At 66.4% G+C, this 223,640-nt stretch carries 200 protein-coding genes, 2 tRNA genes and 2 pseudogenes (1 of these 204 running past the window's edge); 132 read left to right on the top strand and 72 right to left on the bottom strand.

Translation table 11 applies throughout. The annotated features are described in order from the left end of the window. The 16 genes from HFGMBDPB_RS22560 to HFGMBDPB_RS22485 all read left to right on the top strand — a co-directional run. On the top strand, positions 1-1,138 hold the 3' portion of the coding sequence (locus tag HFGMBDPB_RS22560; RefSeq protein ID WP_212646298.1) for an ApeI family dehydratase. Its footprint begins 629 nt before the window's first position; the window shows 1,138 of its 1,767 coding nt (coding positions 630-1,767); the start codon falls outside the window, past its left edge; it ends in the stop codon at positions 1,136-1,138. Then, positions 1,135-1,899 (top strand): glycosyltransferase family 2 protein, encoded by a 765-nt coding sequence (locus HFGMBDPB_RS22555; protein WP_070080336.1) that lies wholly within the window; start codon positions 1,135-1,137, stop codon positions 1,897-1,899. Before HFGMBDPB_RS22560 ends, HFGMBDPB_RS22555 begins: the two co-directional genes overlap by 4 nt. Then, positions 1,896-2,873 carry a lysophospholipid acyltransferase family protein gene (locus HFGMBDPB_RS22550; RefSeq protein WP_046239889.1) on the top strand — a complete coding sequence of 326 codons (978 nt, stop codon included), beginning with the start codon at positions 1,896-1,898 and terminating at the stop codon, positions 2,871-2,873. Before HFGMBDPB_RS22555 ends, HFGMBDPB_RS22550 begins: the two co-directional genes overlap by 4 nt. Before the next feature lie 23 nt (positions 2,874-2,896). Then, positions 2,897-3,337 carry an acyl-CoA thioesterase gene (locus HFGMBDPB_RS22545; protein WP_046239890.1) on the top strand — a complete coding sequence of 147 codons (441 nt, stop codon included), beginning with the start codon at positions 2,897-2,899 and terminating at the stop codon, positions 3,335-3,337. A 143-nt stretch (positions 3,338-3,480) separates the two neighbouring features. After that, on the top strand, positions 3,481-4,038 hold the full coding sequence (locus tag HFGMBDPB_RS22540; protein WP_349305390.1) for an outer membrane lipoprotein carrier protein LolA: 558 nt from the start codon (positions 3,481-3,483) through the stop codon (positions 4,036-4,038). 9 nt (positions 4,039-4,047) lie between these two features. After that, positions 4,048-6,423: an MMPL family transporter gene (locus tag HFGMBDPB_RS22535; protein WP_212646297.1), complete on the top strand. Its 2,376-nt coding sequence runs from the start codon at positions 4,048-4,050 to the stop codon at positions 6,421-6,423. A gap of 14 nt (positions 6,424-6,437) precedes the next feature. Further along, the gene (locus HFGMBDPB_RS22530) at positions 6,438-7,688 is read left to right on the top strand and encodes an NAD(P)/FAD-dependent oxidoreductase (RefSeq protein WP_209800545.1); all 1,251 of its coding nucleotides are present in this window, start codon (positions 6,438-6,440) and stop codon (positions 7,686-7,688) included. Beyond that, the gene (locus HFGMBDPB_RS22525; RefSeq protein WP_212646296.1) at positions 7,685-8,329 is read left to right on the top strand and encodes a DUF3261 domain-containing protein; all 645 of its coding nucleotides are present in this window, start codon (positions 7,685-7,687) and stop codon (positions 8,327-8,329) included. Before HFGMBDPB_RS22530 ends, HFGMBDPB_RS22525 begins: the two co-directional genes overlap by 4 nt. Then, positions 8,326-9,537: a beta-ketoacyl-ACP synthase gene (locus HFGMBDPB_RS22520; RefSeq protein WP_212646295.1), complete on the top strand. Its 1,212-nt coding sequence runs from the start codon at positions 8,326-8,328 to the stop codon at positions 9,535-9,537. Before HFGMBDPB_RS22525 ends, HFGMBDPB_RS22520 begins: the two co-directional genes overlap by 4 nt. 12 nt (positions 9,538-9,549) lie before the next feature. After that, positions 9,550-10,029 (top strand): hotdog family protein, encoded by a 480-nt coding sequence (locus HFGMBDPB_RS22515; RefSeq protein WP_061287592.1) that lies wholly within the window; start codon positions 9,550-9,552, stop codon positions 10,027-10,029. Next, the gene (locus tag HFGMBDPB_RS22510) at positions 10,026-10,769 is read left to right on the top strand and encodes a 3-ketoacyl-ACP reductase FabG2 (protein WP_212646294.1); all 744 of its coding nucleotides are present in this window, start codon (positions 10,026-10,028) and stop codon (positions 10,767-10,769) included. Before HFGMBDPB_RS22515 ends, HFGMBDPB_RS22510 begins: the two co-directional genes overlap by 4 nt. Then, on the top strand, positions 10,766-12,025 hold the full coding sequence (locus tag HFGMBDPB_RS22505) for a beta-ketoacyl-ACP synthase (protein WP_212646293.1): 1,260 nt from the start codon (positions 10,766-10,768) through the stop codon (positions 12,023-12,025). Before HFGMBDPB_RS22510 ends, HFGMBDPB_RS22505 begins: the two co-directional genes overlap by 4 nt. Continuing rightward, on the top strand, positions 12,022-12,417 hold the full coding sequence (locus HFGMBDPB_RS22500; RefSeq protein ID WP_209672864.1) for a hypothetical protein: 396 nt from the start codon (positions 12,022-12,024) through the stop codon (positions 12,415-12,417). Before HFGMBDPB_RS22505 ends, HFGMBDPB_RS22500 begins: the two co-directional genes overlap by 4 nt. A gap of 47 nt (positions 12,418-12,464) precedes the next feature. Beyond that, positions 12,465-12,899 (top strand): hypothetical protein, encoded by a 435-nt coding sequence (locus HFGMBDPB_RS22495; RefSeq protein WP_047327587.1) that lies wholly within the window; start codon positions 12,465-12,467, stop codon positions 12,897-12,899. Between the two features lies 1 nt (position 12,900). After that, complete coding sequence (locus HFGMBDPB_RS22490; protein WP_074923611.1) at positions 12,901-13,653, top strand: 4'-phosphopantetheinyl transferase family protein; 753 nt, start codon at positions 12,901-12,903, stop codon at positions 13,651-13,653. Positions 13,654-13,821: 168 nt separating this feature from the next. After that, the gene (locus HFGMBDPB_RS22485) at positions 13,822-14,118 is read left to right on the top strand and encodes an addiction module antidote protein (protein ID WP_017406814.1); all 297 of its coding nucleotides are present in this window, start codon (positions 13,822-13,824) and stop codon (positions 14,116-14,118) included. Positions 14,119-14,192: 74 nt separating this feature from the next. On the opposite strand, the gene HFGMBDPB_RS22480 is transcribed toward HFGMBDPB_RS22485, so the two are convergent. The 6 genes from HFGMBDPB_RS22480 to HFGMBDPB_RS22455 form a co-directional block, all read right to left on the bottom strand. Next, positions 14,193-14,268: transfer RNA gene (locus tag HFGMBDPB_RS22480), tRNA-Thr, on the bottom strand. Between the two features lie 26 nt (positions 14,269-14,294). Further along, positions 14,295-15,302: a class 1 fructose-bisphosphatase gene (locus HFGMBDPB_RS22475; RefSeq protein ID WP_012205101.1), complete on the bottom strand. Its 1,008-nt coding sequence runs from the start codon at positions 15,300-15,302 to the stop codon at positions 14,295-14,297. Between the two features lie 198 nt (positions 15,303-15,500). After that, a complete protein-coding gene (gene pepN, locus HFGMBDPB_RS22470; protein WP_160854382.1) occupies positions 15,501-18,227 on the bottom strand; it encodes an aminopeptidase N in 2,727 nt (908 codons plus the stop codon). A 78-nt stretch (positions 18,228-18,305) separates the two neighbouring features. Next, positions 18,306-19,410 (bottom strand): peptide chain release factor 2 gene (gene prfB, locus HFGMBDPB_RS22465; RefSeq protein ID WP_126312227.1). Its coding sequence is split into 2 segments (ribosomal slippage): positions 18,306-19,328 and positions 19,330-19,410, totalling 1,104 coding nucleotides; the frame shifts between segments, so codons are not numbered across the junction. Between the two features lie 291 nt (positions 19,411-19,701). Then, positions 19,702-21,561 (bottom strand): methyl-accepting chemotaxis protein, encoded by a 1,860-nt coding sequence (locus tag HFGMBDPB_RS22460; RefSeq protein ID WP_212646292.1) that lies wholly within the window; start codon positions 21,559-21,561, stop codon positions 19,702-19,704. Between the two features lie 257 nt (positions 21,562-21,818). Then, a complete protein-coding gene (locus HFGMBDPB_RS22455; protein ID WP_209800557.1) occupies positions 21,819-24,407 on the bottom strand; it encodes a sensor domain-containing protein in 2,589 nt (862 codons plus the stop codon). Positions 24,408-24,634: 227 nt separating this feature from the next. Between HFGMBDPB_RS22455 and HFGMBDPB_RS22450 the strand changes: the two genes are divergently transcribed. From HFGMBDPB_RS22450 to HFGMBDPB_RS22425, 6 genes and pseudogenes are all read left to right on the top strand, one after another. Then, positions 24,635-25,141, top strand: a complete 507-nt coding sequence (locus HFGMBDPB_RS22450; RefSeq protein ID WP_012205109.1) for a sigma-70 family RNA polymerase sigma factor — start codon at positions 24,635-24,637, stop codon at positions 25,139-25,141. Further along, positions 25,120-26,123, top strand: a pseudogene (locus tag HFGMBDPB_RS30090) (FecR domain-containing protein). The gene HFGMBDPB_RS22450 and the pseudogene HFGMBDPB_RS30090 overlap by 22 nt, the downstream one beginning before the upstream one ends. 89 nt (positions 26,124-26,212) lie before the next feature. Beyond that, entirely contained in the window at positions 26,213-28,675 is a 2,463-nt protein-coding gene (locus tag HFGMBDPB_RS22440) for a TonB-dependent siderophore receptor (RefSeq protein WP_212646291.1), read from the top strand. A 105-nt stretch (positions 28,676-28,780) separates the two neighbouring features. After that, positions 28,781-29,284, top strand: coding sequence for a sigma-70 family RNA polymerase sigma factor (locus tag HFGMBDPB_RS22435; RefSeq protein ID WP_502757478.1), 504 nt, complete (start codon positions 28,781-28,783; stop codon positions 29,282-29,284). Positions 29,285-29,289: 5 nt separating this feature from the next. Beyond that, positions 29,290-30,273, top strand: a complete 984-nt coding sequence (locus HFGMBDPB_RS22430; RefSeq protein ID WP_212646289.1) for a FecR domain-containing protein — start codon at positions 29,290-29,292, stop codon at positions 30,271-30,273. Between the two features lie 124 nt (positions 30,274-30,397). After that, positions 30,398-32,932, top strand: a complete 2,535-nt coding sequence (locus HFGMBDPB_RS22425; RefSeq protein ID WP_212646288.1) for a TonB-dependent receptor — start codon at positions 30,398-30,400, stop codon at positions 32,930-32,932. A gap of 127 nt (positions 32,933-33,059) precedes the next feature. Here the strand turns inward: HFGMBDPB_RS22425 and HFGMBDPB_RS22420 are convergent, their stop codons facing one another. Both HFGMBDPB_RS22420 and HFGMBDPB_RS22415 read right to left on the bottom strand, forming a co-directional pair. Continuing rightward, positions 33,060-33,317 carry a hypothetical protein gene (locus HFGMBDPB_RS22420; protein WP_012205115.1) on the bottom strand — a complete coding sequence of 86 codons (258 nt, stop codon included), beginning with the start codon at positions 33,315-33,317 and terminating at the stop codon, positions 33,060-33,062. Positions 33,318-33,320: 3 nt separating this feature from the next. Continuing rightward, positions 33,321-33,692, bottom strand: coding sequence for a hypothetical protein (locus HFGMBDPB_RS22415; protein WP_016452934.1), 372 nt, complete (start codon positions 33,690-33,692; stop codon positions 33,321-33,323). A gap of 714 nt (positions 33,693-34,406) precedes the next feature. Here HFGMBDPB_RS22415 and HFGMBDPB_RS22410 point away from each other — a divergent pair. The 6 genes from HFGMBDPB_RS22410 to HFGMBDPB_RS22385 are packed head-to-tail and all read left to right on the top strand — an operon-like array spanning position 34,407 to position 41,622. Beyond that, positions 34,407-34,760 (top strand): DUF3649 domain-containing protein, encoded by a 354-nt coding sequence (locus HFGMBDPB_RS22410; protein ID WP_016450745.1) that lies wholly within the window; start codon positions 34,407-34,409, stop codon positions 34,758-34,760. Between the two features lies 1 nt (position 34,761). Beyond that, a complete protein-coding gene (locus HFGMBDPB_RS22405) occupies positions 34,762-36,486 on the top strand; it encodes a PepSY-associated TM helix domain-containing protein (RefSeq protein ID WP_212646287.1) in 1,725 nt (574 codons plus the stop codon). Continuing rightward, complete coding sequence (locus HFGMBDPB_RS22400) at positions 36,483-36,860, top strand: DUF3325 domain-containing protein (RefSeq protein ID WP_043791453.1); 378 nt, start codon at positions 36,483-36,485, stop codon at positions 36,858-36,860. Before HFGMBDPB_RS22405 ends, HFGMBDPB_RS22400 begins: the two co-directional genes overlap by 4 nt. 49 nt (positions 36,861-36,909) lie before the next feature. Next, the gene (locus HFGMBDPB_RS22395) at positions 36,910-38,133 is read left to right on the top strand and encodes an efflux RND transporter periplasmic adaptor subunit (RefSeq protein ID WP_212646286.1); all 1,224 of its coding nucleotides are present in this window, start codon (positions 36,910-36,912) and stop codon (positions 38,131-38,133) included. Then, a complete protein-coding gene (locus HFGMBDPB_RS22390; RefSeq protein WP_212646285.1) occupies positions 38,133-40,163 on the top strand; it encodes an ABC transporter permease in 2,031 nt (676 codons plus the stop codon). Before HFGMBDPB_RS22395 ends, HFGMBDPB_RS22390 begins: the two co-directional genes overlap by 1 nt. Position 40,164: 1 nt before the next feature. After that, a complete protein-coding gene (locus HFGMBDPB_RS22385; protein ID WP_212646284.1) occupies positions 40,165-41,622 on the top strand; it encodes an efflux transporter outer membrane subunit in 1,458 nt (485 codons plus the stop codon). Positions 41,623-41,692: 70 nt separating this feature from the next. Here the strand turns inward: HFGMBDPB_RS22385 and HFGMBDPB_RS22380 are convergent, their stop codons facing one another. From HFGMBDPB_RS22380 to HFGMBDPB_RS22365, 4 genes are all read right to left on the bottom strand, one after another. Next, on the bottom strand, positions 41,693-42,967 hold the full coding sequence (locus HFGMBDPB_RS22380; protein WP_016446718.1) for an acyl-CoA dehydrogenase family protein: 1,275 nt from the start codon (positions 42,965-42,967) through the stop codon (positions 41,693-41,695). 78 nt (positions 42,968-43,045) lie between these two features. Continuing rightward, complete coding sequence (locus HFGMBDPB_RS22375; protein ID WP_016446719.1) at positions 43,046-44,131, bottom strand: phosphotransferase; 1,086 nt, start codon at positions 44,129-44,131, stop codon at positions 43,046-43,048. Positions 44,132-44,276: 145 nt separating this feature from the next. Continuing rightward, the gene (locus HFGMBDPB_RS22370; RefSeq protein WP_012205125.1) at positions 44,277-44,996 is read right to left on the bottom strand and encodes a Crp/Fnr family transcriptional regulator; all 720 of its coding nucleotides are present in this window, start codon (positions 44,994-44,996) and stop codon (positions 44,277-44,279) included. Between the two features lie 170 nt (positions 44,997-45,166). After that, positions 45,167-46,705: a 3-hydroxyacyl-CoA dehydrogenase gene (locus tag HFGMBDPB_RS22365; RefSeq protein WP_212646283.1), complete on the bottom strand. Its 1,539-nt coding sequence runs from the start codon at positions 46,703-46,705 to the stop codon at positions 45,167-45,169. A 121-nt stretch (positions 46,706-46,826) separates the two neighbouring features. Here HFGMBDPB_RS22365 and HFGMBDPB_RS22360 point away from each other — a divergent pair, with 121 nt between their 5' ends. Continuing rightward, entirely contained in the window at positions 46,827-49,499 is a 2,673-nt protein-coding gene (locus HFGMBDPB_RS22360; RefSeq protein ID WP_249343625.1) for a type IV pilus assembly protein FimV, read from the top strand. A gap of 64 nt (positions 49,500-49,563) precedes the next feature. On the opposite strand, the gene thiE is transcribed toward HFGMBDPB_RS22360, so the two are convergent. From thiE to HFGMBDPB_RS22340, 4 genes are all read right to left on the bottom strand, one after another. Further along, entirely contained in the window at positions 49,564-50,487 is a 924-nt protein-coding gene (gene thiE, locus HFGMBDPB_RS22355) for a thiamine phosphate synthase (RefSeq protein WP_209671393.1), read from the bottom strand. Between the two features lie 11 nt (positions 50,488-50,498). Then, positions 50,499-51,308 (bottom strand): thiazole synthase, encoded by an 810-nt coding sequence (locus HFGMBDPB_RS22350; RefSeq protein WP_016446735.1) that lies wholly within the window; start codon positions 51,306-51,308, stop codon positions 50,499-50,501. Between the two features lie 32 nt (positions 51,309-51,340). Further along, complete coding sequence (gene thiS, locus HFGMBDPB_RS22345) at positions 51,341-51,538, bottom strand: sulfur carrier protein ThiS (protein ID WP_012205130.1); 198 nt, start codon at positions 51,536-51,538, stop codon at positions 51,341-51,343. A 119-nt stretch (positions 51,539-51,657) separates the two neighbouring features. After that, on the bottom strand, positions 51,658-52,776 hold the full coding sequence (locus tag HFGMBDPB_RS22340; protein ID WP_074922885.1) for an FAD-dependent oxidoreductase: 1,119 nt from the start codon (positions 52,774-52,776) through the stop codon (positions 51,658-51,660). Positions 52,777-53,130: 354 nt separating this feature from the next. On the opposite strand from HFGMBDPB_RS22340, the gene thiD reads away from it, so the two are divergent. Further along, on the top strand, positions 53,131-54,012 hold the full coding sequence (gene thiD, locus HFGMBDPB_RS22335; protein WP_126312205.1) for a bifunctional hydroxymethylpyrimidine kinase/phosphomethylpyrimidine kinase: 882 nt from the start codon (positions 53,131-53,133) through the stop codon (positions 54,010-54,012). A gap of 21 nt (positions 54,013-54,033) precedes the next feature. Here thiD and HFGMBDPB_RS22330 read toward each other — a convergent pair whose 3' ends face one another. Next, the gene (locus tag HFGMBDPB_RS22330; protein WP_026062660.1) at positions 54,034-54,510 is read right to left on the bottom strand and encodes an SH3 domain-containing protein; all 477 of its coding nucleotides are present in this window, start codon (positions 54,508-54,510) and stop codon (positions 54,034-54,036) included. Positions 54,511-54,706: 196 nt separating this feature from the next. Here HFGMBDPB_RS22330 and HFGMBDPB_RS22325 point away from each other — a divergent pair, with 196 nt between their 5' ends. Together HFGMBDPB_RS22325 and HFGMBDPB_RS22320 are read left to right on the top strand one after the other, a co-directional pair. Continuing rightward, positions 54,707-55,486 carry an ankyrin repeat domain-containing protein gene (locus HFGMBDPB_RS22325; protein ID WP_017406456.1) on the top strand — a complete coding sequence of 260 codons (780 nt, stop codon included), beginning with the start codon at positions 54,707-54,709 and terminating at the stop codon, positions 55,484-55,486. 115 nt (positions 55,487-55,601) lie between these two features. After that, positions 55,602-57,803 carry a TonB-dependent receptor gene (locus HFGMBDPB_RS22320; protein ID WP_212646282.1) on the top strand — a complete coding sequence of 734 codons (2,202 nt, stop codon included), beginning with the start codon at positions 55,602-55,604 and terminating at the stop codon, positions 57,801-57,803. A gap of 184 nt (positions 57,804-57,987) precedes the next feature. Here the strand turns inward: HFGMBDPB_RS22320 and HFGMBDPB_RS22315 are convergent, their stop codons facing one another. The 6 genes from HFGMBDPB_RS22315 to HFGMBDPB_RS22290 all read right to left on the bottom strand — a co-directional run bounded on the left by HFGMBDPB_RS22315 (position 57,988) and on the right by HFGMBDPB_RS22290 (position 62,886). After that, positions 57,988-58,773, bottom strand: coding sequence for a foldase protein PrsA (locus HFGMBDPB_RS22315; RefSeq protein ID WP_016446742.1), 786 nt, complete (start codon positions 58,771-58,773; stop codon positions 57,988-57,990). 81 nt (positions 58,774-58,854) lie between these two features. Next, entirely contained in the window at positions 58,855-59,133 is a 279-nt protein-coding gene (locus HFGMBDPB_RS22310; RefSeq protein WP_212646281.1) for a BolA family protein, read from the bottom strand. After that, complete coding sequence (locus tag HFGMBDPB_RS22305) at positions 59,130-59,729, bottom strand: septation protein A (protein WP_017406454.1); 600 nt, start codon at positions 59,727-59,729, stop codon at positions 59,130-59,132. The genes HFGMBDPB_RS22310 and HFGMBDPB_RS22305 overlap by 4 nt, the downstream gene beginning before the upstream one ends. 128 nt (positions 59,730-59,857) lie before the next feature. Next, positions 59,858-60,271 carry a peptide-methionine (R)-S-oxide reductase MsrB gene (msrB, locus tag HFGMBDPB_RS22300; RefSeq protein ID WP_016446744.1) on the bottom strand — a complete coding sequence of 138 codons (414 nt, stop codon included), beginning with the start codon at positions 60,269-60,271 and terminating at the stop codon, positions 59,858-59,860. Beyond that, complete coding sequence (locus tag HFGMBDPB_RS22295) at positions 60,268-61,800, bottom strand: protein adenylyltransferase SelO (RefSeq protein WP_017406453.1); 1,533 nt, start codon at positions 61,798-61,800, stop codon at positions 60,268-60,270. Before HFGMBDPB_RS22295 ends, msrB begins: the two co-directional genes overlap by 4 nt. Positions 61,801-61,869: 69 nt before the next feature. Further along, positions 61,870-62,886 carry an AraC family transcriptional regulator gene (locus tag HFGMBDPB_RS22290; protein ID WP_016446746.1) on the bottom strand — a complete coding sequence of 339 codons (1,017 nt, stop codon included), beginning with the start codon at positions 62,884-62,886 and terminating at the stop codon, positions 61,870-61,872. Between the two features lie 187 nt (positions 62,887-63,073). Here HFGMBDPB_RS22290 and HFGMBDPB_RS22285 point away from each other — a divergent pair, with 187 nt between their 5' ends. The 13 genes from HFGMBDPB_RS22285 to HFGMBDPB_RS22225 all read left to right on the top strand — a co-directional run bounded on the left by HFGMBDPB_RS22285 (position 63,074) and on the right by HFGMBDPB_RS22225 (position 81,314). Further along, a complete protein-coding gene (locus HFGMBDPB_RS22285) occupies positions 63,074-64,786 on the top strand; it encodes a carboxylesterase/lipase family protein (RefSeq protein WP_212646280.1) in 1,713 nt (570 codons plus the stop codon). A 90-nt stretch (positions 64,787-64,876) separates the two neighbouring features. Further along, a complete protein-coding gene (locus tag HFGMBDPB_RS22280; protein WP_212646279.1) occupies positions 64,877-66,712 on the top strand; it encodes a CocE/NonD family hydrolase in 1,836 nt (611 codons plus the stop codon). Positions 66,713-66,823: 111 nt separating this feature from the next. Then, entirely contained in the window at positions 66,824-68,461 is a 1,638-nt protein-coding gene (locus HFGMBDPB_RS22275) for a 3-(methylthio)propionyl-CoA ligase (protein ID WP_016446749.1), read from the top strand. A gap of 170 nt (positions 68,462-68,631) precedes the next feature. Further along, positions 68,632-69,867: a branched-chain amino acid ABC transporter substrate-binding protein gene (locus HFGMBDPB_RS22270; protein ID WP_016452910.1), complete on the top strand. Its 1,236-nt coding sequence runs from the start codon at positions 68,632-68,634 to the stop codon at positions 69,865-69,867. A 241-nt stretch (positions 69,868-70,108) separates the two neighbouring features. Continuing rightward, entirely contained in the window at positions 70,109-71,344 is a 1,236-nt protein-coding gene (locus tag HFGMBDPB_RS22265; protein ID WP_154834509.1) for a branched-chain amino acid ABC transporter substrate-binding protein, read from the top strand. 52 nt (positions 71,345-71,396) lie between these two features. Continuing rightward, the gene (locus HFGMBDPB_RS22260) at positions 71,397-72,350 is read left to right on the top strand and encodes a branched-chain amino acid ABC transporter permease (RefSeq protein WP_017405244.1); all 954 of its coding nucleotides are present in this window, start codon (positions 71,397-71,399) and stop codon (positions 72,348-72,350) included. A gap of 4 nt (positions 72,351-72,354) precedes the next feature. Further along, positions 72,355-73,719: a branched-chain amino acid ABC transporter permease gene (locus HFGMBDPB_RS22255; RefSeq protein ID WP_212646278.1), complete on the top strand. Its 1,365-nt coding sequence runs from the start codon at positions 72,355-72,357 to the stop codon at positions 73,717-73,719. A 3-nt stretch (positions 73,720-73,722) separates the two neighbouring features. Further along, positions 73,723-74,550 carry an ABC transporter ATP-binding protein gene (locus tag HFGMBDPB_RS22250; RefSeq protein WP_013802770.1) on the top strand — a complete coding sequence of 276 codons (828 nt, stop codon included), beginning with the start codon at positions 73,723-73,725 and terminating at the stop codon, positions 74,548-74,550. Positions 74,551-74,560: 10 nt separating this feature from the next. Then, complete coding sequence (locus HFGMBDPB_RS22245; protein WP_016446753.1) at positions 74,561-75,256, top strand: ABC transporter ATP-binding protein; 696 nt, start codon at positions 74,561-74,563, stop codon at positions 75,254-75,256. Between the two features lie 150 nt (positions 75,257-75,406). Beyond that, positions 75,407-77,518: a 3-hydroxyacyl-CoA dehydrogenase NAD-binding domain-containing protein gene (locus tag HFGMBDPB_RS22240; protein ID WP_212646277.1), complete on the top strand. Its 2,112-nt coding sequence runs from the start codon at positions 75,407-75,409 to the stop codon at positions 77,516-77,518. A 59-nt stretch (positions 77,519-77,577) separates the two neighbouring features. After that, positions 77,578-78,753, top strand: coding sequence for an acetyl-CoA C-acyltransferase (locus HFGMBDPB_RS22235; protein WP_016446755.1), 1,176 nt, complete (start codon positions 77,578-77,580; stop codon positions 78,751-78,753). Positions 78,754-78,861: 108 nt separating this feature from the next. After that, on the top strand, positions 78,862-80,706 hold the full coding sequence (locus HFGMBDPB_RS22230) for an acyl-CoA dehydrogenase (RefSeq protein ID WP_212646276.1): 1,845 nt from the start codon (positions 78,862-78,864) through the stop codon (positions 80,704-80,706). A 272-nt stretch (positions 80,707-80,978) separates the two neighbouring features. After that, on the top strand, positions 80,979-81,314 hold the full coding sequence (locus tag HFGMBDPB_RS22225; protein ID WP_152683565.1) for a hypothetical protein: 336 nt from the start codon (positions 80,979-80,981) through the stop codon (positions 81,312-81,314). On the opposite strand, the gene HFGMBDPB_RS22220 is transcribed toward HFGMBDPB_RS22225, so the two are convergent. From HFGMBDPB_RS22220 to HFGMBDPB_RS22205, 4 genes are all read right to left on the bottom strand, one after another. Continuing rightward, positions 81,286-82,215: a hypothetical protein gene (locus tag HFGMBDPB_RS22220; RefSeq protein ID WP_203401038.1), complete on the bottom strand. Its 930-nt coding sequence runs from the start codon at positions 82,213-82,215 to the stop codon at positions 81,286-81,288. The genes HFGMBDPB_RS22225 and HFGMBDPB_RS22220 overlap by 29 nt on opposite strands. A gap of 555 nt (positions 82,216-82,770) precedes the next feature. Further along, positions 82,771-83,235 carry a GNAT family N-acetyltransferase gene (locus tag HFGMBDPB_RS22215; protein ID WP_212646275.1) on the bottom strand — a complete coding sequence of 155 codons (465 nt, stop codon included), beginning with the start codon at positions 83,233-83,235 and terminating at the stop codon, positions 82,771-82,773. 111 nt (positions 83,236-83,346) lie between these two features. After that, positions 83,347-83,559, bottom strand: coding sequence for a hypothetical protein (locus HFGMBDPB_RS22210; RefSeq protein WP_043790383.1), 213 nt, complete (start codon positions 83,557-83,559; stop codon positions 83,347-83,349). A gap of 14 nt (positions 83,560-83,573) precedes the next feature. Then, on the bottom strand, positions 83,574-84,272 hold the full coding sequence (locus HFGMBDPB_RS22205; RefSeq protein WP_043790381.1) for a hypothetical protein: 699 nt from the start codon (positions 84,270-84,272) through the stop codon (positions 83,574-83,576). Positions 84,273-84,426: 154 nt separating this feature from the next. Here HFGMBDPB_RS22205 and HFGMBDPB_RS22200 point away from each other — a divergent pair, with 154 nt between their 5' ends. Beyond that, positions 84,427-85,458 (top strand): P-loop nucleotide/nucleoside kinase family protein, encoded by a 1,032-nt coding sequence (locus HFGMBDPB_RS22200; RefSeq protein WP_212646274.1) that lies wholly within the window; start codon positions 84,427-84,429, stop codon positions 85,456-85,458. An 86-nt stretch (positions 85,459-85,544) separates the two neighbouring features. Here HFGMBDPB_RS22200 and HFGMBDPB_RS22195 read toward each other — a convergent pair whose 3' ends face one another. Beyond that, positions 85,545-87,620: a 2Fe-2S iron-sulfur cluster-binding protein gene (locus HFGMBDPB_RS22195; protein WP_212646273.1), complete on the bottom strand. Its 2,076-nt coding sequence runs from the start codon at positions 87,618-87,620 to the stop codon at positions 85,545-85,547. 46 nt (positions 87,621-87,666) lie between these two features. Then, a pseudogene (locus tag HFGMBDPB_RS22190) lies at positions 87,667-88,268 on the bottom strand (glutathione S-transferase family protein). A 211-nt stretch (positions 88,269-88,479) separates the two neighbouring features. Here HFGMBDPB_RS22190 and HFGMBDPB_RS22185 point away from each other — a divergent pair. Further along, the gene (locus tag HFGMBDPB_RS22185; protein ID WP_099751217.1) at positions 88,480-89,379 is read left to right on the top strand and encodes a LysR family transcriptional regulator; all 900 of its coding nucleotides are present in this window, start codon (positions 88,480-88,482) and stop codon (positions 89,377-89,379) included. 166 nt (positions 89,380-89,545) lie between these two features. On the opposite strand, the gene HFGMBDPB_RS22180 is transcribed toward HFGMBDPB_RS22185, so the two are convergent. Both HFGMBDPB_RS22180 and HFGMBDPB_RS22175 read right to left on the bottom strand, forming a co-directional pair. Then, positions 89,546-90,352 carry a DUF4377 domain-containing protein gene (locus HFGMBDPB_RS22180; RefSeq protein ID WP_212646272.1) on the bottom strand — a complete coding sequence of 269 codons (807 nt, stop codon included), beginning with the start codon at positions 90,350-90,352 and terminating at the stop codon, positions 89,546-89,548. A 33-nt stretch (positions 90,353-90,385) separates the two neighbouring features. Next, the gene (locus HFGMBDPB_RS22175; RefSeq protein WP_223275196.1) at positions 90,386-90,637 is read right to left on the bottom strand and encodes a hypothetical protein; all 252 of its coding nucleotides are present in this window, start codon (positions 90,635-90,637) and stop codon (positions 90,386-90,388) included. 121 nt (positions 90,638-90,758) lie between these two features. On the opposite strand from HFGMBDPB_RS22175, the gene HFGMBDPB_RS22170 reads away from it, so the two are divergent. The 3 genes from HFGMBDPB_RS22170 to HFGMBDPB_RS22160 all read left to right on the top strand — a co-directional run bounded on the left by HFGMBDPB_RS22170 (position 90,759) and on the right by HFGMBDPB_RS22160 (position 95,154). Further along, positions 90,759-92,093, top strand: a complete 1,335-nt coding sequence (locus HFGMBDPB_RS22170; RefSeq protein ID WP_212646271.1) for a sigma-70 family RNA polymerase sigma factor — start codon at positions 90,759-90,761, stop codon at positions 92,091-92,093. 180 nt (positions 92,094-92,273) lie between these two features. Further along, complete coding sequence (locus tag HFGMBDPB_RS22165) at positions 92,274-94,607, top strand: TonB-dependent siderophore receptor (protein ID WP_349305389.1); 2,334 nt, start codon at positions 92,274-92,276, stop codon at positions 94,605-94,607. 43 nt (positions 94,608-94,650) lie between these two features. Further along, positions 94,651-95,154 carry a flavodoxin family protein gene (locus HFGMBDPB_RS22160; protein WP_046238385.1) on the top strand — a complete coding sequence of 168 codons (504 nt, stop codon included), beginning with the start codon at positions 94,651-94,653 and terminating at the stop codon, positions 95,152-95,154. 58 nt (positions 95,155-95,212) lie between these two features. On the opposite strand, the gene HFGMBDPB_RS22155 is transcribed toward HFGMBDPB_RS22160, so the two are convergent. The 4 genes from HFGMBDPB_RS22155 to HFGMBDPB_RS22140 form a co-directional block, all read right to left on the bottom strand. After that, positions 95,213-96,517, bottom strand: coding sequence for a tetratricopeptide repeat protein (locus tag HFGMBDPB_RS22155; protein ID WP_249343623.1), 1,305 nt, complete (start codon positions 96,515-96,517; stop codon positions 95,213-95,215). A 44-nt stretch (positions 96,518-96,561) separates the two neighbouring features. After that, entirely contained in the window at positions 96,562-97,029 is a 468-nt protein-coding gene (locus tag HFGMBDPB_RS22150; RefSeq protein WP_212646269.1) for a hypothetical protein, read from the bottom strand. 3 nt (positions 97,030-97,032) lie between these two features. Continuing rightward, positions 97,033-97,641, bottom strand: a complete 609-nt coding sequence (locus HFGMBDPB_RS22145) for a peptidoglycan recognition protein family protein (RefSeq protein WP_013802750.1) — start codon at positions 97,639-97,641, stop codon at positions 97,033-97,035. Positions 97,642-97,853: 212 nt separating this feature from the next. Continuing rightward, positions 97,854-98,801, bottom strand: a complete 948-nt coding sequence (locus tag HFGMBDPB_RS22140) for a DMT family transporter (protein WP_212646268.1) — start codon at positions 98,799-98,801, stop codon at positions 97,854-97,856. Between the two features lie 145 nt (positions 98,802-98,946). Here HFGMBDPB_RS22140 and HFGMBDPB_RS22135 point away from each other — a divergent pair, with 145 nt between their 5' ends. Continuing rightward, positions 98,947-99,888 carry a LysR family transcriptional regulator gene (locus tag HFGMBDPB_RS22135; RefSeq protein WP_212646344.1) on the top strand — a complete coding sequence of 314 codons (942 nt, stop codon included), beginning with the start codon at positions 98,947-98,949 and terminating at the stop codon, positions 99,886-99,888. Here HFGMBDPB_RS22135 and HFGMBDPB_RS22130 read toward each other — a convergent pair. Genes HFGMBDPB_RS22130 through HFGMBDPB_RS22120 form a run of 3 tightly spaced genes read right to left on the bottom strand, consistent with a single transcriptional unit; the run spans position 99,885 to position 103,169 of the window. Then, positions 99,885-101,450 carry a PhnE/PtxC family ABC transporter permease gene (locus tag HFGMBDPB_RS22130; RefSeq protein WP_016452889.1) on the bottom strand — a complete coding sequence of 522 codons (1,566 nt, stop codon included), beginning with the start codon at positions 101,448-101,450 and terminating at the stop codon, positions 99,885-99,887. The genes HFGMBDPB_RS22135 and HFGMBDPB_RS22130 overlap by 4 nt on opposite strands. Then, positions 101,441-102,265 (bottom strand): phosphonate ABC transporter ATP-binding protein, encoded by an 825-nt coding sequence (locus HFGMBDPB_RS22125; RefSeq protein ID WP_212646267.1) that lies wholly within the window; start codon positions 102,263-102,265, stop codon positions 101,441-101,443. The genes HFGMBDPB_RS22130 and HFGMBDPB_RS22125 overlap by 10 nt, the downstream gene beginning before the upstream one ends. A gap of 19 nt (positions 102,266-102,284) precedes the next feature. Continuing rightward, a complete protein-coding gene (locus HFGMBDPB_RS22120; protein WP_016446779.1) occupies positions 102,285-103,169 on the bottom strand; it encodes a putative selenate ABC transporter substrate-binding protein in 885 nt (294 codons plus the stop codon). Between the two features lie 583 nt (positions 103,170-103,752). Between HFGMBDPB_RS22120 and lldP the strand changes: the two genes are divergently transcribed. The 4 genes from lldP to dld all read left to right on the top strand — a co-directional run bounded on the left by lldP (position 103,753) and on the right by dld (position 109,343). Next, positions 103,753-105,435 carry an L-lactate permease gene (lldP, locus tag HFGMBDPB_RS22115; RefSeq protein ID WP_212646266.1) on the top strand — a complete coding sequence of 561 codons (1,683 nt, stop codon included), beginning with the start codon at positions 103,753-103,755 and terminating at the stop codon, positions 105,433-105,435. Positions 105,436-105,620: 185 nt separating this feature from the next. Beyond that, entirely contained in the window at positions 105,621-106,427 is an 807-nt protein-coding gene (lldR, locus tag HFGMBDPB_RS22110) for a transcriptional regulator LldR (RefSeq protein WP_212646265.1), read from the top strand. Positions 106,428-106,437: 10 nt separating this feature from the next. After that, entirely contained in the window at positions 106,438-107,577 is a 1,140-nt protein-coding gene (gene lldD / locus HFGMBDPB_RS22105; RefSeq protein ID WP_016446782.1) for an FMN-dependent L-lactate dehydrogenase LldD, read from the top strand. Beyond that, positions 107,574-109,343, top strand: a complete 1,770-nt coding sequence (dld, locus tag HFGMBDPB_RS22100; protein WP_212646264.1) for a D-lactate dehydrogenase — start codon at positions 107,574-107,576, stop codon at positions 109,341-109,343. Before lldD ends, dld begins: the two co-directional genes overlap by 4 nt. A gap of 41 nt (positions 109,344-109,384) precedes the next feature. On the opposite strand, the gene HFGMBDPB_RS22095 is transcribed toward dld, so the two are convergent. From HFGMBDPB_RS22095 to HFGMBDPB_RS22080, 4 genes are all read right to left on the bottom strand, one after another. Then, complete coding sequence (locus HFGMBDPB_RS22095; protein WP_151019965.1) at positions 109,385-110,893, bottom strand: aldehyde dehydrogenase family protein; 1,509 nt, start codon at positions 110,891-110,893, stop codon at positions 109,385-109,387. A 43-nt stretch (positions 110,894-110,936) separates the two neighbouring features. Further along, complete coding sequence (locus tag HFGMBDPB_RS22090) at positions 110,937-111,818, bottom strand: transporter (protein WP_151019967.1); 882 nt, start codon at positions 111,816-111,818, stop codon at positions 110,937-110,939. 122 nt (positions 111,819-111,940) lie between these two features. Then, the gene (locus HFGMBDPB_RS22085) at positions 111,941-114,064 is read right to left on the bottom strand and encodes a PQQ-dependent dehydrogenase, methanol/ethanol family (RefSeq protein WP_046241543.1); all 2,124 of its coding nucleotides are present in this window, start codon (positions 114,062-114,064) and stop codon (positions 111,941-111,943) included. A 142-nt stretch (positions 114,065-114,206) separates the two neighbouring features. Further along, positions 114,207-116,414: a TonB-dependent receptor domain-containing protein gene (locus HFGMBDPB_RS22080; RefSeq protein WP_212646263.1), complete on the bottom strand. Its 2,208-nt coding sequence runs from the start codon at positions 116,412-116,414 to the stop codon at positions 114,207-114,209. A 125-nt stretch (positions 116,415-116,539) separates the two neighbouring features. Between HFGMBDPB_RS22080 and HFGMBDPB_RS22075 the strand changes: the two genes are divergently transcribed. Then, positions 116,540-117,706, top strand: coding sequence for a helix-turn-helix domain-containing protein (locus HFGMBDPB_RS22075; protein ID WP_236884595.1), 1,167 nt, complete (start codon positions 116,540-116,542; stop codon positions 117,704-117,706). Here HFGMBDPB_RS22075 and HFGMBDPB_RS22070 read toward each other — a convergent pair. Continuing rightward, positions 117,703-118,611 carry a LysR substrate-binding domain-containing protein gene (locus HFGMBDPB_RS22070; protein ID WP_212646262.1) on the bottom strand — a complete coding sequence of 303 codons (909 nt, stop codon included), beginning with the start codon at positions 118,609-118,611 and terminating at the stop codon, positions 117,703-117,705. The two genes, HFGMBDPB_RS22075 and HFGMBDPB_RS22070, sit on opposite strands and share 4 nt — an antisense overlap. 105 nt (positions 118,612-118,716) lie before the next feature. On the opposite strand from HFGMBDPB_RS22070, the gene eno reads away from it, so the two are divergent. Beyond that, a complete protein-coding gene (gene eno / locus HFGMBDPB_RS22065) occupies positions 118,717-120,051 on the top strand; it encodes a phosphopyruvate hydratase (RefSeq protein WP_212646261.1) in 1,335 nt (444 codons plus the stop codon). Here eno and HFGMBDPB_RS22060 read toward each other — a convergent pair. Both HFGMBDPB_RS22060 and HFGMBDPB_RS22055 read right to left on the bottom strand, forming a co-directional pair. Further along, on the bottom strand, positions 119,997-120,965 hold the full coding sequence (locus HFGMBDPB_RS22060; protein ID WP_016446791.1) for a class I SAM-dependent methyltransferase: 969 nt from the start codon (positions 120,963-120,965) through the stop codon (positions 119,997-119,999). The genes eno and HFGMBDPB_RS22060 overlap by 55 nt on opposite strands. A gap of 156 nt (positions 120,966-121,121) precedes the next feature. Further along, complete coding sequence (locus HFGMBDPB_RS22055) at positions 121,122-121,436, bottom strand: hypothetical protein (protein WP_016446792.1); 315 nt, start codon at positions 121,434-121,436, stop codon at positions 121,122-121,124. 163 nt (positions 121,437-121,599) lie between these two features. On the opposite strand from HFGMBDPB_RS22055, the gene HFGMBDPB_RS22050 reads away from it, so the two are divergent. The 5 genes from HFGMBDPB_RS22050 (at position 121,600) to HFGMBDPB_RS22030 (ending at position 126,017) form a co-directional block, all read left to right on the top strand. Beyond that, on the top strand, positions 121,600-122,319 hold the full coding sequence (locus HFGMBDPB_RS22050; protein ID WP_212646260.1) for a methylated-DNA--[protein]-cysteine S-methyltransferase: 720 nt from the start codon (positions 121,600-121,602) through the stop codon (positions 122,317-122,319). 137 nt (positions 122,320-122,456) lie between these two features. Then, entirely contained in the window at positions 122,457-123,248 is a 792-nt protein-coding gene (locus HFGMBDPB_RS22045) for an SDR family oxidoreductase (protein ID WP_016452876.1), read from the top strand. Positions 123,249-123,365: 117 nt separating this feature from the next. Further along, the gene (locus tag HFGMBDPB_RS22040; protein WP_016446794.1) at positions 123,366-123,788 is read left to right on the top strand and encodes a PaaI family thioesterase; all 423 of its coding nucleotides are present in this window, start codon (positions 123,366-123,368) and stop codon (positions 123,786-123,788) included. Positions 123,789-123,886: 98 nt separating this feature from the next. Further along, entirely contained in the window at positions 123,887-124,906 is a 1,020-nt protein-coding gene (locus HFGMBDPB_RS22035) for an NADP-dependent oxidoreductase (RefSeq protein WP_016452875.1), read from the top strand. 205 nt (positions 124,907-125,111) lie between these two features. Next, positions 125,112-126,017: an SDR family oxidoreductase gene (locus HFGMBDPB_RS22030; RefSeq protein ID WP_047218264.1), complete on the top strand. Its 906-nt coding sequence runs from the start codon at positions 125,112-125,114 to the stop codon at positions 126,015-126,017. Positions 126,018-126,020: 3 nt separating this feature from the next. Here HFGMBDPB_RS22030 and HFGMBDPB_RS22025 read toward each other — a convergent pair whose 3' ends face one another. Further along, on the bottom strand, positions 126,021-126,719 hold the full coding sequence (locus HFGMBDPB_RS22025) for an Lcl C-terminal domain-containing protein (protein ID WP_212646259.1): 699 nt from the start codon (positions 126,717-126,719) through the stop codon (positions 126,021-126,023). A gap of 183 nt (positions 126,720-126,902) precedes the next feature. On the opposite strand from HFGMBDPB_RS22025, the gene HFGMBDPB_RS22020 reads away from it, so the two are divergent. From HFGMBDPB_RS22020 to HFGMBDPB_RS21995, 6 genes are all read left to right on the top strand, one after another. Then, entirely contained in the window at positions 126,903-128,144 is a 1,242-nt protein-coding gene (locus HFGMBDPB_RS22020; protein WP_016446797.1) for a multidrug effflux MFS transporter, read from the top strand. Continuing rightward, on the top strand, positions 128,141-129,568 hold the full coding sequence (locus HFGMBDPB_RS22015) for an MFS transporter (protein ID WP_212646258.1): 1,428 nt from the start codon (positions 128,141-128,143) through the stop codon (positions 129,566-129,568). Before HFGMBDPB_RS22020 ends, HFGMBDPB_RS22015 begins: the two co-directional genes overlap by 4 nt. A 166-nt stretch (positions 129,569-129,734) precedes the next feature. After that, on the top strand, positions 129,735-131,114 hold the full coding sequence (locus tag HFGMBDPB_RS22010) for an efflux RND transporter periplasmic adaptor subunit (protein WP_212646257.1): 1,380 nt from the start codon (positions 129,735-129,737) through the stop codon (positions 131,112-131,114). A gap of 18 nt (positions 131,115-131,132) precedes the next feature. After that, positions 131,133-134,321 carry an efflux RND transporter permease subunit gene (locus HFGMBDPB_RS22005; RefSeq protein WP_212646256.1) on the top strand — a complete coding sequence of 1,063 codons (3,189 nt, stop codon included), beginning with the start codon at positions 131,133-131,135 and terminating at the stop codon, positions 134,319-134,321. An 8-nt stretch (positions 134,322-134,329) separates the two neighbouring features. Beyond that, positions 134,330-135,787 carry an efflux transporter outer membrane subunit gene (locus tag HFGMBDPB_RS22000; protein ID WP_017407319.1) on the top strand — a complete coding sequence of 486 codons (1,458 nt, stop codon included), beginning with the start codon at positions 134,330-134,332 and terminating at the stop codon, positions 135,785-135,787. Between the two features lie 49 nt (positions 135,788-135,836). Next, a complete protein-coding gene (locus HFGMBDPB_RS21995; protein WP_016446802.1) occupies positions 135,837-136,166 on the top strand; it encodes an antibiotic biosynthesis monooxygenase family protein in 330 nt (109 codons plus the stop codon). Here the strand turns inward: HFGMBDPB_RS21995 and HFGMBDPB_RS21990 are convergent. Beyond that, on the bottom strand, positions 136,151-137,233 hold the full coding sequence (locus tag HFGMBDPB_RS21990; protein WP_212646255.1) for a DUF72 domain-containing protein: 1,083 nt from the start codon (positions 137,231-137,233) through the stop codon (positions 136,151-136,153). The two genes, HFGMBDPB_RS21995 and HFGMBDPB_RS21990, sit on opposite strands and share 16 nt — an antisense overlap. A 205-nt stretch (positions 137,234-137,438) precedes the next feature. Here HFGMBDPB_RS21990 and HFGMBDPB_RS21985 point away from each other — a divergent pair, with 205 nt between their 5' ends. Beyond that, positions 137,439-139,790 (top strand): Tex family protein, encoded by a 2,352-nt coding sequence (locus HFGMBDPB_RS21985; protein WP_016446804.1) that lies wholly within the window; start codon positions 137,439-137,441, stop codon positions 139,788-139,790. Positions 139,791-139,818: 28 nt separating this feature from the next. Then, positions 139,819-140,658 carry an HDOD domain-containing protein gene (locus tag HFGMBDPB_RS21980; RefSeq protein WP_016446805.1) on the top strand — a complete coding sequence of 280 codons (840 nt, stop codon included), beginning with the start codon at positions 139,819-139,821 and terminating at the stop codon, positions 140,656-140,658. Positions 140,659-140,673: 15 nt separating this feature from the next. Here HFGMBDPB_RS21980 and HFGMBDPB_RS21975 read toward each other — a convergent pair whose 3' ends face one another. From HFGMBDPB_RS21975 to HFGMBDPB_RS21960, 4 genes are all read right to left on the bottom strand, one after another. Beyond that, positions 140,674-141,903 carry an SEL1-like repeat protein gene (locus HFGMBDPB_RS21975; protein WP_212646254.1) on the bottom strand — a complete coding sequence of 410 codons (1,230 nt, stop codon included), beginning with the start codon at positions 141,901-141,903 and terminating at the stop codon, positions 140,674-140,676. Positions 141,904-141,942: 39 nt separating this feature from the next. Continuing rightward, on the bottom strand, positions 141,943-143,580 hold the full coding sequence (locus tag HFGMBDPB_RS21970) for a DUF4384 domain-containing protein (RefSeq protein ID WP_212646253.1): 1,638 nt from the start codon (positions 143,578-143,580) through the stop codon (positions 141,943-141,945). A 235-nt stretch (positions 143,581-143,815) separates the two neighbouring features. Further along, positions 143,816-144,139, bottom strand: coding sequence for a hypothetical protein (locus HFGMBDPB_RS21965; protein ID WP_227472563.1), 324 nt, complete (start codon positions 144,137-144,139; stop codon positions 143,816-143,818). Between the two features lie 197 nt (positions 144,140-144,336). Next, on the bottom strand, positions 144,337-144,828 hold the full coding sequence (locus HFGMBDPB_RS21960) for a hypothetical protein (protein ID WP_160853385.1): 492 nt from the start codon (positions 144,826-144,828) through the stop codon (positions 144,337-144,339). Between the two features lie 674 nt (positions 144,829-145,502). Between HFGMBDPB_RS21960 and HFGMBDPB_RS21955 the strand changes: the two genes are divergently transcribed. The 3 genes from HFGMBDPB_RS21955 (at position 145,503) to HFGMBDPB_RS21945 (ending at position 149,954) form a co-directional block, all read left to right on the top strand. After that, entirely contained in the window at positions 145,503-146,282 is a 780-nt protein-coding gene (locus tag HFGMBDPB_RS21955; protein WP_016446810.1) for a LuxR C-terminal-related transcriptional regulator, read from the top strand. A 60-nt stretch (positions 146,283-146,342) separates the two neighbouring features. After that, positions 146,343-147,212 (top strand): sensor histidine kinase, encoded by an 870-nt coding sequence (locus HFGMBDPB_RS21950; protein ID WP_223275273.1) that lies wholly within the window; start codon positions 146,343-146,345, stop codon positions 147,210-147,212. 150 nt (positions 147,213-147,362) lie between these two features. Further along, positions 147,363-149,954: an AI-2E family transporter gene (locus tag HFGMBDPB_RS21945; RefSeq protein WP_212646252.1), complete on the top strand. Its 2,592-nt coding sequence runs from the start codon at positions 147,363-147,365 to the stop codon at positions 149,952-149,954. 25 nt (positions 149,955-149,979) lie between these two features. On the opposite strand, the gene gbd is transcribed toward HFGMBDPB_RS21945, so the two are convergent. After that, the gene (gene gbd / locus HFGMBDPB_RS21940; protein ID WP_016446813.1) at positions 149,980-151,116 is read right to left on the bottom strand and encodes a 4-hydroxybutyrate dehydrogenase; all 1,137 of its coding nucleotides are present in this window, start codon (positions 151,114-151,116) and stop codon (positions 149,980-149,982) included. A 272-nt stretch (positions 151,117-151,388) separates the two neighbouring features. On the opposite strand from gbd, the gene HFGMBDPB_RS21935 reads away from it, so the two are divergent. Then, the gene (locus HFGMBDPB_RS21935; protein WP_249343621.1) at positions 151,389-152,393 is read left to right on the top strand and encodes an alpha/beta hydrolase; all 1,005 of its coding nucleotides are present in this window, start codon (positions 151,389-151,391) and stop codon (positions 152,391-152,393) included. A gap of 46 nt (positions 152,394-152,439) precedes the next feature. Continuing rightward, positions 152,440-153,303: a YbgC/FadM family acyl-CoA thioesterase gene (locus HFGMBDPB_RS21930; RefSeq protein WP_046987602.1), complete on the top strand. Its 864-nt coding sequence runs from the start codon at positions 152,440-152,442 to the stop codon at positions 153,301-153,303. A gap of 35 nt (positions 153,304-153,338) precedes the next feature. On the opposite strand, the gene ygfZ is transcribed toward HFGMBDPB_RS21930, so the two are convergent. Beyond that, positions 153,339-154,286 (bottom strand): CAF17-like 4Fe-4S cluster assembly/insertion protein YgfZ, encoded by a 948-nt coding sequence (gene ygfZ / locus HFGMBDPB_RS21925; protein WP_212646250.1) that lies wholly within the window; start codon positions 154,284-154,286, stop codon positions 153,339-153,341. A 46-nt stretch (positions 154,287-154,332) separates the two neighbouring features. Here ygfZ and mltG point away from each other — a divergent pair, with 46 nt between their 5' ends. From mltG to HFGMBDPB_RS21895, 6 genes are all read left to right on the top strand, one after another. Further along, positions 154,333-155,334 carry an endolytic transglycosylase MltG gene (gene mltG, locus HFGMBDPB_RS21920; RefSeq protein WP_016446816.1) on the top strand — a complete coding sequence of 334 codons (1,002 nt, stop codon included), beginning with the start codon at positions 154,333-154,335 and terminating at the stop codon, positions 155,332-155,334. Positions 155,335-155,403: 69 nt separating this feature from the next. Beyond that, positions 155,404-156,090 (top strand): dTMP kinase, encoded by a 687-nt coding sequence (tmk, locus tag HFGMBDPB_RS21915; protein WP_016452861.1) that lies wholly within the window; start codon positions 155,404-155,406, stop codon positions 156,088-156,090. Beyond that, positions 156,087-157,136, top strand: a complete 1,050-nt coding sequence (locus tag HFGMBDPB_RS21910; protein WP_016446818.1) for a DNA polymerase III subunit delta' — start codon at positions 156,087-156,089, stop codon at positions 157,134-157,136. The genes tmk and HFGMBDPB_RS21910 overlap by 4 nt, the downstream gene beginning before the upstream one ends. Before the next feature lie 128 nt (positions 157,137-157,264). Beyond that, positions 157,265-157,624, top strand: coding sequence for a PilZ domain-containing protein (locus HFGMBDPB_RS21905; RefSeq protein ID WP_016446819.1), 360 nt, complete (start codon positions 157,265-157,267; stop codon positions 157,622-157,624). A gap of 96 nt (positions 157,625-157,720) precedes the next feature. Continuing rightward, positions 157,721-158,527 carry a TatD family hydrolase gene (locus tag HFGMBDPB_RS21900; RefSeq protein WP_016446820.1) on the top strand — a complete coding sequence of 269 codons (807 nt, stop codon included), beginning with the start codon at positions 157,721-157,723 and terminating at the stop codon, positions 158,525-158,527. Then, positions 158,524-159,249, top strand: a complete 726-nt coding sequence (locus HFGMBDPB_RS21895) for an ankyrin repeat domain-containing protein (RefSeq protein ID WP_160853397.1) — start codon at positions 158,524-158,526, stop codon at positions 159,247-159,249. The genes HFGMBDPB_RS21900 and HFGMBDPB_RS21895 overlap by 4 nt, the downstream gene beginning before the upstream one ends. Before the next feature lie 55 nt (positions 159,250-159,304). Here HFGMBDPB_RS21895 and msbA read toward each other — a convergent pair whose 3' ends face one another. Further along, a complete protein-coding gene (msbA, locus tag HFGMBDPB_RS21890; RefSeq protein WP_016452860.1) occupies positions 159,305-161,122 on the bottom strand; it encodes a lipid A export permease/ATP-binding protein MsbA in 1,818 nt (605 codons plus the stop codon). Positions 161,123-161,311: 189 nt separating this feature from the next. Here msbA and tolB point away from each other — a divergent pair, with 189 nt between their 5' ends. From tolB to HFGMBDPB_RS21865, 5 genes are all read left to right on the top strand, one after another. Further along, complete coding sequence (gene tolB, locus HFGMBDPB_RS21885; RefSeq protein WP_016446823.1) at positions 161,312-162,631, top strand: Tol-Pal system beta propeller repeat protein TolB; 1,320 nt, start codon at positions 161,312-161,314, stop codon at positions 162,629-162,631. A 78-nt stretch (positions 162,632-162,709) separates the two neighbouring features. Then, the gene (gene pal / locus HFGMBDPB_RS21880) at positions 162,710-163,252 is read left to right on the top strand and encodes a peptidoglycan-associated lipoprotein Pal (protein WP_016446824.1); all 543 of its coding nucleotides are present in this window, start codon (positions 162,710-162,712) and stop codon (positions 163,250-163,252) included. Then, complete coding sequence (gene ybgF, locus HFGMBDPB_RS21875; RefSeq protein WP_212646249.1) at positions 163,252-164,034, top strand: tol-pal system protein YbgF; 783 nt, start codon at positions 163,252-163,254, stop codon at positions 164,032-164,034. Before pal ends, ybgF begins: the two co-directional genes overlap by 1 nt. Continuing rightward, on the top strand, positions 164,034-164,861 hold the full coding sequence (locus HFGMBDPB_RS21870; protein ID WP_046238572.1) for a tRNA threonylcarbamoyladenosine dehydratase: 828 nt from the start codon (positions 164,034-164,036) through the stop codon (positions 164,859-164,861). Before ybgF ends, HFGMBDPB_RS21870 begins: the two co-directional genes overlap by 1 nt. A gap of 68 nt (positions 164,862-164,929) precedes the next feature. Continuing rightward, a tRNA-Lys gene (locus HFGMBDPB_RS21865) sits at positions 164,930-165,005 on the top strand. Positions 165,006-165,030: 25 nt separating this feature from the next. Here HFGMBDPB_RS21865 and HFGMBDPB_RS21860 read toward each other — a convergent pair. The 4 genes from HFGMBDPB_RS21860 to HFGMBDPB_RS21845 all read right to left on the bottom strand — a co-directional run bounded on the left by HFGMBDPB_RS21860 (position 165,031) and on the right by HFGMBDPB_RS21845 (position 168,639). Further along, positions 165,031-166,089, bottom strand: coding sequence for a tyrosine-type recombinase/integrase (locus tag HFGMBDPB_RS21860; RefSeq protein ID WP_212646248.1), 1,059 nt, complete (start codon positions 166,087-166,089; stop codon positions 165,031-165,033). 192 nt (positions 166,090-166,281) lie between these two features. Further along, positions 166,282-166,509: a hypothetical protein gene (locus tag HFGMBDPB_RS21855; RefSeq protein WP_212646247.1), complete on the bottom strand. Its 228-nt coding sequence runs from the start codon at positions 166,507-166,509 to the stop codon at positions 166,282-166,284. Between the two features lie 14 nt (positions 166,510-166,523). Then, complete coding sequence (locus HFGMBDPB_RS21850; RefSeq protein ID WP_212646246.1) at positions 166,524-166,706, bottom strand: hypothetical protein; 183 nt, start codon at positions 166,704-166,706, stop codon at positions 166,524-166,526. A 58-nt stretch (positions 166,707-166,764) separates the two neighbouring features. Beyond that, entirely contained in the window at positions 166,765-168,639 is a 1,875-nt protein-coding gene (locus HFGMBDPB_RS21845; protein ID WP_212646245.1) for a DNA cytosine methyltransferase, read from the bottom strand. An 83-nt stretch (positions 168,640-168,722) separates the two neighbouring features. On the opposite strand from HFGMBDPB_RS21845, the gene HFGMBDPB_RS21840 reads away from it, so the two are divergent. The 3 genes from HFGMBDPB_RS21840 to HFGMBDPB_RS21830 all read left to right on the top strand — a co-directional run bounded on the left by HFGMBDPB_RS21840 (position 168,723) and on the right by HFGMBDPB_RS21830 (position 170,289). Beyond that, a complete protein-coding gene (locus tag HFGMBDPB_RS21840; RefSeq protein ID WP_212646244.1) occupies positions 168,723-169,010 on the top strand; it encodes a hypothetical protein in 288 nt (95 codons plus the stop codon). Positions 169,011-169,216: 206 nt separating this feature from the next. Beyond that, a complete protein-coding gene (locus HFGMBDPB_RS21835) occupies positions 169,217-169,969 on the top strand; it encodes a hypothetical protein (RefSeq protein WP_212646243.1) in 753 nt (250 codons plus the stop codon). A gap of 71 nt (positions 169,970-170,040) precedes the next feature. Next, positions 170,041-170,289 carry a hypothetical protein gene (locus HFGMBDPB_RS21830; protein ID WP_212646242.1) on the top strand — a complete coding sequence of 83 codons (249 nt, stop codon included), beginning with the start codon at positions 170,041-170,043 and terminating at the stop codon, positions 170,287-170,289. Here the strand turns inward: HFGMBDPB_RS21830 and HFGMBDPB_RS21825 are convergent. The 7 genes from HFGMBDPB_RS21825 to HFGMBDPB_RS21795 form a co-directional block, all read right to left on the bottom strand. Further along, positions 170,286-170,588 carry an H-NS histone family protein gene (locus HFGMBDPB_RS21825; protein ID WP_212646241.1) on the bottom strand — a complete coding sequence of 101 codons (303 nt, stop codon included), beginning with the start codon at positions 170,586-170,588 and terminating at the stop codon, positions 170,286-170,288. The genes HFGMBDPB_RS21830 and HFGMBDPB_RS21825 overlap by 4 nt on opposite strands. A gap of 167 nt (positions 170,589-170,755) precedes the next feature. Then, positions 170,756-171,835, bottom strand: a complete 1,080-nt coding sequence (locus HFGMBDPB_RS21820) for a hypothetical protein (protein ID WP_249343619.1) — start codon at positions 171,833-171,835, stop codon at positions 170,756-170,758. A 38-nt stretch (positions 171,836-171,873) separates the two neighbouring features. Further along, positions 171,874-172,629 (bottom strand): ERF family protein, encoded by a 756-nt coding sequence (locus HFGMBDPB_RS21815; RefSeq protein ID WP_212646239.1) that lies wholly within the window; start codon positions 172,627-172,629, stop codon positions 171,874-171,876. 85 nt (positions 172,630-172,714) lie between these two features. Next, positions 172,715-172,873, bottom strand: a complete 159-nt coding sequence (locus HFGMBDPB_RS21810) for a hypothetical protein (RefSeq protein WP_016452848.1) — start codon at positions 172,871-172,873, stop codon at positions 172,715-172,717. After that, entirely contained in the window at positions 172,870-173,079 is a 210-nt protein-coding gene (locus tag HFGMBDPB_RS21805; RefSeq protein ID WP_047475266.1) for a hypothetical protein, read from the bottom strand. Before HFGMBDPB_RS21805 ends, HFGMBDPB_RS21810 begins: the two co-directional genes overlap by 4 nt. Before the next feature lie 13 nt (positions 173,080-173,092). Beyond that, positions 173,093-173,434: a hypothetical protein gene (locus HFGMBDPB_RS21800; protein WP_212646238.1), complete on the bottom strand. Its 342-nt coding sequence runs from the start codon at positions 173,432-173,434 to the stop codon at positions 173,093-173,095. Between the two features lie 850 nt (positions 173,435-174,284). Beyond that, positions 174,285-174,896, bottom strand: coding sequence for a VWA domain-containing protein (locus tag HFGMBDPB_RS21795; protein WP_212646237.1), 612 nt, complete (start codon positions 174,894-174,896; stop codon positions 174,285-174,287). A 593-nt stretch (positions 174,897-175,489) separates the two neighbouring features. Here HFGMBDPB_RS21795 and HFGMBDPB_RS21790 point away from each other — a divergent pair. Then, positions 175,490-176,050: a helix-turn-helix domain-containing protein gene (locus HFGMBDPB_RS21790; protein ID WP_212646236.1), complete on the top strand. Its 561-nt coding sequence runs from the start codon at positions 175,490-175,492 to the stop codon at positions 176,048-176,050. Between the two features lie 58 nt (positions 176,051-176,108). On the opposite strand, the gene HFGMBDPB_RS21785 is transcribed toward HFGMBDPB_RS21790, so the two are convergent. Continuing rightward, on the bottom strand, positions 176,109-176,828 hold the full coding sequence (locus HFGMBDPB_RS21785) for a S24 family peptidase (protein WP_212646235.1): 720 nt from the start codon (positions 176,826-176,828) through the stop codon (positions 176,109-176,111). A 73-nt stretch (positions 176,829-176,901) separates the two neighbouring features. Between HFGMBDPB_RS21785 and HFGMBDPB_RS21780 the strand changes: the two genes are divergently transcribed. From HFGMBDPB_RS21780 to HFGMBDPB_RS21725, 12 genes are all read left to right on the top strand, one after another. After that, complete coding sequence (locus tag HFGMBDPB_RS21780) at positions 176,902-177,168, top strand: hypothetical protein (protein ID WP_126313091.1); 267 nt, start codon at positions 176,902-176,904, stop codon at positions 177,166-177,168. Beyond that, on the top strand, positions 177,161-177,523 hold the full coding sequence (locus HFGMBDPB_RS21775) for a hypothetical protein (RefSeq protein ID WP_227472678.1): 363 nt from the start codon (positions 177,161-177,163) through the stop codon (positions 177,521-177,523). Before HFGMBDPB_RS21780 ends, HFGMBDPB_RS21775 begins: the two co-directional genes overlap by 8 nt. Continuing rightward, a complete protein-coding gene (locus HFGMBDPB_RS21770; RefSeq protein ID WP_212646234.1) occupies positions 177,501-178,496 on the top strand; it encodes a DUF1376 domain-containing protein in 996 nt (331 codons plus the stop codon). Before HFGMBDPB_RS21775 ends, HFGMBDPB_RS21770 begins: the two co-directional genes overlap by 23 nt. Then, positions 178,483-179,139, top strand: coding sequence for a DUF6475 domain-containing protein (locus tag HFGMBDPB_RS21765; RefSeq protein ID WP_212646233.1), 657 nt, complete (start codon positions 178,483-178,485; stop codon positions 179,137-179,139). The genes HFGMBDPB_RS21770 and HFGMBDPB_RS21765 overlap by 14 nt, the downstream gene beginning before the upstream one ends. Then, complete coding sequence (locus HFGMBDPB_RS21760; protein ID WP_212646232.1) at positions 179,136-179,336, top strand: hypothetical protein; 201 nt, start codon at positions 179,136-179,138, stop codon at positions 179,334-179,336. Before HFGMBDPB_RS21765 ends, HFGMBDPB_RS21760 begins: the two co-directional genes overlap by 4 nt. Before the next feature lie 2 nt (positions 179,337-179,338). Further along, positions 179,339-179,842: a hypothetical protein gene (locus HFGMBDPB_RS21755; protein WP_212646231.1), complete on the top strand. Its 504-nt coding sequence runs from the start codon at positions 179,339-179,341 to the stop codon at positions 179,840-179,842. A 10-nt stretch (positions 179,843-179,852) separates the two neighbouring features. Next, entirely contained in the window at positions 179,853-180,197 is a 345-nt protein-coding gene (locus tag HFGMBDPB_RS29815; RefSeq protein ID WP_249343617.1) for a RusA family crossover junction endodeoxyribonuclease, read from the top strand. Next, positions 180,190-180,690, top strand: a complete 501-nt coding sequence (locus tag HFGMBDPB_RS21745) for a recombination protein NinB (RefSeq protein ID WP_212646230.1) — start codon at positions 180,190-180,192, stop codon at positions 180,688-180,690. Before HFGMBDPB_RS29815 ends, HFGMBDPB_RS21745 begins: the two co-directional genes overlap by 8 nt. Then, a complete protein-coding gene (locus tag HFGMBDPB_RS21740; protein ID WP_212646229.1) occupies positions 180,690-181,253 on the top strand; it encodes a nuclease domain-containing protein in 564 nt (187 codons plus the stop codon). Before HFGMBDPB_RS21745 ends, HFGMBDPB_RS21740 begins: the two co-directional genes overlap by 1 nt. Positions 181,254-181,266: 13 nt before the next feature. After that, positions 181,267-181,620: a hypothetical protein gene (locus tag HFGMBDPB_RS21735; RefSeq protein WP_212646228.1), complete on the top strand. Its 354-nt coding sequence runs from the start codon at positions 181,267-181,269 to the stop codon at positions 181,618-181,620. Positions 181,621-181,633: 13 nt separating this feature from the next. Then, positions 181,634-181,939 (top strand): hypothetical protein, encoded by a 306-nt coding sequence (locus tag HFGMBDPB_RS21730; protein ID WP_199135433.1) that lies wholly within the window; start codon positions 181,634-181,636, stop codon positions 181,937-181,939. 240 nt (positions 181,940-182,179) lie between these two features. Continuing rightward, on the top strand, positions 182,180-182,881 hold the full coding sequence (locus HFGMBDPB_RS21725; RefSeq protein ID WP_212646227.1) for an IPTL-CTERM sorting domain-containing protein: 702 nt from the start codon (positions 182,180-182,182) through the stop codon (positions 182,879-182,881). 5 nt (positions 182,882-182,886) lie between these two features. Here HFGMBDPB_RS21725 and HFGMBDPB_RS21720 read toward each other — a convergent pair whose 3' ends face one another. Next, a complete protein-coding gene (locus tag HFGMBDPB_RS21720) occupies positions 182,887-183,228 on the bottom strand; it encodes a hypothetical protein (protein ID WP_212646226.1) in 342 nt (113 codons plus the stop codon). A gap of 1,092 nt (positions 183,229-184,320) precedes the next feature. Between HFGMBDPB_RS21720 and HFGMBDPB_RS21710 the strand changes: the two genes are divergently transcribed. From HFGMBDPB_RS21710 to HFGMBDPB_RS21680, 7 genes are read left to right on the top strand one after another with little or no spacing between them, the layout of a single operon-like run. Then, on the top strand, positions 184,321-184,989 hold the full coding sequence (locus tag HFGMBDPB_RS21710) for a hypothetical protein (protein ID WP_212646224.1): 669 nt from the start codon (positions 184,321-184,323) through the stop codon (positions 184,987-184,989). Then, positions 184,986-186,335, top strand: a complete 1,350-nt coding sequence (locus HFGMBDPB_RS21705; RefSeq protein ID WP_212646223.1) for a PBSX family phage terminase large subunit — start codon at positions 184,986-184,988, stop codon at positions 186,333-186,335. The genes HFGMBDPB_RS21710 and HFGMBDPB_RS21705 overlap by 4 nt, the downstream gene beginning before the upstream one ends. A 30-nt stretch (positions 186,336-186,365) precedes the next feature. Continuing rightward, positions 186,366-186,788, top strand: a complete 423-nt coding sequence (locus tag HFGMBDPB_RS21700) for a hypothetical protein (protein ID WP_034393277.1) — start codon at positions 186,366-186,368, stop codon at positions 186,786-186,788. Beyond that, the gene (locus HFGMBDPB_RS21695) at positions 186,775-189,138 is read left to right on the top strand and encodes a portal protein (RefSeq protein WP_212646222.1); all 2,364 of its coding nucleotides are present in this window, start codon (positions 186,775-186,777) and stop codon (positions 189,136-189,138) included. Before HFGMBDPB_RS21700 ends, HFGMBDPB_RS21695 begins: the two co-directional genes overlap by 14 nt. Continuing rightward, the gene (locus HFGMBDPB_RS21690; protein ID WP_051940719.1) at positions 189,135-189,461 is read left to right on the top strand and encodes a hypothetical protein; all 327 of its coding nucleotides are present in this window, start codon (positions 189,135-189,137) and stop codon (positions 189,459-189,461) included. Before HFGMBDPB_RS21695 ends, HFGMBDPB_RS21690 begins: the two co-directional genes overlap by 4 nt. Then, on the top strand, positions 189,458-190,036 hold the full coding sequence (locus HFGMBDPB_RS21685; RefSeq protein ID WP_212646221.1) for a glycoside hydrolase family protein: 579 nt from the start codon (positions 189,458-189,460) through the stop codon (positions 190,034-190,036). The genes HFGMBDPB_RS21690 and HFGMBDPB_RS21685 overlap by 4 nt, the downstream gene beginning before the upstream one ends. Beyond that, positions 190,033-190,509: a hypothetical protein gene (locus HFGMBDPB_RS21680; RefSeq protein ID WP_212646220.1), complete on the top strand. Its 477-nt coding sequence runs from the start codon at positions 190,033-190,035 to the stop codon at positions 190,507-190,509. Before HFGMBDPB_RS21685 ends, HFGMBDPB_RS21680 begins: the two co-directional genes overlap by 4 nt. A gap of 46 nt (positions 190,510-190,555) precedes the next feature. Here the strand turns inward: HFGMBDPB_RS21680 and HFGMBDPB_RS21675 are convergent, their stop codons facing one another. Next, on the bottom strand, positions 190,556-191,263 hold the full coding sequence (locus HFGMBDPB_RS21675) for a hypothetical protein (protein WP_212646219.1): 708 nt from the start codon (positions 191,261-191,263) through the stop codon (positions 190,556-190,558). A 187-nt stretch (positions 191,264-191,450) separates the two neighbouring features. On the opposite strand from HFGMBDPB_RS21675, the gene HFGMBDPB_RS21670 reads away from it, so the two are divergent. The 15 genes from HFGMBDPB_RS21670 to HFGMBDPB_RS21600 all read left to right on the top strand — a co-directional run bounded on the left by HFGMBDPB_RS21670 (position 191,451) and on the right by HFGMBDPB_RS21600 (position 205,496). Continuing rightward, the gene (locus HFGMBDPB_RS21670) at positions 191,451-192,428 is read left to right on the top strand and encodes a hypothetical protein (RefSeq protein ID WP_212646218.1); all 978 of its coding nucleotides are present in this window, start codon (positions 191,451-191,453) and stop codon (positions 192,426-192,428) included. An 8-nt stretch (positions 192,429-192,436) separates the two neighbouring features. Next, the gene (locus HFGMBDPB_RS21665; protein WP_212646217.1) at positions 192,437-192,643 is read left to right on the top strand and encodes a hypothetical protein; all 207 of its coding nucleotides are present in this window, start codon (positions 192,437-192,439) and stop codon (positions 192,641-192,643) included. Between the two features lie 60 nt (positions 192,644-192,703). Then, complete coding sequence (locus HFGMBDPB_RS21660) at positions 192,704-193,819, top strand: N4-gp56 family major capsid protein (RefSeq protein ID WP_209803153.1); 1,116 nt, start codon at positions 192,704-192,706, stop codon at positions 193,817-193,819. 26 nt (positions 193,820-193,845) lie between these two features. Further along, a complete protein-coding gene (locus HFGMBDPB_RS21655) occupies positions 193,846-194,295 on the top strand; it encodes a hypothetical protein (RefSeq protein WP_212646216.1) in 450 nt (149 codons plus the stop codon). 82 nt (positions 194,296-194,377) lie between these two features. Beyond that, positions 194,378-194,761 (top strand): hypothetical protein, encoded by a 384-nt coding sequence (locus tag HFGMBDPB_RS21650; RefSeq protein ID WP_212646215.1) that lies wholly within the window; start codon positions 194,378-194,380, stop codon positions 194,759-194,761. Between the two features lie 28 nt (positions 194,762-194,789). Next, complete coding sequence (locus HFGMBDPB_RS21645) at positions 194,790-195,386, top strand: hypothetical protein (protein WP_212646214.1); 597 nt, start codon at positions 194,790-194,792, stop codon at positions 195,384-195,386. Next, positions 195,377-196,009: a phage adaptor protein gene (locus HFGMBDPB_RS21640; protein ID WP_212646213.1), complete on the top strand. Its 633-nt coding sequence runs from the start codon at positions 195,377-195,379 to the stop codon at positions 196,007-196,009. The genes HFGMBDPB_RS21645 and HFGMBDPB_RS21640 overlap by 10 nt, the downstream gene beginning before the upstream one ends. A gap of 91 nt (positions 196,010-196,100) precedes the next feature. Then, a complete protein-coding gene (locus tag HFGMBDPB_RS21635; RefSeq protein ID WP_047218288.1) occupies positions 196,101-196,517 on the top strand; it encodes a phage tail fiber protein in 417 nt (138 codons plus the stop codon). Between the two features lie 3 nt (positions 196,518-196,520). After that, complete coding sequence (locus HFGMBDPB_RS21630) at positions 196,521-197,567, top strand: phage fiber-tail adaptor protein (protein ID WP_212646212.1); 1,047 nt, start codon at positions 196,521-196,523, stop codon at positions 197,565-197,567. A 2-nt stretch (positions 197,568-197,569) separates the two neighbouring features. Next, positions 197,570-199,414, top strand: a complete 1,845-nt coding sequence (locus HFGMBDPB_RS21625; protein WP_212646211.1) for a pectinesterase — start codon at positions 197,570-197,572, stop codon at positions 199,412-199,414. Continuing rightward, positions 199,411-199,848, top strand: a complete 438-nt coding sequence (locus HFGMBDPB_RS21620) for a hypothetical protein (protein WP_212646210.1) — start codon at positions 199,411-199,413, stop codon at positions 199,846-199,848. Before HFGMBDPB_RS21625 ends, HFGMBDPB_RS21620 begins: the two co-directional genes overlap by 4 nt. 42 nt (positions 199,849-199,890) lie before the next feature. After that, a complete protein-coding gene (locus HFGMBDPB_RS21615) occupies positions 199,891-202,470 on the top strand; it encodes a hypothetical protein (RefSeq protein ID WP_212646209.1) in 2,580 nt (859 codons plus the stop codon). After that, on the top strand, positions 202,467-204,383 hold the full coding sequence (locus HFGMBDPB_RS21610) for a phage tail tip fiber protein (RefSeq protein WP_212646208.1): 1,917 nt from the start codon (positions 202,467-202,469) through the stop codon (positions 204,381-204,383). The genes HFGMBDPB_RS21615 and HFGMBDPB_RS21610 overlap by 4 nt, the downstream gene beginning before the upstream one ends. Next, entirely contained in the window at positions 204,380-204,799 is a 420-nt protein-coding gene (locus tag HFGMBDPB_RS21605) for a tail fiber assembly protein (RefSeq protein ID WP_212646207.1), read from the top strand. The genes HFGMBDPB_RS21610 and HFGMBDPB_RS21605 overlap by 4 nt, the downstream gene beginning before the upstream one ends. Positions 204,800-205,076: 277 nt before the next feature. Then, entirely contained in the window at positions 205,077-205,496 is a 420-nt protein-coding gene (locus HFGMBDPB_RS21600; RefSeq protein ID WP_212646206.1) for a GNAT family N-acetyltransferase, read from the top strand. A gap of 12 nt (positions 205,497-205,508) precedes the next feature. Here the strand turns inward: HFGMBDPB_RS21600 and HFGMBDPB_RS21595 are convergent, their stop codons facing one another. Beyond that, positions 205,509-207,569: a PAS domain-containing hybrid sensor histidine kinase/response regulator gene (locus HFGMBDPB_RS21595; protein WP_212646205.1), complete on the bottom strand. Its 2,061-nt coding sequence runs from the start codon at positions 207,567-207,569 to the stop codon at positions 205,509-205,511. 278 nt (positions 207,570-207,847) lie between these two features. Between HFGMBDPB_RS21595 and HFGMBDPB_RS21590 the strand changes: the two genes are divergently transcribed. The 8 genes from HFGMBDPB_RS21590 to HFGMBDPB_RS21550 all read left to right on the top strand — a co-directional run bounded on the left by HFGMBDPB_RS21590 (position 207,848) and on the right by HFGMBDPB_RS21550 (position 221,992). After that, positions 207,848-208,876: a tail fiber domain-containing protein gene (locus HFGMBDPB_RS21590; protein ID WP_249343615.1), complete on the top strand. Its 1,029-nt coding sequence runs from the start codon at positions 207,848-207,850 to the stop codon at positions 208,874-208,876. Beyond that, a complete protein-coding gene (locus HFGMBDPB_RS21585) occupies positions 208,876-210,423 on the top strand; it encodes a hypothetical protein (RefSeq protein WP_212646204.1) in 1,548 nt (515 codons plus the stop codon). Before HFGMBDPB_RS21590 ends, HFGMBDPB_RS21585 begins: the two co-directional genes overlap by 1 nt. A gap of 59 nt (positions 210,424-210,482) precedes the next feature. Continuing rightward, positions 210,483-219,182, top strand: coding sequence for an LPD38 domain-containing protein (locus HFGMBDPB_RS29805; RefSeq protein WP_249343613.1), 8,700 nt, complete (start codon positions 210,483-210,485; stop codon positions 219,180-219,182). 228 nt (positions 219,183-219,410) lie between these two features. Then, the gene (locus tag HFGMBDPB_RS21570) at positions 219,411-220,019 is read left to right on the top strand and encodes a hypothetical protein (protein ID WP_212646203.1); all 609 of its coding nucleotides are present in this window, start codon (positions 219,411-219,413) and stop codon (positions 220,017-220,019) included. Further along, complete coding sequence (locus HFGMBDPB_RS21565) at positions 220,019-220,612, top strand: cysteine hydrolase family protein (RefSeq protein ID WP_212646202.1); 594 nt, start codon at positions 220,019-220,021, stop codon at positions 220,610-220,612. Before HFGMBDPB_RS21570 ends, HFGMBDPB_RS21565 begins: the two co-directional genes overlap by 1 nt. 12 nt (positions 220,613-220,624) lie before the next feature. Beyond that, complete coding sequence (locus HFGMBDPB_RS21560) at positions 220,625-221,086, top strand: DUF421 domain-containing protein (protein WP_212646201.1); 462 nt, start codon at positions 220,625-220,627, stop codon at positions 221,084-221,086. Between the two features lie 140 nt (positions 221,087-221,226). Then, positions 221,227-221,748: a low affinity iron permease family protein gene (locus HFGMBDPB_RS21555; RefSeq protein ID WP_212646341.1), complete on the top strand. Its 522-nt coding sequence runs from the start codon at positions 221,227-221,229 to the stop codon at positions 221,746-221,748. A 10-nt stretch (positions 221,749-221,758) separates the two neighbouring features. After that, on the top strand, positions 221,759-221,992 hold the full coding sequence (locus tag HFGMBDPB_RS21550) for a hypothetical protein (RefSeq protein WP_212646200.1): 234 nt from the start codon (positions 221,759-221,761) through the stop codon (positions 221,990-221,992). Between the two features lie 599 nt (positions 221,993-222,591). Here HFGMBDPB_RS21550 and HFGMBDPB_RS21545 read toward each other — a convergent pair. The 3 genes from HFGMBDPB_RS21545 to HFGMBDPB_RS21535 all read right to left on the bottom strand — a co-directional run. Beyond that, positions 222,592-222,789: a site-specific integrase gene (locus HFGMBDPB_RS21545; RefSeq protein WP_016454860.1), complete on the bottom strand. Its 198-nt coding sequence runs from the start codon at positions 222,787-222,789 to the stop codon at positions 222,592-222,594. A 121-nt stretch (positions 222,790-222,910) separates the two neighbouring features. Next, positions 222,911-223,330: a hypothetical protein gene (locus HFGMBDPB_RS21540; protein WP_212646199.1), complete on the bottom strand. Its 420-nt coding sequence runs from the start codon at positions 223,328-223,330 to the stop codon at positions 222,911-222,913. Between the two features lie 21 nt (positions 223,331-223,351). Beyond that, positions 223,352-223,640, bottom strand: a 289-nt coding sequence (locus HFGMBDPB_RS21535) for a transposase (RefSeq protein ID WP_160854899.1), incomplete at its 5' end; no start/stop codon positions are given.

Raw genomic sequence — 223,640 nt, 5'->3', positions numbered from 1 at the left:
CACGCATCTGGCGCACTATCCCGAGGATCTGGTGCAGCCACTGCAGCAGGCGCCGCGCAGCCTGCTGGTATCGAGCCCCGCCATGCTCGACCGCTTGCCGACGCACCTGGACTGGTCGCAGGCGATGGAGCGGCTGGGCGGCGTGTTTTCCTCCGGCGGTCCACTGGCCGAGAGCGCCGCGCAGCACACGCTGCAGCTGCTGGGCCATTCGCCCACCGAAGTCTTCGGCAGCTCTGAAACGGGCGGTATCGCCTGGCGCCGCCGCGCAGAACACGGCGAATCCTGGCAGGCCCTGCCTGGCGTGGAGCTGCGCCTGTCGGACAACGGGCTTCTTGCCGTGCGCTCGCGCCATCTGCCTGATGCGCAGCTTTGGTGGGAGACGGCCGACCGTGCCTTGCCCGGCACCGACGGCCTGGGCTTCGTGCTGCAGGGGCGTGCAGACCGCATTGTGAAGATTGCCGAAAAAAGGGTGTCTCTGACCGCCATGGAGCGTGTTCTGGAAACCCATGGTGGAGTCCGGCAGGCCAGGGCTGTGGTGCTGGAGCAGCCGCCCGGCGCCAGCGGCATCGCTGGCGGCGCGCCGCAGCGCGTGGGCATGGTGGTGGAGCTGTGCGAAGCGGGCTGGCAGGCGTTGCAGCAGCAGGGCCGTCGCGGCATGGGTCAGGCGCTGCGCTTGCTGCTGCAACCCTGCGTGGACCGCGTGGCCTTGCCGCGCCACTGGCGTTATGTGGAGCGCATGCCCATGAATGCGCAGGGAAAGACCACGCATCACAGCCTGCTGACCTTGTTCAATCCCGTGATTCCCGTGCCGGCATGGCAGGAACGCAGCGCGCAGCGCGCCACGGCGCAATTGCTGGTGCAGCCCCGGCTGCGCGTGCTGGAGGGGCATTTTCCCGAGGCATCCCTGGTGCCCGGCGTGGCGCAACTGCATTGGGTGGTGAGCCTGGCGACCCAGGCCTTCGGCCTGGAGCACGGATTTGCCGACGCGCAACTGCTCAAGTTCCAGCAGCCCATCCTGCCCGGCGATACGGTGCAGATGCAGCTGCAGTGGCAGCCCGAGAAAGGCTGGCTGCAGTTCGAGTTGAGTTCCGCGCGGGGCGTGCATGCCAGCGGCCGCCTGCTGGAGCGCAGGCCATGACGGCACCTGGCTTTCGCCCCACGGCCCTGATCCCCGTCTACAACCACCCCGACACGGTGGGGGGGATGGTTCGGGGCTGCCTGCGCGCAGGCCTGCCCTGCCTGCTGGTGGACGACGGCTCGGAGCCGCGCTGCGCCGCCGTGCTGGATGCGCTGGCAGCGCAGCACGCAGGGCAGGTCCAGGTGCTGCGCCTGGCAAGCAACCAGGGCAAGGGCGCCGCCGTGATGGCCGGCCTGCGCGCCGCGCTGGCCCAGGGCTGCACGCATGCGCTGCAGATCGATGCCGATGGCCAGCACGCCGTCAGTGACATTCCCGCCTTCCTGGCGCTGGCCCGTGCCCACCCGGGGAGCATGGTCTGCGGGGCACCCGCCTATGACGCCAGCGTGCCCAAGGCGCGTCTTTATGGCCGGTACCTCACCCATGTGTGGGTGTGGATCAACACCTTGTCGTTGGACATTCGCGATTCCATGTGCGGCTACCGCGTGTATCCGCTGAAGACCACGGTGGCGGTGCTGGACCGCTCCCGCATGGGGCGGCGCATGGAATTCGACACCGAAGTGCTGGTGCACCTGCACTGGCGCGGCGTGGCCTTCGTGACCTTGCCCACGCCCGTGACCTATCCCGCCGATGGGCTGTCGCACTTCAGGGTCTGGAGCGACAACCTTCGGATCTCCGGCATGCACGCGCGCCTGTTCGGCGGCATGCTGCTGCGCAGCCCGCAACTGTTGGCGCGCCGACTGCGAACGCGGGAGGCGTCATGAGCGGGCCTTCCACACGCAGCCCGCACCACTGGGCGCAGATCGGCGAAAGCACCTGCGTGGGCGGCATGTGGCTGCTCTACCAGCTTCACCGCTGGCTGGGCCGCTGGCCCTTTTTGCTGTGCCTGTATCCGGTCGTCGGCTACTACTGGCTCACGCGCCCGGTGGCGCGGCGCGCTTCCCTGCAGTACCTGCAGCGCCTGCAACAGGCGCATGGCCTGTGGCCGCGCGGGCCGGGCTGGGTGCACGGCCTGCGGCACTTTGGTGTCTTTGCCCAGGTGATCCTGGACAAGCTGCTTGCCGTGACGAACAGCTACCGCACCGAGCACGTGCGTTTGGAGGGGCAACAGCCCTTGCTGGACCTGATGGCCCGCGGGCAGGGGGCCGTGCTCGTGACCGCGCACATGGGCTGCGTCGAGCTGTGCCAGACCCTGGCCCGGCAATGCCCTGGCCTGCAACTGACCATCCTGGTGCATACCCGGCATGCCGAGCGTTTCAACCGCCTGCTGCGCCGCATGGCGCCGGACAGCGGGGTGCAGCTGCTGCAGGTCTTGGACTTCAACATGGCCACCGCCATGGCACTGGCCGACCGCGTGGCGCGCGGGGAGTTCATCGCCATTGCCGGTGACCGCGTTCCTGTGCATGAGAGCAAGACCACGCAGGCCCTGTTTCTGGGCCATGAGGCCGCCTTCCCCTGCGGGCCCTACATCCTGTCTGCCCTGCTCAAGTGCCCGCTGTATTTCATGGGCTGCGTGCATGAGGGACGGGGCTATGCCGTCGAGTTCGTGCCGCTTGCCGCCCAGGTTGAACTGCCGCGCGCGCGGCGCGCGCAGGCGCTGGCCGGCTATGCCCGGCTCTATGCCCGGCAGCTTGAACGCCTGCTGTGCAAGGCGCCTTATGACTGGTTCAACTTCTTCCCGTTCTGGGAGCAGGGCATGCCTGCACCTGCACCCACGCATCCTCTCAACCATGGGTAATTTGCCCTTCACGCGGAGCCTTCATGGCCACTGACCAGGAAATCGCCTCGCGCGAGCGGCTGAGCTACGAGATCGAAGTCACGCCGGCGTTCTACGACATCGACGTGATGGAGATCGTCTACCACGGCCACTACGTGCGCTATCTCGAACTGGCTCGCAGCGCCTTGCTGGCCCACTTCGACTACGACTATCCCCGCATGCGAGACTCCGGCTACGGCTGGCCCGTGGTGGACATGCGTCTCAAATACGTGCGCCCGGCGCTGTTCGGACAAAAGCTCCGGATCAAGGCCTCCATCACCGAGTGGGAAAACCGCCTGCGCATCGACTACCTGATCAGCGATGCCGCCACGGGCGAGAAAGTGAACACGGCCCACACCACCCAGGTGGCCGTGGACATGCGCACGCGCGAGATGTGCTTTGTCTGCCCTCCCGTGCTGTGGGAACGGCTGGGGGTGCAGCCATGACTGCCCGAGGGACGCGCTTGGCTGCATGGGGCATGGCCTGCGCCCTGGCCTGCACCTTGTCTCTTCCGGCTGCCTTGCAGGCTGCGCCTACTGCCGGTGTTTCCGGCGTTGGCGACGGCTCCCAGACCGCCCCGGCCTCCCAAGTGTCACAGCAGGCTCTGTTGGCCCAGGTGCGTGAGCGCGTGCAGAGCGCGCCTGTGGTGCGTGGTCAGTTCACGCAGCTCAAGACCGTGCAGGGCTTCAGGCAGCCGCTCAAATCCTCGGGCGACTTCGTCGTGGCACGTGGCAAGGGCATCGCCTGGCAGGTGCGACAGCCCTTTGCCTCGACGCTGATCGTCAGGCCCGACAGCCTGCTGTCGCGCGGCGCCGATGGCAGCACGGCCGTGCAGATGCGCGCGCAGGACGAGCCTGTGCTGCGCACCATCAATGCCATGCTGTTTGCCGTGGTGTCGGCGGACCTGGCGCAGCTCACCCACTACTTCGAGGTCAGCGGCCAGGTGCAGGGTGCCGGCTGGAGTCTCCACCTCGTGCCGCGCGACCCCGTGCTGGCCCAGTGGCTGCAGGCGGTGGACCTGAGCGGCCAGCAGTTTGTGCAGTCCGTGCAATTGCAGGAGGCGCGCGGCGACCGCAGCCAGATCCAGATGGCGAACCCCGTTGCCGAGCAGGCGCTGCGTGCGCAGGATGCCGCCCTGTTTGACTGAGCCCGCGCCATGAGCACCAGTCCATCCCCCGCGCACGACACCGGCAGCCAGGACCGTCCCGGCCTTCTGTGGCGTGCAGCCGCATTGGCTTGGCTGCTGGCCGTGCTGGTGGTGGCCGTGCACCAATGGCATTTCTGGCATGGCCAGCGCATGGACACCGATGTGCTGGCACTGCTGCCGGTCAATGAACAGGCGCCCGAGGTGACGCGTGCCACGCAGCAGCTGGCCGACCAGTTGTCGCGCCAGGTCACCGTGCTGCTGGGTACGCCCGACTGGGCCGGCAGCCGACAGGCAGCACAGCAGTTGCGGCAAAGCCTTTCACGTCAGGCGGCCGCGCCGCTGCGCGAACAGGCACTGGCGCAGCAGGTCTCCATGCAGGCGGCCCTGGATTTCTACCAGCCCTGGCGCCAGTCCCTGCTTACGCCGCAGCAGCGCGACCGGCTGCAGCACACGCCGGGCGAGCTCCTGGTGCAGCAGGTCCTGCAGGACCTGTACCAGCCCGGCCTGCAGGCGCGGTTGAGCGACTGGATTCGTGATCCCCTGGGCCTGTGGACCCCCTGGTGGACGGCGCGCGCTGCGCAAAGCCATGCGCGGCCGCGCGACGGCGAGCTGTGGGTGTCCGGGCAGGGGCAGCAATGGGTGCTGCTGCAGTACGCGCTGTCGGGCTCGGCGTTTCGCCTGTCAGGCGAACCCGTGCTGCAGGATGCGCTGCAGCAGGCCCTGGCCGATGTGCGCCGGCAATGGCCCGATGCGCAACTGCTGGTGGCCGGCGTACCGCTGCATGCCGAGGCAGCGGCCACGCAGGCGCATGGCGAGATCAACACCATCGGCTGGGGCTCCCTTGCCGCTGTCCTGTTGCTGGCGTGGCTGGCATTTCGCGCCGTGCGCCCGATGGCCCTGGTGGGCCTGTCCCTGCTGATCGGCACGGCGGTGGCGCTGAGCGTGACGGCGGCCCTGTTCGGCCAGGTGCATTTGCTGACCCTGGTGTTCGGCGCCAGTCTGGTGGGTGTGGCCGAGGACTATGGCATTCACTACTTTGCTGCCCGGCAGGGCGCCCCACGGCGCACGCCGCATGCGCTGATGCGTTCCCTGCTGCCGGCACTGTGGCTGGCGCTGGGCACCAGCGTGATTGCCTATCTGGCACTGGGCGTCGCGGCTTTCCCGGGACTGCGGCAGATGGCCGTTTTCTCCGTGGTGGGACTGGCTGCCGCCATGTTGACCGTAGTCTGCTGGTTCCCCTGGCTGGACCGGGGCCACATGCCCGCCAGTCCCGCTGCACGGCGCATAGGCCTGAGCCTGATGGCCTGGCCGCGCTGGCGCGCAGCGCTGCCGGGTTCGGTGGTGCTGTGTGCCGCCATGGCGGCCTGGCTGGCGTGGGGTGGGCGCCTGAACATCCAGGACGATGTGCGCCAGCTGCAAAACGGCGCGCCTGCCCTGGTTGCCCAGCAGCGCCAGGTGGGTGACATGCTGGGCCTGCCCAGCCCGGCCCAGTTCTACCTGCTCGACGGGGCCAGCGACCAGGAGCTGCTGCAGCGCGAGGAGCTGCTCAAGCAGCGGCTTGATGTGCTGGTGCAGCATGGTCAGCTTGCCGGTTACACGGCTGTGTCCGACTGGGTGCCTTCCGCCCGGCGCCAGAGCGAGGATCTGGCCCTGGTGCGCCGTGTCGAGGACCAGGTGCTGCAAGGGATCAATGCCCAATTGGGCGAGTCTTTCAGTGCGCCTGCCGCCGCACCGGTGCAACCCCTGACCGTGCAGGCCTGGCTGGAGCAGTCCATCTCCGCGGCGGCCGGCCCCCTGTGGCTGGGCGAGCGCGATGGCCGTTGGCGCAGCATGCTCATGCTGCGCGGCGTGGCCGGTCAGGCCGCACTGCCGGGGCTGGCGCAGGCAGCGCATGGGCTGGAGGGCGTGGTCTGGGTGGACAAGCCCGCCGAGATCTCCGGCCTGCTGCAGCGCTACCGCCTGTCGATGACGCAACTGCTGGTGCTGGGCCACGGCCTGGTGCTGGCGGCTCTGTGGCTGCGCTTTGGCAGCCAGGCCTGGCGAGCCTGGCTGCCCACCGTGCTGGCCAGTCTGGCGGTGGCGGTGGTCCTGTCCGTCTGGGGCCAGCCCTGGCAGCTTTTCAACGTGCTGGCGCTGATGCTGTTGCTGGGCGTGGGCATCGACTACGGCATCTTCCTGCAGGAGCACGAGGACGATCCCCACGCCTGGCTGGCCGTGGTGATCGGCGCGGCCAGCACCTGGCTGTCATTCGGCCTGCTGGGCCTGTCCCAGACGCCGGCCTTGCGGGCCTTTGGCGTCACGCTGATGCTGGGCCTGCCGCTGGTGCTGGTGCTGGCGCCGCTGTTTCGCGCGCCGCCGCAGGCGCCTGCCGGCACCTCTCTCTGAAAAAGACACCGTACATGCAACGTACCGAACAGACTGAAATCCTGATCATTGGCGCCGGCCCCTCCGGCGCCGTGGCGGCGGGCCTGCTGCGCCGGCAGGGGCGCCGGGTGCTCATCCTGGAGAAGGAAGAGTTCCCGCGCTTTTCCATTGGCGAGAGCCTGCTGCCGCAAGGCATGGCCTACATCGAGCAGGCCGGCATGCTGCAGGACGTGGTGGAGGCGGGCTTCCAGCACAAGAACGGCGCGGCCTTCGCCCGGGGCGATCTGCGCACGGCCTTCGACTTCCGTGACAAGTTCTCCTGCGGATGGGGCACGACGTACCAGGTGCAGCGCGCCCATTTCGACAAGGTGCTTGCCGATGCCGCCCAGAAGGCGGGCGCCGAGATCCGCTATCGCCATACGGTGACCGGCGTGGACGTGGCAGGCGCCCAGCCGCAGGTCACGGCCCGCACGCCGCAAGGCGAGGAATATGTGGTGCAGGCCCGCCATCTGCTGGATGCCAGCGGCTTTGCGCGCATCTTGCCGCGCATGCTGGGGCTGGAGCGGCCCTCCGGTTTTCCCGTGCGTGCGGCCCTGTTCACGCATGTCGAGGATCGCATCGCGGCACAGGACATGGACCGCGACAAGATCCTGATTTCCGTGCATCCCGAGCACCGGCATGTGTGGTTCTGGACCATTCCGTTTTCCAATGGCCGCAGCTCGCAGGGCGTTGTCGCCACGCCCGAATTCCTGGAGCGCCATGCGGGCTCCGAGGTCGAGCGCCTGCGCGCCATCATTGCCGAGACGCCCAGCCTCGCGCAGGTGCTGCGCAATGCCCGGTGGGACACGCCCGGGCGTTCGCTCACGGGCTACTCGGCCAATGTGACGGCGCTGTGGGGCCCAGGCTATGCCTTGCTGGGCAATGCGGGCGAGTTTCTGGACCCGGTGTTCTCCAGCGGCGTGACCATTGCCCTGAAGTCGGCCAGCCTGGCCGCCGACTGCATCGCCCGCAGCTGGCAGGGCGAGGCGGTGGACTGGCAACAGGACTATGCCCAGCCGCTGCAGGCAGGTGTCGATACCTTCCGTGCCTTCGTGCAGGGCTGGTACGACGGCAGCTTCCAGGACGTGATCTTCCACCCGTCGCATGCGCCGGACATCCGCCGCATGATCTCGTCCATCCTCGCCGGCTACGCCTGGGATGGACGCAACCCCTATGTGGCCGAGCCGGAGCGCCGCCTGAACGTGCTGAGCCAGCTTTGCCAGCCGGGGCAGGGGGTGATGGCATGAGGCGGCTGCGTCTTTTCCCGGCCTTTGCGCGCCAGCGTGCGCCAGCCTTGTTTGCGGCGTGCGCTGCCATCATCACGGCCAGCACGCTGGCAGGCTGCTCCACCGCACCAGAGGCGCGTGCACCGCAGGGCAATGCCACGTCGCCGCGGCTGGCATTGCCGCCGGCTGCGCTGGGCTGCGCGCTGGCGCTGCAGCAGCATCTGGTGGTGCAGGCGCCTGGCCAGCCCGCGCAGGAACTGGACGCGCTGCTGGAGGTCGATGCGCAGACGGTGCGCCTGGCGCTGGTCCACCTGGGGCAGCGCGTGGGCGTGATCGTCTGGGATGGGCGGCAGCTGCAGGCCGAGCTGTCACGCTGGTGGCCGGCGCAACTGGCGCCGGCGCAGGTGCTCGGCGACATGCAGCTGGCGCTGTGGCCGGTGGACGCCATTGCGCAGGCCTTGCCTGCATCCTGGGTGTTGGAAGAGGTCGGAATGTCCGGTGGATCGGCCAGACAGCTGTCTCACCAAGGGCAGACGCGCGTCGAGATCCGGCCTGCCGGCAGCGACGGGTTCGAGATCGTGTATGCCGCAGGCGCCTGGCAACTGCGCGTTGCCTCGCCCGGCGGCATGCGTCCCTGTGCCAATGCAGGGGAGGGCGCATGACCGCGATCACCCCGACGGCACAGGCCGTGTTTGTGCAAACCCTTTCAGCCACCAGCGCCCTGGGCGCCGATGCGGCCGGCCTGCGCGCCGCATTGTTCGCCACCCAGGCCCCCGACAGCCTGCAGTGCAGCGACCGCTACAGCCCGGGCCGGCACCTGCCGCTGGGCTGCCTGCCGCCCCATGTGGTGCTCCCCACGCTGGACTGGGCACCGCCGCCGCAGCGATCGCGCAACAACGCCCTGGCATGGCACACCGCCCAGGGCGTGCGCGGCTCGGTGGAGCAGGCCTTGTCGCGCTGGGGCCCGGCGCGTGTGGGCGTGGTGGTGGGCACCAGCACGGCCGGCGTGCAGGAGGGCGAAGCCGCCGCCGCCCATTGGCAGGCACAGGGCCGGTTCCCGCAGGACTTTGACTACGCCTTGCAGGAAATGGGCAATGTGTCGGAGTTCCTGGCCCAGCACCTGGGCATCCAGGGGCCGGCGCACACCCTCTCCACCGCCTGCTCCTCCGGAGCCAAGGCGTTGGCATCGGCCGCGCGCTGGCTGCAGGCCGGCCTGGTCGATGCCGTGCTGGCCGGCGGGGTGGATGCGCTGTGCGCCTTCACCGTGGCCGGTTTCAGCGCGCTGCAGGCCGTGTCGGACAAGCGCTGCAACCCGCTGTCTGCCCGGCGCAGCGGCATCAACCTGGGCGAGGGCGCGGCGTTCTTCCTGCTGACGCGAGAGCCAGGCCCCGTGCGCCTGGCCGGTTGGGGCGAGACCCAGGATGCCCACCACATGTCGGCCCCCGACCCATCCGACCAGGGCGCCATCCAGGCCATGGAGCAGGCGCTGCGGCGTGCGGCCATGCGGCCCGGTGACGTGGACTACATCAACCTGCACGGCACGGCCACGGTGCACAACGACGCCATGGAAAGCCTGGCCATACACAGCGTGTTCGGCGAAGCAACGCCCGTGAGCTCCACCAAGCCGCTGACCGGCCACACCCTGGCGGCGGCCGGGGCGCTGGAAGCGGCCATGGCCTGGCACCTGCTGCACGACAACCCGCAGGGCCGGCTTCCTGCGCACTGGTGGGATGGCGAGCAGGCGCCCGAACTGCCCGCCCTGGCCGTGGTCCGCCCGGGCATGGCGCTGGGGCGTGCGCCCCGGGCCGTGCTCAGCAATTCCTTTGCCTTTGGCGGCAGCAACTGCGCCCTGCTGCTGGCCGCTGCCTGAGGAGTCATCGAGATGAACGCATTTCTACCGATTGAAAACTACGTGCCCCATCGCGGCGTGATGCTGCTGCTGGACTGCCTGCTCGATGCATCTGCCGACAGCGCCCATGCGCAGGTCACCGTGCCGCGTGATGGCCTGTTTCTGCAGGACGCCGGCATGCCCGCCTGGGTGGGGCTGGAGTACATGGCCCAGACCGTGGCCGCCTGGGCCGGCTGGCAGGCGGTGCAGGCCGGGCGGCCCGTCAAGCTGGGTTTTTTGCTGGGCACGCGCAAGTTCCAGGCGGCCTGCGCACATTTTTCCCCGGGCAGCGTGCTGCGCGTGAGCGTGCACTGCGAACTGGTGGGCACCAATGGCCTGGGCATGTTCGATTGCCGCATCCAGCCCCTGGGCGAGGACCGCGTGCTCGCCCAGGCCCGCATATCCGTTTACGAACCAGACAATGGCAGCGCATTCATACAGGCGCTGGAGCAAGAAGGAGTTGGACAAGCATGAGTGCAATCGCCCAGCCAGCCACGGTGCTGGTGACCGGGTCGAGCCGGGGCATAGGCCGGGCCATCGCCCTGCGCCTGGCGCGCGATGGTTTCGACATCGTGGTCCATTGCCGAAGCGGCCGCGAGCAGGCCCTGCAGACGGTGGCCGACATTGCCGCGCTGGGCCGGCAGGCCCGCGTGCTGCAGTTCGATGTGGCAGACCGCTCTGCCTGCGCTCAGGCGCTTGAGGCCGACATGGAACAGCACGGCGCCTACTACGGCGTGGTCTGCAATGCCGGCATCGCCCGGGACAACGCCTTTCCCGCCATGACGGGCGAGGAGTGGGATGCCGTGGTGCATACCAACCTGGATGCGTTCTACAACGTGCTGCACCCGGTGGTCATGCCCATGGTGCGCCGCCGCAAGCCGGGGCGCATCGTGACGCTGGCTTCGGTCTCCGCCCTGATGGGCAACCGGGGCCAGGCCAACTACAGCGCGGCCAAGGCCGGGGTGATCGCAGCCACCAAGTCCCTGGCCGTGGAGCTGGCCAAGCGCGAGATCACGGTCAATTGCGTGGCGCCCGGCCTGATCGACACGGAAATGGTCAGCGAGGAAGTGCTCGAACATGCCTTGGCGCTGATTCCCATGCGCCGCATGGGCACGGTGGACGAGGTGGCAGGTGCGGTCGCCTTCCTCATGGGCGGCGAGGCCTCGTACGTCACGCGCCAGGTCATCTCCGTCAATGGAGGGATGGTGGGATGAGCGCAGCAAGCAAACGGCGTGTGGTCGTCACGGGCGTGGGCGCCTTGAGTCCCCTGGGCCACGACTGGGCCACGGTGCGGGAGCGACTGCGCTCCGGCAAAACCGCCATCCGGGTGATGGACGAGTGGGCTGCCTATGAGGGCCTGAGCACCCGGCTGGGCAGCACCGTGCCATCCTTCGATCTGCCGGCGCACTACAACCGCAAGACCATGCGCAGCATGGGCCGCGTTGCCCTGATGGCCACGCGCGCCAGCGAGCTGGCGCTGGCCGATGCCGGCCTGCTGGGCAATGCCTTCGTCAAGAGCGGGCACATGGGCGTGTCCTATGGGTCGTCCGCCGGAACGCCCTCGGCCATCGGCGACTTCGGCCGCATGATGGCCGACAAGAGCACCGAGGGCATCAACGCCAACACCTACATCAAGATGATGTCGCACACGGCGGCGGTGAACATCGGCGTGTTCTTCGGAACCACGGGCCGCGTCATCACGACGTCCAGCGCCTGCACCTCGGGCAGCCAGGGCCTGGGCTATGCCTTCGAGGCCATTCAGAGCGGCAAGCAGCTTGCCATGCTGGCCGGCGGGGCCGAGGAGCTGGATGCCACGCAGGCGGCAGTGTTCGACACCCTGTTTGCGACCAGCGTCAAGAACGACAGCCCCGAGTGCACGCCACGTCCCTTCGACGCCCGGCGCGACGGCCTGGTGCTGGGCGAGGGCGCCTGCACCTTGGTGCTCGAAGAGCTGGAGCATGCACTGGCCCGGGGCGCATGCATCCGGGCCGAGTTGATCGGCTTTGCCAGCAACTCCGATGGCACCCATGTGACGCAGCCCAACGCCGCCACCATGGCCCAGGCCATGCGCATGGCGCTCGAAGACGCGGGGATCAAGCCCTCGGAGGTCGGCTACGTCAACGCCCACGGCACGGCCACGGACCAGGGGGACATTGCCGAATCGCTGGCCACCCGCGAAGTGCTCGGCAGCCAGGTGCCCATCAGCAGCCTCAAGGGATACATGGGCCACACGCTGGGCGCCTGCGGCGCGCTGGAAGCCTGGATGAGCATCGAGATGATGCGTGAAGGCTGGTTTGCAGCCAACGCCAATCTGCAGCAACCCGATCCGCGCTGCGCCGATCTGGACTACGTCATGGGCGAGCCGCGTGCCTTGCACACCGATATCGTCATGAGCAACAACTTTGCCTTTGGCGGCATCAACACCTCATTGATTTTTCGACGTTGGAAGCAACAGGAGCCAGTGAAATGAAACAGACGAGAACCGCCGCCATTGTCCTGGTCCTTGCCCTGGCCGCAGGCAGCGCGGTGGCACGGAGCACGGACATCTATGAACCCCCGGCGGTCATGTGGACCGCCTCGCCCGAGACTACGACGCAGCAGTTGCACGATCGCATCGTGGTGGCGTCGAAGTCGCTGGGCTGGGTGGTGGTCGGCGACGAGCCGGGCCGCCTGGAGCTGCACTACGACAAGCAAGGCAAGCACCAGGTCAACATCGCGGTGCACTACAACACAGATACCTACCGGATCAGCTATTTGCACAGTGTGAATCTGAATTACTCGGAAGGCGATGGCAAGCGGGAGATCCATCCCAACTACAACCGCTGGGTCCGGAATCTGATGAAGAAAATCAGTACCCCGTAATCCATCGCTGTCCCTGTTCCATGCTTTTTTACAGAGAGGGAGTTTCCATGAGAAAGATGATCTTGGCAGCCATGGCGCTGGTGGCCGCAACGGCGGTACATGCCCGCAATGAAGCAGTGATGCTGCCGCTGGCCGACGTGGTGAAGCTCGGCCTGGAGCAGGGCAAGCTCGACGGCAGCGTGAGCTTTCACCTTTCCGGTGCCAGCACGCCTGCCATCTCCGAAAAGCTGGGCGATGACGTGTCCAACAAGAAAACCAACGGCGTGGGCAAGGACGATGCCACGGCCTGCAACTGGGCAGCGCTGTCTGCCCTGATAGCCTTCGAGGCCAAGGCCAAGCAAAAGGGCGCCAACGCCGTGGTGGACCTGCACAGCTTCAACAAGAAGCAATCCACCCGGGATCCAGTCAATTTCGAATGCCGCGCAGGCAATGTGATGGCCGGCGTCACCTTCAAGGGCACCTATGCCCGCGTAGGCCGGTGATTTGAGCGCGCCGGCCGCCTGCGCCTTGCTGCTGGGGGCGCAGGCGCCCTTGTGGGCCAATGCGCAGTCGCTGGCTGCGGGCTGGCTGACGGACTCGGAGCGGGAGCGCCATGCCGGTATGCGCGAGGCGCGCCAGCGCGAATTCATCGCCTGCCGCTATGCCATGCGCCTGCTGCTGGCCGGCGGGCACGATGCCGCATCGACCTGGCGGCTGGCAGCGCCCCGCAATGCTGCCCCCCACGTGGAGCAAGGCGGGGAGGGCGGCATTTTTGGAGCGAAGCCCCGTTTGAGCCTCTCGCACAGCGCCGGCTGGCTGGCCTGCGCCGCCGCACAAGGCCCGGTAGGCGTGGACCTTGAGCGAAGGGCTGCGCACCGCCAGCGCGACGTGCATGCCATGGCCGAGATGGTGTGCTCCCCGCCCGAACGCGCATGGCTTCAGGCGCAGGACGGAGCCCGCCTGCAGCACAGCCTGGTGCAGCTGTGGAGCCTGAAGGAGGCCTATTTCAAGAGCCTGGGCCAGGGCCTGGACTTTGTCCGGATGCGGCAGCTTGCGTGGATACCCGTCTGCGCTGCGCTCGACATGGCTGGGCCGCCCCTGGCCCACGGCCGCCTGTGGCAAGGCCGGGATTGCGATGCACAGGCCGTGTGCCTGGCGCTTTGCATGCCTGGGCCCCTGCCCGAGGTGGCTATATCAGGAAGCGAAGAAGTGCATTGGCAGCCCGCTGCGGATTGGCGACTTGTCGTGCTGGCCTGATGGCACAAGACCCATGTCCAGCTGCAGAAATTCTGACCACTGAGGTGGTTTCGCCGTTAGCTTTGCGTGTTACGTGCTGGTAGCTATGTTGGGTGGTGGCGACAAGGCAACCCAGCAGGTGGACATTGCGGCTGCAATTGCCCTGTCCAAGACCCTGGAGAACTGACCATGACCAAGATTGCTGACCTTCCCACCTTTGACATGGCCGAGCACCTGAAAACCGATGAGGACGTGGCTGCCTATCTGTCCTTGGTGCTGGAAGAAGATGACCCCTCCGAACTGGCCCATGCCCTTGGCGTGATCGCACGCACGCGCGGCATGAGCGAGATAGCCAGTGCCAGCGGTCTGACCCGGGAGGCTTTGTACAAGGCACTGCGGCCGGGCAGCCAGCCTCGGTTTGACACCATCCGTCGCGTCTGTGGCGCTCTTGGCGTGCGTCTGGTGGCTCAGCCTATCCGCACCTGATCATTGTTGCCGGAATGCACTCAGAGTGCCCAACGAAAAAGCCCCTGGCTCTTGCGAACCAGGGGCTTCTTGTTTGGTGCCGGAGAAAGGAATCGAACCCTCGACCTTCTCATTACGAATGAGCTGCTCTACCAACTGAGCTACACCGGCGACAGACAAAAATTATAACGGCAAATTTATGCCTCGGAATGGTATTGCGTCACTTTTTCGACTTCGTTCTTCGAGCCGAGGATGACGCTCACACGTTCGTGCAGCTGCGTGGGCTGGATGTCGAGGATGCGCTGCTTGCCGTTGGTGGCGGCGCCGCCGGCCTGCTCGACCAGCCAGGCCATGGGGTTGGCTTCATACATCAGGCGCAGCTTGCCGGGCTTGTTGGGCTCGCGGCGGTCCCAGGGGTACATGAAGATGCCGCCGCGGGTCATGATGCGGTGCACGTCGGCCACCATGGAGGCGATCCAGCGCATGTTGAAGTCCTTGCCGCGCGGGCCTTCCACGCCGGCCAGGCATTCGTCCACGTAGCGCTTGACGGGGGTGTCCCAGTGGCGCATGTTGGACATGTTGATGGCGAATTCCTTGGTGTCCTCGGGGATGCGGATGTTTTCCTGCACCAGCACGAAGGAGCCTTGCTCGCGGTCCAGCGTGAACATGGAGACGCCGTCGCCCACGGTCAGCACCAGGGTGGTCTGCGGGCCGTAGATGCAGTAGCCGGCCGCGACCTGCTGGGTGCCGGGCTGCATGAAGTCCTGCTCGGTCACGCCGGGGTGGCCTTCGGGCTTCTTGAGCACGCTGAAGATGGTGCCGATGGAGACGTTGACGTCGATGTTGGACGAGCCGTCCAGCGGGTCGAACATCAGCAGGTACTCGCCGTGCGGGTAGCGGTTGGGCACCAGGTAGATGCCTTCCATTTCCTCGGAGGCCATGGCCGCCAGGTGGCCGCCCCATTCGTTGGCCTCAATAAGCACCTCGTTGGCGATGATGTCCAGCTTCTTCTGGACTTCGCCCTGCACGTTCTCGCTGCCGGCCGTGCCCAGCACGTCGCCGATGGCGCCCTTGTTGACGGATTGGCTGATGCGCTTGCAGGCGCGTGCCACGACTTCCAGCAGCAGGCGCAGCTGGCCGGGGATGAGGCCGTCCACGCGTTGCTGCTCGACCAGGTAGCGGGTCAGGCTGACGTTTTTCTTCATGGGTTCAACTCCTAAAAATCCGGGAGCAGATGCGGCATGGCGTATGCATCTGCTGATGAACAGCATTTCAGTGATTCCTGGCTTGCAGCATAAAACCGGCGCTGCTCAAGCCAGGGACACCGAGGAAGAGCCGCCTCGCACCGAGGGTGTCGTCCCCCTGCAAGGGGGAAGGCGCGAAGCGACTCAGGGGGTGGCTCGTCAATCCGCGAGGGCGCGGGTGACGACTTCACGCACGTCGTTGCTGAGTTCGGCGCGAGCCGCCACGCGGGCGATGGCTTCACGTGCAGCGGTGCGGTAGGGCTCGGCCAGCTTGCTCCAGCGGTCCAGGGCACGCGCCAGGCGGGCGGCGACCTGGGGGTTGATGGCGTCCAGCTCGATGACGCGCTCGCTCCAGAACACGTAGCCCGCCGCGTCGGCGCGGTGGAAGGCGCCGGGATTGGCGCTGCAGTAGCTGAAGATCAGGCTGCGCGCGCGGTTGGGGTTCTTGATCTGGAAGTCGGGGTGCTTCATCAGCTGCTTGACGGCCGGCAGCACGTTGCCGCCACGGTCGCAGGCGCCGCCCTGCAGCGCGAACCACTTGTCCAGCACCAGCGCATCGTGCTGGAACAGCTTGTGGAAACGCGCCAGGGCCTGGGCGGCCAGCGGGTGGCCGCTTTGCACCAGTGCCGTCAGGGCGCTCATGCGGTCGGTCATGTTGCCTGCGTCCTTGAAGCGCTGCAGCGCCTTGCCGGGCCAGACCGTGTCGCCCGAGGCGCGCGCGGCCAGGCACAGCATGGACAGTGCCATGCCGGACAGGGCGCGGCGGCCGGAGCTGACGGGGTCGGGGCGGTAGGCGCCGGTGTCGCTGTGCTCCTGCCATGCCTGCTGCCAGTCGGCCTGCAGTTCGGTGGCCAGTTGCTGGCGCATGGCTTCGCGCACGGCGTGCACGCGCTGAGGATCGACCACGGCCAGCTGCTCGGCAATGTAGCTTTCGCCGGGCAGGGTCAGCATCAGTTCCTTGAAGGCCGCATCCAGCTGCGGATGGCGCAGCACGCCGCGCATGGCCTCGACGAAGGAGGCCGGCAGCAGGGCAGCGGCGATCTGGCCGCTGGCGTCTGCCGTGATGGAGGTGTCGCCAATGGCCTGCAGCGCGATGCGCAGGCCCAGGCGCTGGCCGGCTTCCCAGCGGTTGAAGGCATCGCTGTCATGGGCCAGCAGGGTCAGCAAGGCGGCATCGCTGTCGCTTTGCTGCAGCACCACGGGGGCGCTGAAGCCGCGCAGCAGCGAGGGCACGGGCTCCTGGTCCACGTCGGTGAAGACGAAGCTGTGGCTGGGTTCGGACAGCACCAACAGGCGGCTGTCGCCGGCTGCCTGCGCATCTTCGCCCTGCAGGCGCAGGGTCAGCGCGCGGCCGTCCTGGCCCAGCAGGCCCATCTGCACGGGGATGACGAAGGGCAGCTTCTCTGCCTGGCCGGGCGTGGGCGCGCAGCTTTGGCTCAGCGTCAGCGTGTAGGTGCGGGCGGCCGCGTCATAGCTGCCTTCGGCGCGCAGCTGTGGCGTGCCGGCCTGGCTGTACCAGCGCTTGAACTGGTCCAGGCGCCGGGCCAGCTCGCTGTCGGGGTTGGCGTCGGCCATGGCCTGGGCGAAGTCGTCGCAGGTCACTGCGTGGCCGTCATGGCGCTCGAAATACAGCTTCATGCCCTTGGCGAAGCCTTCGCGGCCCACCAGGTTGTGCTGCATGCGCACGACCTCGGCACCTTTTTCGTAGATGGTGACGGTGTAGAAGTTGTTGATCTCGATGTAGCTGTCGGGCCGCACCGGGTGGGCCATGGGGCCTGCATCCTCGGGGAACTGGGCGGTGCGCAGCACGCGCACGTCCTCGATGCGCTTGACGGCGCGTGCCGAGGGGCTGCCCGCCATGTCCATGCTGAATTCCTGGTCGCGGAAGACGGTCAGGCCTTCCTTGAGCGACAGCTGGAACCAGTCGCGGCAGGTGACGCGGTTGCCGGTCCAGTTGTGGAAGTACTCGTGGCCGACGACGGACTCGATGTTGGCGTAGTCGGTGTCGGTGGCCGTGGACTGGCTGGCCAGGACGTACTTGGTATTGAAGACGTTCAGGCCCTTGTTCTCCATGGCGCCCATGTTGAAGTCGCTGGTGGCGACGATCATGAAGCGGTCCAGGTCCAGGGACAGGCCGAAGCGGGCCTCGTCCCAGGCCACGCTGGCCATGAGGGAGTTCATGGCGTGCTCGGTCTTCTCCAGGTCGCCGGGGCGCACGAAGACCTGCAGCAGGTGGTCGCGGCCTGCGCGGCTCTTGATCTTTTGCTCGCGCGCAACCAGGTTGCCGGCGACCAGGGCGAACAGGTAGCTGGGCTTGCGGTGCGGATCGGCCCACTTGGCGAAGTGGCGGCCGTCTTCCAGCGCGCCTTGCTCGACCAGGTTGCCGTTGGACAGCAGCACCGGGTACGCGGTCTTGTCGGCGCGCAGCGTCACGGTATACATGGCCATCACGTCGGGACGGTCCAGGAAATAGGTGATGCGGCGGAAACCCTCGGCCTCGCACTGGGTGAAGAACGTGCCCTGGCTCACATACAGGCCCATGAGCTTGGTGTTCTTGGCGGGCGCGCAGGTGGTGAAGATTTCCAGATCGACGGGGTCGCCGCCCTCGGGCAGGTTCTCCAGCACGAGCTGGTCGCCGTCCATCTTGAACGAGGTGCCGCCGCCGTTGACCAGCACGCGCGCAAGGTTCAGTTCATCGCCGTCCAGGCGCAGCGGCTGCGCCGGCACCTCGGTGTTGCGGCGCACGCGCATCTTGTTGAGCACGCGGGTCTTGGCCGGATCGAGATCGAAGGTCAGGTCCACGGTGTCGATCCACCAGGCAGGAGCCTGGTAGTCGGCGCGGTGGATGGCGGTGGCAGGGGCCTGCCCGTCACGCAGTTGCAGCATACAGATTCCTTCCTATGCCAATATCAGGGGACAGAGTTCAAGCCCCTGTGCGGCCGGTGCCGCCCAGGGGCTTGAAACTCAGAGGCCTTGCTTGAGCGAGGCTTCGATGAAAGCGTCGAGGTCGCCGTCCAGCACCTTCTGGGTGGCCGAGATTTCGACGTTGGTGCGCAAATCCTTGATGCGGCTGTTGTCCAGCACGTACGAGCGGATCTGGTGGCCCCAGCCCACATCGGTCTTGGTGTCCTCCAGCTTTTGCTGCTCCACCATGCGCTTTTGCATCTCGTGCTCGTAGAGCTTGGAGCGCAGGCGCTGCCATGCGACATCGCGGTTGCTGTGCTGGCTGCGGCCATCCTGGCATTGCACGACGATGCCGGTCGGGATGTGCGTCAGGCGCACGGCCGAGTCGGTCTTGTTGATGTGCTGGCCGCCGGCGCCCGATGCGCGGTAGGTGTCGGTGCGCACGTCCGAGGGGTTGATCTCGATCTGGATCGAGTCGTCGATCTCGGGATAGACGAACAGCGAGGCAAAGCTGGTGTGGCGGCCGCCCGAGCTGTCGAAGGGCGACTTGCGCACCAGGCGGTGCACGCCGGTTTCGGTGCGCAGCAGGCCGTAGGCGTACTCGCCCTCGATGTGGATGGTCGCGCTCTTGATGCCGGCGATGTCGCCCGGCGTCTCTTCCTCGACCGTGGCCTTGAAGCCCTTGCGTTCGGCGTACTTCAGGTACTGGCGCAGCAGCATGCCGGCCCAGTCGCAGGCTTCGGTGCCGCCGGCGCCGGCCTGGATGTCCACGAAGCAGTTCAGCGGATCGGCTTCCTTGCCGAACATGCGGCGGAACTCCAGTTCCTCGATCAGGGGCTGCAGCTTGGCGGTCTCGCCCTCGATGGTGAGCAGGCCGGTCTCATCGCCTTCTTCCTTGCTCATCTCGAACAGCTCGGCGTTGTCGGCCAGCTCGGTGGTGAGCTTTTGCAGCGTCAGCACGACGCCGTCGAGCAGCTTCTTTTCCTTGCCCAGCTCCTGGGCCTTCTTGGGGTCGTTCCAGACGCTGGGATCTTCCAGCGAGGCATTTACCGTGCGCAGTCGTTCGTACTTTGCATCGTAGTCAAAGATACCTCCGTAGATCTGCCGTCCGCTGCGACAGATCTTCGAGGGTGTTGCCGATGAGGTTGATGCGTTCTGCTTCCATGATGTGTTCCGTCTTCTGATGAATGTGTTCTTGGCTGAATCGCCGATTTTCTCATGCTGGGGCACCGTGCCGGGCCAAGCGCCTGTCGCGCGGGGCTGCGGGAGGGCTGCAGACTGGCGAGGGCTTTCAAAACAAGGGCTTGCAGCGGTCGATCATGGCAGATTTGAAGGGCTTGGCCATGGCAGGGGCGTGATCCGCCTGCGAGGCGCCCGGAAAAAAGGCCCGGCCAGCAGGAGCTGGTCGGGCCTTGGCCGGTGTGTCCGCCCCCGGCGGGGCGGGCGAAAACCTGGTTCAGAAGGTTTCCCAATCGTCGTCGGAGGCCGTGCTGGCCGCCTTGGCCTTGGCCCTTGCAGGTGCGGTCACGGCAGGCCGGGCCGGCTGCGCCGGCTGGGCCGGGCGCGCGGCGCCTGCCGGAGCAGGGGTTGCACCGGCTGCACCGGCCGCACCAGTTGCAGAAGGCAGGGCGGCCGATGCGCGTGCGGGCACAGCGCCTTTGGGAGCGGCAGGCGCCAGATGCGGACGGGGCGCCGCCGGTGTCTGGCGGGGCGCTGCCACGGCGGCGGCGTGGCTGACACCGCGGCTGCTGCCCAGCATGCCGGTGGACGGCGAGAGCTTGAACACGCTCACCACCTCGGCCAGAGCCTTGGCCTGGGCCTGCAGGGCGCCGGTGGCCGCCGCCGATTCCTCGACCAGGGCCGCGTTCTGCTGGGTCATCTGGTCCATCTGCGTGACGGCCTGGTTGACCTGCTCGATACCGGCCGTCTGCTCATGGCTGGCGGCCGAGATCTCGCCCATGATGTCGGTCACGCGGCGCACGCTGGCCACGATCTCCTCCATGGTCTTGCCGGCCGAATCGACCTGGGCGCTGCCTTCCTCGACCTTGCCCACCGAGTCGTCGATCAGCTGCTTGATCTCCTTGGCGGCGGCGGCCGAGCGCTGGGCCAGGGTGCGCACTTCCGAGGCGACGACGGCAAAGCCCCGGCCCTGGTCGCCGGCGCGGGCCGCTTCCACGGCGGCATTCAGCGCCAGGATGTTGGTCTGGAAGGCGATGGAGTCGATGACGCCGATGATGTCCACGATCTTGCGCGAGGCATCGTTGATGGCGGACATGGTCTGCACCACCTGGGCCACGGCCGTTCCGCCGCGCACGGCGACCTGGGACGCGGCGGCGGCCAGCTGGTTGGCCTGCTGGGCGTTGGCGCCGTTTTGCTTGACGGTGGAGGTCAGCTCCTCCATGGAGGCGGCGGTCTGCTCCAGCGAGCTGGCCTGCTCCTCGGTGCGGGCCGACAGGTCCTGGTTGCCCGATGCGATCTGGCCGCTGGCCGTGGCGATGGAGTCCGTGCCCTGGCGCACCTGGCCCACGATGCGTTGCAGGCTTTCGTTCATGTGCTGCAGGGCCAGCAGCAGCTGGCCGGTCTCGTCCTTGCCATGCACCTCGATGCGGCTGCCCAGGTCGCCTGCGGCCACGGCCTGCGCCAGGCTCACGGCCTGCTGCAGGGGGCGCGCCACGCTGCGGGCGATCAGCAGGGCCATGGCCAGGCCGAAGACCACGGCGCCCACCAGCAGGGCGATCACCCACCAGCGCGCAGCCGTGAAGATGTCGTCACCGGCCTGGTTGGCATCTTCGATGCCTTGGGCGTTGAGCTTGATCAGTTCATCGAGCTTGCTGTTGATGGCGCGGCTGGTCTTGACCGAATCGCCGCGCAGCAGCTCGGACGCCTCGTCGGTGCGCAGGGCGTGGGACAGGTCCACGATCTTTGCCGTGTGCTGCGAGTACTGGCCCAGATCGTCCTTGATGCCTGCCATCAGCTCGCGCTCGCGAGCCGTATTGGCATAGCGCTCGAAGGCCTGCTGGTTCTTCAGCAGCTCGGACCACAGCGCGGGCATGTTCTTGTCGTAGACGGCCATCTCTTCCATGGAGGTGGCCAGCACATGCTGCATGGTCTGCGAGCGGTAGCGCTGCAGCTGGTAGCGCATCTCCAGGAGCACGCGCTCGGCAGGCATCCAGTGGTGGGCTAGGTCGGTGGCGGTCTGGTTGACGCGGTCCAGCTGGACCACGGAGAACAGGCCCAGGCCTGCGGTCAGCAGCAGCAGGGCGATGAAGGAGGCCAGCAGCTTGGGGGCCAGCTTCAGATTGCGGAAAAACATCATGGTGGGGGAGTGCCGTATGGCGAAGAGCGGAAGCGGATGAGCGGCTGGGGCTGGGAGTCGGCGGAAACGGTGGCGACCTGTGGCGATCAGCGGGGCCGACACTCAGCCGCCGCCATGCCGCAGATATCGGTCACTTGCCGGCGAGGCTTAGGGAAAAATAGGTCCAGTCCGAATATTTATTGCGGATTGTTACTTTTGCCGGCCAAGGTCTCCGCGCGCATGGCCTGGTCCGCGCACATGCCCGTTCACATGTCCGCTCACACGTCCGTCGCCAGGCCGGCCTGCGCGCTCGATGCCTGCAGCCACCGCTCCAGATCAGCGGCCGGCAGCGGGCGAGAGAACAGATAGCCCTGTGCCACCGGATAGCCCTGTTCGCGCAGGATGGTGTTCTGCGCTGCCGTCTCCACGCCCTCGGCCACCACGGTCAGGTGCAGGCTGCGGCCTATGCCCAGGATGGCGTTGCTCAGGGCCTGGGCGGCCTCGTCGTGCTCCAGGTCGGCGACGAAGCTGCGGTCCAGCTTGAGTTCGCTGACCGGCAGGCGCCGCAGGTAGCTGAGGCTGGAGTAGCCCGTGCCGAAGTCGTCCATCGATAGGCGCACGCCCTGGGAATGCACGGCCTGCAGCGTGCGCATGGTGCCCGGGTTGGTGTCCAGCAGCAGGCTTTCGGTGATCTCCAGCGTGAGGTCCTGCGGCTTGAGCGCGTTGTGCTCCAGCGTGTCCGCAATCATGCGCGGCAGGTCCAGGTTGTGAAAGCTGGTGGGCGAGAGGTTGACCGACATGGCCGGCACGTCGATGCCCCGGCTGCGCCACTCGCCCAGCTGGCGGCAGGCCTCGCGCAGTGCCCAGGTGCCCAGCTCGCCGATCAGGCCGCATTCCTCGGCCAGCGGAATGAAGCGTGCGGGCGAGATCTCGCCGAATTCCGCATGGCTCCAGCGCGCCAGGGCCTCCACGCCGTAGAGGCGCCCGTCCTTCAGGTCGAGCTGGGGCTGGTAGTGCAGGCGCAGGCCGCCGCTGCGCAGGGCGTCGCGCAGCGCCGTCTCCAGCACCAGGCGTTCCTGGGCCAGGCGGTTCATCTCGGGGCTGAAGAAGCTGTAGAGCCCGCGTCCGCCCGATTTGGCCTGGTACATGGCCATGTCGGCGCGGTGCAGCAGGGTCTCCATGTCGCGCCCGTCGGCAGGAAACACGGCAATGCCGCAACTGGCCGTGCTGGCCAGGGACACGTCGTCGATCATGCAGGGCTCGCCAAGTGCCGACTGCAGCCGCTCTATCACCTCGGCCGCCTGCGCACCGCCGCAGTGTGGCAGCACGATGACGAATTCATCGCCCGACAGCCGCCCGGCAATGTCACCCGTGCGCAGCTCCGCCTGAATGCGCTGGGCCACGCTGCACAGCAGCCGGTCGCCGGCCGGGTGGCCCAGCGAGTCGTTGACCTGCTTGAAACGGTCCAGGTCGATGAAGACCACGGCCAGCTCGTGGCCCTCGTGCGAAGCCACGGACAGCGCCTGCTCGGCCTGGGCCAGCAGCAGGCTGCGGTTGGGCAGGGTGGTCAGCCCGTCGTAGAAGGCCAGCTGCCGGATGCGGCGGCGTGCCTGCTCGCGCTCCAGCGCCAGCGCGCACAGGTCGGTGCAGGCCTCCACCAGCCGCTGGTGGAAGGGATCGGGGCCGGGCCGGTTGAAATGGCGGTAGTAGAAGGCAAAGGTGCCGGCCACGCCGCCCTGCAGCCCGCAGATGGGCGTGGACCAGCAGGCCGTATACCCCAGCGGCAGGATGAGGTGCTTGTAGTCGGCCCACAGCGGGTCGGTGGCGATGTCGCCCACCAGCACGGGCCGGTTGTGAAAGGCCGCCGCGCCGCAGGAGCCGACATTGGGGCCGATGGGCACGCCGTCCAGCGCCGCCGAATAGGAGGCCGGCAGGCTGGGCGCGGCCAGCGGATGCAGGCGGTTCTGGTCATCGACTTCCAGCACCGAGACCGCGATATCGGGCGCAATGCGCTCGACCTCGCGGCACACCAGGTCCAGCACCTCGGTCAGCGGCTGGTCGCGGGCCATGGCCTCCAGGGCGCGCCGCTGCAGCACCTCATGCATCTTGGCTTCGGTAATGTCGGTGATCACCGTCACCGTGGTCTGCAGCCGCCCGTCCGGCCCCATCACGGGATTGGCCTGGGCGCTGACCCAATACCGCTCGCCGTCCTTGCCGACGAGGATCTCCTCGCGGTACACGGGCTTGCCCGCGTCCAGCTCGGCACGGTAGGCGGCCGTGAACTCGGGCGAGGCATGGGGCACCAGCAGGGCGATGGGCGCACGGCCCACCACTTCCTCGCTGCTCCAGCCGAACATGCGGCTGAAGCCCGCATTCACATAGCTGATGGTCCAGTTGCCATCGGCGATCACCACGGCCGCATCGGTGGCGTCTGCCACCAGGGACAGGCGCCGCATGTGCTCCTGCCGCCGGCGGTCGGCCAGCATGCGGGCCGAGACATCGGTGGCAATGCACAGCACATGGCTGAGGGCGCCGGCCGCATCGAGCACGGGCGCATAGGTGGCCTCCAGCCAGCAGGTGCTTCCGTCGCGGCGCCGGTGCTCTCCCACGCGCGAAACCGTCTCGCCCGCGCCCCAGCGCTGGCGCCACTGACCGTAGGCGGCCGGGTCGGCCTGGGCCTGCGTGCACAGATCGCTGTGAAGCAGACCTTCAGCGCCCGTGGCCGGATAGCCGAGGATGGCCTCGTAGTTGGCATTGGCGCGCATCAGCCGGCCTTCGGGCGTGAATTCCGCCAGCGCCATGGCCTTGTCCAGCGTGCTCCACAGCGCCTGTTGTCCTGCCGTGCCTGCTACCCGCGTTTCGAACATGGTTCGCTCTCCTGATGGATGCTGAGCTGATGATTGATTGTTTCTAAATGATACCGATCCGGCGCAGCAGCTGGATGTCAGCCACTCTGGTCGCACTTGCTCCCACTGTTCGCCTTTGGATGGTCCGCCTGATGGCACTCTTAGGCAAGTGATTCCGCTGGTTACAATGATTTGAGAATGATTCTTGTTTGATGGTGACTCCCGCCTTCAAGCCATCGGGTCCTACCATGCCATCCGCCTCCACCCCCCAGCACCGAGAAGCCGCCTCCCTGTACACCGCCCACCATGGCTGGCTGCAGGGCTGGCTGCGCCGCAGGCTGGGCAACGGGGCGGATGCGGCGGACCTGGCGCAGGACACCTTCGTGCGCATCCTGGGCGTGCGCGACCTGGCTGGTGTGCAGGAGCCGCGTGCCTACCTGACCACGGTGGCCAAGGGCGTGCTCGTCAACTGGTACAAGCGCCAAGCGCTGGAGCGCGCCTACCTCGAAGCCCTGGCCGCCTTGCCCGAGCCCGTGGCGCCGTCGCCCGAGCAACGCGCCCTGGTACTGGAGACCCTGCACGAGATAGACGCCATGCTGGACGCGCTGCCGCCCATCGTGCGGCGCACGTTTTTGCTGTCCCAGCTGGACGGCATGAAGTACGAGGACATCGCGCAGCAGCTGGAGGTCTCGCTCACCAGCGTCAAGCGCTACATGGCCCAGGCGTTTCGCCAATGCCTGGTGGCAATGGCGTGATGGAGACGCCCCTGCAAGCGCGCGTGCTCGACGAGGCCGCCGAATGGCTGATGCGCCTGCACGACAGCGGCGCCACCGACGCCGACCGCGCCGCCTGCGAGCGCTGGCGCCAGGCCGACCCACAGCATGCCCTGGCCTGGGAGCGCGCCGAGCGGCTGCTGGGCAAGTTGGGCGGCCTGCCTGCAGCGCTGGCCATGCCGGCGCTGGACCGGCCCCGAAGCCACCGCGCCCAGCGCCGCGCCGCCGTGGCCCGGCTGGCCGCGCTGCTGGCCGTGGCGCCTGCAGGCTGGCTGGTATGGAGTGCGGCGGACCAGCGCGGCTGGGGCGCCGACCTGCGCACCGCCACCGGCGAGCGCCGCACCGAGCATCTGGCCGATGGCAGCCGCCTCCTGCTGGACACGGCCAGCGCGGTGGACATCCGGTTTGATGGCGCACTGCGCCTGCTCACCCTGCGCCAGGGCGCGATTTCCATAGAAACGGCGGCCGATACCGCCACGCCGCACCGCCCCTTTGTCGTGGACACCGCCCATGGCCGGCTGCGCGCCCTGGGCACCCGCTTCACCGTGCGGCAAGAGGGGGCAGGGCGGACGGCGGGCCCGTGCGCCTGGCCGTGACCGAGGGAGCCGTGGAAGTGACGCTGCGCGGCGCCGCCAGCCCGGCGCTGGTCGTTCAAGCCGGTCAGCAAACGGTATTGCGAGCGGGGGAGGTGACCGCGCCCCAGCCCCTGCAGCCCGAGGCCACGGCCTGGACCCACGGCATGCTGATGGCCGACGCCATGCCGCTGGCCGCGTTCTGCGCCGAACTGTCGCGCTACCGGCCCGGCCTGCTGCAGTGCGCGCCCGAGGTGCGCGCCCTGCGCGTGTCCGGCTCCTTCCCGCTGGGCGATACGGACCGGACGCTGACCATGCTGGCCTCCACCTATCCCGTCGACGTGCAGACGCGCATGCGCGGCTACTGGATCACCGTGGTCGCCAGGAACTAAAAAAATCGAGGCAGGGTGACACTTTTTCGGATCTCGGCTGGCAACGGGGAAAGAGCTTCTTTCTTCATCGCCTCCAAGGACCGATTTCCATGCCTGCCGTACCCATGCCGCATCCCGTCTTCCATCCCCTGGCGCATGCCGCCCGCCTGGCCCTGCTGGGCATGGCATTGGCCGCAGGCGCCGGGCAGGCGGCCGAACCGGCCCCCGCAGCCCAGACCTACCAGATTGCGCCCGGGCCGCTGGGCCGCACGCTGGCTGGCGTGGCCACGGCGGCGGGCATTTCGCTGTCCTTCGATCCTGCGCTGACCGAAGGGCTGACCAGCCCGGCCCTGTCCGGCCACTACGCGCCGCAGCAGGCGCTGCAGCGCCTGCTGGCCGGCAGCGGGCTGGACATGGTGGCGCGCAGCGATGGCAGCTACACGCTGCGCAGGCAGGCCGCACCGGCCGGCGCTGGCGCCGGTTCCACCACGGTCCTGAACGAAGTGCAGGTGACGGCCCGCGCCGAGCGCAGCGCCACCAGCGAAGGCACGGGCAGCTACGCGGCCCGCGCGGTCACGGTGGGCAAGGGCGAGCAGGCGATCAAGGACATCCCCCAGTCCATCAGCGTGATCACGCGCCAGCGCATGGACGACCAGAACCTCCACACCGTGGACGACGTGCTGGCCAGCACCACGGGCATCACCATGTACGACAGCCCCATGGGCGGGCGCTATATCTACTCGCGCGGCTTCCGCGTGGACACCTACCAGTTCGATGGCGTGAACCGCGCCTTCTACTATCCGCAGGCCGACAACTTCACCAGCAACGCCGCCACGCTGGACCGCGTGGAAGTGGTGCGCGGTGCCACGGGGCTGCTGCAGGGGGCGGGCTCTCCCAGCGCGGCCATCAACATGGTGCGCAAGCGCCCCCTGGCAGAGCGCCAGCTGGAGGTATCGGCCAGTGCGGGCTCCTGGAACAACCTGCGTAGCGAGATCGATGCCACGGGCCCGCTCAACGAGGCCGGCACGCTGCGCGGGCGCGTGGTCGCCAGCCTCAACAGCCGCGACTATTTCTACGACGTGGCCAGCAGCCGCACCGGCGTGCTCTACGGCGTGCTGGAGTACGACCTCAGCTCCCAGACCCGGCTGACGGTGGGCGCCACCCACGAGCGGCTGCGCTCCACGCCGTTCTTCCAGGGCCTGCCGCGCTATGCCGACGGGGCGGACCTGCGGCTGCCGCGCTCCACCTTCCTGGGCGCGGACTGGAACCGCTGGGACAGCGAGCAGACATCGCTGTTTGCCGAGCTGCAGCATCGCTTCAACGCGGACTGGACCGTCAAGGCCACGGCGGGCTACACCCGGGAAAAGCACGACATGAAGTACGCCTTCGCCCTGGGGGCCATCCATCCCGCCACGCTGGCGGGCAACGAGATGTATGCCGGCCTGTTCGATGTCACCACCGACAACAAGACCCTGGACGTGGCGGTGGACGGCAAATTCGACGCCTTCGGCCGCCGGCATTCGCTGAGCTTTGGCGCCAACACGGGCCGCATGGTCAACGACAGCGACTATTCGCTGATCCGCATGGGCCTGCCCAACAACGTGTTCGACCCGAGCGCCGCCATCCGCGAGCCGTCCCGCGCGGAATTCCTGGCCAACCGCTATCGTGGCGATGAAAGCCGCACCCGCATGACCCAGTCCGGCGCCTACGGCGTGGCGCGGCTGGGCCTCACCGATGCGCTGACCCTGATCGGCGGCGCCCGCGTCACCCGCTTCACGGGCAGCAGCAACTACCGCAACACGGGCGAGGCCTACAACGACCCGTACAAGGAAAGCGGCGTCATCACGCCCTATGGCGGCCTGGTCTATGCGCTCAATGACCAGTGGTCGGCCTATGCCAGCTACTCCGACATCTTCCAGGCCCAGAACGCCGTGACGGCGGCCGGCGACCTGCTGGCTCCCATCAAGGGGCGCAATCTGGAAGTGGGCATGAAGGGCGAATTGCTGGACGGCAGGGTGAACGCAGCCGTGGCCCTGTTCCGCATCGACCAGAAGAACCGCGCCGAAGAGGACCTGGTCAACCCCTGCTCGGCCAGCACCTACTGCTATGTCTCCGTGGGCAAGGTCCGAAGCCAGGGGCTGGATGCCGAGATCAGCGGCGAGGTGGCGCGCGGCTGGCAGCTGTTTGCCGGCTACACCTTCAGCCATTTCAAGTACCTGGACAACACCTCCAATGCCGGCGTGGAGTTCGCCAGCACCTACACGCCCAAGCACATGCTGCGTGTCTGGAGCGACTACCGCCTGCCGGGCGAATGGAGCGCCTGGAACGTGGGCGGAGGCGTCAACTTCCAGACCGCCAGCTCGCGCGCGGTGGGCGCCATCACCGATGTGCAGCCAGCCTATGCCGTGTGGTCTGCCCGCCTGGGCTACCGGATCGACCGCAACTGGTCCGTGGCACTGAGCGTGGCCAACCTGTTCGACAAGACCTACTACCAGACCATAGGCGCGCCGGCCTGGGGCAATGTCTACGGCGCACCGCGCAGCGCGACGCTCACCCTGCGCGGCAAGTTCTGAAACACGGCCAGGAGGAACGGACTGCAGCAGCATGCGGGAGAGCTGGGCCGCAAGAAGGTCGCAGTTGCCTATAATTGAGAATTATTCTCAATCTCGGGTCGCCGCGTGTCCAGCCCATCGCCTTCCTTGTCCGCCCATGTCGAATCCCTGTACCTGGCCCACCACGGCTGGCTGCAGGGCTGGCTGCGCAAGAAGGTGGGCAATGCCTTCGACGCGGCCGATCTGGCGCAGAGCACCTTCCTCAAGGTGCTGGGCGCCAAGGGGCTGGACCAGCTCCAGGAGCCGCGCGCCTACCTGACCACCATTGCGCGCAACCTGCTGATCAACCAGGTGCGGCGCCGCGCCATCGAGCAGGCCTATCTCGATGCCCTGGCCGCCATGCCCGAGCCCATGGCGCCGCCGCCCGAGGTCCGGCTCATGGTGCTGGAGACCCTGGTGGAGATAGACCGGCGCCTGGGCCGCCTGCCCGCGCTGGCCAAGCAGGCCTTCCTGCTGGCCCAGCTCGAAGGGCTCGGCCATGGCGAGATCGCGGCCGAGCTGGGGATTTCCGTCTCCACCGTCAAGCGGCATCTGGCCAAGGCGGCCATGCGCTGCTTCTTCCCGGAGTAGTCGGCATGCAGGCGTTCCCTTCCGCTTCTTCCCCCATTTCTGCCGAAGTGGCCCGCCAGGCCGTGCAATGGTGGCTGCAACTGAACTCCGGCCAGGCCCAGGCCCGGCAGCACGATGGCCTGCAGCGCTGGCGTGCGGCCAGCCCCGAGCATGAGGCCGCCTGGCAGCGCATCGAATCCATGGGCAGCCAGATGGCCGGCATCCCCATGCCGCTGGCGCGTGCCGCATTGGCCGCACCCGGCTCGGCCGGCAGGCGCCGTGCGGTGCAGGCGCTGGCCGTGCTGCTGGTCTCGGGCGCAGGCTCCGCGGCCGTCGTGCGCTCGCAGGCCTGGCGCGGCTGGACGGCCGACCAGGTGGCTGCCGTAGGCGAGCAGCGCCGGCTGCCGCTGCCCGATGGCGGCAGCGTGGTGCTCAACACCGGCAGCGCCCTCAACCTGCGCTACGGCGCGGCCGAGCGCGTGCTGGAGCTGGTGCGTGGCGAAATCCTCGTGCAGACCGCGCCGGACAGCCTGCACCGGCCCTTCATCGTGCAGACCGCCATGGGCGCCGTCCAGGCCCTGGGCACGCGCTTCACGGTGCGCGAGCGCGAGCCCGGCATCGAAGTGGGCGTGCTGCAAGGCGCCGTGCAACTGCGGCCCGCGCATGCCCCGCATGCCGCGCAGCGCGTCGATGCGGGAGAGCAGGGCACGTTCACGGCCCAGCAGGCCGTGCACTCCGGCGCGCTGGACACGGCGGCCAGCGCCTGGGCCGAAGGCATGCTGGTGGCCTCGCGCATGCGGCTGGAGGATTTCCTGGCCGAGCTGGGCCGCTACCGGCGCGGGCGCCTGGGCTGCGACCCGGCCGTGGCCGGCCTGCACGTCTCCGGCGCCTATCCGCTGGCCGATACCGACCGCGTGCTGGCCGCGCTGACCTCGTCGCTGCCCGTGGAAATCCAATCCTTCTCGCGCTACTGGGTGATGGTGCGGCCTGCGGCGCCGCACAAGGCATGAAGGCCTTCGCCTCTCTTTTGAAAAAAATTTGAGCTGATTTGCCGGCGATGGCTGTCAACAGAGACAGGAGCGCACCGCAGCGTGCGCCAACGCTTCTCTACAACCATTGCAACAAGGCCTTTCCATGCGCCCTCAGACCATGCGCCAGAACTCCATGCGGCAGGCTGCCGCCCCCACTGTCCGCCCATCCCAGGCGGCCCCGGCGTTGCGGCCCGTGGCGCTGGCGCTGCAGGTGCTGTGCGCGGGCACGCTGGCGGGGCTGGCCGCCGCAGGCGCCCTGGCTCCGGCACAGGCCTGGGCGCAGCCGGCTGCCGGTGCTTCGCAGCAACGCCAGTACGACATTGCCGCCGGCCCGCTGGAAAGCGTGCTCAACCAGCTCGGGCGCGAGGCCGGCGTGCTGGTCACCTTCGGCTCGGCCGTCACCGAAGGCTTGCGCAGCGGCGGTGTGAGCGGGCGCTTCACCGTGGAGCAGGCGCTGGACCGCGCCTTGCTGGGCACGCCGCTGGCGGCCGTGCGCTCGGCCGGTGGCGGCTACACCTTGCGCGAGATGCCCGTGGTGCCGGCCACCTCCGGCGCGGCGGGTGCTGCGGGTGCGGCAGGCGCGCCGTCCTCCCAGACACTCAGGACCGTGCTGGTCACGGCCTCGGCCCAGGCCAGCCCCACCACCGAAGGCTCGGGCTCCTACACCACGCCGGCCACGGCGGCGGCCACGGGCCTGAGCCTGTCGCTGCGCGACACGCCGCAGTCCGTCAGCGTGCTCACGCGCCAGCAGATTGAGGACCAGGGCCTGCTCTCGCTCAACGACGCCATGCGCAGCGTCACCGGCATCCATGTCGTCAGCTCGGACAGCGACCGCTCGGACTTCTACTCGCGCGGCTTCTACGTGGACAACCTGCAGTACGACGGCGTGCCCACCTCCATCGGCCTGTCGTTCTACGGCGAATCGGGCAACGACACCACCATCTATGACCGCGTCGAAGTGGTGCGCGGCGCCACGGGCCTGCTCACGGGCGCGGGCAATCCGTCGGCCTCCATCAACATGGTGCGCAAGCACGCCAACAGCAAGGTGTTCACGGGCTCGGCCTCGGCCAGCGTGGGCTCGTGGAACCACCATCGCGGCACGGTGGACCTGTCCATGCCGCTGACGCAGGACGGCCGCATCCGCGCACGCGTCGCAGGCATGGCCGAAGAACGCGACTCCCATGTGGATCTCTACCACGCGCGCAAGCAGGTCTTCTACGGCGTGATCGATGCCGACCTCACGCCCGACACCACGCTCAGCGTGGGCGCCGACTACCAGGCCAACCGGCCCACCGGCTCGACCTGGGGCGGCCTGCCGCTGGTCTTCACGAACGGCATGCCGGCCGACTGGAGCACCTCCAAGACCACGGCCGCCAACTGGACGCGCTGGAACAGCACCAACAAAAGCATCTTCGCCAACCTGCAGCACCGCTTCGGCAACGACTGGAAGCTCAAGGCCAACTTCGTGCACCGTGACAGCGCCTACGACGCCAAGCTGCTGTACCTCATGCGCCAGCCCGACATCACCACCGGCCTGGGCATGGCGGCCCTGCCCAACTACTCCGAATACAGCTTCCAGCAAAACAGCGCCGACCTGCAGGTGACGGGCGGCTGGGAACTGGGCGGGCGCCGCCATGAGGCCGTGGTCGGCCTGACCAGCAGCCGTGCCCGCGAGCACAAGGCCGGCCATGCGCGCACCAGCCCCCTGCAGGACGTGGGCAACTACTACCAATGGGACGGCTCCTATGCCGAGCCCACCTGGGGGCCGCTGACCACCAGCAGCCTGGACCACACGCGCCAGGACGCGCTGTACGGCGCGCTGCGCCTGTCGCTGGCCGATCCGGTCAAGCTCATCGTGGGCGGGCGCCAGAGCAGCTGGAAGGTGCGCAGCCTGAGCGAGAACCGCTCGCACGATGTCTTCATCCCCTATGCCGGCGTCGTCCTGGACCTGAGCGAAGGCTTCTCGGCCTATGCCAGCTACACCGACATCTTCCAGCCCCAGAACTACCGCGACCGCGGCGGCAGCTACCTGGACCCCGTGGCGGGCAAGAGCTTCGAGATCGGCATCAAGGGCGAGCACCTGGACGGCAGGCTCAACAGCTCCCTGTCCGTCTTCCGCATCCAGCAGGACAACGTGGCCCAGCTGGACGAAGGCCAGGTCGTGCCCGGCACCACCGACTTCGCCTACTACGGCGCCAAGGGCGTGACCAGCAAGGGCTTCGAGGCCCAGGTCTCGGGCGAGCTGGCCACAGGCTGGAACCTGTCGGCCGGCATTGCCCACACCGTCGCGCGTGACGCCCAGGGCCTGTCCATCAACGCCTGGGCGCCCAAGACCCAGGCCCAGCTGTTCACTTCCTACCGCCTGCCCGGTGGATGGAATCAGCTCACCGTGGGCGGCGGCCTGCAATGGCAAAGCCGCACCCGCGCCAGCGTCTTCGTGGCGGGCAATGACCTGGTCTTCGAGCAGAAATCCTTCGCCACCGCCAGCCTCATGGCGCGCTATGCCTTCAGCCCCAGGCTTTCGCTGCAGCTGAACCTGAACAACCTCTTCAACAAGAAGTACTACGTCAACATCGACGGCCAGGGCCAGTTCGGCACGCCGCGCCAGGCCATGGCGGTGCTGAACTACAAGTGGTGAAGCTTTCCCTGTGAGGATGGGGTGGAGTTGGCGCGGCAGCAGCCGAGGACGGCGGTGCAGGCTGCTGGCGCCCGTTGCGGAGCCAGCGGCCTTGCAGAGCCATTGCGGGGTAGGCGGCGGATGGGGGCTACACCACGCGCCGGGCCTCCACCTTCACATGGCCGGCCAGCAGGTCGGCACTGTCCCGGATGGCGCGCAGCGCATGGGCCAGGGCCTGCTGGCTGTGGTGCTCCTGCGGTGCATGCACTGCCGCCAGGGCCAGTTGCGCCAGGGCCGAGATCTCGGTGCAGTTTTCCTGCACGCTGCTGTGGATCTCGGTGATGGCGCTGGTCAACTGGTGCAGGCTGGGGGGCTGTGTTCTGGGGGTGTCCTTGTCCATGGCCATGCCTCAGTCCTGCGGGCGCACCGGCTCATGGGTGCGGCATTCGAGCAGGTGCGCCATGGCTTTGGCGGCTGCCTCGGCCGCTTCAGCGCGGCGCATCTCGGCCGCGTCTTCAAACCCGCAGCCCATGGCCTGGGCCTCGGTCCCTGCGTAGTCGGCCAGCGTCTCGGCGCTGTCGCGGATGCTTTGCAGGGCGCGGGCCACCACGTCCATGTGGCGATGGCCCTTGGGGGTCTCCAGCCATGCCAGGGCGAGCTGGGCGATGGAGGAAATCTCTGCACAGCCTTGCTGCACTAGATGGTCCACCTGGGTGAGGGCGTTGGACAGCTGCCGGGTGCTGTGGCTGTCCGTGGCGGATTTGGGCTGGGCGGGGTTCATGCCTGGGCCCTCCGTGTGGAAGGGGCGGCGCCAAAAGAGGGCGCGCAGGCGAGTGCCAGAGAAACGGCAGTCATGTTTCCGTGCTCCTTACTGAGACTGAAACCACCGACTCCGCGTTTTGAAGCACGAAACAGGTGGACGGGATGTTCAAAACACACAGCAAGATGTGCGGACGCCCTTACGGGTAGCCCCATCCCGCCCGAAACCGCAGGGGCGTGGACGAGCGTCCACAGCCCGGAATCCAGACGTGATAAGGCCTCGCTTTCGGGGAGGCAGCACCGCTTACTAAATGGGTGTTTTGAAGCACCGGCCCCGTGACAGGGGGCTGGTGCGGATGATAGCGCGTGCGGCGTGCGCAAAGTCGCTTTGCGGCCCGTTGCACCTTGCCATCTCGCCGTTTCAGGAATGGCCCAGGGACCGCTGAAAGAGCCCGGCATGCGTTGCGTTCATTGAGAATGATTCTTCTTTGCGCGGTTATGATCCAGCCCCATGGATTTGTCCGCCTCCTTCACCGCACTCCGCGTGCAGGGTGAGCGCCAGCCCCATGCCGGCCTGCGGGCGGGCACAGCAACACCGGGCGTAGGCCGGCAACCACCCAGGCCGCTGTCCATTGCGGCTGGCCTTTTTTTCAATCTCGTTTGTCATGTATCAGGAGGGCCGTCACGGCCATTGCTTTCGGCATTTGCATTGCCGCTTTTCTGAACAACCCACTACATGTCCCTCTCCCATTCCGGCCAATCCGGCCAATCCGGCCAATCCGGCCAATCCGGCCATTCCGCCAAACCCACCCATCCGGGCCTGCTTGTCCTGTCCCGCCTGCTGGCCGCCGTCTTCGGCGGCTATGCGCTGGCCAGTGCGCTGGCGGCCTTCCTGGCCGCTGCGCTGCCCGGCGCGCGTGTCGATGCCGTGATCGCCGGCATGCAGTGGAGCTTTGCGCTGCACGCGCTGGCGGTGATCTGGGCGTTCTCGCCGGTTTCGGCGGGCCGGGTCTGGCTGGGGTTGCTGGTGCCTGCGGCGCTGATGGGCGGCGCCGCGCTGCTGTTGGCGCGCAATGGCGCGGGAGGCTGAGATGGCAAAGGCGCAGATCAGCAAGGTCCCCGGCAGCGGCGCTGCCACGGGCGGTTTCCGCCAGGCCCAGGCCTGGCTGCATACCTGGTGCGGGCTGTGGTTTTCGTGGCTGCTGTTCGCGGTGTTCCTCACGGGTTCGCTGGCCGTGTTCCAGGAAGCCATCACGCACTGGATGACGCCCGAGCACCATGCCGAGGAGGCGGCCGAGGCGGCCGAGGCGGCAGCGCGCGCCGCCGCGCCGGCCGGGCAGGGTGCGGACCTGGGACAGCGCCTGGCCTGGGGCGCGGCCTACATGCAAAAGCACCACCAGGGCGCGCAGATGTGGGAGATCTGGCCGTCCGACGACAAGGGCGGTGGCGACCTGCGTGTCTACTGGTTCGACGCCAACCGCCAGTACGCCGATGCCGAGCTGGACACCGCCACGGGCGAGGAAATGGGGGCCGGCCACGGCCACGGCGCCGCGCGCGCCACCATGGGCGGCAACCATTTCGTGGACTTCCACTATGAACTGCATGCAGGGCAGGTGGGGCTGTGGGTGATAGGCATTGCCGCCATGGCCATGCTGGTGGCCCTGGTCAGCGGCGTGATCACGCACAAGCGCATCTTCAAGGACTTCTTCACCTTTCGCGCACACAAGGGCCAGCGCAGCTGGCTGGACGCGCACAACGCCGTGGCGGTGCTGACGCTGCCCTTCCAGTTCATGATTGCCTATACCGGCATCGCCATCTCCAGCCTGAGCTTCATGCCCGTTGGCGTCTGGACGGTCTATGGCACGGACCAGGCCGCCCGCACGGCCTTCATCGCCGACATGAACGAGGCCGGGCCGCCCGCGCTGTCCGGCAAGCCCCTGGCGGTGCCCGATCTGGAGCCCTTTGCACGGCGCGGCCAGGAGCTGATGGGCCAGGCGGTGCGCGCGGTGGTCATCGACCATCCCGGCGATGCCTCGGCACGCATCGGCGTCTACGGCTGGAACAGCGATGACCGTGCGCATCAGCGCCTGAGCCCCAATTCGGGCATGGCCATGTTCTCGGCCGCCACGGGCGAGGTGCTGCAGGTACGCCTGCCCGGCGGCGCCGACGGCGGCACCCCCTCGCTGGCCCAGGCGGTCATGGGCGGGCTGCACATGGTCAAGTTCGGCGGGCTGGCCATGAAGTGGCTGTACTTCCTGTGCGGCCTGGCGGGCGCGGCCATGATGGCCACGGGCGCCATCCTCTTCATGGTCAAGCGCCGCAGCCGCCACCAGGGCGAGTTCGGCAGCGCCACGGCGCGCGTGTACCGGCTCATCGAGGGCCTGAACGTGGCGGCCATCGCCGGGCTGGGCCTGGGCTGCATCGGCTACCTGTGGGCCAACCGCCTGGTGCCCGTGGGCCTGGCGCACCGCGCTGACTGGGAGCTGGCCGTGTTCTTCGGGCTGTGGGGCCTGGCGCTGGTGCATGCGCTGGCCTGCGCGCCAGCCACGGCCTGGCGCCAGCAGATGGGCCTGCTGGCCATGCTGTGCCTGCTGCTGCCGCTGCTCAACTGGATCACCGTGGGCGAGCCGCTGTCGGCCCACATGCTGGAGGGCGACTGGGAAAGCGCCGGGGTGGAGCTGTTCTGCCTGGCCACGGGGCTGGCGGCCGCCTGGGCCTGGCGCTGGCTGGCGCGGCGCGGCGAGGGTGCCGCCACCAGGCAAAAGGCGGCCAAGGGGCAGGCCGCCGTAGCCGGCCCCTCGGAGGTGCAGGCATGAGCACGTTGCACGCATCCCTGGCCGCACTGGCCCTGGCCTTTGCAGGCATGGCGGCCCTGGCCTTTGCCATGGACCGCCACTACGAACAATTGACCGGCGCGCGCGAGCTGCCGGCCCGCCGTGGCCCGCAGTTGCGCGGCCTGGGCACGGCGCTGCTGGCGCTGGCCCTTGTGCCCGTTGTCTCGGGCTGGGGCGGCACGGTGGGCACGGTGGCCTGGCTGGGCTTTGTGTCCGCCGGCGCGCTGATGGCCGTGGCCCTGATCAGCGCCCATGCGCGCTGGGCGGTGCGGCTGGCCTGGTTGGCTGGCGTGCTTGCCGTGGCGGATTTGGCGTGGATTGTTTTCAGTTTCGGCATTACGGGGTTTTTCAGATGAGTTTCCTGCTTTCGTTCCAGTTCGGGGTGTGTGTGATCGGGAGGCAAGCATGACGCGCACGCAGCAACGCTGGAAAGCCATCGCCGTGGCGGTGGTCCTGTTGGCGGCGGCCGGGGGCGCGGCCGCCTGGTGGTCCAGCCGGCCTGCCGTGGCCTACCAGACCGAGACCGTGGCGCGCACCGATATCGAGTCCACCGTCACGGCCATCGGCACGCTGCAGCCGCGCCGCTATGTGGACGTGGGCGCCCAGGTGTCGGGCCAGGTCACCCGGCTGCGCGTGGAGCCCGGCGCCCAGGTGGAGAAGGGCGCGCTGCTGGTGGAGATCGACCCCAGCGTGCAGCGCGCCACGGTGGATGCGGGGCGTGCCTCGCTGGCCGGCCTGCGCGCCCAGCTGGCCGAGCAGCAGGCGCTGCGCAAGCTGGCCGAGCAGCAGCTCGCGCGCCAGCGCCAGCTGGCCCGCGACGGGGCCACGCGCGAGGAAGACCTGCAGACCGCAGAAGCCAACCTGGCCGCAGCTGGCGCCCGCATGGAGCATCTGAAGGCCCAGATCGACCAGACCCAGGCCACGCTCAAGGCCGACGAGGCGCGCCTGGGCTATACGCGCATCTACGCGCCCATGGCGGGCACCGTGGTGTCGGTGGAGGCGCGCGAGGGCCAGACGCTGAACGCCACCTACCAGACGCCCAACATCCTGCGCATTGCCGACCTGTCGGCCATGACGGTGTGGACCGAAGTGTCCGAGGCCGACGTGCGCCGCGTGCGCGACGACATGCCGGTGTACTTCACCACGCTGGGCGGCGCCGACCAGGCCAGGCCCCGGCGCTGGTCCAGCAAGGTGCGCCAGGTGCTGCCCTCGCCCTCTACCAGCCAGACGCCGGCCGGCGGCAATGCGGGCCAGGCGCCTGCGCCCGCCACCAAGGCCGTGGCCTATACCGTGCTGTTCGATGTGGACAACGAGGACGCCGAGCTGATGCCCCAGATGACGGCCCAGGTGGTCTTCGTCACCGGCCAGGCCGCGCAGGCACTCACCGTGCCGCTGATGGCCGTGGCCGACAAGGCGGGAACGACTGGCAAGGCGGAAAAGGCAGAGAAGGCAGGCAGCACGCAGACCGTGCGCGTGCTGGACGCCAAGGGTCAGCCCGAGCAGCGCACCGTGCGCCTGGGCGTGCGCAGCCGCCACCAGGCCGAGGTGCTGGAGGGCCTGCAGGAAGGCGAGCGCGTCATCGTCGGCGAGACGCCTCTGGACCGTGGCCCGCGGTGGCTGCAATGGTGATGGCGCAGGGCATGCAGGCCGGCGCGCCGCTGGCCGGACCGCTGATAGAGCTGCGCGGCATCACCAAGCACTACGGCGGCGGCGACAGCGGCCAGCCCGCCGTCACCGTGCTGCACGGCATCGACCTGGAGATTCGCGCGGGCGAGTTCGTGGCCGTGGTGGGCAGCTCGGGCTCGGGCAAGTCCACGCTGATGAACATCCTGGGCTGCCTGGACCGGCCCAGCGAGGGCAGCTACCACTTCCAGGGCCAGGACGTGGCCACGCTGGACTCGGATGCGCTGGCCTGGCTGCGGCGCGAGGCCTTCGGCTTCGTCTTCCAGGGCTACCACCTGATAGCCAGCGAAAGCGCCAGCGAGAACGTGGAAATGCCCGCCATCTACGCCGGCCTGCCCAAGGAAGAGCGCGTGCGGCGCGCCCGTGCGCTGCTGGAGCGCCTGGGCCTGGGCTCGCGCCTGGGCAACCGGCCCAACCAGCTGTCGGGCGGGCAGCAGCAGCGCGTGTCGATTGCGCGCGCGCTGATGAACGGCGGCCAGATCATCCTGGCCGACGAGCCCACGGGCGCGCTGGACTCGCACAGCGGCGCCGAAGTCATGGCCCTGCTGCGAGAGCTGGCCGATGTGGGCCACACCATCATCCTCATCACCCACGACCGCGCGGTGGCCTCCCAGGCGCGCCGCGTGATCGAGATCAGCGATGGCCGCATCACCAGCGACAGCCGGCGCGACGATGCCGCCAACGCGGTGAATGCGGCAAATGCGGCGAATGCGGCGAATGCGGCGAATGCGGGCGCCGCTGCCCTGCCGCTCACGCCGCAGCGCGGCAGCGTCGGCGCGCCCTGGCTGGCCGAACTGTTCGAGGCCGCGCGCAGCGCCTGGCGCGGCATGCGTATGAACCGCGTGCGCACCAGCCTGACCTTGCTGGGCATCGTCATCGGCGTGGCCTCGGTCATCGTGATGCTGGCCATTGGCGAGGGCGCGCGGCGCAAGGTGGTCGAGCAGATGGGGACCATGGGAACGGCCATCCTCTACATGGGCAGTAAGCCGCCGGCCACGGGCGGGCCGGCCGGGCAGATGACCGAGGAAGACCTGGCCGCCGTGCGCGAGCTGCCCGAGATACGGCGCGTCATGCCCGTGATCGGCGACCCCATCACCGTGCGCTACGGCAAGGCCGACAAGCAGATCTACGTCTTCGCGGCCAGCGAGGAGATGCCCCTGGTGCACCACTGGAAGGTGGCCCAGGGCCGCTACTACACCGAGGCCGAGGACCGCGACCTGGCGCCCCTGGTGGTCCTGGGCCACAAGGCGCACCAGCACTTCTTCCCCGACACGCCCAACCCGCTGGGCCGCCAGCTGATCATCGGCACATCGGCCTTCGAGGTCATCGGCGTGATGAGCGAGCGCGGCGCGGACTCGGGCGCGCAGAACTATGACGACATGGTCTTCATTCCCTACCGCTCGGGCCGGGCGCGCGTCTACCAGTCGCAGACCCAGCCCGACTATGTGGTGATCGAGGCCATGTCCTCCGACGTGGTGCACGAGGCAGAGGAGGCCATGCGCAAGCTGCTGCTGGCGCGCCACGGCGGGCGCGAGGACTTCGGCATCGGCAACGCGGCCGCGCGCATCCAGGCCGAGGCGGCCACGCGCCAGAGCATGGCGGTGATGCTGGGCCTGATTGCCGCCGTCTCCCTTGTGGTGGGCGGCATCGGCGTGATGAACGTGATGCTGATGACGGTGCGCGAGCGCACGCGCGAGATCGGCATCCGCATGGCCACGGGCGCGCGCCAGCGCGACATCCTGCGCCAGTTCCTGACCGAGGCCAGCCTGGTCACCTTCGTGGGCGGCACGGTGGGCCTGCTGGCCGGCCTGGCCGTGGGCGTGGTGCTCATCGTGGCGGGCGTGCCCGTGGTGTTTTCGGTGCGCGCCATGCTGGGCGCCTTTGCCTGCGCCGTGGTGACGGGCCTGGTGTTCGGCTACATGCCTGCCAAGACGGCGGCGCGGCTGGACCCGGTGCGCGCGCTGGCGGGAGAGTGAGATGAAAGACATGAACGACAAGACGCTGGGAAATGCGCGCCTGGGCTGCATCGCCCTGGCCCTGGCTGCGCTGGGCGGTTGCGCCGCGCAGCAGACGATGCCGGACCGGGAGGCGCCTGCGCTGGCCGCTTCGTGGAAGCAGCAGGGCGAAGCCGTCCCTGCCTCTGTTTCACCGCAGTGGTGGCAGGCCTTTGGCAGCGCGGAGCTGGGCGGCGTGGTGCAGGCCGCCCAGGACCAGAGCCTGGACATGGCTGCCGCCATGGCCCGCGTGCGCCAGGCCGAGGCGGCCACGCGCCAGGCAGGCGCGGCGCTGCTGCCCTCGCTCAATGGCGAGCTGCGCGCCCAGCGCATGAACCATGCACAGGTGGCGGGCGGGCAGGCCAGCGTCTACGGCGCTGCGCTGACGGCCTCGTATGAGGTGGACTTCTGGGGCCGCAACCGCGCCACGCGCGATGCGGCGGCGGCGGCCTGGCAGGCCAGCCGGTTTGACCAGGACACGGTGCGCCTCACGGTCACCGCCCAGGTGGCCCATGGCTGGCTGCAGGCCGTGGCGCTGCGCGAGCGCCAGGCCATTGCGGCGCGCAACGTGGCCAATGCCGAGCGGCTGCTGGGCCTGGTGGAGTCCCGCGCGCGCGCAGGCGCCGCCACCCAGCTGGAGCTGGCCCAGCAGCGCGGCCTGGTGGCCAGCCAGCGCCAGGCCCTGGCCACGCTGCGCCGCCAGGGCGAGGATGCCGATGCCACGCTGGCCGTGCTGCTGGGTCAGGCCCGCCGCCCCGCGCTGGCCACGGATTCGCTGCAGGCCCTGCAGCTGCCCGAGATCGGCGCAGGCCTGCCCACGCAGCTGCTGCAGCGCCGCCCTGACATTGCCAGTGCTGAGGCGCAACTGACCGCCGCCAGCGCCAACCTGCAGGCGGCCCGCGCGGCGCTGTGGCCCCGGCTGACCCTCACGGGCAGTGCAGGCACCAGCGCTGGGCGCGCCAGCGACTGGCTGCGCGAGCCGGTCTATTCGCTGCTGGCCGGACTGGCCGGCCCCATCTTCGACGGCGGCCGGCTGGCGGCCGAGCGCGATGGCGCCCAGGCCCGGCGCGAAGAACTGCTGGCCGGCTATTACAAGTCCATCGTCGCGGCCTATGGCGATGTGGACCTGGCGCTCAACGCCGTCCACGGCCTGAAGGCCCAGGCCGAGGCCCAGGCCGAGGTGCTGGCCCAGGCCCGCCAGGCCGTGTCGCTGGCCGAGCTGCGCTACAAGGCCGGGGCGGAAAGCCTGCTGTCCCTGCTGCAGGCCCAGACCACGCTGTACGCGGCCCAGGACGATGCCGTGCTGCAGCGCCTGCTGCAGCTGCAGGCGCGCGTGGCGCTGTACCGGGCGCTGGGCGGGGGATGGGAGGCGCCTGCCATGGGCACTGAAATGCCGGAAAGGCAGGCACAAAAAAGCCAGGAGGCATTGCCACCTGGCTGAGAGGGAAGGGCCAGGGTCGCCACCCGATCCTGCCGGGTGTGCGGCCTCAGGCCTCAGGCTTGAAGCCTGCTCAGCTGCCGCGCGTGATGGGCACGCCGGCATCCTTGCCGTAGGCGCCGTACTTGCCCAGCTCCCACTTGGCGATGGCGTTGCGGTGCACCTCGTCCGGGCCGTCGGCAAAGCGCAGCGTGCGCGCGTGGGCGTAGGCGCTGGCCAGCGGGAAGTCGTCGCTCATGCCGCCGCCGCCGTGCACCTGCATGGCCCAGTCGATGACCTGGCAGGCCATGCTGGGGGCCACCACCTTGATCATGGCGATCTCGCTGCGTGCCACCTTGTTGCCGGCGATGTCCATCAGCCAAGCGGCCTTGAGCGTGAGCAGGCGCGCCATGTCGATGCGGCAGCGTGCCTCGGCGATGCGTTCCTGCGTCACGGTCTGCTGGGCCACGCTCTTGCCGAAGGCGATGCGCGAGCTGGCGCGCTTGCACATCAGCTCCAGCGCGCGCTCGGCCAGGCCGATCAGGCGCATGCAGTGGTGGATGCGGCCGGGGCCAAGGCGGCCCTGGGCGATCTCAAAGCCACGGCCCTCGCCCAGCAGGATGTTGCCCACGGGCACGCGCACGTTCTCGAAGTACATCTCCATGTGGCCGTGCGGCGCATCGTCATAGCCCATGACGTTGAGCGGACGCACGATGCGGATGCCGGGCGCGTCGCCGGGCACGATGATCATGCTTTGCTGCGAGTGCTTGGGCGCATCGGGGTCGGTCTTGCCCATGGTGATGAAGACCTGGCAGCGCGGATCGCCGGCACCCGAGATCCACCACTTGTGGCCGTTGATCACGTACTCGTCGCCCTGGCGCTCGATGCGGGTGCAGATGTTGGTGGCGTCGGAGGAGGCCACCTCGGGCTCGGTCATGGCGAAGGCCGAGCGGATCTTGCCGTCCAGCAGCGGCTTGAGCCAGCGCTCCTTGAGTTCGGTGCTGCCGTAGCGCGCAATGGTCTCCATGTTGCCGGTGTCGGGCGCAGAGCAGTTGAACACCTCGCTGGACCATGGCACGCGGCCCATGATCTCGGCCAGCGGCGCGTATTCCTGGTTGGTCAGGCCGCCGCCCTTGTAGCCAGCGGCCTCGGCGCTGTCCACGGGCAGGAACAGGTTCCACAGGCCTTGCTCCCGGGCCTTGACCTTGAGCTTCTCGATGGTCTGCAGCGGCGTCCAGCGCTTGCCTGCGGCGGTGTTGGCTTCCATCTCGGCGGCATAGTCCTTTTCGCCGGGATAGATGTGCTCGTCCATGAACTTCAGCAGGCGTTCCTGCAGGTCCTTGGTCTTGGGCGAATATTCAAAGTCCATGGATGCGCTCCTTCTCTTGGCTTGTCGCTTGTGGTGGAAACGGGGTGATCGGTGAGTGATGGGGGCGGTCTGGATGGCTCAGCTGCGCTGGGCGAAGGACCAGGCCAGCTCGGCCATGGGCCGGGCGGTGTCGCCGGAGGCCTTGGCCTGGGCGCTGGAGGCCGTGCCGGCCTCCACGCGCTTGGCAATGCCCTGCAGGATGGCCGCGATGCGGAACATGTTGTAGGCCATGTAGAAGTTCCAGTCGGCGCGCAGCGTGTCCACGTCCTTGAGGCCCGTGCGCTCGCAGTAGCGGCGGATGTATTCCTCTTCGCCGGGAATGCCCAGGGCCGCCAGGTCCTTGCCTGCGATGCCCCGGCCCAGCGTGGCGGGGATGTGCCAGCTCATGCAGTGGTAGCTGAAGTCGGCCAGCGGGTGGCCCAGGGTGGACAGCTCCCAGTCCAGCACGGCGATGACGCGCGGCTCGGTGGGGTGGAACATCAGGTTGTCCAGGCGGAAGTCGCCGTGCACGATGGACACGCGCGAGGCATCCAGCGCGCTGGCCGGCATGTGGGCGGGCAGCCACTGCATGAGTTGGTCCATCTCGGGGATGGGCTGGGTGACCGAGGCCACGTACTGCTTGCTCCAGCGGCCGATCTGGCGCTCGAAGTAGTTGCCGCTCTTGCCGTAGTCGGCCAGGCCCTGGGCCGCGAAGTCCACGGTGTGCAGGGCCGAGATCACGCGGTTCATCTCGTCGTAGATGGCGGCGCGCTGGGCCGGCTCCATGCCGGGCAGGGACTGGTCCCAGAGCACGCGGCCTTCCATGCACTCCATGATGTAGAAGGCGCGGCCGATGATGGATTCGTCCTCGCACAGCGCATACATGTGGGGCACGGGCACGTCGGTGCCGGCCAGGCCCTTCATCACGCGGAACTCGCGCTCGATGGCATGGGCCGAGGGCAGCAGCTTGGCCACGGGGCCGGGCTTGGAGCGCATCACGTAGCTGCGTCCCGGGGTGATCAGCTTGTAGGTGGGGTTGGACTGGCCGCCCTTGAACATCTCCACCTGCAGCGGGCCGGCAAAGCCCTGCACATGGCCCTGCATCCAGGCGGTGAGCGCGGGCACGTCGAATGCGTGCTGGTCGGAGACGGCGCGTGTGCCTACGAAATGGTCGAAAGTGCTCATGGGGCAGTCAGTCCTGTGATCGGTTCGAGAATCGGTTCAACAAACGGGAACAGCCGCGCAGCACGGGCGCGGCAAGGCACCGGCCGGCGCGAACGTCCGGTCGGTGCAAGAAAAGGGGAGGGGGCGCGGCGCGGGCCGCGCAGGCTCAGGCGTCGGGCGCGGCGATGCGCAGCAGCGTGTCGCGGTCGCAGACCACCAGGCCGCCCGGCTCGATGCGGATGGCGTTCTCGCGCTCCATGGCCTTGAGTTCCTGGTTCACGCGCTGGCGCGAGGCGCCCAGCAACTGCGCCAGTTCCTCCTGCGCCAGGTGCAGGCCGATGCGGATCTCGCTGCCATCCGACAGGCTGGTCACGCCATAGCTGCGCACCAGGTGCAGCAGCTGCTTGGCCAGGCGCGCGCGCAGCGGCAGGGTGTTGAGGTCCTCGACCAGGCCGTAGAGCTGGCGGATGCGCCGCGCATGCAGGCGCAGCATGGCTTCCGAGAACTCCACATGCATGGACAGGATTTTCTTGAAGTCGGTCTTGGACACGCACAGCAGCGTGGTCTCGCCGTGCGCATAGGCATCGTGCGTGCGCTTGTCCCCATCCAGGATGGCCACGTCGCCGAACCAGATGCCCGGCTCCACGTAGTCCAGCGTGATCTGCTTGCCCGTGATCGAGGTCGAGCTCACGCGCACCGCACCCCGGGCGCAGGCGATCCATTCCTCGGGCGGTTCTCCGCGTGCGCAGATGAGCGTGCCATCTTTGAACCGTTTGACGTAAGCGCATCGAAGAATGTCGTGCCGAAGCGATGGAGAAAGTGATGAAAACCAGCGACCGGAATTGATCGCTTCACGTTCTTCGATGGTAAGAATCGGGTCGTCCATGGCCTGTCTTTTGCGTGACTGATGACGGTCACATTGTCGCGTGTGGGACCGCCGCGGCGCAGCATGCCGCCGGCGGGCCTGTCACTTCGGTGTCTGGGCCTGCCGAAAACGGGGCAGGGCGGCGAAAAAAAGGCGACCCGTCGTGCGTCGGGTCGTCGGCTTTGCAGGGCTTATGGCTCCTCGTGCGTGAGGCTCAGCCCCAGCGCGCCACGGCGGCGCAGCCAGGGGCTGGGGCGGTAGCGCGGATCGCCGTAGACGGTCTGCAGGTTGAACAGAATCTCCAGCATGTTGGTGGGGCCCCAGCGGTCGCCCATGGCCAGCGGGCCCATGGGATAGCCCAGGCCCAGGGTCACGGCCTTTTCCAGGTCGGCCGGGCTGCCGATGCCCTGCTGGCAGATGTCGCTGGCGATGTTGACGATGGAGCCCACCACGCGCTGCGTGACGAAGCCGCCGCTGTCGCGGATCACGCTGACGGCCTTGCCGTCGCTGGCAAAAAGCGCATGGGCGGCATCGCGCATGTCGGTGCGCGTGGCCGGCGTGGTGGCCAGCACGCGGCGGCGCGTGTCGGCGTCGGCCAGCAGCATGTCGATGCCCATGGTGCGCGTGCAGTCCAGCCGCTCCACGGCAGCCACCGTGGTCACGTCCAGGCCCAGCGGCGCCACCAGGATCAAGGCCTGCTCGGTCGGTGCCTGCGCGGTTTCAATGCGCGCGCCCAGGCTCTTGAGCAACTGGTAGATCTCGTTGCGCCGGGCCGCGCGTGCCGACACCCAGACCGGTGGCAGCGTCTGCACCTGCGGCACGGCAGGCTCGGCAGGCTGCTCGGCGCGGCCTTCGGCATAGCGGTAAAAGCCCTGGCCGGTCTTGCGGCCCAGCAGGCCGGCCGCCACGCGCTGCGCGGCAATGGGGCTGGGGCGGTAGCGCGGCTCCTGGTAGTACTGGTGGTAGATGTGCTCCATCACGGCATGGGTGACATCCAGGCCGGTGAGATCCATCAGCTCGAACGGGCCGAGCTTGAAGCCCACCTGCTCGCGCAGGATGCGGTCGATGGTGGCGAAGTCGGCAACGCCTTCCTGCACGATGCGCAGCGCCTCGGTCACATAGCCGCGGCCCAGGTGGTTGACCAGGAAGCCCGGCGTGTCCTGCGCACGCACGGGCGTGTGGCCGAAGCTGCGCGCGAACTGCGCCAGCGTGGCGCAGGTGGCCTCGTCCGTGGCCAGGCCGCGCACGATCTCCACCACCTTCATCAGCGGCGCCGGGTTGAAGAAGTGAAAGCCGGCAAAGCGCTGCGGGTGCTCGAGCGCCGTGGCCAGCGTGGTGATGGACAGGGCCGAGGTATTGCTGGCGATGAGGGTCCCGGACGCAACGATGGCCTCCAGCTCGCGCAGCAGCGCCTGCTTGGCATCCATGCGCTCGACAATGGCCTCGATCACCAGGTCGCAGTTCCTGAACGCATCGAGACCGTCCGCCACCGTCACCCGGGCCTTGCAATCTGCGGCCTGCTCACTTGTTATTTTTTGTTTCTTCTCAAGCAGGTCCCACAGCGCAAACAGCTGTTGCTGCGCTTGCGCGGCAGCGCCCGGGCGAGCGTCCTGCAGCAGCACGCCGGCGCCTGCCTGGGCGGCCAGCTGGGCGATGCCTTGCCCCATGATGCCTGCGCCTATCAATCCGACGTTCCTGATAGGAGAAATGTTGTTTTGGTTCATGTACATAGAGGAGGTGTCCTACAGGTGTCTATGCAAAAATGCAAGCGTTCAAAGAAAGGCTGATGTGAGAATTTGTAGCACCATTCTCGGCGTCGCCCTGTCCTCCATGGCCTGGAACGCGTCCGCATTGTCGTTGGGCAGTCCCCGGGGCAACGTGGTGCTGGGCGCTCCGTTCGACCTGGTGGTGGGCTTGCAGCCCGATAGCGGAAATGACGCCGGCAGCTCCTGCGTGCGCGCCGAGCTGCTGGCCGGTGACAGGCCCATCGAATCCTCGCGTGTGCGCGTCAGCCCGACCACATCGGGCAAGGCCGTTCGTGTGCAGGCCAGCTACACGGTGGACGAGCCCGTGGTGACGCTCAAGCTCTGGGCCGGCTGCGAAGGCGGCGGCATCAGCCGCAGCTACACGCTGCTGGCGCAGCTGCCCGAGTCGGTGGATGCCACGGGCAATCAGCCCATCAATGTGCGGGAGCTGGCGGCAGCCCAGCCGGCGCTGGCGGCCGCGGGCTCCGGTGCTGCAGGTGCAGCGGGGGCAGCGGGTGCCGCTTCCGATCCATCTTCGACTTCCTCCCGCCCGGCCGCTGGCCGCAGCGCCCGGGCCGATTCCAGGCCCGCAGCGGTGCCCGTTGCCAAGGAACCGAAACCCCAGTCCAAGCCAAAGGCACAGCCAAGGCCCCAGGCCAAACCCAAGGCGGCGGCCGAGAAATCCAGGCCGCCCGTGGGCGTGACCGCCCAGGCCCAGGCTGGGCAGTTGCAGGCGGGCCTGCGCATAGAACCGCGCCTGCGCATGGAGCCGGTGGAGGAATGGCTGGGCACGGGCGGCACCCCGGGCGCCGCTGGCGCAGCCGGAACACCCGGGACACCCGAAGGCGGCGCCGCATCTGCGGCTCCCATGTTCGATGCGGGCAGCGAGCAGCTGGCCGAGGCCAACAAGCGCGTGCAGGCGCTGGAGGCCGAAATGGCGGCCTTCAAGAAGCGCGACACCGCCGACCGTGGGCAACTGGCCCAGCTACGGGCCGAACTGGAGGCCATGCGCCAGGAGTCGGGCGGCTCGTCGTGGCTGTTCAATGCGCTGCTGCTGGCGCTGATCGCCGCCGTGGCCGTGATCGCATGGATGGCCTGGAAAATGCGCTCGGGCGCCTCGCTGTTCTCGCGCGAGCCGGATGCCTGGCGGGAATCGGTGGAGCGTTCGTCGCAGGACCCCGTGCCGTCGAGCCCGCCGCATCCGCACGATGACGGGATCAACACCCTGCCGCATTCCCTGGACCCCCATCGGCCCACGCGGCCCATGGCACCCAGCCTGCGTGAACACCGGCCTGCGCCGTCGCCGGATGATCGCCGTGGCCCGGATACCCTGGCCTCGCCCTATGTGCAGCGCGGCGCGCAGATGCGCCCTGGCGTGACGTACGAGCTGCATGAGGACGTGGACCCCGGCGATTTCGGCCCGGCCACCATTCCCGTGCCTGTGTCCGTGCAGGCCGAGCTGCCCGAGCCGGAGGGCGAGAAGACCGCAGCGCGCTCGCCTGCGCCCGAGGCCATCAAGGCCCGGCGCATGGTGCAGCCCGGCGAAATGTTCGACGTGCAGCAGCAGGCGGAATTCTTCATCTCGGTGGGCGAGCACCAGCAGGCCATCGAGCTGCTGCGCTCGCACATCGCCACGCATGAGGATTCCTCGCCGCTGGCCTATCTGGAGCTGCTGCACCTGTACTACACGCTGAGCCGCCGAGACGACTTCGACCAGCTGCGCGCCCGCTTTGCCAAGCATTTCAACGCCCGCGTGCCGGCCATGCCGGGCTTTACCGACAAGGGCAGCAGCCTGCTGCAGGGCTATCCCGAGCAACTGGCACGCATCGAGGCCCTGTGGCCCGTGGACGAAGTCGAAACTTGCCTGGCGCACTACCTGTTCAAGCAGGACGGTGCACCCGACCCCGATGCGCCAGCCCCCTTCGACCTGGCCGCTTTCGATGACCTGCTGCTGCTGCTGTCCATCGCGCGCACCTCGCCCGCCGGAACGCGCGGCGAGCCCGGCCCGCGCGAGCGCACCACGCCGCGCATGGTGGCGGGCACGGCCGCAGCCGGCGCAGCCACGGCCGGCGCAGCCGTCCTCGCATCAGCCTCGGAACCCGCTCCCGCACCGGCCGCCGCTGCCGCCTTCATGGATGTGGATTGGATGGCCGAGCTGCAACCGCCTCCGGTAGAGGCCGCACCGCAGCAGGCTGCCTCTTCCCTGTCGCCGCAGGATCCGGGCCTGGAGTTCACGCCCATGGACACGCAGGCGCTGTCCACGGTCTCCGGTACAGCCGGTGAGAAGGCTGCCGACAGCCGCGCGCCGGACTCCCTGTCCGCGCCGCTGCAGTTCGAAATGCAGCCGCTGGACTTCGACCTGGATCAGGCAGGCCAGCTGCCTGCCGGCCAGGTGCGTGCCGTTCCGCTGAGCGAGACGCCGTCCTTCATCCACGATGCGGCGGCACCGCTGCTGGACATAGACCTCACCGCGCTGGGCGAGGATGAACTGCCCACGGTGGACGTGCCTTCGCGCTTTCCGCCCGTGGTGCTGTCGGCGCCCGGCTCAGGCCCCGTGGGCTTCAGCGAGCACAATCTCAAGGCGCCGCTGAGCATGGATCTGGCGCTGGAGAACTGGGAACTGCAACCGCCCGAAACCCTTCGCGATCACCGCGGCCTGGACGAGCCCTTGAGCCGCTCGGTGGACATGCTGCTGTCGCGCGAGACCGACCCGGCCTTTCGGACCACGCCACAGGCTCCGTCGCCGCAGGGTGAAGGCAAGGAGCCGTCTAAGGACTGAGCCAGGTGCACATGCAAAAAAGGGAGCAGATGCTCCCTTTTTTGATGTGTGGTCCCGCAAAGGCTCAGTCCGCAGCCTGCATGCTTGCGAGCAACTGCTGCGCCGCCGCTTCCGGGTCCTCGGCATTGACCAGCGCCCGCACCACGGCCACCGAGCCCACGCCCGTGGCGCGCACGGCCGGGAACTGGTCGGCCGAGATGCCGCCGATGGCCACCAGCGGATAGCGCTGCATCAGCCGCACATAGGCGCCCAGGCGCGCCAGGCCCTGCGGAGCCGTGGCCATTTTCTTGAGCGTGGTGGGAAAGACGGCGCCCAGCGCGATGTAGCTGGGCTGCACGGCATGGGCGCGCACCATTTCGGCATAGCCATGCGTGCTCACGCCCAGGCGCAGGCCCGAGGCGTGGATGGCCTGCAGGTCGGCGCCGGCCAGCGCGTCCAGGTCTTCCTGGCCCACATGCACGCCATAGGCGCCGGCATCGATGGCCTCGCGCCAGTGGTCGTTGATGAAGAGCAGGGCGCCCGTGCCTTCCACGGCGGCCACGGCGGCGCGCACTTCGCGCGCGATGGCGTCGCGGTCCTCGGACTTGAAGCGCAATTGCACGGTGGGCACACCGGCGCGGGCCATGCGGCCCACCCATTGCGCGTCGGGCAGCACGCCGTACAGGCCCAGGGACCTTGGGCACTCCGGGAAGGCCAGTGCGGGATCGGCGCCCTCCAGGCCGAAGTCGCGCGGATCGTCGGGCCATAGCGTGGCCTCGAAGCGGCCCCTGCGCAGCGTCTGCGCCTGCCAGGCACAGGCCAGCGTCTCGGCGTCGATGGCGATGAAACCCAGGGCGCTGCAGGCCTGCAGCGCCGCAAGATAGGCCGGCTCCTGGCGCTGTGCCTGCGGCACGGGCTGCGAGGGCAGGGCGGAGCCTTCAGGGGCAAAGGTGGCGCCGTGCAGGCGCACGATGGCATCTGCCCAGGACTGGATGGAGTCGTTGCTCATGGCCGGTCTCCTCAGCCGTGGTGCCAGAACGGCGTGCCCAGCACGGGCGTGCTGGGCTGGGCGGCAGACTGCTCGGCCATGGCGCCGGCGCGGTGGGCGGCGTGGCCGGCGTTCACGGCGTCGGCGAAGGCGCCGGCCATGGCGACGGGATCTTCGGACAAGGCCACGGCCGTGTTCAGCAGCACGGCGTCATAGCCCCATTCCATGACCTGGCAGGCGTGCGAGGGGCGGCCCAGGCCCGCATCCACGATCAGAGGCACCTTCAGGCGCTCGCGCAGCGTCTGCATGGCGTAGGGGTTGACGGGGCCGCGGCCCGTGCCGATGGGCGCTGCCCAGGGCATGACGGCCTGGCAGCCCACATCCACCAGGCGCTGGCACAGCACCAGGTCCTCGGTGGTGTAGGGCAGGACCTGGAAGCCGTCCTTGATGAGGATGGAGGCGGCCTCGACCAGGTTCAGCGTGTCGGGCTGCAGGGTGTAGTCGTCGCCGATCAGCTCCAGCTTGATCCAGGGCGTCTCGAAGACTTCGCGCGCCATCTGGGCCGTGGTCACGGCTTCCTGCACGGTCATGCAGCCGGCGGTGTTGGGCAGCACGGGCACGTTGAGCTTTCTGAGCAGTTCCCAGAAGCTGGCGCCGGTCTCGGCGGCATTGCTGCCTTGGCGGCGCAGCGAGGCCGTGACCATGGCAGGGCGCGCGCGCTGCACGGCGGCTTCGAGCACGGCGGGCGAGGGGTAGCGGGAGGTGCCCAGCAGCAGGCGGCTGTCAAAGCGCTGGCCGTACAGGACCAGGCTGTCGTCGGAGGAAGAGGCGGAAGTCGTCATGGCGTGAGGCAATGGGAGAGTCGGATGGGGCATCAGCCGCCGGTCACCGGCGAGATCACTTCGAGGCGGTCGCCGTCGTTCAGCGCCTGCTCGGCATAGCGGGCCTTGGGTACGAAGACGGTATTGATGGCCACGGCAAAGGGCGGGCGCGGCGCAAGCTGGGCCAGCGCGTCGGCCACGGTGGCTCCGTCGCTCAGTTCGGTCGCTTGCTGGTTGATGGTGATGTTCATGGCGGCTGGGGGGAAACGAAAGGCGGGTACGGGGGCTTGTTCGATCTTAGGCAGGGCCGGGCCTGGCGACCCTGCGTGCATGTCCGGTCTGTTGTGCGTGAAAGTGCCGTGCGTGCCGTTCAGGCGGCTGCCTTGTGCTGCGATGGCGCATGCTCGACGGCGACATCGAAGCGGCGGGCCAGTTCGGAATCACCGCTGTCGAGCAGCTCCAGCACCACGTCCAGCATGGCCGGCGCGATCATGAAGCCATGGCGGTACAGGCCGTTGACCTCCATCACGCGCGGCGCGCTCCAGCGCACGGCCGGCAGATTGTCGGGCAGGGTGGGGCGGCACTGGGTGGCGATCTCGACGATGCGGCCCTCGGCAAAACCCGGATGCACGGTGTAGGCGGCACTCAGCAGCTCCAGCGTGGAGCGCACGCTGGCCGGCGACATGTCGTCGGACTCGATCTCGGTGGCGCCGATGACGAAGAGGTGGTCCTCCTTGGGCGCAATGTAGATCGGGTAGCGCGGATGGATCAGGCGCGTGGGCCGCTGCAGCGTGACCTCGGGCGCATGGATGCGAACCACCTCGCCGCGCACGCCGCGCAGCGCAGGCCACTGGCCGCGTGCGCCCAGGCCCCGGCAGTCCAGCACCCAGTCGGGCTGGCCCGGCGTGCCGGGACGGAAGTCGGCCAGCTCGCGCGGCTGGTTCCAGTGCTGCTCCACGCCCAGGCGGGTCAGCGTGGCGTGGAGCGCGGCCAGCAGCTGGCGGTTGTCCAGCTGGCCTTCGCCCTGCAGGTACATGGCCTGGGCGAAGCGCCGCTCAAGCGCGGGCTCGCAGTCGTGCAGGGCCTGGTCGGCCAGCGGCTGCAGCGCGGGAAGGCTGGGGTTGATGCGGCGGTTTTTCTCCAGCAGGCCGAAAAAGCGCTGGGCATCGCCCGCGTCCTGGCGGTGCCAGAGGATAAGGGTGCCGTTTTGCTGGAAGAACACGGGCGCATCGAGCTGGGCCAGCAGTTCGGGCCAGCGCGTCAGGCCGTGCTGGCCCATGCGCACCACGCCGGGCTCGGTGATGGCCGATTCGGCCAGGGGCGCGAGCATGGCGGCGGCCACGCGGGCCGCTGCGCCATCGCCTTCGGGGCCGTGGGCGTCGTATACGGCAATGCCGTGGCCGCGACGGGCCAGCGCCAATGCCAGCAGCCGGCCCATGAGGCCGCCGCCCAGAATGGCGATGCGGGAAGAAGCTTGTAGAACGGACATGTGCATCTGGTGGTCAAGTGCGCCCATGCCCGTGGGACTGCCGGCCGGCTGTCCGCGCACAGGGCATGTGCTGGACAAAACGCGGCGTACCACCCCGATTGATTGAAACTCCCCACGCCAGCATGACCTGGATCGGGTGCAGGGGCGCTGCGCGGCAAGGTGCCTGTGGTGCAGGCTTGTGCGGCAGGGGGCTGGTCGCCCCGGGGCCCCAGGGTGTTTCTCAGTCACGCATCGGCGAGGCGGGCCAGGCCCTGTTTCACCGACGGGACACCCCTGTTTCGTCCGTCAGCAGGCATTACAGCACATCCCGCAGCTGCCGGTATTGACCATGCGCATGGGTGATAATTTTCGCCCATGACTGCCGACCACTCCCCTTCGACCGCCGCATCCCCCGAACCGGCTCCCGCCGCGCGCAAGCGCTATGCACGCGTGCTCATCATCGCGGGCTCCGACAGCGGCGGCGGCGCCGGCATACAGGCCGACCTCAAGACCTGCAGCGCCCTGGGCTGCTACGGCATGACGGCCATCACGGCCATCACCGTGCAGAACACGCTGGGCGTCAGCGGCATCCACGGCATTCCCGTGGACATACTGCGCGGCCAGATCGATGCCGTGGTCGAGGACATCGGCGCCGACGCCGTCAAGATCGGCATGCTGGCCACGCCCGAGGTGGTGCAGGTGGTGGCCGATGCCATCCGCCGCCACCAGCTGCGCAACGTGGTGCTCGACCCCGTGATGGTGGCCACCAGCGGCGACCGGCTGATTGCCCCGGAAACCGCCTCCGTGCTGGTGCGCGAACTGTTCCCCCTGGCCACCGTGGTCACGCCCAATCTGGACGAGGCAGCGCTGCTGCTGGGCCACTCCATTGACGGCATAGACGCACTGGACGGCGCCGTGCAGGAACTGCTGGCGCTGGGCGCGCCGGCCGCATTGCTCAAGGGCGGGCACTTGTCGGGCGATCTGGTGGTGGACCTGCTGGGCCATGGCAACGGCCAGCGGCTGCGCCTGCAGTCGCAGCGCATTGCCACGCACAACGGACACGGCACGGGCTGCACGCTGTCTTCGGCGATTGCCTCGCACCTGGCGCTGGGCCTGCCGCTGGAGACGGCCGTGGCCCAGGCGCGCGAGTACATCCTGGGCGCGATTGCGGCCGGTGCCGATGTGTTCACGGGCGCCGGCCACGGTCCGCTGAACCACGGCTATGCGCCGCGCGCGCAGGTCGTGGTCAACGGCTGAACGTTCGACGCAGCGCCTGGTTCACCAGCCCCAGGTCAGGCTGCGCGCCACCCAGCCCTTTTGGCCGTTGTCGCGCTGGACATGGGCCCAGGAGCCCTGCTTCTTGAGCGTGCGCACCACCTCCAGCTCAGCCAGCTTGCCCACCACGCGGTGTTTCTGGCCCGGGCCTGCGCGCAGATTGGCGGTGCGCCCGGTCACCACCATGTGCGGGGTCTTGCCGGTCAGCGGCGCATGCACCCAGCCCAGCGTGCTCTCGTTGTCCCTGACGCGCAGCCACTGGCCCTTGCGCTGCACCACCTGCAGCGGATAGCCCTTGCCCAGTTCCCACAGCGTGGCCGAGCGCGTGGTGGGCTGCTGCCGCACATTGACGCTGGCGCCCTTGACGCTGACGAACTCGCGCGCATGGGCGGCGGCCGGGGCCAGGGTGGTGGTGAGGACGGCGAGGGCGGTGGCGGCTGCGGCCATCCAGCGGGCGGCACGGCTTTTGTTGCAAGACACGGGAACAGGTCTCCTTTCGTTTGAGAAAGGCTGGCGCGCGAAGACTTTCCGGCGCAAGCCCGGGGAAAGCGCGTGGGATCAGGCGATGTAGCTATAGTTCCTGAATGAAACTGACGTGCGACGCCCCGGCTTCATGCGCAACCGGGCAAGCTTGCCTTACGCTTGCCGCACAACCGTGTTTTCCAGGAGGGCTTGTATGCACCATGCTGTTTCCCGATCCGGCGCCCATGTCCGGCACGCTGCAATCCTGACGGCCTGTCTTGCCGCGGGACTGGCGGATGCGCAGGGACAAGAGACGCAGGCGCAGGAGGCGCAGGCTGTGGCCACAGCCGCCGAGGGCCGCGATGCGGCCAGGGCGCAGGAGGGTGCGGTGAATCGCCCGGAATTCGGCCCCGCGCTGCTGGCGGCCGCCCAGGCCGGCGAGGCGCTGCAGGTACGCGACTGGCTCAAGCGCGGCGCACCTGTCGATGTGCGTGACCGGCAGGGCAATACGCCGCTGCTGCTGGCCGTGCGCGGCAACCATGTCGAGGTCGCGCGCTCGCTGCTGGTCCATGGGGCCAACCCCAATCTCAAGAATGACCTGCAGGACAGTGCCTATCTGCTGGCCGGTGCCCTGGGCCGCCTGGAGATACTGCGCATGACGCTGTCGTACGGCGCCGATCTGCAAAGCACCAACCGCTACGGCGGCACGGCGCTGATCCCGGCCTGCGAGCGCGGCCACGTCGATACCGTGCAGGCCCTGCTGGCCGCAGGTGTACGGGCCGACCATGTGAACCGGCTGGGCTGGACCTGCCTGCTCGAAGCCGTTTTGCTGGGCGACGGAGGCCCGCGCTACCAGGACATCGTCCGCCAGCTGATCGCGGCCAGGGCCGATCTCAATCTGCCCGACAAGGATGGCGTGACCGCCGTCGTCCACGCCAGACAGCGCAGCCAGCATGAGGTGGAGCGCCTGCTGCAGGAGGCTGGAGCGCGCTGATCGGCGCAAGTGAAAACGCCTGAAACCAGGGGTGATGCGCCAGATTCAGACGGGTCTGATTGCTTTGGAAAGGCTGCGTTGCAAATGATTCCCATTTTCAACGTGGATCTTTGCCATGCGCACAGCACATTTGCTATCTCGACCCTTCGTCTCCGGCCCCCAGTCGTGCCTTTTTTCGGTGTTCGCTGCGGCGCTGGTCACGCCCGCTTATGCGCAGGACGCCACTGCCGATGAGCGTCAGGTGCAGTTGGCGCCCTTGACCGTCTCCGGGCAGCGTTCCACCGGCTCGCGCACCGAGGCATCCGAATCGGCCAAATACGCCAAGCCGCTGCTGGATGTGCCGCAGACCATCACCGTGGTGCCCGGGCAGGTGCTGCAGGAGCAAAACGCCCTGAGCCTGCAGCAGGCGCTGTCCAATGTATCCGGCATCACCTTCAATGCGGGCGAGGGCGGTGCAGGCTCGGGCGACAGCATCAACATCCGCGGCTTCAGCGCCAACGCCAACCTGCAGATCGACGGGCTGCGCGACAGCGGGCAGAAGAGCCGAAGCGATCTCTTCAACACGCAATCCGTCGAGGTCATCAAGGGACCCAACTCGGTCTTCGGCGGCGCGGGCACCTCGGGCGGCAGCATCAACATGATCAGCAAGCAGCCCAAGGCCCATGACTTCACCGAGGCCGACGCTGGCCTGGGCACGGCCAGCTACCGGCGCCTCACGCTCGACACCAACAGGGTGCTGGCTGGCGGCAAGGCTGCCATGCGCCTGAACCTCATGGGCCATGACAGCGACGTGGCGGGGCGCGACACCATCTTCAAGCGGCGCTGGGGTGTGGCGCCCTCGCTGGCTCTGGGATTGAATTCGCCCACGCGCGTGACTCTCAGCTTCTTCCACCAGAACGATGACAATCTTCCCGACTATGGCGTGCCGGCCTTTCGCGGCAAGATGCTCGATGGCGTCTCGCGCAATGCCTATTTCGGCTGGCGCAACCTTGATCGGGAAAAGATCGGCCAGGATGCCCTGACCGCGAAGATCGAGCATGACTTCGCCTCGGGCGCCAAGCTGCAGAACCTCTCGCGCTACTCGCGGCTGAGCCGCGATACCGTGATCTCTGCCTCGCATGTCGATCTCCGGGGCATGCAGCCTGGCTACTACCGGCCCGCAGGGCCCCAGGCCTATGGCCGCGATGCGGCCACCACCTTGTGGATCAACCAGACCAACCTGACCCAGCGCTTCGACACAGGCGTGCTGGGGCATACGCTGGTCACGGGCTTCGAGATCGCACGCGAGACCTATGACCGCACCACCTCTTCCTACAACATCAACCGGCAGTTCCCGGCCGGCGGCTATCCGCTGGCCCGTCCGCCCGGATACTGGACGGGCACCACGGATCTGCAAAACAGCGGAAGGAACGAAACCCGCCTGGACACCCGCGCGCTGTATGCCACCGACTCCATTGCGCTGGGTCCGCGCTGGGATCTGAACCTGGGCCTGCGCTATGACTGGATCGACGGGCGCTCCAACGCCACAACGGCCGCTGGCGTGCGCACCTCGGTGGACAGTTCCGACGGCCGGCTCAGCGGCCGCACGGCCCTGAGCTTCAAGCCCGCCGACAACGGCCGCATCTACCTAGCCTATGGCACGGCCTTCAACCCCTCCGCGGAATTCCTGGTCTCCAATGGTTCCGGCCTGGATGCGGCCACGGCCTCGCTGGCGCCCGAGAAGAACACCAGCCTGGAGCTGGGAACCAAGTGGGATGTGCGGGACCGCCAGCTGGCGCTGACAGCCGCGCTGTTCCAGGTGGACAAGACCAATGCCCGAGAGCAGATGGCCGATGGCAGCTATCTGCTGGCCGGTGAGCAGCGCGTGCGCGGGCTGGAGCTCGGTGCCGCAGGCAAGGTGACTCCGCAATGGGACCTCTTCGCCAACTACACCTTCATGGCCAGCAAGACCCTCAAGTCATTGAACGAGCCTGCGCGTGTGGGCCAGGCGCTGGGCAATACGCCGCGCCATTCGCTGAACCTGTGGACCACCTATGCGTTGCCGCAGGGCTGGACGGTGGGCTATGGCGCGCGCTTCGTCGGCACGCGCAATGTCACCTCGGCCGGCGACGGCAAGCTGTCCGCTTACTGGGTGCACAGCGCCATGGTCGGCTATGAACTCAACCGCCAATGGAAGCTCCGGCTCAATCTCGACAACATCGGCAACAAGGCCTATGTGGCCGGCGTGCGCCAGCGCCTGGGCGAGCAGTCGCGTTCCTCGGCCGTGGAGTACGGAGAGGGTCGCACGGTCAGATTGACCGCGCTCTACCAGTTCTGAGAAGCACGATGGCCTGGTCTCCGGTGCCGTGGGCGCCGGGACGCCGGGACAGGATGAATCAGGCTGCCCCCAGGGGCAGCTTTTTTCTTTGGCGGCCACCTTGCCTGGGGGCAAAAAAAAAGCCCGCACAAGGCGGGCTGGTGATGGTCAGGCCGACGGCAAAAACCGCCGACACGCAAGCATCTTACTGGATCTTGGCCTTTTCGCGCAGCGATTCCTGGAATTGCGCCAGCTTTTGCTGTTGCAGCTGCTGCACGATCTGGGGCTTGACTTCCTCGAACTTGGGCAGTTCTGCCTGGCGCACGTCGTCCTGGCGGATGATGTGGTAGCCGAACTGGCTCTTGACCGGCTCCTGGGTCATGCCGCCCTTTTCGAGCTTGATCAGGGCTTCGGAGAACTCGGGCACGTAGTTGCCGGGGTTGGCCCAGTCGAGGTCACCGCCACGGGCGCCGGATCCGGGGTCCTTGGACTCCTTCTTGGCGATGTCTTCGAACTTCTTGCCGGCCTTGATCTCGGCAATGATGGCCTTGGCGCGGTCTTCCGACTCGACCAGGATGTGGCTGGCCTTGTATTCCTTGCCGCTGTTGGCAGCGACGGCCTTGTCGTACTCGGCCTTGGCTTCGGCGTCGGTCACGGGGTTCTTCTTCTGGAAGTCTTCGAACAGCGAGCGGATCAGGATGGTCTGGCGGGCCAGTTCCATCTGCTGCTTGTAGGCTTCGCTGTTGGCCAGGCCGCGCTTGTTGGCTTCCTGCATGAAGATCTCGCGGGCGATGACTTCTTCCTTGATCTGCCCTTCCATCTCGGGCGTGACGGGGCGGCCGCTTTGCTCGATCTGCTGCTTGAGCACTTCGGCGCGTGCCTTGGGCACAGCCTTGCCGTTGACGACGGCGATGTTCTGGGCCGAGGCGGACAGGGCTGCGGTGCTCAGCACGGCGGCAGTCACCAGGCTGGTCAGAAGCTGTTTTTTCATGCGAATTCCAGAGATGAAGGAAAAATTGATTCTATAGCGTGGATACGCAACAGGCTCCGAATCTTCGGAGCCTGTAAAAGTTCAAAGAACCTCGATGGCGATGGCGTGAGCGCCCTGGTCAATGAATTCTTGCAGCGCATCATACACAAGGCGGTGGCGTGCCACGCGCGGCTTGCCTTGAAACAAAGGTGACGCAATGCGCACGCGGAAATGCGTGCCGAAGCCGGTGCCGTTGGCTCCCACATGGCCGGCGTGCTGGTGGCTTTCGTCGATCACTTCCAGGTGATCGGGGGCGAGGCGCTCGCGCAGCACGGCCTGCATGGCTTCGGTGATGGGCAGTGGATGGGCGGGTGCGCTCATGGCTGCTTGTCCTGTTGCACGCCGGACGGGGGCAGGGCGTCGGGCGTGGCGGCGGCTGCCTCGCCCTTGTCTTCCTGCATGAAGCGGCTCATGTAGATGGCCTGTCCGATCACGAAGACCAGCATCAGCCCCATGCCGCCGAACAGCTTGAAGTTGACCCAGGTGTCGGTGTCGAAGCGGTAGGCGATGACCAGGTTGAGCGCGCCCATCACCGCGAAGAAGGCTGCCCAGCTCCAGTTCATGGTGCGCCAGGCGTTGTCCGGCAGTTGCAGTTGCGCGCCCATGACGGAGCGCAGCAGGTTCTTGCGAAATACCAGCTGGCCAATCACCAGGGCGCCGCCCATGAGCCAGTACAGCACCGTGGGCTTCCACTTGATGAAGGTGTCGTTGTGGGCGAGCAAGGTGGCGCCGCCGAACAGCACGATCACGCCCAGGCTGACCCATTGCATGGGCTCGACCTTGCCATGGCGCACGCGCAGGTAGGCGATCTGCGCGATGGTGGCGACGATGGCCACGGCCGTGGCCGTGTAGATGCCCCAGACCTTGAAGGCGACGAAGAACAGGATGATGGGGAAAAAGTCGATCAGTAACTTCATTGGAAGATTTCGATGGGCTTGGAGTCAGGCATGGTGCCTGAGCGCTTGGCAGGCGCATTGTGGCGCAGCCGGCGCGGCCCGGCATCGGTGCAGGGCCGCGCCGGCTGGGGTTTTTGCGGGCCTGGGGCCTAGGCCTTGGGCGGCTCGAATTCCAGCGACGCGGAATTCATGCAGTAGCGCAGCCCTGTGTCGGAGGGACCATCGGGGAACACATGGCCGAGGTGGGCGCCGCACTGGCTGCAGACAGTCTCGGTGCGCACCATGCCATGGCTGCGGTCCACGATTTCGGTGATGGCGCCTGGGATGGCGCGGTCGAAGCTGGGCCAGCCACAGCCGGCGTCGAACTTGGTATCGGAGTCGAACAGCTTGGCGCCGCAGCAGATGCAGTGGTAGCTGCCATCGGCCCAGAACTGCTCATAGCGGCCTGTGAAGGGGCGCTCGGTGGCCGCGTGGCGCGTCACCTGGAAGGCGGCGGGCTCGGCGCCCTTGGCCTGCAGCTCGGCCTGCCATTCCTGCTCGGTCTTGTGGATGGGAAAGCTCATGATGAACAGCTGATCTCGATGGAGGAAGCCCAGTCGGGCGGGAAGCCTGCCCATTCGGCATGCTCGGCGTGGGGTGCGAACGGGGTCTGCAGCACGGCCAGCAGCTGGCGCACCGCGGTGAAGTCGCCCGCCTTGGCTGCGCGGATGGTGATTTCTCCCAGGTGGTTGCGCAGCACGAAGCGCGGATTCGATTCTTGCATCAGCGCGGCCGCTGCCGTGCCATCCACGGTCGCAAGCTGCCGTACGTAGCCTGCCGCCCAGGCGTCGAAGGCGGGCCGGTCCAGCACCAGGTCGCGCACGGGCTCCAGGTCGGGCTCGGTGCCGCCGGCAGTGGCCACGGCATCGGTCAGGCGGCTGAAGAAGATGGTGTAGTCCACGGCGTTGTCGGCCATGAGCTGCAGCAGCGGGTTCACCAGGGCGGCAAAGCGCGCCTCGGCAGGCGGCGTGCCGGGAGCATCTTCGGGCAGGCCCAGCTTGCGCAGCATGAGAGAGCCATAGGCCTGCGGAAACACCTGCTTGTACGACTCCAGCGCCGCAATGGTCAGCTCCTCTTCGCCGATCAGCGGCAGCAGGGCCTGGCCCAGGCAGTACAGGTTCCAGTACGCGACCTGGGGCTGGCGGTTGAAGGCGTAGCGGCCCTGGGTGTCGCTGTGGTTGCAGATATGGCCGGGGTCGAAGGCGTCGAGGAACTGGAAGGGACCGTAGTCGATGGTCAGGCCCAGGATGCTCATGTTGTCCGTGTTCATCACGCCATGGCAAAAGCCCACCGCCTGCCAGTGCGCCAGCAGCCGCGCCGTGCGCTCGCTCACGGCCTGCAGGAAGTTGGCGTAGGCGTTGCCGGCCAGTGCCTCGGCCGTGCGGCATTCGGGGTAGTAGCGGTCGATCACGTAGTCGGCCAGCTGGCGCAGCGGCGCCATCTGGTCGCGCGCCGCAAAGTGCTCGAAGTGGCCAAAGCGTATGAAGCTGGGCGCCACGCGCGCCACCACGGCGGCGGTCTCGATCTCTTCGCGGCGAATGGGGGCGGGCGATCCGGTCACGCTCAGCGCGCGCGTGGTGGGAATGCCCAGGGCGTGCATGGCTTCGCTGCACAGGAATTCACGGATGGACGAACGCAGCACGGCGCGTCCGTCGCCCATGCGCGAGTAGGGCGTGCGGCCTGCGCCCTTGAGCTGGATTTCCTGGCCCGAGGCGGTCTCGCCCAGCAAGATGGCACGGCCGTCGCCGAGCTGGCCGGCCCAGACACCGAACTGGTGGCCGCTGTAGACGCTGGCCAGCGGATGGCTGCCGGGCAGCACGGTATTGCCGGTGAGCGCCTGCAGGGCCTCATCGCAGGCCAGCCATTGCGGGTCCAGGCCCAGCAGCTCGGCGGTGCCGGTGCTGGTGGCGATCCAGTGCGGCTCGGGCAGCGGCGTGGGGCGCAGATGGGTGAAGAAGTCGGGGCCCAGGGCGGCAAAGCCATCCTGCCAGGAGATGGGAAGGCGCGGGGAGGTCGCCGGAGCCCGGCCTTCGGCGGCAGCGTGCAGGTTCATGCGGGAATTGTCCCCCAGCGCCTATGCCCCGTGGGACGCAAGGTTCATGCGCGCATTCACCGCATGCATTCACGCACGCAGTTGCTGCCGGTACTGGCCCGGCGGCATGCCGAACCATCGGCGGCAGGCGCGAAAGAGGTTGCTCTGGTCCACGAAGCCCAGCAGGTCGGCCACCTCGGCCAGGCTGTGGCGCGGCTCGCCCAGGTACTGCCGGGCCAGCTCGCGGCGGGTGTCATCCAGCAATTGCTGGTAGCTGGTGCTCTCGGCCTGCAGGCGGCGCTGCAAGGTACGGTCGGTCAGGCCCAGCACTGCGGCCACTTCCTCGCGGCGCGGCTCGCCCTGGGGCAGCAGGCGCGCAATCTCATGGCGCACGCGGGCGCCCACGCCGGCCTGGCCCAGCTGGTCCAGCTCGGACTCGACCAGTTTTTCGTGCAGGGCCAGCAGTTCGGGGTTGTGCGTCGGGATGGGCGCGAGCAGGTCGTCTTGCGACAGCAGGAAGCGGTTGGCGCGCTCGCCAAAGCGCGGCAGCAGGCCGAAGGCCTGTCGGTAGCGGGCCTCGTGCAGGGGCAAGGGCGCCTGGGCCATGAATTCCACGGCCAGCGGCTGGACATCGCGCCGCGTCAGCCAGCTGCACAGCACCAGCAGCGTGAGCACGGCGAACTCCACGCGCTGGCGTGGCACGGCGCGCGTGGCGCCGATGTGGTGTATGGACAGCCAGTGGCCGCGCGCATCGCGCTCCAGCGTGAAGGCGGTGGCGTCCGAGATCACGGCCATGTGGCGCTCCAGGTCACGAAAGCCCGCCAGCAGGTGCGGGCTCGAAGCCAGCGAGTAGCCCACCAGGTCGATGTTGCCGTGGCGCGCGGCCAGCTGCCGGTCCAGGCCCAGCGTGGGATTGGCCGACTGCGCCACGGCCAGCTCCCACAGCCGACTCACGCGGTCCACATCGATGCGGGTCTGCGAATGCTGCAGTGCGGCAAGGTCGATGTTGGCCTCCTCACTCAGCCTTTCCACGGCCAGCCCCTCGGCGGCCATCATGTCCAGGATGCCCCGCACCCATGCGGCGGAGCTGCTGCGCTGCGTTGTCATGGCCGGGTTTTCCTGGGCCGTCCGGGGCGCCTTTTGCGTTCTGAAGTCACTTTTTTGGCTTGGTTGCGATAGCGGCGTGCGGGCGCGCTGTTCCTAGAATTTTTGCAGCGCGGCGAACGACTGCGCAGTGTGGCCCAAGGGCCGGGCACGGCCCATACGGGAAACCCCAAAATCATAGGAGACAAGCATGCGCACAGGACAGCGGTGGATGGCTGGCGGCATACGCCTGGCCGTGGCTTCAATGGCTTTGTGGCTCGCGGCCTGCGGCGGCTCGGGCGGCGGCGGCCCCGAGCTGCGCGAGACGGCCTACGGCCCCTTGCGCGGCGTGGACGACGGCGCCGCCACGGGCACCTATTACTGGAAGGGCGTGCCCTTTGCCCAGGCGCCCGTGGGCGCGCTGCGCTGGCAGCCGCCGGCCGAGCCCAAGGCCTGGGAGGGCGTGCGCGAGGCGCGCCAGTTCGGCAATGCCTGCCTGCAGATCGGGCGCATGTACGGCCCGGGCGCCAACAACCGCTTCGACGACACCATTGCCTCCACCCTGGGCCAGCCCGTGGGCAGCGAGGACTGCCTGACGCTCAACATCTGGCGCCCGGCCAGCGGCGCCGAGAAGCTGCCGGTGCTGGTGTTCATCCATGGCGGCAGCGCCATCTCGGGCTATACGGCCGATCCGCTGTATGACGGCGCGGCCCTGGCACGCGCTGCCAATGCCGTGGTGGTGACGGCCAACTACCGGCTGGACATCCTGGGCTACATGCACATGCCGCAGATGCAGGCCGGCGCGCCGGCCACGGGCAACTTCGCGCTGCTGGACAACATGCAGGCGTTGCGTTTTGTGCAGCGCAATATCGCGGGCTTTGGCGGCGATCCGGGCAATGTCACGCTCATGGGCCAGTCGGCGGGGGCCACCAATGTGCTGGCGCTGCTGGCGGCCGAGTCGGCGCGCGGCCTGTTCCACAGGCTGGTGCCCATCAGCGGCGGGCTGTCGCTGCCGTCCAACCTGCCGGCCGGCGTGCTGGCCACGCTCAAGCCGGCTTCGGCCTACGCCACCCAGTCCGCGCTGCTGCTGGCCCATCTGATGGTGGCCGATGGGCTGGCTGCCGATGTGGCGGCTGCGGCCACGGTGGCTGCCGGCTGGACACCGGCGCAGATTGCGGCCTACCTGCGCGGCAAGGATGCGCGCGTGCTGCTGCAGACCCTGGTGGCCAAGGGCCTGACGGGCGCGGGGCCGATTCCCGACGGCCTGCTGCTGCCCACCGATCCCATGGCCGCGCTGGCTGCGGGCCGATACAACCGCATGCCCGTGATGGCCGGCTACACGGCCGAGGAGGGCAAGCTGTTCGCGCCCCTGCTGGCTGCGCTGGGCGGCAAGCCGGGCTTCAGGATCGATGATGCGGCGCGCTTTCGCATGATGCAGTCCTTCGACGCGCAGTCGCCCAACGCGCCGGGCCTGGCCGACATCATCGATGCCGCCTACCTGCCCGTCGATACGCCGGTCACCGGCTACAACGCCCGCATGGCGCAGCTGACCCATCTGTTCGCCGATCCCAGCCGCGACCAGTTGCTCAATACGCTGCGCACCCGGCAGGCCGAGGTCTGGAGCTACCGCTTCGACTGGGCGCGCCAGCCCGCACCCTGGAACACGGTCTACGGTGCGGCCCATGCGTTCGATCTGCCTTTTCTCTTCGGCAACTTCGGGCCATCCGTGTTCTCCCGCGTGACCAACAGCACGGCCAATGCACCGGGGCGGCTGGCGCTGTCGAACGCCATGATGGCCAGCCTCAAGGCCTTCATGCAGACGGGCGACCCGCAGAACGCGGCCCTGGGCCAGACATGGAAGCCCTGGCCGTCCAGCCTGGTCTTCGACGCCGAGCTGGGCGCGACCAGCATCCGGCTGCAGTGAGCGAGCAGATGAGCGAGTAGATGAGCGAGCAGGGGCTTGCCGCGGCAAGCCCCGAGAGATAGCCAACAACAACGAAGGAGACAGGTACCCATGACAGCCAAGACCGTTTTCACACAGGCCTGGCGCTGGCCGCTGGCGGGGGCCATTGCCGCCGCCGCCGTGGGCCTGGCCGCCTGCGGAGGGGGATCGTCCGGCATGCCCGCGCCCATGGGGCCGGGCCAGCAATCGGGCTACATCACCCTGCCGGACGGCAGCAGGATGCGCTACTCGCTGCTGCTGCCCGAGGGACAGGGTCCGTTCCCGCTGCTGGTCGAGTACGACGGCTATATCTCGGGCTCGTACCCCAACATCAGCAGTCCCTGGACCAAGGAAGGCTATGCGGTCATGGGGCTGAACGTGCCGGGCACGGGCTGCTCCACGGGGGAAGACCGGGTGTTTGACGCCAGCGTAGGTGCGGCCGGGGCCTTCGCCATCGAGTGGGCCGGGCGGCAGGCCTGGTCCAACGGCCGCATCGGCATGATCGGCTACTCGTACTCGGGCTACAACCAGCTGTGGGTGGCGGCGCACCGGCCCAAGGGGCTGCTGGCGATCACGCCCAGCAAGAATGTGGGCGATCCCTACCGCGACGTGGGCTATCCGGGCGGCATTGCCAACATCGGTTTTCCGGCGCAGTGGTGGAACGGCTTCCCGCGCATCTGGCGCACGGCCGCCGACCTGGCGGTGAAGAACGGCGGCGACACGGAATGCGCCAAGACCGTGGCCGACAACATCGAGAAGATCAAGCGGCCCGAGCTGGATCTGATCAAGTGGCTGGACAACCCCTATGCCGATGGCCTGTACCTGGAGCGCAGCGCCATGCTGCAAAGCGGCAAGATCAATATCCCCACGCTGGGCACGCAGTCCTGGCAGGACGAGCAGATCGGCCCGCGCTCGGGCTACTACGAGGACACCATTGCGCCCGACAGGATGTGGCTGGTCAGCTCCAACGGCGACCACCACACGAACATCACCTCGGACCATATCGACCAGACGCTGAAGCGCTTCCTGGCGCGCTTCGTCAAGGGCGAGGACAACGGTTTCGACAAGGAGCCGCGCGTGCGCCTGCTGCAGGAGATGCAGACCACGGACGCCAAGGCCCCCAATGGCGGCGCCAAGCTCATGCCCACGGGCGAGGCACGGTTTGACCGGCTGCCTGTCCAGGTCAAGCCCTTGCGCCTGTGGATGCAGCCGGGCCAGGCGCTGGGCGACAGCCTGCCTGCCTCCGGCACGGCTTCGTCCAGCTACCGCTATCCGGCCCTGAGTCCGCAGGTGAACAACCCGGCGGCCGAAGGCTGGCCCGCCGTGCCCGCGTCGGAAAAGGATGGCCAGCTGGTCTTCACCACGGCGGCCCTGCCGCAGGACCTGAGTTTTTATGGCGAAGGCTCGGCCGACCTGTGGCTCAGCGCCACGGCAGCCAACACCGACATCCAGGTCACCGTGTCCGAGGTGCGGCCGGACGGGCAGGAGATGTTCGTGCAGCGTGGCTGGCTGCGTGCGTCCAAGCGTGCCCTGGACACGGCGCGCTCCACGACGCTGAGGCCGTGGGGCGCGTTCACGCGGGACAAGGACGTGCCCATGGTGTCGGGCAAGCCCGAACTGCTGCGCGTAGAGATCCAGAAATTCGCGCATGTGTTCCGCGCCGGTTCAAGCATTCGCGTGACAGTGGATTCGCCATCGCAGACCGGATACTGGATCTTCGGCAACGACAAGACGCCGTCCACGAACACGCTGTGGCATGACGCGGCGCATGCCTCCAGCATCGTCCTAGGGTATATCCCATACGAGCATGCGAAGACGCTGCCGAGTTGCGACAAGACAATGCGTCAACCATGCCGGAAAAACGATGCGCCTGTCCCTGCGGGGATCGGACCCAGGGCGCCGGCCTGAGCCACCCTCCATGCGGGCAGCGGCATCGCGCACCAGGGCCTTGGCCTTGCGCGAATCCGCGGTCCGCAGTTCACGACGTTCACGAAGTTCAATCACCTTAGGAGCCTATAGATGCTGGGTCTGATGCAAAGCCAACCACTGTTGATCTCGTCGCTGATCGATTTCGCCGACCGCCACCATGGCGATGCGCAGATCGTCTCGCGCAGGGTGGAGGGCGATATCCATCGCTATACGTACCGCGACCTGGCACGGCGCTCGCGCCAGCTGGCGAACACGCTGGACGGCCTGGGCCTGCAGCCTGGCGACCGCGTGGCGTCGCTGGCCTGGAACGGCTACCGCCACATGGAGATGTACTTCGGCGTCAGCGGCTCGGGCCGCGTGCTGCACACGGTCAATCCTCGCCTGCACCCCGACCAGGTGGCGTGGATCATCAACCACGCGGAAGACCGCGTCATGTGCTTTGACCTGACCTTCCTGCCCATCATCCAGGCCGTGCATGCCAAGTGCCCCACGGTGCGCCAGTGGGTGGCGCTGTGCGATGCGGACCGCCTGCCTGCCGACAGCGGCGTTCCGGGCCTGGTCAGCTACGAGGCCTGGATTGCCGGCCAGTCCGACCAGTACCAGTGGCCCGAATTCGACGAGAACACGGCCTCCAGCATGTGCTACACCAGCGGCACCACGGGCAACCCGAAGGCGGTGCTGTACAGCCACCGCTCCACCACGCTGCACGCCTACGCGGCCGCGCTGCCCGATGTGATGTGCATATCGGCGCGCGACTCGGTGCTGCCCGTCGTGCCCATGTTCCATGTCAACGCCTGGGGCATTCCCTACTCGGCCGCGCTCACGGGCTGCAAGCTGGTGTTCCCCGGCCCGGCGCTGGACGGCAAGTCGCTGTACGAGCTGATCGAGGCCGAGGGCGTCACCTACGCGGCCGGCGTGCCCACGGTCTGGCAGATGCTGCTGGGCCACATCAGGCCGGGCGGCCTGCGGTTTTCCACGCTCAAGCGCACGGTCATCGGCGGCTCCGCCTGCCCGCCGGCCATGATCACGGCCTTCCAGGACGAGTTCGGCGTGGAGGTGCTGCATGCCTGGGGCATGACCGAGATGAGCCCGCTGGGCACGCTGTGCACGCTCAAGAACAAGCAGCTGCAGCTGCCCAAGGACGAGCAGATGAAGATCCTGCAAAAGCAGGGCCGCGCCATCTACGGCGTGGACATGCGCATCGTGGGCAGCGATGGAACGGACCAGCCCTGGGACGGCAAGAGCTACGGCGACCTGCTGGTGCGCGGCCCCTGGATCGTGGACAGCTACTTCAAGGGCGAAAGCCCGCTCATCAAGGACGCGCAGGGCCGCGGCTGGTTCCCCACGGGTGACGTGGCCACCATCGACCCGGACGGCTTCATGCAGATCACCGACCGCAGCAAGGACGTGATCAAGTCCGGCGGCGAATGGATCAGTTCCATCGACATCGAGAACATCGCCATGGCCCATCCGGCCGTGGCCATGGCCGCCTGCATCGGCATGCCGCATCCCAAGTGGGACGAGCGCCCCATCGTCGCCGTGGCGAAGAGGCCCGGTGCCGAGGTCACGCGCGAGGAACTGCTCAAGTTCTACGAGGGCAAGACCGCCAAGTGGCAGATCCCCGACGACGTGGTCTTCGTCGATGCCATTCCGCTGGGCGCCACCGGAAAAATGCTCAAGACCCGGTTGCGCGAGCAACTGGCCGGCTATCGGCTGCCGGGGCTGTGAGCCGCTGCGGGCCAGCCGCCGTGCCAGGGCATGCGGGGGCATGTGCTGATAGGGGCGGCCGGTCCGAGTCTCGTCGGCGATAGCCGCTAGGGGCAATCACCGATCGGTGCGGGGCAAGGGGACCATTACCCTGAGCCTCGCCCAGAAACCACCACAAGAGGAGACGCTTCATGAAGTTTGCGATCAAGGCATTGACGGCATCCCTGGCCCTGGCTTGCGCCACGGGCGCCATGGCCCAGAAGGGCGAGACGGTGAAGGTGGCGTGGATCGACCCGCTGTCCGGCCTCATGGCCGCGCTGGGCTCCAACCAGCTCAAGAGCCTGCAGTACATCGCCGAGGAGCTCAACAAGGGCACGGCCTCGGGCGTGAAGTTCGAGATCATCGGCATCGACAACAAGCTCAGCCCGCAGGAAACCACGGCGGCCCTGCGCTCGGCCATGGACCAGGGCGTGCGCTACGTCTTCCAGGGCAATGGCTCGGGCCCGGCCCTGGCCATCATGGACGCACTGGAAAAGCACAACGCGCGCAACAAGGGCAAGGAAGTCGTCTACCTGAACTATGCGGCGGTGGACCCGGACCTGACCAACAGCAAGTGCAGCTACTGGCACTTCCGCCTGGATGCGGACACCTCCATGAAGATGGAGGCCCTGACCACGTACATGAAGGACGTGCCCGAGGTCAAGAAGGTCTACCTGATCAACCAGAACTACTCGCATGGCCAGCAGGTCTCCAAGTACGCCAAGGAGATGCTCAAGCGCAAGCGCCCCGATGTGGAGATCGTGGGCGACGACTTCTCGCCGCTGGCCCAGGTGCGCGACTTCGCGCCCTACATCGCCAAGATCAAGCAATCGGGCGCCGACTCGGTGATCACGGGCAACTGGGGCTCGGACCTGGCGCTGCTGATCAAGGCCGCCAGCGACGCTGGCCTGAACAACGTCAAGTTCTATACCTACTACGCCATTGCCACGGGCGCGCCCACGGCCATGGGCGCGGCCGCCGCCGACAAGGTCTACATGGTGGGCTACGGCCACCTGAACCTGCCCGGCCCGCTGGACCGCATCACCAAGGGCTACAAGGCCAAGTTCAACGACGACATGTACACGGGCTCGCTGTACTCGGGCCTGACCATGCTGGACCAGGCCTTCCTGCGCGCCAAGACCACGGACCCGGCCAAGGTGGCGGCCACCATGGAGGGCATGAAGTTCAACAGCCTCAACGGCGAAGTGGAGATGCGCAAGACCGACCACCAGCTGCAGCAGGGCCTGTTCATCTCGCGCTGGGAAAAGGCCGGCGGCAAGTACCCGATGGACTCGGAGAACACCGGCTACACCTTTGTGCCCGTGAAATATTACGAGCCCTATGTGGCCAGTACCCCCACCTCATGCCAGATGAAGCGTCCTTCATGACGCCCAGGCAGGCAGGCTGACTTCGCAAGGGGCGCGAGGCGCCCCTTTCTTTTGCCTGAAATCGGTCAAAACACGGGTTCATGGGCTGATCGATGACGATCTGTCGCCAATGTGTCCCGGACTGCGGCGAAGTCGCATGCGCGATAGTTTCTAAGGCATTCCCCGAAGGGAAATTGTCATTCAGGCGTTAGTCTGGCGCCAATACAGATATCCGAATCAACCGGAAAAAGGAGACAGAAAAATGAAGTGGATCGTGCATTCGGTGGCCGCCTCGGCCATGCTGGCCTGTGCCTCGGGCGCCTGGGCGCAAAAGGGCGAGACGGTGAAGATCGGCTGGATCGACCCGCTGTCGGGCCTGATGGCCGCCGTGGGCACGAACCAGCTCAAGACCTTCCAGCTGATGGCCGAGGAGTTCAACAAGAAAAATGCCTCGGGCGTGAAGTTCGAGATCATCCCGCTGGACAACAAGCTCAGCCCGCAGGAGACCACGGCCGTGCTGCGCTCGGCCATGGACCAGGGCGCACGCTACGTGGTGCAGGGCAACGGCTCGGGCCCGGCCCTGGCCATCATGGATGCGCTGGAAAAGCACAACACGCGCAACAAGGGCAAGGAAGTCGTCTACCTGAACTATGCGGCCGTGGACCCGGACCTGACCAACAGCAAGTGCAGCTACTGGCACTTCCGCCTGGATGCGGACACCTCCATGAAGATGGAAGCGCTGACGACCTATATGAAGGACGTGCCCGAGGTCAAGAAGGTCTACCTGATCAACCAGAACTACTCGCACGGCCAGCAGGTCTCCAAGTACGCCAAGGAAATGCTCAAGGCCAAGCGGCCCGACGTGCAGGTGGTGGGCGATGACTTCGCGCCGCTGGCCCAGGTGCGCGACTTCGCACCCTACATCGCCAAGATCAAGCAATCGGGCGCCGACACGGTGATCACGGGCAACTGGGGCTCTGACCTGTCGCTGCTGCTCAAGGCGGCCAATGACGCGGGCCTGAACAACGTCAAGTTCTACACCTACTACGCCTTCGGCTCGGGCTCGCCCACGGCCATGGGCGCGGCGTCCGACGGCAAGGTCTACACCGTGGGCTACGGCCACTACAACATGGGGGGGGCCATCCAGCCGCTGATGGCCGAGTTCAAGAAGAAGATGAACGACGACCTCACGCAAAGCTCGATCTACCACGTGTTCGCGCTGCTGGATGCGGCCTTTGCCAAGACCGGCGGCACCGACCCCGTCAAGGTGGCGGCCGCGCTGGAGGGCATGAAGCTCAAGAGCTTCAACGGCGAAGTGGAGATGCGCAAGACCGACCACCAGCTGCAGCAGGGCCTGTACATCACGCGCTGGGAAAAGGCCGGCGGCAAGAACCCCTATGACGCCGAGAACACGGGCTACACCTTCGCCCCGGTGAAGTACTACGAGCCCTACGTGGCCAGCACGCCCACGTCCTGCCAGATGAAGCGCCCGTCCTGAGAGCGGCACGCACCGCTTCCTGTCCCCAACGCACCGAAACCAAGGCCTTTCGATGACGCTTGAGTTCTTCACCATATCGCTGCTCAACGGCGTGAGCTATGGACTGCTGCTGTTCATGCTCAGCTCGGGGCTGACGCTGATCTTCAGCATGATGGGCGTGCTCAACTTCGCCCACACCAGCTTCTACATGCTGGGCGCGTACTTCGGATACACGCTCAGCGGCATCATCGGCTTCTGGGGCGCGCTGTTCGTCGCGCCCCTGCTGGTGGGCGCGCTGGGCGCCATGTTCGAGCGCTACAGCCTGCGCCGCGTGCACAAGTACGGCCATGTGCCAGAACTGCTCGTGACCTTCGGCCTGTCCTACCTCATCCTCGAGGTGGTGCAGCTGGTCTGGGGCCGCGGCACCGTGCCCTACGGCCTGCCGCCCGCGCTGCAGGGCCCGCTGTTCACGCTGTACGGCACGCAGTTCCCGCGCTCGCGCTCCTTCGTGATGCTGGTGGCAATGCTGATGCTGGTGGCCGTCTGGCTGCTGCTGACGCGCACGCGCATCGGCCTGGTCATCCAGGCCGCGCTCAAGAACCCCGAGATGGTGGAGGCGCTGGGCCACAACGTGCCGCGCGTGTTCATGATGGTGTTCGGCGGCGGCTGCGCGCTGGCGGGGCTGGCCGGCGTCATCGGCGGCAACACGTATGTGACCGAGCCGGCCATGGCCATGTCGGTCGGCTCCATCATCTTCGTGGTGGTGGTGGTCGGCGGCATGGGCTCGCTGGCGGGGGCCTTCGTGGCCTCGCTGCTGATCGGCGTCGTGCAGACCTTTGCCGTGGCCATCGACTGGTCGCTGGCCAGCCTGCTGACCTCGCTGGGCAGCCCGGTCGGCGAGCAGACCTTCGGCTGGCCGCTGCTCAAGCTCACCATTTCCCAGGTCGCGCCCATCCTGCCCTACCTGTTCCTGGTGCTGATCCTCATCTTCCGGCCCAAGGGCCTCCTGGGCACGCGGGGAGATTGACACCATGTCCTCGATCACCAAAACGACCATGACATCCACTGCCGCAAAAGGCGCTTCGGGCGCTTCAGGGGCTGCGGGCGCGGGGCGCCACTACAGCTTCCAGCCGCTCAACATCGGCCGCATCCTGATCTGGGGCGCCTTCGCCCTGGCGCTGATCGTCGCGCCGCTGGTGTTCACCAGCAGCCTGGCGCTGACCATGCTCAGCCAGATCGGCTATCTCATCATCATCTGCCTGTCCTACAACATCCTGCTGGGGCAGGGCGGCATGCTGAGCTTCGGCCATGCGGTCTACACGGGGCTGGGCTCGTTCATCGCCATCCATGCGATGAACCGGGCCAGCTCCGGCGACTGGGGCATTCCGCTGGTGCTGATTCCCGTCATCGGCGGCCTGGGCGGCATGTTCTTCGCGGCCCTGCTGGGCTATGTGACCACCAAGAAGTCGGGCACCACCTTCGCCATGATCACCATGGGCATCGGCGAGCTGGTGGCGTCCATGGCGCTGATGTTCCCCGAGTTCTTCGGGGGCGAGGGCGGCATCACCACCGACCGCGTCTACGGCAAGCCCTTCTTCGGGCTGACCTTCGGCTCGGGCATGGAGGTGTACTACCTGATCGCCGCCTACTGCTTCGTCTGCACGGCCGCCATGTTCGCCTTCACGGGCACGCCGCTGGGGCGCATGCTCAACGCCGTGCGCGACAACCCCGAGCGCGTGGAGTTCGTGGGCTACAACACGCAGCGCGTGCGCTACTTCTCCTTCATCATCGCGGGCTTCTTCGCGGGCGTGGGCGGGGGACTTGCGGCCATCAACTTCGAGATCATCACGGCCATGGACAGCGTGAGCGTCATGCGCTCGGGCTCGTACCTGCTGTTCACCTTCCTGGGCGGCGCCACCTTCTTCTTCGGGCCCATCATCGGCGCCGTGCTGCTGGTGCTGGCCTCGGTGCTGCTGTCGGAGCTGACCAAGGCCTGGCTGCTGTACCTGGGCCTGGTGTTCCTGCTGATGGTGATGTATGCGCCCGGTGGCGTTGCCAGCCTGATCATGATGAACCTGCGCGTGGCGCGGTTCGGCAAATGGCGCCGGCTGGCCCAGCCCTACCTGGCCATCGCCGCCAGCGCCCTGGTCATGATCGTGGGCGGCGCCGCCATCGTCGAGATGATCTACCACCTGCAGCTCAACGCGGCCCTGGGTTCCCAGGTCTCGTTCATGGGCGTGCAGCTCGATACCAGCTCGGCCTCCACCTGGACCGTGGCCGTTGCCGTCTTCGTCGTGGGCCTGGGCCTGCTGGAAGTGGCCCGGCGCTGGTGCCTGCGGCGCTGGGAGCGTATCCAGGAAGAGATCGAAGAAGCCATCAAGCGCGGGGAGGGCTGAACCATGTCCAGCATTGCAATCGAACGACCAGGCACTGCCGCCGCTGCCGCGACCGGCGAGGCCACCTACGCGCTGGAGCTGCGCGACCTGTACAAGCGCTTCGGCAAGGCCGAGATCATCCGCGGCGCCCAACTGGCCGTGAAGCCCGGCGAGCGCGTGGCCATCATCGGCCCCAACGGCGCGGGCAAGAGCACGCTGTTCAACCTGATCAGCGGCCGCTTCGAGCCCACCAGCGGCCAGGTGCTGCTCAACGGCCAGCGCATCGACGGCAAGAAGCCCTATGAAATCAACCGCATGGGGCTGTCGCGCAGTTTCCAGATCACCAACATCTTTCCCAAGCTCAGCGTGTTCGAGAACCTGCGCTGCAGCGTGCTGTGGAGCCTGGGCTACCGCTACAGCTGCTGGCGCTTCCTGTCCAAGCTGCGCGATGCCAACGCCCGCGCCGATGAGCTGATGGAGATGATCGGCCTGCACAGAAAGCGCGACACGCTGGCGGTGAACCTCACCTATGCCGAGCAGCGTGCGCTGGAAATCGGCATCACCATCGGCGGCGGCGCCGGCGTCATCCTGCTGGACGAGCCCACGGCCGGCATGAGCAACAGCGAGACGGCCCACTTCATCCAGCTGATCAAGAAGGTCACCGAAGGCAAGACGCTGCTGACCGTGGAGCACGACATGGGCGTGGTCTTCGGCCTGGCCGACAAGATCGCCGTCGTGGTCTACGGCGAAGTCATCGCCTACGACACGCCCGAGGCCGTGCGTGCCAATCCACGCGTGCAGGAGGCCTATCTGGGCTCGTCCGTGGCGGATCAACAAGCTGGTGCACATTGAGGGAGCGCGGATGCTGAACATCAACAACCTGCATGCCTACTACGGCAAAAGCCATGTGCTGCATGGCGTGGAATTTTCCGTACAGCCCGGCGAGATCGTCGCGCTGCTGGGGCGCAATGGCTCGGGCCGCTCCACCACGGCCAAGGCCATCATGGGACTGGTGCACTGGGAGGGCGCGCTGGAGTGGAAGGGCCAGAGCCTGACTGGCAGAAAGGCCTACGAGATCGCTCACCTGGGCCTGGGCTACGTGCCCGAGAGCCGCGACGTGTTCCCCAATCTCACCGTGCACCAGAACCTGCTGCTGGGACAGAAGGGAAAGGGCCGGGACAGCCGCTGGGGCTTCGACGACATGTACGCCATGTTCCCGCGCCTGAAGGAGCGCCAGCACACCGAGGCCGGCGTGATGTCGGGCGGCGAGCAGCAGATGCTGACCCTGTGCCGCACGCTGATGGGCGACCCCGACCTGATCATCATCGACGAGCCCACCGAGGGCCTGGCTCCCAAGATCGTCGAGCTGGTGGGCGAGTACCTGCAAAAGATCAAGCAGCGCGGCGTGTCCGTGCTGCTGATCGAGCAAAAGCTCACCATTGCCATGAGCATCTCGGACCGGGCCCTGGTCATGGGTCATGGGCGCATCGTCTTCGACGGCACGCCCGACGGGCTGCGCGCCGATCAGAAGGTGCGCAAGGAGTGGCTGGAGGTCTGATGCCGTACAAGGCTGGGCCTGCTGCCCGGCAGGCGGCCCGGGCCACGGCGCTTGTCCCGCTTGGGACAAACCGCAGTGGCGCCGGCCCGCGTTTTTTTTACAATCAAAATCGCACGATCGTTCTTTTTCTATCGCATAGGGGACAACAGCATGACTGCTGAATACAAAGTGGACGGTGCCATCGCCGTCATCACCTTGAACAATCCGCCGGTCAACGGCCTGGGACTATCCACGCGGCGGGGCATCGTCGAGGGGCTGGACAAGGCCTATTCCGACCCGGCCGTCAAGGCCATCGTCATCACGGGTGCCGGCAAGGCTTTTTCGGGCGGTGCCGATATCAACGAGTTCGGCAAGGAAGAGGCGTATCGCGAGCCGCACCTGGTCTCGCTGATCAACTCCCTGGACCAGGGCAGCAAGCCCGTGGTGGCCGCCATCCATACCGTCTGCATGGGCGGCGGGCTGGAGCTGGCGCTGGGCTGCAACTACCGCGTGGCCGCTCCCGGCACCCTGGTGGCCCTGCCTGAAGTCAAGCTGGGCCTGCTGCCCGGTGCAGGCGGCACGCAGCGCCTGCCGCGCGTGCTGGGCGTGGAGACCGCGCTGAACATGATCGTCAGCGGCGAACCCGTCAAGAGCGAGCTGCTGGCCTCCATCCCCGGCCAGAAGCTGTTCGACAAGATGGCCGCCTCGCCCGAGTCCCTGCTGGACGAGGCCAAGGCCTTTGCGTTGGAAGTGGCCGACAAGCACGCGGCGGGTGCCCAGCTGCCGCGCGTGCGCGACCTGCCTTGCAAGCATCCCCAGGGCGATGCCTACTTCCAGTTCGCACGCAACATGGTCAAGGGCATGGCCAAGAACTACCCGGCCCCGGCCCGCTGCGTGGACACGGTGGAGAACGCCGCGCGCAAGAAGTTCGACGAGGGCATGGCCCTGGAGCGCGAAGCCTTCATGCAACTGATGTGGTCGCCCGAGTCGCGCGCACTGCGCCACCTGTTCATGGCCGAGCGCGCGGCCTCCAAGATCGCCGACGTGCCCTCGGACACGCCAGTGCGCGAGATCAAGACCGTGGGCGTCATCGGTGCGGGCACCATGGGCGGCGGCATCTCCATGAACTTCCTGAACGCGGGCATCCCCGTGACCATTCTGGAGACCAAGCAGGAAGCGCTGGACCGTGGCGTGGCCACCATCCGCAAGAACTACGAAGCCCAGGTCAAGAAGGGCAAGCTCACCCAGGAAAAGTACGACCAGCGCATGGCCCTGCTGAGCACCACGCTGTCGTATGACGCGCTCAAGAACGCCGACCTCATCATCGAGGCCGTGTTCGAGGAGTTGGGCGTCAAGGAAACCGTGTTCAAGCAGCTGGACGAAGTGGCCAAGCCCGGCGCCATCCTGGCCTCCAACACCTCCACGCTGGACGTGGACAAGATCGCCGCCTTCACCAAGCGCCCGCAGGACGTGGTGGGCATGCACTTCTTCAGCCCCGCCAACGTGATGAAGCTGCTGGAAGTGGTGCGCGGCAAGCACACCGCCAAGGACGTGCTGGCCACCGTGATGAAGCTGGCCAAGAAGATCAAGAAGACCGCCGTGGTCTCGGGCGTGTGCGACGGCTTCATCGGCAACCGCATGATCGAGCAATACTCGCGCCAGGCCGGATTCCTGCTGGACGAAGGCGCCACGCCCGCCCAGGTGGACAAGGCCATCGAGAAGTTCGGCTTCGCCATGGGCCCGTTCCGCATGGGCGATCTGGCCGGCAACGACATCGGCTGGGCCATCCGCAAGCGCCGCGCCGTCGAGCGTGCCGACATGAAGTACAGCCGCACGGCCGACAAGCTGTGCGAGCTGGGCCGCTTCGGCCAGAAGACCGGTGCGGGCTGGTACGACTACCAGGCGGGCAAGCGCGACGCCATCCCGTCCGAGCTGGTCAACCAGATGATCGAGTCGCATCGCAAGGAGCTGGGCATCACCCCGCGCAAGATCTCCGATGAGGAAATCGTCCAGCGCCTGGTCTTCGCCCTGGTCAACGAAGGCGCCCACATCCTGGAAGACGGCATCGCCGGCAAGTCGGGCGATATCGACATGGTCTACCTGACCGGCTATGGCTTCCCCATCTGGCGCGGCGGCCCCATGCACTATGCGGGCGAGGTCGGTCTGTTCAACGTGGTCCAGGCCATGAACCGCTTCGCCAGGAACCCCAACGACGATGCCCAGTTCTGGCAGCCCGCGCCGCTGCTGGCAAAGCTGGCGGCCGAAGGCAAGCAATTCAGCTGAGACGTGCGGCGCACGAACTTTTTGCGAACCACCGCAAACCCGCCATACAAGGAATATCCATGACATCCGCCGTGATCGTTTCCACCGCCCGCACCCCCCTGGCCAAGAGCTGGAAGGGTGCCTTCAACATGACCCATGGCGCCACGCTGGGCGGCCATGCCGTGCAGCACGCCGTGCAGCGCGCAGGCGTTGACCCCGCCGCCGTCGATGACGTGATCATGGGCTGCGCCAACCCCGAAGGCGCCACCGGCATGAACATCGCGCGCCAGATCGCGCTCAAGGCCGGCCTGCCCATCACCGCGTCGGGCATGACCATCAACCGCTTCTGCTCCTCGGGCCTGCAGACCATTGCCACCGCATCGCAGCGCATCATCGCGGGCGAGGGCGATGTCTACGTGGCCGGCGGCGTGGAGTCCATCTCCTGCGTGCAGCAGGAAATGAACCTGCACATGATCCAGGACCTGGCCCTGGCCAAGCAAAAGCCCGAGATCTACTGGAGCATGCTGCAGACCGCCGAACAGGTCGCCAAGCGCTACGGCATCGGCCGTGACGCCATGGACGAATACGGCGCCGCCAGCCAGCAAAAGGCCTGCGCGGCCCAGGCGGCCGGCCTGCTGGATGCCGAGATCGCCCCCATCACCGTGACCATGGGCGTGGCCGACAAGGTGCGCGGCCTGATCACCAAGGAAGTGACCTGCAGCAAGGACGAGGGCGTGCGCGAGGGCACGACCAAGGAAGGCATCTCGGGCATCCGCCCCGCGCTGCCGGGCGGTGTGATCTCGGCCGGCAATGCCAGCCAGTTCTCCGACGGCGCAGGCGCCTGCGTGGTGGTGAGCGAGGACTATGCATCGCGCAACAACCTCAAGCCCATCGGCCGCTTCCTGGGCTTTGCCGTCGCCGGCTGCGAGCCTGACGAAATGGGCATCGGCCCCGTCTTCGCCGTGCCCAAGGTGCTCAAGAAGCTGGGCCTGACGGTGCAGGACATCGACCTGTGGGAGCTCAATGAAGCCTTTGCCGTGCAGGTGCTGTACTGCCGGGACAAGCTGGGCATCCCCAACGATCGCCTCAATGTCAACGGCGGCGCCATTGCCCTGGGTCATCCCTATGGCGTGTCGGGTCAGCGCCTGACGGGCCATGCCCTGATCGAAGGCAAGCGCCGCGGTGCCAAGCGTGTCTGCGTGACCATGTGCATCGGCGGCGGCATGGGTGCCGCCGGCGTGTTCGAAGTGCTGTAAGTACAGGTGGCGGCTGCGGCCGCCACCGCCTGTTCCCGTTACTCCTGTTGGCCGCACGCGCTCCCTCTGGCGGCGCCTGCGGCTTCTTTTTTGATTCCGGACCCCACCATGCGCCTGCGTTCCACCATCGATTTCCTGCTCTATGAATGGCTGCGCGCCGATGCGCTGGGCGAGCGCGAGCGCTTTGCCGACCATTCGCGCGACACCTTCGATGCCGTGCTCGACACCTGCGAGCGCATCGCCCGCGAGAAATACGCCCCCTTCAACCGCACCGTGGACACGCAGGAGCCGCAGTTCGATGGCGAGAAAGTCATCCTGCCCCAGTGCACCCACGATGCGCGCCAGGCCTATGCCGACTCGGGCATGCTCAGCGCCGCCCAGGACTACGACATCGGCGGCATGCAGCTGCCCTACACCGTGGAGGCGGCGGCCAACAGCTTCTTCGCGGCGGCCTCCATCAGCATCGGCTCCAACATGCTGACCTCGGGCAATGCCAACGCCATCATGGCCCACGGCACGGACATGCAAAAACAGGTCTTCGCCGCCAACGAATTCAACGGCCGCTGGGCCGGCACCATGTGCCTGTCCGAGCCCCAGGCCGGCTCCTCGCTGAGCGATATCGCCACCCGTGCCGAGCCCGATGGCGCCGACTTCGAGAGCGATGCGCTGGGCCCGCGCTACCGCCTCAAGGGCAACAAGATGTGGATCAGCGCGGGCGATCATGAGCTGACGGAGAACATCGTCCACCTCGTGCTGGCCAAGATCCCGGGGCCGGACGGCAAGCCCGTGCCCGGCGTCAAGGGCATCTCGCTGTTCATCGTGCCCAAGAAGCTCGTGGACACCGAAGGCCAGCTGACCGGCGAGCGCAACGACGTGGCCCTGGCCGGCCTCAACCACAAGCTGGGCTGGCGCGGCACCACCAACACGCTGCTGAACTTCGGGGAAGGGCGCTTTCCCGTGCGCGGCGGCGCCGGGGCCGTGGGCTACCTGGTCGGCAAGCCCGGCGAGGGCCTCAAATGCATGTTCCACATGATGAACGAGGCCCGCATCTCCATCGGCATGGCCGCCACCATGCTGGGCATGGCGGGCTACCACGCCAGCCTGGACTACGCGCAGAACCGCCCGCAGGGCCGGCCGATCAAGGGGGCGCCGGGTGCAGCCGGCAAGGATGCCACGCGGCCCCAGTCGCGCATCATCGAGCACGCCGACGTCAAGCGCATGCTGCTGGCGCAGAAGTCCTATTGCGAAGGCGCGCTGGCGCTGAACCTGTTCTGCGCGCGCCTGGTCGATGAGCAGCACACCGGCACGCCCGAATCCGTGGCCGAGGCCCGGCTGCTGCTGGAAGTGCTGACCCCCATCTCCAAGAGCTGGCCCAGCGAGTTCTGCCTGGAGGCCAACTCCCTGGCCATCCAGATCCACGGCGGCTACGGCTATACGCGCGACTTTCCCGTGGAGCAATACTGGCGCGACAACCGCCTGAACATGATCCACGAAGGCACGCACGGCATCCAGGCCATGGACCTGCTGGGCCGCAAGGTGCTCATGGAAGGCGGCAAGGGCCTGCAACTGCTGGCCACGCGCATCAACGACACCATCCAGCGCGCCATGGCCCGGCCCGAACTGGCCGGCCATGCCAATGAACTGGCCAAGGCGCTGCAGGAAGTCGGCGCCACCACCAAGGCCGCATGGGCCACCGACGACCCGCAACAGGCCCTGGCCAATGCCGTGCCCTACATGCAGGCCTTCGGCCACACGGTACTGGCCTGGACCTGGCTGGACGTGTCCCTGGCCGTGCTGGACAAAGACCCGGGCCTGACCGCCCCCGCCAACGCTGGCCGCATGGCCGCCATGCGCTACTTCTTCGGCTACGAACTGCCGAAGATCGGCGCCTGGCTCAAAGTCGTGCGTGAGCGCGACATGACTTGCGCGCAGATGAGTGAAGAGGCGTTCTGAGGGAGTTGGCAGCACGGCTGCCGGAGGATGCAAAAAAAGCGCGGACCATGTGGTCTGCGCTTTTTTTATTTCAGGGATTTTCAAGGTTGCCGGAGAGCCTGGCCTGCTCTTTGACCCATTCCCTGGTTTTTCCGCGAACGCACCACTCGGGGTTTTTGACCCAGTCCGTGAAATATATGGTGGGGTGCCCTTCCAGGATATTACAGCGTGTATAGCCAAGTTTGGGCATTGCATAGTATTGCAAGGGAGCTATGAGGGCAAGGCAAGAAGCCATGATTATTAATCCTGCCAGCATGGTTGCGTTAAAGCTGCGTTCAGTTACCTTTAAAATTGATGTTTTGCATGGTATTGCCTTGGATAATGAAGAAATTAGACCAACTGCCAATATTACGGGAAAATATGCTACGACTGGTGCTCCGGGTGTTATTCTTATTGATGCTGATAGTTCAATGAGATCTTTGATATCATTAAATATTGCATGCTTAATGTACCAAATGCAGAGAATAAAAATGAAAACATTTAATGGAATGCCCCATATCAAGGTTTTCCTTATTTTTTTTGCGTCCAACATTTTCTTAATTAGTTTTTACGATTTGTGCGGCACATAAATTCATTTTTGAAAATTTCTGTGGAACAGTTGTTAAATTTATACTCTATCTGCTGATAAGTTTTCTGATTATCAAAATTGAGTTTGTCGATATTTATCCGATATATGCCTTGAGGTATGCTGCTGGTGGAAATGCGCAGCATATGGATCACACGTTGTTTGATTTTTAAATCATCGTCTATTTGATTCAAGATGATTCCTGTGACAAGTACGGCCACTGCCACAGCAGCCAAAGGAAGAATTGCAAGGGACGTTGCCGTTGCAAGCTTTATTCCCAAGCCAAGGCCCACCATCGTCGCCAATCCCGCCTTGACCGCCTCCACTCCAATTCCCCCCACCAGATCATGCATGGTCTTCTCATCATTGAAGATGAAGTCCAGTGTCTCTATGCCGGTGCCCACCACCAGGCTCAGGAGAAACCCGCCCTTGGCCACATTCTGCAGACCGCGAATACCCAGGCCCATCTGGACCATGCGTGGATTGGCGGCAAGGAATCGCGTACCTTGCAGCAGCTGGCGGCGAAGTCCCGCGTAGCCCGTGATGATGATATAGGTGCCTGTGGCGGTTGTCTTGATATAGGAGCGGGCACCGGCCAGGCCCAATGCAATCAGCGTTTTGGTGATCAGGTACGCGTCGCTGACCATCAGGGAGGCGGGAGCGACCCAGGGTTTGCCTGCATTCGGGCTGGCGGTGTGTGTCCAGTATCGCCCAAGCGCACTGTGGGCCAGCATGGCATGCAGCGTGGCCGCCAGGCGAGGATTGTTGCGCGCCTTGTCGCTCAGTATGTCTGCATATTCCTGTGGCTTGAGCACAATGGCATCGATCTGTTTTTGCTCCATTTGGCGAGCAAGCATGTCGGCATAGCCGATCTGATAGAAGGTGGCGGCAATGGAGGCTGGCATGGTGTATGGAGACGCTGGCTCAGAAGCGGAATCGAGGTTTCCAGCCAATGCGCCTTGATCAATAAAGGCAATTTGACGGAAATGAGTGGTTGCAAGCATGAGAATAATCCGCTGTCAGTGCCCAAGCGGGTTTCTGATGTTTGCTGTGGGAAGAGTCCTCATTTGATTTCATGGCCTGCACGAGGTCAATCAAAGAAGTCGCCCGCAGATCATTTTCAGAATTATCCTTAGGACAATTCCTAAAATCAGGTTTGAAATTCCAGGTGAATAGAGATGCTGCCAATAAGCGTTGGGTCCCAGGCAGCGCCATTCGCCATGGGTGGTATTCACGGGGCACAAGCGCAGGCTGCCCGGCTCGGCCACGGGCATTTGCGGATGAAGGATGCGGGGAGAGGTGGTCCGTACCGCCGCTGCGCTTGCGGGCAGGCTGTTGGACCGGGGTATGGGCTACGGTCTCACCGTGCTGAATGCTTGCAGACGAGGACTCAGGGACCGGGTGTCAGCGCATCGGAAGCCGTGCAGGCGCTGAAGGCCGCCTGCCGGAGGGTGCATGCCTCAAAGATCCAGTCCGAGATAACGCGTGCCCGGCACGGGATTGAAGCTCACCGGTTCCGCATCCACAAAACCCAGGTTTTCATACAGCCGCTGCGCAGCCTGGAACTCGGGCAGCATGTCCAGGCAGATGCGGCTGTAGCCTGCGTGGCGCGCAGCGTCCAGGATGCCTTCCACCAGTCGCCGCCCCAGGTTCTCGCCGCGTACCGTGGGGCGCACGTAGACGCGCTTCATTTCGCCTGTCTGCGCATCCACCTGGCGCAGGGCGGCGCAGCCCACGGGCTGGCCGTCTTTCCAGGCCAGCAGCACGCAGCCTTCGGGTGCGGCGTACTTGCCGGGCAGGGCGGCGAACTCGGTCTCGAAGTCCTGGAAGTCCAGGCTCACGGTGGGACTGGCCACGTACTCCCGGAAGATGCGGACCACGGCGTCGAGGTCTTCGGGAAAATGGGCGGGGCGGATATCGGTCATGTAAAGGCGTGTGCATGGCCCTGATGAAGGGCCCTGTCGTGCAAACAAAAAAGGGGCCAAGAGTAGGCAGGGATTTGGTGCGATCAGGCTTTGAGCGGCAGCTCCTTCTCTCTATCGTTGCTCGCACTTGCGCTTTTCCTGGGAAGCCTGCATGCCCGCATCCAAGCACTGGCTTCTCTCCACAGGGTTCAGGACCAGCGGACCCAGCCAAACCGCCAATGCTGTCAGCGCCAAGGGCAGCACCACCAGCACCCACAGCATCCACTTCGCCTCACGTCGGAAATGCCCGGAGACTCCTGCGTTGGGCGATGCGGGATCTTTCATGGCGATGGCTCCGCTCAACTGCACAAGCGCAGATTGGTGCGCGCAGCCTTGAGCATGGGCAGCACCACATCGGCATCGGTGGGTGGATAGGCCTCGCGCAGTTCCTGATCCGTCTTGCCGGCTTCCTCGGCCAGCGGGGCCAGGGTCTGGCGGCAGGCGGCTGCGTCGCCCGAGCGAAGCTGCGCCAGCGCCAGGTCGTTGCGCAGCCAGCCCTTGGTAACGCCGGTCAGCACCTCATCGCAGTCCTGCAGCACCGGCGCCAGCGTGGTCAGCGCCAGGCGGTAGTCCTTGGCGTCGTACGCGCGCTTGAAGTTTCTGCGCGATGCGGCAATGGCCTTGTCCGTGCAGCCGGGTGTGGGCCGAAGGTAATCGCCGCCAAACCAGGCCCGCATGCCGCAGAAGTCCCGGCATGCATCGGCGGTGGCCGTGTCGACCCCGACGCGCTGACCGGCAGGCGTGAAGTCCACGGCGCAGGCCGAATTCGCCATCCTGGCCCGGCCGTTGGTGATGGTGCCTTCCAGCTCACAGGTATGGCCATTGGCTCCCACGGTCTGGATGTGGAACTTGCCGCCAGCCTGCACCACCAGATCGCCACCCCCGCCTTTGCGGACATAGGTGCCCGGTGATGGTGTGGTTTGCTGTGCACTGGCTACGCCGATGTAGCAGGCAAGAACCAAGGACGGCAGGCGTAGCAGGTGGACGGCGAGTTTCATGGGCAGGGGCTTGGGAGTTGCGGTGTAGATGGCCGGCGCCGGAATTGCAGCGAGTGTATCGATGAAGACCATTGGCCTTGGCAACGCCGTTTGTCTGGTGACCGTGTGGTGCGGCGCACAGTTACATTGCTCCTCCATAAAGCCTTGGTCATTCATGGAAACCACAAAGCACATCAATCCAGACCACTATCTGGAAACAGAACAAGGTCGCCTGTTCACCACGGAACGCAGTGCTGCCGCATGGGAGTTGGCGTACCGGGACTTGGACAAAGCACTGTCTGTCAGCTCGCCCGCGACCAAGCTCTATGTGGTGGTGGGGGTGCAAGCTGCAGGCAAGAGCAGCTGGATTCAACAGAACGCCGCAGCGTTGGGTGGTGATGCGGTGTTCTTTGATGCCGCCCTTCCGAAGACGGTGCATCGTGAGCGTGCCATTCAGATTGCCAGATCACATGGCGTGCCCGTAGTCTGTATTTGGCTCAAAGCCGATTTGCAGACCGCCTTGCGGAGGAACACGCAGCGGCGAGCCGATCACCAAGTGCCGGAGCAGGCCATTCGCAGCGTGTTTGCCATGTTCGATCCGCCGAGTGAGCAGGAAGGGTTCGCGGTAGTCCATATCGACGACACCGAGCCGGCCCCCGGGAGCTCCATCCAGCCCTTGGGGCCGCGCCAGTTCCCGTCCCTTCAGGATCTCGACCAGCAGGTGATTGTGGGCTGGCGAGCTTGCGAGATGGCGTTGGCCGAAGGCGGCCGCTGGGATATGGATGAATCAGGTCGGCAGCACTGGGTACCTGGCGAAGCAGTCTGGAGCCATCCGCAGGTGCCCTATCTCCAGTTCATCGAGATTTGGATCCAACTGATGGACGGACGTGTCTGGTCAATGCTTTCCCGTATCGACGATGGCAGCGGGTTTCACGGCCTGTACCTTGTGACTCCAGAGGCGTCTGAGTCGGGTCCCGGCGTGCCTGCATCCATTGGTTACCGTGACCGACTGCTGGCTGAGTTGCCCTTGGGTCTTGTGCGGATAAAAGACATGCGCCGGGATGCAGATGGCTTTGTCGTGGAGATGTGCATGCACATCGGCCAGAAAGTGGTTCGGTTCCTGTCAGGGGAGGTCTATGAGCGGGGTCAGGGCCTGTTTGAAGTCATAGAGCTTGATGAATCGATACTCGTCCAGATAGAAAGCTAGATGCAGCGAGGCATTGGGCAGCAATCGCTGATGTGCCTTTTGCCGTCGGCATGTCCTGATGTGGAAAGCGCGCAGAGACAGGCCCCTCACAACCCCAGATGCAAAGCCTCCCCCGTCCCCTGCGCAGGCACGGCGCAGCAGATCAGGGCCTCGCCCGCTGGCACGGCGAAGGAGGGTGGCGAGGCATAGGTCACCCCGCCCTGCAGCACACGCGTGCGGCAGTCGCCGCAGCTGCCGCCCCGGCAGCCGAAGGCGGGCTCCAGCCCCCGGGCCTCGGCCACTTCGAGCAGGCTGCCGTCGCCGGGCTTCCAGCGCGCTTCCTTGGCCGAGTCGGCAAAGATGATGCGGACAGGCTGTGTGGCGGGTGCAGGCAGTTCGGCGGCGGGTGCTGCGCCTGCCATGGAGCGCTTCAGGGCCGAGGGACCGAAGGCTTCTGCGTGGATGCGCTCGTCGGGCACGTTGCGTTCGCGCAGGCCGTCATAGGTGGCCTGCATGAAGGCGTCCGGGCCGCAGAGGTAGAAGTCGTAGTCGTCCCAGGGCAGGGTGGCTTTCAACAGGGCCATGTCGATGTGGCCCTCATGGTCGTAGTCGCGGCCGGCCTTTGCCGTGCCGGGCTGGCTGAGCGTTCGCACCCAGTGCACCTCGGCATTGCCGGCCTTCACCAGTTCGGCAATCTCCGTGTCAAAGGCCCGTTCGCTGCGCGTGCGAGCCGCCTGGAACAGCCAGGTGGGCCGCAGGCTGCGGGTGCGCCGGCCTTCGTGGACGATGTGGCGCAGCATGGCCAGCAAGGGCGTGATGCCTATGCCCGCGGCCAGCAGCACGGCGGGGCGGCGCAGGGCCGCATCGGCGGTGAAGCTGCCAGCGGGCGGACGGGCCTCGACCAGATCGCCGGGCTTCAGGCCATGCAGATGGCTGGATGCGCGGCCTTGCCTCTTGACGCTGATGCGCAAGCGCCCGTCCGAAGGCGCCAGCGACAGCGTATAGGTGCGCTGCAGGTGGCTGCCGTCCGCCAGTGTGAGGCGCAGCGGCAGGTGCTGGCCGGCCAGGGGGGCCACCGTGGCCATGCCATCGGCCGGCTCCAGGTAGAGCGAGCGGATGGTGGAACTCTCATCCACGACCTGCGCCACCCGGAACGGCCGCCACTGCCGCCCCAGCCGGGCGGCGGCCAGGCGCTGGCTGGCATCGGCCCAGCTTCCGGTCATCTGCAGGTGGGGCGACCAGCCGTCGGCCGCCATGCTCCAGCGCAGCGGCAGGGCGTCGGGCCTGCGCACGATGCGGCGGGGCTTGAAGGTCCACAGGCGCTCGGCACCCTCGAAAGCGGCGATTTCCGGGGAGTCGAGAATGACGCTGGCCTCGCCCGTCATCTGCAGCATTTCCCCGGTTTCGGAGTCGATGAACAGCAGGCCCGCCTTGGGATTGACCAGGAAGTTGCCCAGGGTCATGAAGAACAGGTTGCCCGAGAAGTCGGGGATGGTCAGCGTTCCATCGGCGTTGATCCGCACAAAGCCCGGCTTGCCGCCACGGTGGGAGACATCGACCTGGCGCAGGCCATCCTCCCCATCAACGTAGGACGCCACGTAGAACGTGTCCGCCTGCGCAATCAGCTCCCGCGCGCGCGGGTCCAGCGATGCCAGTTCGACCGCCGGCACCTGCGTGGGCTCGCCCGCAGGCCGGACGAACCGGACGCTGCGGTTCTGGATATAGCGCGGGCAGTTGCCGAAGCTCTGGACCACGCCGATGTCGAAGGCGTCCGCCCCATCAACGCCTGTCTTGCGCCGCACGGTGCCGTTGAGCCGGTTGCGCCGGCGCGTCATGGGGTCCATGCCCAGCAGGCCCACGGCATGGCCATCGGCCAGGCCCGGCTCGGCCGGGTCGGCCGCATCGCGGCCCGCCGCCACATGCAGGGTCAGCGGGTCGGGAGAGTGCAGGAAGCCCGGCTCACCAGCCCGTACCGTGGCCCAGGCGTCGCCTTGCGCATCCACGCTGCCCAGCACCACGAAATGCAGCAGCGGATAGAACTCTCGGTGCTGGTCCAGCAGGAAGGGGCGCAGGAACTTGCGGCCCGGCATGTCCATGCGGCCCACGACGCCAACGCTTTGCTGGATCGCCAGTTCGCCCGCATGCCAGGGCGAGGCGGGGTTTTGCAGGGGTTGCGGGTGCATGGTGCGCTCCTTTGCCGGGGTTTCAGGTGAGGTGTGGCTCAGGCACTCAGGCCCGCAGGCCGGCCGGTGTCTGGGCGAATGCCACGAAGCCCGGCAGCGCCTCAATGCGGCCCAGCCAGGCGCGCACCTCGCGGTAGGGTTGCAGGTCCACATTGCCCTCGGGCGCGCTGGCGATGTAGCTGTACAGGGCCACGTCGGCAATCGTGGGCGCGCTGCCGGTGAGAAAGGGGCGGGTGGTCAATTGCGCCTCGATCTTGCCGAGGATGGCGTGGGCGCGGGCTATCACTTCCTCGGCCTGGAAGGAGGCCTTGAACACCGTGACCAGCCGGGGCCGAAGGCAATGGGGCCGGCGGCGATGCTCAGCCATTTCTGGATCTCGGCCTCGGCCCGGGCGCCCAGGGGCATCCAGTCCTGGCGGTCCAGCTTGCGCGCCAGGTAGACCAGGATGGCGTTGGAGTCGGCAATCACCGTACCGTTGTCATCCAGCACCGGCACCTGGCCCAGCGGGTTCAGCGCCAGGAATTCGGGCTTCTTCTGCGCGCCGTTGGCCAGGTCCACATGGACCAGCTCATGCTCCACGCCCAGCAGGCCGAGGAAGAGGCGGGCGCGGTGGGCGTGGCCGGACAGGGGGAAGTGGTAGAGCTTCATTGCGGTTCCTTGGGGTTGGTGAAGGCGCCTGTTGTCGGCGCCACGGGACGTATCCTCCTTCTCCGCCCGCATCTTTAGAATCCCTGGCGGCGGCAAGTCACTCTTGCGGGAACGCGAACAAAGCGCCGGCGCAAACCTGGGCAAACCTGGGCAGTCCTGCGCGGGCCGCTCGCAGCCGGGCAGACATACGACACAGACAAGGCAGGCACAGATGGATCGCTTCCAGTCCATGACGGCATTTCTCGCAGTGGTGGACACGGGCGGCTTCGCCTCGGCCGCACGTCGGCTCAAGGTCTCGCCTTCGGTGGTGACGCGCGCGGTTTCCGACCTGGAGGAGCGCCTGGGCGTGCGCTTGCTCACGCGCACCACACGCTTCGTGCGCGTGACCGAGGCCGGCACGGCCTACGCCGACAGCTGCCGCCGCATCCTGGCCGAGCTGGAAGAGGCCGACGAGCATGCCGCCAGCGCCCACGCCGCACCGCGTGGCCGGCTCACGCTCACGGCGCCCGTGAACTTCGGGCGCATGCACGTGCTGCCCGTGGTGCACGACTACCTGGGCCGGTTTCCCGAGGTGGACGTCAACTGCTGGTTTGTGGACCGCGTGGTCAGCCTGGTGGACGAGGGCGTGGACGTGGCCGTGCGCATCGGCGATCTGCCCGACTCCTCGCTGCAGGCCATCCGCGTGGGCAGCGTGCGGCAGGTGCTATGCGCTTCGCCCGCATACCTGGCCAGCCACGGCGTGCCCCAGCGGCCCGAGGAGCTTGCGCAGCACACCACCATCACCGCATCCGGCCTCACCTCCACGCCCGAATGGCGGTTTCTCGAAGGCGACAAGGCCCTGGCCGTGCGCCTGCAGCCGCGCCTCATGTCCATGACCAACGAGGCTGCGGCAGACTGCGCCCTGGCCGGGCAAGGCATCACGCGCCTGCCGCTCTACCAGATCGCCAAACCCGTGCAGGACGGCGCACTGCGCCTGGTGCTGGAGCCCTTCGAGCGGCCGCCGCTACCGATTCATGTGGTGCACCGGGAAGGGCGCCATGCCGCGCACCGCGTGCGGGCCTTCATCGATATGGCGGTGGATGCGCTGAGGGTGGCGGCGTTGAGGTGGTAGCGGCCATTGCCGGGAAGCCATCTTCCGCGCATTGCAAACCATGTGCACCAACGCCGAATCGCTGGATTGCGGCTTTGTCGATCAGGCCGAGGTCAGGCGCAGGGAGGCTGCGCAGGTGGCTCGGGAAATGACTCTGGGGTTGGGCGCGTAGGCAAGCATGGCGTTTCTATTGGGAGAATCGGGTTGTTTCTCCCTGCAATAGATAGGCAAATGCCATTTCGCCGGACGGGGGATTCTTCAACTTGAAGCGAGTGACATTCAGAACACCGTGCCAGCCCGGTGGATGTGAATAGCCATCAATCGCCGTCAATTTGAAATTCTGCCATTTTCCATGATTGTGGAATTCGCCTTTACCGTTGCGAACATGCCAATTGACTTCTCGAACGCGCAGGCACTCGGTTCCATTGGCTGTGTTGTCATTGCACGGCACATGTTGCGCTTCGACTTCCAGAAGAATCGGCTGGCCCTCACTTCCGTACTTCGTTATTGGTGTGGGTTCGCCGTTCAATTCCCAGCGGCTGCCATCGGCAAGGCGCAGTTGCAGATGGGGCGGTGCGTTGGCGATTGCCGTTGTCAATGTGTAGTGGAATTTCCTTGACAGTAAGTCACTCGCCCATTTTTGCAGCTCCATCAATGGCTCGGGACACCCGACCATCGTGTAGAAGCCGGGCTTGATCTGGAAGCCTCCATCGGCATCCATCTCATATTTCCAGCTCATGAAATTGCATATCCGTGTGCCGAAATCTCCATCTTTGGAGAACCAGAGCTTTATTGGGGGGCTGTCTGGTATTTTCCAATTCTTTTTCTCTTTGCCTACGGCATCGAAAGCCTGTTGCAGGTTCCATTCGTAGGCGGATAAATATTCCGCGTCCTTGTTTTGATGCGGTAGCGCACTTTGGCTGGCAACGTGTCCCATGCCGTGGCTTGCAGTGGACAAAAGTATGGCTGCCAGGAATTGAAGAAAAGCTTTCAATTGAAGCCCTCAAGGTGGTGACCAGAGAACCCGCTATCGCAGGGAAGATGCCTCGACCCAGATCGTATGCCCCGGGTGGTGTTCCTCAATGGTAGACACGGCATCGTCGATCAAAACGCGGTCCTCCAGCGAGTAGGCAAAGCGGCTGAGGTTGGGCCATTGTCGGGCGGCGTAGTCGGCCTCGGAAATCGCGTCGCTGCCGCTCCAGATGGCGTCGTTTTCGGTGGCGGCGCGAAGTGCCTGTGCCAGGCCGGTAGGTGTGATCGCCAGGAAGATCATGGGCATGTGGTCCGGATGTTGATGGGGGACAGTTTGCCTTCGATGGCCAATCCGCCGAGCCAGCCTGGATCAAACAAAATTAGAATGATAGTCATTCTCGTTGTCGATTCATCACCTCTCCCCGGCCATGCCCACCCCTTCCGCTTCTTGGACCGCTGCGCGCTGGCACCAGCTTTTCTGTGCCTGCCAGCAGCAACTGGTGTCCTATCTGGCCGGCAAGACCGGCAGCCGTGATGAGGCGCAGGAGCTGGCCCAGGAAACCTGGCTGCGCCTGGCCGATGCGCCGCCGCAGCTGCCCGATGGCAGCTCGCCCACGCTCGAAGCCGCGCGGGCCTACCTGTTTGCCACGGCCAAGCATCTGGCGATAGACAGGCTGCGCCAGCGCGGTGCGCAGCAGCGCTGCATGGACGACTGGGCGCAATTGCAGCCCGAGGCCGAAGGCGATGTGGCCGACCGCGCCATGTACCGGCAGGCACTGGCCGTGGTGGAGCGCACGATTGCAGACCTGCCCGAGCGCATGCAGGCCGCCTTGCTGGCCCACCGCCTGCATGGCGAGCGGCAGGCCGACATCGCCCGGCGTCTGCAGGTCTCCCTGAACACCGTGGAGCGTGACCTGATGCAGGCCGATGCCTGCCTGGAAGCCGCCTTGCTGCGCTGGCGCGGCGGGGTGGAGGCGGGCTTGCAGGCCTCTTCCAGAAAGCGGCGGCGGCGTGCCCTTGGCGCACTGCTGGGCGTGGCTGGCATGGCCTGCGCGGCCTGGCCTGCCTGGCAGATGTGGAGCCGCCGCGTGCTGTGGCAAGGTGAACTGGCCAGCGCCACGGGCGTGCAGCGCAGCCTGGAGCTGCCCGATGGCAGCGTGCTGCGCGTGGACGCCGCCAGCCGCGTGGCGCTGACCTACCGTGCCGACCTGCGACAGGCACAGCTGCTGGAAGGCGCTGCCTTCTTTGCCGTGGCCCGCGATGCGGCACGGCCCTTTGTGGTGGAGGCCGGCCCCCTGCGCGTGACCGTGCTGGGCACGCGCTTTGGCGTGGAACTGGAGCCCGATGCGGTGCGCGTGCAGGTGGAGTCGGGCCAGGTGCGGGTGGAGCATGCGGCCACCGGACGCAGCCAGTTGCTGCAGGACAGCCAGTCGCTGCGCATTCCCCTGGACGGCGGGGCAGGAGATGCCGACGGCGCTGCCTGGCAGCCGCAGCTCCAGCAACGGCCCGCGGCCTGGCGCGAGGGCGAGCTGGTCTTCGAGCAGGAACCGCTGGGCCGCGTCGTCCACCGTCTGGGCCGCTACACGCGGCGCCGACTGGTGGTGGAGGAGGGCGCGGCGCAACTGGCCATCAGCGGCCATGTGCGCATTGCCCAGACCGAGCGATGGTTGCGCGGGCTGCCGCAGTTCGCCCCGGTGCAGGTCAGCGTGCTGGACGACGGCGGCCTGCGGATTGCGCGGCGCGGCGGGCGCGCGGAGCCGTGAAGTTTTTTTCAGGGTTTTTGGGAGTGACTCGTATTTGCATATGAAAGGCCGGGCGCCCTGCCTGTGCCGGCGATTCGCAATGAGCCTGTCTTCCAGAAAGTCCTTATGTCCGCTCCCAAGTCCTCCCGATTCCGATTCCGCCTCCGCCGCACAGCGGTTTTTCATGCATGTGCAGGCCTGGTGCTGGGCCTGCAACTGCAGTTGGCCGCCGCGCAATCGGTGTCCTTCGACGTGCCGGCCCAGCCGCTGGCCCAGGCGCTGAGCCAGTTTGCGCGCCAGGCGGGGCTGCAGCTCACCTACTCCTCCGAACTGGTGCAGGGCCGGCAGGCCCCGGCGCTCAACGGCAGCCACGATGTGCGCCAGGGCCTGGTGGCATTGCTGCAGGGCAGCGGCCTGCAGGGCCGCATCGAGGGCGGCACGCTGACGCTGCTTCCCGCTGCGGCCAACGCGCCTGAGAATGCGCACCGCCTGTCCGAGATCACCGTGACGGCCGGTGACCAGTATGTGAGCCTGCTGCCCGCACCCTACGCCGGCGGGCAGGTGGCCAAGGGCGTGCGCCTGGGCGTGCTGGGCAATACCGGCAACATGCAGGCGCCGTTCAGCACCACCAGCTACACGTCCGAGGCCGTGCGCAACCAGCAGGCCGGCACCATCGCCGAGGCGGTGAACCGCGACCCTTCCGTGCGCTACACCGTGCTGCCGGGCGGCAACGTGGACAACCTCTATATCCGGGGCTTTCCGATCTGGGAAGGCAACTCGGGCGAGATCGCCTTTGACGGCATCTACGGCATTGCCCCCAACTACCGCGTGCGCACCGAGTACGTGGACCGCATCGAGGTGGTCAAGGGGCCCGGCGCGCTGCTGTTCGGCATGTCGCCCAACGGCTCGGTGGGCGGGGTGATCAACATCGCTCCCAAGCGCGCCAATGAAGATGTGGCGCGGCTGACCACGGGCTGGACTTCGGACAGCCTCTGGCGTGCCCATGCCGACTTGGGCCGGCGCTTTGGCGACGAGGCCCAGTACGGCATCCGTGTGAACGCCAGCAAGTACGGCGGCGATACGTCCATGGACCATCAAAGCACCGACGGCCATGTGCTGGCCGTGGCGCTGGACTACGAGGTGGAGCGCTTCCGCGCCACGTTGGACCTGCTCTCGCAGGACGAGCGCATCGACGGCGTGGGCCGGCCCATCATGCCCACGGGGCTCTCCTCCATGCCTGCTGCGCCCGACGGCACACTCAACGTGACCCAGCCCTGGGAATGGTCCAGGAATCGCGAGCGCGCCGTGCTGCTGCGCACCGAGCTGGACCTCACGCAGCAGCTCACGCTGTTCGCCAACATCGGCCAGTCGCGCGCCAATGTGGACCGCATCTATGACTCCGCCCCGCGCCTGACCAGTGCGGCGGGTGCCACCAGCATCACGCCCACCTATGCGGTGTTCGACGTGGACCGCAGCACCATCGACGCGGGCCTGCGCTCGCGCTTTGCGCTGGCCGGTGTCAAGCATTCGGTCACGCTGCAGCTGGCCAGCTACCGCGAGGATTTCCACCGTGCGCTGCAGGCGGGCTCGGCGGTGGCGTCCAACATCTATGCGCCTGTTGCCCATGCGCCGCAAAGCATTGCGCGGCCTTCGGCCATTCCGCGCATTCATGACAACCGCAACACCAGCCTGGCCCTGGTGGACACGCTTTCGCTGCTGCAGGACAGGCTGCAACTGTCGCTGGGCCTGCGCCACCAGGCCATCAAGTCCACCAACTACAACGTGCTCACAGGCGGCACCGCCAATGTCTACGACGAGAGCGTGACCACGCCCGCCGTGGGCGTGGTCTGGCGCCAGGCGCCCAACTGGAGCCTCTACGCCAACTACATCGAAGGCCTGAGCAAGGGCGACATCGCCCCGCCCGCCGCCAGCAACTACGGCGAGGTGCTGCGCCCCTACAAGAGCCGCCAGTACGAAGTGGGCAGCAAGTACGACTTCGGCAGCTTCATGGCCACGGCCGCCTTGTTCAGCATTGAAAAACCCAGCGGTGGCCTGGACCAGGGCGTCTACAAGACCAACGGCGAGCAGCGCAACCTGGGCATGGAGCTGTATGCCTACGGCGAGGCCGCGCGCGGCCTGCGCCTGCTCGGTGGCGTGACCTGGCTCAAGCCCGAGATCACGCGCTCGGCCACGCCTGCGCTGGTGGGCAACCGGCCCATCGGCACTTCGCGCCTGCTGGCCAACCTGGGCGTGGAATGGGATGTGCCCGCCCTTGAGGGCCTGACCCTGGTCGGCGACCTGGCCTACACCGGCGCCCAGTTCGTGGACCAGGCCAACCGCCTGCGCATCCCGGGTTGGACACGCACCGACCTGGGCCTGCGCTATGCCACCCGCATCGCGGGCCGCAAGACCACGCTGCGCGCCACAGTGCAGAACGTGGCCGACCGCAAGGCCTGGGCCGGTGTCACGTCCTGGGGTGCCGTCTCGCCGATGATTCCGCGCACCTTCGTGGTGTCGGCATCGATGGATTTCTGAGGTCGGCGCGGTGGCTGGGCGGGCCGCGCTCTATGCTTGAGGCATGAACGCAAGCAAGACCCTGCTGATCGTCTACCACTCCATGACCGGCGGCACCCGCCAGATGGCCGAGGCCGCGCGCGACGGCGCAGCGGCCGAAGGCCAGGGCGTGCAGGTGCGCCTGCTGCACGCCTGCGAGGCCGGCCCCGACGATGTGCTGTCCGCGGACGGCTACCTCTTCGCCACCCCGGAAAACCTGGCCGCCATCAGCGGCCAGCTCAAGGACTTCTTCGACCGCAGCTACTACGCGGCGCTGGACCGCATCAACGGCCGGCCCTATGCCAGCCTCATCTGCGCCGGCAGCGACGGCCAGAATGCAGCCCGCCAGATCGCCCGCATCGCCACCGGCTGGCGCCTCAAGCCCGTGGCCGAGCCCCTGATCATCTGCACCCACGCCCAGACCACCGAAGCCATCCTGGCGCCCAAGCAGATTGCCGCAACTGAGCTGGAACAGTGCCGGGCGCTGGGGGAGGCGATGGGGGCCGGGCTGGCGCTGGGGGTCTTTTGAGGGTTGCCAGCATCTTGGGTGGCCTACATTTCTTGGTGGCCCGGTCGCCCGGTGTGGTTCAGCCGAACAGGCGCGACCAGAATCTGCCTTTTCCACCCACCTGCTGCCGGGCTCCCTGCATGTGGGCGCGTATGCCGAGCAGTTGGGCATCGTCCGGATCGTGGCGCAGGGCGATCTCGACCAGTTCAGGCTGAAGGTGCGAGGCCTTGAGCTGGCCCAGGGCCCTGAGGGCGGTGACCTTGTGCGCATGAACGAAGCTCATGCTGCGAACTTCCCATGGCGCTTGCTGTTGCTGAGGCGAAAGCTGCGCATAGCGGCGCTCGGCTTCGGCCACGATGTCGAGGACGTCCTGGTGGTGGCTGGTCTCGTTGAGATAGGCGCACGCGGTCTGCGCGCAGTCCAGATACAGGCCGGTGTCAAGCGCGTAGTCCTCCATCAGCAGCAGGGACAGGTCGGTGGCTTGCTTGCGGTTCCCCAGTTGCCGATAGGCATGGCGCAAGTTTTCCAGCAGGGCCTGGAAACAGGTCTGCTGCAGCCCGGCTTCGAGGACGGCGGCCGCCTGCTCGTACTGTTCCTGCGCGTTGTACAGCACGCCCAGGTTGTTGCAGCACATGGCATAGGTGTGGATGTCCAGCGCGGCGGGCGCGGCCTCCTGGCCGTTTGCCGGCGTGCCGGCGCTGGCGAAGCGCTCCAGACAGCGTTCGTAGAGTGTGGTCTGCAGGCGCTCGATTTCCTGCAGGGCTGCTGCATCCGTGTCGGGGCGCTTCCACTTGCCCACGGTCACGCCGGCCGTGTAGTAGTCGGGTGCCGCCGGGCTATCAGCCAACTCGGGATAGGAAAAGATGCTGCGCCAGGGCACGGCATGCTCCATCTCGAAAATGCGGGCTTGCAAGTCCGCCTGGGGCTGCAAGGCATGAGACTTGCGGTAGGCGGCCAGCGCGGGCTCGGGTTCGTCCAGCCAATAGTGGGCACTGCCCAAATAGCGGTGTCCATAGGCATTGCCTGGTGACATTGCCAGTGCGCGCTGCGCCCATTCGCCGACCTGGCGCAATGCCATACCGCGGTCCTCGGTGAATTGGTCACTGGAATCGAGATACACCAGGCACAGCATCAGCCATGACCATTCGCTACCCTGGCCTGATTCGGCAGTGGCCTGAATGCTGGCCAAGAGGCTGGCAATCGCTTCATTGTCCAGATGGCTGAAAACCGTGGTGCCAGACCATAGCGCATGCATTCGCGCGTGGTCGCCCTGGCTGAAGGCATGCATTCCTTGGGAAATCAGTCGTTCCATGGTCTGTTGGGAATATTGTGGGAGGCGCCATCGTATCCGCTGTGTTTGACAGGAGGATGTGGCACCACTCAATGGGAGCGATAAGACGCCCGTGCAGACAATGTCTGAACAACAGGTCAAAGCCCCGTCAACTGCGGCAATGCCTTCTCGCAGGCCTTGCGGCACAGGTAGCGCAGGTCCTGTTCACCATCTTCACTGCGCAGGTAGCCGGCGCCGGCGGCGTTGATGTTCCATTCATAGACCTTGCCCGAGCGCAGCAGCCGTCCGCTGAAACTGCAGGGCAGGATGATGGATTCCTCATGGAAGCTGCCAGCCGAGACTTGCTTTGCCGTCGCGAAATAGCGGGCCACGTCGGCGGCGTCCAGGCTGACTTTCTCGCATCCCATGGTCTCGCCCGAGCCTACGGAACGGGTGACCGGGCCGATGACGGAAATGGGTGCCGCCTTGGCCGCGTGTTTGGGCGTGGGCGTGGATGTGGATGTAGATGAGGCCTGCAGCGGCGCATGCAGGCACAGCATCACGGCAGCCCAGGCGGCAATGCGCAGGCTGCGAGAGGGATTGTTGAAAAGCTGGCTGGATGGCATGGCTCAGGCTCCCGTGAAGATGTAGCGCAGCAATTGGGCGCCTTCGGTCGCTTCCTTGCGGGCAATGGCGCCGTGGGAGTAGACATCGGACAGAAGCTTGAGCTTGTAGTGGTCCACCAATTGCTGGGTCAGCCATTTGGTCTGGAAAAGCTGCGATTGGGTGGGCGCCTCGTAGTCCTTGGTCGACGGCAGGAAACGGCCCACCACCTCGATGCCCACGGAGTCGCTGTTGGCTGGATAACGCAACGGATAGGCCTTTGTGTTCTCGTGCGATGACACATTCTTGGCCCGCTTGCTGAAGCTCAGGCCCTTTTGGTGCAGCAGGGCATTGATGTTCTTGAGTTCCGTGGGATCGCAGGTGCTCTCGTTGACGCAGCGCGGCTGAAGAATTCCCACATGCCAGCAGATCTTTTCCAGACTGGCGGTTTGGTAGATCTTCCCGTCCTTCTCGATCAGAAAGTGCGCCCCCGTCTTCTGGCCGCTCTTGTAGGCATTGAGCACGCTGGCGGCCGTGGACGAGTCAGTGCGGTGCAGCACGATGGAGGTGACGGACAGCAAGGCGCCGTGCTCTATGGACGGATAGGTCTTGACTTCGACGCTTTTGTCTACCATCAATCCTTTTTCGATAGTGGCCAATTATTTCTCCCTCTGTATTCCGGCTGAATGAATGCGAATGGCGGAAAGCCGGGAGAGCATACGGGCTGAAGGGATAAAAATAATTCGAAATGTACTGTGCGCCTCTTTATTGGAAATATATTGAAACAATTGGGTGGATTTCATGAAGGATGGATGAATTCCGTAAATCCCCGGAATTCACAGGGGGCTCAATGGCGACGCAATGCAATGCCTGCGCGATGGCCCACGACTGCGACTAGGATGCAGCCCATCCCGACCCACTGCGCCGCCGACGGCACGGCGCCAAACCAGGCCAGGTCCACCAGCAAGGCCATGGCGGGGTAGACGAAGGACAGTGCCGCAATGGCGGGCGCCGGCAGCCGCTGGAATGCGGCATACATCACCGTGTACATGAAGGCCGTATGGACCAGTCCCAGGGTCAGCACCATGGAGGCGGCGCGCGCTGACAGCAATTGAGGGCTGGTTGCGGCGATATGGGTGAGCAGGGGCAGGGCCCACAGGCTCAGCACCAGTCCGCCCGCAAGCATCTGCAGCATGGCGATCTGGGCCGAGGGCATGTGGCCCAGGCGGCGCGTGGCGACCGTGGTGCCTGCGTAGAGAGCGGCGGCCAGCAGGGCCAGGGCCACGCCTATCCAGGCGCCTGTTCCAGCATGCGATGCATCCATGCCATCCAGCCCGACCAGGCCGCTGCTCAGCGCCACCCCCAACAGGGCCAGCAGCAGCCAGGGCAGCTTGCGGCGTTCGACGGGCTCGCCCTGCAGCGCCGACAGAGCCAGCAGCATGAAGGGCTGCACGTGGTAGACCACGGTGGCCACGGCGATGGAGCTGTAGTGGTAGGCGCTGAAGAGGGCGACCCAGTTGAGCACCAGGGCGATGCCGCCGCCAGCCAGCCACAGCCATTCACGGCCTTGAGGGGCGACCCATTCGCGCCGCCAGGCCAGCCACAGGCCCAGGCCCAGTGCACCCAGCACGCACCGGGCGAATACGACCAGCAGCGGCGGCAGCGCGCTTTCCACGACCAGCAGGCCGATGGTGCCCGACAGCGCCATGGCCAGCAGCATGCGCCAGGTGCCGCCCTGGCTGGCTCGGGGCCGCGTGGTTGAGGTTGCAGAGGTGAGGCTGGGGCTGTGGGACATGGTGTCGATTCCTGGGCGCGCTTCGGTATGGAGCGCATGGCCGTATCTTGCGGACCTTGCAATCAATCAACAATCCATGAGTCATTCAAATTAATATTGCATGCCATGCAACAAAGACCGGAGTAGCGCCTTGCCCGATACCGCCATGCCCCTGGATGAAATGCTGGTCTTCGCCCGCGTGGTGGAGCACCAGAGCTTTGCGGGCGCGGCCCGGCAATTGGGGCTGACGACCTCGGCCGTGAGCCGCAGCGTGGGGCGGCTGGAGGCGCATTTCGGGCTGCGGCTGCTGCAGCGCACCACGCGCTCGCTGTCGCTGACCGAGGCGGGGGCAGAGATCCATCAGGCCTGCCTGCGGCTGGTGGAGGATGCCCAGGCCGTGCAGGCGCTGGCCGGCCAGCTGCGCCAGCAGCCGCGCGGGCTGCTGAAGATCAGCGCGCCGGCCGTGCTGGGCGATCTCTGGCTGTCACCACTGCTGCCGGGCTTTTGCGCGCGCTGGCCCGAGGTGCAGGTGCAGGTGGACATGACGGACCGCATGGTGGACCTGGTGGCCGAGGGGCTGGACCTGGGCCTGCGCATCAGCGTGCCGGGCCAGATCGCGCCGGGGCTGGTGGCGCGGCCGCTCAAGACCATCCGCTATGTGCTGGTGGCCACGCCCGGCTATCTGGCGCAGCATGCGCAGATCACGGAGCCCGGGCAACTGCTGGCGCATCCCTTCATCAGCCTGGGCTACGGCCAGTTCCAGAACGAGGTCGAATTGCGTCCGCAGCGCGCTGGGCATCAGCCGGCCGCGCCCGCTACGCGTCTGCTGGTGAATACGCCCATCACCATTGCCAGCAGCCTGGGCATCATCCAGGCGCTGCAGCAGGGGCCAGGCATCGGCGTGGTAGCGGACTTTGCGGCGCAGGCGGCGCTGCAGGCCGGGCAGCTGGCGCCCGTGCTGCCGGGCTGGACGCTGTGCGGCAAGTACGCGCCGCGCGTGGTGCATGCGGTCTATGCGCCCACGCGCCATGTGCCGCTGAAGCTGCGGGCGCTGATCGACTACCTGGTCGAGGTGGAAGGCGAGGGCGCCGCGGCCTCCACCACCTAACCCATGCGCCTGCGCAGCGCCGCGCTGGCCCAGTCCACGGCCACGGACAGCGCCAGCATGGCGATGATGACGGTGCTGGCCTGGGCATAGTGGAACAGCGACAGCTCGAAGTACAGCAGCTGCCCCAGCCCGCCCGCGCCCACGAAGCCCAGGATGGCGGCCATGCGGATGTTCATCTCCCAGCGGTACAGCGTATAGGCCAGCAACTGCGGCGCGGCACCGGGCAGCGTCGCGTAGAGGAAGGCCATGGCACGGCCGCTGCCGGACAGGCGCAGCGCTTGGGTGGGGGCGGCGGGCTGGTTCTGCAGGGCCTCGGCATACAGGCGCCCCAGCACGCCGGCCGTGTGCAGCGCCAGCGCCAGCGCGCCTGCGAACGGGCCCAGGCCCACGGCCAGGGCGGTGATGGTGGCCCAGACCAGCTCGGGCACGGAGCGCAGCACGTTGAGCACCAGGCTCCAGGGGGCGCGCCAGCGCGGCAGCGCCAGCAGCAGGCCCAGCACGGCCGCCAGCAGGGTGCCGACCACGGAAATGGCCAGCGTCTCCCACACGCCCACGGCCACCTTGCGCAGCCATTCGGCGCTGGTGTCGGGCGGGAAGAAGCTGATGACGAACTCCAGCATGGACCGGCCCGCCGCGCCGGTGAACAGCGAGGGCAGGTCCATCTCCAGCATGGCAAAGCTGGCGGCCACGCCCAGCGCCAGGGCGGCGCAGGCGAGGGCGCTGCGCCAGCCCCAGGCGCTGGCACGCGCGGCGGGTGGCGTGTCCAGCGCGCGGCGCAGGCCGCGCGAGAGCAGGTCGGCGCCCCAGACCAGCAGCATGAAGGTCAGCAAGATGGTGGAGGCCTCGCCGCCGTTGAGCATCTTCATGGCCTGGTCCATGAGCTGGCCCAGGCCGCCCGCGCCCACAAAGCCCATGACCACCGAGGCGCGTATGGCGCACTCCCAGCGGTAGACGGTGTACGAGGTCAGCTCGCGCGCGGCCTGGGGCAGCAGGCCGTACAGCATGGCCAGCGGCCGGCGCGCGCCGGCCTGCGCCAGGGCACGCGCGGGTGCGGGGTCGGCCGATTCCAGGATTTCCGCATAGACCTTGGCCAGCATGCCGCCATAGGTCAGGCCCAGGGCCAGCACGCCAGCGGCCGGCCCCAGGCCGAAGACGCGCACGAAGACCAGGGCCCAGACCAGCTCGGGCACGCCGCGCAGAATGGTGAGCAGGCCGCGCGTGACGGGATTGAGCGCCCGCCGCTCGCGCGCGGCGCCCGTGACCAGGTAGGCCAGCGGCACGGCCAGCACAAAGGCCAGGGCCATGCCGGCCGTGGCAATGGCCAGGGTCTCCAGCGTGGCGCGGCCCAGGTAGCCCAGGAAGTCGCGCCCGGTCTCGGGCGGCAGAAACGTGGCCAGAAAGCGGCCGATGACCTGCAGGTTGCCGGGATCGAACAGCGCGCCCAGGCTGAAGCCCGCGCCCTGGAACAGCGGCCACAGCACGACGGCGGCCAGCACCAGGGCGCCGAGGCGGCGGGGCGCGGCGGGGTCACGCAGCGCGTGCAGATCGGAACTCAACGGCATGCGGATGCGGACAGCGGTGCGGCAAAGGCGGCGGGCGCGGGTGTCCACGCAGGGCGGGAGGGATCATCGCCAGCATGCTCGGACACATACAGCGCACGCAGGTGTTCCTGCGTGACTTCAGCCGCCGGCAGGTCGAAGGCGATGGCGCCATCGCGGATGCCCACGATGCGCGCAAAGCAGGCCAGCGCCAGGTCCACGGCATGCAGGCTGGCCACCAGGGTGGCGCCGCGCGCGGCGGCTTCGTGCACCAGCAGTTGCACGGTGGACAGGGCCAGGGCCGGGTCCAGCGCGGCCACGGGCTCGTCGGCCAGGATCAGCTCGGCCTGCTGGTAGAGCACGCGGGCAATGCCCACGCGCTGCAGCTGCCCGCCCGAGAGCTGGTCGCAGCGCGCGAACAGCTTGTCTGCCAGCTGCACGCGGGCCAGGGCCTCGCGCGCGCCAGCGGTGTCCTGTGGGTACAGCAGCGAGGCCAGCGCCTTCCAGGCCGGCCAGCGGCCCAGCCGCCCGGCCAGCACGGCCGTGACCACGCGCTGGCGCGGCGGTATGGGCGGCGCCTGGTGCACCGTGCCGATGCGCGCGCGCAGCAGCCGGGGAGCCCCCGCGCTGGACGCAGGCACCTCGTTGCCCAGCACGCTGTGCCGGCCCTGGCTGGGCGCCAGCGCCGTGCCGATGACGGACAGCAGCGTGGTCTTGCCCGCGCCCGAGGGGCCGATCAGCGCAATGGCTTCGCCCTGGCGTGCGGCCAGCGTCACGCCGCGCAGCGCAATGCCGCCGCCGGCGTGGGTCAGGCCCACGCCTTGCAGTTCAAAGCTCATGGATTGCGCCTGCTGCGGCTTACTTGAGCAGGCCGGCCGACTTGGCGGCGGCCTCGATGCCTTCGTAGTTCGAGGCCTGGGTGGGAATGAAGCGCGCGGCACGCTGCAGCTCCAGGATGGCCTTGTGCTCGGGCTTGGCCGGGTCCAGCGCCAGGAAGGCGTCGGTCAGCTTCTTGACCAGGGCCGGGTCCAGGTCGCCGCGCACGGTCCAGTTGTAATCGAAGTAGGGCGGTGTGGTGGCGAACACGCGCACCTTGCTGGTATCGACCTTCTTGCTCTCCACCAGCTTGTCCCAGACCGATGCGTTGAGCACGCCGGCCTCGGCCTTGCCGGCGGCCACGAAGGCCACGGTGGCGTCATGCGCGCCGGAGAAGGCCACGGTCTTGAAGTCCTTCTCGGGGTTGATGCCGTCCTGCTGCAGGAAAAAGCGCGGCATCAGGCTGCCCGAGGTGGACGAGGGCGCGCCAAAGGCAAAGCTCTTGCCCTTGAGGTCGGCCAGGGTCTTGATGGCGGGGTTGGCCGTGATGAACTTGGAGGTGAACCTGGCGTCTTCCTCGCGCTGCACGATGGGGATGGCCGTGCCGTTGGTGCGGATCTTGGCCTGCACGAAGGTGAAGCCGCCCAGCCAGGCCAGGTCCAGCTTGCGCGTGGCCAGCGACTCGACCACGGCGGCGTAGTCGGTCACCGGCGTGAACACCACCTTCATGCCGGTCTGTGCCGAGAGGTACTTGCCCAGCGGCTCGAACTTGCGCTGCAGCTCGGTGGGAGCTTCATCCGGGATGGCCGAGACGCGCAGCACGGCGGGTTCGGCGGCCAGCGCAGGCAGGCTGGACAGGGTGGAGGCGGCCAGCACGCAGGCAGCCGCCTGGCGCAGCGCCGAGCGGCGCGCAGGAATGTGGTTCATGGATGGGCTCCGTTCAATCAGCCACCGCCGTCCGGATACACGGCGGTTTAATAGGGCGCCCGGGGTTGACCCGGGCGCCGAAGGTACAAGGGCGGTACACCGACCGCTGAGGCTGCATTGTAGGGAGCGGGCTTTTCCGTTGGGGAGCGTCAGGCTTGAGCGGCGGACCTGCCGGCACAGCGCGGCCGCCGATCTTTTTCCCGCGTGCGCCGCGTTTGTGCACCGCCTGGGACCTTGCCTGGCCGGGGACTTGAACATGCGTTGCACCAAAATATCCATTATTGGTATGACCAATAAATATCCTGGTGCGTTATCTGCACTATTTTAGGTGTTTACCCTGTTCATCTGCCCACTTGAAAGCTCTGAGAATCGCACCACTTCGCGCAATGGTCTGAATTTTGGCTTAATTGGTTGGACCAATTTGCCAATGGCCCACAAGGCGCCAGCGCGGGGAACACTCCCACCGTTGCAGCCAGCCAGCAGACATCCTGTGCGGATCGCACCGCATGCCAACGCTGCAACGAGGGGGAGTGGCCGACAAGGGGCGCTTACCGCGCCCTCCCCATCATCTAGAGACACGGTCATGCAAACCATCTGGCAGCAGAACTACGATCCCGCCGGGAACATCTGGATCTCGGCGCTGATCGCGCTGATTCCCATCATCTTTTTCTTCCTGGCGCTGACCAGGTTCCGTCTCAAGGGCTACCAGGCTGGCACCGTCACCGTGGCGCTGGCGCTGGGCGTGGCGCTGCTGTTCTACAAGATGCCCGTGAGCGCGGCACTGGCCTCGGCCGTGTACGGCTTCTTCTACGGCCTGTGGCCCATCGCCTGGATCATCGTGGCGGCCGTGTTCCTCTACAAGATCTCGGTCAAGACGGGGCAGTTCGACGTGATCCGCTCGTCCATCCTGTCGGTCACTCCCGACCAGCGGCTGCAGCTCATCCTGGTGGGCTTTTGCTTCGGCGCCTTCCTGGAGGGCGCGGCCGGCTTCGGCGCGCCCGTGGCCATCACTGCCGCGCTGCTGGTGGGCCTGGGCTTCAAGCCGCTGTATGCGGCGGGCCTGTGCCTGATCGCCAACACGGCGCCCGTGGCCTTCGGCGCCATGGGCATTCCCATCATCGTGGCAGGGCAGGTCTCGGGCGTGGATGCCTTCGCCATCGGCCAGATGGCCGGCCGCCAGCTGCCCTTCATGACCGTGCTCGTGCTGTTCTGGCTGATGGCCATCATGGACGGCTGGCGCGGCGTCAAGGAAACTTGGCCTGCGGTGCTGGTGGGCGGCGGCTCCTTCGCCGTGGTGCAGTTCCTCACGGCCAACTACATCGGCCCGGAGCTGCCGGACATCACTTCGGCCATCGTCTCGCTGGTGGCGCTGACGCTGTTCCTCAAGGTCTGGCAGCCCAAGCGCATCTTCCGGTTCGACACGGAAGGCGAGGGCGGCAAGGCTGCGGCAGTTGCAGCACCGGCCATCACCTCCGGTGCACCGCTGACAGCAGGCGCCATCATCAAGGCCTGGTCGCCCTTCATCATCCTCACGGCCATGGTGACGGTCTGGAGCATCAAGCCCTTCAAGGCGCTGTTCGCCGCAGGTGGCCCGATGGCCTCCACCGTCATCAACATCCCCGTGCCCTTCCTGCACAACCTGGTGGAGAAGACGCCGCCCGTCGTGGCCGCTGCTGCGCCCTACGGCGCGGTCTACACCTTCAACTGGCTGCTGGCCACCGGCACGGCCATCCTGATCGCGGCGCTGATCACCATCACCTTCACGCGCCTGTCTCCCGCCAAGGCCGTGGCCACGCTGGGCGAGACCTTCAGGGAACTGGCTGTGCCGATCTACTCCATCGGCATGGTGCTGGCCTTCGCCTTCGTGGCCAACTACTCGGGCCTGTCGGCCACGCTGGCCCTGGCGCTGGCACACACGGGCCAGGCGTTCACGTTCTTCTCGCCCTTCCTGGGCTGGATCGGCGTGTTCCTCACGGGCTCGGACACTTCGGCCAACGCGCTGTTCGCCGCGCTGCAGGCCACCACGGCGCAGCAGCTGGGCCTGCCCCAGGTGCTCACGGTGGCGGCCAACACCACGGGCGGCGTGACGGGCAAGATGATCTCGCCCCAGTCCATCGCCATTGCCTGCGCGGCCGTGGGCCTGGCAGGGCGCGAGTCGGACCTGTTCCGCTTCACGGTCAAGCACAGCCTGATGTTCGCCGTGATCATCGGGGTGATCACGACGCTGCAAGCCTATGTGTTTACGTGGATGATTCCGGGGTATTGACATGAAACACCCCCTGAGTCGCTGCGCGCCTTCCCCCTCTCTACCCGCTTCGCGGGGGAGGGGGACGACACCCTCGCGGCGGGGCGGCCCTTGCTCGGTGTCCCTGGCTTGGGCAGTGCGGGTTTCATGCGATGAGGCTGGCGCATAGCGCCGTGAATCACTGAAAACCAATTCTGAGAATCCCCATGCGCGTTGCCGATCAAGTTGTCGAGAAATTGCTTGTCCTGGTGCAGGCCAGCGGAGTGCAGCCCGGACAGCGGCTGCCCGCGGAACGGCAACTGGCGGCCGAGCTGGGCGTCTCGCGCACCTCGGTGCGCGAGGCGATACAGAAACTCACCAGCCAGGGCGTGCTGGTGGCGCGGCGCGGCGATGGCACTTACCTGCAGGAGCCGGCGCCGGCTGCCGAGCCTGCGGACTGGCTCAAGGACGCCATGCGGCCGCTGGCCGGCCTGATGGAGTCCGACTCCCACTACCGCTACGACGTGCTGGAAACCCGCCACGCGCTGGAGACCAGCACGGCCTGGCTGGCCGCCCAGCGCGCCACGCCGCAGGACAAGGACCATATCCAGCGCTGCTTCGAGGTGATGATCCAGCACCAGCAAAGCGGCCACGCCGAGCTGGCGGCGCGCGCCGACGCGCAGTTCCACCTGGCCATTGCCGAGGCTTCGCACAACCTGGTGCTGGTGCAGGTCATGCACAGCCTGTTCACCGTGGTGCTGTCCACGGTGGAACGCAACCGCCACGACATGTTCCGCCTGAGCGCGCCCCAGACCCTGCAGGAGCTGACCGTGCAGCACCAGAGCCTCATGCAGGCCATCCTGGACGGCGACCCGCAGCGCGCCCGCGAATGCATCGGCGAGCACCTGGAGCATGTGCGCACCACCATCCAGCGCCTGGACGAGGACCGCGCGCGGCGCGAGCGCTCCATGCGGCTGCCTCTGGACGCCGCGCCTGCGCTGCTGCCCACTTCAGACCTGATACGAAAGACATGAGACACCCATCATGATCATCTCCTCTACCTCCGACTACCGTGCGGCGGCGCAAAAGCGCCTGCCGCCTTTCCTGTTCCACTACATCGACGGCGGCGCCTATGCCGAGCAGACGCTGCGCCGCAATGTCGAGGACATGGCCGCCGTGGCGCTGCGCCAGCGCGTGCTCAAGGACATGAGCCGGCTGGACACCAGCATCGAGCTGTTCGGCGAGAAACTGTCCATCCCCGTGGCGCTGTCGCCCGTGGGCCTGACGGGCATGTACCGCCGCCGCGGCGAAGTGCAGGCCGCGCGCGCGGCCGACGCCCATGGCATTCCGTTCACCATGTCCACGGTCTCGGTCTGCCCCATCGAAGAGGTGGCGCCCAGGATCAAGCGCCCCATGTGGTTCCAGCTCTATGTGCTCAAGGACCGGGGCTTCATGCAGAACGCGCTGGAGCGTGCCCAGGCGGCCGGCTGCTCCACCCTGGTCTTCACCGTGGACATGCCCGTGCCCGGCGCGCGCTACCGCGATGCGCATTCGGGCATGAGCGGCCCGAATGCCGCCATGCGCCGCTACTGGCAGTCGGTCACGCATCCGGCCTGGTCCATGGACGTGGGCCTGCTGGGCCGCCCGCATGACCTGGGCAACATCTCGGCCTACCGGGGCAGCCCCACGGGCCTGGCCGACTACATCGGCTGGCTGGGCGCCAACTTCGATCCCTCCATTTCCTGGAAGGACCTCGAATGGATACGCGCCTTCTGGAAGGGGCCCATGGTCATCAAGGGCATCCTGGACCCCGAGGACGCCAAGGACGCCGTGCGCTTTGGCGCCGACGGCATCATCGTCTCCAACCATGGCGGCCGCCAGCTCGACGGCGTGCTGTCCTCGGCCCGCGCGCTGCCGGCCATTGCCGATGCGGTCAAGGGCCAGATCAAGATCCTGGCCGACTCCGGCATCCGCAACGGCCTGGACGTGGTGCGCGCCATCGCCCTGGGCGCCGACTGCGCCATGATCGGCCGCGCTTTCATCTACGCGCTGGCCGCTGCCGGCGAGGCCGGCGTCAAGCACCTGCTGGAGCTGCTGGAAAAGGAGATGCGCGTGGCCATGACGCTGACCAGCGTCAGCAAGGTGGCAGACATCACCGGTGACCTGCTGGTGCGCGAAGCATGAGCGCGCCGTCCATCTCCGCCATGCCCCAGGTGTCCCGCGAAACCCTGCTGCAGCAGCTGCGCCAGGCCGTGGGCGCGGCCCATGTGCTCACCGACGACCAGGCCACGCGCCGCTTCCGCAAGGGCCACCGCACGGGCGAGGGCCCGGTGCTGGCCGTGGTGCGGCCCGCGACGCTGCTGGAGCAGTGGAAGGTGGTGCAGGCCGCCGTGGCGGCCGGGCGTATCGTCATCATGCAGGCCGCCAACACGGGCCTGACGGGCGGCTCCACGCCCGACGGCGCGGACTACGACCGCGAGATCGTGCTCATCAACACCTTGCGCATCACCGGCGTGCAGGTCATTGGCGGCGGCGCCCAGGTGGTCTGCCTGCCCGGCGCCACGCTGGACCGGCTGGAGCAGGCGCTGGCGCCGCTGGGGCGCGAGCCGCATTCGGTGATCGGCTCGTCGTGCATCGGCGCCTCGGTGCTGGGCGGCATCTGCAACAACTCGGGCGGCGCCCTGGTGCGGCGCGGCCCGGCCTATACCGAACTGGCGCTGTACGCGCGCGTGTGCGGCGACGGCTCGCTGGAACTCGTCAACCACCTGGGCATCGCCCTGGGCCGCACGCCCGAGGAAATCCTCACGCGGCTGCAAAACGGCGACTACACCGAGTCCGACATCGCCCACGATGCGCAGCGCGCCGCCTCCGACCCGCGCTATGCCGATGCCGTGCGCGCCGTGGACGAGGACACGCCCGCGCGCTTCAATGCCGACCCCTCGCGCCTGTTCGAGGCCTCGGGCTCGGCCGGCAAGCTGTGCCTGTTCGCCGTGCGGCTGGACACCTTCCCCAAGGAGCCGAGCACCGTCTTCTATATAGGCAGCAATGCGCCCGACGACCTCACGGCCGTGCGCCGCGAGCTGCTGACCGCGCTGCCGCGCCTGCCGATCGCCGGCGAGTACATCCACCGCACGGCCTACGACATCGGCGAGAAATACGGCAAGGACACCTTCCTGCTGATCGACCGCTTCGGCACGGCCAGGGTGCCGGCCGCCTTCGCCCTCAAGAGCCGCATGGACGGCTTCTTCGAACGCTTCGGCCTGCGCGGCGTCACCGACCGCGTGATCCAGGCGCTGACCAACCTGCTGCCCAGCCACCTGCCCGCGCGCATGCGCCAGTGGCGCGACCGCTATGAGCACCACCTGCTGGTGCGTGTGTCCAACGACACGGCCGAGGCCACGCGTGAATTCCTCACGCGGCACTTCAGCGGCAGCACCACGGGCGGCTGGTTCGAGTGCGATGCCGACGAGGGGCGCAAGGCCTTCCTGCACCGCTTCGCCATCGCGGGCGCGGCCATCCGCTACCGCGAGGTGCACCGCGCCCAGGTCGAGGACATCGTGGCCCTGGACGTGGCCCTGCGCCGCAACGACCGCGAATGGGTGGAGCAACTGCCCGCCGAGGTCGCGCGCGACATGGTCCACAAGCTCTACTACGGCCACTTCTTCTGCCATGTCTTCCACCAGGACTACATCGTCAAGAAGGGCGTGGACCCGCTGGCCATGGAGCACCGCATGTGGGAACTGCTGGACGCGCGCCGCGCCGAGTACCCGGCCGAGCACAACGTGGGCCACTTGTACGTGGCCAAGCCCGCGCTGGCAGGCTTCTACCGCGAACTGGACCCCACCAACACCTTCAACCCCGGCATAGGCCACACCTCGCGCAAGCTGGGCTGGGAGGAGTGTTGTGACCGGCCGGGGGGATGGCCCAAGGGGTATTCGGAAACGCCGTAGAGCAGGAGCAGGCGGGCCCGGGGGCAGCCCGCCGCACCCCCTCACAGATTGATGAACACCGACTTGGTCTCCAGGTAGGCATCCAGCGCGGTGCGGCCCATGTCGCGGCCCATGCCGGACTGCTTGTAGCCGCCGAAGGGCATGCCCGGGTCCAGGGTGCTGTGGCAGTTGACCCAGACCGTGCCGGACTGGATCTTGGGGATCAGCCGGTGGACCTTGGACAGGTTGTTGGACCAGATGCTGGCGCCCAGGCCGTAGGGCGTGTCGTTGGCCCAGGCGGCGACTTCGTCGAGGTCGTCATAGGGCATGGCCACGAGCACGGGGCCGAAGATTTCCTCGCGTGCCACGCGGTGGTCGTGCTGCACGCCGGTCATCACCGTGGGCTGCACGAAGTAGCCGCGCTGGCCTGCGCGGGCGCCGCCCGTCACCACCTCGGCGCCCTGGCTGCGGCCTATGTCGATGTAGCTGCAGACACGCTCCATCTGCTCCTGCGAGACCAGCGGGCCCATCTGTGCGCGGGGGTCCAGGCCATGGCCCAGGGTGAGCCGGGCGGCCTGGTCGGCCACGTCGGCCACCACGCGGTCGAACATGCTCTTGTGCACGTACAGGCGCGAGCCCGCGCAGCAGACCTGGCCGTGGTTGAAGAAGATGGCATTGGCCGCACCCGCCGCAGCCGTGGCGGGGTCGCAGTCGTCGAGCACGATGACGGGGGACTTGCCGCCCAGCTCCAGCGTGATGCGCGTCATGTTGTCCATGCAGGCATGGCCGATGAGCTTGCCCACCTCGGTCGAGCCCGTGAAGCTGACCTTGTTGACCAGCGGGTGCGAGACCAGGGGCGCACCCGTGCCGGGGCCGTCGCCCGTGACCACGTTGAACACGCCGGGCGGAAAGCCCGCTTCCTGGATCAGCTCGGCCAGCATCAGCGCGGTCAGCGGCGTCTGCTCGGCGGGCTTGAGCACCAGGGTGCAGCCGGCAGCCAGCGCGGGCGCCAGCTTCCAGCTGGCCATGAGCAGGGGGAAGTTCCAGGGCACGACGGCGGCGACCACGCCCACGGGCTCGCGCCGGGTGTAGGTGAACATCTGGGCCTCGGGCGCGAAGGGCACGGAGTGCTCGTGCGTCATGCCCTCGATCTTGGTGGCCCAGCCGGCCATGTAGCGGATGGAGTCGATGGCCATGGCGATGTCCACGGCGCGCGCAATGGCGGCGGACTTGCCGTTGTCCAGCGATTCGACCTCGGCCAGGGCCTGGGCATGGGTCTCCATGAGGTCGGCCAGGCGCAGCATCAGGCGCTCGCGCTCCACGGGGCGCATGCGGCCCCAGGGGCCCAGGTGCAGCGCGCGGTGCGCGGCGCGCACGGCCAGGTCCACGTCCGCCGGGCCGGCGCTGGCGACTTCGGCGATCACGGCTTCGGTGGCCGGGTTGACGGTGGACAGGCGCTGGCCGGTCTGGGCCGCCACCCATTGGCCGTCGATGAAGAGGTCATGCGTGCCCCGGTTGAGGAAGGCGCTGGCGCGCTCGGTGATCTGGTGCTGGATGTCGCTGAGGTTCATGGTGTGCTCCTTGGGGGTGAACGGGAGAAAGGGGGGTGTGGGATCAGAAAACCTGCAGCAGGCGCAGGTTGATGCGGGCGTTCTCCTTGAAGCCCTGGCGCACATGCAGATCGCGGCCCACGGTGGCCAGCAGCTGCGTCTTGGGCGCGACAAAGACCGCGCCGCCGAATGAGACCTTGGTGGTGGATTGGCGGTCGCCTTGCGACACGCCGTTGACCTGGGTTTCGCCGCCCGTCAGGTGCGACAGGCCCAGGCGCAGGTCCGATGTGTCCGACAGGTGGTAGCGCAGCAGGCCCTGGAACTGGAACTGCGCCTTTTGCTTGAGCGTGGCACTGTGGGCGCCGAAGTCGTCGTTCTTGCCGAAGACGGTGACATCGGCCGCCAGGTCCATGGTCACGCGCTTGCCCAGCGGCTTGATCCAGCCGGCCTGCAGGGCGGCCTTCCAGCGGTTCTCGCCCAGGCTCAGCGGATCGTTGCGGCTGTACTGGCCCGTGGGCAGCCAGACAAAGGGGGTGATGCCGAAGTGCTCCTTGTCGCCGGGCTTGGTCAGCCACAGGGTGGCGGCCAGCATCAGGTCGCCCACGCCGGTGTTGCTGCCCATGGCCGCGATATCGCGCGATGCCGACAGGCGCCCGAAGGGCAGCAGGAACTGCGGGTCGATCACGTAGTCGCCCAGCTTCATGAAGTGCACGCCGCGCGCTATGCCGATGTCCGAGGTCAGCCTCGGCCGTATGGGCGCCTGGTCGCCATTGGCATAGAGGCTGTCCCGCGTGGCGTGCTGGTAATAGACCATGCCCAGCGTGGTGCCGGGCGGCAGGGCGGTGTAGTCGCCCGCGTCGATATCGACGGCGTGGGCATTGAAGGTGGCGCATGCGGCCATGGCTGCCAGGGCCAGGGAGGCGCGGGTGAAGGGCTTGGATGGCATGGCGAAGAGTCCTGTCCGGTGTTTTCAGGCAAAGCCCTGCCCAGGCCTGCTGCAGGACAGCAGGGCCGGGGAGGTGCCTGTGGGGGTTGTGGGGGAGAGAGAGGAAGCGGGGCGGGAGCCGCTTACTTGGGCCGCACCGCGTCGGCCGTGCCCTGGATGAAGGCCTTGATCTTTTCCACGTCTTCCATGCTCAGCTTGCCCGTGAAGTCGGGCATGCCGCGCGACATGGCCGGGCCCTTGAAGATGAACTTGTCCAGGTGCTCGATATAGGCCGGGTCCAGGTAGCCCAGGTTGGGCAGGTTGCCGCCCCGGTCCACGCCGGGCACGCCGTGGCAGAAGGCGCAGTTGCTGACATACAGGGCCGTGCCTTCGGCCACAAGGCTCTTGTCGTAGGGCACGCCCTGCAGCAGCTTGCCCTGCTGGTAGGCGACGAAGGCAGGCGCCTCGGCCTTGCCGTCCAGCGCGAAGGTGTAGACCGTGCCCGGGCCCTTGCGCTCGGTGTGGCGCGCGGCCAGGCCGTAGACGCCGCCCCAGCCCACGGCGATGGAGACGTACTGCCGGCCATCGACCTCATAGGTGATGGGTGCGGCCACCACGCCCGTGCCCGTGGGCTTTTCCCAGAGCTTCTTGCCGTTGCGCGCGTCATAGGCCACGAAGCGGCCGTCGGCCGTGCCCTGGAACACCAGGTTGCCCGCCGTGGCCAGGGTGCCGCCGTTCCAGGGCGAGGCATGCTCCACACGCCAGCGCTCCTTCTGCGCCACCGGGTCCCAGGCGATCAGGCGGCCGAAGGGCGTGCTCTTGGGCGGCTCCATGTTGACCAGCGTGGCCGTATTCCAGCCGATATTGCTGTGCGGCTCGGGCAGGGAGCCGCCGTTGAACTTCCAGTTCTTGTTGTCCTGCAGGGTCAGCGGCACATGCTGGGCCGGCAGGTAGGCCAGGCCCGTGTCGGGGCTGTAGGACATGGAATGCCAGTTGTGCGCGCCGAAGGGGCTGGGAATCACGTCGCGCGCGCGGTCGCCGCTGCGCGCAATTGGCGTCTCGATGGGCCGGCCCTTGGCGTCGTAGCCGCTGGCCCAGTTCACGTCGACGAAGTTCTTGGCCGAGATGAACTGGCCGTTGGTGCGGTCGATGACGAAGAAGAAGCCGTTCTTGGGCGCATGCAGGATGACCTTGCGCGGCTTGCCGCCGATCTTGATGTCGGCCAGCACCATGGGCTGGGTGGAGGTGAAGTCCCAGCTGTCGCCCGGCGTCTCCTGGTAGTGCCAGACGTACTCGCCCGTATCGGGGTTCAGCGCCACGATGCTGGCCAGGTACAGGTTGTCGCCACCGGCCGGGCTGCGCTTGGCTTGCGCCCAGGGCGAGCCGTTGCCCGTGCCGATGTACATGAGGTTGAGCTCGGGGTCATAGGCCATGGTGTCCCAGGCCGTGCCGCCGCCGCCGGCCTCCCACCACTTGCCGGCCGGGTCCCAGGTCTTGGCGGCGCGGGCCATGGCCTCGTTCTCGAAGGGCTTGGACGGGTCGCCGGGCACGGTGAACCAGCGCCACTGCTGGGCACCGGTCTCGGCGTCATAGGCCGTGACATAGCCGCGCACGCCGTACTCGGCGCCGCCGTTGCCGATCAGCACCTTGCCCTTGATGACGCGCGGTGCGCCCGTGATGGTGTACGAGTAGGCGCGGTCGATGATGGTGTCCTGCTCCCAGACCTTCTGGCCCGTGGCCGCGTCCAGCGCTACCAGGCGGCCATCGAAGGCGCCCACATACACCTTGCCCTTGTAGACCGCCACGCCCCGGTTGACCACGTCGCAGCAGCCCTTGAAGCCGTTGGCACGGTCCACGCCGGGGTCGTAGCTCCACAGGCGCTTGCCGGTGCGCACGTCCACCGCATGCACCACGCTCCAGCTGGCCGTGACGTACATGATTCCATCGACCACCACGGGCGTGGACTCCACGCCGCGCGTGGATTCCAGGTCATACGACCAGACCAGGCCCAGCCGCTTCACATTGGCCGTGTCCAGCTGCCTGAGTTTGGAAAAGCGCGTCTCGCTGTAGTCCATGCCGTAGCTGGGCCAGTCCTTGGAGCTGCGTGCGTTGTCGCGGATGCTCTGCGAGTCGATGCGCGAGGTGACGGCGCGTATGTGCTCGGGCGAGCCTTTGCTTGGCAGGCCGGCCTGTGCCAGCGTGGCGCCGGGAAGGGCCAGTGCCAGGCCGGCGGCCAGCAGCGTGGAGGAAAGCACGTGGGTCTTCATGTTGTCTCGTCTCCTGTGTGGTTTGTTTTTGCGTGCATGGCGCTGGGGGCAAGGGCACCATGTGGGAGACGATAAAAAAAGCGGCCTTCGGTCACAACATTCGGACTTTCCCGGGGGCGGATGTGTACCGCCGTGGAACAGCTCAGAACGTCCGGCTGACTGTCACCCCGGCCGATAGCCCGCGTCCGGCACCCGGCTCGAAGTACCGCTGGTTGCCCTCGTTGACGATGACCGACCCTGCAAAGCGCCGGTCGAACACGTTGTCCAGCCGCACAAAGGTCTGGGCGCTCCACTGCTGCCATTGCCGTGACCAGCGCAGGCTGGAGCCCCAGACGGTGTAGCCGGCCGCGCGGTCGGTGTTGCGGTCGTTCACGGCCACGGGGCCGCTGTGCAGCATGTCCACGGTCCAGGTCCATTGCGGCGACAGCTGCCAGGCCAGTTCGCTCCACAGGCGGCGCGGCGCGGTGCCGGCCAGGCGCGCGCCGGCATCCACCGGGGCGGTGGGCGTGGTGCAGGGCGTGGCCTCGCAGGTCAGGAAGCTGTCGCGGTAGCGGGCCTGCAGCAGGGTCAGGGCGGTGCTGGCCGTGAGCGGCCCCCATTGGGCATTGCCCGAGAATTCCAGCCCCCGGCGCAGCGTGCGGCCTGCGTTCTGGTAGGTGGCGCGCCCGCCCGTGTTGGACAGTACGGTGAGTTCGCGCTGGGTATGGGTCTCGAACAGCGTGAGGTTCCAGCCCGCGTTGCCGTGGCGCCCGCGCAGGCCGACCTCGACGGTGTTGTGGGCGCTGGCGGCCAGGCCGGTGTTCATGCCATTTTGGCCGCCGGGCCGGTAGGCCACTTCGTTGAGCGTGGGCGTTTCCATGCCCCGGCCCACCGATGCGTGGGCCACCAGCTCCGGCAGCAGGTTCACGCGCAGGCCCAGCGAGGGCAGCCAGCCGCGCCAGGCCATGCTGCCGCTGTCGTCGCCATTGCCGGCTGTGATGTAGTGGTCCTCGGAGCGGTAGCGCACGCGCGCCTGGCGAAGGCCGGCGCTCAGGGCCAGGCTCTGCGTGCTCCATTCGGCCTGCAGGTAGGGGTCGGCGGAGCGCGCCTGGTTGCGTTCGTCGCGGCGCAGCCGGCCCTGCACGCCGAGCTGGCTGCCGATGAAGTTCTCGTAGCCGCGCCGGGTTTCGCCCTGCCAGTCGTAGGCCAGGCCTGCCGACCAGTCCAGCCGGCCGCCGGCCACGTCCTCATGGGTGCTGCGCCAGCGCAGGTTCATGCCCGCGTAGTCGCGGTCCAGGTCGATCACGCCGCCTGAATGCGAGGGCGGTGCCTGCGTGGCCACGGGAATGGACTGGTACTGCAGCACGGAGCGCGTACCCGCATAGGCCATGAGTTCCAGGCGCTGGCCCGCGCCGAACTGGTGCTGCCAGGCGGCACCCAACTGGCGCTGGCGCACGCTTTTGCGCGTGTTGAAGCGCAGCGCGCTGGCCGTGGTCTGGCCGGGGTCGGCCTCGAACTCGGCGCGTGTCAGACCCAGCGGGTCCTGGGCGCTGGCGCGCTGCTCCTGGTACTGCAGCAGCCACTGGTCGTCGCCCTGTTTGCGTGACAGCTTCATGTGGGCCGTGCTGCGGTCGGCGGCCGACTGGGGGCGCATGCCGTCGGTGGCGAAGCGCTCGATGTGGATGGCATAGCGCCAGGGGGCGGAGCCACCATCCGCCTGGTCCGGCTTTCCGCCACCGATTGTGCCGCGCAGCTGGGTGGACAGGCGCCACAGCCCGTCCGGCCCCACGGCCATGCCGCTGCGCCACAGGCCCGGTTCCTCGCCGTCTTCGGTGTACAGCAGCAGTGCACCGCCTGCGCTGTTGCCGTAGAGCACGGCGGCCGGGCCGCGCACCACGTCCAGGCGCGCGGCGTTGCCCAGCGTGAAGTTGGCGGCCTGGCCCTGGCCGTCGGGCGCGCCTGCCGGAATGCCGTCCACGTAAAGGCGCAGCCCGCGCACGCCAAAGGTGGAGCGCGCACCGAAGCCGCGCACCGAGATCTGCAGGTCCTGTGCGAAGTTCTGGCGGTTCAGCACCACCAGGCCCGGCACGCGCGCCAGGCTCTCGGACAGGCTGATCTGCATCTGCCCGTCTCGCAGCACGGCGCCTTCCACGCTGTCGATGGCGGCCGTGGCACGCCACAGGTCGGGGCCGGTGCCGGGCTGGCTGGCCGTGATGACCACGGGGGCGAGCAGGGCCTCGCTGGAGTCCTGCGCTGCGTCCGCCGCGTGGGCGGGTAGCGCGTGCAGGGCGTGCAGCGTGCAGGCCAGTGCGGCGCCCAGGGTGGGCAGGGCGGGCCGGGGGTGTCTTGTGCTGTGTGGGGAGCGTGTCATTGCGGGCGGGCCTGTGGCGATGCCCGAGGTTACCGAGCCCGGCAATCCGTTCCAACACGGGTGATTTCCCTAGTGCTGTCCTGTGCCGTGGCGGAACAACAATCGCGGCAGTTTTGATGTCCGTCATGCAACAGCCGCCTCCCGCCCCACTGCCCTCCAACCCCTTCTATGCCTCGCGCCAGGACCGGGTGGCGCTGGCGCGCGAGCGCTATTTCGAGCGCGGCGAGCGCCCATCGGGCCTGGTGTCCGAGCCCGTGCTGCAGTCCTGGACGCGCTGCCTGGGCGCCAGCCGCAGCCCCGACGAGAAGATCAGCTTCGACCCGGTCAGCAAGATCCGCACGGCCACCTTGCTGACCCACAACCGCGCGCTGATCGAGGCGGCGCGCGACCCCATCGCCGAACTCGAGACCGTGATCGCGGGCAGCCAGGCGCGCGCCATGCTCACCTGCAGCGAGGGCGTGGTGCTGATCGCCTCGCGCCCGACGCCGGGCGACGGCCCGCTGCTGCTGACGGCCGCGCGCGTGGGCGTGAACATTGCCGAGGATGCCGTGGGCACGGGCGCACCCGGCGTGGCCGTGCGCACGGGCGAGGTCTGCCATGTGCGTGGCGGCGAGCATTTCTTTCGCTGCCTGGCCTCGCTGCACTGCGCGGCCGCGCCCGTGCGCGACGCCAGCGGGCGCACCGTGGCCATGCTGGACCTGAGCAGCGAGGCGGGCCCCTTTCGCTTCGACGCAGGCGCCATGGCCCACATGTACGCCACCTGCATCGAGAACCGGCTGCTGGTGGGCGCCGCCCGCATGCACCTGCTGCTGCGCTTCCAGTCCAGCCGCAGCATGTTCGGCACGCCGCTGGAAGGGCTGGCCGCCGTGGATGGCGAAGGCATGGTGCGCTGGTTCAACGGCGTGGGTGCCCAGTTGTTCGACAGCCCGCGCCGGCCCGCCGAAGGGCTTGCGGCCGAAGAGGTTTTCGGCCTGGGCCTGAACCAGTTGCTGGAGCTGGCCCACCACGGCCAAGCCCGCCCGCAGATGCTGCCCACGGGGCTGACGCTGTGGATGGAGGCGAGGCTGGATGAGGCATCTTCCCAGGTCGAGGAGGTGCTGCCGGCCATCGAGGCCCTGCCGCCGCCCGCCGAGGCGCCGTCCGAGGCACCGTCTTCCCTAGGCGAGGCCAGCCGCGAGCTGATCGAGCAGGCCCTGGCCCGCTGCCAGGGCAATATCTCGCAGGCCGCCCGCATGCTGGGCGTCTCCCGCGGGCTGCTGTACCGGCGCCTGCGGGAGTGGGGGCGGCTCTAGCTGGCCAGCGCGCTGCGCATCCATTCGATGAAGACCCCTGCGTGGGCGGGCAGCGCACGCCCTGCGGCGGGCACGGCGCGCAGGCCGCCCTCGAAGGGCACGAAGCCATGGGGCGCCACCAGCAGCCCCTCCTGGAGCTCGCGTGCGATCAGCCGCTGCTCCACGAGGGCAACGCCCAGGCCCGACAGTGCTGCCTCTATGCACAGGTGTGTGTGCGGGAACGCCAGCGTCTCGCCCAGGGCCACGGGCTGGCCCGTCAGGGCTTCCCATTGGTTCCAGGCGCTGGCCGTGTACTCATGTGCAATGCGCGCGCGGTTGGCGGGCCGGCGCCGGGCATAGGCCGGCGTGCAGACTGCGCCGAAGTGCACGGGCGCCAGTTCGATGGCGCGGCGGCGGTCTGCCTCGCCGTAGGTGGACAGGTCCCAGGCAATGATCAGGTCGGCGCCTTCATTGCGCATCTCGCGCGCCGAGGTCATGGACAGGCGGATGCGGATATGTGGGTGGCTGCGGTAGAACACCGCCAGCTGCGGCACCAGCCAGCGCATGGCAAAGGTGGCGCTGCAGGCCACATGCAGCCCCGGCGCCTGGGCGTCGCGCGCCAGCTGGGCATAGGCGGCCTCCAGCTGGTCGAAGGCCGTGCGCACCGAGGCATGGAAGGCGGCACCCGCCTCGGTCAGGCGCAGGCCCGTGCCTTCTTTCTCGAACAGCGCCGCGCCCGCGTGCTCCTGCAGCAGGCGCAGGTGGCGGCTGATGGCGCCGTGGCTGCGGCACAGTTCCTCGGCCGCGCGGGTCACCGAGCCGGTGCGGGCAATGGCCTCGAAGGCGCGCAGGGCGGCCAGCGGTGGCAGTTGTCTCATGGCAATCAATTCGTCAGAAAAGCTGACGCATGGGCAGAAAAACTGCATTGTCCCGCATCGTCGTGATTTCTAGCATGGGTGCCTGTGCATTGGAGTTTTGCAGGCTTGCCAGCTCCTTTGCACAGTTCAATTTCTTGACGAAAAGGAGTTTCCATGCAGATCACCGATATCGCGGCCCATGAGGCGCTGGACAGCCGGGGCCATCCCACCGTGGAGGTCGAGGTCGAACTGGAGGACGGCGCACGCGGCCTGGCCCTGGTGCCCTCGGGCGCCTCCACGGGGCGGCATGAGGCACTGGAGCGGCGCGACGGCGATGCCTCGCGCCACCTGGGCAAGGGCGTGCTGGGGGCGGTGCAGGCCGTCAACACCGAGCTGCGCGATCTGCTGATCGGCATGCAGGCAGACGCCCAGGGCCGTATCGACACGGCCATGATGGCGCTGGACGGCACGCCCGGCAAAAGCCGGCTGGGCGCCAACGCGCTGCTGGGCGTGTCGCTGGCCGTGGCCCGCGCGGCGGCGGCCAGCCAGCGCATGCCGCTGTGGCGGCACATGGGCGGTGCCCAGGCGCGCGTGCTGCCCGTGCCCATGATCAATGTCATCAACGGTGGCGCCCATGCCGACAATCCGCTGGACTTCCAGGAGTTCATGCTGCTGCCGGTGGGGGCGGACAGCTTCGGTGAGGCGCTGCGCATGGGCGCCGAGGTCTTCCACACGCTGCGCCATGCGCTCAAGGCCGCAGGCCACAGCGTCAACGTGGGCGATGAGGGCGGCTTTGCGCCCGCCCTGCGCAGCGCGCCCGAGGCGCTGGACCACCTGATGGCCGCCATCGAGCGCGCCGGCCTGCGCCCCGGCAGGGACATCGCCCTGGCCCTGGACCCTGCGGCCAGTGAATTCCATGGCGAGGACGGCTACCGCTACGCGGGCGAGGGCCTGGTGCGCAGCCGCCAGCAGCAGGTGGACTACCTGGCGCAACTGGTGGAGCACTACCCCATCGTCTCCATCGAGGACGGCATGGCCGAGGACGATATCGAGGGCTGGCAGGCCCTGGGCCGGCGCCTGGGCGGACGCTGCCAGCTGGTGGGCGACGATGTGTTCTGCACGAACCCCGGCCTGTTCGAGAGCGGCATTGCCCGGGGCGTGGGCAATGCCATCCTGGTCAAGATCAACCAGATCGGCACGCTGACCGAAACCTGGGACGTGCTGCGCCTGGCGCATGGCGCGGGCTATGGCGTGGTGATGTCGCACCGCTCGGGCGAGACCGAGGACACCAGCATTGCCGACCTGGCCGTGGCGGCCCAGTGCGCCATGATCAAGACCGGCTCGCTGTCGCGCGCCGACCGCACGGCCAAGTACAACCGGCTGCTGCGCATCGAGCGCGAACTGGGCCCGGCCGCCGTCTATGCGGGGCGCCGTGCGCTCAAGGGCCGGGCGGGTCAGGAAGCCGTGTCGGCCGCTGCGGGTGTTGCGGGGGTTGCGGGCGCCCTGTAGACCAGCACCTTGAGGCTGCGCTCGGCGTCGATGTCGGCGAAGGTGGCCGGATTGGCCAGGCGCTCGACGAACTCCAGCTCGGGGGCCACTTCCTGCATCTGCGATGTCAGGAACTGCGTGCCCATCTCGGGCGCGTTCAGGCACAGCAGCACATGGCCGCCGGGGCGCAGCAGGTCGGGCAGGCGGCGCATCAGGCGGGCATAGTCCTTGGTGGCGACGAAGCTGCCCTTCTGGTAGCTGGGCGGGTCCACCACGATCAGGTGGTACGGCCCGCCGCGCGTGATCTTGCCCCAGCTGCTGAAGATGTCGTGGGCCAGGAAGCTGGCGCCCGACAGATCGTTGAGCCGGTGGTTCTGCTGGCCCGTGGCCAGCGCGCCCTGGGCCATGTCCATGTTCATCACATGGCGCGCCCCGGCCTGCAGGGCCACCACCGAAAAGGCGCAGGTGTAGGCGAACAGGTTGAGCACCTTGATGCCATGGCGGTGCTCGGGATGGTTGGCCACATGCGCGTGCACCCAGCGCCGGCCTTCGGCCATGTCCAGGAACAGGCCGTGGTTCTGGCCGCGCAGCACCTGCACGCGGTAGCGCGTGCCGGCCTCGGTGACGATGTGCGGGTCTGGCACTTCGCCGGCCATGAGCCGGGTTTCGGCGGGCGCGGCGGGCTGGCGCAGCTGGTAGACCCAGTTCAGGGGCTGGCCCGGTGCCAGTTCGCTCCAGCGCAGTGACAGCGCCGTGCCGATGGCGGCCAGGGCGTCTTCGTCCAGCGGCTGGAAGCTGGTGAGCACCAGCACGGGCGGGAAGGCGTCGAGCACCAGATGCTCGCAGCCCGGGTACAGGCCGCCACGGCCGTGGAAGATGCGTTGGGCGTCGGAGGGCAGGGCCATCCGGGCGATGGCGTCGAGCAGGGCTTGCATGGGAAGGGCTGTGTCTGGCAGGGGTGCCGGGCATGCCCGGTGGAACCGCTTGGAACCAGGCAGGGGCCGACGAAAAGGTCTGCCAGTGTATGCAGTTTGGGGCCCAGCCCAGGCAAACCCGGGCTCAGGCCCCATTCAGCGGTGCCGCAGGCAGGATCAATGCCGCCAGCCGCGGCGCACCTCGAAGAAGCTGCACTCGCCATCGCCCAGGCCCTGCATGCCGGCCTCGGTGGCGGCGCGGGCGGCTTTCATCCAGCGGGTGAAGGCGAGCTTGGCGTCTTCGCTGATTTCCTCTGGAGGCATGTCCTCCAGCCCCTGTACAAGCGACAGGGTTTCGCTGACCTGCTCGGCACTGCCGAGCTGGCGTTCCAGCACGCGGGCATAGCGTGCCTCGGCCTTGTTGCGTTCCTGCTCGGGCAGGTTGGGGTAGTCACACAAGGTGACGGTGAAGGCGGCTTCTTGCATGTCCATGGTTCATGAGATGAGGATGATGACTGGCGAAATATACAGTAATAACTGGCTGCACATCCAGTATTTATCCAGTGTTTTTTTACAGTGTCGTTCCGGTGGGGTCGCTGCGGGCAGCGGCGGCAGCCATGCGGCCACAATCGCCTTCAAGGAGAAAACCACCGCTATGACGAACGAATCGACCACGGGCAGCCCGGCCTGGGACCCCGAAGCCACGGGCCATGCGCTGTTTGCCACGCGCTTGGGACCCTGCGGCGTGGCCTGGGGCGAATGCGGCCTTGCGGCCTTTCAGTTGCCCGAGGTGGACGGCCCGGCTGCCACGCGCACGCGCATGCTGCGCGGCGTGCAATTGCGCAGGCCCGGCAGCTATGCGGCAGCGGTGCGCGCCGAGGACCTGCCGGCCGCCGTGACGCAGGCCATCGCCGGCGTGCAGGTGCTCATGGCGGGCCATGGCGAATGGACCGTGGAGCCTTCCGCGCCCAGCGCGCAGCAGTTGCGTGACGGCCCGGTGCTGCCCGATCTGCGGGCACGGCGCATGCTGCCCGCAGGCCAGGCATTGCCGGATCTGGCCGAGCTGGCGTTGGACTGGCACGGCGTGTCGGAATTTCACCGCCGCGTCTACGAGCTGACGCGTGCCATCGCTCCCGGCCATACGCGCACCTATGGCGAGATCGCGCGCGAGTTGGGCGAGGTGGGCCTGTCGCGCGCCGTGGGACAGGCGCTGGGCCTCAACCCCTTCGCGCCCGTGATTCCCTGCCACCGCGTGCTGGCTGCCGGCGCCCAGCCGGGCGGTTTTTCGGGCGGCGCAGGTGCGCTGACCAAGCTGCGCATGCTGGAGATCGAGGGTGCGGCCTGGGGCGGCACGCGCTCGCTGTTCGGGGATTGACGGGCCGGACACGCATGTGACATGCGGCACGGCGGGGCGGCTTGCACAATCGCCGCTGCAGGCCGTCCCGGCAGGGGAGGGCCGCCCTCCATTCCACCCATGACCGGCACACAAGACCCGGACCAGGAGACAGACGAATGACTCGCAATGTGCAGCAACTTTTCGACCTCACCGGCAAGACCGCCCTGGTGACCGGCGGCTCGCGCGGCCTGGGCCTGCAGATGGCCCATGCGTTGGGCGAGGCGGGCGCCAGGATCATGCTGAGTTCGCGCAAGGCCGCCGACCTGGAGGAAGCCGCCGCCGAGCTGCAGGCCGCCGGCATCGACGCCCGCTGGATCGCCGCCGACTGCGCCAACGAGGCCGATATCGAGCGCCTGGCCGCCGAGACCCTGGAGCGCCTGGGCCAGGTGGACATCCTCATCAACAACGCGGGCGCCAGCTGGGGCGCGCCGGCCGAGGAGCACCCGGTGGCCGCCTGGGACAAGGTGATGAACCTCAACGTGCGCGGCTACTTCCTGCTGAGCCAGCAGATCGCGCGGCGCAGCATGATCCCGCGCAAGACCGGGCGCATCATCAACCTGGCCTCCATCGCAGGCCTGGGCGGCAACCCGCTGGGCATGAAGACCATTGCCTACAACACCTCCAAGGGAGCCGTCATCAACTTCACGCGCGCGCTGGCCGGCGAGTGGGGCGTGCATGGCATCACCGTCAACGCCATCTGCCCGGGCTTTTTCAAGACCAAGATGGCCAGCGTGCTGATCGAGACCCTGGGCGAGGACGAGATGAAATCCCACGCCCCGCTGCGCCGCCTGGGCGACGACGAGGACCTCAAGGGCCTGACCCTGCTGTACGCCAGCGACGCGGGCAAGCACATCACGGGCCAGTGGATGGCCGTGGACGGCGGCGTCAGCGCCCTGGTGGGCGGCTGAACGCGGCGGCGCTGCTGCCGAGGTGACAGTTTTTCCCGCAGATCGTGCCGCCGCGCGCCATGGTGCCTTCGGGCGCCCTTATGCTCGCCTGCATTGCGATCTGAACTGGAGAATTTCGTGCTGGATTTTGGCCACCCCATCCCCTTCGTCGACCACCTGGGTTTCACCCTGCACCGCATGGAGGACGGGGAGTCCGAACTGCGCTTCGAGGCGCGTCCCGAGCACCTGAACACCTTTGACGTGACCCACGGCGGCGCCACCATGACCCTGCTGGACGTGACCATGGCCGTGGCCGCACGCAGCCTGCAGCGCGACATGGGCTGCGTGACCATAGAGATGAAGACCAGCTTCATGCAGCCGGCGCGCGGCCCCCTGGTGGCCAAGGGCGTGGTGCTGCACCGCACGCGTTCCATGGCCTATACCGAGGCGCGCGTGTTCGATGCCTCGGGCCGGCTGTGCAGCCATGCGACCGGAACGTTCAAGTACATGCCGCGCGTGGCCAAGCCGGCCGCCGCCGAGACAACCCTCGCCACGGACTGATCCGCACGGCGAATTTGCCAGATACCCAATGCCACACGCCAGCCCCGGCAGCACCGGGAACTGGTTCCATTGTTTGTGATGCCACCGGAGGTTTTCCCATGCCCGTGAACCAGCAGATCCTGCTCGACAACCGCCCCGAGGGCGAAGCCGTGGAAAGCAATTTCCGCCTTGTCAGTACCGAGACCCCGGCGCTGGCCGAAGGTCAGGTGCTGGTGCGCCACCACTACCTGAGCCTGGACCCCTACATGCGCGGCCGCATGAATGACAGCAAGAGCTATGCCCAGCCCCAGCCGCTGGGCGAGGTCATGATCGGCGGCACCGTGGGCGAGGTGGTGGAAAGCCGCCATCCCAAGTTTGCCGTTGGCGACAAGGTCGTGGGCATGGGCGGGTGGCAGGAATACAGCGTGGTCGATGGCGATGCGCCCGGCATGCTGCGCAAGGTGGACACCACCCATGTGCCGCTGTCGCACTACCTGGGCGCCGTGGGCATGCCCGGCGTGACGGCCTGGTACGGCCTGGTCAAGATCATCGCCCCCAAGGCCGGCGAGACCGTGGTGGTCAGCGCCGCCACGGGCGCCGTGGGCAGCGCGTTCGCGGCCCTGGCCAAGGCACGCGGCTGCCGTGTGGTGGGCATTGCGGGCGGCCCCGAGAAGTGTCGCTACGCCACCGAGGAGCTGGGCTTCGACGCCTGCATCGACTACCGCGAGCACCCCGACACCAAGACCATGGCCAAGGCGCTCAAGGACGCCTGCCCGCAGGGCATCGACGGCTACTTCGAGAACGTGGGCGGCTACATCCTCGACGCCGTGCTGCTGCGCACCAACGCCTTTGCGCGGATCGCGCTGTGCGGAATGATCGCCGGCTACGACGGCAAGCCGCTGCCCATGACCAATCCCGCGCTCATCCTCGTCAACCGCATCCGCATCGAAGGCTTCATCGTCAGCGAGCACATGGAAGTCTGGCCCGAGGCGCTGCAGGAACTGGGCCGCCTGGTGGGCACCGGCAAGCTGCGCCCGCGCGAGAGCATTGCCGAAGGCATTGCCTCCGCACCCTCGGCCTTCCTGGGCTTGCTCAAGGGCAAGAACTTCGGAAAGCAGCTTGTGAAGCTCACCCCCTGAGTCGCTTCGCGCCTTCCCCCCGTGGCACGTCGCCTCTCTACTCGCTTCGCGAGGGAGGGGGACGACACCCTCGGTGCGGGGCGGCCCTTCCTCGGTGTCCCTGAGGCGGGCTCCGCCAGTGCCAGGAGGGAGGGCTGTGTACGGGCCAGGGTTAATTGCCAAATCCTTCCACAAGAACATCAGGACAAGACAAGGAGACAAGGGAATGATCAAGAACTTCAAGGGCAAGACGGCCGTGCTGACGGGCGCGGGCTCGGGCTTCGGCCTGGAGTGCGCGCGCATCGGCGCGAAGCTGGGCATGAACCTGGTGCTGGTCGATGTGCAGCAGGAGGCGCTGGACAAGGCTGCCGCCGAGTTCGAAGGGCAGGGCGTGCGCGTGCTGGCGCGGCGCGTGGATGTGTCCGACGCAGCCCAGATGCAGGCCCTGGCCGACGAGGTGCGCCAGCAGTTCGGCGCGCCGCACTTCGTGTTCAACAACGCAGGCGTGGGCGCGGGCGGGCTGGTCTGGGAGAACACGCTGGAAGATTGGCAGTGGGTGCTGGGCGTCAACCTCTGGGGCGTGATCCACGGCGTGCGGCTGTTCACGCCCATGATGCTGGAGGCCGCCAAGGCCGATCCGTCCTTCGAGGGCCACATCGTCAACACGGCCAGCATGGCCGGGCTGCTGGCGCCTCCCAACATGGGCATCTACAACGTCAGCAAGCATGCCGTGGTCAGCCTGACCGAGACGCTGTACCAGGACCTGGCCCTGGTCTCCGACCAGATCAGCGCCAGCGTGCTGTGCCCCTTCTTCGTGCCTACGGGCATCAGCCACAGCGAGCGCAACCGGCCCAGCCATCTGGCCGCGCAGCCGCTGACGGCCAGCCAGAAGATCGGCCAGGCCATGAGCGAGAAGGCCGTGGGCTCGGGCAAGGTCACGGCCACCGATGTGGCGCAGAAGGTCTTCGACGCCATTGCGGCCAACCATTTCTACATCTACAGCCATCCGCAAGCCCTGGGTTCGGTCCAGACCCGCATGGAGGATGTGGTGCAGGGCCGCAACCCCACCGACCCGTTCGCGCACAAGCCCGAACTGGGCGCCAGCCTCAAGGCCTCGCTGCGCGCGGCCTGAGCGTCAGTCCTCTTCGTCCGGGTCCGGCCTGTGGGGGGCTGGCCTGGCGGGAGCCTCGGCCTTTTCATCGGGCGGCGCGGAGGGCAGGGGCCGCACCAGCCGCACCATGAGCTGGTTGCCGCGCCCCATGTCGGGCCGCGTCTCCAGGCTGTCGAGGTCAATCGCCCAGGCCTGCTGGGCAGACAGCTGCGTACCGGCGCTGCCCGAGATGTTGCTGTAGTTGTAGGGATTGACGGGCCGTGCGTTCACCGCTGCCGTGCCCGTCCAGTGCCAGCCGCGCGGCGCGCCCGGGAACAGCTCGGGCGACAGGCCTTGCGGCCGGATATCGCGCGAGATCAGCCGGCGCATCTCGTTGACGCGCGGCAGGCGCCAGCGCACGCCGTCCTGCTTGGCCCGCTCGGCGGCCAGGGCCTGCGCCTGCTTGTGCGTGAACAGCTCCGGCAGGCCCGCGCAGGTCTTGCCATTCCAGTGCATGCCTTCCACGCAGCGCGGCCACAGCAGGCGGGCGCGGCGGTCGATCACGTCGCGGCCGTCTTCGGACACTTCCAGCATGGCAGTGGCGCCGGTCTTGGCGTCACCGCGGGCCTGCGGCGGCGCCGCATGGGCCGGGCCCTGCATGCACGCGCCCAGCAGCAGGGCGGCGAGCAGGGGCCTTGGCAATGCGTTGAGGGTCGGCAGGAAGAGGGGCGTGGATGAGTGCATGGGGTGTCTATGCTGCTGTGGTGGCAATCTCGTATCCGAGCGTAACAGGGTTGCGGCCCCGCAAACTTGTGCCACGGCAAGCCGCCAGCGCCGCACGCGCCGGCCTGCCTGCCCAGGAAATGTGAGCACCGCCCTGCAGCCCGCAGCGCTTGCCGCCACAATGGCGCGTCTATGTCTGCGTCTATGCCTTCTCCCTCTTCTTCTCCCGCTTCCCCTGATTCCCACACGCTGCGCCTGGTGCTGATCCTGGGCCTGCTCTCGGCCATCGGCCCGTTTGCCATCGACATGTACCTGCCCGCGCTGCCCCAGATCGGCAGCAGCCTGGGCGCCCAGGTGGGCGCGGTGCAGGCCAGCCTGACGGCCTTCTTTCTTTCGCTGGGCGTGGGCCAGCTGCTGTACGGGCCGGTCTCGGACATGGTGGGGCGCAAGCCGCCGCTGTACTTCGGCCTGACCGTGTTCGCGCTGGCCAGCGTGGGCTGCGCCATGGCCACCAGCATCGAGACGCTGGTGGTGCTGCGCTTCATCCAGGGCCTGGGCGCGGCCGCCGGCATGGCCGTGCCGCGCGCCGTGGTGCGCGACCTGCACACCGGCCATGCGGCGGCCCGCATGATGTCGCTGCTGATGCTGGTGTTCAGCGTCTCTCCCATCCTGGCGCCGCTGGCCGGCAGCGGCGTGATCGCCGTGAGCAGCTGGCGCGGCGTGTTCTGGGCCGTGGCCGTGGCGGCCGTGATCGGCCTGGCGGCCGTGTTCATGGGCCTGAAGGAAACGCGCGGGGCCGCCGCGCGTCTGGACAGCAGCGTGGCCGGCGCACTGCGCGCCTACGGCGTGCTGCTGCGCGATTGGCATTACCTGGGCCTGGTCTTCATCGGCGGCTGCGCCATGGCGGGCTTTTTCGTCTACCTGGCTGGCTCTCCCTTTGTGCTGATCAACTACTACGGGCTCAGCTCCACCCAGTACAGCCTGGCCTTCGGGCTCAACGCCATCGCCTTCATCGGCGCGGCGCAGTTCACGGGCTGGCTGGGCCAGCGTTTCGGCCTGGTGCGCGTGGTCAAGGTGGCGGCCACCGGCTCGGGCCTGGTGATGCTGTCGCTGCTGTCGTACTACCTGCTGGGCGGTGAGCGGCTGGCCGTGCTGATCGGCCTGTACTTCGTGGCCAGCGCGCTGATGGGGCTGGTGATTCCGACGACCTCGGTGCTGGCGCTGGAGGAGCATGGCGCCATCGCCGGCACGGCCTCGGCGCTGCTGGGCACGCTGCAGATGCTGTCGGGTGCGGCGGCCATGCAGATCGTGGGCCTGTTCTCCACGGGCAAGCCCCTGCCCATGGTGGTGGGCATGGCCACGGGCGCGCTGATCGGCGTGGCGCTGGCCTGGATCACGCTGGGCGGCGCACGTGCCCACCGCGTGGGTGCAAAGGGCCATTCATGAGCGTGGCTCCCGCAGCAGAGGCTGGTGGGCCTGTACCCGACGGACTTGCGTCCGGCCCCCGTGGCCAGGCCATGCTGGTCATCATCCTGGGGCTGACGCTGTCGGTGCTGGACAGCACCCTGGTCAATCTGGCACTGCCAGCCATGGCGCGCGAGCTGCAGTCCAGCTCGGCCCATACGCTGTGGGTGGTCAATTCCTACCAGCTTGCCAGCCTGGTGCTGCTGCTGCCGCTGGCGGCCCTGGGCGAACGCCTGGGCTACCGCCGCGTGTATCTGGTGGGCATGCTGGTGTTCTCCCTGGCCTCGCTGGCAGCCATGCTGGCCACATCGCTGCCCACGCTGGTGGCGGCGCGGGCGCTGCAGGGCCTGGGCGCTGCGGGCGTGATGAGCGTCAATGCCGCCCTGGTGCGGCTGATCTATCCGCGTGCCTTGCTGGGCCGGGGCATGGCCGTCAATTCGCTGGTGGTGGCCACGGCATCCATGGCCGGGCCTTCGGTGGCGGCGGCCATTTTGTCGGTGGCCAGCTGGCCCTGGCTGTTTGCGGCCAACCTGCCGCTGGGCCTGTTCACGCTGTGGCTGGGACGCCGGGCGCTGCCGGCCAATGCGGTGCCGGTACACGCGGGCGCGCGGCTGTCGCCGCTGGATGTGCTGCTCAACATCCTCATGTTCAGCCTGATCTTCCTGGGCGGCGAGCAGCTGGGCATGCGCGCCGGCGGTGCCCAGTCGTCCCTGCCTTCGGGCTGGTGGCTGCTGGGCGCGGGCCTGCTGGTGGGGCTGTGGTATGTGCGCCGCCAGTGGCGCCTGCCTGCGCCGCTGCTGCCGGTGGACCTGCTGCGCATTCCGGTGTTCGCGCTGTCCATGTGCGGATCGGTCAGCGCCTTCTGCGCGCAGATGCTGGCCTACCTGGCCCTGCCTTTCCTGCTGCTGGAGTCGCACGGCATGTCGCCCATCGAGGCCGGGCTGCTGATCACGGCCTGGCCGCTGGCCACGGTGATGACGGCTCCCATTGCGGGCCGGCTCATCGGCCGCTATGCGGACGGGCTGCTGGGCGGCATCGGCATGGCCATGTTCGCCTGCGGCCTGTGGGCGCTGGCGGCCATGCCCGATGCGCCCTCGACCCTGGACATGGTCTGGCGCATGCTGCTGGCGGGCAGCGGCTTTGCGCTGTACCAGTCGCCCAACAACCACACCATCGTGACCTCGGCGCCGCTGGCACGCAGCGGCGCGGCCGGCGGCATGCTGAGCTCGGCGCGGCTCACGGGACAGACGCTGGGGGCCGTGGTGCTGGCCACCATCTTCACCGTCTCGGGCGGGCATGGTGGCCATGCCGAAATCGTGGCCCTGGCCGTGGCGGGCTGCTTTGCGGCCATGGCGGGCGTGTTCAGCATGCTGCGCGTGCGCACGGCGCCCGCCGCCAGGCACTGAACAGACCGGCAAATGGCATTGAACTTGCATGTGTCGGCGCGCTCCGACACCTGCATCATCCTGGATGGTCTTGCCACGAGACTGCGGTGGCATGCCATCCACTTTACAAACAAGAAATATGGGCACTGCACAATCGTGCGATGCCCCCAACGACTTCGCTGTTCCTATGAATTTTGACGTGCCTCTTTCGCCGAGTACGCGCCTTGCGGCGCCTTCCGATTCCCAGCCCGGCGCAGGGCACGCACAACCTTCTGCCTCGCTTGCACGCAGCAAGCGCCCCGGTGCTGCCGTGCTGTGCGCGCTGGCACTGGCCGCCAGCCTGGCCGCCTGCTCCAGGCAGGATGCAGCGCCCGCCGCCGCAGCCAAGGCTGCGCCCGAGGTGGGCGTGGTCACGCTGCAAAAGCAGAGCCAGCAGCTGGAGGCCACGCTGCCGGGCCGCACACGCGCCTCGCTGACCGCCGAGGTGAGGCCCCAGGTCTCGGGCATCGTGCAAAAGCGCCTGTTCACCGAAGGCGCCCTGGTGCGCCAGGGCCAGCAGCTCTACCAGATCGACGCGGCCTCGCTGCGCGCCACCGAGGCCAGCGCCCAGGCGGCCCTGGCCAAGGCCGAGGCCAGCGCCCGCACGCTGGAGGCCACGGCGCGGCGCAACGCCGAACTGGTCAAGATCGATGCCATCAGCCAGCAGGCCTTCGAGGAAAGCCAGGCCGCTGCCGCCCAGTCGCGCTCTGACGTGGCCGTGGCCAAGGCCAATCTGGAGACCGCGCGCATCAACCTCAAGTACAGCCGCATCGAGGCGCCCATCAGCGGGCGCATCAGCCTGTCCACGGTGACGCCGGGCGCGCTGGTGACGGCCAACCAGACGGAAGCGCTGACCTCCATCGTGCAGCTGGACCCCATGTATGTGGACTTCACCCAGTCCACCAGCGAGCTGCTGCAGCTCAAGCGCGACTGGGATGCCGGGCGCTTCCAGAAGGTGGAGGGCGACAAGGTCGCCGTGCGTATCCGCCTGGACGATGGCACGGAATACGGCCACCAGGGCAAGCTGCAGTTTGCCGGCGTGATCGTCAATGCCACCACGGGCAGCGTCACGCTGCGCGCCGTGGTGCCCAACCCGCAGGGCCTGCTCATGCCCGGCATGTATGTGCAGGCCCTGCTGCCCACGGGCCTGGCGCCCGAGGCGCTGCTGGTGCCCCAGCAGTCGGTGACGCGCGACCTGACCGGCAAGGCCAGCGTGTTGGTGGCCAAGGCCGACGACGTGATCGAGCGCAGGCCCGTGAACATCGACCGCGCCGTGGGCAATATGTGGCTGCTGCAGGACGGCCTGTCGGCCGGCGAGCGCGTGGTGGTCGATGGCTTCCAGCGCATCAAGCCCGGCGACAAGGTGCGTGCCGTGGAGGTGGACCTGCGCGCCAAGGCCCAGGCCCGCAAGGGCAAGCCCGCTGATGGCCCGGCAGCGGCGGCCGCGCCTGGCGCTGCCGACCAGGCTTCCGCGGCCGCTGAACCTGCTTCTGCACCCGCAGCGGCTCCGGCCCCTGCGGCCCGGTAAGCCGCAGGAACCCGTCACATGGCTCAGTTCTTCATCAACCGGCCCATCTTCGCGTGGGTCATCGCCATCGTCATCATGCTGGGCGGCGCGCTGTCCATCTTCACGCTGCCGCTGGAGCAATACCCCGACATCGCGCCGCCGCGCGTGACCATCGGCGCGCAGTACACGGGCGCCTCGGCCGAGACGGTCGAGAACTCGGTGACCCAGATCATCGAGCAGCAGCTCAAGGGCATCGACAACATGCTCTACATGAGCTCCACGTCCGACGCCTCGGGCCGCGCGCGCACCACGCTGACCTTTGCGCCGGGCACCAACATCGACGTGGCCCAGGTGCAGGTGCAAAACAAGCTGCAGTCCGCCGTGAACCGCCTGCCCGACGCCGTCAAGAGCCGGGGCGTGTTCGTGAACAAGGGCGGCCAGGACTTCCTGGTCACCTACAGCTTCTTCTCCAAGGACCCGGCCATGACCGCGGTCGACATCGGCGACTACCTCACCAGCAACCTGGTCGACGTGATCGGCCGGCTGGACGGCGTGGGCGATGTCAACGTCTTCGGCACCAACTATGCGATGCGCATCTGGATGGACCCGGCCAAGATGGAGAAGTACGCGCTGATGCCGTCGGACCTGGTCAATGCGCTGAACTCGCAGAACGCCCAGGTCTCGGCCGGCCAGCTGGGCGCGCTGCCTGCCGTGGCGGACCAGCAGCTGAACGCCACCATCACGGCGCGCACCAAGCTCAAGACGGTGGAGCAGTTCGAGGACATCGTCCTGAAGTCGTCCGTGGACGGCTCGGTGGTGCTCATGAAGGACGTGGCCCGCGTGGAGCTGGGCGCCGACAACCTGACCATCAAGGCCAAGCTCAACGGCCTGCCGGGCGCTGGCATGGGCATCGTGCTGGCCGATGGCGCCAACGCCATGAACGTGGCCGACACCATCGCCGCCAAGCTGGCCGAGCTCAAGCCCTTCTTTCCCAACGAGATCGACTACTTCGTCAGCTCGGACTCCACGCCCTTCGTGCGCGCCTCCATCAAGGAAGTGGTCAGCGCGCTGGGGGAGGCCATGATCCTCGTGGTCATCGTGATGTTCATCTTCCTGCAGAACTTCCGCGCCACGATGATCCCCGCCATCGCCGTGCCCGTGGTGCTGCTGGGCACCTTCGGCGTGCTGTCGCTGGCCGGGTACTCGATCAATACGCTGACCATGTTCGCCATGGTGCTGGCCATCGGCCTGCTGGTGGACGATGCCATCGTGGTGGTGGAGAACGTCGAGCGCGTGATGCACGAGACGGGCATGTCGCCCAAGCAGGCCACGCGCCAGTCCATGCGCGAGATCACGCCGGCCCTGGTGGGCATCGGCGTGACGCTGTCGGCCGTGTTCGTGCCCATGGCTTTCTTCGGCGGCTCCACGGGCGTGATCTACCGGCAGTTCTCCATCACCATCGTCGCGGCCATGGCGCTGTCGGTGTTCGTGGCGCTGACGCTCACGCCGGCGCTGTGCGCCACGCTGCTCAAGCCGCCCGCAGCGGGCGGGGCAGGGCATGACCGCCCGATCCGCAGCGGCATCCTGGGGGTGAACGACCGGTTCTTCCGCTGGTTCAACCACCATTTCGACGCCACGGCCGCGCGCTACCAGGGCACGGTGGCGTACTCGCTGCGCCGCGCCAAGCGCATGATGCTGATCTTCCTGGCCGTCTGCGGCGTGGTCTGGCTGCTGATGGCGCGCCTGCCCACGTCCTTCCTGCCCGACGAGGACCAGGGCTTTGTCTTCGTCAACATCAACCTGCCCTCGGGCGCGGCCGACACGCGGCTGCAGGGCGTGCTCGACGAGGTGCGCGACTACTTTGCCAAGCAGCCCGACGTGCTGAGCTTCTACCAGGTCTCTGGCCTGAACGGCGACCAGGCCTCGGCACGCGCCTTCGTGCGGCTGAAGACCTGGGAGGAGCGCCCGCTGCCGGGCCAGTCGGCCTCCGAGATCGCGCACCGGGCGACCCGGGAGCTGGCCTCCATCCGCGATGCGCGCGTGTTGGTCATGCTGCCGCCGGCCGTGCGCGGCCTGGGCTCCAGCTCGGGCTTCAACTTCATGATCAAGGACATGAACGGCCTGGGCCACCAGGCGCTGCTGCAGGCCAAGGAAAAATTCCTGACCGAGGCCCGCAAGCGCCCCGAGCTCACCAATCTGCGCATGACCAACCTGGAGGACGCCAGCGAGCTGCGCCTGGACATCGACGACCGCAAAGCCGCCGCGCTCGGCCTGTCGTACACCGACATCAACAGCGTGCTGTCCAGCGCCATGGGCGGCACCTATGTCAACGACTTCCTGAACAACGAGCGCGTCAAGCGCGTCTACATCCAGGGCGATGCGCCGCACCGCATGCTGCCCCAGGACATCGCCAAATGGACGGTGCGCAAGGGCAAGGGCGAGATGGTGCCGTTCAGCGCCTTCTCCAGCAGCTATTGGGCCTACGGTTCGCCCCAGCTCATGCGCTACAACGGCAACCCGGCCTACGAAATGGAAGGCCGCGCCGCGCCGGGCGTCAGCTCGGGCACCGCCATGCAGATCGTCGAGGACATCCTGCGCACGCTGCCGGCCGGCATAGGCTACGAGTGGACGGGCGCCTCGCTGCAGGAGCGCCAGTCGGGCGCGCAGGCGCCGCTGCTGTACGCCATCTCCATCCTCTTCGTGTTCCTGTGCCTGGCGGCGCTGTACGAGAGCTGGACCGTGCCGCTGTCCGTGATGCTGGCCGTGCCGCTGGGCGTGGTGGGCGCGCTGGCCGCCACCTATACGCGCGGGCTGACCAATGACGTGTACTTCCAGGTGGGCCTGCTGACCACGGTGGGCCTGGCATCCAAGAACGCCATCCTGATCGTGGAATTTGCCGTGCAGCTGCAGGAGCAGGGCAAGAGCATCTTCGACGCCGTGGTCTCGGCCGTGCGCCTGCGCCTGCGGCCCATTTTGATGACCTCGCTGGCCTTCGGCTTCGGCGTCATTCCGCTGGCCATCGGCACGGGTGCCGGCGCGGGCGGGCGCAATGCCATCGGCACGGCCGTGCTCGGCGGCATGCTGGCCTCCACGGTGCTGGGCATCTTCCTGGTGCCGGTGTTCTTCCTGCTGATCCGCAGCTGGTTCAAGAGCCACTCGCGCACGGATGAAGAAAGCCCGCAGCAGGCAACCGACTCACCCCATACCACCAAGGAGAGCGCAGCATGAGGCGCCGAATGCACCGTTCCACCCTCGCCGCTGCGGCCGCGCTGGCGGCCCTGCTGTCCGGCTGCAATCTTGCGCCGCAGCACCGCACGCCGGACATGCCCGTGCCCGACACGGTGGGCAGCACCGCAGCCAATCCGGCACAGGCCGACGAGGCCAGCCTGCAGGCGGCCGCCGCGCTGGACTGGGTGCAGTCCCGGCAGCTGCGCGAGGTCATTGCGCTGGCCCTGGCCAACAACCGCGACCTGCGCGTGGCCGTGGAGAACATCGAGCGCGCGCGTGCCCAGTACGGCATCACGCGCGCCGACCTGCTGCCCAGCGTCAACGCCCAGGCCCAGGCCAGCCGTGCGCGCACGGCCGCCGGCATGACCAGCGCCACGCAGGCGGCATCGGTCAGCACCCAGTACACGGCCCAGCTGGGCTTTGCCAGCTACGAGATCGACCTCTGGGGCCGCGTGCGCAACCTCAGCGAGGCCGCGCTGCAGCAGTTCCTGCAAAGCGAGCAGAACCGGCGCAATGTGCAGATCGGCCTGGTGGCCGACGTGGCCAACGCCTGGCTCACGCTGGCCGCCGACCAGGCCCGCCTGCAGCTGGCACGCGACACCCTGGCCAGCCGCGAGAAGGCCTACGAACTGACGCGGCGCATGCATGAGATAGGTTCGACCTCGGGCCTGGTGCTGGCCCAGAACCAGACCACGGTGGACACGGCGCGCGGCGACGTGGCCAGCTTCACCTCCCAGGTGGAGCGTGACCGCAACGCCCTGCAGTTGCTGGTGGGCGGTCCGCTGCCCGACAGCCTGCTGCCCGGCGCCGCCACGCTGCGCGCCGGCGCCCAGCCTGCGGCGGCGCTGCAGCCCGTGCCTGCACCGCTGCCCTCCAGCGTGCTGCTGGTGCGCCCCGATATCCAAGCCGCCGAGAACAACCTGCGCGCCATGGAGGCCAACATCGGCGCCGCCCGCGCAGCCATGTTCCCCACCATCAGCCTCACGGCCAGCGTGGGATCGGGCAGCCGCGAGCTCGATGGCCTCTTTGGCGGCAGCAGCAGCACCTGGAGCTTCATCCCCCTGGTGCGCCTGCCCATCTTCGACGGTGGCCGCAACCGTGCGGGCGTGCAGGTGGCCGAGGCCAACCAGCGCATCGCCATCGCCCAGTACGAGAAGGCCGTGCAGACGGCCTTCCGCGAGACCGCCGACGTGCTGGCCGACCGCGCGCAGTGGGACGAGCGCCTGGCCGCCCAGACCAGCATGGTCGCGGCCACGCAAAAGGCCTTCGACCTGTCGGAGGCACGCTTCAAGGCCGGCGTGGACAACTACCTCACCGTGCTGGATGCGCAGCGCAGCCTCTACACGGCCCAGCAGACCCTGATCGGCCTGCGCCTGTCCGAGCAGCTCAACCGCGTCACGCTGTGGAAGGTGCTGGGCGGCGAGCAGGTGCAGGCGCCGTCCGCCTCTGAGCCGGCGAATTCCTGAGCGCGGGCGGTGTATTCTGCGGGCCCGCAGAACTTGCCGCCCGACCACGATGAGCCCCTTTGCCAACACCCCCGAGCCGCCTTACTACGCCGTCATCTTCTCGTCGCGCAGAACGCCGGACGACGATGATGGCTACGGCCTCATGGCCCAGCGCATGGTGGACCTGGCCGCGCAGCAGCAGGGTTTCCTGGGTGCGGAAAGCACGCGCGGCGAGGACGGTTTCGGCATCACCGTGTCCTACTGGTCCACGGCCGAATCCATCGCGCGCTGGAAGCAGGATGCCGAGCACCTGGTCGCCCAGCAACTGGGCAAGGACGCCTGGTACGAGCACTATGAATTGCGCGTGGCCCGCGTGGAGCGCGCCTACGGCAAGCGCTGAACCCGGGCCGCCTCCGCCTGGACCACGGCCTCGGCCAGCAGCGCGATGGAGCGCGGCGCGCAGCCCTCTGCATCGTTGCTCACCGTCACGAAGGCGGGCAGCCCGCGGCTGGTGATGCCATCGATGGTCTTGGCGAGGATGGCGCGCGTGTGCGCATCGGGCGTGCGGATCTCGTCGAAGGGGTCGTGCTTCTTTTGCGCATCGGGATAGCCGTAGGCACCGAACTCGCGGTTCAGGTTCCAGCGGCAGACCAGCGGGGTGGGCCACAGCCCGCGCAGAAAAACCAGTTGCTCCTCGATGGGGGGCATCTTGCCGTGCAGTCCCAGGCAGAAGGTGGCGCCACTGGCGCGCAGGGTGTCGGCCAACTGCGGCGTCAGCAGCTCCGGGTCGCGCACCTCCACCGCCACGATGATCTGCGCGCCCAGCGGATGGGCGGCCAGCGCCGCGCGCACCGCCTCCAGCATGGCCTGCAGCCGCGCCAGCAGTTCGGTGGGGCGGCTGAGCAGGCCCCAGGTCATCGGGCTGAGCTGGAACACCAGCACGCCCAGCCGCTCGCCCAGCCCTTCGAGCGTGGGCTCGACGAAGCTGGTGACGGCCAGATCGGGTTGAAGGAACACCGGGTTCAGCGACATGCCCTTGCCGTCCTCGTCACGCACCTGCGCGTCGGTAACCACGGATGGGCACTTGACCACGAAGCGGAAATCGGCCGGCACCTGGCCCGCGAAGGCCAGGTACTGGCTGGCCGTCAACGGCCTCCAGAAGCTGCGGTCCACGCAGACCGTTCGCATCAACGGATGCCGGCCATAGGCCTCCAGTCCCTTCTTGGCCAGCACGCTTTTGTCATATGCGCCATCCCAGATCAAACCTTCCCAGCCCGGGTAGGACCAGGTGGAGACTCCCATGCGCAGGCCCTGCGCAAGCTGGTCCGCCAGCGCCTGCCATAGCAGGGCCTGGGGCGCCAGCTGCACGGCGCCGGCGGCCTTGCGCGGTGCCGGTGTGCGGCCGGCAGGCGCAGGCGGCGGGGCAGGGGCCGATGGTGGGGGAGAACCGAACAGATCGTCTTGCATTCGAAGCTGGTGATTGTGGCAGAGGGTGCCTGCCTGCCGCAGGGCCCCGGCAAAAGCAGGCAGTGGATTGATTTTGCAAGCCCTTGAATTCATTGGCCTGCAAGAAATGCTTGCATTTGCGGGTCGGCCGTGAGCGGCCCGGCCCGAATCGCGTGTGGCACACTTGGCCGCTTTTCCGGATTCCACGCCACGGGGCGCCTCTCGAATGCAAAAAATCATTGCCCAAATCGCCGCAGAACTGAATGTCAAGCCGCAGCAGGTGGGTGCCGCGGTCGAATTGCTTGATGGCGGAGCCACGGTTCCGTTCGTCGCGCGCTACCGCAAGGAAGTCACGGGCGGACTGGACGACGCGCAGCTGCGCCAGCTCGACGAACGCCTGGGCTACCTGCGCGAGCTGGAGGACCGCCGGGGCGCGGTGCTCAAGGCCATCGACGAGCAGGGCAAGCTGACCGACGCGCTGCGCCTGGCCATTGCCAATGCGCCCACCAAGCAGGAGCTGGAGGACATCTACCTGCCCTTCAAGCAAAAGCGCCGCACCAAGGGACAGATCGCCAAGGAATTCGGCATCGAGCCGCTGGCCGACAAGCTGTTTGCCGACCCCACGCTGGACCCGCACAAGGAGGCCGAGGCCTTCTGCAAGCCGGCCACCACCCTGGACGACGGCAAGCCGGGCCCCGATTTCTCGACCACGTTGGCCGTGCTCGATGGTGTGCGCGACATCCTGTCGGAGCGCTGGGCCGAAGACCCGGCCCTGGTGCAGAAGCTGCGCGAATGGCTGTGGGAAGACGGCCTGCTGCGCTCCAAGAAGGTCGAATCCAAGAACGAGAACGACCCCGAGGTCGCCAAGTTCCGCGACTATTTCGAATACGACGAGCCCATCGGCCGCGTGCCTTCGCACCGCGCGCTGGCGGTGTTCCGCGGCCGCGCGCTGGAAATCCTCGAGGCCAAGCTGGTCCAGCCCGTGGAACCCGAGCCCGGCCAGCCCAGCCTGGCCGAAGGCAAGATCGCCCTGCACCTGGGCTGGAGCCACGCCAAGCGCGCCAGCGACGACCTGATCCGCAAGTGCGTGGCCTGGACCTGGCGCGTCAAGCTCAGCCTGTCCACCGAGCGCGACCTGTTCTCGCGCCTGCGCGAAGACGCCGAGAAGGTGGCCATCAAGGTCTTTGGCGACAACCTGCGCGACCTGCTGCTGGCCGCCCCTGCGGGGCAGCGCGCCGTCATCGGCCTGGACCCGGGCATCCGCACGGGCGTCAAGGTGGCCGTGGTGGACAGCACGGGCAAGCTGGTGGACACCACCACCATCTACCCGCACGAGCCGCGCCGCGACTGGGACGGCTCGCTGGCCGTGCTGGCCCGCCTGGTCGAAAAGCACCAGATCAACCTGATCGCCATCGGCAACGGCACGGCCAGCCGCGAGACCGACAAGCTGGCCGCCGACCTGATCAAGATCGCCAGCAAGGCCGACCGCCAGATCGAGAAGGTCGTGGTCAGCGAGGCTGGCGCTTCCGTATATTCCGCCAGCGAGTTCGCCTCGCAGGAAATGCCCGACGTGGACGTGAGCCTGCGCGGCGCCGCCAGCATTGCGCGCCGCCTGCAGGACCCGCTGGCCGAGCTGGTCAAGATCGACCCCAAGAGCATTGGCGTGGGCCAGTACCAGCACGACGTGAACCAGAGCGAGCTGGCGCGCCAGCTCGACGCCGTGGTCGAGGACTGCGTGAACTCCGTGGGCGTGGACCTGAACACGGCCTCGGCGCCGCTGCTGTCGCGCGTCTCGGGCCTGTCGGGCAGCGTGGCCAAGTCGGTGGTGCGCTGGCGCGATGCCAACGGCTCCTTCAGGAGCCGCAAGCAGCTGATGGACGTGGCCGGCCTGGGCGCCAAGACCTTCGAGCAGGCGGCGGGCTTTCTGCGCATCCGCGGCGGCGACAATCCGCTGGACATGACGGGCGTGCACCCGGAAACCTACCCGGTGGTCGAACGCATCATTGCCACCACGGGCAAGAGCGTGGACCAGCTCATGGGCCGCTCCGAAGTGCTCAAGGGCCTGAAGGCCGAGCAGTTCGTGAGCGAGCAGTTCGGTGCCATCACCGTCAAGGACATCCTGGGCGAGCTGGAAAAGCCCGGCCGCGATCCGCGTCCGGACTTCGTCGTGGCCCGTTTCAATGACGGGGTGGAGGACATCAAGGACCTCAAGGAAGGCATGACGCTGGAGGGCACGGTCAGCAACGTGGCCCAGTTCGGCGCCTTCGTGGACCTGGGCGTGCACCAGGACGGCCTGGTCCACGTCAGCCAGATGAGCCACAAGTTCGTCGAGGACGCTCGCGAGGTGGTCAAGACCGGCCAGATCGTCAAGGTCAAGGTGCTGGAGGTCGATGTGGCGCGCAAGCGCATCAGCCTGACCATGAAGCTGGATGCGGCACCGGCGCGGCGCGACGGCCCCCGTGACAACCGCTTCGAGAGCGCAGGCCGCGGCAGCCAGGGCGGGCAGCGCCGTGCGCCCGAGCCGGTGCAGCAATCGGCCATGGCCTCGGCCTTCGCCAAGCTGCAGACTCGCAAGTAGTCCCGCGCACGGCAAGGCAGGAAACGCGATGGCTGCGCATGCACTGGACCTGCAGACGCTGTTGGCACAGGCCCTGGCCCTACCGGCGCAGCCGCGCATCGTGGCCTTGCTGCTGCGCGAGCTGGTGCCCGAGCAGCCCAGCCTGCGCCGGCTGAGCCAGCTCTTCGCAGCCGACCCTGCGCTGGCCGCCGGGCTGCTGGCACAGGCCAACGGCCCGGTGTTCGGCATGGCGGGACGTGTCACCGGCATTCCCGAGGCGCTGGCCCTGCTGGCGCCCGCGCAGCTGCGCCAGATCGTGCGGGGCATACCGCTGGGCGTGGGCGCCCATGCCGTGCCGGGCATGGCCATGCCGGCCTTCTGGCGCTACAGCGTGGAAGCCGCCCGCGTGGCGCGCGCGCTGGCCGGCACCGTGCAGGCCAGCCCCACGGCGGCCTATGCCGCAGGGCTGATGCACGGCCTGGGGGAGCTGGCCATGCACATGATCGACCCCGGCCGCGCCGCCACCATCACCGAACTGGTCGGCCCGCTGGACCCGCGTCGCGCCGAGCTGGAAATGCGGCTGTGCGGCTACACATACAGCCATGTCAGTGCGGGCTTGGCCCGCCGCTGGAACCTTCCGCCGCTGCTGGCCGATGCGCTGCAGCACCTGTACGCGCCGCTGGCCCAGCCGGGCTTCGATCCGCTGGCCTGCGTGCTGCACATCGCTGCCTGGCGCGCCCGCTCGCGCGAGGCGCAGTGGGACGAGCGTGCCCTGGCCGTGAGCTTTCCCGGCGAAGTGGGCGTGGCCCTGGGCCTGGACATCGACATGGTCCTGCGCCAGGACCCGGTGGACTGGATGGCCGACACCGGCCTGGACGTGGTGCTGTAGCGCCTCGCTCCTGCCTCAGTGCCTGTGCCAGGGCGCCGGCACCATGTCGAACAGCGGCGTGGGATCGCGCCGGTAGGGCGCGGGGCTGACGGGCGCCATGGGCTGCATGGTCATGGGGTCTATGCGCGCCAGCTGCTGCATCCATCCGATGTCCACGCCGCCGCCCGGTGCGGGGCGCGAGTAGATCAGCTCCAGCATGCGACGCGATGCCACATGGCCGTGGGATGCGGCCTGCTGGTACAGGCGCAGCGCCTCGGTGTAGTTGGCCGGCACGCCGTCGCCGCGGTGGTAGCGCTGCGCCTGCTCCCATTGCTGCTGGGCCGTGACGGGCTGGCGCACCTGGATGTCCTGCTCGCTGGGCGCTCCACTCAGCTGCGGCGTGCGCTGCATGGCCTGCGGTCCCTGCGCTGCAGGCGTGGAGCTGCCCTGCGCCGACACCAGCTGGCCTGCGGGCCGCAGGCGCTCGCCCAGCATCTGTGCATTGGTCGCGGCGCTGGATGAGCGCGCCGCTGCCGCGCGGAACTGGCGCAGCGCTGCCTCGGGCTCGTCCTGCGCGAGCAGGGCCAGGCCCCATTCCAATTGGGCGCCGGGGCTGCCGGAGCGCGCTGCGCGCTGCAGCAGTTCCTGGTCGGGCGTGCCTGCCACGGCCAAGGCCTCGCCCACGGGTTCGGCCGTGGACAGCGGTGCCAGGCGCCGCGCCAGCAGCCATTCCAGGTACTGGGCGCGGGCCAGATCGGTCTTGGCCAGCTGGGCGATCCAGGGCCTTGCGGCCGGTGGGTCGGGCGGCTGGCCGCAGCCGTCCATGGCGCACCAGGCCAGTCCCGCACTGGCCAGCGGATGGCCGGCGCGCTGCGCGCGCTCGAACCATTGCCTGGCCTGCGGCCCGTCCTGCGCCATGGCAATGCCATGCAGTGCCAGCAGGCCCATCACCCATTGCGCCTCGCGCTGCGTGGCCAGGCTCACGCCCTTGCCTTCGGCGCGGCTGCGTAGCTGGGACAGGGCCCGTTGCTGGGCGGTGTCCGAGGTCGAGGTGATGTTGCTGGTGCCCGGCTGGGAACCGTACACGCTGGCCGTCGCCACCCGAATGGGCATGACCGGCGTGAAGCGGGCCGCCGCCTGCACATGCGGCAGTACGGCGGGAGCCAGACCTGGCAGCACCACCAGCAGTCCGGGCAGCACAAGCCTTGCGGTCAGGCGCAGCCCGATGCGCCGCCGTGGCGGGGATTCATGAGCGCTGGAGGGCATGGCAATTGCCTCTGTTTGGCTTGTGACGTGCACCGCTCATCAGCGCTTGGCCTGGGCCGGAACCACCTGCCAGAAGCGGGCCGAGCCGGTGTACTGGTCGGCGCCCAGAGAGTTGGCCATGTACTGATTGACATCCTCCAGGGAGCGCATGCCCGGGATGGCGATGAAGGCCTTGCCCTGGAGCAGCGTGGGTAGCTTGTCGGTCATGTTCTGCTCGGTGGCGAAGCAGGCCACGCCTTCCTTGCCGGGAGGCCCGGCGTTGATGACGTAGCCGGGGTTGGGACTCATCCAGTCTGGCAGGCGAACGGATTGGGCGGCGGTGATCCAGCCCGAGCGGTTCACATCGTTGGGCACCAGCCGGGTGACCTCTCCATCGGCACCGGCCATGAAGCACGACAGGTAGGAGGCGCGCGACACGGTGGTGGACAGGAACAGCTGCTCACCCGTCTCGAAAGAGGTGCGCGTGGGCGTGATGTTCTCCACCCACAGGTCCAGCTTGCGGTCGGGCGCGGGGGCGCCGTAGCGGTAGTCACCCGTGGCCACGGCCACGTTCTCGGCGGCGGTGGTGACCGGTGCCGCACTCTTGGTGTTCCAGCCGATGCGCGTCATGTGTCCATCGGCGCTGACGGCCACGAAGTCTCGCAGTGCGCGCTCGTAGGTGCTGAAGTCCACCACGCCATTGACCACCATGCCGCTGTCGGCCTGGAAGCGCCCTATGGCCTCGCGCCACTGCGGGTTGCCTGCGGTGAAGGCCGGTGCGTCGGGCGGCAGATAGCCCTTGCTGATCAGCGACTGGCGCACCAGCTCCTGGTGGATGCCGGCTTCGCCTTCCTCATACCAGTCGCGCAGCTGACGCTGGAAGTCGGGATGGGTCTGGTCCAGCGTCAGGCACTGCCAGTAGGGCAGGCGTGACCATTTGCCCAGCAGCTCGATCATGCCCAGCTCGACCAGGGTGCGCACGGCCGGGCCCGAGCCCTGGGCATAGTCGCGGCCCACGCTGAACTGCACGCCGTAGTTGCCGATACGGCCCGACAGGTCAAGGCCCTGGCTGCCGTTGCCGATGACGACTTCGTTGGCCGAATCCAGGCCCGGAATGATGGTGCGCGTGCGGAAGTCGCCCAGGTGCAGCTCCATGCCCAGCACGGCGCCGCTGCGGTTGGCGCTGTAGCCGGTTTCCAGGCGCGAGGCGCTGGTGCCTATGTCCACGTTGTTGCGCAGCACGTTCTGGTCCATGAAGGACACGGCGCCCGACACATACAGGGCCGGGCGCTGCAGCTGGATCTGGTTGTTGTTGAGCAAGATGGTGGTGAGGTTCTGCACCGTGTCCTGGCGGGCGATGTCCACCTCATAGTCCACGTAGCGGAAGGCGCTGCTGACGCGCGACATCTGGGACAGGGCGGTGACCACCATCTCCTTGGCGGCCACGGCCACGCGGCCCGAATAGTCGGGCAACTGCTTGCTGGTGATCAGCACCGTGGGCATGTGGCTGTTGCGGAACATCCTGTCCATGCACATCAGCGAATCGGAGAAGCTCGATATGGAGCGCACCGGCCGCACCACCGGGCGGTCGGCCGCATAGACTTTTTCCAGGTATTTGGAATCCTTGCGCGCATCCAGCGGCGCGCAACCCGACAGCAGCACGATGGATGCCGATACCGCGCAGGCCACCACCCGCATACAGCCCTGTCTGCCAGCCCATCGCTGGCGGAAAGTCCCTCGGTTGTCCGCATGTCCGCCGAATGCCGGCTGCAGCGCGGCATCGGGGCGGGGAAGTCCTGGCGTTGGAAGGCGGTTGCGCATGATGGACCTCTGCTGGAAAACGGCGAGCCAGGGCACTGGCGCCCAGGGGCACCGGCACCGGAAATGGGTTTTGGAAATGAAAGGCGGCCGGGTCGCAGGCCGCCTGGCCGCACTAGCGGCAGACGTTGATCAGGTCGCCCTTGAGGACCACGATCTGGTCCTTGGTCTGTGGCCCGTAGCGGTTGAACGCGCTGGCGTTGGTGTTGCTGGCCAGGTCCTGGGTGCAGGTGCGCTGCATGCCCGTGCTGCTCGTTGTGGTCGTGGTCACCACGTTCGCCTCGGTGGAGATGCCGGGAGCATTGGTCATGGACATGGCTTCGTAGCGCGCGATCTTGGCCTTGACGTTGATGGGGATGTCAGTGACGGTGTCCAGCCCCGACGATGTCTGCTGCTTGGCCGTGGGCAGTCTCAGATAGTCGACAGGCTTGCTGAGCACCACTGGATCTTCGCCGGGGGCTGCTGCATGAAGGGGGGGCGCTCCGAGTGCGAGCCAGGCCAGTAGGGCAGCCGAACAGAGATGGGCGGCGGTGTGCATGGTGGGCTCTCCTGGTGCGGTGAGCTGGCTATTCGCCGGGAAGGTGCTGCCGGAAGGCCTGGGGCCGTCCGGCAGTGTCCTTCGTCCGGCAGTCAGGCTCAGTGGTTGTTGTAGCAGGTCACGCAGCCGTTGTTGCTGGAGATGTTCTGTACTGCCATGGAACCGTTACCGGCATAGTTGACGATGCCCGAGTTCTTGGCAGCCACCACCTGGATCGAAGTGTTCTTGACTTCCACTTCGCCATAGTTGGAGGCCAGGTTGTTGACGGCCACTGCTGCGTAGCCATCGGCCTTGTTCAAGATGCCGCTGCCGGTGGCAGCGACGACCTGCAGAGAGCTGCCACTGCGGTCGATGGTGACGTTGCCTGCATTGCTGGCCAGGTTCTGGGAGGCCTTGCCACCGCCCGTTGCTACGTTGAGCACGCCGCTCCTGTTCAGCAGGGTGACCTGAACGCTGGGGCCGTTGATTTCGATCTGGGAACTGCTGCTGCCGCCGCCGCCGCCGCCACCACCGCCACCGCCACCGCCCATGGGGCCAGCCATGGCTGCTGTTGCGATCAGGCTCAGGGAAAGAATTGCAAGCGATTTCATGATGGCTCCTTGATAAGGAATCGGACTACCAGGAAAAGGTGTGTAAGCACCCGTTTTTCAGACACTTTGCGGAGGTTTCCGGCCTTGTCTCCCTGGACCCCAGCTCGTTGTCTGGACTCCAATGTGCTTGGGGTGCCCCTGCCGTTCCATCTCTTGTACGGGGTAGCCGTGAGCGCTGATCCACGTGGCGGGTACTTACCCGTGCAAACCTTTGGCTGGCGGGCTGCATCGCGTTAAAGCAGCGGCATTGGGAGGTGAATGGAGTTGGGTAGTTTCAAGGTGTAACGACAGAAAATTTGCAGTTGCAGCTTCGCTTCAGGCCGTTGATCCGGCGGGCATGGGGCCATCCAGACAACCCGGTGTATCGAATTGCATACGCTCGGTGCAGGCGCAGGAGGAAGGCGTTGAACCGGGGGCTGTCATGAGGCTGGATCAAGGGGAGGATGGCGGGCATCGGGAAGGGCATGGCCTGCCAGGCCCGACAGGCCTGCCGGTCAGGTGATCAAGAAAGTACGGACCCGGCTTCTCACACAAATGTGTTAATTTGCAAGCTACGCAATCTTTCACAAACTTCGTCAAAGATTGTGGATATCGGTGGCGATTTCTCTTAATGTGAAAGGCGCGTATGTGATCGGTTGCGTCATATACATGACGTGACATTTGAGGAGAACAGCATGAATCCATCCGACGTTCCCGCCGATGCCCGTCCCCTGATCGCCGATTCCTCGCGCGCCCAGGCCATGCTGGGCACGGGCCTGAGTTCCGCCATGTGGCCAGACTATCTGGCCGGCCAGCCCGACAAGCCCGTGCGCGTGCTGCTGGTCGATGACGATGCCCACATCCGCATGGTCATTGCCCAGGAAATCATGAACGACCCGCGCACCCTGGTCGTGGCCCAGGCCGGAAGTGTCCGAGAGGGTCGAAAGGCCATTCGCCAGCACGAGTTCGACGTGATGCTGGTCGACCTGAACCTGGGCGATGGCGAGGGCTTCGAACTGCTGGACATGATGAAGACCGTGCGGCCCACGGCCGAGGCCGTCATCATCTCCGTGATGGAAAACGACGAGCAGGTGCTGCGCGCCTTCGAGCTGGGTGCCACGGGCTACCTCGTCAAGAACTCCTGGTTCGGCAACTACCCGCAGGCCGTGCTGCAGGTGGCCAATGGCGGCGCATCCGTCACTCCCAGCCTGGCGCGCAGGTTGCTGCAGCGCTTCGACAAGACCCAGGGCGCCGAGCCCAAGCGCCGCTCGCCCGACGAGGCGGACCGCCTGTCCACCCGCGAGCGCGAGGTGCTGCGCATGGTCGCCAGCGGCTACACCAGCGCCGAGATCGGCTCGCGCCTGATGATCAGCGCCATGACGGTCAACACGCACATCAAGAACATCTACCGCAAGCTGCAGGTGCGCACACGCGCCCAGGCGGTGCGCTTTGCATCGCTGCGCGGCCTGTTCTGATTGGCTGGCGCCGCAGGGGCCCGTGCGGCCCGCCCCACCGCCGCTTCCCACCGCATGGCCATGAAGGACTCCCTTCGCGCATTGGCAGTCTGCCTGGCACTGGGCCTGCTGCAGATGCTGGCGCTTTGCGCCTGGCTTTGGCAGCAGGGCGACCAGGCTCCGCTGTGGCTTCGCCTGTGCAGCCTGGCCCTGCTGGTCTTGACGGCCTTGCTGTGTGCGATGGGTGCCTCGCGCCTGCGCAGGCTGCTGCTGTGGCGGCGCAGGCGCAGCCCCCGGCCTTCGCGCGAGGTGCAGGCCGAGCGCCGGCGCATTGCCGCCGATCTGCACGACGGCGTGGGCGGCCTTCTGGTGAATGCCATGGCCTTGCTGGAGCCGAGCGAAACCCGGCAGCGCCAGGCGCAGGAGTTGCTGGAGCAGGCCTTGCTGGACCTGCGCCTGCTGGTGGACGCCATGGACGCCGTGGAGGACGCCTTGCCCGTGCGCCTGGCGCGCCTGCGCCACCGGCTGCAGCCCGTGCTGGACCGCCGTGGCATGCAGATCCGCTGGAGCGTGGCCGATCCGCAGTCCGAGCCGGGCCTGCCCGATCTGCCCGATCTTCCTCGAGGCCAGTCGTCCCAGCACCTGCTTGCCATCACCCAGGAGGCCGTGAGCAATGTGCTGCAGCACGCACAGGCCAGCACGCTGTGGCTGGTGCTGCAGCCCCTGGAGCCGGGTATTGCGCGGGCGAACGGCGCCCATCCCGGCGCGCGCCGCGAGCTGCGCTGGGAGTTGCGCGTGGAAGACGACGGCCGCGGCCTGCCGCCCCGTACACCCGATGAGGCGCAGGGCATGGGCCTGGCAGGCATGCACCGCCGTGCCCATGCCATAGGGGCTACGCTGGACCTGGCGCCGCGTGCTGGCGGCGGCACGGTGGTGCGTGTGCGCTGGTGAGCTGGCGCGCTGTGGCAGCGGCGGCGGCGGAGTTCCAGCGATTGCGGTGCCCGCTGACAGGGCCGGCCCGCAGCGCGCTGTGCAATCTCACGATGGGCGCAAGTGCGGCAGCATCCACGCATGTATCCAAGCCCTGATGCCTGTCCCCCCATGAATCCACATCCCGACCTCACACCAGCGCCTTCCAGAAAACCAGGCGCTGAGAACGCCGCAGCCGATGCGGCCGGCAACGCGGCCGCTGCCGACGCGGCTTTCGCACGCAGCGTGCGTTCGGCCCTGCCGGGCCTGGCACAGCTGGCCGACATGGTGCCTGCGCTGCGCCTGCTCACCGGCCTGCTGGTGGCCAGCATCATCATCGCGGGCCTGTATTTCGGGCAGGGACTGCTGATTCCGCTGGCCCTGGCGCTGCTGTTCGGCTTTTTGCTCGATCCTGCGGTCTCCCGGCTCAGGCGCTGGGGCTTGCCGCGCATGGCGGCGACGCTGCTGGTGGTGGTCATGGCGCTGGCAACGCTGGCCGGAATGGGTACCTATCTGGGCAGCCAGGTGCAGCAGCTCAGCGCCGACCTGCCCACTTACCAGAGCACCATCCGCGACAAGCTGCGCAGCCTGCGCAGGAATGCCAACATGCCCAGCGCCTGGGACGGCGCCCTGCGCACCTATGACACGGTGGAGCGTGAGATCTCCCGCGGCGCCACCACGCCCCGCGTGCAGAAGGTGGAGATCCAGTCGCCCGAGCAAAAGCCCACGGCGCGCATGCTGCAGTGGCTGGGCCGAGTGGCCGAGCCCGTGACCACGGCCGGCATCGTGCTGCTGTTCGTGATCCTCATCCTGCTGGACCGCGATGACCTGCGCGACCGGCTGCTGCGCCTGATGGGCGGCAACCTGCATGTGGCCACCGACGCGCTGGACGAGGCCTCGCAGCGCATAGGCAAGTACCTGCGCATGCAGTTCGTGGTCAACATCACCTATGGACTGCCCATGGCGGCGGGGCTGTGGTTCATCGGCGTGCCGGGCGCCATTCTCTGGGGGGTGCTGGCGGCCATCATGCGGTTCGTTCCCTATGTGGGCGCCATGATCTCTGCCGCCTTCCCGCTGGCGCTGGCCTTTGCGGTGGATCCGGGCTGGCAGATGCTGCTGATGACGCTGGGGCTGATCATGGCGCTGGAGCTGATCAGCAACAACCTCATCGAGCCCTGGCTGTATGGCAGCAGCACGGGCCTGTCCACGCTATCCATCATTGCGGCCGCGACCTTCTGGACGGCGCTGTGGGGGCCGATAGGGCTGATCCTGTCCACGCCGCTCACGGTCTGCCTGCTGGTGCTGGGCCGCTACATACCGGCGCTGCAGTTCATGGAGGTGCTGCTGGGCAGCTCCCCCGTGCTGGGTCCGGCCCAGCGGCTGTACCAGCGCCTGCTGGCCGACGATGTGGAAGATGCGGTCACGCTGGCGCATGAACTGGTGGACGCAAGGCTGCCAGCGCGGGCCTCGGCGGACGAACGCTCGGCCGCAGTGGCCGGCTTCTATGACGAGGTGGCGATCCCCGCGCTGCGCCTGGCCACCCAGCAGCACCTGGAGTCGGCCACGGCCGAGCACCGGCTGCGCCTGTCCAGCGGCATGGATGCCTTGGTCGAGGAGCTGCGGGAAAGCCATCCCGCGCCCGCAGACCTGTCCTCGCGGGCCCTGCGCATCCATTGCGTGGGTGCGCGCTGGGAGGTCGATGCCCTGGCAGCGGCCATGGTGGCGCACAGCGAGGCGCTGCGCGGCCACGTGGTCAGCTGCTCGGACTGGGCGCTGGCGGCCGATCCGCAATGGCGCCAGCTGGGGCAGGGCGAGGGCGGCGGCCTGCCGCAGGGCCATGCAGGCGCACAGGCCCTTGCCGAGGCGCAATTGCTGGTGCTCTCGGTCTTCAGCGCCCAGCCCCAGACCGTGGCGCGCCAGATCATGCGGCGGGTGCGCCGCCACTGGCCGCATCTGCGCGTGGTGCTGGCGCTGTGGAATGCGCCGGCCGTGGTGTCCGACCCCGAGTTCGCGCGCCGCTGCGGCGCCGCCGCCTGCGTGTCCAGCCTGCGCGAGCTGCAGTTGTGGGTGGACGCCTTGCGCCTGCCCGACGCGGCAGGCCAGGGCCTGGCCGCGCCCATTCCCGATGACGATGAGCAGCGCGTGCGCCAGCTGCGCGACAGCGGCGTGCTCGGGCCCGGCCTGCCGCCGCTGTACCACGAGGCAGCCCAGCAGGCCGCCAATGCCTTCGACGTGAAATGGGCCCAGGTCTCATGGGTCGATGCCGACCGCGTGCACACGCCCGGCAGCCTGCTGGTGGCGGACCAGGGCGACCCCGCATCGGCCGGGATGCCGCGCGGGCAGTCCATCTGCTCGTATGTGGTGCACGGCGGCGAGCCCCTGGTGGTGCACGACGCAGCGCGCGACCCCCGGTTTGCCGGCAACCCCGCACTGCAGGCCATGCGGCTGCGCTTTTACGCAGGCGTGCCGCTCAGAAACCGCCACGGCGCGGTGCTGGGCAGCTTCTGCATCATGGACGACGCACCGCGCGAGGTCTCGCCGGCAGATCTGGAGCTGCTGGCCGTCATGGCCGAGCAGCTGATGCAGACCGTGGAAGTGCGCCGCATGATGGAAAGCGGCGCAGCGCCGGCGCCGGCGCCGGCTCCCGCTCCCGCGTCTGTACCGGCGCCGCCACCGGCCCAGTCACCGGAGCAGTCACCGGAGCAGTCACCGCCCGGCCACTGAGCCCGCTCACAGCGGCTACGGCGGCTCACAGCGAGGTGGCCAGCATCTGCTCGTAGTCGTCGGCGCTGGCCAGGCGCGGGTTGGTGCCGTGGCAATGGTCCTTGAGCGCCCCGCCGATCACGGCCGCGAACTGGGCGCGCTCCACGCCCATGGCGGCCAGGCCCGTGGGCAGGCCCAGGCGGGCGTTCATGTCGCGTATGGCTTCGGGAATGTCGCTGCCCGAGGCCAGACCCATGGCGTGGGCCATTCGCTGCAGGCGCTGTTCGGCGCGCACGCTCTCGGCCTCGGCATTGAAGCGCACCACGGCGGGCAGGAACATGGCGTTGAGCGTGCCGTGGTGCAGGCGCGGGTTCACGCCGCCCAGGCTGTGGCTGAGGCTGTGCACGCAGCCCAGGCCCTTCTGGAAGGCCATGGCGCCCTGCATGCTGGCGCTCATCAGCTGGCGGCGTGCCTCGGCGTCCTGGCCATTGCGGGTGGCGCGTTCTATGTGCGCCCAGCCGCGCGTGAGGCCGTCCAGCGCAATGCCGTCGGCAGGCGGATTGAAGGCGGCTGCCATGAAGGTTTCCATGCAGTGGGCGATGGCGTCCATGCCCGTGGCGGCCGTCAGCATGGCGGGCAGGCCGTAGGTCAGTTCCGGATCGCAGATGGCGGCGCGCGGCACCAGGTGCCAGCTGTGAAAGCCCAGCTTGCGGTGGTCGTCCACGATGATGATGGCGCCGCGCGCCACCTCGCTGCCCGTGCCGCTGGTGGTGGGCACGGCAATCAGCGGTGCCACGCGCTCGGTGATGCGCGGCGAGCCGCCCTCGATGGTGGCGTAGTGCGACAGCGGCCCTTCGTGCGTGGCCGCAATCGCCACGCCCTTGGCGCAGTCGATGGCGCTGCCGCCGCCCACGGCGATCAGGCCGTCGCAGCGCTGCTCCTGGTAGATCGCAGCGGCCGCACGCACGGCGGCCTCGGTGGGGTTGGAGGGCGTCTGGTCGAACACTGCGTGCGGCATGTCGCCCAGCCCATCCAGCGCCTTTTGCAGCACGCCGGCCGCCTTGACGCCCTGGTCGGTGACGATCAGCGGCCGCGTGATGCCCACGCGCTCGCACTCCTGGCGCAACAGGCGCACGGCGCCGAAGTCAAACTGGATCTGGGTGACGTAGTTGATGAAAGCCATGGTCGGTGACTCGTTGCGGGCCGCTGCGGCCCGTGGTGGGGATCAGGGGGAGTGCGCCGAATCTAGACCGCGCGTGCTGCACTGCAAACAAAGCAAACCCTGAGAGGGCGCCTGCGCGGTCACGGGGGCGACAGCACGGGCGTGCACTGCCATCGCATGGCTGCCAGGGCCTTGTGCTCGCGGCACAATGCCTGCTGCGCGGCGCCTGCCGTGCCTTGCCGGCCGCGCCGCATTGCCTTGCCAGATGGCTCCGATCGAACCTGTCCCTGAACTTGCTCCTGAACGTGCCCCAGCCCGAATCCCGCCCCCACGCCACGCCGCTGCCGGCGTCCCTGACCCACCAGATGCGCGATGTGCTGCGCCGCATGGAGCGCGCCGCACGCACGCCCATGCACCAGCTGGGCGCTGAGGGTGCGCGCGCCGCCTATGAGGCGGGCGCCGGCGTGCTCGAAATTCCCAAGCCCGTCCTGCCGCGTGTCGAGGACCTGCAGATTCCCGCGCGCGATGGCGCCTTGCTGCCCGCTCGGCTCTATGCGCCTGAGGAGCGTGCCCAGGCACCGGCCCCTGGCCTGCCCGTGCTGCTGTACCTGCATGGCGGCGGCTTCACCGTGGGCAGCGTGGCCACGCACGACGTGCTGTGCCGCCAGTTGGCCCACCTCTCGGGCGCCATGGTGGTCTCGCTGGACTACCGGCGCGCGCCCGAGCACAAATTCCCCACGGCCCACAACGACGCCTGGGATGCGCTGCAATGGCTGGCTTCGCAGGGCGCCTTGCTGGGCGCCGACCCTGCACGCCTGGCCGTGGGCGGCGACAGCGCGGGCGGCACGTTGGCCGCAGCCTGCGCCATCCATGCGCGCGATGCAGGCCTGAAGCTGGCCCTGCAACTGCTGATCTACCCGGGCACGACGGCCCACCAGGACACTGACTCGCACCGCCGTTTCGCCCACGGGCTGGTCATTGACGAGCCGGCCATCACCTGGTTCTTTGCCCAGTACCTCAACAGCCCTGCCGACCGCGAGGACTGGCGCTTCGCCCCGCTGCTGGCGCCTGACGTGGACGGCGTGGCCCCGGCCTGGATAGGCCTGGCCGAATGCGACCCGCTGGTGGACGAGGGCGTGGAATACGCCGACAAGCTGCGCATGTCGGGCGTGCCCGTGGATCTTGAGATCTACCGGGGCGTGACCCATGAATTCGTCAAGATGGGCCGCGCCATTGCCGAAGCGCGCCGTGCACATGCCGACATGGCGCGCGCCTTGGCCGACGCCTTCGCGGCCTGAGAGCCAGGGCACCCAAGACACCCAAGACAACAGGAGAGAAAAACCCATGCAACGCCAAGATTTCCGCACGCTGCAACGCATCGAAGTGCGCTGGTCCGAAGTGGACGCCCAGAAGATCGTCTTCAACGCCCACTACCTGATGTACGCCGACGTGGCCGTCACAGACTACTGGCGCCAGTTGGGCATGCCCTATGAGTCATCCTTCGCGGCCCTGGGCGGCGAGCTGTTCGTCAAGAAGGCCACTACCACCTACCACGCATCGGCCACGCTGGGCGACGTGCTGCATGTGGGCATACGCTGTGCCAGGCAGGGCAATACCTCGCTGTTGTTCGAGGCCGGCATCTTCCGGGGCATGGAACTGCTCAACACCGTGGAACTGGTCTATGTGTTCGCCGATGCCACCACGCGCCAGCCGCTGCCCGTGCCGCAGCAGCTGCGCGACGTGCTCACCGCCTATGAGGCCGGGCAGAGCGTGGTGCGCGTGGCATCGGGCAGCTGGAACGACCTGGGCCGCGACGCCGAGCGCCTGCGCCTGGCCGTGTTCGTGCACGAGCAGGGCGTGCCGCGCGAGATCGAGATCGACGAGTTCGACCCCGTGGCCCGCCACGCCGTGGTCTACAACGGCCTGGGCCAGCCCATTGCCACCGGCCGCCTGGTCAGCGACAGCCCCGGCGCGGGCAGGATCGGCCGCATGGCCGTGGACCGCAGCGTGCGCGGCGGCCGCTGGGGCCGCATCGTGCTGGACAGCCTGGTGGAGGCCTCCCGCCAGCGCGGCGACCGCGAAATCGTGCTGCACGCGCAGCGCCATGCCGAGTCGTTCTACCTGCGCGCGGGCTTCACGCCCGAGGGCGAGCCCTATGAAGAGGCCGGCATTCCCCACATCACCATGAGGAAAGTGCTCACCGCCTGAGCTGCAGGCAGCTCAGGCGGTGCAAGGCCCAAATCTCAAATGTCCTCGCGCAGCGCGTAGGGCAGGGGCTTGAGTTGCAGCGCCACGGCTTGCGCGGCATCGGCGCGCTGGCCCTCGCCCAGGGCGGCGTGGGCCAGCAGGCGCTGCTCAGCCGAGCTGATCTGCATGGAGACAATGGCGTCCCAGCCGCCGCCGGGCGCCGGGGCGGCCTGGACCACGGTGCCGGTGGCCTGCTCCAGATCCTCGGGCGTGAAGACTTCCATGCCGGCTGCCAGCGGCTGCTGGGCATGGGCGATGTAGGCGCGGCGCTTGAGCGTGCCCCGGAACTGGCTGCGGGCCACCACCTCCTGACCCGGGTAGCAGCCCTTCTTGAAATTCACGCCTTCCACCGATTCGTAGTTGAGCATCTGCGGCACGAAGGCATCGACCACGGGTGCCGACAGCGTGGCGATGCCGCTGGCGACTTCGCTCCAGAGCCAATCGGCCTCACTGAGTGCGGGGCCTTCGGGCAGGGGCGTGCCCACGGGCGCCACGCGCAGGGCGCGCGGCTGGCCGGCGGCCGGGTACAGGGCGATCAGGCTGGCAGCCCCGTCGTCCGCCTTGGTCCAGGGTGCGGCGCCCGCGCCCAGGGCCTGCACGGCGGAGTCGCCGGCCAGGCCGAGCAGGGTGAATTCGGCCGTGGCGTCGCTGAGCTTGCACTTGGCGCGCAGCACGAACATGGACAGGCGCTTGAGCGTGGGTGCCAGCAGGCTGCGGTCGCACAGCAGCAGGATCTCGTCCTTGCTGCGCTTGAAGCCGATGAAGCTGGCCAGCATGCGGCCCTTGGCCGTGCAGAACGCCGCCAGACGCGCATGCTGCAGATCCAGCAGCGCGAAGTCGTTGGTCAGCTGGCCATGCAGGAATGGGGCGGCGTCTTCGCCGAGGGCGCGTATCACGCCGAGATGGGAAACGGGGGCGATGCCGTTCAGTAAAGGCTGGGTCATGGCTGAATTATGATCAGCCGCTCTATTGCTTGCTTGGACCGAGGTTGTGCGCTTTATCTTTCGCGCTTTGATGATGCTGCTGGTGCTGGCAGCCGTGCTGGCCGGTGCCGGCTGGTGGTGGCTGAACCAGCCCCTGCCGCTGTCCCAGCCCACGCTGGAGCTGGAGGTCGAACCCGGCACCACGCCGCGCGGCGTCGCCCGCGAAGTGGTCAAGGCCGGGGTGCAGACCGATGCGCGGCTGCTGTACGCCTGGTTCCGCGTCTCGGGGCAGGACCGGCAGATCAAGGCCGGCAACTATGAACTGACCACGGGCCTGACCCCCTATGTGCTGCTGCAAAAGCTCGCGCGTGGCGAGGAATCGCTCAAGGCGCTGACCCTGGTCGAGGGCTGGAACTGGCGCCAGGTGCGCGCAGCCCTGGCCCGCGAGGAATTCCTGCGCCAGGAAAGCGCGGGCATGGACGATGCGGCCCTGATGCAGGCCCTGGGCCGTCCCGGGGTGGCGCCGGAGGGCCGCTTCTTCCCCGATACCTATACCTACGCCAAGGGCAGCTCCGACCTGGCCGTGCTGCGCCGGGCCCTGCATGCCATGGACCGGCGCCTGGCCGATGTCTGGGCGCTGCGCTCGGCCGACACGCCACTCAAGAGCCCCGACGAGGCCTTGACCCTGGCCAGCATCGTCGAGAAGGAAACCGGCCGCGCGGCCGACCGTGCCCAGATCGCAGGCGTGTTCACCAACCGCCTGCGCATCGGCATGCTGCTGCAGACCGATCCCACCGTGATCTACGGCCTGGGCGAGAAATTCGACGGCAACCTGCGCCGCCGCGACCTGCAGACCGACACGCCCTGGAACACCTACACCCGCGCGGGCCTGCCGCCCACGCCCATCGCCATGCCCGGCAAGGCCGCCCTCATGGCCGCCGTGCAGCCCAGCCAGACCAAGGCGCTGTATTTCGTGGCGCGCGGAGACGGCACCAGCCATTTCAGTGCCTCGCTGGACGAGCACAACCGCGCCGTCAACCGCTACCAGCGCGGCCAGCAAAAGCCCTGAGCAAAAGCCCTGAGATATTCCCTAGGGCTGCTGCGGTTCCCGCGGCGCTTGCGTATCCTCTCTTTCCATATGACCACTGCAACCCCCGCCGGCCTGTTCATCAGCTTCGAAGGCATCGATGGCGCCGGCAAGTCCTCGCACATCGCGTCGCTGGCCCAGGCTTTCCGTGACCAGGGCCGCACGGTGACGCTCACGCGCGAGCCCGGCGGCACGCCGCTGGCCGAAAAGCTGCGCGCGCTGATGCTGCACGACGCCATGGACCCGCTGACCGAGGCGCTGATCGCCTTTGCCGCGCGACGCGACCACCTGGTGCAGGTGATCGAGCCCGCGCTGGCGCGCGGCGAAGTCGTGCTCTGCGACCGCTTCACTGATGCCACCTTTGCCTACCAGGGCGCAGGCCGTGGCTTCGACCTGCAGCCGCTGGCCACGCTGGAGCGCATGGTGCAGACGGGCACCGCCCCCCAGCCCGATCTGCTGCGCGAGCCCCACCTGACGCTCTGGTTCGACCTGCCCGCCGAGGTGGCCGCCGAGCGCCTGGCCTCGGCCCGCGTGCCGGACCGCTTCGAGTCCGAACCCGGCAGCTTCTTCGCCCGCGTGGCCCAGGGCTATGCGTCGCGCGCTGCAGCAGCGCCCCAGCGCTTTGCCCGCATCGACTCCAACGCCAGCCGGCATGCGGTCTGGCAGCAGATCACGCAGGTCATGGTGCGCCGGGGCTGGCTGGCCATCATGGTCGGCGGCCAGGGAGGTGCGGCATGAACGAAGCCCTGCCACAGCCGGCCGAGACCGACACCTCCTGGATTGCCGAACAGCGCACACGCCTGCTAGCACAGCGCGGCCATGCCTGGCTGCTGCAGGGGCCTTCGGGCCTGGGGCAGTACGCGCTGTCGCTGTCACTGGTGCGTGCCTGGCTCTGCGAGTCGCCGTCGCCGCAGGGCGCCTGCGGCCACTGCGGCAGCTGCCATGCCATCGACGTGCGCGCCCATGCCGACCTGTGCGTGCTCATGCCTGAGGTGCAGATGATGGCGCTGGGCTGGCCCCTGCCCGAGAAGGCCCAGGCCGACATCGACGACAAGAAGCGCAAGCCCAGCAAGGAAATCCGTGTCGAGGCCATGCGCGACGCCGTGGAGTTCTGCCAGCGCACCAGTGCGCGCGGGCGCGGCAAGGCCGTGCTGGTCTATCCGGCCGAGCAGATGAATGCCATCACGGCCAATGCGCTGCTCAAGACGCTGGAGGAGCCGCCAGGCGATGCGCGTTTCGTGCTCGCCAGCGAGGCATCGCACCAGCTGCTGCCCACCATTCGCAGCCGTTGCCTGATCCACACCATGGCCTGGCCGGATCAGCAAGAGGCCCTTTCCTGGCTGGACACGCAGGGCGTGCCCCCTGAAGCGGCCGCCGTGGCGCTGCGCGCAGCAGGCGGGCGGCCCGGCGATGCACTGGCATTGGCGCAAAGCGGTGGCGGCAGCGACATGGCGTCGTGGTCACAGCTGCCGCGTGCGCTGGCCAAGGGCGATGTGGCGGCCCTGGCCGCCTACGCGCCGCCCCATGCCGTGGAGGCCTTGCAAAAGATCTGCCACGACCTGATGGCACTGGCCGCAGGCGCCGCGCCGCGCTACTTCACGCCAGCCGACCTGCCTTCGCGGCCGCTGGACATGGGCCTGCTGGCCGAATGGTCGCGAACCCTGGCCCAGGCCGCGCGCACGGCCGACCATCCCTTTAACGCAGGCCTCATGGCAGAAGCCCTGGCCGCAGAGGCGCGGCGCGTGCTCATGTCCGGCCAGCCTGCCCGCCAGCGCCGGGCATGAAGGGCGGGGCACGGGAGAACATGGCCAGGCGCTTTTCGCCACATGAAAGCCCGGCCTGTTAACCTACGGCCCTGGGCCCGGTGCCGATTGCGCCGGCCGCTCACCGAACCAATGTCTGCAAACCATCCATGAGCACCGCACCCTCCACACCCCGTCCCAGCGTGATGCAACTGGCGATCAAGGAAAAGGCCGCGCTGTACGCCGCCTACATTCCCATGTTCGCAGAAGGGGGCGTTTTCGTGCCCACGCAGCGTGAGTACCGTCTTGGCGATGATGTCTACGTGCTGCTGACCCTGCCCGACGAGCCCCAGCGCTATCCCGTGGCCGGTCGCGTGGCGTGGATCACGCCCGCACGCGCCTCGGGCAACCGCACGCAGGGCATAGGCATACAGTTTCCCAAGGACGAGAAATCCGCCGAGCTCAAGGCCAAGATCGAGAACATCCTGGGCGCGGCGCTGAGCTCGGACAAGGCCACGCAGACGGTCTGATGGCTGCACCTGTTTCAGGTGCACCTGCCTGCCATGCATGCCGACAGGGAGGACAGCTCCCGGGTCGGCATGGCTGTTTCTGAACCACGAGATTCCATGTTTACCGATTCCCACTGCCATCTGAACTTCCCCGAGCTGCAAAGCCGCCTGCCCGAGATCCGCGAGGCCATGGCGGCCGCGCGTGTCACCCGCGCGCTGTGCATCTGCACCACGATGGAGGAGTTCGGCGATGTGCACCAGCTGGCGCTGGACCACGACAACTTCTGGGCCACCGTGGGCGTGCACCCCGATACTGAACACATGACCGAGCCCAGCGTGGGCGACCTGGTGGAGCGCGCCGCGCTGGCGCGCGTGGTTGCCATCGGCGAGACGGGCCTGGACTACTACGGCATGGAAGACCGCAAGGGCGGGCGCACCATTGCCGACCTGGAATGGCAGCGCGAGCGCTTTCGCGTGCACATCCGCGCGGCGCGTCAGACGCAAAAGCCCCTGGTCATCCACACCCGCAGTGCCTCGGACGACACGCTGGCCATCCTGCGCGAAGAAGGCGAGGACGGCTCGGCAGGCCAGGCCGGCGGTGTCTTCCACTGCTTCACCGAGACCATGGAGGTCGCGCGCGCGGCGCTGGACCTGGGCTACTACATCTCGATGTCGGGCATCGTCACCTTCAAGAACGCCCAGCACCTGCGCGACGTGGCCGCCTTCGTGCCGGCCGACCGCCTGCTGATCGAGACCGACAGCCCTTATCTGGCGCCCGTTCCCTATCGCGGCAAGACCAACAATCCGTCGTATGTGCCGTACGTGGCCCAGCAGATTGCACAGGTGCGCGGCATTCCGGTCGAGGAGGTGGCCGCCCTGACCAGTGCCAACTTCGATCAGCTTTTCAAGGGGGTTGTCGCATGAGACTGAATGCTGCGGCCGTCGGCCGCGTGGACCGTCGCCGCTGGCTGGCCCGGGCCGGCCGCGCCCTGACGGCCGTGGCTGCAGCCGGTGCCGGGCTGGCGCACGCCAGCCAGTACGACGACTACGTGCGTGCCATCGTCAGCGACAACGAGCGCGCCATGGTCAACCTGATCTTTCGCGGCTTCGATCCCAACACGCGCGACACGCGCGGCCGCCCGGGCCTGGTTGCGGCCCTGCACCAGGGCTCCCTGGGCGTCTTCGACGTGCTGCTCAAGTCCCCCGGCATCAAGGTCAACGAAGCCTCGCAGCAGGGCGAAACGCCGCTGATGATGGCCTGCATCAAGGGCCACCTGGACCTGGTCAAGGAACTCATACGCCGGGGCGCCGATGTCAACCGCCCCGGCTGGACACCGCTGCACTACGCCACCTCGGCCGACCTGCCCCAAACGCTGGACATCATCAAGCTGCTGCTGGACAAAAGCGCCTACATCGACGCCGAATCGCCCAACGGCACCACGCCGCTGATGCTGGCTGCCCAGTACAGCAGCGAAGCCGTGGTGGACCTGCTCATCGCCGAAGGCGCCGACGTCATCCTGCGCAACCAGCGCGGCTTCACCGCCGCCGACTTCGCCAGGCAGGTGGACCGCCAATACATGGTCGACAAACTCACCAAGGCCATCAAGGCCGAACGCAAGACCCAGCCCTCGCGCGGGAGCTGGTAGCCGCCAGCTGCAAGCCGCAAGCGAAAGCGGCGTGGCCGCCCCCAATCCTGTCCGCTCAGGTGGCGTGGTTCCTGCTCAACCTGGCATACAGCCCGTCGCGCGCCAGCAGTTCGGCATGCGTGCCTTGCTCGGCGATGCGGCCGCGCTCCATCACCACCACACGGTCGGCATGCTCGATGGTGGACAGCCGGTGGGCGATGACCAGCGTGGTGCGGCCCTGCATCAGCCGTGTCAGCGCCTCCTGCACCAGGCGCTCGGATTCGTTGTCCAGTGCCGAGGTGGCCTCGTCCAGAATCAGGACCGGCGCATCCTTGTACAGCGCCCGCGCAATCGCCAGCCGCTGGCGCTGGCCGCCGGACAGCTGGCTGGCGTTGTGTCCCACCACCGTCTGCAGGCCCTGGGGCAGGCCGCGCACGTGCGAGCCCAGGTTGGCGGCGTCCAGCGCCGCCCACAGCAGTGCCTCGTCTTCCACGCCACCCAGCGCCACATTGGCGGCAATGGTGTCGTTGAACATCACCACGTCCTGGCTGACCATGGCGAACTGCTGGCGCAGGGCGGCCAGATCCCATTCGGGCAGGGGGGTGCCGTCCAGCAGCAACTGCCCATCCGTGGGCTGCAGAAAGCGCGGCAGCAGGTTCACCAGCGTGGTCTTGCCCGCGCCAGAGGGGCCGACCAGGGCCACTACCTCGCCCGGGCGCACGCGCAGGTCCACATGGCTCAGGGCGGGCGCCTTGTCCTCGCCAAACTGAACGGACACGTCGCGCAGCTCGATCTCGCCACGCGCCTTGCCGGGCACCTGGGTGCCGCCGGTCTCGTCGCCCGAGCCCTCCAGCAGATGCAGGCCCCGCTCCAGCGCCGCCACGCCGCGCGTGATGGGGTTGGCCACATCGGCCAGGCGGCGGATGGGGGCAATCAGCATCAGCATGGCCGTGATGAAGGCCGCGAAACTGCCCACCGTCACATCCTGCACATTGGCCGCGGCGGCTCCCGTGCCCCGGCTTTGCCACAGCGCGATGCAGATCACGGCCGACAGGGCAGCAGCGGCCAGCAGTTGGGTCAGCGGCGTCATCGCCGCAGAGGCGATGGTGGCCTTGATGGCCAGCTTGCGCAGTTGCCCGCTCAGGCCGCCAAAGCGCTTTTGCTGGCCCTGCTGCGCGCCATGCAGGCGCACCATGCGGTGGGCCAGCACGTTCTCCTCCACCACATAGGCCAGGGAGTCCGTGGCTTCCTGGCTGATCTTGGTGATGCGGTACAGGCGGCGCGACAGCGTCTTCATGATCCAGGCCACGCCCGGCACCACGGCGGCCACCACCAGCGTCAGCTGCCAGTTCAGATACAGCAGGTAGCCCAGCAGCGCCACCAGGGTGAAGCCATCGCGCGAGATGCCCAGCATGGCCTGCACCAGCAGGGTGGAGCCGGTCTGCACCTCATAGACCACGGTGTTGGACAGCGATGAGGCCGACTGGCGCGAGAACAAGGCCATGTCGGCCGCCAGCAGCCGCTCGAACAGGCGCCTGCGCAGCGCCAGCATGCCCTCGTTGGCAATGCGCGCCAGCGCGTACTGGCCCACGAACTGCGACAGGCCCCGCACCAGGAACACGCCGATGATAGCCAGCGGCACCGACCACAGGGGCAGCGTGCCGTCGGTGAAGCCGCTGTCCAGCAGCGGCTGCAGCAATGCCGGTATCAACGGCTCGGTGACCGCACCCACCAGCGTGGCGGCCACGGCCATCGTCCAGGCCAGGCGCTGACCACCAAAATAGGGGGACAGGCGCTTCAGGCGCTGCGACAGGGTCAGGGTGCTGGCGAGATCATGGGCCGCCGGTGCGGCGGACGGCGCAGGGGCCGGCGGCGGTGAGGATGGTGCGTGCATGAAGCGCGGATTTTACGGCGGGCTTGCCGGGGGCTGCCCCATGGGGAACCGATGCGGCTGGCGGGGATCGACAAAGCCTGGGCCGACAGACCCTACAGTGCACGTTCTTACATCGTGACGCATCCAGTGTGTGTAACATTCGCACCTGTGCAAGTACCGGGGTCTTCCCGTAGATATTGATGAATGCCAATGACTATTGACCGACTCCTTTCTCCTTCCTCCCTGGCGGCCGTGCCGCGCCCTTCGCGCCGAACCCTGCTGGCCGCTCTTGCCTCCACTCCTGCAATTCCCGCGCTGGCCCAGTTCCGCGTCGAAGTGACGGGCGTGGGCCTGACCCAGTTGCCCATCGCCATTGCAGCATTCAAGGGAGAAGGGCAGGCGCCCCAGAAGATCTCGGCCATCATCCAGGCCGACCTGGAGCGCAGCGGTCAGTTCCGCGCCGTGGACACGGCCGGCGTGCAACTCGATGAAACCTCGCGCCCCGATGTCGCCATGTGGCGCCAGAAAAGCGCAGATTCCCTGGCCGTGGGCAGCATCACGCGCCTGGCCGATGGCCGCTACGACGTGCGCTTTCGCCTCTGGGACGTGGTCAAGGGCCAGGACCTGGGCGGGCAGGGCTTTGCCGTCACCACCGGCGACCTGCGCCTGGTGGCCCACCGCATCTCCGACTACATCTACGAGAAACTCACGGGCGAGAAAGGCGTGTTCTCCACACGCATCGCCTACGTGACCAAGGCAGGAAGCAACTACCGCCTGTGGGTGGCCGATGCCGATGGCGAGAACGCGCAGTCCGCCCTGTCCAGCCCGGAACCCATCATCTCGCCCGCCTGGTCGCCCACCGGCACCCAGCTGGCCTATGTTTCCTTCGAGTCGCGCAAGCCCGTGGTCTATGTGCACGATGTGGCCAGCGGCCGCCGTCGTCTGGTCGCCAACTTCCGGGGCTCCAACAGCGCGCCGGCCTGGGCGCCCGATGGCAACTCGCTGGCCGTCACGCTCAGCCGTGATGGTGGTTCGCAGCTGTACCTGATCAGCGCCCAGGGCGGCGAGCCACGCCGCCTGATGCAAAGCAGCGGCATCGACACCGAGCCGAACTTCTCCAGCGACGGCCGCTCCATCTACTTCGTCAGCGACCGTGGCGGCGCCCCGCAGATCTACAAGGTGCCGGCTTCCGGCGGCAGCGCGGAGCGCGTCACCTTCACCGGCAACTACAACATCTCGCCCAGTGTCAGCCCCGATGGAAAGTGGCTTGCCTACATCTCGCGCGTGGGCGGCGGCTTCAAGCTCCACGTCATGGACCTGGGCACCGGCACCGTGAATGCCATCACCGACACCACGGCGGACGAAAGCCCCAGCTTCGCTCCCAACAGCCGCCTGATCGTCTACGCCACGCTGCAGCAGGGCCGCGAGTCCCTGATGACCACCACGCTGGACGGCAAGATCAAGGCGCGGCTGGCAGGGCAGGGCGGAGACATCCGCGAGCCCGACTGGGGTCCGTTCCAGCGCCAGTGATAGCCCGGCTTCCTCGATTTCTTTTCAGTCAACAAGTCAACTCAGCACGAAGTCCATCCGGACATACGGAGATTTTTCATGATCACCATCAAACGACTTTCCCTGGCACTTGCAGTCACCGCACTCATGGCAGGTTGCAGCTCGGGCGTCAAGCTCGACGAAACCCCGGTCACCGACGCGGGCGCCTCCAGCACGGGCCAGGGCAGCGGTGCCGGCACCGGCAGCACCTCGCAAAGCGGCATCTCGGGCGTGGACCTGACCGGCTCGGCTGCCGACAAGGCAGGTCCCCAGGGCGTCAGCCGCATCGTTTACTTCGACTTCGACAGCTACGTCGTCAAGGCCGACGCCCAGCCCCAGATCGAAGCCCATGCACGCTTCCTGAAGGCATCGTCTGCACGCAAGGTGCAGATCGAAGGCCATACCGACGAGCGCGGCGGCCGCGAATACAACCTGGCTCTGGGCCAAAAGCGCGCCGAAGCCGTGCGCCGCTCGCTGGGCCTGCTGGGCGTGAGCGACGCGCAGATGGAAGCCGTGAGCTACGGCAAGGAAAAGCCTGCCTCCGAAGGCCATTCCGAAGACGCCTACGCGCAAAACCGCCGCGCTGAACTGTCCTACCGTTGATGAACATGCAGCGCTCCCCGATCCTGCATCGCACCGCGCTGCGCACGCTGCTGGCTGCCGGCCTGATGGTCGGCTACGCCGCCAGCGGCCATGCCGCGCTGTTCGGCGATGACGAGGCGCGCCGCGCCATCCTCGAAATGCGCCAGCGTGTCGACAGCATGCAGCAGTCGCAGCAGCGCATGACCGAGGAAAGCGCGCAAACGCGCCGTGGCCTGCTCGAACTGCAGTCGCAGATCGAGCAGCTCAAGTCCGAGCAAGCCAAGCTGCGCGGCCAGAACGAGCAGCTGCTGCGCGATGTGGCCGAGCTGCAGCGCGGCCAGCGCGACATCGCCAAGGGCGTGGACGAGCGCCTGCGCCAGTTCGAGCCGGTCACGGTGACGGTGGACGGCCAGGAATTCGCGGCCGACCCGGCAGAGAAGCGCGACTTCGAAGCCGCGCTGGCGCAGTTCCGCGCAGGCAGCTTTGCCGAAGCCGGCACGGCATTCTCGTCCTTCCTGAACCAGTGGCCCAAGAGCGGCTACGTGCCCTCGGCACGCTTTTGGCTGGGCAATGCGCAGTACGCCAATCGCAACTACAAGGACGCGATCACCAACTTCCGCGCGCTGCTGGCGGCAGCCCCCATGCATGGCCGGGCGCCGGAGGCGGCGCTGTCCATCGCCAACTGCCAGATCGAGATGAAGGACACCAAGGGCGCGCGCAAGACGCTGGAAGACCTGATCAAGGCCTATCCCAACGCCGAAGCCGCAGCCGCGGCCAAGAACCGTCTCGCCAGTCTCAAGTGATGAACGACACGGTCTCTTCATCCCTTCCGGGAGAAGACAAGACAGCGCCTGAAGCAGGCGCTGTTTTTTCTGATGCCGACCTGCAGCGCCGCTTCGGCGGCCTGGAGCGCCTGTATGGCGTGCCGGGCGCCGCGCGCATCCGCGCCGCGCACGTCGTCGTGGTGGGCATCGGCGGCGTGGGTTCGTGGACCGCCGAGGCGCTGGCACGCAGCGGTGTGGGCGAGCTCACACTCATCGACATGGACCATGTCGCCGAGTCCAACATCAACCGCCAGATTCACGCGCTCTCCACCACCGTGGGCCAGGCCAAGATCGAAGCCATGCGCGAGCGCATTGCCCAGATCAACCCGGCCTGCCGCGTGCACTGCATCGACGACTTCGTGGATCCGGACAACTGGCTGCGCCTGCTGCCCCAGAACGCGGACGCCGTCATCGACGCCTGTGACCAGGTCAAGGCCAAGACTGCCATGGCCGCCCATGCGCGCGCCACGCGCCAGTGCTTCATTTCGGTCGGAGCGGCCGGCGGCAAGCGCCTGGCGCACAAGGTGGACATCGAAGACCTCAGCGCCACCACGCACGACCCTTTGCTGGCCCAACTGCGCTACCGCCTGCGCCGCGAGCATGGCGCACCCAAGGAAGGAAAGCGCATCGGCATCGCCTGCGTCTTCAGCCGCGAGGCCGTCGCCCCGCCCGATGCCTCTTGCGCCATCGAAGGCGACGGCACGCTCAACTGCCACGGCTACGGCTCGGTGGTAGCCGTCACCGCCACCTTCGGCCAGTGCGCCGCAGGCTGGGTCATCGATCAACTGAGCCGCATCAAGAATTGAGGCGTAAAATTTGGTGCTAGAATCTATGTCTTCGCTGAGCAGCATCTGATGCATGCAAAGCGTGGTTCGGGTCTTTAGCTCAGTCGGTAGAGCAGCGGACTTTTAATCCGTTGGTCGCGAGTTCGAATCTCGCAGGACCCACCAACTAAATACCAATAAAATCAAGCCCTTACGCCACAAGCGTAGGGGCTTTTTTCTTGTCGTCGGGGGTCTGCTCTGACCAAAACATGACCGCGTTTGCGTACTGGGCCAGATGCTCCGGCGCCAAGTGGGCATATTTCTTCACCATCTCCAGCGTCTTCCAGCCTCCCAGCTCCTTCAGGACGAACAAGGGCGTGCCGGATTGGACATGCCAGCTCGCCCAGGTATGCCGCAGGTCGTGGAAGCGGAAATTCTCGACACCGGCTGCGGCGAAGGCCCGGGCAAGAATTCGTGCATCGACCTGCTTCACAGGTGCCCCGGTAGGCCGCGTGAAGACGTTGACGCCTTTCGGGCGCGCGTTCAGCACGTCCAACGCTTCGCTGTTGAGCGGGACCACTCGCGCGGAACCTGATTTGGAGGCATCGGCGCTGACCCAGGCCGTGGAGCGCTTGAGGTCTACCTTGTCCCAGGTCAGCGTGAGGATCTCTGCGCTTCGCATGCCCGTGGCAAGGGCGAAGCGGCAGATGTCCCGCATCCAGTCCTGCGACAAGGCCATGATGAAGGTGCGGGCCTGCTGGCGGGTCAGGAACCGAATGCGAACCGCCGGCTCCCGGTAGTTGCTGAGAATGGGCGCGCGGCCAAGCCACTGCATCTTCTCGCACATGTTGAGCAGGGTCCGCAGGGTGGCGATGTACCGATTCTTGGTGCTCTGCGATGTGGGCCGCTGCACAGTTGAGCCGTGGCGCACGAAGTGCGTGGGCAGGTTGTCAAGGATGACGTCGCTTGTTAAAGAGCTGATTGGCCTGCCGCCGAAGACGGTGCGCCAATACGCGACGTGCCGAACCTTGGTGTCGTAGTCGCTCTGTCCAGCAGAGGCGCGGAGGAATTGAACGGCAGCTTCCTCGAAAAGCCGCTGCGGCTGCTCCCCCAGCTTGTCCTGCCGCCACATCTCCGCTTTCAGGCGGTCGTGGTACTCCTGAGCTGCCTTGCGCTCGGTCGTTTTAGAAGATCGTCTAACTCTTTCGCCGCTTGGCGTGCGTAGATCGATCCACCAGATTCCGGAAGTTTGATCTTTGCGGATGGGCATTCACTATCCTGGTTCCGCAACGATAGCCGGGTGACATTGTTGCGAGGTTTGTTGAGAGCAGCAAGGGCAGATGGCCAGATGCGCCATATGCGCGATCCGGGTAGGCGAAAGGCGATCTCATGCCGCCTTTCGAAGATGGTTCCGTAGGAAACCTGCAGTCGTTCGGCTGCCTGTTTTAGGGTGAGCGCGGTTTCACTCATTCGGCATCGCGGCCAGTTCCGGAGCCTGGGCCTGGGCCTGGGCCTGGGCCTGGTGGGTATAGGGCGACGCAGCTGCTTTCGAGCGCAGCTGCTCCGCCAGTGTTTCCAACTGCTCGAAGGTGAAGCACATGCCGCGAATTGCGCGCGTCGGCCCGGGCGTGTGAAAGGTGCCGCCGCACTGCTGTGCCAGCAGCACGAGAGGGGTGTTGATCATCGTCATGGCGGAACTCCAGGTCAGGCTGGGAAAGGCTCGGTGCGCCGCGCGGACGCGGGGTAGTACAGATGCCCGCCTACGCGGCTGGGCAGCGTGAATGCATAGAAGCGCGAGGCGGGCAAGCCTGGATGCGGTTGCAGCTCCGTGCCCTGGTAGCAGTTGCTGGGAGGGGTGTAGGGCTTCTGGGGTGTGTTCTTGGACATGTAGATGCAGAAATGAAGCGGCCCGCATTGAGCGGGCCGGTTTTGGGTGAAGCAGTGATCAGGCCGCGCGTCGCATTGAGCTGGACGAGGCCTCCGAGTAGTTGGCGGCCACGATGAGCCGCATGGGAAGCGGGCTCACGGAATTGCCGACCATGCGGACCTGGGCGGTTTTCGTCAGGGGCTTGCCGGAGGCGGTCCGGTCGATGACGTAGCCAGGGGGGAAATCCTGGGCGTTGTAGAGTTCACGCGGCACCAGCATGCGCAGAGTGATGTCCACGATCACCCAGGGCTCGCCCTTGAGCCACACGGTCACGAGCGCCAGGCGGTCGCGCGTGGTGATGGTGGTCATGGGGTCGCGCAGGTCTGCCCATTGGCCACCGTCGCCGTGGTATCGCATCAGGAACGCGGCGCAGCGCAGGGCGCCGGCCTCATCCTCTTGGCTCAGCTCGTACTGGATCAGCGCATGGTGCTCGGCGCCGGCCGTGATCGTGGACACCGGCTCGCGCACGTCCCGGCCGACGCTGTTCTTGCGCAGCGTGCAGAGGTGGGCCACGGCCAACTGCTGCTGGCTGCCGCTGGTGGTCACTGTAGACATAGGGCGGCCGAGGGGCAGCGCTGGCGTGGCGTTGTGCCCGCCGTTGGCTTGCACCATGAACGCTGTCGCCAGGCTTTGGCCGCCACCGCTTGCGGTCACAGTGCCCACGGGGTCATTGATGTCGTTGGCGCCGTGACTCCATCGCTTGCCGCCGTCTTTGCCCTCGCCGTGCCCAGCATGCACCAGGCATGCGCTAGCCGCCGCGAATTTCCCGCCGCCTGCAGTGATGGTGCCCAGCGCACCCCGTGGGTCCAGCGAGCGCGGCGCCTGGCCCGGTCGCTCGCCGTAGCCCATCTGGACGAGATGGGCGGCCATCAGCGCTGTCTCGCCGCCCTTCGCCGTCGTGATCGTGCGCAATGGCTTCTGCAGGTCGTAGGAGATGTCCCGGGAGTGGGTTACGGGCACAAGCGCCCCGGAAGCCATGCATGACCCTGGCACGATGTACGGGTCATCGCTCCCCGTCACGAACTTCACGATGCCGTGAGCAATGCGCCGCATGGTGGCCGGCACGAGGTCTTTCTTGCGGCCGAAGATGCTTTGACCTTTGATGCGCCAGTCGATGCACTCGGCGGCCGGGCGGTGGGCCTGCAGCCCTGGCCTCGCCTTCTTCGCGTGGGTTTGCTTCGGCCACACGATGGGGAGTCCATCACGGCGGGCGATGAGGTACAGCCGAGTGCGAGTGCTGTGCGCACCCAGGTCGGCATTGCAGATCACGCGCCACTCCACCTTGTAGCCCAGGTCGCGCAGGGCCTGCACGAAATGTCGCCAGTTGCGGCCCTTGTGCTTGGGGTCCGGCACCAGGAACTGATTGCCGCGCGGCACCACTTCGCCGGGGTCGGCTACGCGGAAGGTGGCTTTGCCCGTGGTGGGATCCGTGATGCGGTCCAGCGTAATGGCGCGGCCGGTGGTGGGATCGCGTTTCGCAATCAGCGGGGACCACTGCATCATCTGCTCGACGTTCTCCAGCGTGATGACATCGGGCTGGGTCTTGCCGGCCCAGCGGATGACGATCCAGGCAAGCGAGCGGATTTCCCCGTTGCGCGGCTGGCCGCCCAGGGCCTGGCTGTGATGCGTGCAGTCCGGCGATGCGTGCAACAGGCCCACCAGCTCGCCCTTGGTCACGGCCAGCGGGTCCACCTCGCGGATGTCGGAACGGTAGTGCCTGGTCTGCGGATGGTTGACTTGGTGCATGCCGATGGCGTCTGCATCGTGGTTGATGGCGACATCAACGGGCCGGCCGATTGCCTGCTCGATGCCAGTCGATGCGCCACCGCCGCCGGCGAAAAGGTCGATCACCAGCTTTGCCGCGAGGGGCAGGAGAAATTGAGGGGTGAGCATGCGGGTCCTTGAAATTTGGGCAAAAAAAGGCCGCTCGCGGTCGGGCCGGGCGGCTTCGGGATTGCCCCCGTGATTGGAGGCTTATGGTGAAATTAGGGCTCTACAAAAAAGGAGCACAGATGGACCGATGTGATCTTGGTGCCGAATACAAAGCGAATCCCCGGGAGGTATCGTTTAACTTCTGGGTAGAAGATGTCCTTTGCAGCGGCACTATCTCTGGGGACGCACTCGACAAGCTGGCAGGCGGGGATGCTGGTCTTCGTGCCGGCTGCCTTGCCTCCTATAAAAAGAATTGGGAGCAAATCCACGGTATCGCTTCGTTGAAGTTGGCAGCAGGACTGGCTCCCCAGATTTCGTTGCTTGACGTGTAAGGACAGGTGTCCCATGCGTGCTGTGTGGTCCTGAGTTTCAAAGCACGAATAGAAAGGAATGCGGGGGCAAATGTTTCACGGTTAAAGAAATGTGAGGTTATGTTTCTTGGATGTTGGCTAGGAATGCTGATTGCTCAGAGACTTGGCAGGCTTGAATTTCCGAGCCTGAAGTCAAAGCTCATGAAAGGAACCAGCAATGGCACAGCATGAAGACCACGGCCGACAAGGTCAGAACCGTCAACAGCAGCAGGACTCTGGCGACGGAAACGGCCGACGCGATCAGTTTGACGAAAGCCGCCGCTCCTACGCAGGACGCGGGCAGGACCAGTGGCGCGATGAGGGCCAGTGGGAAGGAAATCGCAGCGGCTACTCAGGTGGTCAGCAAGGCGGTGGATACCCCGAAAGGGGCTACCCTGGCGGGCAGCAGTCCGCCTATCAGGGGTACCAAGGCGAGCAGCAAGGTGGCTACGGCGGCGGATACGGGCCAGCGCCTGGTCGTCGGGAGTTCGGATACGGCGGCGGCAGCGGATACGGCGACCAAGGCTATGGTCGTTCTCGACAAGATCAAGGCTACTCGCGCCATTCGCAGCAAGGCGGATGGGGCGGCCATGAACGCAGTGATTTTGGCCGAGATACTCAAGGCTGGGATCGGGGAGCGGGCGGAAACAATTACGGCAATTCTGACCAGCAATATGTACGTCAGGGCCGGACAAGTGAACCGTTCGACCCTGACTATCATCAGTGGCGTCAGGAACAAGTTGACGCCTTGGATGAGGATTACCGCAACTGGCGAAATGATCGCTACAAAAAGTTCTCTGACGAGTTCAATAAGTGGCGCACAGAGCGCGACGCTCAACGAAGCAGTGACAAGAGCGTTGGTTCCGGTTCAACTTCTAGTCAACAAGGAACAACTGGCAAGGAAAGTAAGTAATCCTTCGCATGATGCACTGATTCCGTAGTTAATCGGCCCCCAGGATTAAAAGCCTAGGGGCCGGTGGTGTTTCAGCTAAGCTTTTTTGGAGATCTCGTCATGGACCTTCGGATACGCGAACCTGAACTGCAGGCTATGCATGTCTGGCACGCGAGCATGGTGGTGCTTGCAAAACCTGGAGAAGCATTTGGAGTGCCCATATTTGAGGCGCCCGCCGTTGCTCCCCCTGTTTCATCACCCGTCGGAATTGAATTTCCCTATCACTTGTTGGTGATCGAAGTTGATGATCCTGAGGACAGCGTTACTCAGGATCGCATTCGTTGTAGGTTGAGCGAGTTCGACGTTTAGGTGCCTGCTTTTTTTTGCGGGATCAGAAATTCCGCGCGATCTTTATCCTTGATCCAGTTCGGCGGCTTGCCCCGGCCGGTCCAGGTCGCTCCAGTCTCGGGGTCACGGAACTTGGGCGCGCCCACCGAGCCCTTCGCCTTGGAGCCGGAGGCGGGGAACACGTCTTGCTCGGTCAGTTGGTACTGCTGAATCAGGGCGCGGGCCTCTGCCACCGCTCCAGCCTTCTCCGTCTTCATCACTTCCGCGATGCGTGCATCCAGCTCGGCCTTTTGCTGCAGCAGGGTCTTGTAGTCGTTCATCTTGTTTTCTCCGGTTGATTAGGAAAGTTGAAGCCCACCAGGGTGGGCATTGTTGAGAAACATTTATCAGTTGGCAAATGCGGCAGCCAGAAGGAAGGTGCCGGCAAAGCCAGTGCTGCCGGCCAGCAGGCTCATGCCCGCGAGGCCAAGGAAAACGCTGCGAACGCTCATGGCTGAGCTTGGAAGCTATCGCGCACGTCGGCGATATGGGCGATCAGGCCATCGCAGAACGCCGCGAAACTGGTGGCAGGCATGTGCACGGCGCCCCGGTCCTTGACGGTCTGGACGCCCACCGCGTTGGCGGTCGTGGCGCTGATCTCGAAAATGCCCAGGCGCGCGTTGATCTGGCCCAGCTTCAAGGTCTGGCCGCTGGCCACCAACTCCTGCAGTTGCTGCTGGTCCAGCGCTGCCGGCTGGGTTGCGGCCGGTGGTTCGGGCTGCGGCGTAGGGATGGGCGCAATCTCCACCTCGACATGCAGATCAGGCTGCGTGGCCAGGTCGAAGCCGATCAGTTCGGGCTGCGGCGGTGCCTCATCGCTGGCGGCAGGCGCTGGCTCCCGGTGCGTTGCCGCGAATTCCGCGATGCACTGCGCATAGTACGCCCGGGCCAGTTCCAGCTTTACGTCCATCTGCGCCTCCAGCGCACGGTCGCGCTCGATGGCCCAAGTGGTCAGGCGCATGTGCTCGGGGATGTGCTCGACCAGGTGGAGGTGTTGCGGCTCGTACTGGCTCAGCAGATCCTCTGGCGTGTTGACCATTACGTAGTTCACCTCCCAGCGGTCCAGGTCCCACAGCCTCATGTAGCCACGCATCTGCCAGGCATACAGGGCGTCCTCGCAGTCGCGCACAAAGGCCGGGAAGGTCTGCAGGCTCCAGGAGCATTTCAGGTCGTGGCCGCAGCGGCGCGGCCCCAAGTCCACGGTGTCGGCTTCTCCCGTGATCTGGCCGTCGCTGCGCCGTTCGGTGTTCTTGACCAGGGCCAGTCCGCGCACACGGTTCAGCAGTGCCAGGCCTTCCGCTTCCACAGCCTTGCCCTTCTCGGTGTACTTGCTCGAAAAGTTGAAGTCCACGCCCCATATGTCCTGCCGCACCAGCTCGCGGATATAGGTCTTGGCGCCTTCGCTGAGCGTGCGCAGCTTGAGGTCTTCGAGCAGGGCCTTTTCCTGGTCTGTGCGCTCTTTCTTGGCTTGGATGGCCTCGACCTCGGGCGTGATCAGCGCGGGGTCGATGCTCGCGGGCGCGGTCATCAATCTGCCGATGCTCGAGCAGCGGAACAGGATTTCCCTCATGGGGCACCTCTGGAGGCGGCGGCAGCATTGAAAGCAATGAGACCTGGACGGTCATCGGTGAGGGCGTTGCGCCCCTCCACGCAGGCCTCGGCGAACTTGTCGGTACCGCGCACGCTGATGATGTAGTCCACCCAGCCCTGAGCCAGTGTGGTGAGTGGTGCGGTCGCGCCGCCCTGGCCGTCGTCGTCCTCGCCGGCTTCGGCCACGCCCGTGATCTGCTTGAGCGTGTGGCGCTGCAGGTAGGTCGTGGTGGAAGTGATGGCCTGGATGGCGTTCTTGCCGCCTGTCTCGTCGGGTTGGGCCGTGATCGAGATCTTCTCGCTGTGGCCCAGGCGATGCCGCAGCCAGCAGGTCACGGTGATGTCGCGGCCCGCCTGGCTGGTCTCCCAGGATCGCGAGAAGCCATGGGCGGACAGCTCCGGGCCCACGGCTTGCACCACGTCGTCCAGTTCGGCGTGCATGTAGCTGGTCCTGCCCTTGGCTGTGGGGAAGTCCACGACCTTGCGCTTCACGATGCGGATGTTCTTGGCCTGGAATGCCGCCAAGGCTTCGTTGTAGGCCTTCTCGGCCTCTCGGCGCTCGCCACGCTCCCACAGATCCATCAGCTTTTCGATCTGCTCGGGCGGCACGCCGCGCTCTTGGAGCGTCAGCAGGAAGTGCGCAGCAGGCGACATGATCAGGGCAGCCGACGCGACGTTTGCCGGCGGCATCAGTTCAATGGCTGCCGCTTCGGTTTTGGAAACAGCGTTCATAGGATCCTCGCGAGTTGTGTAAAAAGAAACGCCCGCAGCAGCGGGCGATGGTCGGCGCCGGCGTGGCGCTTGGTGGATGGGGCGGTCATTCCGGGTCTTCCGGATCGCCGCGCATTTCGCGGACGGCGGACAGGTAGCGGCGCCCGCCGGCAGGCCAGGCGCGGTCCAGTTTTTCCCCGGCCTCTTCAAGCAATTCGAGCAGCATGGGCACCTTCTCGGCGTCGGTGAGTTCGGAGAGCTTCATGGCTTTTCGCGGTGGCATTCCACTTGCCTCTCGTCCAGCCATTCCGCATGCATGCCGGGGCACGCCAGCGCGCTGACGGTGGCGGGCGGCGCCCTGCCGGGCTCATCGTCCAGCGTTGCCTGCAGGCACAGCAGGCTGATGCCCAGCAGCATGGCAATCAGCCATGCCAGCGGCGGCGGGTCCGGGATTTCGTCATGTTGGTGCATGGTGGCTCCTCGATCAGTGGCGGTTTCGTTGAAGCTCCGCGATGTCGTCGCGGGCACGTTGGCGGGCATAGGACCGCAGCCACTCGTCCATGGAATTGCCCATGACGGTCAGCTGCGGGTGTTCGGGGTTCAGGCTCTGGCCCATGCGCTCACTGGCGGCGGCGATTTGCTGGGCCAGCTCGTACTGCGCGGCCTGCAGGGCCTCCTGCACAAACTCGGCCACGAATGGCGGGCCGTAGTAGTCACGGACATATGCATCCAGCTCGGCGTCTTCTGCCTCGGCGCTGTCTTCCTGGGCCGCGCGCTCGGCATCGGCCACTGAGGCCCAACAGATAGAGGGGAGGCGTGCATTCATAAGATTTCCCAGACCAGAAAAAAGAAAGGCCCGCAAGCAGTAGCTGCGGGCCTTAATGGAAGAGAGCCGGTGCCCCGGGGCAGGGCATGTCTGAAACCGAGGATTGAAGTGGTGAAAAACTCAGACCCGGCTTGAAAAAGCGGTCAGAAAAGGGCCATCGCCTTAGGGGAGGCGTTGTAATTAAAACTGCAGAAGTTGCAGGTAACAGTAAAAACGCGCAGCAGCTGGTACATAGACCAGCTTCAGGTTAGGAGGACCCAGCACAGCAGCAGGAGAAGCGCCGAGCACGCGAAAAGAGGGACAACGCGCCTCTCCGGCGCGAATAGGGAGACTGCTTCCTCAGGGCCGCAGGGAAAGGCTTCGGCCATGCTCCGGTAATAGCGAGCCTCAGGCTCGGGGTTGTAGCTTTCTGTCGGGGTCACACGCTGCATCGCACACCTCCGTGAGTTTTCAGTTTTGCGGCTCATTGCTTGCAGGAACAAACCACCCATAAAAAGCCGGGCCTGTTGGGCATCAGAGAGTTGAAAAGACCTCGAAAAAACTCCTGAACCGGCTGAAATCGCGCGGGGCTTACACCCGCTCCGGCTTCCCAAGCCTTGGGCGCCAACTTCTGCTGGCCGCAATTACCGTGAGCAATCGGTGTGCCCGAGTCAGCGTTTGCCATCGCGGCGGCGTTCTAAGGCAGGGCACCAGCGTGATGGCCCTGGCGTTGGCCAGGGCACGGGGGTCAGTTGAACCAGGTCTTCATGGCCTTGAGCAATTCAGAGGGCCGCTTGTACTTGGAGCCGGTCCAGAAACCGGCGGCGAACATGCCAGCGCAAAACGTCAGCAAGATGAGATCGACCATAGATCAGCCGTCGATTGCAGCCAGCACCAGATCGGCGGTGCTGGCAAAGGACTCGGCCTCGGCCACGGTCTTGGCATCCACGATGTCGAACTTGGCGCCCTTGAGGTTGTCGTCCAGGTCGCGCAGGTAGTCGGTCGCGGCGCGGTCGTGGCCCACCTGCACGAACAGGAAGGTCAGTTCGTCGTCGCTCTGCAGCTTGTTGGAGGCATCCACGATCACCTTGGCCGCAGTCGCACGGTCATCGGGCACGCCATCGGTGAAGACGATCACGAAGTCCTTCTTGTCCGACTTGCCGGCCAGCTTGAGCGCGGCTGTCAGGGCCTCGGCCAGCGGGGTGGAGCTGCGGGGCGAACGGGCAGCGAACACTTCGGCCAGCTTGCTGGCGTCCACGCCATCGAACGAATCGACAGCCTGGCCGTTGAACACCACCAAGCCGATGCCGTCGCTGTCAAGCTTGGCCAGGTCACGGGTGAACTGCTCTGCGGTTTCCTGCACGGCCTGCCAGCGAGTGCGGCCTTTCACGTCATCAGTGGTCATGGAGCCACTGGCGTCCACCACAACGATGAAATCGAACTCGGACAGTTTTGCCAGTTGGGCGGCGAGAAGTGCGGACATGTGTTTTCCTTGAGAGCGGGGAGAGGGCGCCCCGAGTCGCCATAAAAAAACGCAGCGCCCTGATTGCAAGACGCTGCGTTTTTTCCCCGGCTGGGCCGGGTGTGGAGGTTGTTCCTCCAAAGATCGTTCTGGGCTTTTCTTTTCTTGGCATCCCAGTGCATGCCTCACCCCCGTATTTAGCCCCAGGGTTGGACTTCGCGGGGCAGTCCTGGCTTCCTGGCCCCATTGGCCGCGGTCCCCAGGCAATTCCCAGATCCTCAAGCACTTACCCGGCCTGCGAGGGCTGGTGGCTTGTCTCAGTAGTAGTGCGCCGACGACCTTTTCTATCCCGCTGCCGCCCGCGGTGCCCTGCCTTTACCCAGCCGTGCCTGCTGCATGAACGAGGGCGGCATGTTGGTGGCGCCCGTCAGCACCAAGATCGCTGCTGACGGGATGAAATGTACCTTTGGGTATTGTTGATGTGCAAGCCTCAAGGTATTGACCTTTGGGTATTGTTGGGTATTGTTGTTGCGACAGTGTCATCGCAGGCGAAGAAGGTACTAAGCTCACGTCCTATGAACTTGGATGATCTGAATGCGTTTAGGCGCGAGCGCATGGCGAAGCTGGTCGAGCGTATGGGCAGCCGCGTGGCGCTCGGGAGAGCGTTGGGCTACAAAGACGGGAACTATATCAACCATATGTTGAACGGTCTGCGTCCTATCACTGAGAAGACTGTTCTTCAATGTGAACAGCTTCCTGGAATGTCGGGATGGTTTGCGGTTGAACTTGGTGCTCCGTCAGCGCAAGCCACTCCCCGTAAATTTGAGACGTTTGGTGCACGCCTCCATTGGTGGATGATTTATCGAGGTTTTACTCAAGTGGTGCTTGCCGACCGAGTAGGAATGGCCCAAGCTACTTTGAATGAGCTGATCAAAGGGAAGATAAAAGAGCCACGGGCGAGCCACTTTTTGGAGCTTGCTCGGGTGTTGGATCTTCACCCAGAGTATCTTCTTACCGGAGAGGGGCCTATGGAGTTGATGAGCTTTTCGCAGCTCACGGGTCCGGAAGCCCAGTTAGTTATGTTTTTCCGCTCTCTTGCAAACGATGCGGAGAAAAACTTGATGCTCATCCAGCTTCACCAGGAGCATGAGAAACGCGGGAGATCAGCGAATTGAGTCACTGATTCAGGTGGTAATTTGATAATAAAGAAGCCACCGTATGGTGGCTTCTTTATTAGTAGGTTTTGCTTTCCCAAGCGCGCAATACTTTGGCTAATATCTGAAAGTTCATTCCGGGCTTGATGTACCACTCTCGATATTTCTTATTTTCGCTAATGACAAGAATTCCTTCCCCAGGGATGCGTTGAAGGCGTTTTATAAAGCCTTCTCCATCTACGGAGAAAAAATACACGCCATCAAATTCACATTCTCGAACACCGGTGTCTACCAGCAGCGGATCGCCGGGGTTAAACATTCCCAGCATCGAATCCCCAAAACCGGTCACGATAGAGAGGTTGTCATAGGCCGTCACGTAGGGGAGATTCTTCTGTGCCCACTCGCTACTCACGCTCCAGCTCTTGATAACACCGGGCTGGTCACGCAAAACTAGGCCGCCCCCCATGGCGCCGCCTGTTGAATATTGTCGAATCACTATCTCGTCTCGTGGTGGTCTCTGGTCAACATTTTCCGCGTTGGCGGACGTGAACTCCAGAGCGGCCTGGGCCTCGTCAGGAGCCATCTCCCAAAAGCCCCGAGGTAGGTCGAACGTGGCGCGAGTCGCGTCCATCAGCTCTTGTCCAATCCCTTTGGCTCCCTTCTTATCCTGGGGATAGAAAAGCCGATTGATGTAGCTTGCGTCCTTGCCGATGGCTCGCGCCAGCGCGGCGCGGTTTCCTTGGGTGAAACGAGAACAGAGGATTGTAAGAAGCTGTTGCAGCCGCGCGTGATTATCCATGAACTGATTGTCCGAGTATGTACCCACAGGTACAAGGTTCCGAAGGTATCTTCTGCGAGTACCTTGAGGTATCATGAGCGGCATGAATTCGTTCAAACTGTTCTTCTCCGGGCTGGATCGGGCCGGGCGCGCTGAGTTCGCTGTTCTGTGCGGCACCACGCCCGGTCTGCTCAACAAGCTCATCTATGGCGGCGGGCGCGTCGAACTAGGCCTCGCTGATGTGATGGTTGCCGTTGGGTGCGGGCGCTTTGTGCTTGCAGACCTTCCGCTTACAGAGCGTGCGAAGGCGCAACATGCGGCTCGTACTAAGGCGTACGGAGGAGTGGCCACCAATGGCTGAGAAATCTCCTGAAATCGCTGGCCCCCTTAATCGCGTCATGCGTGGCTTGGTTGCCTTTGCGCGGGGCACGGGTCGCACCAGTTGCTCCGACACCATGGAGCTGCGGCAGCAGTGCGATGCCAACACCCTGCGCGTGCTGGACGCGCTGGCCAGGGCCAAGGGCATGGAGCGCCCGGCCTACATCGAGGCGCTGTTGGAAGAGCATGCGAAAGAAGCGTTGCATGAGGCAAGTCTGATCGTGCGTCAGCTGCGGGGCAATCCGCTGCTGGTGGAAGCGCTTGGAGCCCCGCCGGAGACCTTCGGTCTGCCTGCGGCCGAGGAAGAGGTGGGGAATGCACGAGCAACAACTGCCTGAGCCCATGGTTCCCGAGGATTGCGACCTCGCTGATTTCGCCTTCATGCCCCTCGACGTCGCGCGCTTGCGTGACTCAGACCTTGCTGCCAACGAAACGCCGGAGGCCTGTTGGGCTGCCGTGCTGCTGTGGTCAGCGGCTTGGCACCAAGTGCCAGCTGGCTCCATGCCTGACAACGATGCCTGGATTGCGAAGCAGGCCGGCTATGCCCTGCGCGGGCGCATCGATCCGAAGTGGAAGCGTGTGCGCGAAGGCGCCATGCATGGCTGGGTGCTCTGCAGCGATGGCCGTTACCACCACCCCGTGGTTGCCGAAAAGGCCCGGGATGCGTGGGCCTCGAAGCTGATGCAGCGCTGGCGGACGGAGTGCGCGCGCATCAAAAAGCACAACGACAGGCACGGGACAGCCGTGGGACGTCCCTCATACGAGGAGTGGATTTCCTCGGGACGTCCTGCGGGACAGCCTTTGCCGCTCCCTGGTGACAAAGGATCTTGTCCCCAGGGACAAGGCGGTGTTGTCCCTGGGGACAGCCATCCCGGTCCCGATGGACAAGGGCCACATGTCCCTGACGAAACCCACTCCAAGAGACAGGGAGAGGGACAGGGACAGGGACACCCTATTTATTCCGTACCTGACGGTACGGGCGGTCCCGCCGCCAACACATCGGGTGACATGACCAAAGACGAGCTGTGGCGCGCCGGCAAGTCGCTGCTTGCGGAGGCTGGCATGCCGAGGGCTCAGTGCGGTTCGTTCGTCGGAAAGTTGGTCAAGGACTATGGCGATGCCGTGGTCGTTGAAGCCGTCCGTGCCGCCGTAGTGGCGCGTCCTGTGGACCCGGTTGCCTACCTCAAGGCAACGTGCCAGGGAGCAACGGGAGAGCGACGCCAACCGAATCGCCAGGAGGCCCAGGAGGCCCGCAATCGCAGCGTTGCCAGCGCGTGGGCATCGCAAGGAGACACCCATGAAGCAAATTGACCGGGCGGCCTTTGGGCAGCTCGTGACCGATGTGCTGGCGTACTACCGCCAGGACGCCAGCAACTTCGTGCTGGACCTGTGGTGGAACGCCTGCCACGGCTTCGAGCTGGAGCAGATACGCGCCGCAATGCAGCGGCACTGCATCGACCCCGAACGTGGCCAGTTTGCTCCGAAGGTTGCCGACTTGGCCCGCATCCTGCAGGGCACCGCTACCGATAGGGCCGCAATCGCGTGGGGCAAGGTTCACGAGGCGATGAGCGCTGTCGGGGGCTACTCGGACGTGGTGTTTGACGATCCAGCAATTCACGCGGTCATTGAGGACCTGGGTGGATGGCCAAAGGTCTGTCGCACCGACCTGGAGGAGCTGTCCTACCTGCAGCATCGATTCTGCGAAGCGCACCGCGCGTACACCGGGCGGGGCCACTTCGAGTATCAGCGCCGCTTGGCTGGTGATCGTTCGCCCGACTTCGAATACACGAGTCGTGGGCTCCCGCTGCCACGCCCGGCGTTGATCGGCGAACAGAAGCGTGCCATCGCGGTGTTGTCCAACGGAAATGCCGCTGGCAAGACTTTGATTTCTTCGCTGCCTGCCAAAGCAATGCAGTTGCTGGAGCGTGCTGCCCCGAACAGGAGCGAAGCATGACCTTGCTGCAGCTGCTCAAGACCGGCGCCGTGCTGCGCTACCGGCCCGGGTTCCGCTTCTACGCGGTCCAGCATGGCCGCGAAATCTCCGTCAACCAGGTCGAGGCCGAAGCCGCATTCCGTTCTGGCCACGTCCGCCCTCAAAGCTCCGAGCCTGACCGTTTCGGTGTGTACCACCTGGCCCTTTCCACGAAATGACCATGCAACCGAATTTGCAACCCACCGCGACCCGCGCCTACCTGCGGATGAGCTACGGCTACAGCGTGGCCGAGGAGCTTTCCGCCAGCGAGGTGCGCCCGCTGCACCAGCGCAAGCTGGCACCCATCACCGCCGCGTGCGCAGCTGCTGTGCATGCCGTGGCCGCTGGTGCCGCCGACGTTGAGCATTGGCGCGTGCTGGCCGACGCAGCGAACCTGGCTGAAACGCTGCTGGACATGCGAGTGTTCGATGACCCGGGCAATCTGTTCCGCGACGGCGTGGCCGCTGTGGTGACGTTGGGCCGCCAGCACGGCAGCGATGAGCGCATGCAGCTGCGCCCCGAGCAGCTGGAGCACCTGCAGGAGTTCGGCGAGGCATACGCGCAGATGCTGCAGCAGACCCCGGCCCGAACCTACATCCGCGCGCATCGGGCGACCGAGCGCCGCCTGCGCGAGTTGCTGGTGAACGGCTACGGCCGCGACACCCATGATTTCATCGTCGTCTGAGGTGGGTCACATGCTGGAAATCACACTGCCGTGGCCGCCGAAGGAGTTGAGCCCCAACGCCCGGATTCACTGGGCGCAGCTGGCAAAGGCCAAGAAGGCCTATCGCGCGGCCTGCGCCTGGACTGCGAGGGAGCAGGGGGCGCGCGCCCTGCAGGACGACAAGCTGCATCTCTCGCTGACGTTTTACCCACCCAGCCGCCGCGCCTTCGACCTGGACAACGCTCTGGCGCGCATGAAATCGGGTCTGGATGGGCTGGCCGATGTGCTGGGGGTCGATGACAAGAACTGGAGCCTGAACATTGCCCGCGCCGAGGAGATTGGCGGCATGGTGAAGGTGGAGGTGCGCCGTGGCTGAAATTGCCCTGCACGCCCGCTGGGATGGCCCTGAGCAGGCCCGGGCCAACTTCCTGCAGAGCGTGGCGCCCTGGTGCATGCAGCAGTGGGAGGCTGGCCGCCGTCTGGAGGTGTTCGTGCGTCTGCACGAGGACGCCAAGACCGACAGGCAGCGGATTTTCTATCACGACTTCGTGCTGGCCGAGATTGCGCGCCAAGTGATCCACGATGGCCGCCGGCACTCGAAAGCGACATGGAAGGAGCACTTCCGCGCCGAGTACCTGGGCAGCCGCACGGTGACGCATGAAGACCCGATCAGCGGCAAGATCACCGTGGTGCAGGAGCGCATCAGCACCGAGAGCCTGGGCGTGCGCGAGTACGGCGACCTGATCGACCGCGTGATGGCGCACGCCATCGATGACTTGAAGGTCGAGTTCCCGGCCACGTTCGAGGAGTGGGAGCGCGAGCAGACCCACCCGGACACGGGCGAGGTGATTGGCGGGGTGTGCCCCTGATGCGCCGCACTGCCTTCAAGTCCGGCGGGGCAGGATTCCGCCGGCGGGCCGCTCCTGCGTCCCATGCCGCCCACGAGCAGGCGCGCGAGCAGCGCCTGGAGGCCCGCGCTGCCCGCGCCATGGCCGAGGCCCGGCCGCGCGCTGCCACTGTGGCGCTCATCGACCAGCACCAGGTCGTGCCCGCGCCGAAGACCGTGGCCCAGCGCAACCCGCGCCTGCGTGCCCTGGCCAAGGGTCAGCAGTGCCTGCTGCTGGTCCCCGGGATCTGCACGAACGACACCACCACGGTCGTCTGCTGCCACAGCAATCTGTCCATCCACGGGAAGGGGGAGCGCAGAAAGGCTGACGACCACTACAGCGCCTGGGGCTGTGCCGCGTGCCATTCCTGGTTTGACCAGGGGCCTGCGCCTGCCGCGAGCAAGGAAGCCGCCTTCATGGCCGCGCACCTGCGCCAGGTCTTGGCATGGCGTGCGCTGGCCGGCGCTCCCAACACCGATGCCCGCGACCGCGCCGCTGTGCTGTGGGCGCTGGGCCTGCTGAATGCAACACCCATTTTTTTCTGAGACGGGGGAGAACATGACCACGATTGCCCGATACAACGCCCTGCGCCGCGAGCTGCTGCAGGTTGAACTCGACCTGGCCGCGTCCAAGCGCGCCTACCTGTCGGACGGCATCAACGGGCCGCGTGGCGCCCGGGCCGTGCTGGAGGAACGCCGCGCCGCGTTGCGTTTGGAGATTCACGACCTGCGCGAGGTGGTGGAGGAGTTGCGGGATGACGCGAAGAAGGCGAAGGGAAACCAGTTCCTGCTGGCTTTGATTGCCCGGTGCGAAGGGATTGGCCGCCACGACCTGGTGCGCGCGGCGAGCGCCGAGGCCTCGCAATGGCTACGCGATCAGGGAATGGCCCAGGCATACAGCGCGAAGGTGTGACTACTTGAGCTGCATGGACTGGATGGCTGGCCAGCTGGAGGGCTGGCACGAGGAGGGGGCGCGGCACAACAACCCGCGCCCTGCGGGCGTCATCCGCCCGGGCAGTGGCACCGATGTGCTGCTGCGGTTTCTACGCCAGGCCCCCGGGCGCTGGTTTTTCCATGCCGAGCTGGTCCTGGCCCTGGGCCGCAGCAAGGGGGAGATCGATTGGGCGCTGCAGTACTTGGTGCGCGAGTGCCAAGTGGAAAGCCGGCTCACGGAGCTGCCGGCGCGCAAGCCAGTGCATCGCTACAGACTGAGAGAAGGATCGACAACATGACCACGACAACGGGAAGGCCAGCCCCAGGCGGGCGACATCTACGCATACAGAGAGCACGCATTTGGGTAGCACACTAATAGTTAATAGTTTTCGATAAATGAAATGAGGCTATCAATTGTTAATTTTTGTTAACTAAATGCTATTTTGTATCTGATGATCCTGCGGTGGGGCCTGCACCAAGGAGGTTGCGTGCCCGCTTGAAAACTTAGGGGCATAACGCCCCGTCGCGGAGATCATCAAATGGTAGGACTGGGTAAGCGTAGCTTTGCTTCGCTGGTTCTGAGCGCAGCGGTGTGTGGATCGGCATGGGGGCAGATGGTCGTGCCGCAGGGGAGCAGTATTGATCTTGCTGGAGGCTCTTTTCAGCTTCCTTGCACGGCGGTCATCATGCAGGGCGAGTTGACTTTGGGTACGGGGAGTTTTGACACCGGCTCGTTCGCTTTCGACTCAGGGGCTACGGTCACTGGGACAGGGGGGCAACTGAACGTCAGCGGGGACCTTACGAGCACCGTCCCTCTGAATTTGGGAGCCAGCAGCGTGGTCCTGTCGGACAGCTGTGCGCCCGGTTCTGTTCTTCATCTGAGTGGAAACATCATCGTGAAAGATCTCACGCTGATCAGCACCACAGCCACCCCGCCCACCATCGTCTTGCCGGCGGGTACCAACCTGACGGTTCTTGGAACGCTGACTCTCGGCACTCCTGGTCGGCCGGTCGTGCTGACTTCGTCTGGCCCTGGCACTGCCGTCGTCACGATGGGGCCTGGCGCCACGTTGTCGAATCCCAGCGGTAGCGCCGTACCTGGAAATGTGCAGATCGGGGCACCGGTGGTGACTTCTCCGGCAAGCATCCCCACGCTCAGTACCTATGGGCTGATGTTGATGAGCTTGATGCTTGGTGGTCTGGCCCTGGCTCGCCAACGTCGTAGCCGTACAACACTCTGAGCTGTTCATTCTCTCTCTTCATCCTGGGCTCGTAGGTCTGGCGCAGGGTGCCCAAGTGCTTTTATCTCAACGGCAGCTGAACTATGTCCCGTAAAGAAATCAACGTACCTTCTCGCCTGATTTTTGCTTTGTGCCTGAGCGCTGGCTTCCTCGCGCCTGTCGCGCACGCTGCTGATGTCAGCATCACCATGCCTCCAGGCGGAAATTTCATTATCAAAAATTCGGCAGGGGCCGAGCGTCTGCGTGTACAGAACACAGGTGAAGTCGTGGTTCCGGCTTTGCCGGCCGATACAGCCACTGGCAGCCAGCTGCTGTGTGTCGATGGCGTGACGGGACAACTGGTGCATTGCGCTCCAGGCATTGGCGCAGGAGCCACGGGTGCGACGGGGGCAACAGGACCCACTGGCGCCACAGGGGCTATCGGTCCCGTGGGGCCTACAGGCGCAGGGGCGACGGGAGCCACGGGCTCGACAGGTGTTACTGGAGCGACAGGCGTAACGGGGCCGACGGGCGCCACGGGCGTGACGGGAGCCACGGGTCAGACGGGCGCTACTGGTGAGACAGGAGCGACAGGCCCAACAGGTGCGACGGGCGCCACGGGTGCCACCGGCCCCACGGGCAATACCGGTGCCATAGGTCCGCAGGGTCCTCAGGGCTTGCAGGGTATACAAGGCGTCCAGGGTGTCCCCGGCACCACAGGAGCTTCGGGCAATGTGGGTGCGACGGGTCCCCAGGGTATTCAAGGCGAGACCGGTGCCACGGGCGCGACAGGGCCTGCTGGTCCTGCCGGCGGTGGCGTGACTTTGGTTGACGCCAACAATGTGACCCTGGGTAAGGTGGTGAGCGCGGCGCGAAACAGCATCACCCTAGTGACCAGCACCGGCCACCTGATGGTGATGTCGTGGGATGGGACGCTTCCCAACTCCCAGATTTACTATAAGGGCACGGGCCCAGGCAACTGTTCTGGTGAAGCGTACTTGAATTCTGGTAGTCCCTCGACGGCAAGTTCCATCTACGCCAAGACGGTTGTATGGTCGCTTTCGCTGAGTTCATTCATGGTGACGTCGGCGACACCTCAGTCCAACGGAACGGTAGTGTCCGTTCTTCCGACAGGTATCACAGGGTTCGACAATTCGAGTTGCGGAACCTCTACGGGAGGGCAGTACGGCTGGCTGCTGCAGCCCGTCGCGGCATCTCAGATTGGCCTACCCTCGCCGATCGTTGCTCCCTTGAGGTTGGAGTAGGCGCAGTAACTAGTCTGTGATGGAAGCAGGGCCCGCAAATGCGGGCCTTGTTTTATGTCACGTGTCATCAGGACTCCGCGCCAGGATCGGCACAGGGCTCGTGTTCAGCGCAGTACGCCTGTATGCCCTGCGACAGAGCTGCTTCCTCAGGGTTGTTTTGCGGAATGCCGTCCCAAGCCTGCCAGCTTCGGGAGGATGAGCAAGGAACAAAAGCAGGCCCCGCAGTGGGAGCGCATCGAGCTGGACTACAGGGCGGGCATCAAGAGCCTGAGGCAGATCGCAGCGGAGCAGGGCATCAGCGAGGGGGCGATCCGCAAGCGGGCCAAGCGTGACGACTGGAGCCGTGACCTGTCGGAGCGCATCCAGGAGAAGGCAGAGCAGCTGGTACGCAAAGAGGCGGTACGCAGCGAGGTACGCGCGGAGCGTACTGCGTCCGAACGTGAGGTGGTGGACGCAAATGCGCAGGCTGTGGCCACCATCCGGCTGGCGCACAGGCGGGACATCCAGCGGGCACGCAAGATCACCAACGCGCTGCTGGATGAGCTGGAGCAGATGGCAGACGCGGACACGGTGGCCTACCTGCAGGAGCTGGGCGAGATGCTGCGCGCGCCCGACGACAACGGCATGGACAAGCTGAACGACCTCTACCAGAAGGTCATCAGCCTGCCGGAGCGCTCCAAGACCATGAAGGTGCTGGCCGAGAGCCTGCGCATCGTGGTGGACATGGAGCGCCAGGCCTTCGGCATGAACGACAAGGACGCGGGCAAGGGGCCGAACGGTGGTGGCAACGTGGGCCACTTCGAGCTGCACTTCGTGGATGCGCCAGCGCGTGAGCACGACCCGCGCGACGGGGAGGGCGCATGAGCTTGCTGTCTGCCAGCATGCAGGCCGCGCATCTGGCCGGCGAGGACCCGGAGCCAGATTTTGCCGAGGACTACGAGGTAGACCGCTCGCGCGTTCGTGTCGAGTTCCCCTCCAAGCTGCGCGGCCTGTTCCAGCCCAAGCGCTTCAAGGTCATGTACGGCGGGCGCGGCGGTGCAAAGTCCTGGTCTGTGGCTATGGCCCTGCTGGTGATGGGCAGCAATCGGCCGCTGCGCATCCTGTGTGCGCGCGAGATCCAGAAGTCCATGCGGGACTCGGTGCACCGTCTGCTGTCCGACCAGATCGCGGCGCTGGGCCTGGGTGGCTTCTACGAGGTGCTGGACACGGAGATCCGCGGCGCCAACGGCACGCTGATCCTGTTCGCGGGCCTGCAGAGCCACACGGTGGACTCGATCAAGTCCTATGAAGCCATTGACATCGTGTGGGTGGAAGAGGCCCAGAGCGTCAGCGCGCGCAGCTGGGAGGTGCTGGTGCCGACCATCCGCCGGCCTGGCTCGGAAATCTGGCTCACGCTGAACCCGGACCTGGCCACGGACGCCACCTATGCCCGGTTCATCGATGCGGCCGACAGCGAAACCTGGCTGTGCGAAATCAACTGGCGCGACAACCCCTGGTTCCCCGAGGTGCTGGAGAAGGAGCGCCGCCGTCACTTCAAGCGCGACCCGGACACCTACTGGAACGTCTGGGAGGGCCGCCCGAAGCGCACCCTGGCCGGCGCGATCTACGCGAAGGAGGTGGAGCGCCTGTACAACGAAGAGCGCGTGTGCCTGGTGCCCTACAACCCCAAGCTGCCCGTGCACACTGTTTGGGACCTGGGCTGGGCCGACAACATGGCCATCGCCTTCGTGCAGCGCACAGCCATGGATTTCCGCGTCATCAACTTCATGCAGGACAACCAGAAGACGCTGGAGTGGTACGTGGAGCAGATGGAGAAGCTGCCGTACCGCTGGGGCACGGACTTCCTGCCGCACGACGGCGCCCACGGTGACTTCAAGACCGGGCAGACGGCCCAGCAGATACTGGAGGACATGGGCCGCGAGGTGGAGGTGCTGGAGCGCGCGGGCCTTGAATCGGGCATTCGCCTGGCGCGCGGCATCTTCGCCACCGCCTACGTCGATGAGAAGCGCTGCGCCGCGCTGCTGGAGTGCCTGAGCCGATATCGGCGCCAGATCGACCCGCGCACGAACGAGCCAGGGGCGCCGCTGCACGACGAGGCCAGCCACGGCGCGGACGTGTGGCGCTACATCAACATGGCCCTACCGCTGATGGACAACGACACCCAGGGCGCGAAGCCCAGGAAGCCGCGCGGAGGCGGCATGGCGCGGTGATCCCGTACCAAGCCTGCCACTTTCGCGGGCATGCCTGCATGTATCGACCTGCGCAAAGCGCACCTTCACCGCCAGCATGGGGACCTGCTGGCCGTCTACACCTGGATCAACGCCGAGCGCGCGCTGGTCCTGATCCCGGCCTACCGCCCGAAATCACCCTGGTACGTGGTGATGGAGAGCGCCGCCTATCTCTACGATGACCCGGCCTACCTGGCCAAGGCCTGCGTCAAGGCCTGCGAGGTGCTGGGCATCGAGCCCAACCGGCCCAACTGGGTGCGCGTGGCCACCATCGTCAACGAGGGCCTGCCCGACCTGGTGAGCATGCCCAGCGAGCCCGCGTGGCAGCGCCCGGGCCGCGAGTTCGGCAGCCTGGTGGTCAAGTCCGAAGGCCGGGAGATCGCGGCCGAGGCCCTGACCATCCCGGACGCGGGGGCCGAATATGTCCCAGCTTGAGGCCCGCTTCAACCGTCGCGCGGGCGTGGGCGAGCGCATCCTGAACGACATGCCGCTGGAGTTCGACGCCGACGAGGAGGCGCCGCCGCACCCGCTGGACCAGCCCGAGGCCCGCAAGACCCTGCGCAAGCTCCTGAGCTGGTACTACCGTGAGCGCGAGATCCAGGCCGAGAACCGCCTGCAGATGTCCATCGACGCCGACTACTACGACGGCGACCAGTGGGACCCGGCCGACGCGGCCACGCTGGAGGAGCGCGGCCAGGTGCCCCTGGTGTTCAACGAGGTGGCCGTGATGTGCGACTGGCTCATTGGCACGGAACGGCGCGCGCGCGTGGACTGGAGCGTGCTGCCGCGCGCTGAGGACGACGTGCAGCTGGCCGACGTGAAGACCAAGGTGCTCAAGTACGTCAGCGACGTGAACCGGACCACCTTCAACCGCTCGCGCGCCTTCGAGGACACCGTGAAGGTGGGCGTGGGCTGGGTGGACTCCGGCGTGCGCAACGACCCCACCAAGGACATCCTCTACGACAAGTACGAGGACTGGCGCAATGTGCTCTGGGACTCGATGGCCATGGAGCCGGACCTGAGCGACGCGCGCTACCTGTTCCGCACGCGCTGGGTGGATGAAGACGTGGCCATCACCATGTACCCGCAGCGCCGCGACGTGCTGGAGCGGGCCGTGCTGCGCGAGGAGGAGTTCAGCGCCCAGCAGTGGGCCGAGGATGAATTCTTCTTCCAGGGCCACACCAGCGAGCGCCACGTCAGCGGCACCAGCGGCAGCTACCTGGCCGGCGGGCGCGGCAACATCGACAGCGAGGCACGGCGCCGCGTGCGCCTGATCGAGTGCCAGTTCCGCATGCCGGCGTCCGTCCAGGTGGTGACCAGCGGCCCCTTCAAGGGCTCGTTCGTGGAGCCCTGGGACCATGCGCTGCGCGCCGTGGTGGGCGCTCATGGCGGCTCCATCGTGGAGCGTGTCGCCATGCGCATGCACGTCGCGGTCTTCACCGAGGGCCATCTGCTGGCCCTGGGCCCAACGCCCATGCGCCACAACAGTTTCAGCCTGACACCCATCTGGTGCTACCGCCGCGGCCGCGACCGCATGCCCTATGGCGTGGTGCGCCGCGTGCGCGATCTGCAGATGGATCTGAACAAACGGGCCAGCAAGGCGCTGTTCCTGCTGTCCACGAACCAGATCTTTGCGGAGAAGGGCGCCTTCGATGACATCAACGAAGCGCGCGAGGAGGTCAACCAGCCGGACGGCGTGGTGATCTACAAGGCCGGCAAGAAGTTCGAGGTCCACCGCGACAGCGAGATGGCCGCCGGCCAGGTGCAGATGATGACGCTGGACGGCCAGGCCATCCAGAAGTCCGCAGGCATCAGCGACGAGAACCTGGGCCGGCGCACCAACGCCGTCAGCGGCCGCGCGATCGAGGCCCGCCAGCTGCAGGGCTCGGTCGTGACCACGCAGCCCTTCGACAACCTGCGCTTCGCTGTGCAGATCCAGGGCGAGAAGCTGTTGAGCCTGGTGGAGCAGTGGTACACGGAGGAGAAGGTGATCCGCCTCACGGGCCACAAGGGCCGGCTGGACTGGGTGAAGGTCAACCAGCCCGAGGTCCAGCCAGACGGCAGCGTGCGCTACCTGAACGACATCACGTCCAGCATGGCCGACTTCGTGGTGTCCGAGCAGGACTATTCGGGCACGTTGCGCCAGGTCATGTTCGAGAGCCTGAACCAGCTGGCGGGCCGCCTGCCGCCCGAGGTGGCCATCCGCATCATGACGCTGGCCATGGAGTATTCGGACCTGCCGAACAACGACCTGGTGGCCGACGAGCTGCGCAAGCTCACCGGCGAGCGCGACCCCAACAAGCCCCTCACGCCCGAGGAGCAGCAGCAGATGCAGCAGCAAATGCAGGCCCAGGCCGAGGCCTTGCAGATGCAGCAGGAGAGCGCGCGCCAGGCGCTGGCCGAGCAGCAGGCCAAGGTCCGGGAGATCAATGCCCGTGCCGAGAAGCTGGAAGCCGAGGCCGAGCAGCTGCGCGCCGCCGGCGGCAACCAGGCACTGGCCCAGCAAATGGAAGGCGTGGCAGCCACTGTGCGCCGCGACGCAGACCTGGAGCTGGAGGAGACGCGCCGCAAGCTGGCCAAGGCTCAGGCCGATCTGGCCAACAAGACGCTGCAGATCAAAGGCGACCAGGACGTGCGTCTGCAGGTGGCCCACATCGAGGCCGATTCGCGCGAGCGCGTGGCCCAGATCCAGGCCGCCAGCCGCGAACGGCTCGACGCCGTGGGCGCCCAACTGAACCGCTTTCCTTCCCCAACCACCGACAGCCAGCCGGCCGCCGAACAATGAATATCGACACCCTCAAGGAAGTGCTCGGCCTGGCCAACGGCCTGACCGCCGAGCACAAGAACGACCTGATTCTGGCCGGCGTGAAGTCGGCGCCTGCCGTGGGCGCCAGCGCGGGCGCCGTCGCCACCCAGCAGACGGAGGCCACGTTGTTGGGACTCACGGGCAATGCTTGGGTGATCGTGGCCACGCTGATCCTCATCGCCCTACAGGTGGCGCATCTTGCCTGGAAGTGGCGCCGCGACTACCGCATGGACCAGGAGCACCAGACGGACCGCGCGCGCATCGTGCGCATGGCGGGCGGCCGCGAAGGAGACGAGCAATGACCGGCCGTGTGCCTGCTGCAGGCCTGCGCGTGGGTGCGGCCATCCTGGCCGGCTGGATGCTTGCCGAGGGCTTCAGTTCCGGCCCCATCATCCCGGTGCGCGGCGACGTGCCAACAATCGGCCATGGCGCCACGCGCTATGAAGACGGAACGCGCGTGACCATGGCAGATCCGCCCATCACACGCGAACGGGCGCGCGACCTGGCTGCCAACCTGCTGGACCAGGAGTACGGCGCCTGCGTGAGGGCCTCGCTGGGCGACACGCTGGTGCACTCGGCCGAGTTCGCCCAGGCGGTGGACTTCGCGGGCCAGTACGGCTGCGGCGCCTGGCGCGGCTCCTCGATGCTGTCTCGCACGCGGGCCGGCGACTATGCCGGCGCCTGCCAGGCCTACCTGGCCTATCGCTACATGACCAGCACTCGGCCCCTGCAGGGCTACGCTGCGTACCAGTGGGGTGCGGGCGGTCAGCCCATCCGGTGGCGCTTCGACTGCTCGGCGCCGGGCAACAAGGTTTGCCGTGGTGTCTGGACCCGCCAGCAGGCGCGGCACGCGGCGTGCATGAGTGCGCAGCAATGAGCGTGCGCGTCATCACCCATCTTGCCGCCGCCGGGCTGGCCGCGTTCCTGGCTTGGAGCTACCAGGACGCACGCCTGGGCGCGGACCTGGCCGAGGCTCGCGCTGCAGCTGTGGGCGAAAAGCTAGCTGTGAGCACAGCCCAGCGCGCGGCCGACGCCCGCGTGCGCCGGGCAGAGCAGACGATCAACATCAACTACCAGGAGGCTCTGAATGCCGCTCGAACCCGCGAGGCGCTGCTGCGCCGTGATCTTGACCAGCTGCGCGCTGTCTCTGACAGCCTGCGCGAGCAATCCGCAGATGCCGCTCGCCGACTTGCCAGCGCTCCCCCCGCCGCCGTCCTTGAGTACGCCACTGCCGTCAACGCTGTATACGACGATTGCCGCGCAGCGTATGGCGACATGGCAACGAAGGCTGCAGGGCACGCATCTGATGTCCAAACCCTGAGCGCAACTTGGCCCGCATATGGTAATTAATTTGCGTTTTGTATTTAAAATGATAAGGTGATTTTAAAAATTCGTACTATTCTGATAGTCCTAATTTTATGAAGTGCTTGTTTAACGCCTGACATAACAAGTGATACTCATGCATACTCTCCGCTAAGGTGCTTAAATTTTCATTTCCTATGTGAGCTGTTATTAAGATATCCATTGCGATAAAATGGTTGCAATCATCGATTTTTGTTAAATCTGATACTAAAGAGGCGTCCAGGAATCGTATTTGATCAAGAAGCTTTCTTATTTGCCTTCTATTGCTTTCTTTGTAGTAATGGAAATACTGCATCCAACTTGCGTGTTCGCCAGTGTTGGGTGAAATAACTAGTGGTGCTGCTCCATAGGGGTGCAAATTGCTTAGTGCATTTTCTAGATGCTGTGCATCTAGATTTTCGGCATCCAGCATTACTCCGCTGTGTTGTGATATGTTACTTATCTGTGTTGAGCTGTCTATGACTATTTTGGTCGCGTGACTGGTTATATAAGGTTTTAGTATTTCATTGTCAGATTTCTCTTTTATGTGAACAACAAATAAGTAAAAAATGTAGCTTGCAACTATAGATGCTAATACACCCTCGAAAATCACGCCAATATCGTAGGCACCAGGAAACAGCTGAGGAAATTTGTTTAATATTAATATCTTAAAGCCAATTAGGAATAAAGCAGAGATAGTTAGAGTATTTGCCTCTTTGGATGCGGTTTTTATGAGTCTTTTGATTTGAGTGATATTCTTCATTTTTATAATGATCTAAGTGGATTTATCGTCAGTATTGTGAATGGAATACAGATTGTTGTCAGCCACTACAGTGGGCTATCGATGTGCGAGAAATCGTTGTCAGCTGTATAACAGCAAGACCGACTTTTAGCAAAGCCGTACCAAGCCTGCCACCCTGCCGTGATCCAAACCACGAAAGGACGCACACATGAGCTTGAACGACGACCACCTGCGCCTCCTGTCCGACGCCGAGCGCGATGCCATGGAAGCAGACGACAACGACTACGACCCCGAGGAAGACAACGCTGCAGCGCTGGCTGCTCTGGGGCGCGGCCCCCTCGATTCGGAAGAGGGAGAAGAGGGCGACGACGACGCGGCTGACGCGGGCAAGGGCAAGCCCGAGCCCAGCACGCCCACCGAACCCACGGACACCACCGCTGCGCCCGCTGCAGCGCCTGCAGCCGCTCCTGCTGCAGCACCCGCAGAACCCACCAATGCCACGCAGCCGACCGACGCGCCGGTACCGAATCCGCAGGCTGCCCAGCAGGCCGGCGGCTACCGAGCAGAGCTGCCCGCCGACTACGATGCCCAGGTGAAGGCCAACAAGGACGCCGTGGCCGCCGCCCGCGCCAAGTTCAATGAGGGCGAGCTGGAGCAGGCCGAGCTGGACGCGGAGCTGGACCGCCTGCAGGACGAGCGCGACCAGCTGCGCGACATGAAGACGCGCGCCACGGTGTCGGCCGAGATGCAGCAGCAGTCCACGCACCATGCCTGGACGGCCACCATCAACGGCTTCTTCGAGGAAGCGGCCAAGAGCGCAGAACTGGGCATCGTGGACTACCGCAAGGACGCGGCCAAGCAGGCAGACCTGGATGCCATGGTGCGCGCGCTGGGCGCGGCGCCCGGCAACGAGCACAAGCCCATGCGCTGGTTCCTGGAAGAAGGGCACCGCCGCGTGGTAGCTCTGCATGGCATTGCCACGACCAAGAAAACGGCGGACGTGCGGCGCAAGCCCGACGCCTCGGCAGTGGTCACCAACCTGGCCGAAGTGCCAGGCGGCGCGGGCGATGCCGACCCCGTGAGCGACGAGTTCGCCGAGCTGGACAAACTCACCGGCCTGGACTACGAGCGCGCACTGGGCCGCCTGTCTGAGGACAAGCGCGCGCAGTACCTGCGTTCGCTGTGAAGGAGCCCATGGCACAGACAACTGCATCGGTGCCCGACATGCGCCGCATCTTCATGGAGCTGCGCACGGGCGATGTGCTGGAGGTGGGCGGCGTCCGCATCCAGCTGGAATACAAGAAGGGGCAGGCCGCGCGCATGGTGATCGCGGCGGCGCCGGATACCTGCGTGCGAAAGATCGCAGCTGCCTCGCGGCCCGTACCAAGCCTGCCATCTTGAGGGCTGAACCATTTTTCAACCGGGGCGCTGGAGTGCTCGCTACCACACAGGAGCACTCCTATGGGCAAAACAGTGGTGGGCGTGAACAGCCCCCGCGCGGTCAAGCGCTTTTCCGGCGACCTGGCTCTCGATGTCTCGCAAGCCTCGTACTTCGGCAAGCGCTTTGCGGCCGTGGGCCAGGGCGCCAAGACGCCAATCCAACTTCTGACGGACCTGGAATCCGAAGCTGGTGACCTGGTCAGCTATGACCTGCTGGCCGAGTTGCGCATGGCGCCCGTCGAGGGCGACGATGTGCTGGAGGGCAAGGAAGAAGGGCAGCGTTTCTACACCGATGAGCTGTACATCGACCAGGCGCGTGGCGGCGTCAACACGGGCGGCCGCATGTCGCGCAAGCGCACGCTGCACGATCTGCGCATGCGCGCCAAGCAGCAGCAGGCCAACTGGTGGGGCCGCTTCCAGGACGAACTGACTTTCACCTACCTGTCCGGCTCGCGCGGCATCAATGCCAACTTCATCCTGCCGCTGGGCTACCAGGGCCGTGCCAAGAACCCGCTGACGGCGCCTACGCCCAACCAGCACCTGTTCGGCGGCGATGCCACGGCGGTGGCCAACCTGGATGCCACCGACAAGATGTCGCTGGCCGTGGTGGACCGTGCCCGCGTTCGCGCGGACAGCCAGGGCGGCGGCGCCACCAACATCCCCGTCATGCAGCCCTGCGTGGTCGATGGCGAGGAAGTGTTCGTCATGGTCATGCACACCTTCCAGGAAGACGACCTGCGCAAGGAAACCGGCACGGGCGGCTGGCTGGAACTGCAAAAGGCGGCGGCCGCTGCTGTGGGCTTCAAGTCGCCGCTGTTCAAGAGCGCGCTGGGCATGTACCGCAACGTGGTGCTGCACTCGCACCGCAACGTGATCCGCCACAACACCCACGGTGCCACGGGCGACCTGGAGACGGCGCGTGCGCTGTTCATGGGTGCGCAGGCCGGCGTGATGGCGTTTGGCTCGCCGGGCACGGGCATGCGCTACGGCTGGCATGAGGAAACCCGCGACAACGGCAACCAGGTCGTGATCACCACGTCGTCCATCTTCGGCGTCAAGAAGTCGGTCTTCGAGATCGAGGGCGAGAAGCAGGACCACGGCGTCTACGGCATCGACACGGCCGCTGCTTCGCGCTGATCCCCACCGAACGAAAGGAGTCATTCATGGCTTTCAAGCAACTCAGTGCCGTGGCCGCAGGCCATCAGGCACCCATCACCCCCGGCGGCTCCGAGCTGGTGCGCTCGCGCTTCGGCCAGCCCCTGGCCGTGGCCGACCACGCAATCGGCGCCCGTGGCGTCGTCGGCATCCTGCCCGCCGGCACTCTGCCCGTGTCCCTGTTCATCCGCGTGCCTGCCGCCCTGGGCGCGGGCTTCAAGGCCTCCATCGGCCTGGCGGATGCGGACGGCGACATCAGCACGGCAGCCGACGACGGCGGTGGTGCCTGGGTGACGGACAACGACGCGGGCGCGGCCGGCGGCTATGTGCACCTGGTGCCTGCAGCCTTTGCCAAGCTGGTGCCCAAGGACCAAGACCGCCACATCGTCCTGAAGGTCACAGGCGCGGGCACGGCCGCAGGCCTCTTCGCCCTGGATCTGATCTACACGAACGCCTGACAGCGTGTGCGCGCCCCGCAAGGGGCTTTTCCCCGGTGGCATCCGCTGCCGGGGCTTTTTGAACCACGGAAGAACCACCACCATGAAGCTGTTCACTTCGCTGCCCGCACGCAAGGACGGAACCCTGATCGTGCGCCTCAAGGGCGCCACCTATGTTTTCGAGGGCAAGCCTCTGACTTGCGAGGTCGAGAACGAGGCCCATGCCGAGCACCTGCGCGCCGGCAACTTCCAGACCGAAGAGGACTTCGAGGCCGAGCAGAAATTCCTGCGCCTGTCTGCCGAGCGCGAAGCCCGCCGCGCAGCCCAGGACGGCAAGGCCCCGTCCTCGCGCGGCACCTTCTCGCCCGGCGTGGGCCCGGACGATGACGACGACCTGGATGGCGGCACCGGCATGCCCCAGGAATCCGACTCGGCCCCCACCGGCCGCGTGCGCAAGGCCTCGCGCGCTTCCAACGTGACCGTCTGATCGCACCATGGCCAGCTGGGAGAACTGGATGCCTGAGCTGGTACTGGCTGCCCCGAAGGCGCCGGTACCGCTCATCCATATGGCGCTGAACCGCGCCGCGCGCACCTTCCTCAAGGCCACGCGCGCCTGGCAGGAATGGCTGGAGCCTGCCGACGTGACCGGCGAGGCCTTCGCCGAATACACCTTCGAGCTGCCCCAGGGCGCGGAGCTGCTGCGCCTGGAGCGCGCCACGCTGGCCGGGCGCCCGCTGGAGGTGGCCAAGGCTCGCGACCTGCCGGCCGATCCCTGGCAGCATGAGCTGCGCGGCAAGCTCTACCTGGTCACGACGAACCTGCGCGAATTCACTGTGCGCACGGGCAGTGTCGGCCGGCTGCAGGTCTACGCCTCGCTGATGCCGTCCCTGCGCGGCAACAGCGTGCCCGACGAGGTGGCCTCGCTCTACCATGAGGCGATCCGCGAAGGCGCCAAGGCCGAGCTGCTGGCCACCGAGGGCACGGACTACTACAAGCCCGACCAGGCCGGCGTGGCCCTGGCGTTCTTCCAGCGCGCCATGGATGACGCCACGGCCGACGTGTGGCGCTCCAACACCAGCCGCGGCTCGCGGGGGAGGGCGTCATGGCTTTGACCGTGGCCCAGCTGCTGGACGATGCAGCGCGCGACATGCAGGACAAGGGGCACATCCGCTGGACCCGCGCGGATCTGCTGGACTGGTTCAACGCCGCGCAGCGCGCCTTTGCCGAGCAGCGGCCGGACCAGATGGCCCAGCCGCGCGACCTGGTGCTGGCCGACGGGTGGCGGCAGGAGCTGCCGGCCGGCGTGCTCACGCTGATCGACATCACCAACAACGCCAACGCCACGCAGCGGCGCATCACCAAGACCGACCTGTGGGTGCTGGACGCCGTGGCCGGCGCCTGGCGCTCGGGCTCCCCGGGCCGAGAGGTGCAGCACTACATGCACGACCTGGGCACGCCGCAGGAATTCCTGGTCTACCCGCCCGTGGCCGCCGGCACCAAGGTGCGCGCCATGGTGGGTGTCGCGGCCGTGGACCTGGCCGACGAGAACGGGACGCCCTCGGTTCCTGAGCGCTGGATGGACGCGCTGCGGCACTTTGTGCTGTTCCGGGCCTGGTCCATCGATGCCGAGTTCGGCGGCAACGCGACCATCGCGGCGGCGCACCGTGCCCTCTACAACGAGGCGCTGGGCATTCAGGCCCAGGCAGCAGCAACGACGGCCGTGGCGCAGAAGTAAGCGCAAGAAATCCCCGGTGGTGACCAAGCCTGCCTATACTGCGGGCAATTTCCACTGGGGCGCTGGAGTGCTCGGAACCATAGGAGCCGATATGGCTGGTTTCTCGACCTCCCTCGCCAACGCGATCATCAGCGCCACGCTGCGCAAGCAGGCCTTCCCGGCCATCCGCAACACCTTCTTCGCCCTGTTCACGGCGGACCCCACCGACGCCTTCACCGCCGGCACCGAGGTGGCTGCACCGTGGTACCAGCGCGTGCCCACGGGCGCCTTTGCCGCGCCCAACAACGGCGCCACCTACAACGCCGTGCGCGCGGAGTTTCCGCCCGTCACGGGCGCCCAGGTCACGGTCACGCACATCGGAATCATGGAGGGTGACTCGGCCACCGATGGCACGGCCACGCTCATGTATTCCGAGCCGCTGCCCACGCCGCGCACGCTGCAGATCAACGACGTGTTCTTGGTGGACAGCCAGGCCCTTACAGGCGACTTCACGCTGCAGCTGCTGTAAGCCATGAACCGGGGAGCACTCAATGGCTTTGCGCTGAACGGGCGGGCCTCCGATCCCGTGGTGCGCATCCGCGTGGACGCCAAGGGCTATGCCCGCGTCCGCGTGGGCGGGAGAGTGCTCGCCTATGCCGTGGTCCACTCGGCACCAGCTGCTGCGCTGACCGGCCCGCTGGGCCGCGTGCATGCCAAGCTCTCGGCCGATTCCGTGGCGCGCGCAGCTGTCGAAGGCGTGCTGGGCCGGGTCCATGTGCGCAGCCTGCTGGCAGCCACGGGTCGCGCCATCATCAAGGTCACGCTGCCGCCCGTGCGCGGGCGTGTGGCCGTCCAGGCCCGGGCCAGCGCCACGGTCAACGCCCATGTGCAGGCACGCATTGGGGTGGACGCGATCGCGCGTGCCAGCTTCAAGCCCCAGGCGATCCTGCTGCGCCGCGGCCCCGTGCAATCCACGCCCACCGCCCGTGGCACAGCCGATGGCCGCATCTACGTGCGCCGCTGGCTGCGTTCGCCTGTGGACGGCAAGGGCCAGGCCTTTGTCGTCACGCAGGGGCGGGTCGAGGCGCGTCTGGCCGCGCTGGTCCAGGCCAAGGCTGCGATCACGGCCCGTGGGCAGCGCCTGGTGCGCGCGCCGCTGCAGGCCCAGGGCGTGGCCTTCATCGACATCGATCCCGCCGTGCACAAGCGCCTGCCCTTCGATGAGCAGGCGCCCGAATCCCGAACCTTCCTCGTGCCCGCAGGAATGACCACCTTCTACGTCACAGACCAGGGGCAAAGCATGTTCCGCACTTCCCCCATGCAGCCTGCAGACACGCAGGACTACGACATCGAGTTCGCCGACTGGTTTCCCCCAGGCGACGAGATTGTTTCCGTACAGCTCAAGGTGCAGCCGGCCATGCCCATGCCGCCGTCCTTTGCCTTCGTGGGCCAGCGCGTGAAGGTCTGGATCTACGCGGGCGGCCTGAGCGGCCAGAAGTACCAGATCAGCGTGGCCGCCACGACCAACGACGGCCGCACGAAAGAGGTGGAACTGATCGTTCCCATCAAGGAAAAATAGAAATGCCGCAGCTGTTCCTGAACAACTTCCAAACCCAGTTCATCGCCGACGTGCGCGCGGCGCCGCAGACAGGCGCCCCGGCCAGCGAGCTGGACTACGGCGTGCTGCGCGTGTCCGATGGCGCCGCCGGCACGCTGCTGAATCCTCCCGCCGGCGGCTGGTACGTGCTGACGGCCTACAAGCGCAACGGCTCCCTGGAAACCGATTACGAGATCCTGCGCGTCACCGCCGTGGACAACTCGGTGATTGGCGAATGCCGCCTGACGGTGCTGCGCGGCCAGGAAGGCACGGCGCCCCGTGCCTACAACTCGGGCGACTTGCTTGAGATGCGCATGACGGCGGGGGGTATGCGCGAGGTGGTGCAGACCACGGATGAGCGCATGTCGAATCCGCGTGCACCGACCGGCGCGGCCGGTGGCGTGCTGGCCGGTCAGTACCCGAACCCCACGTTTGCCCAACCCATGGCCACGGCGGCGGATCTGCAGGGCAAGGTGGACAAGGTGCCAGGCAAGGGCCTGAGCGCCAACGATTTCAGCGACGAGGCGGCGGCAAAGCTTGGCGGCGTGGCGACGGGTGCCACCAAGAACGCCACGGATGCACAGCTGCGCGACCGCAGTACGCACACAGGGACGCAGGCGATAGAAACTGTTGCCGGTCTGCAGGTGGCCCTGGATGCTGCAAGGCAGTTCAGCAATCTCACCGGCAAACCCACCACGGGGGCCGGCTACGGGATCACGGATGTGTTGACCAGCAAACCCATCTTGTTGGCCGCAGGCACAGATTTGAATTTGTTGCCTGATGAGAACAGGATCTATGACGGGTTCAATTTCAAGAACAGCCCGTGGGGTCCGGATATGTGGTGCTACGTGGAAACGAGGGCGCACACATCGCCTAACTACCAGTATCAGATTACCCGTCTACTGACAGAAGAAAGCCCGATTATGGAGCGCCGAAAAATGGGTGTTCTTGGGTTTGGGCCGTGGAGAATCCAGAGCGCATTTTCTGTGCAGCCAATATCCGCAGGAGGGACAGGGGCTGCAAGCGCAGTAGCTGCAAGGCAGAATCTATCCGTTCGGCAATACTCCCCTGTCGGCATGACGTTCTATGTTCGCGCTGATGGAAATGACAATAATACGGGTCTGGAGGATTCGGCTGCAGGGGCATTCAGAACCATTACTCGGGCTGTAAATTATGCGAGCCTAATTGATCGATCTACAGTTTGGACAATTATTAAGATTGGTCCGGGAAATTTTGCCGGGGTATCCATTGGAGCCTACTCGGGATTCAGCGGGAACATGACCTTTGAAGGGGCAGGTGCGGGAGTTACGAACGTGGAGGCGGTGGCTGGTGTATCCGCATTTTCGTTGGTCGCGTGCCGTGTCACGATCAAGAATTTGTCCCTTGTGGCTGCGCAAGGAAGCAGCAACACCTACCTTGTGGTCGCTGATCACAATTGCTTGCTTGATCTGTTTGATGTGACGTTTGGCGGTAACGGAGTGGTTCCCTATGTACTGCTTTATTCTGCAAATGGCGGAAATATCATTCTGGGGAATATCACAATCAATGGCACTTTTGGCTATGGCTTGTATGCCACCTACTATGGAAGAATATATGTAGCAAGTCAGAGAACGAATTTTGTGAATGCTGCTTGTCAGAACTATTTTATCAACGTTCTCACTAATTCAGCTGTGGCATGGGCTAATACGACTGTGACAGGGTCACTCGCAGGCTCAGGCGGTAAATATTACGCAATCGGTAATTCCACAATTAGCACGGGTGGTGCGGGTGCCAGTGCAATTCCTGGAGTAAATCCTGGTAGCTTGGTTTCTGGAGGACAATTGACATGAAAAACTCAATCTATCGACTGTCCCATGACAAACTGGTGCTTCGCAGCAATGTGGATGGCACTATTTCCACCATTGCGCTCACTGATACACCCGAGTTCCCCAACAGGAACCCGGACTACCTGGCCTACCTGGCCTGGTGCGCGGCAGGCAACGTGCCTGCGCCTGCGGACCCGCTGCCAGTACCCGTGCCCCAGGCCATCACCCGAGCCCAGGGCAAGGCGGCGCTGATCCAGGCGGGTCTGTGGCCGCAGGTGCAGGCCTTCATGGCCGGCATCGAAGATCCCAACGACAAGCTGCTGGCCGAGGTCGCTTGGAACGACACGGTGAACTGGGAGCGCAGTAGCCCATTCCTCGCGCGTGTCGCTGCGGAGTTGGGCCTGAGCGAGCAGCAGCTCGATGAGCTGTTCATCGCGGCAGCGGCCATCGTGCTGTAGCGGCCAGTCCGCGCTGGTGCCAAGCCTGCCAGCCTGCAGGCTATGACCACCTACAAGCTGTCAGCATTCCCGGGAGAGGCACCCAGCGTGTCCGATCGCGCGCTGGGCGCGAACTTCGCCCGGGAGCACTTCAATCTCTTCCTGCCCAGCTCCGAGTTCTGGCCGCTGGCCACCGACCGGCGCCACTCGGCATGCCTGGCCGGCACCCGCACGCTGCACCGCTTCGCGCGCGATGCCAGCGGCGCCGTGCAGCAGAGCCCGGCCGCGCCCATCCGCTCCTGGGCGCAGGAACTGTCCCTGGTCAAGGGCCAGATCAACGACGAGGCCACCGAGCGCACCTACCAGACCACCAACGACGGCAGCGCGGCGCCGCGTGCGCTGGACGTGCGCGGAAACGACCGGCTGCTGGGCGTGGTGCGCCCGGTCAAGCCCACGGTCACGCTGCAGGTGGTGGACGAGTTCACGACCGAGGAGGCCAAGACCTGGCTGTATGGCGACTTCGCCGAGCTGGTGCGCGCGGATCTGCTGGCCACGGTGATCCAGCACGAGGGCCACCAGGAGGCGATCCGCTGGGATGCCAATGGCAAGGCCTATGCCGGCGCCACGTCCAACTACGGCCTGTCCCTGTCTACCGCTGTGGGTGCGAGTGCCTGGGCTGGGAATCTCTATGCCGTGGTCTCGGCCGCCCGCGCCAAAGCCTGCGAGATGGATACCACGCGGCTGGGCGCCATCAGCACGGCCAGCGGCTGGGCCGTGCCGGTGGCGGCCATGCCCTACAGCTACCCGTTCCGCCGGCCCGCGCTGGTGGAGGCGCTGCAGCGGCACGAGTTTCCTGACACGGCCGGTGAGCGCTCCGGCGAAACCGTTCTCACGGCCGACCAGGCTGCCAAGCTGGCCGATCTGGTGGAGGCCTCGGTAGCGCCCGGCAGCAAATGCACGAACTGGCGCAGCGAGCTGGACAAGCTGCTCAAGGAGTTCGCGGACCTGGCCCTGTCCAAGTCCTGGGCCGGCGCGGGCACGGCACCCACCAAGCCCAGCGAGCCCAAGGTGGCCCAGTACCATTTCGACTCCGACAACAACGCCATCGAGCACCCGGACTGGGTGCAGTACCGGCGCGACCTGGAGGCGTATTACAAGGCCCTGGATGCCTACACCGACAGCAAGTCGGATGCCTCGGCCCAGGCGGCCAGCCTGAATGCCCGCATGGTGGAGATCCAGCAGCGCTGCGCCACCCTGGTGTCCAGCATCCAAACCCAGCTGGCCAGCCAGTACATCGCGGCCACGGGCGATACGGCCGTGATCGGCACCTGGCTGGACCAGTTGGGCGGCGTAGCCGACCTGGCCGGCAAGACTGTGGAGCGCGTGGTGGACTCGCGCTTCTACGTCGTGGCCTTTGTGACCGACTGGGGCGAGGAGTCCGAGCCGTCGCCCATCTCCGACATGCTGGAGGTGGACCAGAACGACACCGTGACCATCCAGCGGCCCCAGGCCATGACGGGCGAGCAGCATGCCGCGCGCCACGTTGTGAAGTGGCGCATCTACCGCAGCAACGCCTCGGCCGCAGCGGCGGCCTGGCAGCTGGTGCAGGAGCTGCAAATCTCCGTGGCCAGCTGCCTCGATGACAAGAAGGGCGAGGAGCTGGACAGCCTGCAGCCGCAGTTCACCTGGGCCGCGCCGCCGTACCGCATGGACAGCCAGTACGAGGGCGACAACAAGCCCAGCGTGGGCGCCAACCCCTACCTGCGCGGGCTCACGGGCATGCCCAACGGCATCATGGCCGGCTTCATCGACAACACCGTGGCGTTCTGCGAGCCCTACATCCCTTACGCCTGGCCCGTGGACTACCAGGTCACGACCGAGTGGCCCATCGTGGGCATGGCGGTGTTCGACCAGACGCTGTTCGTGGGCACGGCCGGCAATCCCTACTTCGTGACGGGCGCGCACTCGGCGCAGATGTCGGCAATCAAGCTCGACAGCAACCAGTCCTGCAGCGCGCGCCGCTCCATCGTGCCCGTGCAGGGCGGCGTGCTCTATGCCTCGCCCGATGGCCTGTGCCTGGCCAGCCCGGGCGGCGTGCAGGTGGTGACGCGGCAGCTGATCGCGCGCCAGGACTGGCAGCGCATGCAGCCATCCACCATGTTCGCGGCCGAGCACGAGGGCGTCTACTACCTGTTCTACGCCGGGGCCGGCGGCGGCTGCCTGGCGTTCAGCGCGCAGGACGGGGCCAAGCTCGGCCATACCGACCTGGGCGGCGCGGGTGTGACGGCGGTTTGGGTGGACCGCTTCAACGACCTCATGTACGTGGCGCGCGGCCAGGACATCCTGGAATGCTTCACGGGCGATGCCCTGCGCACGGCGCGCTGGCGCACAGGCCTGGCCACCCAGGGCCAGCAGCTGCCGCTGGCCTGGGCCAAGGTCTACGGCCTGCAGGACGCGCAGCACCCGATCACGCTGCGCCTGTGGGGCGACGGCCAGCTGCAGCACACGGCTCAGTTCACCGACCTGCAGCCGCAGCGCCTGCCGCCCGGGCGCTGGCTGGAGCACCAGGTGGAGATCGAGGGCGCGGCCCGCGTCACCAGCGTGGTGTTGTGCTCGACCACGGAGGAGCTGCGCAGCGTATGACCAACCGCAAGAAGATCGACACGGGCGCGGCCCGCCTGCCGGCCCTGGCCCGGGTCAACGTCCAGGACAAGGCCCTGTCCAACTGGATGCAGGCCGTGACCGAGCACCTGGAAGTGCGCTCCGGCGCCCGGGGCAACGAGTTCGAGCGCGGCGTGACCCTGCGCGAGCTGGTGGCCCTGCAGGGCTCGGTGCAGGGCGTCACCCAGCTGCTGGCCACCGACAAGACGCCGGGGGAGGGCGAGATCGTCATCGACCTGGGCGGCGGGCTGTCGGCCACCGTGGCCGTGGAGCGCTTCGCGCAATCAATCATCGAATCACGCCTGTTCAAGAGCCTGGCCAAGACCCTGGACGACCCCAGCCGCTTCGACCACCTGGCGCAGGAGATCCGCGACGAGCTGCTGCGCTCCATCGCCGACGAGGCCGCCAAGCGCGGCGCCGAGGTGCGCGAGCTGCAGACCGTGGTGCAGACCAACGAGCGCAGCCTGGCCATGGCCGTGCGCGAGGTCACTGCCAGCCTGCGCAACGCCAGCGCAGGCCTGCGCGCCACGCAGGCGGCGTTCGCGGACGGCCAGCGGGCCATGGCCACCAACGTGCTGCAGCTGCAGGCCTCCCTGGGCAACTACTACCAGGACGGCAAGCCGGGCCGCGCCATGCTGGAGCAGGAGATGACGGTGCTGGCCGGCTACAGCGAGGGGCTGCGCGCGCAGTACACGCTCAAGGTGCAGGCCGGCGGTGCCCTGGCCGGCTACGGCATCGCGGCCGAGGAGGTCAACGGCAAGACCTCCAGCGCCTTCATCATCATGGCCGACAAGTTCGCCATCGTCTCCCCCAGCTACAACGCCGGCCAGATGAGCACGCCGCGGCCCGAGGACGTGGTGTTCGGCGTCGATGGCGACGGCATCTACCTGCAGCGCAACGTCTACCTCAAGGGCAACATGCGCATCGACGGCCTGGGCAAGAAGCTCGTGGACGGGCTGCGCGGCTCGGTGCAGTTGGCGGCCAGCGGCAGCTTCTGGAGCGATGCCACCGCGCGCCAGGCTGTCTGGCAAGCCCTGGGCAACAGCGGCAGCGCGCCCAACACCAACCACCTGGTCGTGGGCGATGCCGTGACCATCAGCAACGGCGCCGGCTTCACGCAGACGCGCCACTGGATGGGCACGGCCTGGCTGATCCCGGCCGCCGTGCTCAACGGCGATCTGCTGGTGGACGGCACGGTGGCGGCGCGCAAGGTGGATACGCGCGGCCTCACCGTGCGCGACAACGCCGGCAACGTCATCCTGGACGCCAACGGCCTCGACGCGCAGTGGCTGCGCAATCTCAAGGCCGCCCAGGTCAATGGCCTGGGGCCGCTGGCCACCAAGGACAAGGCCCGCATTGGCGACACCGTGGCGTTTCCAGACGGCACGACGATGAACACCAGCGACTTCATCAACCGGCTGCAGCGCATCACGTCCAACAACATCGGCGTGTTCATGGACACGGCGGCCATCGGCACGGCCTATATCGGGCAGGCGGCCGTGGGCACGCTGCAGATCGCGGGCGGCTCGGTCACGTCCATGGCCAGCGGCTCGGGCGGCCAGGTCACGTTGTCAGGCGGGCAGTCTGTGGAGCTGTGCTCTGCATGGGTGAATAACGCAGACGGTGGCTCCGGCGTCGTGGTCATCGCCCTGGTCAACGCCATGCCAGTGAACAGCAATGGCAGCCTGAGCCTGACGCTGTACCGGGGCGGAATCGGCCTGCAATACACAGGCACGTCGATGCCCAACGGCTACCGGACGTCGGCCCACAACAGTTGTTTCGATGCCAACCCGCCCGCAGGCTGGACGCAGTACCGCCTGGTGGCCACGGCCGGGCCCGGCGAGACGGTCACGGTCTTCCTGTCCAACATCGTCGCCACAGGAGGCCGCCGATGATCCACTTCATCCAGATCGACGGCGCCGGCCGCATCGTGCGCTCGGGCAGCGCTCCGTGCCGCCACCTCAAGGATCTGCCTGGGGCGAACAGCAGCTTTCGCCGCGTGCCGCATCCGGTGCCGGACCCGAACGCCTTCTATTGGGACGGGTGCCTGGTGGCCGTGCCGGCGGCGCCCAGCTCGTTCCACCGCTTCGACGTGGCCAGCCGGTGCTGGATCCTCGACCTGGGCCTGGCCTGGTCCGCAGTGCGTGCGGAGCGGGACAGGCGCCTTGCCGCGTGCGACTGGGTGACGCTGCGCGCCCAGGAGACAGGCGAGCGCGTGCCGGTGCCCTGGCTGGCCTACCGGAAGGCCCTGCGCGACATCACCGACCAGCCCGACCCGCTGGGCATCACTTGGCCCGAAGCGCCAGACTGAGCCGTACCAAGCCTGCCATCGTTGAACTCATTGCAAAAAAGCGAAAGCCCCGCGCTGTTTGCTGCAGCCGGGGCTTTCTTGTTTCAACAACCTAGGTTCAGTAGGAAGTGACTCTGGATGAAGTTTACCTAGATGAATGTCACTAGACAACTCGATGCGTGCGGAGCGGAGAAGCTGGCTGGGCGTATTGGAATCTCGTACATCGTCGCCTCGGCCGGTGCTGCCGCCGGTGGGCTTGCTGCATTGATCTATGCCATCCGATGGTGGTGAGCATCGCATGAGCCATTCCCTGGAGTACGACCTCGACGCGGTGTTGCCCTTCATGCAGGGCCTGATGCCGGGCCTGGCCCGTTCCCAAGACATGCGCGCCATCGGCCTGCGCCGTGGTGGCCAGCTGGTGGCTGGCGTGCTCTACGAAGGCTTCAACGGCCGCAACCTCTGGATGCACGCCGCGGCCGTGCCTGGCGCGCGCTGGCTGGTGCGCGGCTACCTGCGTGCCTGCTTTGCTTATCCGTTTCTGGTGTGCGGAGTGGATCGCGTGAGCGGCTACGTGAATGAGAGCAACACCCTTGCGCGCCGCTTCAATGAGCATCTGGGATTTCGTGAGGAAGCCCGCCTGTGCGGCGCAGCGCCGGACGGTGGTGATGTCGTAATTATGACAATGTGGAAGAGGGAGTGCGTATATCTGGAAGTGTAAAAAAATTGCAATCTACTTTGCCTGAGAATCTTTCGGCTTTATAGCTTGCCAAATAGAATATGGATGGGCCGGTTTTGTTAGATGTGCATTAAAGCCAACGTCCGCTGTTTGTTCCCTTTCCTTTTTTTCACCCCATCCAGTCAAAGCGATTAGCTGTAGGTTTAGAAATCTATTATCGGCCCGTATCCTTCTGGCAACTTCATATCCGTCCATGCCCGGCATACCGAGATCTAGTAGCAGGACGTCGAATTCTCGTAAGGCAAGAATGCTAAGTGCGTCTGCGCCGCTGTAGCATGTCTGTGTGTTCGCCCCATGCGCTTGCAAAAGCATAGAAATTGATGTGGCTGCATCTTGGTTGTCATCAACCACAAGAATCTTCAAGCCGGCGAATGCCTTATTCGGCATTGACTGGGAAGATGAAACCGGCTTCGCAGAGTGATTGGCGATAGGAAGAAGAACAGTAAATGTAGTACCCTTATTTGGACCAGGACTAAATGCGGAGATGGAACCATTGTGTTTTTCCACTAACCTACGTGCAAGGTTGAGTCCTATTCCCAGGCCGCCAGTGCTGCAGCCTGGGTCCGCAACTTGACTGAAGAGTTCAAATATGTTGTGAAAGTTGTTCTCTTCCAATCCAATGCCAGTGTCGGATATTTGTATGATAATTTCCGTTCTAATGACCTTTGCATCCACGCTAATATTTCCACCTTTGGGAGTGAATTTACATGCGTTGTTTATTATGTTGCTAAATACCTGAGTTAAGCGCACGTTGTCTCCGTATACCGGCATAAATGTTTCATCCATCCGAAAGGAGAATGTGTGCTGGTTCTTCTCTATTTCTGGCTTGCAAGTTTCATAAGCAGATTGTAATATATCTTTTATATCAACAATTTCAGGCTTTATGACGATTAATCCGCGGTTTATACGCATGACATCTAGCAGTTCATCCACTAGGCGAGTCATATTCTTAGTCTGTCTAGACATCATTTCGAAAACTCGTGCTTGCTTCGGCGTGTGTTCATTTTTTGCCAGCAAATGAAGGCCGGCGCTTATGGGAGCAAGCGGATTTCGCAGTTCATGCGCAAGTGTTGCAAGGAAAATATCCTTTCGTTCGTTCGCTTGCCTCAACTCTTTTTCAGCACGAGCGCGTTCAACAGCATCCCAACTCCTCGACGCTATTTCTCTAAGTAGCGCTTGCTCACGTTCACTCCATCGACGAGGAGAAGTTTGCTGTGCAAAGAATGATCCAACCCATTTTCCTTGCTTCATTAGCGGGGCAGTGAGGCAGGCACGGACGCCGCCAATTGCGGCAAAGGCGGCGCGGGAAAGTTGGGTGCGCTCGTCTGTGGCTACGTCATCAATTACAACGTTATCGCCAAGTCTATAAAGGGAAATTAAATCTTCACCAAAATTAGCACATTGGTGGCGTCCGAGTGCATTTTCCATGTTCCCGTCCGTCCAGCAGGTCTGTACATCCAAGTATTTGCCGCAAGACGAAAGTTCGGCAAAACCGCATCGCCCAACATTCAGAAGAAGACCCATGCTTTCGCATGCTCGTGCCATTATTTCTCTATCGTCGCTTAAAGCACGAAGATCATCCGTTAGCCATAAAGAGAAGGTGCGTATTTCCTGATTACTGCGTATGCTTGCATCTAGGTTGCGTAGTTGTGAAATATCTTTCATCGACACCATTAGCAACGGTCTATTGCCGCCTGAGGTTAATCGAGTCAATGAGACTTCAAGAAATAAGGAGATGGTTTTTGCTTCTTTTTCAATGCGTTTATTTTTTCCGCTAGCAAAAACTTCATCAAATATATCGTACCAAAGTTCATCTGCATTTGGAAATGATTGTCTAACTGTTTTTCCCTTTGCAACACCCTCTCCTAAAAGTCGGATAGCGTTTTTATTTGCAATGATGTAGCGCCAATCTCTTAAGGAACTTGAACCCGTATCAATGCGCTCCAGAACGACAATGCAATCATCAGTATGTTCTATGACCTCGCGAAGAAGGGCTAGTTCTTCGCGTGCATTTTGATCGTGGTTGTTAGCACTGGAAAAGCTATTGGGTTGCATTGGAAATATTGGTATCTATGAATGATGGAAATTAAACACAGCGACTTAATCCGGAATATTACGCCTAGGCAGAAACGTATAGTTAGGAGTATTAACCTAATTTCTTAACGTAAGATCTGAGAAAAAGTTTTAATTTTATGTAGGCTTGTACCTACCATGCGCCGTACCAAGCCTGCCACGCTTGAACGCCAAGGAGTTGTAATCCAATGGCACGTTGGCACAGAACTGAGTTTGAATTTTTACCCTCCCGGGCATTTCGTCCACGCGGCGGGAATTCTATGACGCTCGAAGGTGGCAAAGGCAGCAGCGCGCCCGCGCCCGACCCGCGCTTGGTGGAGGCGCAGATCAAGTCTATGGGCATCCAGGACGCTGCTATTCAGAAGATCCTGAGCCAGTCCGACGAGATGGCACCGCTGCAAAAGGAGCAGACGCAGTTCGCGCTGGACACCCAGCGGCAGGCTTGGGAGCAGTCGCAGGAAGACCGCGACTATGCGCTGGGGCGCCGCGACAAGCTGACCGGACTGCAGGACACCATGGTCGAGGATGCGCACACCTTCGACACGGAGGCCAAGCGCGAGGAACTGGCCGGCCAGGCGGCCGCCGATGTTTCCCAGGCCTACGAAAGCTCCAAGCGCACCCAGAACGCAGAAATGGCGCGCATGGGCATCAACCCTGCGGACGGCAAATATGGCGCCGCCTCCAACGCGCTCGCAGCTGGCGAAGCCCTGGCCATGGCCACCGGCAAGAACTCGGCCCGCACGGCGGCGCGTGCCGAGGGCAGGGCGCTCACCGACCGCGCACAAACCGCATTGGCCGGCTACCCGGCCATGGGCATGCAGACCACGGGACAGGGCGCGGGCTTCGGCACGGCCGCACAGATGGCGGCGAACAACGGATTGGCGGGGCTGAACTCGGGCTACGGGCAGGCTGGCGGCATGGCCGGCCAGATGGGCAGCAACGCCACCAGCATGTGGGGCGCCCAGGCCAACCACCAGGCCAACATGCAATCGAACGAGTCGGTGGGCGGGCTGCTGGGCGGGCTGGGCGGCGCGGCTGCAGGGCTGGCCAAGCTCGGGGTGTTCTCCGACCGGCGCCTCAAAGCCGATGTGGAGCGCATCGGCGTGGATGAGCGCACAGGCCTGCCGCTCTACGAATTCGCCTATACGGCCGAACCTGGGCGGCGCTACGTTGGTGTCATGGCCGACGAGGTGCTGGAGCGGTTTCCCGATGCGGTTCTGTTGGACGAGTCGGGCTTCATGCGCGTGGACTACAGCGCGCTCGGTATTGAATTCAAAGAGGTCAAGTAATGCGCCGTGGACGTTCTCCTATTGCCGATTTTTTCAACAACTTCAATGCGGCCTATGACACCACGGCCAAGGTGGGGCGGGATATTGAGGTGGCCAATGCCGTGAATGCAAAGCCCACGGAGTCCCAGGCCTACACGGAGGAGCAGGGCAAGGAACTGGAGGGGCTGGCCGCGCAGGGCTACAAGATCGACTTCGACCAAGCCAAGAATGCCTATGTCGCCAGCAACGAGGCAGGAGACGCCAAGACACTGGCCATGCAGGGTCTGACCACGAACTTCATGGGCAAGCAGCTCACAGGCGGCGCAGAAGCCAACAAGGCTGAAATTGACCGGATGCGCTCCATGTCCGTGGCAGACGCCATTGCCAAGCATGATCCCGAGGCCGGCATGAAGATGCGCGGGCAGGTAGAGGACCGTGTCTTCAAGGGGAAGGAGCAGGCGCGCTCCGAAAAGGCCTGGGCACGCGAAGACGGCATCGAGGCACTGGACAAGCAACTGGGCGACGAATTCGAGACGGGCCTGATGGGGGCGGACGGACAGCGCCGCAAGCCCACCTTCTCGGACTTCCTCGGCAACCAGGAAAAGCGCGCCTTCATGCTGCACCAGGCCGGCTATGCGAAAGAGGCCAACGAGGCCGCGCAAAAGGCTCTGGCCACCAGCTACTCCAAGGCCCAGCTCGAAACCGAAGAGCGCAAGCAGGCCCTGGGCCCGGCCGTCGCGGCATTTGCCTCGGGCCACTACGGCCCTGCCATGGAATACCTGAACAGGTACGGCCTGGGCGGAGCCTCCAAGGTCACGGGGATCGAGCGCGGCAAGGACGGCGGGATCGTCATGAACATGGTCGGCGTCGATGGCAAGCCGCTGGAGCCCGTGCGCACCACGGCCGAGCAGGCCGACGCCATGCTTCGCTCCACCGTGGACCCGGGCGCGATCTACAAGCTGAACCACGACAACTTCCAGCGGCAGCTGCAGCTCAAGGCCGACCGCCGTGCCGACCATGCCGACCAGCGTGCAGCAGGCGCCGATGCACGCGCTGCGGCATCCCACGGCATTGCCATGGAGGATCGCCGCGAGCGGCTCCAGGACAAACGCGACTTGCGGGATGTGCGCGAGGCCATGGCGCGCGAATCAAACCCCAGCATCTCGGACACCCAGATCCGGGCGGTGCGTGCCGGCATCCTGCAAACACCTGGTGCTGACAACGCCAAGGCCAAGTACGACTATGACCCGGTGAAGGTGCAGAAGGCATTTGGGGAAACTATCCCCGGCCGATTCCCGGGTGACAAGGACACAGTGAAGCGCGATATAGACAAGGAGCGGCGTTTCCAGGAGTTCATGGCCGACAACCCCAACATCAGGGACGTGGACGAGGGGCTAGTGAAGTTCAATGCCGCTGATGTGAAGCGCACCCGGGGTGAGAAAGCTGGCCGGGCCTCGGCCGTGCAGGGCGCCATGTCGCCGGAGGCCATTGCCGCGACGGCCAAAAAGTACGGCATGACCGAGGACCAAGTGCGCGACAAGCTGCGCTCCCAGGGCCTCATCAAGTAGGCGGGCCTGGGCGTACCAAGCCTGACAGCCTCGACGGAGTCCCATCCGCGAGGTAATGCATGCCCCAGACCCCCCAAAGCACCGCCGATGGCGGTGTTGACCTGTTCGAGATTGCCGGTATCGATCCCACGGCGAAGACGGCAACCCAGGCCCCTACCGGGGACATTGATCTGTTCGCGCTGGGCGGTATCTCCATCGATGTGCCCAAGCCTAAGCCGCAGGGCATAGGCGGCTATGTGGCTGACGCCATCACCGACGTGTTCAAGCGCGCGGGCGGCGCCGCTGTCTCTGGCGTGGCTGCCGTGCCCGAAGCTGCCCAGTCGGGCATCCGCGCCACGGTGCGCAGCGGCACCGGCGGCGACCCCGCCACGGTCATGCCCGGCGGTGCATTCATTGCGGGCATTGACACAGACGAGGCCATCAACGGCCCGATGACGCAGCAGCAGCGTGACCGCCGCGAGCTTCAGGCGGAGCGCGCGGCCGTGGGCGTGCGCCTGCCGGGCGCCGAGACGATGGCCCGCGCCGGCCGCGATGCGCAGAAGGCCATCAACGACACGACCAGCCAGGCCACGCAGGACGCGGTGGCCAATTCACAAATCACGGGCAACCTGCTCAAGGGCGAGATCGACTTCGGCAAGGACCCGTCCGTGCGCGGCTTCCTGATGCAGGGCGCCGATGTGTTCGGCAGCATGTTCCCCGTGGTGGCCACGGCGCTGGCCACGCGCAGCCCGGGCGCGGCCGGCGCCGTGGGCGGTGCCATGGCGGCGGGCGAGGGCGTGGAGAACGCGCGGGAGTTCATCGCCAAGCAGTCGCACGAGCAACTGCTGGACACCAGCCCGCTGTACCGCCGCATGATCGATGCCGGCGCGGCACCCGACGAGGCGCGGCGCATCACCAGCGCCAAGGCCGAGGACGCCTCGGCGCTGCTGCAGGGCGCGGTGGCCACGTTCGGCGACCGCTTCACCGGCAAGCTGGTGACGGGTGGGCTCGACCCCCTGCTGGCCCGCGTGGCCGGCCGTTCGGTGCTGGGCAAGACGGCGGCCGGCGCGGGTATCTCGGCGCTGGAGGAGGGCACGCAGGAGCTGGCCGAAGGCGTGGCCTCGGACCTGGGCACCAAGAGCGTTGCCCATGGCAAGGAAATCGGCGAGGACTCGGCCGCCAACTTCGTGCTGGGCGCGCTGGGCGGATCTGCACCAGGTGCCGCCCGTGGCGTGGTTGCCGGCGTGAAGGGTCGCGGCACCAAGGCGGATGCCGGCGGGCGCAGCACGGTCATCGACGTGACCTACAAGGACGCCGAAGGCAACACGGTCACAGACGTGGCCACGACTGCAGACGCCTCCCCTGGTGACGGCGCAGCAGCTGCGCGTGTGCAGGACACCCAGGCCCCGGCGCCTGTCGCGGCGCCGGCCGCGCCGCAGACGGAACAGCAGCGCGTGCAGCAGCCCGATGGCACACCCGAGTCCATGGACAGCACCACGGCTGCCACGCGCCTGGCCGAGCTGGAGGTGATCGACAGCACCACGGGACTGAACCCTGTGCAGCAGGAGGAGCGTGCAGCGCTGGCACAGCGCCTGGAGCAGGACGCTGCGCGCGAGGACGAGCTGGAAGCCCTGGGCGATGAGCCCCAGGCCGTGGCCGCCGAAGCTGCTGCGGCCGAGCAGGCGCCGGCGTTCGATCCGGGTGCAGTGCGGTCCAAGACTTGGCCCCAGTTCGTGCACGAGCGCGGCGAGAAGGTGGCCACATTGCGCCGGGGTACGCCCATCTGGGACCAGCTGCAGCATGAATGGGCCGCAGTGAAGACGCGCCGCGCCGGCACCAACCCCGAGGGCACGGGCGCCGCCGGCACGCCGGCACAGGAGATCCAGAACCGCGACCGCAGCCGGCCGGCGAGCGTGGTGCAGATGCAGGGCATGGCCCAGAACCCCGACTACCTGCGGCTGGGCGTCTCGCGCAGCCCCGAATCTGGCGCGCCCATGGTGTTCGCCGTGGGCGACCAGGCCGACGCCGTGCAGGCGCTGGGCCGGGCCGACGTGGCGGTGATGAGCGATGGCCAGCGTGTGCCGTTCCGCTATGGCGTGATGGAGGCGGCCGACGTGCAGCCGTCCAACTTCGCAGATGGCGCCGTCAATCCGCTGTTCGACGCAGCGCACCCGGGCACCGTGAAAGCCCTGAACAACGGCCGCACGGCGGGCCTACGCGCTGCCTATGAGCGCGGCACGGCTGACGCTTACCGGCAGGAGCTGGCTGCCGACAGCGACATGCACGGCATCGACCCGGCCGCCATTGCTGGCATGCAGGCCCCGGTGCTGGTGCGCCTGTATTCCGAGAAGGACAACCAGGTCAACATGGGCGCCAAGAGCCAGAGCCAGGCCCTGGGCCTGTCCGCCACGGAGCAGGCAGCCACGGACGCGGCCCTGGTGGACGGGGGCGTGCTGGAGGTGTTCGACAGCGGAGCCCTGGACAGCGCCGCCAACCGAGATTTCGCGCGGGCATTCATCGGCAAGCTGCAGGAGCAGGGCCAGGACGTGGCGGGCATGATGGACGCCAACGGCGCGCTCTCGCCGGCCGGCGTCACCCGCCTGCAGGCGGCGCTGGTGCACAAGGCCTACAGCGACGGCGACTTGGTGGAATCGCTGTTCGGCTCCACCGACAACGACATCCGCGCCATCGGCGAATCCCTCAAGGCCGTGGCCGGCGAGTGGGCCAACCTGCGCCTGGCGGCCGAGCGCGGCGCCATCAATGCCGAGGTGGACGTGACCGAGAACCTGCTGCAGGCTATCCGCCTGGTGCAGAAGGCCCGGCGCGAGCGCGCGGCCCTGCATGACGCTGTGCAGCAGGTTGACATGTTGACGGGCGACGTGCCCGACGCCCTGACCGTGGGCATGCTGCGCCTGCTGTACAGCGGCCATTACCTGACCCGGCCCGTGGGCCGCGACCGCCTGGTGGAGTCCCTGCGCGCATACATGGGCGCAGCCTTGGCGACCTCGGCCGCCGGTGATACGTTCGGCGAGCAGGTAGGCCCTGCCGCGATTCTTGCCGCCCTGAGCGGCCAACCCGTCCCACAGCGACAACAGACCAATGACACAAGCACCGACTCCCAGCAAGCCCCAGCCCCGCAAGGCAACAGAGAACCCCCTGGCAGCGATGCTGCTGGGGAGCGTGCTGATGCAGCAGGGCCAGAGGCACGGCGACAAGAGCCAGACGGAGCAGGGCGAGCAGTTGCTGGAGATCGCGCAGAACGCCCAGGGCAAGAAGCCGACGCCGACAGCGGCGCCGTAGCGCCTGCGCTGGAGCTTTCCAGCTACACCCCCGAAGAAATCCAAGCCCAGCAGGCTCAGCAGCAGGAGGCCGAGCAGCGCCTTGCGCGCGACGAAGCACAGGCCGAAGCCCAGGCGCGGGCAGCCCGCGAGCGCAAGGAAGTGGCCGAGCGCCAGGCGGCCAGCGCCGAGCACTTCCAACTGGGCCAAGACGCGAAGGATGCGCTGAGCGGCCAGCAGGGAATTTTCGACAAACAGGCTGCTGCTGAGCCAGCCCGGCCAGACACTGCTGCAGCACCTGCAGCACCTGCAGCACCTGCAGCACCTGCAGCGACCCAGCGGCCCAAGCTGCGTGACACGCGCGGCACAGGCGTTCGCCTGCATGGCACCAGCCGCCCGCTGCCCGAAGGCGGGCCAACCAACGATGGCGTTTATCGCGGCAACGTCCTCAACATCTACGGCCAGGGTTTCTACACCACAGACGCCGCCGACATCGCCGCCGGCTACACCCGCAAAGGGCAGGGCGGCGAGCCCACGCTGTATGAGATTGTCGAGCACTCCCCTGTCCGTCTGTATGACATGAATGCTCCGATGGAGCCTGAAGTGCAGTCCATGGCCAAGCGCGTCCTGGACGACCTGGCCCGCGACGAGAACACGGAGACGGGTGAGCGCATCACCACGCTGGCCCAGCTGTTCGATGAAGCGCGCGCCGAGTCTCGCTACGAAGGCGTGAGTGCGGACGAGCTGCAGGAGCGCTTCGATGGCATTCGCTACAACTTGGAGGACATGGGCTATCGCGGGTTTGCGCATGTGGGCGGCGGAAAGACCGGCAACCAGGCCCACAAGGTGAACATCTATTGGTATCCCGAGGATGATCTGTCCGTCACACGAAGCGAGCTGTCCCGTTTTGAGGAAGGGGCTGAGCAGCCGGCGGGCGTGCCTTTCAAGCGCGCGGAGAGTTCCGTGGCCCCCACCATGACGGCAAACCTGGCGCAGGAACTGCTGCGCATCGCTGGTGGCGCGGCGCCGGCGGGCGCGCGCCATGCGCCCCAGGCGCCCATGGCGCGCGCGCAGAAGGTCGTGGACGAAGTGCGCCAGGCCTGGGCCAATGCGCCGCGCATCAACGTGGTGTTCGACCTGCAGGACCCGCGCGTGCCCCAGGAGGCGCGGGACACGGAGCGACTGCAGGCGGCCGAGGGCGCGGAGGGCGTGCCCAAGGGCTTCTATTTCGATGGCGAGGTCTACCTGGTAGCGAGCCAGCTGGCCACGCCTGAGGAAGCTGCCCGCGTTCTGTACCACGAGGCACTGGGCCACCACGGCCTGCGCGGCGCCTTCGGCGAGAAGCTGGACGCAGTGCTTGACCAGATCATCGCTGCCCGCCCGCGCGAGGTGCGCGCCAAGCTCAAAGAGTATGGCGAGCTGGACGACATGGTGGGCCGGCGCTACGCGGCCGAGGAGTTGCTGGCCGAGATGGCCGAGACACAGCCGCAGCTCGGCTTTGTCCGCCGCGCCGTCGCCGCCATCCGCGCTTGGCTGCGCACCCATGTGCCCGCGCTGCGCGAGCTGGCCGTGACGGACGCGGAGATCATCCGCGACTTCATCCTGCCGGCGCGCCGCTGGGTGGAGCGTGGTGCTGTGGCTGCCGCCTCGGCGCGAGCGGCGAAGCCTGCGTTCAGCCTGGACAGCGGCGCGGGCCGGCGGGCCCTGCAGGAGCTGTCCCAGCTGGACGACTTGTTCACATTCCCGAAGTCGAAGCAAACGGATCTGAGGGCCATCGCCAAGGAGCACGCTCCGGACATCGAGGTGAGCAAGCCGGTGAGCATTGCCGGCCGGCAGGAATACACGTTGAAGATGCCGGATGGCAAGAAGGCCACGTTGTCGGTGCGCCAGCCCAACCCCTACGGAGAGCAGGTCTACGACATGCTCTACACGGCGGAGGGGATGGAGGCCGTGGCAGGCAGGCCTGGCGAGAACCCGGAGGATGTGCCTCCCACCATGGACGTGTGGCTGGATGTGTCCAAGTTGTCCCGGGGGGACTCGGGTGCCATGGCGTACAGCATCGCCTCCACCTTCGCGCACAACACGGACAGCATCTTCATCGGCGATCCACATGGGTTGAGCAAGACCGCGTTGCGTCGCCGGCTCGAGCAGATGCTGTCCAGCGCCCTGAAGTTCGGCACCACGCGCCACCTGGCGCCGCACCCCGACCAAGTGCGCGGCGGCCACGGTGTGCCAGGCCTGCGCTGGGTCTATGGGGATGACGTGGGCAATGTGGAACGCATGATTGTGGCCACCCTGGAGGGAATGGATAATGCTTTCCCAACTTCCCGCCTGATTGAATATGACGCAGACCACGGTACTTTCCGACGTGCCAGCACCGGAGATCAACTATCACGACAGCGACTGGCTGACGTGGTTGGACGATCCCTCCGAGCAAGCCGTGGCATGGATAGAAGCGGACCAGCAGAAGCGGAAGCTGGCTGGCGAACAGTTGCGCGAGCGGCTGTCTGGCGTGCCCTTCTACGCGAAGCGGGCGGCCGAGACCAAGGCGATCGAAGGGAGCGAGGCTCCCTACTGGGAGAATTTGCTGAGCGGCACGCACAAGTTCTAACCGACCGCAGCGCCAAGCGGCGAGTCTTTTACAGCCGCGGCCCTGCCTCAAGCACGGCCAGCCCGGCACCTTCCAAGGGCCTGCTCGGCCGCCTGCAGGACAAGGTGGCCGACCTCACCGGCTACCGCTCCGTCGATGACTTCCTCTACGCCTGGCAGGACAAGTTCATCGACCTCAAGCGCATTCAGGAGCACATCAAGGCCCTGAACGGCACCGTCAGCGAGACGAATGACGCCTACCGGGGCGAGGAGCTTTACCACAAGCGTGTGGCCAAGCGCACGGCCAACTTCCTGCGCGACGAAGTGCAGCCGCTGCTGCGGCGCCTGAACGCCACGGGCGTGGCCATCGAGGAGCTGGAGCGCTTCCTGCACGCCCGCCATGCGCCCGAGGCCAACCGCGTCATGGCCGAGCGCAACCCGGGCGCCCAGCAGCTGCAGGCCCAGCGCGAGGCCGCCAGCAAGACCGTGGAAGATCTGCGCCGCCAGCTGCAGCGCGCTCAGGCCCGAGGCATGGCCACCGGCCCGGTGCAGAAGGCGCTGGGCCAAGCCCTCATCGACAAGGACCGCTGGGACGGCGCGGAGGCCTACGCCGGCACAGAGGAGGAACGCCTGTCCCTGTCGGGCATGAGCGATGCAGAGGCAGCGACGGTGATGGCCGGCTACAGCCCGGAGCAGCGCCAAGTGCTGGACGAGCTGGCCGCGCGCGTGGACCGCATCAACGACGGCACCCTGAAGACCCTGGAGAACTACGGGCTCATGGACCAGGCCACGCTGACGGCCTGGCGCAAGACCTACCAGCACTACGTGCCCCTGCACCGCGACGAAGCCCACCCGGAGAGCAAGGCACACCCCATCGGCCAGGGATTCAGCACCAAGGGCGACGCGGCCAAGAAGCGCACGGGCTCGAACGAGCGCGTGACCAACATCCTGAGCCACATCGTCATGCAGCGGGAGGCGGCGCTGACGCGCGGCGAAAAGAACAACGTGGTCAAGCGGCTGTACCTGCTGGCCGCCCAGAACCCGGACAAAGAGCTTTGGAGCCTGGAACTGCCCAAGAAGAAGGCGCTGGACCCGGATACGGGCTTGGTCAAGACCATGGTGGATCAGGGCGCCAAGGCTCGCGACAACGTGGTGACTGTGCGCATTGGCGGCAAGGATCGGTACATCGTCTTCAACGAGCGCAACGAGAAGGCCATGCGGCTGGCCATGGCCATGAAGAACCTGGATGCCATGGAACTGGATCGCTTCACGCGGATTGCGGCTTGGATCACGCGGTGGTTCTCCTCGGTCAACACCCAGTACAACCCTGTGTTCGGCGTCATGAACCTGGCGCGCGACCTGCAGGGAGCCATGCTGCAGCTGTCCACCACGCCCCTGGCCGGGAAGCAAGCCGAGGTGTTCCGCAACATCCGGCGAAACACGCGCGCAATCTACAAGGAGCTGCGCCGCGAGCGCAAGGAAGAGGGCGCACCCACCGGCCAATGGGCGCAGCTGTGGGAGCAACTGCAGCTCGATGGCGGCACGACAGGCTACCGCGATCTGCATGCCGATCCCAAGGACCGTGCCAAGGCACTGCAGAAGGCGCTGGACCAGGCTGGCAAGGGCACATCGGTTGTCGCCGGCGGTCGCGCGCTGCTGGCTTGGCTGTCGGACTTCAATGAAACTCTGGAAGCCACAACGCGCCTTGGCGTCTACAAGGCTGCCCTGGACCAGGGCATCAGCCGCCAGGAGGCCGCGAGTATCGCCAAGAACATCACGGTGAACTTCAACCGCAAGGGCCGCAACACCTCCGTGGTGGGGGCGCATTTTGCGTTCCTGAATGCGGCGATCCAGGGCAACAAGCGCATGCTGGAGACGCTGGCGGGACCTGCCGGGCGCAAGATCATGATGGGTGGCGTGGCCCTGGGCATGGTTTCGGCCATGGCGGGGTATTTGATGATGGGCGGCGGCGATGGTGCTGACGACGAATGGAAGAAGATCCCCGAGTTTGTGAAGGAGAGGGCGATCATCATCCCGCTGGGCCGACAGGACTATGTGGCCATCCCGCTGCCCTTGGGGTTCCATGTGTTCCCCAACATCGGCCGCACCATCGTGGAGATGGCCGTGCACGACGACCCGACCAAGAGCCGAATGGGTCACGTCCTGGACATGGCTGTACTGGCCCTCGATGCCTACAACCCGCTGGGTGGGTCTGCTGATCTGGGGCAGATGGCATCGCCCACCTGGTTCGATCCTGCGCTGGCCCTGGCTCGCAACAAGGACTGGACAGGCCGGGAGATCTACCGAGAGGACAGGAATTCAAACGACCCAACGCCAGGCGCGAGCCGGGTGAAGGATTCGACTGCGAAGCCTTACCGCTGGCTGGCCTCCTTGGCCAATACCGCGACGGGCGGCAACGAATGGCGGCCCGGCGCTGCCAGCCCAACGCCGGAGGCCATCGAGTACTTGGTGGAGCAGATCACTGGCGGCGTGGGCCGCGAGGTGAACAAGGCCGTAGCCATGGCCACGTCCGCCTTCACTGGCGAGGAACTGGCGCCGCACCAAGTTGTTCTGGCTGGCCGGCTCTATGGGAACACGCGCGGCGCCAACGGCCAGAGCAATGCCTATTACGAGAACCTCAAGCGAATCAACATCAGCGAGAGCGAGTTCAAAGCCCGGGTCCAACGCGGCGAGGATGCTGATGCGGTGCTGGCTGACGTGCCTCTGGCCAGGGCCCATGAGGCAGCCAAAGCACTGGACAAGAAAATCTCCGACCTTCGCAAGTACCGCCGGGCGATTCAGGCCGGAGATGCTCCTGACAAACGCGACCAAGTCAAGGCCATCAATTTAGAGATTGAAAATTCCATGCGTGCGCTGAATGAGGCGGTAAACGCAACAATCAAGCATTTTTAGGGGTAATGCGGGGCTAGGCTTGACAGGACTCTTAGTTACCGCGCATTTAAAGCTCGCCAGTTTTGTATCTTTCTAAATTATCTTTTTCTTGATAGTTATTTTGTTGAAGGAAACGACTCACGTAGAGAAGATGAAAAGCACTACGCATTCATCAGTTTATGCCTACGAATCTTGCCTCGCAGCTGGTTCAACCTTAAGCACCGAAGTATTTAAGTTTGGAGTAATGAAATGGCTAAACCTCGATATGATGAGAAAAAATTGAAAGATCTTCTTCTGCAAATGATGGAGACTGAGCTTGGAGGGGAACAGGTATATCGAAAAGCTCTAACCTGTGCAATTAATGAAGATTTAAAAAAAGAATGGGAAGAATATCTTGAGGAAACACTTAATCATCAAAACGTAGTGCGTACAACGTGCGAATTACTTAATATAAATGCTGACGAGGATGTGCCTTCCCGGAGCGTTGTCAAGCACATTGGCCTGTCGCTTGTGAAGGCTATGGATTTGGCATTGAAGGCCGGTAATCCGGCCGCCGCGCAACTCGTGGCGTGCGAATGCGTGGTCCATGCTGAAACTAAGGACCACGCCAACTGGGAGCTCCTGGGCAAGGTCGCCGAGGTGGCTACAGGCGAAACGGGCAAGGCCCTCAAGGAGGCTCACGCTCGAGTGGAAAAGGATGAAGATCATCACCTGTATCACACCCAGGGTTGGTGCCGCGAGTTGTGGATCCAGAGCTTGGGTATGCCAGCAGTCCTGCCTCCCCCTGAAGAGGTTAAGCAGGTTGAAACTGCCATCGGCGCATCTCGAGCGGAGCAGCAACGCGAATCCATGCTGTGATGCCTAGGCCGAGGTGGTTAGAACCCACGCCAGTGCCTCACAGCGCGGAGGTGCTGTTGCTGGTGGATGTCATCAACCCGCTTCAATTTCCCAATGCCGGGCCTTTGCTGCAGGAAGCGGTACGGGCTGCCCGGCGCATTGTCCGGCTCAAGGCCAGGCTTCGTGAAAAGGGCGTGGCTACGATCTACGCCAACGACAACTACGGCACTTGGCACAGCGAGTTCAGCGACATTCTGGCCGCCTGCCAGGGTTTGGCTGGCGAGCGTGGCGAGATCGCTCGGCTGCTTGCGCCCGATGCGGAGGATCTGGTGATTCTCAAGCCCCAGCATTCGGCCTTTCATTCCACGCCGCTCCTGCATCTGCTGGGCAGAATGCATGCGCGCAGGCTGGTCATCGTGGGGTTTGCGGCGGACATGTGCGTCATGCTCACGGCTACGGATGCACGCATGTCGGGCTATGAGGTCTGGGTGCCCAGCGATTGCACGGCGGCCGAGACGCCGGCGCGGCGGCAGCAGGCATTGCGGCAATTGAGACAGGCCTTCAAGTGTTCAGTGCGCACCTCAGCGCGTAGTCCCTGGGCGGGGCGGAATTGAAGGGGCGTTGGTATGTGGAACTTGGACATCCATCCGTTTGAGTTGGCTGTACGCGCGCTGGCGGTCTATGTCTTGCTCCTGCTGATGATGCGCATGACTGGGCGCCGTACCGTGGGTCAGTTCACACCTTTCGATCTGCTGGTTGTGATGCTGGTTAGCGAGGCAGCGGGGCCTTCCATGACAGGGTCTGATCAGTCCCTTCCTGGCGGGCTGCTGGTGTGCGTGATCCTCATTGCGTTGAATACGGCCGTGGGTTTCGTGACGGCACGCTGGCGCGGGGCGGAAAAGCTACTGGAGGGCGAGGCGGTGCTGCTGGGGCGGGATGGAACGATCTTCGAGGGTGCGCGCAAAAGCCACCGGGTATCGCGCAACGATATCGAGAAGGCGCTGCGCGAGGCAGACTGCGAGGAATCAGAAATCCGTTGCATGTTCTTGGAGGCAGACGGATCCCTTAGTGTGCAGAAAATGCAGTGAACGGACACGGCAATGCTCTGAGCGGTACTCCCCTTTCCCTCCAAGCCAGCGCTTCCGTTAATGATGGTTTTCACGCGTCCCGTATCACATACCATTCAACCGCAATTGCTGTTTATAGAATAATTTTTCAAACTCTCTTTATGCAAAGTCATATATCTAAACCATCGTCAAAATCCCCCTCAGAAGCTTTAGGTTCCATGCCTGAGACATCGAGTGCTTTATATGCAGATCATTCACGATTGTTGTCCACCTTTGACCATTTCGCCAGCAAGGTGACGCGCTGGGCAGGTACTCCTGTGGCGTTTTGCGTGGCGCTGGTTTGTGTAGTCGTCTGGGCAGCGACGGGGCCAATGTTCAGTTTCTCCGAAAACTGGCAGCTTGTGATTAATACAGGTACTACCATTGTTACTTTTCTGATGGTGTTCCTCATTCAGCAGAGTCAGAACAAGGACAGCGTGGCATTACATCTGAAGCTAAATGAGTTGCTCGCGGCTAACAAGGTGGCAAGTAACCGGATGATTGGAATCGAGGATCTTGACGAGGAGCAATTGAGAGAGGTTGCGGCGTTTTATGTCAGTCTCGCTGCCCGCGCGAGAACGACTGGCGCTTGCAAGGAATGTCACTCCATCGACGAGGACGATCCGACACTTCCTAGCAACTGAAGGATGACCCATGCCTGATATCCCTGACTGGTTGCAGTGGCCCGCCTTCCTCTCCTCCATCGTGGGTGCATGGTGGGTGGGTTCTCGCTCGGCCGAGCGGCGCAACGTAGGCTTTTGGATACTGATGCTCAGCAACCTCCTTTGGGCACTGTGGGGCTGGTCTTCGGGCGCTTGGGCGCTGGTTACCCTGCAAGCTTGCTTGGCGCTAACCAACATTCGCGGCTCTATGAAGGCGGAGCGCTGAACTTTCCGAATGGAGTCGTTGGCGGCTCGCTTGCAGTTCAAGACTGCACAGCCTCATCGAAGCACAGTTAGAAGCGCAACTTGGCGAGGGTGCAGCATAGGTGCTACGAGGAGTCGTGTAGATACCTCTAAGTTGCTGTCAGATAAAGATTTTCTTCAAAAATCAGTTGATCCCAAGCACGAGGCTGCGGTCCCGGTGGGGCAAGATCTTGAGGAGATGTAGCACGGCGCACAGTGCTGCGGTAAGCGCAAGGTGGTATGTCAGGTCCGCACTGATCGCTGGCACCCTATACAGGCCGTTTGCTATGACCAAAACCTGCCCAAAGTAGGTTGAAACAGGGTGAAAAAGGCATGATTTCGAAAACGCCAGAAGCGTGGCTATCGCTGCAAGTTGTTGATGTAAAAGGCGTTTTCTCTTGTGCCTATTTCGGTGAATCGGACTTTTAATCCGTTGGTCGCGAGTTCGAATCTCGCAGGACCCACCAAAGAACACAAGGCCTCGTAGCAATACGAGGCCTTTTTTCTTTGCTATCGAAGAAGTAGCAAGATGGGGCCGAAATTTCCAGGCCGCGTTCCGCAACTCTGGGCGTGTTCCGCAATTCACCGAACGGGCTTCACCTTCTTGCCCACCTTGTGGCGGATGTACTGGGCGGTCATGCGCTCCGTCGTGTGCTCCAGCCGTATCCCGCCGTCGTCATCCAACGTGTTGGCGGCCGTGGCGCGCAGGCCCCGAGGCTGGAACTGCGCCTTGGGAATGCCGGCGGCATCCCGAGCGGCGTCGAAGCGGTCGCGGAGCATGTTCTTGGTCAGGGGCTGCCGGCTTCGTTGAGCTGGCCGAGCAGGATTCAAACAAGCCGAGCATGTGTTGCGCGTGTCTGCGGGACGAGCAGGTTGTGGACCGTCTGGACACCGCGCTACGTCAATCCACTACGGAAATCTTGAGCGCGTACGCCGAAGACTTGCCCTGGCGGGCGGCTGCGCGGTTGAGGAAGACACGCACACGGTAGTCACCGCTGGCGGGCAATGCACCGGTCCATGTGGGGCCGTCTGCCACCTCGCCCCGGTACAGCGCTTCCTCGCTGCCGGGCGGCAGCACGTTGAAGTAGGTGGAGGTGGATTTCGTCTCCATGTGCACGCTCATCTTCTGCCCGGCAACCGCACGCACTATGTAGTCGTGCGCCTGCTCCTTGTTGCCTTGGAGCTTGCCTTGGACAGTCGCGCCCGACGTGCCTTTCTTGAAGGTCACCGCAGTGGACGGAACGTCCGCCTGGGCGATCGCCGGCATTTGTACAAGCGTGATGGCAGCGAAAAATGCAGCTGTGCAAATTCTGGAAAGCATGCTGATCCTTTCTAAGACTGGCTAACACCACCGATCCACGAAGCGTGCACAGATGATCGCCGCTGCCAGTTTTAGCAGCGCTTCGTGGATATCCAGTCGTCTTTCAAAGCGGATTCGCAACTTGCCAAAGCCTGCAAACCATCCATGGGTCCGCTCCACCACCCAGCGATGCTTGCCCAGTCGCTCGCTACTCTCAACGCCTCGCCTGGCAATGCGGCTGGCGATGCCCCGTTGTCTCAAGTGCGCACGGCAACGCTTGTAGTCATAGCCCTTGTCGGCATGCAACTTCGATGGTCTTTTGCGGGGGCGC

The sequence above is a fragment of the Delftia sp. PE138 genome (genome assembly GCF_018320755.1).
In the GTDB taxonomy this organism is placed as follows: domain Bacteria; phylum Pseudomonadota; class Gammaproteobacteria; order Burkholderiales; family Burkholderiaceae_C; genus Comamonas; species Comamonas tsuruhatensis.
The sequence above is the reverse complement of the archived record's forward strand: the minus strand, read 5'-3'. Positions and strand labels throughout refer to the sequence as shown.

Excerpts from the sequence above, each read along its gene's own strand:
- HFGMBDPB_RS22005 (WP_212646256.1), top strand. The coding sequence starts at position 131,133 with ATGGCTCAGTTCTTCATCAACCGGCCCATCTTCGCGTGGGTCATCGCC.
- lldP (WP_212646266.1), top strand. The coding sequence starts at position 103,753 with ATGCAAACCATCTGGCAGCAGAACTACGATCCCGCCGGGAACATCTGG.
- HFGMBDPB_RS21665 (WP_212646217.1), top strand. The coding sequence starts at position 192,437 with ATGGCACAGACAACTGCATCGGTGCCCGACATGCGCCGCATCTTCATG.
- HFGMBDPB_RS22520 (WP_212646295.1), top strand. The coding sequence starts at position 8,326 with ATGACCGCGATCACCCCGACGGCACAGGCCGTGTTTGTGCAAACCCTT.
- HFGMBDPB_RS22060 (WP_016446791.1), bottom strand. The coding sequence starts at position 120,965 with ATGCAAGCCCTGCTCGACGCCATCGCCCGGATGGCCCTGCCCTCCGAC.
- HFGMBDPB_RS22050 (WP_212646260.1), top strand. The coding sequence starts at position 121,600 with ATGACGAACGAATCGACCACGGGCAGCCCGGCCTGGGACCCCGAAGCC.
- lldD (WP_016446782.1), top strand. The coding sequence starts at position 106,438 with ATGATCATCTCCTCTACCTCCGACTACCGTGCGGCGGCGCAAAAGCGC.
- HFGMBDPB_RS21640 (WP_212646213.1), top strand. The coding sequence starts at position 195,377 with ATGGCTTTGACCGTGGCCCAGCTGCTGGACGATGCAGCGCGCGACATG.
- HFGMBDPB_RS22535 (WP_212646297.1), top strand. The coding sequence starts at position 4,048 with ATGAGCACCAGTCCATCCCCCGCGCACGACACCGGCAGCCAGGACCGT.
- HFGMBDPB_RS21590 (WP_249343615.1), top strand. The coding sequence starts at position 207,848 with ATGACGCTCGAAGGTGGCAAAGGCAGCAGCGCGCCCGCGCCCGACCCG.
- HFGMBDPB_RS22240 (WP_212646277.1), top strand. The coding sequence starts at position 75,407 with ATGACTGCTGAATACAAAGTGGACGGTGCCATCGCCGTCATCACCTTG.
- pal (WP_016446824.1), top strand. The coding sequence starts at position 162,710 with ATGATCACCATCAAACGACTTTCCCTGGCACTTGCAGTCACCGCACTC.
- HFGMBDPB_RS21820 (WP_249343619.1), bottom strand. The coding sequence starts at position 171,835 with ATGACCGCGCCCGCGAGCATCGACCCCGCGCTGATCACGCCCGAGGTC.
- HFGMBDPB_RS22220 (WP_203401038.1), bottom strand. The coding sequence starts at position 82,215 with ATGCCAGCCTCCATTGCCGCCACCTTCTATCAGATCGGCTATGCCGAC.
- HFGMBDPB_RS21905 (WP_016446819.1), top strand. The coding sequence starts at position 157,265 with ATGAGCACCGCACCCTCCACACCCCGTCCCAGCGTGATGCAACTGGCG.
- HFGMBDPB_RS22245 (WP_016446753.1), top strand. The coding sequence starts at position 74,561 with ATGCTGAACATCAACAACCTGCATGCCTACTACGGCAAAAGCCATGTG.
- eno (WP_212646261.1), top strand. The coding sequence starts at position 118,717 with ATGCAGATCACCGATATCGCGGCCCATGAGGCGCTGGACAGCCGGGGC.
- HFGMBDPB_RS22270 (WP_016452910.1), top strand. The coding sequence starts at position 68,632 with ATGAAGTTTGCGATCAAGGCATTGACGGCATCCCTGGCCCTGGCTTGC.
- HFGMBDPB_RS22225 (WP_152683565.1), top strand. The coding sequence starts at position 80,979 with ATGATTATTAATCCTGCCAGCATGGTTGCGTTAAAGCTGCGTTCAGTT.
- HFGMBDPB_RS21725 (WP_212646227.1), top strand. The coding sequence starts at position 182,180 with ATGGTAGGACTGGGTAAGCGTAGCTTTGCTTCGCTGGTTCTGAGCGCA.
- HFGMBDPB_RS21840 (WP_212646244.1), top strand. The coding sequence starts at position 168,723 with ATGGTGAAATTAGGGCTCTACAAAAAAGGAGCACAGATGGACCGATGT.
- HFGMBDPB_RS21545 (WP_016454860.1), bottom strand. The coding sequence starts at position 222,789 with ATGCTCCGCGACCGCTTCGACGCCGCTCGGGATGCCGCCGGCATTCCC.
- HFGMBDPB_RS21570 (WP_212646203.1), top strand. The coding sequence starts at position 219,411 with ATGGCTAAACCTCGATATGATGAGAAAAAATTGAAAGATCTTCTTCTG.
- HFGMBDPB_RS21680 (WP_212646220.1), top strand. The coding sequence starts at position 190,033 with ATGAGCGTGCGCGTCATCACCCATCTTGCCGCCGCCGGGCTGGCCGCG.
- HFGMBDPB_RS21620 (WP_212646210.1), top strand. The coding sequence starts at position 199,411 with ATGAAAAACTCAATCTATCGACTGTCCCATGACAAACTGGTGCTTCGC.
- HFGMBDPB_RS22130 (WP_016452889.1), bottom strand. The coding sequence starts at position 101,450 with ATGCCGTTGAGTTCCGATCTGCACGCGCTGCGTGACCCCGCCGCGCCC.
- HFGMBDPB_RS21625 (WP_212646211.1), top strand. The coding sequence starts at position 197,570 with ATGCCGCAGCTGTTCCTGAACAACTTCCAAACCCAGTTCATCGCCGAC.
- HFGMBDPB_RS22090 (WP_151019967.1), bottom strand. The coding sequence starts at position 111,818 with ATGCCATCCAAGCCCTTCACCCGCGCCTCCCTGGCCCTGGCAGCCATG.
- thiS (WP_012205130.1), bottom strand. The coding sequence starts at position 51,538 with ATGAACATCACCATCAACCAGCAAGCGACCGAACTGAGCGACGGAGCC.
- HFGMBDPB_RS22120 (WP_016446779.1), bottom strand. The coding sequence starts at position 103,169 with ATGAACCACATTCCTGCGCGCCGCTCGGCGCTGCGCCAGGCGGCTGCC.
- HFGMBDPB_RS21970 (WP_212646253.1), bottom strand. The coding sequence starts at position 143,580 with ATGCGGGTGGTGGCCTGCGCGGTATCGGCATCCATCGTGCTGCTGTCG.
- HFGMBDPB_RS22175 (WP_223275196.1), bottom strand. The coding sequence starts at position 90,637 with ATGCCCATGATCTTCCTGGCGATCACACCTACCGGCCTGGCACAGGCA.
- HFGMBDPB_RS21775 (WP_227472678.1), top strand. The coding sequence starts at position 177,161 with ATGGCTGAGAAATCTCCTGAAATCGCTGGCCCCCTTAATCGCGTCATG.
- HFGMBDPB_RS22530 (WP_209800545.1), top strand. The coding sequence starts at position 6,438 with ATGCAACGTACCGAACAGACTGAAATCCTGATCATTGGCGCCGGCCCC.
- HFGMBDPB_RS22500 (WP_209672864.1), top strand. The coding sequence starts at position 12,022 with ATGAAACAGACGAGAACCGCCGCCATTGTCCTGGTCCTTGCCCTGGCC.
- HFGMBDPB_RS22255 (WP_212646278.1), top strand. The coding sequence starts at position 72,355 with ATGTCCTCGATCACCAAAACGACCATGACATCCACTGCCGCAAAAGGC.
- HFGMBDPB_RS22515 (WP_061287592.1), top strand. The coding sequence starts at position 9,550 with ATGAACGCATTTCTACCGATTGAAAACTACGTGCCCCATCGCGGCGTG.
- dld (WP_212646264.1), top strand. The coding sequence starts at position 107,574 with ATGAGCGCGCCGTCCATCTCCGCCATGCCCCAGGTGTCCCGCGAAACC.
- HFGMBDPB_RS22235 (WP_016446755.1), top strand. The coding sequence starts at position 77,578 with ATGACATCCGCCGTGATCGTTTCCACCGCCCGCACCCCCCTGGCCAAG.
- HFGMBDPB_RS21770 (WP_212646234.1), top strand. The coding sequence starts at position 177,501 with ATGCACGAGCAACAACTGCCTGAGCCCATGGTTCCCGAGGATTGCGAC.
- HFGMBDPB_RS22395 (WP_212646286.1), top strand. The coding sequence starts at position 36,910 with ATGACGCGCACGCAGCAACGCTGGAAAGCCATCGCCGTGGCGGTGGTC.
- HFGMBDPB_RS21830 (WP_212646242.1), top strand. The coding sequence starts at position 170,041 with ATGGACCTTCGGATACGCGAACCTGAACTGCAGGCTATGCATGTCTGG.
- HFGMBDPB_RS22170 (WP_212646271.1), top strand. The coding sequence starts at position 90,759 with ATGCCCACCCCTTCCGCTTCTTGGACCGCTGCGCGCTGGCACCAGCTT.
- HFGMBDPB_RS21670 (WP_212646218.1), top strand. The coding sequence starts at position 191,451 with ATGAGCTTGAACGACGACCACCTGCGCCTCCTGTCCGACGCCGAGCGC.
- HFGMBDPB_RS22185 (WP_099751217.1), top strand. The coding sequence starts at position 88,480 with ATGGATCGCTTCCAGTCCATGACGGCATTTCTCGCAGTGGTGGACACG.
- HFGMBDPB_RS21805 (WP_047475266.1), bottom strand. The coding sequence starts at position 173,079 with ATGCACCAACATGACGAAATCCCGGACCCGCCGCCGCTGGCATGGCTG.
- HFGMBDPB_RS21540 (WP_212646199.1), bottom strand. The coding sequence starts at position 223,330 with ATGCTTTCCAGAATTTGCACAGCTGCATTTTTCGCTGCCATCACGCTT.
- HFGMBDPB_RS22320 (WP_212646282.1), top strand. The coding sequence starts at position 55,602 with ATGCGCACAGCACATTTGCTATCTCGACCCTTCGTCTCCGGCCCCCAG.
- HFGMBDPB_RS29815 (WP_249343617.1), top strand. The coding sequence starts at position 179,853 with ATGCTGGAAATCACACTGCCGTGGCCGCCGAAGGAGTTGAGCCCCAAC.
- HFGMBDPB_RS21990 (WP_212646255.1), bottom strand. The coding sequence starts at position 137,233 with ATGCAAGACGATCTGTTCGGTTCTCCCCCACCATCGGCCCCTGCCCCG.
- HFGMBDPB_RS21765 (WP_212646233.1), top strand. The coding sequence starts at position 178,483 with ATGAAGCAAATTGACCGGGCGGCCTTTGGGCAGCTCGTGACCGATGTG.
- HFGMBDPB_RS21630 (WP_212646212.1), top strand. The coding sequence starts at position 196,521 with ATGAACCGGGGAGCACTCAATGGCTTTGCGCTGAACGGGCGGGCCTCC.
- HFGMBDPB_RS21855 (WP_212646247.1), bottom strand. The coding sequence starts at position 166,509 with ATGACGATGATCAACACCCCTCTCGTGCTGCTGGCACAGCAGTGCGGC.
- HFGMBDPB_RS22420 (WP_012205115.1), bottom strand. The coding sequence starts at position 33,317 with ATGGCCATGGACAAGGACACCCCCAGAACACAGCCCCCCAGCCTGCAC.
- HFGMBDPB_RS22000 (WP_017407319.1), top strand. The coding sequence starts at position 134,330 with ATGCACCGTTCCACCCTCGCCGCTGCGGCCGCGCTGGCGGCCCTGCTG.
- HFGMBDPB_RS21550 (WP_212646200.1), top strand. The coding sequence starts at position 221,759 with ATGCCTGATATCCCTGACTGGTTGCAGTGGCCCGCCTTCCTCTCCTCC.
- HFGMBDPB_RS21565 (WP_212646202.1), top strand. The coding sequence starts at position 220,019 with ATGCCTAGGCCGAGGTGGTTAGAACCCACGCCAGTGCCTCACAGCGCG.
- HFGMBDPB_RS22135 (WP_212646344.1), top strand. The coding sequence starts at position 98,947 with ATGCCCCTGGATGAAATGCTGGTCTTCGCCCGCGTGGTGGAGCACCAG.
- HFGMBDPB_RS21895 (WP_160853397.1), top strand. The coding sequence starts at position 158,524 with ATGAGACTGAATGCTGCGGCCGTCGGCCGCGTGGACCGTCGCCGCTGG.
- HFGMBDPB_RS21930 (WP_046987602.1), top strand. The coding sequence starts at position 152,440 with ATGCAACGCCAAGATTTCCGCACGCTGCAACGCATCGAAGTGCGCTGG.
- HFGMBDPB_RS22370 (WP_012205125.1), bottom strand. The coding sequence starts at position 44,996 with ATGGACGACCCGATTCTTACCATCGAAGAACGTGAAGCGATCAATTCC.
- HFGMBDPB_RS22400 (WP_043791453.1), top strand. The coding sequence starts at position 36,483 with ATGAGCACGTTGCACGCATCCCTGGCCGCACTGGCCCTGGCCTTTGCA.
- HFGMBDPB_RS22070 (WP_212646262.1), bottom strand. The coding sequence starts at position 118,611 with ATGCAGTTTTTCTGCCCATGCGTCAGCTTTTCTGACGAATTGATTGCC.
- HFGMBDPB_RS22150 (WP_212646269.1), bottom strand. The coding sequence starts at position 97,029 with ATGCCATCCAGCCAGCTTTTCAACAATCCCTCTCGCAGCCTGCGCATT.
- HFGMBDPB_RS21690 (WP_051940719.1), top strand. The coding sequence starts at position 189,135 with ATGAATATCGACACCCTCAAGGAAGTGCTCGGCCTGGCCAACGGCCTG.
- HFGMBDPB_RS22450 (WP_012205109.1), top strand. The coding sequence starts at position 24,635 with ATGCCATCCGCCTCCACCCCCCAGCACCGAGAAGCCGCCTCCCTGTAC.
- HFGMBDPB_RS21850 (WP_212646246.1), bottom strand. The coding sequence starts at position 166,706 with ATGTCCAAGAACACACCCCAGAAGCCCTACACCCCTCCCAGCAACTGC.
- HFGMBDPB_RS22210 (WP_043790383.1), bottom strand. The coding sequence starts at position 83,559 with ATGAAAGATCCCGCATCGCCCAACGCAGGAGTCTCCGGGCATTTCCGA.
- HFGMBDPB_RS22555 (WP_070080336.1), top strand. The coding sequence starts at position 1,135 with ATGACGGCACCTGGCTTTCGCCCCACGGCCCTGATCCCCGTCTACAAC.
- HFGMBDPB_RS22290 (WP_016446746.1), bottom strand. The coding sequence starts at position 62,886 with ATGACAACGCAGCGCAGCAGCTCCGCCGCATGGGTGCGGGGCATCCTG.
- HFGMBDPB_RS22390 (WP_212646285.1), top strand. The coding sequence starts at position 38,133 with ATGGCGCAGGGCATGCAGGCCGGCGCGCCGCTGGCCGGACCGCTGATA.
- HFGMBDPB_RS21605 (WP_212646207.1), top strand. The coding sequence starts at position 204,380 with ATGATCCACTTCATCCAGATCGACGGCGCCGGCCGCATCGTGCGCTCG.
- HFGMBDPB_RS22285 (WP_212646280.1), top strand. The coding sequence starts at position 63,074 with ATGCGCACAGGACAGCGGTGGATGGCTGGCGGCATACGCCTGGCCGTG.
- HFGMBDPB_RS22030 (WP_047218264.1), top strand. The coding sequence starts at position 125,112 with ATGATCAAGAACTTCAAGGGCAAGACGGCCGTGCTGACGGGCGCGGGC.
- HFGMBDPB_RS21860 (WP_212646248.1), bottom strand. The coding sequence starts at position 166,089 with ATGCCCATCCGCAAAGATCAAACTTCCGGAATCTGGTGGATCGATCTA.
- HFGMBDPB_RS21785 (WP_212646235.1), bottom strand. The coding sequence starts at position 176,828 with ATGGATAATCACGCGCGGCTGCAACAGCTTCTTACAATCCTCTGTTCT.
- ygfZ (WP_212646250.1), bottom strand. The coding sequence starts at position 154,286 with ATGACCCAGCCTTTACTGAACGGCATCGCCCCCGTTTCCCATCTCGGC.
- HFGMBDPB_RS22295 (WP_017406453.1), bottom strand. The coding sequence starts at position 61,800 with ATGAACCTGCACGCTGCCGCCGAAGGCCGGGCTCCGGCGACCTCCCCG.
- HFGMBDPB_RS22265 (WP_154834509.1), top strand. The coding sequence starts at position 70,109 with ATGAAGTGGATCGTGCATTCGGTGGCCGCCTCGGCCATGCTGGCCTGT.
- HFGMBDPB_RS22545 (WP_046239890.1), top strand. The coding sequence starts at position 2,897 with ATGGCCACTGACCAGGAAATCGCCTCGCGCGAGCGGCTGAGCTACGAG.
- HFGMBDPB_RS21740 (WP_212646229.1), top strand. The coding sequence starts at position 180,690 with ATGCGCCGCACTGCCTTCAAGTCCGGCGGGGCAGGATTCCGCCGGCGG.
- HFGMBDPB_RS22125 (WP_212646267.1), bottom strand. The coding sequence starts at position 102,265 with ATGAGCTTTGAACTGCAAGGCGTGGGCCTGACCCACGCCGGCGGCGGC.
- HFGMBDPB_RS22430 (WP_212646289.1), top strand. The coding sequence starts at position 29,290 with ATGCAGGCGTTCCCTTCCGCTTCTTCCCCCATTTCTGCCGAAGTGGCC.
- HFGMBDPB_RS22425 (WP_212646288.1), top strand. The coding sequence starts at position 30,398 with ATGCGCCCTCAGACCATGCGCCAGAACTCCATGCGGCAGGCTGCCGCC.
- msbA (WP_016452860.1), bottom strand. The coding sequence starts at position 161,122 with ATGCACGCACCATCCTCACCGCCGCCGGCCCCTGCGCCGTCCGCCGCA.
- HFGMBDPB_RS22015 (WP_212646258.1), top strand. The coding sequence starts at position 128,141 with ATGAGCGTGGCTCCCGCAGCAGAGGCTGGTGGGCCTGTACCCGACGGA.
- HFGMBDPB_RS22460 (WP_212646292.1), bottom strand. The coding sequence starts at position 21,561 with ATGATGTTTTTCCGCAATCTGAAGCTGGCCCCCAAGCTGCTGGCCTCC.
- HFGMBDPB_RS22310 (WP_212646281.1), bottom strand. The coding sequence starts at position 59,133 with ATGAGCGCACCCGCCCATCCACTGCCCATCACCGAAGCCATGCAGGCC.
- HFGMBDPB_RS22140 (WP_212646268.1), bottom strand. The coding sequence starts at position 98,801 with ATGTCCCACAGCCCCAGCCTCACCTCTGCAACCTCAACCACGCGGCCC.
- HFGMBDPB_RS21660 (WP_209803153.1), top strand. The coding sequence starts at position 192,704 with ATGGGCAAAACAGTGGTGGGCGTGAACAGCCCCCGCGCGGTCAAGCGC.
- thiE (WP_209671393.1), bottom strand. The coding sequence starts at position 50,487 with ATGAGCAACGACTCCATCCAGTCCTGGGCAGATGCCATCGTGCGCCTG.
- HFGMBDPB_RS21980 (WP_016446805.1), top strand. The coding sequence starts at position 139,819 with ATGGCTGCGCATGCACTGGACCTGCAGACGCTGTTGGCACAGGCCCTG.
- HFGMBDPB_RS21685 (WP_212646221.1), top strand. The coding sequence starts at position 189,458 with ATGACCGGCCGTGTGCCTGCTGCAGGCCTGCGCGTGGGTGCGGCCATC.
- HFGMBDPB_RS22410 (WP_016450745.1), top strand. The coding sequence starts at position 34,407 with ATGTCCCTCTCCCATTCCGGCCAATCCGGCCAATCCGGCCAATCCGGC.
- HFGMBDPB_RS21650 (WP_212646215.1), top strand. The coding sequence starts at position 194,378 with ATGAAGCTGTTCACTTCGCTGCCCGCACGCAAGGACGGAACCCTGATC.
- HFGMBDPB_RS22375 (WP_016446719.1), bottom strand. The coding sequence starts at position 44,131 with ATGAGCACTTTCGACCATTTCGTAGGCACACGCGCCGTCTCCGACCAG.
- HFGMBDPB_RS21720 (WP_212646226.1), bottom strand. The coding sequence starts at position 183,228 with ATGCACCAGTTGTCCCGTCACGCCATCGACACACAGCAGCTGGCTGCC.
- HFGMBDPB_RS22200 (WP_212646274.1), top strand. The coding sequence starts at position 84,427 with ATGGAAACCACAAAGCACATCAATCCAGACCACTATCTGGAAACAGAA.
- HFGMBDPB_RS21585 (WP_212646204.1), top strand. The coding sequence starts at position 208,876 with ATGCGCCGTGGACGTTCTCCTATTGCCGATTTTTTCAACAACTTCAAT.
- pepN (WP_160854382.1), bottom strand. The coding sequence starts at position 18,227 with ATGCTGCAACTGCGTGACGGGCAGGCCCCTGCCACCGCCATCCACCGC.
- HFGMBDPB_RS21955 (WP_016446810.1), top strand. The coding sequence starts at position 145,503 with ATGAATCCATCCGACGTTCCCGCCGATGCCCGTCCCCTGATCGCCGAT.
- HFGMBDPB_RS21735 (WP_212646228.1), top strand. The coding sequence starts at position 181,267 with ATGACCACGATTGCCCGATACAACGCCCTGCGCCGCGAGCTGCTGCAG.
- HFGMBDPB_RS21950 (WP_223275273.1), top strand. The coding sequence starts at position 146,343 with ATGAAGGACTCCCTTCGCGCATTGGCAGTCTGCCTGGCACTGGGCCTG.
- HFGMBDPB_RS22145 (WP_013802750.1), bottom strand. The coding sequence starts at position 97,641 with ATGGTAGACAAAAGCGTCGAAGTCAAGACCTATCCGTCCATAGAGCAC.
- HFGMBDPB_RS22325 (WP_017406456.1), top strand. The coding sequence starts at position 54,707 with ATGCACCATGCTGTTTCCCGATCCGGCGCCCATGTCCGGCACGCTGCA.
- HFGMBDPB_RS21755 (WP_212646231.1), top strand. The coding sequence starts at position 179,339 with ATGCAACCGAATTTGCAACCCACCGCGACCCGCGCCTACCTGCGGATG.
- HFGMBDPB_RS22215 (WP_212646275.1), bottom strand. The coding sequence starts at position 83,235 with ATGACCGATATCCGCCCCGCCCATTTTCCCGAAGACCTCGACGCCGTG.
- HFGMBDPB_RS21795 (WP_212646237.1), bottom strand. The coding sequence starts at position 174,896 with ATGTCCGCACTTCTCGCCGCCCAACTGGCAAAACTGTCCGAGTTCGAT.
- HFGMBDPB_RS22075 (WP_236884595.1), top strand. The coding sequence starts at position 116,540 with ATGCAACAGCCGCCTCCCGCCCCACTGCCCTCCAACCCCTTCTATGCC.
- HFGMBDPB_RS22505 (WP_212646293.1), top strand. The coding sequence starts at position 10,766 with ATGAGCGCAGCAAGCAAACGGCGTGTGGTCGTCACGGGCGTGGGCGCC.
- HFGMBDPB_RS21710 (WP_212646224.1), top strand. The coding sequence starts at position 184,321 with ATGAGCAAGGAACAAAAGCAGGCCCCGCAGTGGGAGCGCATCGAGCTG.
- HFGMBDPB_RS21705 (WP_212646223.1), top strand. The coding sequence starts at position 184,986 with ATGAGCTTGCTGTCTGCCAGCATGCAGGCCGCGCATCTGGCCGGCGAG.
- HFGMBDPB_RS22025 (WP_212646259.1), bottom strand. The coding sequence starts at position 126,719 with ATGCACTCATCCACGCCCCTCTTCCTGCCGACCCTCAACGCATTGCCA.
- HFGMBDPB_RS21975 (WP_212646254.1), bottom strand. The coding sequence starts at position 141,903 with ATGCCCTCCAGCGCTCATGAATCCCCGCCACGGCGGCGCATCGGGCTG.
- HFGMBDPB_RS21835 (WP_212646243.1), top strand. The coding sequence starts at position 169,217 with ATGAAGACCACGGCCGACAAGGTCAGAACCGTCAACAGCAGCAGGACT.
- HFGMBDPB_RS21985 (WP_016446804.1), top strand. The coding sequence starts at position 137,439 with ATGCAAAAAATCATTGCCCAAATCGCCGCAGAACTGAATGTCAAGCCG.
- HFGMBDPB_RS21810 (WP_016452848.1), bottom strand. The coding sequence starts at position 172,873 with ATGAAGCTCTCCGAACTCACCGACGCCGAGAAGGTGCCCATGCTGCTC.
- HFGMBDPB_RS29805 (WP_249343613.1), top strand. The coding sequence starts at position 210,483 with ATGCCCCAGACCCCCCAAAGCACCGCCGATGGCGGTGTTGACCTGTTC.
- ybgF (WP_212646249.1), top strand. The coding sequence starts at position 163,252 with ATGAACATGCAGCGCTCCCCGATCCTGCATCGCACCGCGCTGCGCACG.
- HFGMBDPB_RS21900 (WP_016446820.1), top strand. The coding sequence starts at position 157,721 with ATGTTTACCGATTCCCACTGCCATCTGAACTTCCCCGAGCTGCAAAGC.
- HFGMBDPB_RS21635 (WP_047218288.1), top strand. The coding sequence starts at position 196,101 with ATGGCTGGTTTCTCGACCTCCCTCGCCAACGCGATCATCAGCGCCACG.
- lldR (WP_212646265.1), top strand. The coding sequence starts at position 105,621 with ATGCGCGTTGCCGATCAAGTTGTCGAGAAATTGCTTGTCCTGGTGCAG.
- HFGMBDPB_RS21610 (WP_212646208.1), top strand. The coding sequence starts at position 202,467 with ATGACCAACCGCAAGAAGATCGACACGGGCGCGGCCCGCCTGCCGGCC.
- HFGMBDPB_RS21845 (WP_212646245.1), bottom strand. The coding sequence starts at position 168,639 with ATGCTCACCCCTCAATTTCTCCTGCCCCTCGCGGCAAAGCTGGTGATC.
- HFGMBDPB_RS21700 (WP_034393277.1), top strand. The coding sequence starts at position 186,366 with ATGCCTGCATGTATCGACCTGCGCAAAGCGCACCTTCACCGCCAGCAT.
- HFGMBDPB_RS22440 (WP_212646291.1), top strand. The coding sequence starts at position 26,213 with ATGCCTGCCGTACCCATGCCGCATCCCGTCTTCCATCCCCTGGCGCAT.
- tolB (WP_016446823.1), top strand. The coding sequence starts at position 161,312 with ATGACTATTGACCGACTCCTTTCTCCTTCCTCCCTGGCGGCCGTGCCG.
- HFGMBDPB_RS22385 (WP_212646284.1), top strand. The coding sequence starts at position 40,165 with ATGAAAGACATGAACGACAAGACGCTGGGAAATGCGCGCCTGGGCTGC.
- HFGMBDPB_RS22085 (WP_046241543.1), bottom strand. The coding sequence starts at position 114,064 with ATGAAGACCCACGTGCTTTCCTCCACGCTGCTGGCCGCCGGCCTGGCA.
- HFGMBDPB_RS22020 (WP_016446797.1), top strand. The coding sequence starts at position 126,903 with ATGCCTTCTCCCTCTTCTTCTCCCGCTTCCCCTGATTCCCACACGCTG.
- HFGMBDPB_RS22055 (WP_016446792.1), bottom strand. The coding sequence starts at position 121,436 with ATGGACATGCAAGAAGCCGCCTTCACCGTCACCTTGTGTGACTACCCC.
- HFGMBDPB_RS22550 (WP_046239889.1), top strand. The coding sequence starts at position 1,896 with ATGAGCGGGCCTTCCACACGCAGCCCGCACCACTGGGCGCAGATCGGC.
- HFGMBDPB_RS21595 (WP_212646205.1), bottom strand. The coding sequence starts at position 207,569 with ATGCAACCCAATAGCTTTTCCAGTGCTAACAACCACGATCAAAATGCA.
- HFGMBDPB_RS22455 (WP_209800557.1), bottom strand. The coding sequence starts at position 24,407 with ATGTTCGAAACGCGGGTAGCAGGCACGGCAGGACAACAGGCGCTGTGG.
- gbd (WP_016446813.1), bottom strand. The coding sequence starts at position 151,116 with ATGGCTTTCATCAACTACGTCACCCAGATCCAGTTTGACTTCGGCGCC.
- HFGMBDPB_RS22275 (WP_016446749.1), top strand. The coding sequence starts at position 66,824 with ATGCTGGGTCTGATGCAAAGCCAACCACTGTTGATCTCGTCGCTGATC.
- HFGMBDPB_RS22080 (WP_212646263.1), bottom strand. The coding sequence starts at position 116,414 with ATGACACGCTCCCCACACAGCACAAGACACCCCCGGCCCGCCCTGCCC.
- HFGMBDPB_RS22525 (WP_212646296.1), top strand. The coding sequence starts at position 7,685 with ATGAGGCGGCTGCGTCTTTTCCCGGCCTTTGCGCGCCAGCGTGCGCCA.
- HFGMBDPB_RS22475 (WP_012205101.1), bottom strand. The coding sequence starts at position 15,302 with ATGAAGAAAAACGTCAGCCTGACCCGCTACCTGGTCGAGCAGCAACGC.
- HFGMBDPB_RS21790 (WP_212646236.1), top strand. The coding sequence starts at position 175,490 with ATGGCGAAGCTGGTCGAGCGTATGGGCAGCCGCGTGGCGCTCGGGAGA.
- HFGMBDPB_RS21815 (WP_212646239.1), bottom strand. The coding sequence starts at position 172,629 with ATGAACGCTGTTTCCAAAACCGAAGCGGCAGCCATTGAACTGATGCCG.
- HFGMBDPB_RS22510 (WP_212646294.1), top strand. The coding sequence starts at position 10,026 with ATGAGTGCAATCGCCCAGCCAGCCACGGTGCTGGTGACCGGGTCGAGC.
- HFGMBDPB_RS21600 (WP_212646206.1), top strand. The coding sequence starts at position 205,077 with ATGAGCCATTCCCTGGAGTACGACCTCGACGCGGTGTTGCCCTTCATG.
- HFGMBDPB_RS21800 (WP_212646238.1), bottom strand. The coding sequence starts at position 173,434 with ATGAATGCACGCCTCCCCTCTATCTGTTGGGCCTCAGTGGCCGATGCC.
- HFGMBDPB_RS21995 (WP_016446802.1), top strand. The coding sequence starts at position 135,837 with ATGAGCCCCTTTGCCAACACCCCCGAGCCGCCTTACTACGCCGTCATC.
- HFGMBDPB_RS22315 (WP_016446742.1), bottom strand. The coding sequence starts at position 58,773 with ATGAAAAAACAGCTTCTGACCAGCCTGGTGACTGCCGCCGTGCTGAGC.
- HFGMBDPB_RS22230 (WP_212646276.1), top strand. The coding sequence starts at position 78,862 with ATGCGCCTGCGTTCCACCATCGATTTCCTGCTCTATGAATGGCTGCGC.
- HFGMBDPB_RS22045 (WP_016452876.1), top strand. The coding sequence starts at position 122,457 with ATGACTCGCAATGTGCAGCAACTTTTCGACCTCACCGGCAAGACCGCC.
- HFGMBDPB_RS21760 (WP_212646232.1), top strand. The coding sequence starts at position 179,136 with ATGACCTTGCTGCAGCTGCTCAAGACCGGCGCCGTGCTGCGCTACCGG.
- HFGMBDPB_RS22415 (WP_016452934.1), bottom strand. The coding sequence starts at position 33,692 with ATGAACCCCGCCCAGCCCAAATCCGCCACGGACAGCCACAGCACCCGG.
- HFGMBDPB_RS22485 (WP_017406814.1), top strand. The coding sequence starts at position 13,822 with ATGACCAAGATTGCTGACCTTCCCACCTTTGACATGGCCGAGCACCTG.
- HFGMBDPB_RS21645 (WP_212646214.1), top strand. The coding sequence starts at position 194,790 with ATGCCTGAGCTGGTACTGGCTGCCCCGAAGGCGCCGGTACCGCTCATC.
- HFGMBDPB_RS21560 (WP_212646201.1), top strand. The coding sequence starts at position 220,625 with ATGTGGAACTTGGACATCCATCCGTTTGAGTTGGCTGTACGCGCGCTG.
- HFGMBDPB_RS22365 (WP_212646283.1), bottom strand. The coding sequence starts at position 46,705 with ATGTACATGAACCAAAACAACATTTCTCCTATCAGGAACGTCGGATTG.
- HFGMBDPB_RS22195 (WP_212646273.1), bottom strand. The coding sequence starts at position 87,620 with ATGCACCCGCAACCCCTGCAAAACCCCGCCTCGCCCTGGCATGCGGGC.
- HFGMBDPB_RS21780 (WP_126313091.1), top strand. The coding sequence starts at position 176,902 with ATGAGCGGCATGAATTCGTTCAAACTGTTCTTCTCCGGGCTGGATCGG.
- HFGMBDPB_RS22205 (WP_043790381.1), bottom strand. The coding sequence starts at position 84,272 with ATGAAACTCGCCGTCCACCTGCTACGCCTGCCGTCCTTGGTTCTTGCC.
- HFGMBDPB_RS21960 (WP_160853385.1), bottom strand. The coding sequence starts at position 144,828 with ATGAAATCGCTTGCAATTCTTTCCCTGAGCCTGATCGCAACAGCAGCC.
- HFGMBDPB_RS21730 (WP_199135433.1), top strand. The coding sequence starts at position 181,634 with ATGGACTGGATGGCTGGCCAGCTGGAGGGCTGGCACGAGGAGGGGGCG.
- HFGMBDPB_RS21870 (WP_046238572.1), top strand. The coding sequence starts at position 164,034 with ATGAACGACACGGTCTCTTCATCCCTTCCGGGAGAAGACAAGACAGCG.
- HFGMBDPB_RS22095 (WP_151019965.1), bottom strand. The coding sequence starts at position 110,893 with ATGAACCTCAGCGACATCCAGCACCAGATCACCGAGCGCGCCAGCGCC.
- HFGMBDPB_RS22010 (WP_212646257.1), top strand. The coding sequence starts at position 129,735 with ATGAATTTTGACGTGCCTCTTTCGCCGAGTACGCGCCTTGCGGCGCCT.
- HFGMBDPB_RS22340 (WP_074922885.1), bottom strand. The coding sequence starts at position 52,776 with ATGTCCGTTCTACAAGCTTCTTCCCGCATCGCCATTCTGGGCGGCGGC.
- HFGMBDPB_RS21615 (WP_212646209.1), top strand. The coding sequence starts at position 199,891 with ATGACCACCTACAAGCTGTCAGCATTCCCGGGAGAGGCACCCAGCGTG.
- HFGMBDPB_RS22160 (WP_046238385.1), top strand. The coding sequence starts at position 94,651 with ATGAACGCAAGCAAGACCCTGCTGATCGTCTACCACTCCATGACCGGC.
- HFGMBDPB_RS21945 (WP_212646252.1), top strand. The coding sequence starts at position 147,363 with ATGAATCCACATCCCGACCTCACACCAGCGCCTTCCAGAAAACCAGGC.
- HFGMBDPB_RS22305 (WP_017406454.1), bottom strand. The coding sequence starts at position 59,729 with ATGAAGTTACTGATCGACTTTTTCCCCATCATCCTGTTCTTCGTCGCC.
- tmk (WP_016452861.1), top strand. The coding sequence starts at position 155,404 with ATGACCACTGCAACCCCCGCCGGCCTGTTCATCAGCTTCGAAGGCATC.
- HFGMBDPB_RS22405 (WP_212646287.1), top strand. The coding sequence starts at position 34,762 with ATGGCAAAGGCGCAGATCAGCAAGGTCCCCGGCAGCGGCGCTGCCACG.
- HFGMBDPB_RS22495 (WP_047327587.1), top strand. The coding sequence starts at position 12,465 with ATGAGAAAGATGATCTTGGCAGCCATGGCGCTGGTGGCCGCAACGGCG.
- HFGMBDPB_RS22380 (WP_016446718.1), bottom strand. The coding sequence starts at position 42,967 with ATGGACTTTGAATATTCGCCCAAGACCAAGGACCTGCAGGAACGCCTG.
- HFGMBDPB_RS21675 (WP_212646219.1), bottom strand. The coding sequence starts at position 191,263 with ATGAAGAATATCACTCAAATCAAAAGACTCATAAAAACCGCATCCAAA.
- HFGMBDPB_RS21910 (WP_016446818.1), top strand. The coding sequence starts at position 156,087 with ATGAACGAAGCCCTGCCACAGCCGGCCGAGACCGACACCTCCTGGATT.
- HFGMBDPB_RS22035 (WP_016452875.1), top strand. The coding sequence starts at position 123,887 with ATGCCCGTGAACCAGCAGATCCTGCTCGACAACCGCCCCGAGGGCGAA.
- HFGMBDPB_RS22280 (WP_212646279.1), top strand. The coding sequence starts at position 64,877 with ATGACAGCCAAGACCGTTTTCACACAGGCCTGGCGCTGGCCGCTGGCG.
- HFGMBDPB_RS21655 (WP_212646216.1), top strand. The coding sequence starts at position 193,846 with ATGGCTTTCAAGCAACTCAGTGCCGTGGCCGCAGGCCATCAGGCACCC.
- HFGMBDPB_RS22350 (WP_016446735.1), bottom strand. The coding sequence starts at position 51,308 with ATGACGACTTCCGCCTCTTCCTCCGACGACAGCCTGGTCCTGTACGGC.
- HFGMBDPB_RS22260 (WP_017405244.1), top strand. The coding sequence starts at position 71,397 with ATGACGCTTGAGTTCTTCACCATATCGCTGCTCAACGGCGTGAGCTAT.
- msrB (WP_016446744.1), bottom strand. The coding sequence starts at position 60,271 with ATGAGCTTTCCCATCCACAAGACCGAGCAGGAATGGCAGGCCGAGCTG.
- HFGMBDPB_RS21695 (WP_212646222.1), top strand. The coding sequence starts at position 186,775 with ATGTCCCAGCTTGAGGCCCGCTTCAACCGTCGCGCGGGCGTGGGCGAG.
- HFGMBDPB_RS21555 (WP_212646341.1), top strand. The coding sequence starts at position 221,227 with ATGCAAAGTCATATATCTAAACCATCGTCAAAATCCCCCTCAGAAGCT.
- HFGMBDPB_RS21825 (WP_212646241.1), bottom strand. The coding sequence starts at position 170,588 with ATGAACGACTACAAGACCCTGCTGCAGCAAAAGGCCGAGCTGGATGCA.
- thiD (WP_126312205.1), top strand. The coding sequence starts at position 53,131 with ATGACTGCCGACCACTCCCCTTCGACCGCCGCATCCCCCGAACCGGCT.
- HFGMBDPB_RS22250 (WP_013802770.1), top strand. The coding sequence starts at position 73,723 with ATGTCCAGCATTGCAATCGAACGACCAGGCACTGCCGCCGCTGCCGCG.